The sequence below is a fragment of the Pseudomonas sp. 30_B genome (assembly GCF_017491605.1).
Lineage (GTDB): Bacteria > Pseudomonadota > Gammaproteobacteria > Pseudomonadales > Pseudomonadaceae > Pseudomonas.
This window is the reverse complement of the sequence record NZ_JAFGYY010000002.1, coordinates 170,337-336,563: the sequence shown is the minus strand read 5'-3', so window position 1 is coordinate 336,563 and position 166,227 is coordinate 170,337. Positions and strand designations below refer to the sequence as shown.

Below are 166,227 nucleotides of genomic sequence, written 5' to 3'. Positions count from 1 at the left end.
TGCTGGTGTTCGGCGCCATCGAGCAACTGTCCAAGGCGGAGTTCGAGCGGGCGCTGTCGATCAACCTGACCGGCACCTTCCTCGGCATCCACAGCGTGGCGCCGATCATGCGCGAACAAGGCCGTGGTTCGATCGTCAACATTTCCTCGGTGGACGGGCTGCGGGGCGTCAATGCCCTGGCCGCCTACGTGTCGAGCAAATGGGGCGTGCGCGGCCTGACCAAGGTCGCGGCGCTGGAGCTCGGCCCGCACGGCGTACGGGTCAACTCGGTGCATCCGGGCGGCGTCGACACCCTGATGTCCAACCCCTCCCGCGCCTCCCGCGACGAGCTGGCCGGGGCGTACCGCACAGTGCCGCAGCAACGCATCGGCGCGCCGGAGGAGATCGCCCGCGCCACGCTGTTCCTCGCCAGCGACGAAGCCAGCTACTGCAACGGTAGCGAACTGTCGGTGGATGGCGGCGTGGCCGCCGGCGCCTACTACCCCGGCCTGCCGGGCTCGCCGATCTAGCCCGCAGCGGGCGGCCCGCTCCGGGCTGCCCGCACGGTTTCTCGCCAGCGACCGCTGGCGGCTCGGCACGCATCCCCGGCCAGCCAGGCCGACCTCCCGAATCCCCACGACAGTCCGTAAAACAGGCAAAAAAAACCCGGCCGAAGCCGGGTGAAGGAAGGGGGCGGCACAAGCCCCACACTCGAGAGCAACTCGACAAAGCCATTCAATCGGGGAAGCGCACCCGCACCTCGCGGCTGCCGGCGCGACCCTGGCAGGCCAGGGTCCAGCCTTCGGCGATCTCGGCGGCGCTGAGCACGTCGTTGCGCGGCAGCAGCACCTCGCCCTGCTCCACCTTGCACATGCAGGCGCCGCAGAAGCCTTCCTCGCAGGAGGCCGGCGGCGCAAGGCCGGCGCGGCGGCAACTTTCCAGCAGGGTCTCGCCGGCGATGCAGGGCACCTGGTGCTCCTCGCCGTCCAGCGCCACCACCAGGCTTTCCGCACCGGATTCGGCGGCGGCACTGCGGGCCTCTTCGCTCGCGGCTTCCAGCGCGTCCGGGTCGGGCGGCGAAACGAAGCGCTCGACATGGATATGCGCGGAATCGACGCCTTCGCGCAGCAGCGTGCTTTCCACGGTATCCATGAACGGGCCGGGACCGCAGATGAAGCATTCGGCCTCTTCCCAGCCGCGCAGCAGGTGGCGCACATCGCTGGCGGCAAGGAAGCCCTGCAGGTTGTCCAGCACGTGGATCACCTGCAGGCGCTCGCCGTGCTCGGAGACCAGGCGGCGCAGCGCGTCGCAGAAGATCACCGAGTCGGTGTCGCGGTTGGCGTACACCAGGCGGATGCGGCAGTCGCGATGGGCCAGCGCCTCACGCAGGATGGAGAACACCGGGGTGATCCCCGATCCGCCGCCGAACAGCAGCAGGTCGCGCGTCGGCTCGCCGAGGTGGAAGTGGCCAGCGGGCGGCAGCACCTCCAGCTCGTCGCCCGGACGCACGCGCTCGTTCATCCAGTTCGACACCCGGCCACCGGCCACGCGCTTGACCGTCACCCGCAGCGTTTCGTCCAGCCCGGGCGTGCTGGACATGGAGTAGCAGCGCGTCAGGGTCTTGCCGTCGAGCGCCACGCGAAAGCTGAGGAACTGCCCGGCGCGGTACTTGAAGCGTCCGGCCAGCTCCGCCGGCACGCGCAGCACCAGCGAGCGCGCGTCGGCGGTTTCCTCGATGACGTCGGCCACTTCCAGGCGGTAGGTGCCGGCGGCGGTTGGCTCCGCTTGCGGCGCCAGGGTCTGCGCACTGCCCATCGTCACGCTCCGTCAGACGCCGCTGATCAGTTGGGCGTTGTCCACGCGCAGCTCGGCGCCGCTGATGAAGCGCGACTCGTCCGAAGCCAGGAACAGCACCACGTTGGCAATGTCCTTCGGCGCGCACATGCGGTTCATCGGGTCGGCATCGAGCGCTTCCTGGGGAATCGGCTGGCCGCCGGCCAGGGCCTGGGTCATGGGGGTGTTGACGCCATCCGGGTGCACGCTGTTGCAGCGGATGCGGTAGCCCTGCTGCTTGCAGTGCACGGCGATGGAACGGGTCATGGCCGCCACGGCGCCCTTGGACGCGGAGTAGGCGCAGAACGCCGCCATGCCGCCCAGGGCTGCCACGGAGGACATGTTGACGATGGAGCCGCCGCCGGTTTCCTTCATCGCTTCGATGGCGTACTTGCAGCCGAGGAAGTAGCCGTCGCCGTTGATGGTCTGCACCTTGCGCCACAGCTCCAGGCTGGTGTCCTCGATGCTGGCCACGGCCAGGATGGCGGCGTTGTTGACCAGCACGTCGAGACGGCCGAAGCGCTCCACGGTGGTCTTGATCACGTGCTTCCAGTCGCTTTCGCTGGCGATGTCGTGGCGGATGAACAACGCGTCGCCACCGATCTCGGCGGCCACGGCACGGCCGGCCTCTTCGTTGAGGTCGGTGATCACCACGCGGGCGCCTTCGGCGGCCAGCAGCAGGGCGTCCTCGCGGCCGATGCCGCTGGCCGCGCCAGTCACGATGCAGACTTTGCCTTGTACTCGATTCATGCTTGTTGTCCTTCAGGCGGTTTCAGGGATGGAGGCCTGCACGCGGGCCGCCATATGGGCGGCGGCGCGACGGCCGGAATACACGCAGTCGGCGATGGAGAGGCCGGATACGTAAAGATTGGAGGCGACACCCACGGCGTTGCGACCGGCGCTGTAGAGCCCCGGAATCGGCGCGCCGGCGTCGTCCAGCACGCGGCCGCTGCGTTCGCAGACGCGCAGCCCGCCCAGGGTGATGGCCGGGCACGGGTAGAGCTTGCTGTCCACCGACAGGTCCAGGGCGTACCAGGGGCCATCGTCCAGGTCGGCGAGCATCGCCGGCGACTTGCCGAAGGCATCGGTGTGTTCGCCCCGGGCGGCGCGGCTGTATTCCTCGAGGGTGTGCTTGAGGTTCTCGGCCGGCACGCCGATGGCATGGGCCAGGGCGGCGGGCGTATCGCCACGGCGACGGTTGAACAGCAGGTTGAGCAGCACCGGCAGGCGCTGGAACGACCAGACCTTGCCCGGTCCCACCTGGCGCAGGGATTCCTTGAGCAGCGCGCGGTCGAGGATCAGGATGGCGCGGCCGCCCTGCTCTTCCACCATGGCATGGCCGAGGGTGGCGCCGTAGACCTCTTCGTTGCAGTAGCGCTCGCCGCGGGCGTTGACGATCACCCCACGGGCCCAGGCCAGCGGCGGATTGATGAAGCGCCAGGCGCTGACCTTCTCCAGCCGTTGCGTTGCGGCGCCCACGCCAAGCCCCAGGCGGATGCCGCTGCCGTCGCAGCCCGGCGTGCCCAGGGGCAGAGCGGGGAGATAGTGCGGAGCATGTTCGGCGAGCATGTCGCGGTTGAAGACGAAGCCGCCGGCGCTGAGCAGCACGCCCTTGCGCGCATGGATCAGGATCGGCTCGGCGTGTTGCAGCTCGATACGTCGCAGCGCGGCGATCAGGCGTTCGGCCAGCGGCGGCGCGTAGGGATGCACGGCGGTGGCCACGCGGCCGAGCCAGGCATGCCGGCGCGCAGCCAGGCTGCCCGGCGGCAGGCGCCAGGCTTCGACACCGACCACGGCGCCGCTGGCATCCTGCACCAGCCGGCGCACCTGGCACTGGCTGTAGAGCTGCACGCCGTTCGCCTTCGCGGAAGTCCGCAAAGCGGAGAACAGCGCCGCACCGGACATTCCGGCACCCTTGGTACGGTGCCCGCGCGGAGCCGGGCGGGCCAGGCTGGCATAGGCCGGCACCGACTCGTTGCCCGAGTAGTAGAGGTAGTAGCGGTCGCTGGGATAGGACGTCTTGTGCGGCGGCACGCTGGCTTCGAAGCGCGCACCCTGGCGTTCCAGCCAGGCCAGCTGTTCGACGCTGTGATCGCAGAAATCGCGCAGGGTCTCGGCCTTCACGGCATCGCCGACTTCACCGCGCAGGTAGCTGAACATGGCTTGCGCGTCGTCGTTATAACCGGCACGGGCCTGGTACGGCGTACCGCCGCCGGCATAGACCACCCCGCCGCTGCGCGCCGTGGCACCGCCGCCAGTGAAGCGATCCAGGGCCAGCACTTCCAGGCCGCGTTCGCGGGCCTCCAGGGCGGCGCAGGCACCAGCGCCGCCGAAGCCGACCACCAGCAGGTCGGTCTGCGCGTGCCAGTTCGGCTGCGCGCCTTCGGCCAGGCGCAGCGGCGCAATCGGCCCGATGCCGCTCATGGCTCTCAACCCGCAGCTGCCACGTTCACCGGCTGCACGGCGACAGCGGTGGTGTAGGTGCCGTTGATGTAGATCAGCGGAGTGATGCGCGGGTTGTTGCGGATCTCGCGGATGCGTCCGATGAAGATGGTGTGGGTGCCATAGGCGAACTTGCCGTCCTGCTCGCAGATCACGCTGGACTGGGCATCGGCCAGGTACGGCACGCCGCACTCGGCGCTGCGCCAGTCACCGCTGGCGAAGCGGCCCTCGCCCTTTACCGGGCCGCTGCACAGGTGCGACAGGTGCTCCTGCTCCTGGCCGAGGATGTTCACGCAGAAGTCCGCGCCGGCATCCAGCACGCGGTGCAGGGAGGCGGTCTTGTTCACGCAGATCAGCAGCGACGGCGGCTCGGTGGACAGCGAATCAACGGCAGTGGCGGACATGGCGAAACGCTCGCTGCCATCGCTGGTGGTGATGATGGTCACCGACTTGGCCAGCCGGCGCATCGCCTGGATCATGTCGGCTTTCAGAGTGTCTTGGCTCATCGCACGGGCCTCATTGGGGTTTGTTGTTGTGCGATGAATTCTGTGACCGGGCCAAGGGCGCAACATCGTCCGAGGGGACTAGTCGCCCCGGCGCTCCGAAGCCGGGGCGGCATATGGTCCGTTTGTAGGATGTCGAGCCAGTTGCGCGTTGTTCAAATGCCAGCGAAGGCCCCCTGCGTAGCTGCGCGGTGGCCAAGCGCAGGCCCTGCGGGGCGACCACAGGAGAACAACAAGATGCTCGACCAGGAACTGATCCGCCAGCGCCTCCGCCAGCGCGCCCGTGAGCTGGTACCGGTGCTGCGCGAACGCGCCGCCGACGCCGCGCGCCAGGGCCAGCTGCCGGAGGAAACCATCCGTGACTTCCACGAAGCCGGCTTCTTCCGCATCCTCCAGCCGGCGCGCTGGGAAGGCTACGAGCTGGAGCCCAAGGACTTCTTCGAAGTGCAGATGACCCTCGCCGAGGGCTGCATGTCGTCCGCCTGGGTCCTGGGCGTGGTGGCCATCCACAACTGGCAGCTGGCCCTGTTCGACGACCGCGCCGCGCAGGACGTCTGGGGCAAGGACTCCAGCGTGCTGATCTCCTCTTCCTATATGCCGGTGGGCAAGGTCACCCCGGTGGAAGGCGGCTTCCGCCTGTCCGGTCGCTGGGGCTTCTCCAGCGGCAGCAAGCACTGCGAGTGGGCCTTCCTCGGCGCCATGGTGCCGCCGAGCGAACCGGGCGGCGCGCCGGACTACCGCACCTTCCTGGTACCGCGCAGCGACTACCAGATCGTCGACAACTGGAACGTGATGGGCCTGGAAGCCACCGGCTCCCACGACGTGCTGGTCGAAGATGCCTTCGTCCCGGACTACCGCACCCACCGCGCCCTCGACGGCTTCATGCAGAACAGCCCGGGCAACGCGGTGAACACCGCCCCGCTGTTCCGCCTGCCGTTCGGGCAGATCTTTGTGCGTGCGGTGTCCTCTTCCGCTATCGGCGCGCTGCAGGGCGCGGTGAACCTGTTCGTCGAGCACAACCGTGCCCGCGTCGGCGTCAACGACGGCCGCAAGATGGGTCAGGACCCGGGCGCCCAGCAGGCGCTGGCGGACGCCATGGTGGTGGCCGACGAGTGCCGCACCGTGCTGCTGCGCAACTTCGAACTGATGATGCAGCGCGCCCGCGACGGCGAGCCGCTGACCATGCCCGAGCGGGTGAAGATGCGCTACGACTCGGCCCTGGTGGCGGACAAGTGCGCCCGCGCGGCCGGCGCGCTGATGTTCAACAGCGGCGCCTCCACCATCTTCCGCGAGCACCCGATCAACCGCACCTTCCGCGACATCCACACCGGTCGCGCGCACGTCGCCAACAGCCCGGCCAAGTACGCCTGGAACCTGGGCGGCGTGAGCATGGGCATGGACTCCACCGACTTCTTCCTCTGACCCACACACAAGAACTATCCGGCGTTTCGGCGTAGTCCATTCGGGCGATTCCGAGGCGCCGGCGAACACAGAACATGGCCCACGAGGCTGAACCCGTTGGCCGCCCATACTAACAAGGGACGCATCCCATGAAATTCTCTCTGATCTATGAAGCCCAGACCCTGGACAGCACCCGTGAAGGCGACCGTCGCGTCTTCGACGACACCGTCGAACAGGCCGTGCTGGCCGACAAGCTTGGCTTCGACACTTTCTGGTGCGTGGAGCACACCGCACTGACCAACTATTCCCACATGTCCGCCCCGGAGACCATGCTGGCCTTCGTCGCGGGCAAGACCGAGCGCATCGGCATCGGCCACGGCGTGGTCTGCCTGCCGCCGGCGATGAACCACCCGGTGAAGGTCGCCGAGCGCATCGCCACCCTCGACCTGCTGTCCAAGGGCCGCGTGCACTTCGGCGTCGGCAAGGGCGGCACCCAGCAGGAAGCCGGCACCTTCGGCTACGACCTGGCCACCCTGCAGCCGCAGATCGACGAAGCCATGTACCTCATCCCGAAGATGTTCGTGCAGGACGAGATCGAGCATAACGGCGAATACGTGAAGATCCCCAAGCGCCCGATCCATCCCAAGCCCTACCAGGATCCGCACCCGCCGATGTACCTGGCCTGCACCAACACCGAGTCGCTGAAGAATGCCGGCGGCCGTGGCATGGGTGCCCTGGTGCTGGGCTTCGGCGGCCCGGAAGAGATCGCCAAGAAAGTGGCCGTGTACCACGAGGCCTGGGACAACCGTGACGAAGCCAACCAGGTCGGCTTCCGCCCCAACCGCCACATCGCCGCGCTGTGCCCGGCCATCGTCCTCGACGACAACGAGAAAGCCCGCGCCATCGGCATCCGTGGCCAGCGCTACTTCATGGAATCCCTGGCGTACTGGTACGCCGGCGGCGAGCGCCCGGACCCGGCCAAGTGGCAGGACGACACCTTCGTCGACGGCAACGGCCAGGCGGTGATCCGCTCGCGCTTCGCCTCCGAGGAAGTCGCCGTGGACTTCTCCGACCCGACCATGGCGATGATGAACCCCAACCACGCCTACGGCACCGTGAACGACTGCATCGGCTACGTGCAGCGCCTGATCGACGCCGGCGCCGATGAAATCCTCTTCATCTGCCAGATGGGCACCGTGCCGCAGTGGGCGCAGCTGGAAACGCTGAAGAACATCGGCGAGAAGGTCATCCCCTACTTCCGCGACAAGGCCAGGACCGCCTGAGTCGAGGTTCCGACCCGCTCCTGGCGGGTCGGACAGGGCAAGCACGGGGCGGCGCCGGTTTCGGGCCGCCCCGTTTTCGTTTGGCGTTTCAACGCATGGCGTCAATCAGCCCACGGAACTCCTGCTCCGAGAAGCCGCGCAGGGTCTGGGTGCGGATGTTGCCCAGCGACGCCACCTTGAGCAGCAGCGTGGTGGCGACATCCTCCGCGCCTTCCACGATCAGCACCATGTCGTAGCCGCCCGTCGTCCAGTAGGCGGCCTTGACCGAGATACCGAGCTGCTCGGCCATTGCCCGGAAGGCCGTGTAGCGATCGGGCGAGTCCTTGACGTTGCGGATGCCCTGGTCGGTGAAATTCACCAGGGAAATGAAGGTAGCCATGGTTCAGCTCCTGTCGGATGCATCGGCGACGATCGATGGCGCGGAAGCCACTGCACCGGAAGAAGACCGCCACCCTTCCCGACGTGCATGCACGCGGCATCCCTGCACCGCGAGCCACGTCGACCAGCACGCATCCGACGACCTCCACAGAACAGGCTTAGCAGCCCCCGCGCGCCCCGGCACGACCGCTGATCCGCTACCCCGCCGGGCGGCATGCCGAACGTACACCTATACTTTCCAGCCCACGGCCCGCCCTTCGGCTCGCGCGGCCTGTCCAGACACCCCAATCCCATACGGAGAACGGAAATGTCCCTACGAATAGGCGATGAAGCCCCCGACTTCACCGCAGACAGCACCGAAGGCACCCTGAACTTCCACCAGTGGATCGGCGATCACTGGGCGATCCTGTTTTCCCACCCGAAGGACTTCACCCCGGTCTGCACCACCGAGCTGGGCTACGTGGCCCGCCTGAAACCGGAATTCGACAAGCGCAACACCAAGGTGGTTGGCCTGAGCATCGACCCGGTCAGCGACCACCACGCCTGGGTCGGCGACATCGCCGAAACCCAGGGCCACGCGGTGAACTTCCCGCTCATCGGCGACGACGACCTGAAGGTGGCCAAGCTCTACGACATGATCCACCCCAACGCCAGCGGCGGCCCGCGCACGGCGGTGGACAACGCGACCGTGCGCTCGGTGTTCCTGATCGGCCCGGACAAGAAGATCAAGGCCACCCTGACCTACCCGATGAGCGCCGGGCGCAACTTCGACGAGATCCTCCGCCTGCTCGATGCCATCCAGCTCAACGCCAAGCACACGGTGGCGACGCCAGTGAACTGGAAGCCGGGCGACGACGTGATCATCCCAACCTCGGTGTCCAACGAGGATGCCCAAAAGAAATACCCGCAGGGCTTCAAGACCCTCAAGCCGTACCTGCGCGTGGTCGCCCAGCCCAAGTAACGCTCCACCCTCCTCCCCGGCAGCGGGGAGGAAGGTCCCAGTAGCCGGCTAGTCCGCACAGACGATGGCGCCGGCCGACACCCCATGCATGGTTGCAGCTCTTCGCCCGAATGGGTCCTGTCGTAAACGAGGAGCTTTGCCATGCAGAAGGTCATCTACCTGGTTTGGCGTGACAGCCGCGCCGATGCCGAGGACTTCATCCAGCAGTTGCGCACCGGGTTGGCGCCGCGCCTGGCCCAGTTGGGCGCACGCCATCTGCAGCTCAACCTGGATGATGCCGACGTGCGTCCGGCCGATGGCCTGCGCCAGGAGCAGGCCGGCCCGCTGCCGCACGCGGTGGTGAGCTTCTGGGTCGACAGTGCCGTGGGCGAATTCCGCCGCCCGTACGAGGAGGCGCTGCAGGCCGCCTGCGCGCGGATCGCCGGCTACCTGGTCTGCGAATCGGTGCCGATCCCCAACACCCGCTTCCCCGCCCAGGCCGGCCAGCGCACCCACGGTTTCTCCCAGCTGGCCTTCCTGCAGCTGCCGCCGCGCCTGACCCACGCCGCCTGGCTGGACATCTGGCAGAACCACCACATGCGGGTCGCCATCGACACCCAGGACAACTTCCTCTACGTGCAGAACCTCGTGGTGCAGGTGCTCACCCCTGGCGCCACGCCGCTCGCCGCTATCGTCGAGGAATGCTTCCCGCCGGCCGCGATGACCGACCCCATGGCCTTCTTCGACGCGCCGGGCGACGAGGCGAAGTTCCAGGACAACCTCGCGGTGATGATGGACAGCTGCCAGCGCTTCATCGACTTCGACCAGCTGGGCGTCGTGCTCACCAGCCAATACCCGCTGTGACCGGGAACGAACCGCCCTTGCGGAGCTGAACCGCCCTGCCCGCGCGGGCCTGCCATACTCAACGGCATGACCCGCGCGACCTTTCGCTTCTACGAGGAGCTCAACGATTTCCTGCCCGCCGACCGCCGCCGACGCGAGTTCGCTTGCGCCTGCCCGGACGGCGCGACGGTCAAGCACATGATCGAAGCCCTGGGCATCCCTCACACCGAGGTGGAGCTGATCCTACTCGACGGCGAGTCGGTGGACTTCGACCGCGCCATCCTCGATGGCGACCGCCTGGCGGTCTATCCCATGTTCGAACGCCTGGACATCAGCCCGCTGCTGCGGGTGCGCGCCAGCCCCCTGCGGGTGCTGCGCTTCGTCGCCGACGCCCACCTGGGCGGCCTCGCGGCGCTCCTGCGCATGAGCGGTTTCGACACCCTCTACGAGAACGCCTTCGACGACAGCGAGATCGCGCAGATCAGCGCACACGAAGGCCGCATCGTGCTCACCCGCGACCGCGAGCTGCTCAAGCGCAGCATCATCAGCCACGGCTGCTACCTGCACGCCCTCAAGCCACGGGAGCAACTGGCGGAGCTCTTCGAACGCCTGGACCTGGCCCGCAGCGCCCGGCCCTTCAGCCGCTGCCTGCGCTGCAACCACCCGCTGCGCGAACTGCCGGCGGAACAGGCGCGCTCGCGGGTACCGCCGAGGGTGGCCGAGCGACAGGCGCTGTTCCTCTCCTGCGACCATTGCGACCAGGTGTTCTGGGAAGGCTCCCACTGGCGGAGCATGCGGGCGTTGCTGGAGCCGTTGCTGCGCACCGGTAACGTCTAAGCAGGCGCACCGGCGCACTTCAATGCAGACAGGTTCCGCGGGCAGCTTCGCGACGGCGATCTGCCCTGGGCATCAATCAGGAACTGGGAACTGGAGTTGGCGCTGCGTGCTTGCGCTCTGGCTGTTCACCATGCAGTACAGCGCGCCGGCGAGTACCAGGCCGACGATCCAACTGATGTCCGCCCCCAGCCAATCCGCTACGAAGCCGGTGTAGAACGACAGCTTCATGAACGGCAGCGTGCCGATGATCGAGGTGGCGTACACCGCCAGCGTTTTTCGATTGAAGCGTCCATACAGACCGTTGGCGTCGTACAACTCGCCCACATCGTAGTGACCGCGACACACCCAGTAGTAGTCAGCCAGGTTGATCGCGCTCCAGGGGATCAGCAGATAGAGCTGGCCAATCAGGATGTCGGCGAAGAAGGTGTCAAACCGATACTGGGTGGCGATGGCGATCAGGGTTGCGGCGATGCTCAGCACCGCCATCACCAGGGCCTTTGCCGATGCCGTGACCTGTCGCAGCTCGCCAAAGGCTCCGAAGATCGTCACCGACGACATGTAGGCGCTGTACAGGCACAGCACGTTGTACTGGATCACCCCGAGCGCGATCACGCCCAGCGCCAGCGGTGCCCAGGGGCCGAACAGCGTGGCAATCGAGGTTGCCGGGTCATGCCCGAGCGCAGCCGGGACCAGGACGGCCATCAGGGCACCCAGCGCCATCATGGCGAAGGAGCCGAGCGCGCAGCCGCAGTAGGTCGTCCAGAACGTGGCGCGCGTACTGACATTGGCCGGCAGGTAGCGCGAGTAGTCCGCCACGTAGGGGCCATAACCCAGCGTCCAGGACGCCGCCTGGGCGACAACCAGGTTGAAGGCCGTCAGCGAAAAGCCCGCGCCGGCTACCGTTGTCGGTGCCGCATTGCCGGGCAGCAGCAGGATCAGGACCAGCGCGCAGGCAAATACGATCGTTGACGCCAGGCTCATCCACGCCCCCAGGCGGTGGATCAGCTCATAGCCCACGAACCCGATGACGAAGGTCAGAATGCCCACCATCACGATGGCCTGGTCATCGGTGACAGGCACCAGCGCCTTCAGGGCATCGCGCATCAGCACGCCACTGGCGGCCAGGAACAGCACCGCCGCGATGACCATCACCAGCAAGGGAATCGCGGCGCCATGCACACCGAATTGCGCGCGGCTCTGGATCATCTGCGGAACGCCCAGGTGAGGCCCCTGGGCGGAATGCGCGGCCATGAAGATGGTGCCGACGAGATTGCCAATCAGCAGGCCGAGCAATGTCCAGGCGAAGCTCAAGCCCGAGGCGATACCCAAGGTACCGACCATCAGGGCCGTTACCTGGAAATTGGAGCTGAACCAGATAGTGAACAACCGTCTGGGCGTGCCATAGCGCTCAGCGTGAGGGACAAACTCGATACTTCGCTTTTCAAGCTTCACGACCGCCTCCTGATTAATCCTCCGATTATCAGTGGCTTGTGGAGGGCCGTTCGGCTTGGCTACGAACATCTCGTAGCTACCAGCGACCCAGGCGATCGGCGGTGCGTCTACCCTGCGGCTATCTGTTCAGGGGTGGGTTCTGCCGGGCGCGAGTGGCCCAGCAGGTGAAGAGCTGCCTCGAAGCCCCGCCTACCCAACGGGGCTTTTCGTTCTAGTCGTTCACCGGCAGGACTGCACTACCGCCCTCAGTTTCTTCTCATGCCCGATTCACTGTAGCGCGCTGGCGCCTTGCCGCTATCGAATCGCCCAAGCCGCCCAGCGCATCCGACCCTTGCCTCTACGCTCGCCCCAGCTCCTCGCGCATGCGCTTGACCTCGCGGTGCAGTTCGCGCTGCTGGAAAGCATCGCGCAACTGGTTGCGCAGGTCGTCCGGGGCCCAGGGATCGGTGACGAAGCGATGGATCACGCCCTCGTTCACCGCCTTGAGGATGCCTCCCACCTCGGCGGCACCGCAGAGGGCCATGCGAATCGCCTCCGGGTGGATCACCTTGATCCGCCGCAGGAAATCCACCCCGTCCTGGTCAGTCAGGGAAAGGCCGGCCAGTACCACATCCACCGGGTGGGTCACCATGAGCTTGAATGCCGCTTCACTGGAGTCAGCGCTGAGTACCCGGTAGTTCTCCAGGCGCAACGCTTGCCGGAGCACGTCAAAGGTGCCGGCGTCACCATCGGCTACCAGCAGGTAACGGTCGCCGCCGTCGAGGATGTTCACCGGCAGGGGCAGCGCCGGGTCGTCCTGGAGGAACTGCAGGCAGGCCAAGGGTGGTAGCGGCGGGGAATAGTAGTAGCCCTGCATCTCGTCGCAACCGGCGGCACGCAGAAAACCCAGTTGCTCCACACTCTCCACCCCTTCGGCGATGACCTTGATGCCGAGGTTGTGGCCCATGGAGATCATTGAGCGTGTCAGGGAGGCGCTGTCGGGCTCGGTGAGAACACCGTCGACGAAGCTGCGGTCGATCTTCAACTGGCTGAAGGGGAAATGCTTGAGGTAGCCGAGGGACGAATACCCGGTGCCGAAGTCGTCGATGGAGAAGTGGATGCCCTCGGCGCTGAGCGCGCGCATTTTCAGGAGGACATCGTCAGCGTTGGTCATCAGGATGCTCTCGGTCAGCTCGATCTTGATCCAGTGAGGCGGGATGTGGTGGAGCTCGAGAAGGCCCAGCACGCGCTCGACGAAATCGGCCTCGGCGAAGCTGATGGCGGAGAGGTTGACCGCCATGGTCAGTCCCTGATTGAACGCGTCACGCCAGGTGCACAGTTGCCGGCAGGCCATATCGAGCACGTAGAAGTCGATGGCGACTATCCAGCCGGTTTCCTCGGCGAGGGGAATGAACTCGTCCGGGCTGACCATCCTGCCGTTGCGGTTCCAGCGTACCAGTGCTTCGAATCCGCACAGGCGCCCGCTCTGCAGGTCCATCTGCGGCTGGTAGACCACCATGAACTCCTGGTTCTGCAGACCCAGGCGGGTTTCCTGCTCCATGGACAAGCGCTTCTGCACCTGCTCGTTCATCTCCGGCATGAAGGCACAGATGCGGTTACGCCCCTGGTGCTTGGCCTGGTACATCGCCGTGTCGGCGTTGCGCAGCAGCGTGACGGCGTCGCGGCCATCGCTGGGATAGCAGCAGAAACCGATGCTGCAGCTGACCGCCACTTCCTGCTCGTCCAGCATCATGGGCGCCGCGATACTCTGCTTGAGTCGCTCGAGCAGGGTCACCTGCTCGCTCAGTTGGTCGATCTCCACCAGGAGGACGATGAATTCGTCGCCGCCCAGACGCGCCACGGTATCGATCTCCCGGGCACTCTCCCGCAGGCGGTTGGCGATCTGGACCAGCAACTGGTCGCCGGCGTTGTGGCCGAGGCTGTCGTTGACCACCTTGAAGCGATCGATGTCCATGAAGGCCAGCGTGAAGCGGCTATGGTTACGCGCGGCCAGGGCAATGGCCTGGTTGATGCGGTCGTTGAGCAGGTTGCGGTTGGGCAGGCCGGTGAGGCTGTCGTAGTTGGCCTGGTGCTCCAGTTCGTCCTGGTAGCGTTTGCTTTCGGTAACGTCGTGGAGAATTCCGACAAAGTGGCTGACCTTGCCGCGGTCGTTCACCACCGGCGACACCTTGAGGTCGTTCCAGAAGGCAGAGCCGTCCTTGCGGAAATTGCGCAGCAGCGCACCGCCCTCCTCCTGGGCTGCCAGGAGCCGGCGGATACTGTCCAGGCTCGGCTGAGCCCGGTCCTCGCCCTGGAGGAGACGGCAGTTGCGCCCCAGCACCTCGTCGGCCGCGTAGCCGGTGATGCGCTCGAAGGCAGGGTTGACGTAGACGATGGGCTGGTCAGGCTGTTCGTTATCGGTGATCACCACTGCGTTGACACTGGCCTCCACGGCTCGTGTCAGGGTCCGCATCTCCAGATCGCGATTGCGTTGCTCGGTGATGTCCTGAAACACCACGATCGCGCCCTGGATGACCTCGCTCCTGTCGAAGAAGGGCACAGCCGAGTTGAGGATGGTCTTTTGCCCGCCCTTGAAGGTCTGGATGTCGATGACTTCGTTGCGCGACACCTGGCCCTGGCGCACTGCGCGAATCGCCGACCAGTTTTCCGCCGTCACGGGCTCGCCGCTGTCGGCCCACCAGCCGCGGTATTGTTCGTAGCCCTCCGCGGCGATGGAAAGCGGCCCGCCCCAGATCAGGCTGCTTTCCGGATTGCTCATGACCAGCCGCCCCTGCTGGTCGGTCACCAGGACCCCTACTGGCAGGCTGTCCAGCACCCTGCGCAGCAGCGCTTCGCTCTGTGCCAGCGCCTCGGTGCGCTGTTCTACCAGCTGTTCCATGCTCTCGAACAGACGCACCCGGCCCAGGGCCATGGCCAGTTGGCGACCAATGGATGCCAGGGCATGCAGGGCCTCCTCGGGCCAGGCCCGGGCATCGCGCTGTACCACGTTGAGCATGCCGATGATCTCTCCGGCCAGGACCAACGGGATGCTGGCGTGCACCGGCTTGCCGGGGAGCGCGACAAGAGCCGGGCAGCCCTCGAAGTTGCTCGGCTGGACCAGGCCATCGCTGACCCAGGCATGCCGGCACGGACAGTCGCTGGCGCATCGGGCGACGACATCCGGGTCATAGCCCTTCCCGCGCGTGCGCAAGCCCGCCAGGCGCACCGCATTGTCCGACTCGCGCGCATCGGTCATCAGCAGCCACGCGCCGCCAGCGTCGGGGAATTCGAGGATGCGCCGCAGTGCGGCATCGATCACGTGCTGTTCGTCGCGGGCGTCGGTCAGGCCGCTGGTGAAGTGGAAAAGGCAGTTGAGCAGCGAGTTGCTGCGCGCCAGCTCGTCATGCTTGAGCTGCAGTTCGTGGTTCAGCCGCACACCCTGCTCGTAGGTGGAAATCAGCAGGTCGAGGATCTGCTGGCGGCCGGCGGTGATGAAGTGGCGCTCCCCTTCCAGCACCACCTCCACGCCCATCTGCACCCGTTCGTGGGTGCGCAGCTCCAGATTCACCAGGAAGTAGCGAATGCGCGACATCAGGTACTTCTCGTCGAATGGCTTGACGATGAAGTTGTCGGCGCCCGAGGCCAATCCGTGCACCACGTCGCGGGCATCGGCCAGGGAAGTGACGAGAATGACCGGGATATTCTGGGTCTGGGCCACCCCCTTGACCCGCCGGCACAACTCGTAGCCGTCCATCTCCGGCATCACGATGTCGCTGATGATAATGGTCGGCCGGCGCACGGCAATCATACTCAGCGCCTCGACGCCGTTGCGTGCAAGACTCACCTTGCATCCGACCGATTCGAGCATGTACTGCAGCTCGGTGGCCTGCGTCGGGCTGTCTTCCACCACCAGGATTTCGGCATCCGTGTACATGGTGTCCATCCCCTTCATTCCCTCTTGGCCGCCAGGTGTTCGGCGATCCGGTTGAGCAATGTCGACATTCCGTCCGGCGTCAGCACCTGCCGGGCTGCGTCCAGGCCTATGGCCGCCTGGGGCATGGAATCAATCATGGCGCTGGACGGCTCCTGCACCAGCGTCAGCGCGCCGCGCTGGCGCATCGCCGCCAAGCCTTCCGCGCCATCGCGGCCCATTCCCGAGAGCTGGATGCCGATGGCATGGGCGCCGAAGTGCCGGGCGACGGAGCGGAACAGGAAGTTGGCCGAGGGCCGCACCAGTTCCTCCGGCGGCCCGCCATCCAGGGCCACCCGGCAGTTGCCGGTGACCCCCAGATGGCAGCCGTCGGGCGCGAGGTAGAGCCGGCCCGGCTCCAGCGCAGAGCCGTCCTCGGCGATCAGCACGGGCAGATGGGTGAGGGTCGCCAGCCAGTCTCGAAAGCTTGGCAGGAAGCCCGTGGCGATGTGCTGCACCAGCACCAGCGGCCAGGGTTGAGGCGGCTGCAGGCGCTCCAGCAGACTCTTGAGCGCGGCGGGCCCGCCCGCCGAGGCGGCGATGGCCACCAGCTGTGGCGGTGTCCGTAAGCTCTGCGCCACCAGTTCCGCGAGCGTCTGCTGGCGCGCGAGGTCGACATTGACCTTGCGCGGGCGCCGCACGATCCTCACCTGGGCCATGCTGCGCAGGGTGCGCACTATCTCGCTGACCCGTTCGTTGAAATCATCGGCATCCGGGCCCCTGGGCTTGTCCAGCACCGCCAGGGCGCCGGCCTCCAGGGCGCGCATGGCGGTGGCCGAGGCATAGGCGTTGGCACTGGCGGTGATCACCACCACCGGCAGCGCATAGCGCTCGAGAATGTGTTCGGTGGTTTCGTAGCCGTCCATGCCGGGCATGTGCACGTCCATGGTGATGATGTCGGGCGTGAAGCTCAGCAGCACCTTGAGCGCTTCCTCCCCGGTTGCGGCCTCCTTCACCAGGAACCCCTCAGCCTCGAAAATTGCGCGCAGCAGCAGGCGGGCAACCGGCGAATCATCCACTATCAGTATGCGCATGGCCCTGCCTCTCCCTGGCACCGATCCCTTGATCGGCGCCCCCTTCAGATCAACCGACGGATGGCGTCCAGCAGGCTGTCCTGCTCGAAGCCACTCTTCACCAGGTAAGCATTGGCGCCGGCCTCCAGGCCGCGGGCACGGTCCTCGGCCGCACTCCTCGCCGTCACCAGCACCACCGGCAGGCCGGACAGTTCACGGTCCGCACGAATACGGCTGGTCAGCGTGAAACCGTCCAGCCGGGGCATTTCCACATCCGAGACCAGCAAGTCGAACTGCCCTTGCTTCAGTGCGTTCCAGGCATCCAGCCCGTCGTTGGCGGTCGTCACCTGGAAACCCGCACCTTCGAGAATCGCCTTGAGCAGGCCCCGCGAGGTGAAGGAGTCCTCGGCTATCAGCAAGCGCTGGCGCGTGCTGTCGGGGCGCGTCGTGTGCTGTTGGGCGAAGCTCGAACCCTGGGTTTCCAGGGCGCTGCGGTAAAGGTCCCCCGGATGCAGGATCGGCACCAACTGGCCGTCTCCCAGCACCGTGGCGCCGAGCAGGTTGCGCACCCGTATGAGCTGGCGGCCGAGGCCCTTGACGATGATCTCCTGGTCCCCCAGCAACTCCTCCACCAGCAGCACGAATCGCTCGCCACGCACTTTCAGCAACAACAGGGTGAGGTCACCCTCCCCCGGGTCGAGATGGCCAAGCCCGAGCACCTCAGCCAGGGTCCAGAGCGGCAGCACTTCGCCGTCTACCGTGACCGTGGGGCGGTTCTCCAGATTCTTCATGGCGCTCGCCGGCAGCCGCAGACAACGCTCCACCGCCAGTGCCGGCACGGCGAAGACCCGAACGGCGTCGCGCACGATCACCGCCCGGAAGGTGGACAGGCTGAGGGGCAGGTGCAAGTGGAAGCAGGTGCCCTTGCCCGCCTGGGAGTCCACCTCGATGCGCCCTCCCAGGCGCTCCACGGTTTCCTGCACGATGGCCATGCCCAGGCCGCGGCCGGAAAGGTCGGTGATGATCTGGCTGGTGGACAGGCCCGAAACGAAGATCAGCTTGCCGGCCTCGGCGTCCGACAGTACCTCGGCCTGCTCCGGGCTGAGCAGGCCACGGGATACCGCGCTGTCCCTGAGCCGCGCCAGATCGATGCCGCCGCCGTCATCGCTGACCCGCAGTTCGAAGCGGTCAGCCGACTCCTGAATCAGCTCCAGTTGCAGGCGGCCCGCCGGCGACTTGCCCATGCGGCTACGCACATCGGGCTGCTCCAGGCCATGGTCGATGGCGTTTCGCAGCAGGTGAGTGAGCAGGATGCGCAGTTCGTCGAGAATGCGCTTGTCCACCTGCAAGCTGGAGCCCTTCACCTCGAAGTCGACACGCTTGCCGGCCTGGCCGGCAAGGTCCTGGACCATGGCCGGCAAGCCTTCCACCAGGGCGCTGCCCGAAAGCAGCAACACCCGCTGCAGCTCGTCGTCGAGGCTGCCGGACAGCTGTTCCAGACCTTGTGCCAGATGAGTGCCGGTCTTCGCCAGGCGGCTGGCATTGAAGTGCAGGCGGTCCAGTTGCAGCAGGCTCCAGTCCAGGTAGTCGAGCACGCCTCTGAGGGCGTCGGCGGTGGCTGACGGCAGCTCGTCCAGCCCGTCGCGCAACTGCCGCAGCACACCACCGCCAAGCAGACGCTTGGTGCGCTGCGGCTCGAAGGCGGCCACGTGCGCCTGCAGGCTGAGCGCGTGGGCCTGAGCCTCCAGCTTGTACTGCAACAGCGTCTCGCTCTGGAACAGCAGCGCATCCAGGCGCTGGGCCGATACCCGCACGGTCGCCGGGTCCGTCAGCGGCGACTCCACGGCCTTCTGCAAGGCCTCCGGCAGGTCGATGGGGTTGCCAAGGGCAGCGGCTTCCAGGCACTCGATCAGGTGCTTCTGGTCATACTCTTCCACGGTCTGGCCGTCGTGCAGCCGTCGTACCGTCTTGAGTGTGCTGCGGCACAGTTCGATGCGCTCCGGCGTAAGCTCCAGACGGCCGTGGCGTACCGCGGCCAGCAGACTTTCCCAGGCATGGCAGATCTGCTCGATCTCTCCGGCCCCGACGGCCCGGGCGGCGCCCTTGAGGCTATGCACCTCGCGAAACAGCGACTCCACCGAATCCGTTGACGTCGTGCCCTCGCGCCAGCCGGCAAGACAATCGCCGAGCACACCGAGGCGCTCCTGCGCCTCACTGCGGAAACTGGCCAGCAGGCGCTGTCTGAGGGCTTCCCGATCCAGACTCATGGCGACCTCACAACTTGAACTGGCCGGCCAGCCCCTTGAGTTTCAGGCCCAGCTGGTGCAGGTTGCGCGCCGCCATGTCGACCTGGCGGGTGCCGCCGACGTTGTCCTGGCTGGCCTGGCGGATGTTCTCCATCGCCGTGCCGATCTGGTCCATGCCGATCATCTGCTGCTGGCTGGTGACCGCGATCTGCACGGCCATCTCGCTGGATTCCTCGATGCTGCTGCTCAGCGAGCGGATCGTCTCGCCGCTGACCTGGGCGCGCTCATAACCGCTCTCCACCGATTTGCTGCCCTCCTCCGCCTGCATGACCGCCCGGGTCATGGCCTTCTGGATGTCGCCGAGGATGCTGCGTACCTGTGCCGTGGCCTGCTTGGACTGTTCGGCCAGGGTCTTCACCTCCTGCGCCACCACCGAGAAGCCCTTGCCGGCCTCGCCCGCCTTCACCGCCTCGATCGAGGCGTTGACCCCGAGCAGGTTGGACTGCTCGGCCAGGTCGTTCACCGAGGCGACGATCTCACCGATAGTCTGGCTCTGCTCGCCCAGGCGCATCACGCTCTCGGCTACCGCCTGCATCTGCGCGCGGATCTGACTCATCCCCTTGAGGGTTTCTTCCACCGACTGGCGCCCGACCTGGGCCACCTGGCGGGTGCGCTCGGCACTTTCGGTGACCGCCTGGGATTTTGTGCCGGAGAGAACCGCGGTCTGCTTCACCTCTTCCACCGTGGTCGCGATCTCGCTGATGGCGGTGGCGGTCTCCTGGGTGCCCGACGCCACCTGGGTGGTGACGGCAAGGATTTCTTCGCTGGCGGTGGCCAGCACTGAAATTCCTTCGTTCAACTCCTGCACGAGATCGCGCAAGTAACGGCTCATGTTGTCGAAGGCCATGGTCAGGCGGCCCACCTCGTCCTGGCGGGCAGAGCTGGGAATGTCCCGGGGGATTTCGCCACGACCGATCTGCTCGGCCCAGCTGGTCAGGCGCCACAGAGGTTGCGCGATATGACGGCTGAGCAACCAGGCCAGCACCCCGCTGACCAGCACCAGGACCAGGCTGCAGTAGAAGATCCGTTCCCGCAGGGCTTGCAGGATGCTCGCCGATTGCTCCATGCCCGCGTGGATGCGCTTGTCGGTATGGGCTACCAGTTGCTGACCGAGGTCGTAGATCTTTTCCAGTTTCTGGTGCTGCGCCCCGCTCATCACGTTACGCGCTTCATCCAGGCGTCCACTGGCGATGAGCGGAATCAGTTCGTTGTCGCGCGTACGCACGTAGTCGGCGCGCAGGACCTTCATCTGATCCAGCAGGTCGAAGGTCACCTGGTCATCCACCGCCTCTGCGCGCAGACGATCGAGCACTTCGTCGTTGGCGGCGGTATAGCGCTGCACGCTGTCGTCACGCTTCTCCAGCGAACCGTCGTGCAGCGCCTGCTGGAGTTCCGCCCTCTGCAAGGTGAGATTCAGCAGCAGTTCCTTCACGTCGGAGATCCGCACATAGCGCCGTTTGAACTGCGCGGCCTCCGTTGCCTGAAGGTCGGAGAAGCTTTCCAGCGTGAAGAACAGCAGCGAGCCGAACGCCAGGATCAGGGCGGCGAAGGCCAGCAGCAGCTTGCTGCCGATGCGCAGGTTCATGACATTGCCCAGCATGGTCCTTTCTCCTTGTGCCTAATCGGTTGCATTGATGCGCAGGCCGGAATCTCCAAGCAGGCGCGCACCGTCCAACACCGTCCATTGATCCGGGGTGACCCCCAGCAAGTAGTTCGCCCTAATGCCGGACAGGTTCGCCAGGCCAGGCTGCAGGCTGTCGCGCTGGATGCGCGTGATGCCGTGCACCCGGTCGATCAGCAGGCCGAACTCCATTTCCGGCCCGCGCAGTACCGCCAGGTAGTTCCTGTCGGAAATGCCTTGCATGGGCAATTCGAAGAACACCCGCAGGTCCAGCACCGAGACGATGTGCCCGCGCACGTTGACTATCCCCAGGACAAAGGCGGGCGTGCCCGGCAACGGAGTGAACTGCGCCAGTGGCATTACCGCCGAAACATGCCTGGCCTCTACCGCGTAGATCTCCTGGCCGAGACTGAAGCGGAGCACTTCCAGCCAGGCGTCCGCCTGTTCCGGTTCGGCGCTGCGCGCCCAGTCGCGGCTACGCGCCGCCAGCCGCTCTTCCCGCTCCTCAGGGCTGATGGCGAAACCGCTTTCGATGCGCCGCTCGAACTCCGCCAGACGCTCGTGGATTTCCGCCCAATCGCCTTTGCTGGTCTCGCCCGTCACGACCGCGCCTCCATCAGTTGCTCACAGAGCCGCAGCAATTGCGCGCAGCTCAAGCCCTCTCCTTCAGGCACTGCCGCGTCGGGGGGCTGGCGGCCGAGCAGATCACGGCAGTTGCGCAAGGCCTTCTCGCTGGCGGCCAACTGGCCGCGCCCGCGCAGCAGCCGGGCCAGGTGGAAGTGGCCGAGGATGAATTCGGGCTCCAGGTACAACACTTTCTGCAGCGCCACCAGGGCGGCTCGCTCGTCCCCCCTCTGCTGCGCCAGCATGGCTTCCAGCCAGTAAGCGGTGGCCGAGGTGGGGTTCAGCGCCAGGGCACGCCGCACCCAGGACTCCGCTTCGTCGTCACGCAACTGGTCCGCCCAGCTGCGAGCCATCAGCAGACAAGCCTGGTGCTTGTGCACCTGAGTCAGTCCGGGGCTGGCCAGGTAGTTCAGCAGGGCCTGTCGGCCTTGCGGATAGTGGCCGTGCTGCAGCGCCTGCGTGGCCTGCTGCCAGAACAGGTCGCGGGAGCGCTCGACGGGACTTTCCGCTGGAGCCGGCGCCGGCTCGGGTGTCTTCGACCGCGACGGGAGCTGCGGCTGCCACTGGAAGGACCGAACTACCGGCGGTGGTGACGCCGCGACGGGAGGGGGCGGCAGGCGGCTTCCGGGCCCCAATGCAAAGTTGCTGCCAGCCCAGAAGCCCGAGAAACCGGCATGGGTGGCCAGCCCCGCGTCCACCGCGCTCAGCAGCAGCAGGCCGTCGCCGCGCAGGCATTTCAGCAGGCGGCGCAGGACGCCAGCCGATTGCTCCGGGGAGAAATACATCAACACATTGCGGCAGAGGATCAGGTCAAACCCGGCCAGCCCCTTGCTGGCGTCGGGTAGAGAGCCTTGCACCAGATTGTGCGTGAAAAAGCGGATGCGCCCGCGCCACTGCGGCCTTACCCGCCAGTGCCGGCCTTCTGGCTGGAAATACTGGTGGCGAAAGTCGTCATCATTATTGCGACGGAAGGCATTCTGACCATAGCAACCCTGCTCCGCGCGCTGCAGGAAGGCCTGGTTCAAGTCGCTGGCAAACAGCTCGATCGACCAGCTGGCGCGTTCCGTGCCTAACAGGCCGTCGAGCAGGAACAGCAGGCCGTAGGCTTCCTCTCCTGTACAGCAGGCCGAGCTCCAGATACGCAGGTGCCGGCAGCCCTGGTCGCGACGCTGCGCGATCAGGGGCGGCAGGTGCTGGCGGGCCAGCCAGTCGAAGGCCTCGGCATCCCGGCGGAAATAGGTCTCCCCCACTGTGAATACGGGCGTCAGCGCCTGCACCCGGGGCTCGTCCCACTCGGCGAAGGCCAACGCCTCCAGCCACTCCGCTAGGTCCGCATGGCCCTGATCCAGAGCCAGCAGTCTGAGACGGCGCAGCAGCTCGTCGCTCCGTGCACCGGAGAAATCCAGCCCCAGGTGCTGGTGGACCTTATGCTGCAGCACCTCCAGTACCCGTGCCGAGCAGACAGGCTCAACCACGTCCATTGGCGCCTCGTGCGAGCATCAGGGCCTCTGCCAGGCACTCTTCGTCCGCGTCGGAGAGTACCTGCTCCACATCCTGGATCAGCAACAGTCCTTCGGCAGTGCGGACTACACCTTTGAGGAGCGCCGAGGGCACCTGCGGATGGGGGGCTGGGGAAAAGTCTTCAGCGGCGCAACTGGCGGCAGCTTCCACGGCCTCCACCGGCACCAGCAGCTCGCGCTGCCGCGTCTTCAGCCAGAGAAAGGGCTGCCACAGAGCCGGAGGGGCCGACGGCCAGGCGAAGCGCCGGGCCAGGTCCACCACAGGCAACACCTGCCCGCGCACGTTGACCAGCCCGAACACCGTATCCGGAGCGCCGGGGAGCGGCGTCCACAGCAAAGCGGGGAGCACACGGACCACCGAGTCCAGGCTCACCGCCAGGTGCCGCCCCGCCAGCCGGAATGGCAGCACGAAACATCTATCCATAGAAAGACCCTGCTGCCGCTAGCTCTTATGGTGAAAGGTAGCTTAGTGCCAGCTTCCGTCCAGAAGGAGGTTCAGGATACTTAGATGATTTCGAACTCGAGCGGTCCCCGAGATGTTGAGGTCGATAGCGAAATGGCGCCCGAAGCTGGCGGGCGTGATTGCCTCCAGGCTTTCCGGCGACCCAATGCCAAGGCCCGGCGCTTGCTGCGCCGGGCCTTTATTCCGTCCGGGGGACGATTTCCAGGCGGCGCACCCGCGCGCCGCCTGGCCATTCGACGTCAACCGGCGAGGAACTCCCGGCGCTGGGCCTCGTCCTGCTCGGCTTGGCGCTCCAGGCCGATGAAGCGCATCACCCGCTCGCCGCATTCGCCATTGCGGATGCGTGCCGGTGCGGCATCGACCTGCACCTGGCCGTGCTCCATGAAGAGCACCCGGTCGGAGATCGACATGGCGAAGTCCATCTCGTGGGTGACGATCACCATGGTCATGCCTTCCTTCGCCAGGTCGCGGATCACGTTGAGCACATCGCCCACCAGCTCCGGGTCCAGCGCCGAGGTCGGCTCGTCGAACAGCATGATCGCCGGCGCCATGGCCAGCGCACGGGCGATGGCCACGCGCTGTTGCTGGCCGCCGGAGAGCTGGTGCGGGTACTTGTGCGCATGGGCCAGCAGGCCGACCTTGTCCAGCAGCGCCAGGGCCTTCTGCTCGCAGATGTCGCGGCCGGCGAGGCCGTGGAAGCGCGGCGCCAGGGTGACGTTGTCGAGGATGGTCCGGTGCGGGAACAGGTTGAAGTTCTGGAACACCATGCCGATGTGCTGCACGCCCTCGCGCAGGCGCGCCGGGTTCGGCTTGCCGGCTTCGATGTAGGGCTTGCCGAAGAGCGCGGTGGTGCCGCCGTCGATGCCTTCCAGGCCGTTGACGGTGCGAATCAACGAGGTCTTGCCGGAGCCGGACGGGCCGATGATCGAAACCACTTCGCCGTTGCCCACGCTCAGGTCGACGCCCTTGAGTACCTCGTGCTTGCCATAGCTCTTGCGGATGCCCTTGAGCTGCAGCGCCGGCGGCGCACCGGCCGGAGCGGCCTCGCGGCCGGCCACCGGGGTTGCCGGGAGGTTCTTGCGCAGGCGTTCCAGTTGTTCGCCGGCCAGGGTTTCCGGCTTGCGGGCGTTGAGGTCCAGGCGGTGCTCCAGGTACTGCAGGCCCCAGCCGAACAGGGTGACGATCAGCACGTAGTAGATGGCGACCGCCGACAGGGTTTCCATCACCAGGAAGTTCTGCGCATAGAGGCGCTCGCCGACCTGCAGCAGTTCGGTGAGGGAGATCACCGAGACCAGCGAGGTCAGCTTGACCACGGTGACGTACTCATTGATCAGCGTCGGCAGCGAGATACGGAACGCCTGCGGAATGACGATCAGGCGCTGGATGCCGATGCCGCCCATGGCCAGGGCGCGACCGGCTTCCTTCTGGCCCTTGGCCACGGAGATCAGGCCGCCGCGATGGATCTCGGCCATGTACGCCGCCTCGGTCAGCACCAGGGCGAGCAGGCCGGAAATGAACGGATCGGACAGCAGCGCGCCGCTGGCCGGGAAGAGTTGCGGCAGGTTGTAGACGAACACCACCAGCACCAGCAGCGGCACGCTGCGGAAGAACCAGATGTACAGCGCCGTCGGCACACGCAGCCAGCGCGAGCCCGAGAGCTTGGCACAGGCGAGGAGGAAGCCCAGGACCATGCCGATCAGCCAGGTCAGGGCGCTCAGTTCGATCACCGTGACGCAGGCCTTCCAGAAATCCGGCAAGGAGAACAGGGAGAAGAAGTAGGACCAGTCGAATTGCATGGAGACCTCGGCGAACGAGGCTGGCGCGAGGCCAGCCCCGTCTTTCATGTTGCGTTAAAGCGGAATCACTCGGTCGCCGGAGCGTCTTCCAGAGCGTACTTCTTCAGCAGGGCAGCGAATTCGCCGCTGTCCTTGGTCTTCTGGAAGGCGGTCTTGAGTGCGTCGTACAGCTCCTGATTGCCCTTCTTCACGTACATGCCCAAGGTTTGTTTGTAGATCAGCTCGGTGGAGCTGACCACTACGCGGCCCTTGGAGCGCTCGGCGATCATGTGCGCGGCGCCGGAAATCTCCACCTGGGCCTGGACGTTCTTCGACAGCAGCGCCTGGGTCACTTCCGGCGCGGACGGGTATTCGCTCACGCTGATAGGGCCCTTGCCGTTGGGTACGCAGTAGGTCTTGGACAGCTCCTCGAACTTCGGCACCCAGGTGGTGCCCTTCTCCAGGCCGATCTTCTTGCCGCAGAGGTCTTCAGGCTTCGCCGGGCGCTCCTTGCTGTCAGCCGGGACCATGATGGCCGCGCCGGTCTGCGCGTAGGGGATCGCCATGGCCTGGGTGGCGCGCTCGGGGGTGACGTACATGCCGGAAATCACCGCGTCGAAGTGACCGGCGTTCAGGCCCAGGATCAGCCCGGAGAACTTGGTGTTCACGAAGCTCGTCTTGAGGTCCATGTGCTTGGCCAGCAGTTCGGCCAGCTCGGGGTCGGAACCCACCACCTTGTCGCCGTCGTAGGACTCGAAGGGCGGATAGGTGATTTCCATGCCGACCTTGAACTGCCCCGGCGTGCTGGTCACGGCGGCGCTGGCGGTTTGCAGGGTGCCCAACAGGGTGGCGCCGACAACGGCGGCGGCCAGGAGGGTGCGGGTGGTTTTCAGCATCGTGATTGCTCCAGTCTAGGGTTGCGCGCGGCTCAGGAAGGCTGCGTCTGTTTTTTCAAATGGCCGACGCCGGACGATTTGCGCGTCCGCTCCGGCAGTGCCAGTTCACCGTCGGCAACCTTGCGGCGCAGGGGGTTGCAGCTCTGCAGCGCCCGCCTCCACATGTGCTCACCGATGACGATGGTTTCGTACGCCTGCGTCTGCATGGTCGATGGCTCCAGGGTCAGGATTCGAGGAAGCGCTGGAAGTGACGGCGCTCTTCCTGAGCCATCCAGCGGTTCAGCGCCCACAGATCGGCGATCGGGGCATTGGTGAACGGCAGGCGATGCAGATAGCCGTCCGGGCCGAATTCCGGGGTCAGGGTGGTGACCTGCTGGCCACGGGCCCGTTGCGCGCGCCAGACCGCTTCCCAGTGCTTCTGGTGGAAGGCCAGCGCGTTGGCGTATTCCGGCGCGCCGGGGTGCGGCACCTGCGGGCCCTGGTCGTAACCGACGCGGGCCTGGATGTGCTGCACGCGCTCGACGAAGGGTGTGAGGTCGTCGGCGGGGTCGTCGAGCAGGCGCTCGCAGACCACCACCCAGTGGCTGATATCGGTGGTGAAGCGCAGCTCGGGAACCTGGCGGATCAGCTCCAGGGTGACCCAGGGGCTGTACAGCGAGCGGGCGCGGTGAATCTCGAAGAGGCAGGTCAGTTCCTGCGCGGCGGCCAGCTCCAGGGCGCGGCCGAAGAAGTCGACCTGCGCGGCCAGCGGCCAGCGGTCGTTGCCGGCCAGGACGTTGACCAGGCGCGGCGACAGCTCGGCGGCGTCGCCCAATTTGCGCTGCAGGTCATCGAGGTGCACCTGCGGGCTGGCCGACTGGTCGGGCAGCACGTCATGGGCGGTAAACAGGGTCGCGATGTAGGGCACCCCCTCCCCGGCCAGCAGGCGTGCGTACTCGGCACGCAGGGCGGGATTGGCGGGCAGGCGCGCTTCCAGGCCGTCGAAACCGGCTTCGCGCAGTTCGGCGATAGCCTGCGGCCAGCCACGGGTGTAGCCCCACAGGGTACGGAAGATCTCCAGTCGCATGACCGAACTCCGGGCAGGGTGAACCGCGCCGTCGGGCACGGCGAAGCATTCGGCGGAGGTTCAGCGCACGGGCGCGACGGCTGAGAGCGTCAGGCGGCGAAACGAATCGGCGGACGTTGGGGAGGATGTCGAACGGGAGAAATGCGCAAGCAAGGACATGGTGATATTCCTCTGACAGACCGCTGTTTCGCGGGCCTGTATTCGCCGATTGTTGTTGTGTGCCTGGCGTATTGGCGCCGGGCTTTGGCAGTAAGGAACAGCAGCACGGCCGGAGCTTTTCAGACGCTCCGGTCCGCGTACACCAGGACCTCTACGGCTTGGTGTGGTTGCAGTTGTCGCAGCTTGATGCGCTAGGAAAAATAGGGCGATGCAAATAATTACTTCAGACTTTTCAAAAGTAATTTTCCTAGTAATGTGCTGGAAATTTCGCTCAGTCGAAAGCAGCGGGGAGCAGGCTCTCTAGGTCGCGGCTCTTCATCGTGGCGAGCCGCACCCGGTGCGACGGAGAACGCCTGACGCCGAAGCGGCATCAGGCGCTTGGCTGCTCCGGTGGCTCGGCCGCTTGCAGCAACAGCCAGTCGATCAGCTCGCGCAATTGCGGCGACGTATCGCGGCGTTCGGGGTAGACCAGGTAGTACGCCGCACCGGTGCGCACCTTCAACTCGAAAGGCGTGACCAGGCGCCCGGCGCGCAGGTCGTCACCGATCAGCGCCCAGTCGCCCATGGCCACGCCGGCCCCCTGGGCGGCCACCGAAACGGCCAGGTCCAGGGTGTCGAAATGCTGCCCCTTGCCCATATTGCTGACCCGCGTGCCGGCCACACGCAACCAGGCCTCCCAGTCGCGCTGGTCGCGCGTGGGGTGCAGCAGCATGTGCCGCTCCAGGTCCGCCAGCGCACCCAGGGGGAGCGGGCCGTCGAGCAGTTGCGGAGCGCAGACCGGGGTCAGTTGCTCGTAGAACAGCCGGTGGCAAGCCGGGCCCTCCTCCTCCTTCTGCAGGCTGTAGACCACCGCGGCGTCGAACTCCTCGCTACGGAAATCCACGGAGTGCTGCATGGTGGTGGTCAGTTCCACCGGCACGTCCGGACGCTCGGTCTGCCACTGCAACAGACGCGGCAGCAGCCAACGCATGATGCAGGTGGGGGCTTTGAGCTGCAGCGCCTCGCGCTTGCCACCGACCGTTTCCATCGCCTCCTCGATCAGCGCGAACACCTGCTGGATATGCGGCAACAGTTCGCGGCCCTGGGGCGTGAGGCTCAAGCCACGCGCCTGACGCTGGAATAGCGCATAGCCCAGGTGGCTTTCCAGGCCGGCGATCTGCCGGCTCACCGCCCCCTGGGTGATATGCAGCAGAGAAGCCGCGCGGGTGAAGTTGCAGCATTGCGCGGTGACCAGAAAGGTGTGCAGGGCAGGCAAAGGGGGCAGGCGCTTCATCGGGGCTCAGGCATGAGGTGAAGACATACCTAGTATGACAAATTTTGGTTTGTCAGCGCCCTCGGCCGACAGGTCCAATGCGGACTCCCATGCGCGCCCCTCGCCTGCCTGCACGCCACGGCTCCCGTTGCCCCCGGCGGAATACACCGCGAAGGCGCGCCAGACCGACGACAAAGCAATAAGGATAAAGTCCATGGCCACATGCGGCGAAGTACTGGTGAAATTGCTCGAAGGCTACGGTGTCGAGCAGGTGTTCGGCATCCCCGGCGTGCATACCGTGGAACTCTATCGCGGGCTGGCCCGCTCGACGATCCGCCACGTCACGCCGCGCCACGAACAAGGCGCCGGCTTCATGGCCGACGGCTACGCGCGCACCAGTGGCAAGCCCGGCGTGTGCTTCATCATCACCGGCCCGGGCATGACCAACATCGCCACGGCCATGGCCCAGGCCTATGCGGACTCGATTCCGATGCTGGTGATCTCCAGCGTGCAGGCGCGCAGCCAGCTCGGCGGCGGGCGCGGCAAGCTGCACGAGTTGCCGTCGCAGAGCAGCCTGATCGCCGGTTGCAGCGCCTTCTCCCACACGCTGATGTCGGCCGCCGAACTGCCGGCCGTGCTGGCCCGTGCCTTCGCCCTGTTCCAGGCCGGACGGCCGCGTCCGGTGCATATCGAGATTCCTCTCGACGTGCTGGTGGAGAACGCCGATGCCCTGCTGTCGAGCCAGCCGGTCCGGGTATCCCGCGCCGGCGCCGCGCCGGAGGCGGTGGCCGAGATGGCCGGCCTGCTCGCGGGCGCACGACGTCCGCTGATCCTCGCCGGCGGCGGTGCCGTCGATGCCGGCCCGGCCCTGCAGCGACTGGCCGAGCGCCTGCAGGCGCCGGTGGCGCTGACGATCAACGCCAAGGGCCTGCTGCCCTCGCGGCACCCCCTGCTGATCGGCTCGACGCAGTCCACCGACGCCGCCCGCGAACTGGTCAACGAGGCCGACGTGGTACTCGCGGTGGGCACCGAGCTGGGCGAAACCGACTACGACGTGACCTTCGCCGGCGGCTTCAAGATCCCTGGTGCGCTGCTGCGCGTCGATATCGATCCCGACCAGACCGTGCGCAACTATCCGCCGCGCGCCGCGCTGGTGGCCGATGCCGGGCTGGCCCTGGACGCCCTGTTGGGCGCCCTGGAGGACCGGAATCCGGCGGTCGATACGGAACACTGGGGCAGCCGCCGCGCCGCCAGAGTGCGCGAAGGGGTGTTGGCCACCCTGGACGACAACCTGCGCGCCCAGACCCGTTTCCTGCGCGTGGCGCTGGAGGAGCTGCCCGAAGCCGTACTGGTCGGTGACTCGACCCAGCCGGTATACACCGGCAACCTGACCCTGGACCTTGAGAAGCCGCGCCGCTGGTTCAACTCCTCGACCGGCTACGGCACCCTCGGCTATGCCCTGCCGGCCGCCATCGGCGCCTGGCTGGGCGATGCGACGCGACGCCCGGTGCTGTGCCTGATCGGCGACGGCGGGCTGCAGTTCACCCTGCCGGAACTGGCCAGCGCGGTGGAAGCGCACGTCCCGCTGATCGTCCTGCTGTGGAACAACCACGGCTATGAGGAAATCAAGCGCTACATGGTCAACCGCGACATCGAGCCGGTGGGCGTGGACATCTACACCCCCGACTTCGTCGGCGCGGCCAGGGCGCTGGGCTGCAAGGCGCATCGAGCCAGTGACGAAGCGGCCCTGCGCGCCGCATTGCGCGAAGCCAGTGCCAGCTCGCTGCCGACCCTGATCGAGATCGACCAGGCGACCTGGATGAGCAGCCAAGGCTGATGCATCGCTCCCTGCCGCACCCGGGCGGCAGGGATTTTTCCGGGGAGCATTTCCCCTCACGCGCCGGACTCCCGGCGCGTCTTTTTTCCTCGAACCCCTCTAGTGCGGGCCTGTCAGAGGAGGCCTGCGGCCTGCTCATGGGCGCACGCCAGCCATGCATGCAGGACATGGCTTCGATGACATTTTTTCGATTGTTGGCACCACGCCGAGGTCGCAGGATGACCCCGCCGAACAGCCTGCGCCCTCCGGATTCCGGGGCCGCCAGGCGAATCCGGCAGGCGGGGGTCGACAGCCCTGACCTCCCGCAGCACACCCGTGACCTTCCTAAACAAAAGCGATAAGAGCAAAGGAGTCCCCGATGGGCGAGCGTGATTTCAGCAGAAGACAATTCATCAAAACGGTCGGCGCTGCCTCGGTGGCTGCGGCTGCCCTGTCCATGCCATTCATCCGGGCCAGCGCCAGCGATAACCGCTTCCAGGGCAAGACCCTGCGCCTGCTCACCTGGTCCGACGACACCGGCCTTGCGGCGCTGCGCAACATCGCCGCGACCTTCGAGGCCAAGACCGGCGCCAAGGTGATCGCCGACCGCACCGGCAGCACCTCGGAGATGGTCGCCAAGCTCAAGGCCGGCGGCGACCGCCCGCAGTACGACGTCATCACCCTGGCCGGCGTCGGCGCCGAGGGCCTGGCCAGTGCCGGGCTGCTGGAGAAACCCGACCTCAACCGCATCCCCAACCTCAAGGACGTACCGGCCAAATACCAGACCGGCGCCGACGGCCACGGCATCGGCTACCTGCTGTGGTGCAACAGCCTGGTCTACAGCACGCGCTCGGTGAAGGACGTGCCCGACAGCTACGCGGCCCTGTGGGATGAGAATTACGCCGGGCGCCTGTTCCTGCCGCCGCCGAACTGGACCGAGGCCATGGACCTGATCATCATCGCCGCCAAGCTGGCCGGCGGTGACGAGCACAACATCGAGCCCGGCTTCAAGAAGCTCGAAGAGCTCAAGGACCGGGTCATGACCCTGGGCGAGAACCCCAACCAGATCGCCGAGCTGTTCCGCACCGGCTCGCTGGATATCGGCGGCCTCTACGCCCCGGCGTTCTTCCCCAAGCAGATCCGCGACCCCAACTACGGCCTGGGCGCCACCTTCGGCATGAAGGAAGGCTTCTACACCGACCTGATGCTCTCGGTGCTGCCGAAGAACCGTCCGGGCGACACCGACCTGGCCCACGCCTTCATCGACCACTCCCTCGACCCCTACGTGCAGGGCAAGATGGCCGAGGACATCTTCAACGGCCCGGTCAACGCCAAGGCGATCATCTCCGCCGAAGCGCGCAAGAGCCCGTACATCCTCACCCCGGAGCAGATCGCGGAGAAGGCGATCATGCACGACAACGCCTTCCTCTCCACCGTCCACGAACAGTGGATCCGCCGCTACACGGAAATCTTCTCTTCCTGATGCAGCCGTGGCCGCCGCGGCGGCCATGAATCGTCGCGCGCCAGTGGCCGGAACCACCCGCGCGCGATGCGGACATTCTCCGTTCCGACGAGAAACGCACTATGCAATCGAGCAATCCGACCCGCCCGGTCGGCGTGGCGCCGCTGCGCCCGGCCCGGGCGTTTTCACCGACGGCGCGGGCCTGGCTGTTCCTCACTCCATCCCTGTGCTTCCTCATCGTGCTCATCGCCGCCAGCCTGCTGGTGGTGCGCATGAGCGTCGGCGAGAAAGGCGCCGAATGGACCGGCTTCAGCCTGGCCAGCTATGCCCAGCTGCTGCAGCCGTACTACCTCAAATCGCTGTTGCTGACGCTGCGCCTGGCCTTCGTCAGCGCACTGATCGCCGTGCTGCTGGCGATCCCCGTCGGCTACAGCATGTCGCGCCTGCAATCGCCCCTGCTGCGGCGGATCTTCCTCGCCGCCGTGCTGCTGCCACTCCTGGTCAACCTGCTGCTGCAGAGCTACGGCTGGCTGGTGATCCTCGGCCCGGCGGGCATGCTCAACAAGGCGCTGCTGGCCCTGGGCCTGATCAAGCGCCCGGTGATGCTGCTGTACAACCAGAACGGCGTGCTCATGGGCTTGGTGCAAACCGCCTTCCCGCTCGCCGTGCTGCCCATCGCCAGCGCCATGCGCGGCATCTCGCGCAGCTACGAGGAGGCCGCCGCGACCCTCGGCGCCAGCCGCTTCCAGGTGTTCCGCCAGGTAGTGCTGCCGATGAGCCTGCCGGGCATTCTCACCGGCGCCACTCTGGTGTTCGCCTACAACGCCAGCAGCTTCGTGGTCCCGCTGCTGCTGGGCGGGCGGCGCGTACCGATGCTCGCGGTGATGGTCCATGACCAGATCGCCCCGCTGATGAACTGGCCGGCCGCCTCCGCCGCCGGCGTGGTGCTGATCGTCACCACCCTCGCGATCATGACCCTGTCGGAAGTCGTCACCGGCCGTCGCCGGCGCATCCTGGAGGCCTCGCAATGAGCAACCTGTCCCGCCGCCAACCCACCCTGCCGGGCGACACCGGACGCTTCGCCCTGGTGCTTTCCGGCGTCATCCTGCTGCTTGCCGTGCTGCCGATCCTGACCATGATCGTGATGTCCTTCAGCGGCGCGGCGAACCTCGACTTCCCGCCCAGCAGCTATAGCCTGCAGTGGTACCAGGCCGCCTGGCACACCTTCGTCTCGCCCGACGCCAGCGACGTGCTCAGCCTCGGCAAGGCGCTGAGCACCAGCCTGCTGGTGTCCTGCCTGACGATGGTCCTCGCCACCCTGGTGGCGGTCCCCGCCGCCTACGCGCTGACCCGCTGCGAGTTCCGCGGCAAGGCCGTCGCCCTGCAACTGATGTCGCTGCCGCTGGTGTTCCCCATGGTGGTGCTGGGCCTGGCCCTGCTGCTGGTGTTCGACAGCCTGCCGCTGCACCTGGACACCTCGCGCCTGGTCATCGCCCACGTGATCCTCGCCCTGCCCTTCGTGGTGAAGAACTGCACGGCGGCCATGGTCGCCATCGGCAGCGAGGTCGAGGAAGCCGCGCAGATGCTCGGCGCCCCGCCGCTGCGCGCCATCGTCGACGTGGTCGTGCCGCTGATGCGCTCGGGCATCCTCGCCGGGATGCTGCTGGCCTTCATCGTCTCGTTCAACGAATTCACCGTGACCTACTTCCTCTACAACATCGACGTGATGACCGTGCCGATCTGGATGTACAGCCGCACCGTGTCCTCGCTCGACCCCACCGTGTTCTCGTTCGCCGTGCTGATCGTGCTGATCGACTTCGTCCTCATCTGGGCGCTGGAGAAGCTGGTTGGCGAAAGTGGCGTGTCGTTCTGATTCGAGGTGAAGAAATGAATGGACTGAAACTGCACAACGTCGAGAAGCACTACGGCGCCGCCTGCGCCGTGAAAGACGTGAACCTGCACCTGCCGCAGGGCAAGCTGGTCTGCTTCCTCGGCCCCTCGGGCTGCGGCAAGACCACGCTGCTGCGCATGATCGCCGGCCTGGAAAGCCTCAGCGGCGGCGAGATCCTCCTGGACGGCGAAGACATCAGCCAGACTCCCGCGCACCAGCGCAACTTCGGCATGGTGTTCCAGTCGCTGGCGCTGTTCCCGCACATGACCGTCGGCGAGAACATCGCCTATCCGCTGAAGCTGCGCGGTGTCGGCAAGGCCGAGCAGCAGGCGCGCGTCGCCGAGCTGCTGCAGATGATCCAGCTGCAGCAGATGGTTGACCGGCCGGTGGCCAAGCTGTCCGGCGGCCAGCGCCAGCGGGTGGCGATCGCCCGCGCCATCGCTTCGCACCCCAAGCTGCTGTTGCTCGACGAGCCGCTGTCGGCGCTGGACGCCAAGCTGCGCGAGTCGATGCAGGTGGAGATCCGCCAGCTGCAGCAGCGCCTGAACATCACCACCATCATGGTCACCCACGACCAGCGCGAGGCCATGACCATGGCCGACGTCGTGGTGGTGCTAGGTGAACACCGCGTCCAACAGGTCGGCACGCCGATCGAGATCTACCGCAACCCGGCCAACGCCTTCGTCGCGGATTTCATCGGCTCGGGCAACATCTTCCCGGCGACCGTGCTGGGCAATGGCCGGGTCGAATTGCCTGGCGGCGCGGCGTTGCATGCCGCGCATTGCCCCAGCATCCAACCGGGGGCCAGCGTGCGCATGCTGGTGCGCCCGGAGGACCTGCAGCTGTCGACGGCGCAGGCACCGGCGGCCAATCGCCTGGACGGAACCGTGACCTTCATCCGCGACATCGGCGCGACCATCGAGACCACCGTCCAGTGTTCCGGAGTCTCCCTGACCGCCCTCAGCACGCCCTGCCAGGACATTGGCCTGCGCGTGGGCCAGGCCGTGTCGGTGACCATTCCGGAGCAAGCCTGCCGCGTACTCAGCGCCTGAGGCCACTGCTCCCGTCGATAGCTATGAAACGGCCGAAGTCATCAAGCGCTTGATCAACTCCGTCAGTTATCCATTGTCGGGTCCAGCCCCGGAGCTCCTGTCACTCGACAGGAGCTCCGGGGGACCGCATCAATTGGTGGAGGTGGTGGAATCCCCAGCCTGCGCTACCGGGTGAGCGGTGATGATCTGCAGGGTGTCCTCGTAGGTCACGTTGAGCGTCTGCCCGACCTTCAGCGCGCCCATCTTGCTGCGCAGCTTCGGATCCTCCACGGAGATGACCTTGTTGGTGCCATTCGGCCCTTCGAAGGTGAGCTCGTGCTTCTTCAGGTTGATGCCGATGATCTTCAGTTGCACGCGCGCCATGCGGAAGGCATCGCCACCCGGATGCGGGTTGCTCGGCGTGGCCAGGGCAATGCCCTCTTCCGTGAAACCACCCGGCGCCTGGGTCTGAACCTGGGTATCCAGATCGAACGCAGCCGAATGCACGACCAGCGCCGCGATGTGGTCACCCGCCTTCAGATGCCCCAGGTCCTGGGCCACATCGGTGACCTGGACGGTAACGGGCTTGCCCGCTACGCCCTCGACGACGACGCGACGATCCTTGGCATCGACGGAAATGACCTTGGTCACGATCTCGTCGGACTCGACGGTCACGCCCAGCGGAATATCGGCGGCCATCACCGGAGCGGCGATTGCCAGGGCCAGGGCGCCGATCATCGGCAGAGATTTGAGGAGATGCATGGTTGAACCCTCCTTGGGCTCGGTACGGTGGGATTCCTGGGACAGCAGGCAATCCCCCGCCGTCCTGACGGGGGATTGCCGAGGGTGCTGCAGAGCTGAAGGCTATTTGACCAACTCGATTTCGCTCGGACGCCACTGCTTGGTGAAGAACGGCTCGAGCGGACTGTACAGACGCAGGATGACGAACCAGCCCTTGCCCGGCATGGTCTGGATCCAGTTGCCACGCGCCACGCCCTTGGGCTGCTCCGGCGCGAAGTAGACCGTGGTGGAACCATCGGCGCCGGCTTCGGCGGCGGGCGACGGATAGCTCTGGCTGCCGGCACGCGGGAAGCGCTGCGGCGTTTCCAGCATCGAACGGGTCATGTTGTCGTAGGCGGTCAGCGACCAGAAGTTCGCCTCGGGAATCCCCTTGGGCAGGGTCACCTTGTAGGTCTTGCCGCCATCGAAATGCTGCTTTTCGCCATCCATGGTCGCCAGCAGGTACTGCGAGCCCACACCCGGCAGGCGCATGGCCATGGCCGGCGTGATGCCGGTGATGCCGTAGAAGAAGTTGGTGCGCGCATCCATGGTGCGGTAGCCGGTGGCCGGGAAGGGTTTGACGCCCTCCTTCGTGATCATCGGGATCGGCGTCTCGAACTCGTAGCCGGTCTCGAACAGGAAGTTGAACCACGAGGATTTCGGATAGTAGAACCAGCTCGGATCGCGCGGGCTCATGAACAGCGTGCGCGCCGTGGCGTTACCCACCGCCAGCGCCCGGGTCATGATGCCCTTCATGCGCGCGTCAGGCGCAAAGGGCTTGCCCTTGACGATACCCAGCGCGGCAATCGGCCCCATCAGCTCGGGGTCCAGCGAGGTGGCCGGCTCCTCCTGCACGATCTGGTTGAGCATCTCGAAAAAGGTCCAGTCGCTCGGCGGCACGGTGTTGACCACCTTGTCGCTGCCCTCGTGGAATACCGTGGGCGGTACCGGTGCGGGACGTCCGAGCGGGGCCTTGCCGGCCAGGAACTCGGCCAGCGAGGTGCCGACGCCGCCCGGCTCGTAGGGATAGACCTTGGTGTACTGGCGGATCGTAGCGGCAACCGGCTTGGGATCGCTGTGGTCCTTGAGGAAGGAACGGCCGAACCAGAGGACATGATTGGTACGGGCATGGGCCACGAAGAAGCCGCCCTGCGGCAGCGGCCCCTTGTAGTCCGGCGGCACGATCAGGTACTTGCCGCCCTGCCCCCGGTCCGGCCCCGATGCGCCCATGTCGATGACCCAGCGGAACCAGGCGTCCTGGACGACACCCAGCAGCTCGGGCGGCGCTTCCACCACCACCGGGCCCTTGCTCAGGTCGATGGAGCCCATGACGTAGACGGTGTCGGCGTTGGCCGTGAGGAACAGCGACTTGGAGTCCATCAGCTCGGAGAAGATGAGGACTTCGTTGTCCTTCACACCCAGGCTCTGCATCCCCTTGCGCAACGAGGCGATGCTGACGCCGCGCATGTTGTCCATGAAGGCGCGGTAGGCCAGGCTGAAATCGTGTTCCTCGTAGAGCTTCGCCGTCGTTTCAGCATCCGGTACACCGTCGCGGAACTTGAGTGGGCCGAAACTGGTTTCAACGCGGTCCGGCGTCACCAGCGACGGCGGAATCGCGGCCTGCTCGGTCGCCGAGCAGGTCAGTGCGAAGGACATCCCCAGCGCGCCGGCAACGCGCACGCAGTGGGTGAGCATGGATGTGTTCTTTGGGCTGGCTTGCATCGCTGTGTTCCCGTTGAATGGCGGTTCCTGAATTCGATAGCGGAGACAGTCTCGTTTTTCAGAGACTGTCCGATGACCGCTCTCGAATTCACTGTACGTTCTGAATCGCCCGGATCGACTTGGCCAGGTCCGAAGCCCAGGCATCCAGGACCGGCTTGGCATCCTTCGCCGTCATCACCTGGGAGGAGTTTTCCAGCTCGGTGCCGGTGCCCTTGCGCACGACCTCGGCCACCAGCTTGCCACTGCCGCCATCGATGAAGGCCGCTTCGGTGGCAATGTCGGTGTCCATGTCACGATGCCCGGTGGCAGTGGTGATGCCCGCGACGATCAGGGCGATCGGGATCACTTCGTAGGGCTTCAGGCCCTCGGTCTTGGCGGTGACGGCAGTGATCGCCGGACGCACGACCAGGGTGCCCTGGCCAGGCGTGGAGACCACCGGCAGTACCTGGGCGACCTCGCGCTTGAGCGCCTGGTCGTAGTACTGGGTAACCCCCTGCAGCGTGCTCTGCGGAACCTGCTCCGTGGCCTGGGGCTGCGGGTAGAGCTGGCTGGGTTCGAGGTAAACGCTGGTGAAGCTGTTGCCGTTCAGGCCGGGCTCAACCCAGCGCATCACATCCGCGCCGGAGGGAGATTTTTCCTCCTTCAGGATGCTGTAGTTCTTGAGGAAACCGGAATACTGGTCCGGCTCGACATACTTGCTGGCACAACCGGAGAGCACGAGGGAACTGGCGCACAAGGCAACGAGCATAAGCTTGGATTTCATTTCTTGAATCCTGTTTATGGAAATAGGGAAAGCACAGAATCGCTGACGAAACACAACCCCATTCAACAAGAACAATCGCCTCGATGAATGCCGGGCATATTCAGGCGCGAACGCTACATCTCGAGTGCTTGAGTGCTGTCATCCAGTGCATTGCAGTTATGGGCATCCAGGCAGTAGGCCAGGTAAACGGCCTGCTTACCGCAACCACGCACACCGATGGTGTACTCGGTACGGGCATAACCAAATCGAGTCTCGATGACCTTGTTCGAAAGTATTGTCGGAGTAACGCTGGGACAATTGAGGTCGAAGGAAGCACGACTGGTTGCAGCCTTGGTGGCCGCATCCTGATTGGAAGCCAGGAACTGCTCATTGGAAACGCAAGCAACCAGACTGGCGATGGGAAGAAGAACAGCAGCGAATCGAATGCGACGCATGGGATTGACCCTCCAATGGCATACAGATCGCCCGGCACTGAAATCGGGCCTGGCGAGACGGGTTACGCAAGAGCCGCTATAGCGTGACTAGAAGCGCCAGGTCGCGCTTGCGGCGAACGCCTGGATCCAGGCATCGTCGAATTCGCCCGAGACGCGCTTGGGATCATTGGCCGGCAACGGCTTCTGCTGATCGATAGGCATGTCGCCCATCCACACCAGTTCGTAGCTGAAGTTGATGTCGGTATTCTTGTCCAGCGAATAGGTGAAGCCGGTCCCCAGGCGCCAGTTGTCGCTCATGGGGACGGTCAGGGTACGGTTGTGGTCGCTGACGGCGGAGCTGTCGTAGCCCAGGCCCATGTTCCACAGCCACTGCGGGTCGAAACGGTACTGGGCGCCCACCGAGGCATGCCAGGTGTCCTTGTAGTCCGCTTCCAGGGTGGCCGAATGAGGATTGGGGCTGTCCAGGTCGATCCCGATTTCACCGAAACGCGACCAGTCCTGCCAGTTGAGGCTCGCCAGCAAGGCCCATTGCGAATCGAGCTGCTGGAAGAGACTCAGCGTCAGGGTCTGCGGAACGTTCATGTCGAGCTGGGTGTTTGCATCGAGCACACCACGGTTGCTCAGCGCGGTCGTGGCAACCGGCCCCAACCCTTCCAGATCCATGCGGTCCTCGAACTTGACGTGGATCTCGCTGGTGTAGCTCAGGCCCAGCCGGGTGCCTTCCCGGGGCTCATAGATCACCCCGAGGTTGCCGCCGAGGGCCCAGTCGTTGTCCTTGTACTTCATGCGCCCATCGGGGCGATCCAGGACGCCGTAGGGATCGTTGTCCACCGCCAGCTTCGAGTCGAGTGCGGCGTAGAAGGCACGCACGCCCAGGCCCACGGCCCATTGATCGTTGATGCGATAGGCCACCGAAGGCATCAGCGTCATGCCGGCAATGGTGCCGTTCTGCAGGAAGTAACGACCCTGCCAGTCGTTGTCGTAGTTGAGGCTGAGACCGAAGTCGCCGTACGCGGCAAAGCCCACCGACCAGCCGTCGTTCAGTTCCTGGGTGACGAAGAAACTCCCGCCCGGCAGCCACTCCAGCGCATTGCCGCTGTTACCGCCGTCGATGTTGGTGTCCGAGTCGGTATGGAACTCCAGGTTGCTGTGCAACAGCTGCCCGGCGGCGGTGATCTGCGTGCCTTTCAACAGCGCCATGCCCGCCACGTTGCTGGCCAGGGTGCTCGGCCCCTGGGCCCGGGCGGCGGCACCGGCGTTGGCAAGGCCAACGTTATCGGTACCGACCTCGTACAGCATGATTCCCCCGGCCATTGCCGACACTGGCAACGCGAACACACCCACCGCAAGGACTGGGGCAAAGGCAAACTTCATTCTTTTTATCCTTGTCCAAAACCTGTCGGACTTTTAATGAGAGCCGGCTCGATAATCTGCAAACCCTGAGCAAGGGCAGTCTCCGCCCTTGCCATTCACCCCATCGATATCAATGTCATCAACAGGGTTCTTTCAACGTGGAAACAGCAGGGTCACCGCAGCGCGGAAGCCCCACCCTTGCGCTCCGTCTTCGGGGCTATCCAGCCAGTATCTCGGCCCTGCCTGTACGGTAAGCGGCTGCCCGTCGATCTTGAGCAATTGGGTAACGGTCAGGTTGACCGGCACCGACCATTCACGAGACTGCCAATCGTAGGTGGACTCGGTGTTTATGCCGTAGGTCGTATAGGTGCTGGTGGTGTACGAAAAGAAGGGTTGCAGGTACGTCTGGTTGACCTTGTCCTTATCGTCCGGCGGACTTCCGTCCATCCCCCAGATGTGATTTGCCAGGATGCCACGCGTCCAGCCGTTCGATTGTTTCAATGCGACAGCTGTCGGACCGGCCCCCCACTGCTCACTACTCAATAGTTCGTTACTGCCAGTAGGAATCAACAGCACAGGCCCGGCACCCAGTATCCAGCCACTCTCCGTCGGGTTCTTCGGAGAGAAGAAGAAGCTCTGCGTTACATCACCGACGCCGGATTTGTCCGCAACTCCACCCGGTGCCAAACCATGCTGGTCAATGACCGGAAGAATAGTGCGGGAAATAAGGTTCCACTCGTCATTCAGTGTAAATGGCAGGACCGGCTGAATATTCGTAACGCTATGCATGCCCTCGCCGGTTGGTCCCATTTTCTGGTCCCAGTTGTATTGCACCGGCAGGCTATACATGTCCGCAACAGGGTTTAATGCTTTCTTTGCCAGCTCCGCTGAGTCATCAACTTCAGCAGCCTCACCGTATATGGCCAGGATCGCGAGGAAGAATAGATAGCTTCGCAACTTTCCTTGTAGCTTCAACTCGGCACTCCCATCTTCATTGCTTCCCTGCCTTCAGAGCCACTCTTAGCCTGACAAGCTCAGAGCACAGCGTAGCAAGAGGCTCCAGTCTTTCCACAGCAAGTCCCAAACACATCCACTCGCTACTGAAAATCGGCGCATCGACCGGCAGAAGATATTGTTTTCCCGGGAAGCCTCCGTCTACCCGCAAAATGCAAATCCCATCCAAATCGTGCAATAGTGCAGTGCAAAGTTGCAGGGACCGCCGATGAATACTCAGACAGACAGGAAACCACTCGATCGATACAGGGTCATCCAGACCAACGATATCGAAGAGATGACAGCCGCGGCCCAACCTTTTTACGGTGAGCTGCACTATTCAGTTCCCCATGACCACAAGAACTTCAAGGCCCAGGGAAATCATTGTCAACTCAATGATATTGGCATCTCGTATGTAAGCTTCAGAACGGCAGTGGACCAGACTTACTACGCCGCCGCGTCAACTCATTACGCAGTACCCATTGCCATTGTCGGGAAAGGCTGGGGGGAAACGCGCGGCAAGACTGTAAGCCTCGAAGGAGGACGAGGTCTGATTGCCTCGCCGGGCGAGCGATCCTCGCTGCACACGGGCCCCAACCTTGAAGAGATCGCACTCCTGCTGGATGCCTCCGCAGTGCAGCGGAAACTTACCGGCCTGATTGGCGCAGAACTCAAAGGGGATATCGTCTTCGATCCGGCCCTCAACCTCGATACGCCGGCTGGCCGGCAATGGTGGAGATTGCTGTGCTTCCTCATTGGCGAGGCAGAAACGCGCGAGACCGATCTTCCCCTGACTGCCCTGAGCGAGCTTGAGCAGGCGCTCATCGTCATGTTTCTCAAGACCAGTAGCCACAATTTCAGCCACGCACTGAACGCCCGGCGAGACATAGCTCCCCAGACGGTCCGGCTGGTAGAGGAATATATCGAGGCGCATTGGGACCAGCCCATCACGGTGGAGCAACTGGCCTTGCTCACCAATGTCAGCGTGCGCAGCTTGTTCTACTCCTTCAGGAAAAGCCGTGGTTACTCGCCAATGGGCTTCGTGAAGCAGGTACGTCTGCGCCATGCCCGCGAGATGCTCTTACGGGCTCCGCCCGGAACCACCGTGGCGGAAATCGCATCCCAATGCGGGTTCTGCAATCTTGGCAATTTCGCGATGGACTACCGCAAAGTCTTCGGAGAGCGCCCATCAAGCACATTGAAATCAAGATAAGGACGCCGCCGATAAATTCCTATCCTGTTTCCCCAGCCTGTGAGCGCACGATGACGACAGCCGCCTTCTATCCCGTGGGAACCCCCGGCCAACCCTGGGGCGAACCCGAACGCAACCTGTGGCGGGCACGCCAGTCGCGCCAGCGTCGTTATGACGAGGATGTGCTGCCGCGCATCGAGGCGCTGTCCGAGCGTTTCGACAAAGTGGCCTACGGCCGGCTCGACTATGCCGGCGAGACCTACACCCTGTATGCCCTGCGCAGCCGCGACTGGAACGCCGCGCTGCCCGCCGCCCTGGTGACTGGCGGTGTGCACGGTTACGAAACCAGCGGCGTGATGGGCGCGCTGGGGTTTCTGGAAGAACGCGCCGCCGAGTACGCCGGCAAGGTCAACCTGCTGGTAGCACCCTGCGTGAACCCCTGGGGCTACGAGCGCATCAACCGCTGGAACCATGACGCCATCGACCCTAACCGCAACTTCCGCGCCGATGGCCCCGCCCGCGAGTCCACTGCACTGATCGAACTGGTGGCCCCGCTGCGCGGCCAGTTCCTGCTGCACATCGACCTGCACGAGACCACCGACAGCGATGCCAGCGAGTTCGTCCCGGCGCTGGCCGCGCGTGACGGCAAGATGCACGAGCCGGAACGGGTTCCGGATGGCTTCTATCTGGTGGATGACCGCGAGAGCCCGCAACCGGCGTTTCAACAGGCCATCATCGCCGCGGTCGAGCGGGTGACCCACATCGCGCCGCCGGACGACAAGGGCGAGATCATCGGCTCGCCGGTGGTCGCACGTGGCCTGATCGAATACCCGCTGGTGGAGTACGGGCTGTGCGCCTCCATCACCGGCGCGCGCTACACCACCACCACCGAGGTCTACCCGGACAGCCCGCGCACCAGCCCCCAGCGGTGCAATGAGGCGCAGATAGTCGCCGTCTGCGCGGCACTGGATTACGCCCTGGCCCACGCCTGAGGCCGCGCCAGCCTTCACTTAGGGCGTACAACCGTTCGCGGTTGTACGCCGATACGCCTATCCCATCGCCAACCGCGAAACGGCCGGCTCATCCGGCATGCAGAACGCTTTCGTCGCAATGTAGTGAACACTACAAAAATAACGTATTGCCAATTTATGAAGTGCATTATACAAATAGAGCACGCCAAGGGACGCCACCATGCTCACACTCAAAGACCGCCTGAACTCCCCCGAAGTCGACCTCACCAAAGCCGAGCGCAAGGTGCTGCGCGCCCTGCTCGACGACTACCCGCGCCTGGGCCTGGGGCCGATGTCGCGACTGGCCCGGCAGGCCGGCGTGAGCGACCCGACCATCCTGCGCCTGGTGAAGAAACTCGGGTTCGCCGGCTACAGCGATTTCCAGAATGCGCTGATGGCCGAAGTGGATGACCGCCTGCGCTCGCCACGCACGCTGCTCGCCGGACGCCGCGAGGGGATGAGCAACAACGACACCTGGTCGAACTTCCTCAGCGATGCCAGCGAAGGCATCCAGCGCACCCTGGCGCTGACCCAGGCCGATGACATCCGCCTGCTCGGCGACTGGCTGCTCGATACGCGCACCCGCGTGTTCTGCCATGGCGGCCGCTTCAGCCGCTTCCTCGCCGGTTACCTGGTGGCGCACCTGCGCATGCTGCGCAGCGGCTGCCTGCTGCTGGACGACGGCGCCGCGCTGCCGGACCAGCTCAACGACATCGACCGTCAGGGACTGGTGGTGGTGTTCGACTACCGCCGCTACCAGGCGCAGGCGCTGGGCGTAACCAAGGTCGCCAAGGCGCGCGGCGCACGCGTGGTGCTGTTCACCGACGTGTACGACTCGCCGCTGCGCGAATTCGCCGACCTGATCGTCAGCGCCCCAGTGGAATCGCCCTCGCCCTTCGACACCCTGGTGCCCGCCACCGCCCAGGTCGAAGCCCTGATTGCCAGCTTGGTAGCGCGCATGGACGGCCACCTCGACGAACGCCTCGAAGGCATCGATCACCTGCGTGCTGCCTTCGGCAGCCACATCCTGGAGGAATAACCGTGTTCAGCCTGCCCCACCAATCGCCCCGCGACCTGCCGTTCACGCCGGGTCAGACCGCCATTCTGTTCGTCGACATGCAGAATGCCTGGGTCATCCCCGGCCGCGACGCCCACGTCGATCCGACCAAGCACCGCTACTTCTACGAGCGCGTCGAGGCCACCGTGGTGCCGAACCAGCGGCGCCTGCTGGCCGCAATGCGCGGCGTGGGCGGCGAAGTGCTGCACACCATCATCGAAAGCCTCACCGCCGACGGCCGCGACCGCTCGCTGGACCACAAGCTGTCGGACATGCACCTGCCCAAGGGTAGCCCCGACGCCCAGGTGATCGACGCCCTGGCGCCGACCGAGAACGAAATCGTCCTGCCGAAGACGTCCTCGGGCGTCTTCAACTCCACCGCCATCGACTACGTCCTGCGCAACCTGAACACCCGCCACCTGATCGTCTGCGGCGTGGTCACCGACCAGTGCGTCGACATGGCAGTGCGCGATGCCGCCGACCGCGGCTACCTCGTCACCCTGGTGGAAGACGCCTGCGCGACCCATACCCCGGAACGCCACCAGGCCTGCCTGGACGCGATCAAGGGCTACTGCTGGATCGCCGACACCGACACCGTGCTCGCACGAATCGCCGCACTGGCCTGAAGCCAGGAGAACGCCATGAGCCAGAACAATAACAATCGCGGCACACCGATGCGCCTGACCAGTTTCGTTACCACCGACCTCTGCGGCATCACCCGCGGCCGTTCGCTCCCCGAAGCGGAAGTCGCCGATCAACTGGCCAGCGGCTGCGGCTGGGTGCCGGCCAACAGCGCGCTGACACCCCAGGACATCATCGCCGACGACAACCCCTGGGGCAGCCACGGCGACCTGCGCCTGCTCCCCGATCCGGGCAGCCGGGTACGCCTGGAAAGCGGCCCCGACCAGCAGGCGGCGCCGCTGGACTACCTGCACGGCGACCTGGTGCTGACCGACGGATCGCCCTGGCCGGTGTGCCCGCGCACCCTGCTGCGCAACGAGATCGCCCGCTACCGCCAGCTCGACCTGCAGGTCACCGCGGCCTTCGAACACGAATTCAACCTGCTCGGCCTGCCGGACCAGCACGCTGCCGCCTTCTCCCTGCAGGCCCAGCGGCAGACCGGCAACTTCGGCGGCTGGCTGATGAGCGCGCTGGAGCAGATCGGCGCGGAGCCGGAAATGTTCCTGCCCGAGTACGGCCGCAACCAGTACGAAGTCACCTGCCGGCCGACCCAGGGCGTTGCGGCGGCGGACCGCGCGGTGAACGTGCGCGAAATCACCCGCGAGATCGCCCGGCAGTTCGGCTGGCGCAGCAGCTTCACTCCCCTGCTCGCCCCCGGCGCGGTGACCAACGGCGTGCACCTGCACCTGAGCCTGCAACGCCTGGATGGCACGCCGGTGTTCTATGACGAGAGCAGCGCCACCAACCTGTCCAAGCTCGCCGAGCACTGGGCCGCGGGCGTGCTGCGCCATCTGCCCGCGCTCTGCGCCCTGACCGCGCCGACCGCCGTTTCCTACCTGCGCCTGAAGCCGCACCACTGGAGCGCCGCCTACGCCTGCCTGGGCCTGCGCAACCGCGAAGCGGCGCTGCGCATCTGCCCGGTGGTGGACATCGGCGGCAAGCCGAAAGCGCGCCAGTTCAACCTCGAATTCCGCCCCATGGACGCCACCGCCAGCCCGCACCTGGCCATGGCCGCCGTGCTGATCGCCGGCCGCCTGGGCATCGAACAGGAGCTGTCGCTGTCGGCGGTGACCGACGTGGACCCGCACAGCCTCAGCGCCGCGGACCGCGAGAGGCTCGGCATCAAGGCCCTGCCCGGCTCGCTCGACGAAGCCCAGCGCCTGCTGATGGCCGACGACGAACTGTGCAACGAGCTGCCGCCGGCCCTGCTGGAAACCTACTTCGCCATGAAGCGCCAGGAACTGGCCCTGACTCGCGACCTCAGCGAAGAACAACTGTGTGAAGCCTATGCAACCTTCTACTGAATCCGGCCTCTACCGGCGCCCGCCGTTCGAGATCGTCAACCCGCAGGGCAAGAGCCCGGTGCTGCTGGTCTGCGAGCACGCCAGCCGTTTCATTCCCGAGGAGCTGCGGCAACTGGGGCTGGACGACGAGGCGGCGCAGGAGCACATCGCCTGGGACATCGGCGCGCTGGACCTGGCGCGGGCGCTGTCGGCCCGCCTGGACGCCACGCTGCTGGTGGCCAATTACTCGCGCCTGCTGATCGACCTGAACCGGCCGCTGGCAGCGCCCGATGCCATCCCCGAGCACAGCGAGATCTACCCGATCCCCGGCAACCTGGGCCTGTCGGCCGCTGCCCGGCGGGAGCGCGAGTCGAGCCTCTTCGAACCCTTCCACCGGCAGCTCACCGAGCTGCTTGACGGACGCATCGCGGCGCAACGCACACCACGCCTCGTCGGGGTGCACAGCTTTACGCCCCGCTACCGGGGCGAGCCTCGCCCATGGGTCGCCGGCGTGCTCTTCGGCAAGGCCGAGGGCTATGCGAACCGGATCATCGAGGGGCTGCGCCAATGCGGCGAGGAAATCGGCTCGAACCAACCCTATGTCATCGACCCACTGGAGGACATGACCGTCCCGGTACATGGCGACGAACGCGGCCTGGACGCCGTGCTGATCGAAATCCGCAATGACGGACTGCGGACCCCGCAAGGGGTGGAGACCTGGGCGGAACGCCTGGCTCCCTGGCTCTGAGGACCCCGCCCGGTTCGCTGCGCGCGAGGGCCGGGCAGGTTCTGACAACAAGAACAATTCAGCGCATGAGCGCCGAACCTTTATAGCTGCCGTTCCCAGAGGATTTGCCCCGTGGCCATCGAACAGTTCGGATACAAGCAACAGCTCCGCCGTAGTCTCACCCTGAGCGACCTGGTGATCTACGGCATGATCTTCATGATCCCCATCGCACCCTTCGGCGTGTACGGCTGGGTCCATGCCGACGCCCACGGCATGGTACCCATGGCCTACCTGGTGGGCATGGTGGCGATGCTCTTCACCGCGCTCAGCTATGGCGCCATGTCCCGCGCCTTCCCCATCGCCGGCTCCGTGTACTCCTATGCCCAGCGTGGCATCCACCCCAACGTCGGCTTCATCGCCGGCTGGGTGCTGCTGCTCGACTACCTGCTGATCCCGCCGCTGCTCTACGTGTTCAGCGCGCTGGCGTTGAACCACCTGTTCCCGGCGATCCCCAAGCTTACGTTCATGCTGATCTTCCTGGTGTCCGCCACCCTCATCAACCTGCGCGGCATCACCCTGGCGGCGCGCTTCAACCTGCTGTTCCTGATTGCCGAACTGGTGGTGCTGGCGATCTTCCTCGCCGTGGGGTACCACGCGCTGGAAGGCGGGCTGGGCAACGGTCGCCTGACGCTGGAACCGCTGCTGCAGCCGGAGCATTTCAACCTCGGGCTGGTGATGAAGGCGGTGTCCATCGCGGTGCTGTCGTTCCTCGGTTTCGACGCGATTTCCACCCTCGCGGAGGAAGTCAAAGGCGACCCGGCGAAACAGATCGGCCGCGCCTCGCTGATCGCGCTGTTCGTCATGGGCGGCATCTTCATCGTGCAGACCTGGCTGGCCACCGACCTGGCCGCCGGCATGACCTTCAAGTCGGCGGACACCGCCTTCTACGAAATCGCCGAAGCGGCCGGCGGCAGCTGGCTGTCCACCCTGACCGCCGTGTCCACCGCGCTGGCCTGGGGCGTGACCGTGTCGATCACCTCGCAGGCCGCCGTCTCCCGACTGCTCTACTCCATGGCTCGCGACGGCAAGCTGCCGCGCGTGCTGGCCAAGGTGCATCCGAAGTACCAGACCCCGCACATCAGTCTGTACCTGGTCGGCGTGCTCTCCCTGGGCATCGGCATCTACTTCCTCGACGCCCCGGATGTGCTCACCTCGCTGGTCAACTTCGGCGCGCTGACCGGCTTCTGCCTGCTGCACGTGGCGGTGATCAACCACTACTTCATCCGCCAGAAGACCGGGCAGGTGTTCAAGCACCTGGTCTTCCCGCTGATCGGCCTGGTGATCATCGCCTACGTGCTGGTAAGCATGAGCGTCGAAGCCCAGTCCCTGGGGATCGGCTGGATCGCCCTCGGCCTGGTCTATCTCGTCGTGCTGAACCGCCGTGGCAATGGCGCCGAGCTGGCCCGGGAGATCTGATCGAGCCCGCGGCGGTCTTTGACAGACGCCAGAGCGTTACCCCATAAAGGCAAGGGCTGCCGGACACCGCGTCCGGCAGCCCTTTCCGTTTAACCACAGTGCTAGAAACCATGAGTGCCAAAGACCAGGACACCGCGTCGTCATTCACGCTGGACCGCATCGACGAAGAGATCATCAGGATTCTTCGCCACCAGGGCCGCATCACCTACGGCAAGCTTTCCTCCCTGGTGCATCTCACCCCGCGCCCCTGCCAGGAGCGCGTGCGCAAGCTGGAGAAGCACGGGATCATCCGTGGCTACGGCGCGGTCATCGACGAACAGAAGATCGCCTCGGGCCTCTCGCTGCTGGTGCTGGTTGCGCTGTCGAACCAGAGCGGACGCACCGCACAGAAGGCCTTCGAGGCCTGCGTCATTGCCTGCCCGGAAGTGCTGCACTGCCAGCTGATCAGCGGCACCTTCGACTACAGCGTTCGCATGCGCTGCCGGGACATGGAGCACTATCGCGCGCTCACCGAGACCTGGCTGAACGACGAAAGCCTGCACATCGACAAGCTCGTCGCCCACCCCGAACTGACCACCATCAAGGAGTCGGCGCGGTAACCCCGCTGCCCCTCGCCTCCCGCTGATTTTCGAGCGCAGAACCACCGGCATGACCCGCGCGTCCCGCACAGCAGAATCGGCTGTGCGCGATGACGAATACAGCCGTATCGGTCGGCGCGCTCCGCCATTACAGCCAGGATTTCGCCAGGCCGGGTGGGAGAATGGCGGCATCCCACGACGCGCAATCGCCCTCTCCGGCCGACTGCGGACACCCCTGCGAAAGGACCTGGCAAGCATTGGCGTCGGGGATGCCAGAGCTGTCATTCCAATACCAATCAAAATAGCTGGAGGTCCCGCCATGACTCGCTTCGTCGATGTCCCCACGATGTCTCAACTGGTACAGGAAATCGGTGTCGCACGCTTCATCGGCGAGCTGGCCGACACCATCCAGCAGGACTTCGTACGGTGGGAATCCTTCGATAAATCGGCCCGCGTCGCCAATCATTCCGACATCGGCGTCATCGAGCTGATGCCGGTGTCCGACCCGGTGCGCTATGCCTTCAAGTACGTCAACGGCCATCCGCAGAACACCCTGCGCGGGCTCTACACCGTCATGGCCTTCGGCGTGCTGGCCGACGTCGAGACCGGCTACCCGGTGCTGCTGTCGGAACTGACCGTGGCGACCGCCCTGCGCACCTGCGCCACCTCGCTGATGGCCGCTCGCGCCCTGGCGCGGCCAAACTCCCGGCGCATGGCGCTGATCGGCAACGGCGCACAGAGCGAGTTCCAGGCGCTGGCCTTCCATGCCCACCTGGGCATCGAGGAAATCGCGGTCTACGACATCGATCCGCTGGCGACCGAAAAGCTGATCCGCAACCTGGCGGAATTCCCCAGCCTGAAAGTCATCCGTTGTAGCTCCACCGCCGAGGCGGTACGTGGCGCCGACATCGTCACCACGGTGACCGCCGACAAGGCCTACGCGACCATCCTGACCCCGGAGATGATCGAGCCCGGCATGCACATCAACGGCGTCGGCGGCGACTGCCCCGGCAAGACCGAGCTGCACGCGGACGTACTGCGCACCGGCAAGGTGTTCGTCGAGTACGAACCGCAATCGCGGGTCGAAGGCGAGATCCAGCAGATGCCGGCGGACTTCCCGGTGGTGGACCTCTGGCGCGTCCTGGCCGGCCAGGTCGCGGGACGCGACAGCGCCGAGCAGGTCACCATCTTCGACTCGGTCGGCTTCGCCCTGGAGGACTACTCCGCGCTGCGCTACGTGAACGAGCAGGCGACCCGGCTGAACCTCGGCGAACGCATCGACCTGGTGCCCTGGGGCGCGGACGACGAGGAAAACGATCCCAAAGACCTGTTCCGCCACACCCGCGCCAACAAGGGTCGCAAGGCGCTGCGCCGCATCGCCTGATCCCGCATCATGAAAAGAACCGGCCCCTCGAAAGGGGCCGGTTTTTTATTTCACTTCACGGACAGTACTGCCTCAGAGCACCCGCGCCGGATGCTGCACGCGCGGCCCGCCCAGCTGGTCGCGCCAGGACGGCGGCTGGCGGTCGTCGCTGTCCTTGATGCCGTAGCGCAGCGCCAGTTCCGCGCTGACCAGGGTCTGCCCGGAGAGCTCCGCAAGCTTCGGATCGTCCAGCAGCGCGCGGATGATCCGGCCGTTGAACTGCGGCGTCTCGGCCATCGCCAGGAAGGCTTCGTACTGCTCGGACTTGGCCTGGCCGGCGATGGCCGTGCGTTCGGTCAGCTGCGGGCCGAGCCACAGGGAGACGGCGCCGACCGCGCTGTTCTCGAAGTCGATGGCCATGTCCGCCGCCAGCTTGTCCACCCCGGCCTTCTGCGCGCCGTAGGCCGGGCCATGCATGTAGCAGCCGGCGCCGAACGAGGAGACGAAAGCCACCAGCGCTTTCGGCGCACGCAGCAGCAGCGGCGCGGCGTAGTAGCTGGCGATGTAGGACGAGCGCAGGCCGATGTCGAGGATGTCGACCATCTCCAGCGGCTTCTCCCAGAACGGGCCGGGCTCGATCAGTTGCTCGTGGATGAAGGTGGCGTTGTTCACCAGGATGTCCAGCCGACCCTGCTCGGCCTCGATGCGCTGGAACAGTGCGCGCACCTGCGCGTCGTCGCCATGGTCGCACTGCACGGCGATGCCCTTGCCACCGGCGGCATCGATGGCCGCGGCGGTGTCATGGATGGAGCCATGCATCACCTGCCCACGCAGCGTGGCACCGCCGGACTTGAGCGAACGGCCGGTGACGTAGACGGTCATGCCGGCGGCGCCCAGCGCCTCGGCGATGCCCTTGCCGACACCACGGCTGGCGCCGGTGACCAGGGCGATACGGGGAGCCTGTTCAGACATTGTTCGAAGCCTCCTGGCTGGAGCGGGCGTGAGTCTGCCCGGCCTGTTGCTGGATGTGCTCGGCAGCGAGGAACCCGAAGGTCATCGCCGGGCCGATGGTGGAGCCGGCGCCCGGATAGGTGGTGCCCATCATCGAGGCGGCGGAGTTGCCGATGGCGTACAGGCCGGCGATGGGGCTGCCGTCGTCGCGCAGCACACGGGCATGCACGTCGGTGAGCAGGCCGCCCTTGGTGCCGATGTCGCCGGCGTTGATCTGCACCGCGTAGAACGGCGCCTTGAGCAGCGGCGCCAGGCACGGGTTGGGCAGCACGGTGGGGTCGCCGTAATAGCGGTCGAAAGCCGACTCGCCCTTGTGGAAGTCCGGGTCCTGGCCCAGCGCCGCATTGCGGTTGAAGCGCTCGAGCGTACGGGCCAGGCCCGCGCCGTCGACGCCGATGGCAGTGGCCAGTTCGGCGATGCTGTCGGCCTTGTGGTAGTAGCCGTGCAGGTGCTTGGGCAGGCGGTTGTCGGGTTGCGCGTAGCCCGGCAGCAAGGCGCCGCAGGGGTATTTGCGGCGGAACTCGGCGTCGAACACCATCCAGCACGGCACACTGCGCGCCTGCTCGGTGTTGTGGCCGTACATGGCGTAGACGATGTCGGTGTAGGGCGCGGCTTCGTTGACGAAGCGCTGGCCGGCGGAGTCCACCAGCACGCAACCCGGCAGGGTGCGCTCGACGAACAGCGCGCGCTGCTTTTCCTCACCTTCGACGTGGGTGGTCGGTGCCCACCAGGCATGTTCCATCAGCGCGGTAGCTGCGCCCAGTGCCTGGCCGGCGCGGATGCCATCGCCGCTGTTGTACGGCGGCGTGGCGCTCCACTGGCTCTGCGATGGCTGCGGATGGTACTGGCTGCGCATCGCCTGGTTGCGTTCGAAGCCACCGGCGGCAATGACCACCGCCTTGCGGGCGTGCACCCGCAGCGGACGGCCCTTGTGCAGCAGTTCGGCGCCCACCACCCGGCCGTCTTCCTCGATCAGGCCCTGCAGCGGCGCCTCCAGCCATAGCGGTACCTGGCGATCGAGCAGCGAACGGCGCAGCGCGGCGACCAGGGCGTTGCCCAGGGTCAGGAAGCGGTCGCGCTTCGAGCTCAGTCGTCCGCCCAGGTCGCGCCAGTAGCGCCAGAGAATCTTCATTGTCAGCCCGACCCAACCGGGGCCACGACAGAGCAGCACGCGCGCTTCCTTCATGGTCATGGCGACGCGGCCCATCATCAGGGTGCCCGGCGACGGCTCGCGCATCCGCGCGAATTCCTCGCCCAGCTCGCGGGCGTCGAACGGCAGCGGGTCCATGGAGCGGAAGCCCGGCTTGCCGCCCGGAACCTCGGGGTAATAGTCGGCGTACTCGGGCTGCGCCTCGAAGCGCACCCGACTGTTCGCCTCCAGGTATTCGACCATGCGCCGGCCGTGTTCGACGTAGGCCTCGACGCGGCCATCGGTCACCAGATCCCGAGTCACGGCGCGGATGTAGCGGATCGCTTCCTGCGCCGAATCCTGTCCGCCGAGGGCGGCGATCCGATGGTTGCAGGGAATCCAGATGCCACCGCCGGACACCGCCGAGGTGCCGCCGTAACGGTCGCTCTTCTCCACCACCAACACGTCCATGCCGAAGTCGCGGGCACGCAGTGCGGCGGTCATGCCACCGGCGCCGCTGCCCACCACCAGCACGTCACATTCGTAGTCCCACTCGCGGCTCTGCTGGCCGCTCGCCCTTGCGTTCATTCGCTGTTCTCCGGGAGCTGGCGCGGGTCCTTGCCCACACCTCCTCAGCGATTTTTCGCGCAGCCCAGGCGTACCAACATCGTCCGATGGGACTAGCCCGGGAGGGGCTCCGGCACCGTCCCGCCGGCTTAGTCCCTTCGGACGATGTTGACGAATCCGGGTGACCACATAGTCAGCCCCGCCACACTCCCGCCAACACAGTTCCGGGTCTGGACGAACGTGCCTGCCCGAGCAGAGGACGAAATGACAAGAATAAGAATCGCCTTCCAGCCGATGCCCCTTGCCGTTGCGATCAGCGCCTCCAGCCTGTTCCTGGCCAGCCAGGCCCAGGCACTGTCGTTCGATGTCAACGACGACCTCAAGGTCAACTGGAACACCACCGTCAGCTACGGCCTCGCCTGGCGTACCGAGAAGCGCGCCCACGCGCTGTCCAACGGTGGCAGCAACCCGGCGATCGCCAACATCGACGACGGCAACAACGCCTTCGATCGCGGCAGCTTGATCAACAACCGCGCCAGCTTCCTCACTGAAGCCGACTTCAAGTTCCGCGACGACTTCGGCCTGTTCGCCCGCGCCACCGGCTTCTACGACGACGTCTATCACCACAGCAACGACAACACCACCGGCACCTCCAACTGCGTCGCCGCCGGCCGTTGCAACAAGGCCGACGAATTCCCCGAGGACACCGTCGACCAGCATGGCGACGGCGTGCGCATGCTCGACACCTATGGCTACGGCACCTGGGACCTGGACGGCCACGCGCTCAACGCACGCCTCGGCAACCAGGTGGTGAGCTGGGGTGAAAGCCTGTTCAACGGCTTCGGCATCTCCGGCGCGATGAGCCCGGTGGACGCCACCAAGGCCAATACCCCCGGTATCGAGATCAAGGAACTGTTCCTGCCGGTCGGCCAGGCCTTCGTGCAGTACGCCCTCACCGACGCCCTCGGCGTGCAGGCCTACTACCAGTACAAGTGGCAGAAGACCGAGATCGACGGCGTCGGCAGCTACTTCTCGATCACCGACCAGATGGACCGCGGCGGCTACAGCGACGCCTTCGGCCTGACCCGCCGCATCGGCGATGACAAGCCCGACGACTCCGGCCAGTTCGGCCTGGCGATGACCTACAGCGCCGAGCAACTCGCCAACACCGAGTTCGGCCTGTACTACGTGCGCTTCCACGATAAGTCGCCGCAGCTGGACTTCCTCAGCCACTGGAACCAGGCCGAGTACCAGGTGCGCTACTTCGACGACATCGACCTGTACGGCGCGAGCTTCTCCACCGTGCTGGGCGACACCAACGTCAGCGGCGAACTGAGCTACCGCGACGGTCAGCCGGTGCTGGTGGATACCGGCCTGGTGCCGCACCCGGTGCGCGCCAAGACCATGGAAGCGTTGATGTCCTTCATCCACTCCTATGGCAACCAGCCCTTTGCCGACAACGTCACCCTGACCGGCGAGGTGGGCTACAACCGCGTGCTGAGCAACGACAAGGCACCCAGCTTCGACGTCTTCGTGCCCACCGGCACCGGCGGCTACGCGATGGTCGAGACCCCCAACACCGGCGCCCTGTACTACGACAAGTCGGCCTGGGGTTACACCGTCAACCTCACCCTTGATTACAACAACGTCTTCAACGGCTGGGACCTCAGCGTTCCGCTGATCTTCAGCCAGGCCGTCAACGGCAACTCGTCGATGCCCGGCAGCTTCGGCCTGGGCGAAGGCGACGACCGCCTGGGCGTCGGCACCACCTGGCGCTACCTGAACAACTTCGCCATCGAGGCCCGTTACAACGTGTTCCTCGGCAACCCGAGCGAAACCGCCCTGTCCGACCGCGACAACGTCTCGCTCAGCGCGAAATACAGCTTCTGATCCTGATATCGAGGAGAACAAGAAAATGACGTGCAAAACCCGCCTGCTGCCCCTCTTCATCTCCATCGGCCTGGCCGCCGCCACCCTTAACGCCCATGCCCAGGCCAGCCCCGAGGAAATCGCCCGCCTGGGCAAGGACCTGACCCCGATGGGCGCCGAGAAAGCCGGCAACGCCGACGGCAGCATCCCTGCCTGGACTGGCAAATGGCGCGGCGCGCCGCCCCAGGTGAAGTTCGACGGCACCGGCCACAAGCGTCCCGATCCGTACCCGGACGAGAAGCCGCTGTACACCATTACCGCGCAGAACATGGACCAGTATGCGAGCAAGCTGTCCGACGGCCAGAAGGCCCTGTTCAAGCGCTATCCGCAGACCTACAAGCTGGTCGTCTACCCGAGCCACCGCGACTTCCGCTACTCCGAAGCCGTGGAAAACAACATCAAGTACAACGCCGCCAACGCCCAGCTGGTCAGTGACGGCTACGGTGTCACCAACGCCTACGGCGCCTCGCCCTTCCCGATTCCGAAGAACGGCTACGAGCTGATCTGGAACCACAACCTGCCCAGCCGTGCCTGGAAGGAAGAAGCCACCTACCTGATGGCCCTGACCCTGTCCAACCAGAGCCGCGTGTTCGAGAAGGTCCACTACCAGATCCTCTCGCCCTGGGATAACCCCACCGGCGACGCCAAGGCCTACGACGGCATCCAGGCCTACGCGATGATCAGCACCCTGGAGCCGGTGCGCAAGAAAGGCGAGATCATCCTCACCAACGAATTCAGCAACCCGGTGGCCCAGCCCCGCCAGAGCTGGCAGTACATCCCCGGCACCCGCCGCGTGCGCCGCGCGCCCACCGTCGGCTATGACACTCCGTACGGCGCCGGTGGCTTCCGCGTGATGGACGAGGACCGCCTGTTCAACGGCGCCCCGGACCGCTACGAATGGAAGATGGTCGGCAAGCAGGAGATGTACATCCCGTACAACAACTACAAGCTCGACGACCCGGATCAGGACCTGAACGCCCTGCTCACCGAGAACGGCCACCTGAACCCCGACGCCGTGCGCTATGAACTGCACCGTGTGTGGGTACTGGAAGGCACCCTGCGTCCGGGCAGCCGCCACATCTACGCCAAGCGCCGCCTGTACCTCGACGAGGACAGCTGGACCGCCACCCTCGCCGACAACTACGACGCCAAGGGCCAGCTGTGGCGCACCAACGTGCAGACCTCGGTCTACGCCTACGAGATCCAGGCCTTCCACGCCCGCGTCGCGGTGTACCACGACCTGATCGCCGGCTCCTACCTGGTCGACCGCCTGGTCAACGGCATGGGCGGCACCGCCCACCTGAACGACGCTCGCTTCGACGCCAGCTACTTCACCGCCAGCAACCTGCGCAAGCTCGGTCAGTAAGCCTGCCAGGCCGGACGTCCCTCACCGGGGCGTCCGGTTTTTTTTCGTCCCGAGAATTTCATTTTGGCGCGGTAGTGTTCGCGCCGGAAACGATGACGCACCCGTGCATGAGCCGCCGGGCTCATCGCACAGCGTCATGACCACCACCCTCGATAAGGATCATCCCTCGTGGCCAAGCGACTGCTCATCCCCGCTGCTCTGCTCTGCCTGCCGCACACCTCCGCCCTCGCCCTCGACCTCTCGCTGGATACCCCGCGCCTCACCGGAGCAGACAACTTCCGCGACGTCGCCGGCACCTCCCAGGCCGACGTCACCGCCAACGGCGGCGTCATGCGTTCCGGCGTGTTCTACCGCTCCAACGCCCTGACCCTGAAGGGCAACGACAAGACCATCCTCGAAGGACTGGGGATCGGCGAAATCTTCGACCTGCGCACCCCCGGCGAAATCGCCCAGGCACCGGACGTCCTTCCCGCCGGCGCGCGCTACGAGAACATCAACATCATCGGCGGCGAGCAGGTGCATCCGCCCCTCACCAGCCCCGCCGCCGCCAAGGAGTGGATGCGCGACCTGAACCGCGACTTCGTCACCGACGCCGGCCAGCGGGCGCGCTACCGCGAACTGTTCATGGAATTGGCCAGCGCCGAAGACCCGGTGATCTTCCACTGCACCTCCGGCAAGGACCGCACCGGCTGGACCGCCGCCATGCTGCAGTCCATCGCCGGCGTCGACTCGGCCACCATCATGCAGGACTACCTGGCCACCAACAGCTACAGCGCCGGCAGCATCAGCGCCACCCTGGCCAAGCTCAGCGCCTACGCGCCGGCAATGGCCGCCGTCTATGCGCCGTTGCTGGGTGTGGAAGAAAGCTACCTGCAGGCCGGCCTCGACCAGATCACCGCCAGCTACGGCTCGGTCGACAACTACCTCAAGCAAGGCCTGGGCCTGGACCAGGAAACCATTTACGTGCTGCGCGGCAAGATGGTCCGCTACGGCACCCTGCCCGGCCAGGCGGGGCTCGCCGGCAACGCCGCGGCCGGCGCCGGCCTGCTCGCCGCCCTGCAGGAAAGCGACCTCTCCGGCCGCTACAGCGCCTACAACTACTACCTGCAATCGGCCATCGACGCCGGCAGCCTGGGTGGCCTGGAACAGCGCGTCGGCGGACAGATCCACGCCGACTCGGTCAGCTACCTGCTGCGCCAACCCATGCAGATCGACAGCGCCATCGCCCCCTACGCCAGCGGCCGCGACCTGCGCGAAGGCGAGAACCAGCTGTGGATGAGCGCGCTGGCCAGCTACGTCGGCACCGACGGCTCCTCCCATGCCTCCAGCAGCAACGAGCACAGCCAGGGCATGCTGGTCGGCCTGACCCACCGCTTCGACAGCCAGACCAGCGCCCGCGCAGGCTTCGGCTACTCCAACGGCGACGTGGCCAGCTCCGGCGCCTCCGCCGACGCCGACCTCACCTTCATCACCCTGGGGGGCCGCTACGCCTTCGACAGCCTGGATCAGGGCGCCTATGCCGACCTGCGCCTGGACGCCGGCTACGTCGACTACGACAGCCGCCGCGACCTCGGCTACGACCTGGGCCGTGCCAAGGGCGATACCCAGGGCAGCCTGTTCAGTGCCCTGGCCAACCTCGGCTACCGCACCCACAGCGACAACCTGACGCTGGAGCCGACCCTCGGCGTGCGCGTCAGCCAGGTCCGCCTGGACAGCTTCACTGAACACGGCAGCGAACTGGCCCTGGACGTCGACACCGTCGACAAGACCGTCACCAGCCTGGTCGGCGGACTGAACCTGGGCTTCGGCCAGTCCCGCGTCGGCGACTGGAGCCTGGAGCCGGGGCTGAACCTGGGCTACGAGCACGCCTTCGGCAATCCCGAGGTGAAGAGCCAGGGGGCGGTCCAGGGCTTCGCCGTGGAACAGGTCTCGGCCTTCAACGACCGCGACCTGTTCAAGGTCGGCGCCGGCCTCACCGCCCGCGCCGGCGCGGTCAGCGTCAGCGCCACTGCCCAGGGCTTGCAAGGCTCGGACAACCATGGCCTGAGCGGCACTATCAGCCTGGGGTTCGACTTCTAAGTGCGGTAACCCTCAGGGGCCGACAGGGCGCCTGAGGGGTAGGCAAAAGAAAACGGCCTGCACCGAAAGGTGCAGGCCGTTTTTCTTTACGTCTTGGGTACGACCTAAAGAACCGCCGCAAAACTCTCCGGCCGGTTCAGCACACAGCGAATCCCACCCGGCAGCCCCATGGTTGCTACGCACTGGTTGCAGTGGTTGCAGCCGTTCTCGTAGCGCCCGGCCTGCTGCTGGATGTTGCGCACCAGATCGGGGTCGCGCAGCAGGGCGCGGCCCATGGCGACGAAGTCGAAGCCTTCGCCCATGGCGCGTTGCAGGCTGTCGCGGGTGCTCACGCCGCCCAGGTACACCAGCGGCATGTCGGTGGCCTGGCGTACGCGGCGGGCCTGGTCGAGGAAGTACATCTCGGCGTAGGGCGAGCTGGCGAACAGGCGGCCGCCGAACCATTTCATCGCGGTGCGCTGCAATGGGTTGGGTTCCAGCGGGATCATCTGCTGCAGCGGGCTTTCGCCACGGAACAGGTACATCGGCGAGCGGCTGGTGAAACCGCCGCTCATGACCAGTGCGTTCAGGCCATGCTCGGCCAGGCGCTGGGCGGCGCGGCAGGATTCGTCGATCTCCAGGCCGCCGGCGAAGCCGTCGCTGAGGTTGAGCTTGGCCAGGATCGGGAAGTCGTCGCCCACCGCCTCGCGCACCGCCGCCAGCACTTCCAGCGGCAGGCGCAGGCGGTTGTCCAGGCTGCCGCCGTAGGCGTCGGTGCGCTTGTTGGTGGCCGGGGAGATGAACTGGCTGAGCAGGTAGCCGTGGCCCATGTGGATTTCGATGGCGTCGAAGCCGGCGCGTTTCACGAAGGCCGCCGCGTTGCGGTATTCGTCGAGGGTCTTGCGGATGTCCGCATCGCCCATGGCGCCGGCGAAGGGTACGCCGGAGAACAGACCGTACTGGTTGATGCAGGCGCTGGGGCCGCGTGGGCGCGGGATGTTCTGCGGGCGATTGCGGCTGAAGAAGCCGCAGTGCGCCAGCTGCGCCGACACCGCCCCGCCCTCGCGGTGTACCGCCCCGGCCAGGTCACGCAACTTGTCGAAGACGCCTTCGTGCATCCACATCTGATCGGGGAAGGTCAGGCCGTCGGGCGATACGCCGCAGTAGGCCACGGTGCTCAGGGCGACGCCGCCACGGGCCATGCGTGCGTGGTGCGCGACCAGGTCTTCGCTGGGCATGCCGCCCGGGCACATGCCCTCGAAGGTGGCGGTCTTGATCACCCGGTTACGCAGGGTCAGGCCGGCCAGTTTGGCGGGTGCGAATACCTTGTCCAGCGCGTCTTGCGGGGTCATTTCAGGCCTCCTGGGCGGGGGTGAAGGGGACGAACTCGACGACCTCCAGGTCGAAGCCGGACACCGCCTTGTAGGGCGCCGGGAAGCTCATCAGGCGCATCTGGTGCACGCCCAGGTCACGCAGGATCTGCGCGCCGACGCCCAGGGTACGCTGGGGGAAATTCGGCGCCTGCAGGTGCAGGCCGTGGCTCAGCTGGTCGAGTATGGCGGCAGCGCTTTCCTGCTGCGCCAACAGTACCAGCACGCCGCAGCCTTCGGCGGCGATGCGCGCCAGGGAACGGTCCAGGCTCCATTGCTGCGGCCCGCGCGGCGGCTCGCCGGCCAGCAGGTCGCGGAAGGTTTCCACCGCCTGCACGCGCACCAGCACCGGCTGCGCCGGGTTCACTTCGCCGCGCACCAGGGCCAGGTGCACCACGTCCTTGAAGGCGTCGTGGTAGGCGCACACGCGGAACGGGCCGTGGCGGGTGTCGATGCGGTATTCGCCGCTGCGGGCGATGGTGCCTTCGTGGAGGATGCGGTGGTGGATCAGCTCGGCGATGCCGCCCATGCGCAGGTCATGGCGCTGGGCAAAGGCGCGCAGGGTTTCGCCACGGGCGTTCTCGCCCTCCTCGTCGAGGATGCCGGCGATCAGCGCCGCCGGCTGCAAGCCGGCCAGGCGGGCCAGGTCGCAGGCCGCTTCGGCGTGGCCGGCGCGGCTCATCACGCCGCCGGGCAAGGCGCGCAGCGGGAAGATGTGGCCGGGGCTGACCAGGTCCGCCGGGCCACTGGCCGGATTCGTCGCGACCTGCACGGTGCGCGCGCGGTCGGCGGCGGAGATGCCGGTGCTGATGCCTTGCGCGGCCTCGATGGAGACCATGAAGCCCTTGCCCTCGCCGCGCGGGCTGTCGGTCATCGGCTTGAGGCCGAGTTCCTGGCAGCGTGCATCGGTCAGCGCCAGGCAGATCAGCCCGCGCGCCTCGCGGGCGAAGAAGTTCAGCGCGGTGTCGTCGATGAACTCGGCGGCCTGCAGCAGCATGCCATCGCCGCCGTCATCCTCGCCGTCGACCAGCACCACCGGCTGGCCGCGACGCAGCGCTTCGATCAGGTGCAGCGGACTGTCCAGCGTCATGTCCGCCTCCTCAGGCCAGGTTGCCGCGCAGCCAGCCCGCCGCTTCCGCGAGGTAGGCGGCGGCCCGGGGGGCGAAGGGTGCGAAGCTGGCGAAGCCGTGGATCATGCCCTCGGCGCGCACCAGGGCGACCTCGGCACCCGCGGCGCGGGCGCGCTCGGCGAAGGCTTCGCCCTCGTCGCGCAACGGGTCGTATTCGGCGCTCATCAGCAGGGTCGGCGGCAGGCTGCCGAGGTCGGCGGCGTGCAGCGGCGAGGCCAGCACATCCAGCGGCGCGGGCCACTGTCCCAGGTACTGGCGCCAGAACCAATGCATCATCGGCGCTTCGAGGAAGTGCCCCTTGGCGAACTCGCGGTAGGAGGCCGTGCCACAGCTCTGGTCGGTCACCGGGTAGAACAGGCACAGCGCGTTCGGGCGCGGCCCGCCGCGCTGGGCGAGCAGGCGTGCGGCAGCGATGGCCAGGTTGCCGCCGGCGCTGTCGCCGGCCAGGGCCAGGCGCGAGCCGTCGGCACCGAGTTCGGCGGCACGCTCGACCAGTTCGCAGGTGGCGCGGTAGCAGTCTTCCGCCGGCCCCGGGAAGCGGGTTTCCGGCGCCAGCCGGTAGCCCACCGACGCCACGGCAGCGCCAGTGGCCTGGGCCAGGCGACGGCAGAGGTCGTCATGGGTGTCGATAGTGCCGGCGACGAAGCCGCCGCCATGGAAGAACACCAGCAGCGGCAGGCCGGCTTCGGCGCTCGGGCGGTACAGCCGCACCGGCAACCCATCGGCCAGGCAAAGGTCGCGCACCTCGGCCAGGGCAACGGGTTCGCCCGGCAGGCCCTGGTCGGCGAAGCTGCGGTAGGTGGGGGCGTCGAGGGTGTCGAAGTCGAGGGCGAAGGCGCCGGCGAACTGTTCGAGCAGCGCCTGCATATGAGGATCGAGGGCCATGGTCACTCCTTTTATACGTCGGCCATCAGGAAGACCGGGTTGGTCTCATCGAGGATGCTTTGCGTGCGGGCCTGCAGCGCAGGCTTGAAGTCCGGATGCGGCAGGATCCAGAAGCGCTTCTCGTCGATCGCCTGGAACACCACGGCGGCCAGTTCGTCCGCCGACATGCCCTGGCGAATGCTTTGCTCCAGCAGCGCGCCCAGCGCGGCGCCGGCGCCCTCGCCCGCCTGGTCGGAGGCCATGATGCGGCTGGCCACCGGCCCCGGGCAGAGCACCGAGACGCCGATCGGCGCGTTGAGGGCGACCATCTCGTGGTGCAGCACTTCGGAGAGCGCCACCAGCGCCTGCTTGGTCACCGTGTAGGCGGCCAGGAATGGGCTGGTGAGCAGGCCGGCAAGCGACGCGGTGTTGATCACATGGGCCGGGCGACCCTGGGCCAGCAGGGTCGGCATGAAGACCCGCAGGCCGTTGATCACGCCCACCAGGTTGATGTCGATCATGCGCTGCCACTGCGCCGCGCTCAGTTCCCAGCTGGCGCCGGTCTGCATCACGCCGGCGTTGTTGAACAGCAGGTCGACGCCGCCGAACTGCGCCAGCGCGGCGTCGCGCAGGGCCGCAAGGTCCGCTTCGTTGGCCACGTCGGTCACCCGCGCCAGCACCTCACTGCCGCCGACCCGCAGTTGCCCGGCCAGGTCATCGAGACCAGCCTGGTCGCGGTCGGCCAGCACCAGGCGCAGACCCCGTTTCGCCGCATGTTCCGCCAGGCCCCGGCCGATGCCGCTGGCGGCACCGGTGATCACGGCCACCTGGCCTTGTCGAACGCTCATGGTCATTCCTCTTTTTCAGTCTGCCGTCACCAGCAGGACCTGCTTGGTACGGGCCGCGCCCTGTTGCAGGCGGGTATGGGCCACGGCCACGTCGGCCAGCGGCAACTGTTCCAGGCGCGGCGGCACCAGCGTGCCATTGGCCAGCAGGTCGGCCACGCGCTGCAGGGTGGCGCCGCTGGGCATGCGGCTGTAGGCCACTGCCATGCGTACGCCCAGACGCTCTGCGGCGGCCATGTCCAGCGCGCCGTCGCCCGGCGCCAGGGTGAGGATCGACACCAGGATGCCGCCCTTGCGCAGCAGCCCCAGCGGGTCCGGCAGGCTGCCGCCGCCGATGCAGTCGAGGACCAGGTCGACGCCATCGGCGGACCAGTCGCGCAACACGGCGCCGATATCGTCGCGGCGGTAGTCGATGGCGCACTCGGCGCCCAGGGCGGCAACGTGCTCGCGGTTATCGCCGCTGCAGGTAGTGGCGACCCGCGCGCCGGCGTGCCGGGCGAGCTGGATGGCGAAACCGCCCACCGCGCTGCCGCCGCCATGCACCAGCACGCGCTGGCCGGCTTGCAGGCCGCCCTCGTCGAACAGGCCGGCCCAGGCGGCCAGGGCTGGCGTCGGCACCGCAGCGGCGGCGGCGAAGTCCAGCGATTGCGGCATGCGCACCACGGAGGCACGGGAGACGCAGGCGTATTCCGCGTAGGAGCCCCACTTGCCGGCGCCGATGTCACTCTGGGCGAACACCGGGGTGCCGACCGGCAGGTCGTCCACGCCCTCGCCTACCTCGGCGACGGTGCCGGAGAGGTCGAAGCCCAGCACCAGCGGGAAGCGGTATTCGAAGAAGCCGGCGAGATAGCCCTCGCGGCATTTCCAGTCGGCCGGGTTGACGCCGGCATAGCGCACCCGCACCAGCACTTCGCCGGGGCCGGGACGCGGTGTTTCGACCTCGGCCAGCTGCAGCACTTCGGCGCCGCCGACACCTTGGATGATCACTGCGCGCATCAGGAGGCACTCCGTTGGGTCAGGCTCAGCAGGCTGCTGTCGAAGGGGCAATAGGCGTGGGAAATCGAGTCGACCAGCCATTCGGGGAATTCCGGGTCGAACCAGCGATCCACCCAGCCCCAGTGATAGGGATGCGCCAGGTACTCGCCCTGCAGGTCGCCCAGCTCGGCGAATTCCTGCTGCCAGACGTAGCTCCAGCGGCTGTCGCCGATGACTTCGGAGAGCTGCCAGTTGCGGATGCCCCGTATGTACGCCGGCATCAGCAGCGTCTCGCGCACCAGCGCCTCGCGCTGGTCAGGGGTGGCATCGGCCCTGACGTGCAGCAGCAGGGTGCGCCAGATGCCGCCGGTCAGTTGCGGATCACGCAGGCCACCGCCGATGCGGCGGTAGGCATGGCGTTCCAGGCGGGCCGCGCCGGGTACGTGCGCCAGGCGCTCGGCCAGGACGTCGCCGGGGTTCTGCTCGAAGATCAGGTCGAGGGTGCAGTCCGAGGCACCCCAGCAGCCGGGCAGGTTGGCGCCCAGGGCCAGGTGGCGGAAGCCCGGCAGGTCACCGACACGCTCACGCAGCACGGCGTCGAGATCCGAAGGGTTGGCGCCGGGGACGAGGTCGAGCTGTACGCTTTCAGCCCACATGGCTCAGCCCTCCCTGGTGCTCCAGCGGCTGGCCGGGATCGCCCAGCACATGGCGCCGGCGGCTCAGGCACAGGCCATCCACCTGCGCCCAGAACTGTATGGCCTGCGCGCCCAGGCGGCTGCGCATGCCGTAGTAGCCCCAGACATCCGGCACCTGCCAGAGCAGCCAGAGGGTATTGGGTTGCCCCGGTACCGCCACCGGCGGCGACACCCAGCGCTGTTCCAGGCTCAGGCCGCGCTCGGCGCAGGACGGCAGATAGAGCTCTACCAGGTTTTGCATCACCGTATCGATGTGCTCGGCATCGAGGGTGATTTCATCGAGTATGCGGATCATCGCGAATTCCCGCGTCTTGTTGTTGTGTGGGCCAGTAAATCGATCCCCTCCTCCCGGGCCATCGTCCATTCAGACGATGCCGTCACCGCTCTGGATTGCAGAATCCAACCAGGCCCTTGCCGCCCCCCACACTCTGCCTGCGGCACCCGACGGGAGAACAACAAGATGAGCACGCTGCACCGAATCGAAGCCCGCCCCATCGAAGACCGCTACGCGCGCGGCTGGCACTGCCTGGGTCTGGCCAGCCAGTACCGCGATGGCAAGGCGCACCGCCTGGATGTCTTCGGCACCCGCCTGGTGGCGTTCCAGGGCGAAGATGGCCAGCTGAACATCCTCGACGGCTATTGCCCGCACATGGGCGCTGACCTGAGCGAAGGCTGCGTGGAAGGCAACAGCCTGCGCTGCCCGTTCCACGAATGGCGCTGGGGCGCCGACGGCGTGTGCGACGACATCCCCTACGCCAAGCGCATTCCGCCGCGGGCGAAGATCAAGTCGTGGCCGGTGATGGAACAGAACCAGCTGCTGTTCGTCTGGAACGACCCGGAAGGCAACCCGCCGATCGCCGAACAAGCCATCCCGCGCATCGACGCCTGCTATGACGACGCGTGGGCCGAATGGGAAATGGCCGATATCAAGATCGACACCAACTGCCGCGAGCTGGTGGACAACGTCTCCGACATGGCGCACTTCAAGAGCGTCCACGGCGCACCCATCGACGAGTTCAGCAACCACTTCGAGGCGCACACCGCCACCCAGGTCATGCGCGGCCGCAGCGCTCGCCTGTCCGGCGACAGCGAGCTGACCACCGTGGCCACCTACTACGGCCCGGCCTACCAGATCACCGAGATGACCGGCGCCATGGGCGGCCAGCCGATCCATTCGATCCTGCTCAACTGCCACGTGCCGATCGACCACAACAGCTTCACCCTGCGCTACGGCGTGCTGGTGAAGAAGGTGCCGGGGCTGTCCGCCGAGGAAAACCGCGCCATGGCCCAGGCCTACGTGGAACAGGCGCGCCTGGCGTTCTACGAGGACGTGGCGATCTGGCACACCAAGACCCGCGTCGACAACCCGCTGCTGTGCGATGGCGACGGCCCGGTATACCAGCTGCGCAAGTGGTACGAGCAGTTCTACACCAACGTGGCCGACCTGCCGGCGAACCTGTCCGAGCGCAAGGATTTCATCGTGTGCGCGGCGCAGGCCGAGCCGGCCTGAACCACCCGTCCCCTGCCTTGAAGGACGGATTGCCTTTTGCGGAAAACGCTGACTAATCTCGTCGGCGTTTTCGTACTACAAAAATAAGAAATGGTTCACCAATGGCACACTCGCTTTCGCTCGACCAGTTCAGCGGAATGCTCGGCAATCTGTATCAGGGCCCCCTGGAGCCCACGCCGTGGCAGTCCTTCCTCAGCCAGCTCAACCAGTTCCTCGACGGCAAGTACACCACCTTCATCCTGCGTCCGCCCAGCGACCAGAACGAAGGGCTGATGGTCAATACCAACGGCAGTTCCGCCGAAGTGGTGGCGTCCTACAACCAGTACTATTTCAACCTCGACCCGTTCGTCGACCTGCCCAGCGGCCAGGTGGTGATCCTCGACGAGTTCGTCTCCCGCGAGGAGTGGCTGGCGTCGGAGTTCTACCGCAACTTCCTCGAACCGGTGGGTGTGTTCCACATCCTCGGCGCGGACATCCGCACCAGCGATGGCGCCCTGTGCCGCATCCGCATCAGCCGTGGGGTCGAATCCCCGGGCTTCACTGAAAACGACAAGGCCCTGCTGGCCTATTTCGTGCCACATCTCGAGCGTTCGGTGGTGCTGCACACGCAGATCAACCGCATCGAGACCGAACGCAACCTCTACGCCGGCGCGGTGGATCAGTTCGCGGTCGGCACCATCATCCTCGACGAGACCGGCAAGATCCTGCAGACCAATCAGGTCGCCGAGAACCTGCTGAGCGAAAAGGATGGCCTGAAGATCAGCGGCGACACCCTGCAGGTCGGCACCCCGCGCGACAGCCAGGAGTTCCGCCGCCTGGTGAAACAGGCCCTGCAATCGCAGAAGAGCACCCACCCGTCGGTGGTCGAAGCCATGCGCGTGCAGCGCCCCTCCGGCCGCTCGGACCTGGGCATCATCGTGCGCTCGGTACCGCTGAGCGAGTGGAACGAAGGCAAGCACTGCCCCTCGGTGGTGATCTTCGTCAGCGACCCGGAACAGGAATCCCGCGCGCCGCAGGAAATCGTCAAGGCGCTGTTCGACCTGACCCCGGCCGAGGCACAACTGGCCATGCTGCTGGCCAACGGCCTGACCCTGGACGAAGCCTCCGACGAGCTGGGCATCAGCCGCAACACCGCGCGCGCCCACCTGCGTTCGACCTTCTCCAAGACGGGCGTGACCCGGCAGACCATGCTGGTGCGCCTGATCCTGCGCAGCGTGGCCACCCTTGGCTAGTCCGAGCGGACGATTTGTCCGCCCCGCCTCCGGGACTACCGTGCGAAGCATGGGGTTAGTCGACGAGGCCGATGCCATGTCCAGGTTCATCCCGCTGCTGATCGCACTCATCATCTGCGCCAGCCTGCTGACCGCGCACTTGATGCTGTGCTCTTACGAAGAGACGCGGCTGCAAGCGGCCCGCAGCGCCCTCCAGCTGCCAACCCCACCCTGCATACTCGGCAGTTGCCTGCGCCAGCTACCCTGATTCGCTGACGTAGGGCGTACAACCGTTCGCGGTTGTACGCCGATACACCGAGCTCATTACCGGCTCCACGATCAAGCCTGGAGCCTCCGAAATCGCGGCTCCACGCTTGGCTTCCAAGTGCTCGGCGACCAGGGTGAAACGGCGTATAACGTCGAACGTTATACCCACCGCGCACCGACAGCCGCGGGGCGACCTGGCACAGCACGGAGATGCAGCATGGACTGGCTTGAACACCGTATTCCCCCACCCCTGGTGGCGGTAATTCTCGGCATATTGATGTGGCTACCAGCCCGCCCACTGCCGCCATTCGGCGGCCGGTTGTGGCTGGCGCTACTGGTGCTGCTGGGCGGAATCGCGGTATGCCTGGCCGGCGTACTGTCCTTCCGCCGTGCACGCACAACCGTCAATCCGCTGAAACCGGAAAGCGCATCCTCGCTGGTAGTCGCCGGCATCTACCGCCACACGCGCAACCCGATGTACCTGGGCTTCGCCATCGTGCTGCTGGCCTGGAGCATCGCCCTCGCCTCCCTGCCCGCCGTGCTGGGAGTGGTTGCCTTCGTGCTGTACATCAACCGCTTCCAGATCGTCCCTGAGGAGCAGGCGCTGCGGCAGCGTTTCGGAGCGAACTTCGACGCCTACTGCCGCCGGGTGCGGCGCTGGGTCTAGCACCCTGTAGGAGCGGGCCATGCCCGCGATCGCGCGCATGGCGCGCTCCTACCGTCGAACACCGTCACACCGCCCCGGCAATCTGCTCCCTGAGCCATTGGTGCGCCGGGTCGCGGTGCGAGCGCTCATCCCAGAGCATCGACATCTCGTACCCCGGCACCTCCACTGGTGCCTCCACCACCCGCAGTAATGGGTTATCCCGCACCAGCCGCGCCGGCACCATGGCCACCAGGTCGCTGCTTGCCACCGCAGAGATGACGAAGAGAAAGTGCGGGACCGACAACGCCACGCGCCGACTCAGGCCGACCGCCGCCAGCGTCTCGTCGGTCACGCCGCTGAAACCGCCGCCATCGGGCGACACCATCACGTGCTCCAACTGGCAGAACTGCGCCAGCGTCGGCTTGCGCTTGAGCTTCGGGTGCCCGGCGCGGCCGGCCAGCAGATAGCGCTCAGTGAACAGCGTGCGGCGACGCATGCCCGGCGGGCTGCCTTCGGTGGTGTGGAAGGCCAGGTCGATCTCGCCCTGCTCGGCCTGCCGGGCGATACGGAACGGCACCAGTTCCAGAAGCGCGAGGCGGGTACCCGGTGCGCTGCTGCGTATGGCGTTCAAGGCCGGCAGCAGGATGGTGGATTCGCCGTAGTCGGTCGCGGCGATCCGCCAGGTGTTCTGTGCCTGGGCCGGATCGAAGGGTGCGGACGGCGCCACCGCCTGCTCCAGCGCCTCCAGCGCGATGCGCAGCGGCTCGCGCAGGGATTCTGCCCGCGCCGTCGGCCGCATTCCGCGTGGGCCGGGCAACAGCAACGGGTCGTTGAAGATGTCGCGCAGCTTTGCCAGGTGCACGCTGACCGAAGGCTGAGAGAAATTCAGCCGCTCCGCCGCGCGGGTCACGTTGTGCTCGGAGAGCAGCACGTCCAGGGTCACCAGCAGGTTGAGGTCGAGCCTGCGCAGATTATTCATTGATATACCTGGGATACTGGATATTCATTTCCACTATACCTCGGCGAATCGCATCCTGCGCCCATCCCACCGCTCGCAGGAGAGCCGCCATGAAGGTACTGATCGTCTATGCCCACCCCGAGCCGCGCTCGCTCAACGGTTCGCTGAAGGATTTCGCCGTGCGCCGCCTGCAGGCAGCCGGCCATGACGTGCAGGTCTCGGACCTCTACGCGATGAACTGGAAGGCCACCCTGGATGCCGCCGACAGCCTCGACCGCGATCCGGAAGCGCGCTTCAATCCGTCACTGGATTCCAAGCGCGCCTACGCCTCTGGCCGGCAGAGCACGGACATCGCCGCCGAGCAGGAAAAGCTGCACTGGGCCGACGTGCTGATCCTGCAATTCCCACTCTGGTGGTTCACCATGCCGGCAATCCTCAAGGGCTGGGTCGAGCGCGTGTATGCCTATGGCTTGGCCTACGGCGTCGGCGAGCATTCCGATGCGCGCTGGGGCGACCGCTACGGCGAGGGCAACCTGGCCGGCAAGCGCGCCATGCTGGTGGTCACCGCCGGCGGCTGGGAGTCGCACTACAGCCCACGCGGCATCAACGGGCCGATCGACGACCTGCTGTTCCCGATCCACCACGGCGTGCTGCACTACCCCGGCTTCGACGTGCTGCCGCCTTACCTGGTGTACCGCACCAGCCGCGTCGATGAGGCGCGTTATGCGCAGATCGAACAGGAACTGGGCGCGCGCCTGGACAGTCTTCAGGCCACCGCGCCCATCCCGTTCCGCCGGCAGAATGGCGGCGATTACCACATTCCCGCGCTGACCCTGCGCGAGGAGATCGCCCCTCACATCAATGGATTTGCTGCGCATCTGGAGTGATGCCGCTGTTCGCGAGCAAGCTCGCTCCTACAGGATCAGGCAGCACTGCTTTGGGTAGGAGCGAGCTTGCTCGCGAACCGCCCCAACCTCAGGGCTGAACACGCGCCTCCGCCTCGAAGACGCGTCGCAGCAACTCGACGAATTCCGGCGCCGCCGGGATTTTCACCTCGCCGATGCGGTTCACCGGCACCGCCGGCGTCCAGGAGTTCATCACCACGGCGCCGGTCAGTCGCGGCAGGTCCTGGCGGTCGATGCACTGCACCGACTGGCGCACACCGAGCTTCTCCAATTGGCGCCGCAGGATACCCATGGTAGTACCGCCCAGCATTCGCGCCTTCGGCCAGATCACCGTCTCGCCGTCCCAGAACGCCAGGTTCCAGATAGTGCCCTCGCTGAGCCGGCCGCGATGGTCGCTGAACACCGCATCATCGAAACCGGCGGCCACCGCTTCGCGCAGGTACCAGGTCTTGGCGATCTCGCCGACGTGCTTGATCTCCGGCAGCACACGTTCGTGCCCGGCGATGGCCAGCGACAGCGGCCCCTGCGGACCATCGGACGGCGGCGCGGTACGCACCAGCAGTTCCGGGTGATGTTCTGGCCCGGCCACGGTGAACTCGCCAGCGGGGGAATAGACGGTCGCCAGCAGCGACACATCGGCCGGGGCCTGCGCCAGAGCAGCACGCAGGGCCTCGCGAATCTCCTCGTCGGCATGGCTCTGGCCGAACAGCCGCTGCGAGGCATTGCGCAGGCGCTCCAGGTGCAGATCGAGGCCGCGAATGCCGCCGTCACGTACCTGCATGGCAGTGAAGTGCGCGTAGCCGGCGAAGGCCAGGGGCGCGAGGTCGTCAGCGCTGGCCGGCTGGGCATTGCGCTGGGTGATATAGGGGTGGATGGCGGCTGACATGGCGCTGGCTTCCTCTGTCCAATCATCAAGTGCATCCACTATCTGATTTTGACGAGACCAGGAGAAACGAGTAATTCTCGATGGATCATCAAACAGGATTTGAAGATAGATGAGCCGCCCATTCCCCGGTATCCGTTCGCTGCGCACTTTCGAGGCGGCCGGCCGGCACCTCAATTTCACCCGTGCGGCGGAGGAAGTCGGCCTCACGCCAGCGGCGGTCAGCCACCAGATCAAGGAGCTGGAGGACCAGCTCGGCCTCACCCTCTTCACCCGTACCAGCCGCAGCATCCAGCTGACGCCCGGCGGCGCGCTGCTGCTGGAAGCGGCGGCGGAGTCCCTCGACCTGCTGCGCCGCGCCACCGTTCGCGCCCGGCGCCTGTCGCGCAGCGCCGAGCAATTACGGGTGTCGCTGACCGCTCGCTTCGCCACCCACTGGCTGCTGCCGCGCCTGCCGGCGTTTCGCGCGCTGCATCCGGGGCTGAAACTCAGCTTCGACGTCAGCGACGAGCTGCGCGACTTTGCCGTGGACGATATCGACCTGGCCATCCGCTTCGGCAGCGGCCATTACCCCGGCCTGCGGGCCGAGCGACTGTTCGATACGTTGATCGTGCCGGTGTGCTGCCCGAGCCTGCTGACGGAAGGGCCATCCCTGCGCGAGCCGCGAGACCTGCTGGCCCACACCCTGTGCTTCGTGGACTGCGAAACCGAGGGTGCGCCCTGGCCGGACTGGGCGCGCTGGATGACGACGGCGGGCGTGGAGGACTTCGACGCCAGCAACTGCGTGGCCTTCGACGACACCAGCCACGTGGTGCAGGCAGTCCTGGAAGGCGGCGCCGTCGGGCTGGCCGACCGCGCCCTGGTCAGCCGCGAGCTGGAACAGGGACTGCTGGTGCAGCCCTTCGAACTGGGCGTGCCGGTGGCCGAAAACTACGCCTACAACCTGGTCTACCCGCAGGCCAGCGCCGACGACCCAAGGGTGATCGCCTTCCGCGACTGGATTCTCGGAGAGATGGCCGGCCATTGATCGACCGGGCGCGCCAATACGACTTGCCATTGACGCGCTTTCCTGCGAAAACCCACGCCCTCGCGGCGCCGCGCCGCCACCCATCACGAGAGAACGCCATGAGCAGCGAACTGCAGATCGAAGATATCGTCGTCGGCGACGGCAAGGCCGTGGTCAAGGGCGCCCTGATCACCACCCAGTACAAGGGCACCCTGGAAGACGGCACCGTCTTCGACTCGTCGTACGACAAGGGCCGCCCCTTCCAGTGCGTGATCGGCACCGGTCGCGTGATCAAGGGCTGGGACATCGGCCTGATGGGCATGAAGGTCGGCGGCAAGCGCAAGCTGTTCGTGCCCGCGCACCTGGCCTATGGCGAGCGCCAGGTCGGCGCGCACATCCAGCCCAACTCCAACCTGCTGTTCGAGATCGAGCTGCTGGAAGTCCTTACCCGCGACGACTGATCCTCAGGCGGGAACCGTTTCCACGCTGCGCCGCATCGCCAGGATCGCCGTCGGCCCCTGGGCCTTGCGGGTGAACCAGAGCACCCGGCTCACGCCACGGGTAATCGCCACGTAGGCCAGGCGCAGTTGTTCGTCCTGCTGGGCCTGGTCGTAGCTGCTGGCGAAGAAGCCCGAGGCCGCGTACAGCGCGCTGCGCAGCGGGTGTTTCTCCGGCGGCGCGCAGTCGTCGACGATCATCGCCACTTCCGCCTGCAAGCCCTTGGCGCGGTGGATGGTCATGCCCTTCACCGGCAGCTTGCGGTCCAGCTCGCCGAGGATGGTCTGCAGGGTTTCATTGCGACGGCTGAGCAGCAGCACGGCGGTCTTCTCCCGCGAACCGCGCGCGGCGACGTGCTCGCACTGCTTACGGATTTCCTCCAGCAGGGTCGGCAGGTTGTTGCGCGCGTCGAAGCGCTGCACCAGCTTCACCCCGTGGTCCCCCGCCTCGGCCGACTTGAAGGCGCGGCAGGTCTTGGCCTGCTTGTTCGCCACGCCCGCCAGCACCCGATCGCCGTCGCGGATCACCGGGTCGATGCTGCGGTAGTTGGTCTCCAGCAGCAGCACGCGGCTCTTGCGCCGGCCCTTGCTGGGGAAGTGCCGGTCGAAGTCCATGAACAGCTCCGGCGAGCTGCCGCGCCAGGCATAGATGGACTGCCAGTCGTCACCGATGGCCATCAGGCTGACCGCCTCGCCGCGCTTGGCGAGGTCGCGGTGCAGCGCCTGCAGCCATTGCACGATCTGCGGCGAAACATCCTGGAACTCGTCGATCAGCAGGTGCTGGAACGGGGTCAGTGCTTCGGCCGGCAGCTTGCCGTCGCCAAGCTGGTCGGTGAGGCGCTGGAAGGCCAGGTTGAAGGTCAGCAGGCCCTGCTCCTGCAACGCGCTGTCGAAGGCCGCCCAGAACAGTTGCAGCGCTTCGATGAACTGGCGCTCGCGGGGCGGGCAAGCGAGTTTTTTCGGCTGCAGCTGAGCGATGCGCAGGCCGATGCTCTCGATGAATCCGGCCTGGGCGTAGAAGGCTTCGAACAGCGGCAGCGCGGTGAACTCGCCGGCCAGCTTGAAGGCATCCAGCGGCGCCTTGCCGATGCGGGGCGGCTTGCCGTCTTCGCCGGCTTCGGGCGGTGGCGGCAGTTCGAGGAGTTGATGCACCAGGGTGCGGAACGCTGGCTGATCGGCATAGCACTGCTGGTAGACCTGCTTGAGCAGGCGCTGCTGCGCCGGGCGCAGGCGGCCGGCGAGCAAGGGGTTGTCCAGTTCGTCAGCCGGGGTGCGCTCATCGAGCTGCTCGAACCAGCGTGGGTTCTTCAGCGCCACTTTCGCCAGGGTGCCCATGGCCGAGTGGAAGGTGCGCACGCACTGCCTCGCCTGCGCCGCGTCGAACGAATGGCCCCAGTAGCCGAGCACTTTCACTAGTTGCTCGCGCAGTTGCGCGCAGGAGGCGTTGGTGAAGGAAATCACCGTCACCTTCTCGGCCTCGATGCCCAGGTGGCAGAGCATGTAGACCACCCGCAGGACCAGGGTGGTGGACTTGCCGGAACCGGCGCCGGCGAAGATGCGGGTCAGCGGTTCGGGCGCGAGGATCATCGCCCATTGCTCGTCCGACGGCAGGCTGACAACCCCGTGGGCGGCGGCCTGGGCCACGCGCTGGCGCATGTCGAGGGCGTGCTGTTCATCGGGCGCCTTGGCCGTGCCGTAGATGCCGGCTGCGGAGGGTGCTCGCGGGCGCTTGGGTGCAGGCGCGTCGCCTTCCTTCTTTGCTTTAGGGGTGAGTTTGGCAGGGGCCTTGGTCGCGCCTTTCGCCTTGCCACGCGCACGGGGCTGCGGCTGCGCCGCTTCGCGCTCGGCGCGCAGGTATTCGGTGGTACGGGGGAAATAACGCGCAAGGGCTTCGGCGACCAGCCGTTTGTAGCGTTCGACAGCAGACTCCATGGGCCCTACCCGATCAGTTACAGCCTTGAATCATAAGCGCTTTTCGGCAACGACAGGCAAGCGGCGGCCCAATGACACGCCAGTAGACAGCAACGGGATGACAATGATCCGGATTGTCCACCCGGTGCGTGGGTATCGAGTCTGAAGGGGATGGCGCAGATCGCGGATGGAAGACGTACCGTCCCCGTAGGAGCGGGCCATGCCCGCGATTCGCGCCCATGGGGCGCTCCTACAGGTCAGCTCCGCCGTTTCAGCTCATGCAGCCGTGCGATGCAGGTCGCGGGCATGGCCCGCTCCTACCAGATAATCCGGCGCTCTGCGGAGGGCGAAGCGATCAGCCCTCGACCAGCTCCACCCTCTCCGGCTCGCGCTTCATCAGCACGCGGCCATTGCGGATCGAATACAGCGCCTTGGTCTGCTGGCGCACAGCTTCGTAGTCGCTCTCCACCCCGAGTACCAGCAGATTGGCCGGACGGCCGGCGGCGATGCCGTAGCGCGCACCCAGGTTCAGCGCGCGGGCGCTGTTGTCGGTGACCAGGTCCAGCGCGCGCTGCAGGTCGTCGAAGCCCATCATGTGGCAGATGTGCAGGCCGGCATCCAGCACGCGCAGGATGTTGCCGTTGCCCAGCGGGTACCACGGATCCTTGATCGAATCCTGGCCGAAGCAGACGTTCATGCCGGCGCGGTCGAGCTCGGCCACGCGGGTCACGCCCCGGCGTTTCGGGAAGGTGTCGAAGCGGCCCTGCAGGTGGATGCTCTCGGTCGGGCAAGAGACGAAGTTGATGCCCGAGCGCTTGAGCAGGCGGAACAGCTTAGAGCAGTAGGCATTGTCGTAGGAGCCCATGGCCGTGGTGTGGCTGGCGGTGACACGGCCGCCCATGCCGCGCACGCGGGCTTCCTCGGCGAGCACTTCGAGGAAGCGCGAGTTCGGGTCGTCCGTCTCGTCGCAGTGCACGTCCACCAGGCAGCCGGTGCGCTCGGCCAGGTCCATCAGGAACCTGATCGAGCTGACGCCCTGCTCGCGGGTGTTTTCGAAGTGCGGGATGCCGCCGACCACGTCCGCGCCCAGGCGGATCGCCTCTTCCATCAGCTCGCGGCCGCCCTCGTAGGACTCGATGCCCTCCTGCGGGAAGGCGACGATCTGCAGGTCCACCAGGTGCCGCGCCTCTTCACGAACCTCCACCATGGCCTTGAGCGCGGCCAGGGTCGGATCGGTCACGTCGACGTGGGTCCGCACGTGCTGGATGCCATGGGCGGCCAGCATGCGAATGGTGGTGTGGGCGCGGGACTTGGTGTCTTCGTGCGTGATGGTTTCCTTGCGCTGGGCCCAGCGCTCGATGCCCTCGAACAGCGTGCCGCTCATGTTCCATTCCGGCTCGCCGGCGGTCAGGGTGGCGTCGAGGTGGATGTGCGGTTCCACCAGCGGGGCGATGGCCAGGTTGCCACAGGCGTCGATGTCGTCACCGCTGGCGGCCACGGTGCCGGCTTGCTGCACGACTTCGGCGATGACGTCGCCTTCGCAGCGGAGGGTGAACAGGCCGGCCTGCTTGCGCAGCGAGGCGTTGATGATCTTCATGGCTCTTTCTTCCTCTTCAGGCTATTCGTGGCGCGGCGCAGTGGACATGCGCCAGATGAGCAGCGCCACGGAGGTATTCAGGCGGAATTGCGCGTCGTCCAGGGACTGGCCGCTCAAGGCCTCGATGCGCGCGATCCGCTGGTTCAGGGTGTTGCGGTGGATGCCCAGGCGCTGGGCCGCCTTGAGCGCATTGCCGTTCTCCTGGACGAGCGCATCGAGCGTCTCGATCAGCAGGTGCGGCTGCTTGCGGCCCGGCTCGGTGAGCGGGCCGAGGGTGTCCTTCATGAACTGCTCGACCACCGCGCGATCCGGGATCGCCCGCAGCAGGCGCAGCACGCCCAGCTCACGGTAGTCGCAGAAGCCGGCGGGCGCCTGCATACCTTCGGCGACGTCCAGCGCCTGACGGGCTTCGAGCAGCGCGCGGGGGAACTCCGCGCACGAATGGGCGCGGGCGGACAAACCGAGATAGGCGCGCAACGGCGCCAACTCCTGTTGCAGTTCGGCGGCCAGGGCGTGCAGCTCAGCTCGCTCGACATCTGCCAGCAGGAGGACGAACAGGTCGCCCTGGATCACCACCGGCAGGCGGTCGGGGCGTTCCTGCTGCCAGTTCTCCAGATGGTCGAGCAGGCGCTGGCGGGTCAGCTGCAGCACGCGCTCGGCCTCCTCCGGTTCCTGCTGCTGGAACAGCCGGTCGACGCCGGACAGCCGCAGCGCGACCAGGCGGCGCGGAATCTCCAGCGGCAGCTCCAGATGCCGGGCGCGGCGGCGGACGATCTCCAGGCTCGGGTAATCGCCGCTGAGCAGCTGGCCGAGGATGTCGCGGCGCGAGGTCTTCACCTGGGTCATCTGCACCAGCGCCGTGCCGATCAGGTGGGTGACGATGACCATCTTAAGCGCGTAGGGCTGCTCGATCAGTGGCAGGCCTTCCGCTTCGGCGAGCTGCACCACGGAGGGCGGTATGCGCTGGATGAACTCGTCGCCGGTGAGGATGACGATGCCGGCGATGCCGCTGGCAACGCCTTCGCGCACTAGCTGCAGCAGGTTGGCTTCGTCACGGCTGTGGTTGATGCCGGTGACGAACACCAGCTCGCCGCCCATCACCCAGTCGGCGATGCCGACGTTCTCCGCCACGTAGGACCAGCGCACGCTGCGGTGAACGTTGCGCGCGCCGGCCCGCAGCGCGAGGCTTTCCAGCCCCGGCAGGCGGAGGATTTCCTCGACGCTCAGGCTCAAGCGCGCGGCTCGGTCACCGGCACGCGGGCGCGGGTGACTTCGGTGAGGACGATGTAGCAGAGGGCCGACGCGGCGATGCCCACCAGCGGCGCGATCCACGGCGAGGCGTAGGCCAGGCCTGCGCCGACCGCATAGGACGCAAGGCCAGTGACGTTGAACGCCGGGATGTGGCTGCCTACCAGCACCGGGTATTCGCCGCGGTTGCGGTACCAGTAGTCCGCCATGATCACGCCCCCCAGCGGCGGGATGATCGAGCCCAGCAGCACCAGGAACGGGATCAGCCATTCGTACATGCCGCCGATGGCGAGGATGATGCCGATGCCGGCGGCCAGCAGGGTCATGCTGCGGCGACGCTCGCTGCGCACCAGGTGGCAGGCGGCGGCGGAGACGTTGTAGATGGTCGGGCCCTGGATGGTCCACAGGTTCAGGCAGAGCATGATCACCGCCGCGAAGGACAGGCCCTGCAGCACCATCACTTCGACGATGTCGGCGTTCTGGTAGACGATGGCGCACCAGGCGCCGGCGACGATCATCAGGCCGTTGCCGATGAGGAAGGCGACAACGCTCGCGATCACCGCGATGCGCCCGCTGCGGGCCATGCGGGTCCAGTTGGTGGCCTGGGTCGCGCCGCTGGCGAAGGTGCCGAAGACCATGGTGACGGCGGCGGAGAAGGTCAGGGTCTGGCTCGGCTCCTTCGCCAGCAGGCCGCTCCAGCCTCCAGCATGAGTGGTAGCGATGACCATCGATGCCACCAGCAGGATGAACATCAGCGGCACCGACACGCGGGACATGATATCCAGGCCCTTGAAGCCGATGATCGCGGTGATCGAGAACAGCAGGCCGAACACCACCATCAGCGGGATGTTCAGCCACGCCGGCAGCGCCAGCATCTTCACCAGCACAATGGCCACGGTGGCGGTGCCCCAGGCGTACCAGCCCAGTTCGGCGAAGCCGAGGAGGAAGTCGGACAGCTTGCTGCCGCGCTCGCCGAAGCAGAAGCGGCCCATCAGCACGGTGTTCAGGCCGCTGCGCGAGGCGATCAGGCCCAGGGCGGCGGCGTAGAGGGCGAGCAGTACGTTGCCGATGAAGGCGACCCAGAGCATGTCGACGAAGTCGAAGGCCATACCGATCTTGCCGCCGGCGAACATGGTGCCGGTGAAGAAGGTGAAGCTGAACAGGACCATGGCGATGGGCAGCAGGCCCTTGCGCCCTTCCCTGGGCGTCGCGCTCAGGGGGAATTCACTGGGGGAACTCATACAGCGGGATCTCCGCGAGGATTGGTTGAGGACTCCCGGCCAACGCAAATAGCGGGCCGGAAAAGCCAATCAGGAACGACGCGGAAATTTTGAGCATGTCGAACATTGTGAACTGTTCACAATGCACACTTCCGGTGGGTTTAACGGCGTTTCAAGATAGCTCAAATGTGCATTGTGCGGATTTTCGGGGCACGTTGCAGCTTTTTCGCACCAAAACTGACGAAACCCTGACTTGAGTTCCTACCGTTGAGCGGGACTCACCACCGGCGGAAACGGCCTCAGACGTCACTGCACTTCTCGGTCTGGCGCAGGTAGCGCACGGAATGGACCTGCCCGTGGGAGTCCAGATAGGTCATGGTGGCCAGGCTGACTTCGCAGAGTTCGTTGGGCTGCTCGATGCGCAGCACCTTGGCCACGTCCAGCGGCATGCCGTACTGGTAGACCGGCGCTTCATCGGCGAAAGCAGAGAGGGAAAGCAGCACGGCGGGGACGGCGAACAGAAGGGAAAGAGTGGATTTCATGGCAGGCACCTCGGGGATCACGCGGGTCGCGTCGATCGTGGCCCACAGCCATTAAATCTAGTCGAAGTGCCGCTCGGGACACAGAGCGGCTTCGGCAATGGATTTTCTTCAGGTTACGCAACAATGTCGGCTTGTCCTGCGCTCAGCCGGAAGGCCCGCGATGGACCGGAAGGATTCGCGGACAAGGGCTAGGCGCCCCCGTCTCTCCTACAGGGAAACTCCTGCGCTCGGGTCGGCCCTCACCCTAACCCTCTCCCAAGGGGAGAGGGGACCGTTCAGTGCAGGATGAAACCGCGACATCAGCCGGCACGATCTGCCCCCTCTCCCTCGGGGAGAGGGTTGGGGTGAGGGCATGCGCTGGCACGAGTCTCCAAGAAGGCTGTTGCTCTTACAGTCAGCCAGAGGGCTCGCAATGGGCCGGACGGATTCTCGGACAAGGGCTAGACGCCCCGTCTCTCCTACAGGTGGAATCCGGCGCTGCTTTCGTAGGAGCGGATCTTATCCGCGAAAGGCCCGACGCCGCGCCATGGCTTCCGGCTAGATCGGCGGCGCCGACCGCAACATCACCGACTTCAACGCAAACGCCGACTTGATCCCCGCCACCCCCGGAATCTGCGTCAGCGTATTGGTCAGGAACAGCTGATACGCCGACAGGTCCTTCACCACCACCCGCAGCACGTAATCCGCATCCCCGGTCATCTGGAAGCAGCTCATCACCTGGGGAGCCTGGACGATGCGTTCCTCGAACCGCGCGAGGTAATCGCCGGTCTGTTTTTCCAGGGACACCGAGACGAACACGCTCATGCCGCCGGACAGGCGTTCCTCGTCCAGCCGGGCGAAATAGCCCTGGATGTAGTGCTCATCCTCCAGCCGGCGCACCCGGCGCAGGGTCGGGGTGAGCGACAGGCCGATCTTCTGCGCGAGATCGCGCCAGGACAGGCGGCCATCGTCGGCCAGGGCGCGGAGGATTTTCAGGTCGGTGCGGTCTAGATCAGCCATTTTGCTTGGTACTACAAGTGGTTGTTTTTATGGTGCAAACACACTAATCCGTAAGCTCGGAACTAGTCAATTTGGAGCAAAAAACCAATCGGTCACACCTATACTGAAACCACAACTACAACAACCGAGGACCTCACCATGAGTGATGTCACCACCCGCCACGCGACCCCGCGCGGCACCCGCACCGTAGCCTTACCCGGCCGGGTGCGCCCGCCAGGCATGGCCTCTTCCGTTCGCTGATCCACACCCACGATCACAACTGGAGACCCGCCATGACCGACTACGCTCCGCTCCGCCTGCACGTCCCCGAACCCACCGGACGCCCGGGCTGCAAGACCGACTTCTCCTACCTGCACCTGTCGCCCGCCGGCGAGGTGCGCAAGCCCGCCATCGACGTCGAACCCGCGCAGACCACCGACCTCGCCTTCAGCCTGGTGCGCGTGCTCGACGACCAGGGCAACGCCGTCGGCCCCTGGACCCCGGACCTGAGCCACGAGCAGCTGCTGCGCGGCATGCGCCTGATGCTCAAGACGCGCATCTTCGATGCGCGCATGCTCACCGCCCAGCGCCAGAAGAAGATGTCCTTCTACATGCAGTGCCTGGGTGAGGAAGCCATCGCCACCGCCCACACCATGGCCCTGCGCGACGGCGACATGACCTTCCCGACCTACCGTCAGCAAGGCATCCTGATCACCCGCGACTACCCGCTCAAGGACATGATCTGCCAGCTGCTCTCCAACGAGCAGGACCCGCTCAAGGGCCGCCAGCTGCCGATCATGTACTCCAGCCGCGAGAAGGGTTTCTTCTCGATTTCCGGCAACCTCGCCACCCAGTTCATCCAGGCCGTCGGCTGGGGCATGGCCTCGGCGATCAAGGGCGACACCAAGATCTCGTCCGCCTGGATCGGCGACGGCGCCACCGCCGAATCCGACTTCCACACCGCCCTAACCTTCGCCCACGTGTACCGCGCACCGGTGATCCTCAACGTGGTCAACAACCAGTGGGCGATCTCCACCTTCCAGGCCATCGCCGGCGGTGAAGGCACCACCTTCGCCAACCGTGGCGTGGGTTGCGGCATCGCCTCGCTGCGGGTTGACGGCAACGACTTCCTCGCCGTCTACGCCGCCTCGCAGTGGGCCGCCGAACGCGCCCGCCGTGGTCACGGCCCGAGCCTGATCGAGTGGGTCACCTACCGCGCGGGCCCGCACTCCACGTCGGACGACCCGTCCAAGTACCGCCCGGCCGACGACTGGACCAACTTCCCCCTGGGCGACCCGATCGCCCGCCTGAAGCAGCACCTGATCGTGCTCGGCATCTGGTCCGACGAGCAGCAGGAAGCGCTGCAGAAGGAACTGGAAGCCGAAGTGATCGCCGCGCAGAAACAGGCCGAACGCCACGGTTCGCTCGTGGACGGCCACGTGTTCAGCGCCGCCAACCTGTTCGACGACGTCTACAAGGACCTGCCGGAACACCTGCGCCGGCAGCGCCAGGAGCTCGGGGTATGAATGCCGTGAACCAGCAACACGAGAACGCCCAGGCCGTCACCAGCATGACCATGATCCAGGCCCTGCGCTCGGCCATGGACGTGATGCTCGAACGTGACGACAACGTGGTGGTGTTCGGCCAGGACGTGGGCTACTTCGGCGGCGTGTTCCGCTGCACCGAAGGCCTGCAGAAGAAATACGGCACCTCGCGGGTGTTCGACGCGCCGATTTCCGAGAGCGGCATCATCGGCGCCGCCGTCGGCATGGGCGCCTACGGCCTGCGCCCGGTGGTGGAAATCCAGTTCGCCGACTACGTCTACCCGGCCACCGACCAGCTGGTGTCCGAGGCGGCGCGCATCCGCTACCGCTCGGTGAACGACTTCACCGTGCCGATGGTGGTGCGCATGCCCTGCGGCGGCGGCATCTACGGCGGGCAGACCCACAGCCAGAGCCCGGAGGCGATGTTCACCCAGGTCTGCGGCCTGCGTACCGTCATGCCGTCCAACCCGTACGACGCCAAGGGCCTGCTGATCGCCTGCATCGAGAACGACGACCCGGTGATCTTCCTCGAACCCAAGCGCCTGTATAACGGTCCGTTCGACGGCCACCACGACCGCCCGGTGACGCCCTGGTCCAAGCACCCGGCCAGCCAGGTGCCGGAAGGCTACTACAGCGTGCCGCTGGACAAGGCCGCCATCGCCCGCCCCGGCTCCGAACTGACCGTGCTGACCTACGGCACTACCGTCTACGTGGCCCAGACCGCCGCCGAGGAGACCGGCATCGATGCCGAGATCATCGACCTGCGCAGCCTCTGGCCGCTGGACCTGGACACCATAGTCGAGTCGGTGAAGAAGACCGGCCGCTGCGTCATCGTCCACGAGGCCACCCGCACCTGCGGCTACGGCGCCGAGCTGATGTCGCTGGTCCAGGAAAACTGCTTCCACCACCTCGAAGCCCCCATCGCACGCGTGACCGGCTGGGACACCCCCTACCCGCACGCCCAGGAATGGGACTACTTCCCCGGGCCGGCGCGCGTCGGCGCGGCCTTCAAACGCGCCATGGAGGTCTGAATGGGCACTCACATCATCAAGATGCCGGACATCGGCGAAGGCATCGCCGAAGTCGAGCTGGTGGAGTGGCACGTCCAGGTCGGCGATGAGGTCCATGAGGACCAGCTGCTGGCGGAAGTCATGACTGACAAGGCGACGGTGGAGATTCCCTCCCCCGTGGCCGGCAAGATCCTCGCCCTGGGCGGCGTTCCGGGCCAGGTGATGGCCGTGGGCGGCGAGCTGATCCGCCTGGAAGTGGAAGGCCAGGGCAACCTCAAGGAGGCCGCGCAGCCCAAGGCCCCTGAAGAAGCACCGGCCCAGCCGGCCGCCAAGCCGGCACCGGTCGCCGAAGCGCCCAAACCCGCGCCCCGCGCCGAGAGCAAGCCGGTCGCCCCGGCCAGCCGCCCTGCCCCGACGCCGGCTCCGCGCCGTGCACCGGGCGAGAAGCCGCTGGCCTCCCCGGCGGTGCGCCAGCGCGCCCGCGACCTGGGCGTGGAGCTGCAGTTTGTGCAGGGCAGCGGCCCGGCCGGGCGCATTTCCCACGAGGACCTGGAGCACTACCTGGAGCACGGCGGCGCCACCATCGCCTCCGGCTATGCCGCGCGCCACGACGAGCACCAGATCCCGGTGATCGGCCTGCGCCGCATGATCGCGAAGAAGATGGCCGAGGCCAAGCGGCGCATCCCGCACTTCAGCTACGTCGAGGAAATCGACGTCACCGACCTGGAAGCCCTGCGCGTCCACCTCAACGCCAAGCACGCCGCCGCGCGCGGCAAGCTCACCCTGCTGCCGTTCATTGCCCGCGCCCTGGTCGTCGCCCTGCGCGACTTCCCGCAGCTCAATGCGCGCTATGACGACGAGGCCGACGTGATCACCCGCTACGGCGCGGTGCACCTGGGCGTCGCCACCCAGAGCGACGCCGGCCTGATGGTGCCGGTGCTGCGCAACGCCGAATCCCGCGACCTGTGGGGCAACGCCGCGGAAGTGGCACGCCTGGCTGAAGCGGCGCGACACGGCAAGGCCAGCCGCGAGGAACTCTCCGGCTCGACCATCACCCTGAGCAGCCTCGGCGCGCTCGGCGGCATCGTCAGCACGCCGGTGATCAACCATCCGGAAGTGGCCATCGTCGGAGTCAACCGCATGGTCGAGCGGCCCATGGTGGTCAACGGGCAGGTCGTGGTGCGCAAGATGATGAACCTGTCCTCGTCCTTCGATCACCGGGTGGTCGACGGCATGGACGCGGCGGCCTTCATCCAGGCCGTGCGTGCCCTGCTCGAACATCCCGCCACCCTGTTCATCGACTGACGGAGAGCCTAACCGTGAAACAGAACCAGACTCTCGAAACCACCCTGCTGGTGATCGGTGGCGGCCCCGGCGGCTATGTCGCGGCGATCCGCGCCGGCCAACTGGGCATCCGCACCGTGCTGGTGGAAGGCGCCTCTCTCGGCGGCACCTGCCTGAACATCGGCTGCATCCCCTCCAAGGCGCTGATCCACGCCGCCGAGGAATATTTGAAAGCCCGCGAGTTCGCCGGCAAGTCGCCGCTGGGCATCAGCGTGCAGGCGCCGAGCATCGACATCCAGCGCACCGTGGAATGGAAGGACGGCATCGTCGACCGCCTGACCACCGGCGTCGCCGCACTGCTGAAGAAACACGGCGTCACCGTGGTCCACGGCTGGGCGAAGATCGTCGACGGCAAGACCGTCGAGGTCGACCTCACCGAAGGAGGCACCCAGCACATCCACACCGAGCACCTGCTGCTGGCGGCGGGTTCCAGGTCCGTGGAACTGCCCTTCCTGCCGGTCGGCGGCAACGTCATCTCATCCACCGAAGCCCTGGCGCCCAAGGCACTGCCCAAGCGCCTGGCGGTGGTGGGCGGCGGCTACATCGGCCTGGAACTGGGCACCGCGTACCGCAAGCTCGGCGTGGAAGTCACGGTGGTGGAAGCGCAGCCGCGCATCCTGCCGACCTATGACGAGGAACTGACCAAGCCGGTGGCCAACGCCCTGCGCAAGCTGGGCATCGAGCTGTACCTGGGCCACAGCGTGATGGGCCTGGAGCCGGACGGCAAAGGCCTGCGCGTGCAGGACGGCGCCGGCTCGCAACGGGTGATCGAGACCGACCAGGTGCTGGTCGCCGTCGGCCGCCAACCCAATGCCACGGGCTGGAACCTGGAAAGCCTGAGCCTGGACATGAACGGCCGCGCGGTGAAGATCGACGAGCAGTGCAAGACGTCCATGCGCAATGTCTGGGCCATCGGCGACATCGCCGGCGAGCCCATGCTGGCCCACCGCGCCATGGCCCAGGGCGAGATGGTCGCCGAGATCATCGCCGGCAAGCGCCGCGCCTTCACCCCCACGGCGATCCCGGCGGTGTGCTTCACCGATCCGGAAGTGGTGGTGGTCGGCCTCTCGCCGGAGCAGGCGAAAGCCGCCGGCCATGAGGTGCTGACGGCAACCTTCCCGTTCGCCGCCAACGGCCGCGCCATGACCCTGGAATCCAATGACGGCTTCGTCCGCGTGGTGGCACGCAAGGACAACCACCTGATCCTCGGCTGGCAGGCCGTGGGCAAGGCGGTTTCCGAGCTGTCCACCGCCTTCGTGCAGTCGCTGGAGATGAACGCCTGCCTGGAAGACATCGCCGGCACCATCCACGCCCACCCGACCCTGGGCGAGGCGGTGCAGGAAGCGGCGCTGCGCGCGCTGGGGCATGCCCTGCACATCTGATCCGACGTCCCCTCGCTGACCCGCCGAATGGCGGGTCTTTTTTTGCCGTGTGGTTTTGCGTGGGTCGGATCGCGGGCACGGGCTAGGCGCCCCCGCCGCTCCTACAAGAGCCCGCACCGTTCGTCCCTGTAGGAGCGGGCCATGCCCGCGATAGGCGGACAAAGTCCGCCTTGAGGACCTCTGCCGCGTCGAACCGATCGCGGACGGAGTCCGCTCCTACGATCCGTGGTCGATCACCGCACGGATTGTCGTTCTGCTTTCGTCTGCGACCGCCCGCGCACCTTCAGAAGATCGCCGCCATTACCAACACTTCGCCGTCATTAGCCCGAAATTTCGCGACCGAACCCGTCGATCTGCGCCGTATTGACCAAATTAACCATTTGGTACATTTTGCTCCCACAGGCCTTTTATCGCGGCCCTATAACAACGGAGCCTCCCACCCTCATGCCTCACACCCTCCTCGTGCTCAACGGCCCCAATCTCAATCTGCTGGGCACCCGCGAGCCGACCACCTACGGCCACGAAACCCTCGACGACATCGCCGCGCTCTGCGAGCGCACCGGCGCCGAGCACGGCCTGGAGATCGACTTCCGGCAGACCAACCACGAAGGCCAGCTGATCGACTGGATCCACCAGGCACGCGGCCGCTGCGCCGGCATCCTGATCAACCCGGCGGCCTGGACCCACACCTCGGTGGCCATCCGCGATGCGCTTGCCGCCGTGGAACTGCCGGTCATCGAGGTGCATCTGTCCAATGTGCACGCACGCGAGGAATTCCGGCACCACTCCTTCGTTTCCGCCATCGCCGTCGGCGTCATCGCCGGGCTGGGCAGCGACGGTTATCGCGCCGGCATCCGGCATTTCTCCAAAATCCTGAAAGGGTGAGCGCCATGAGCGAACAACGCACCGTACTGGCCGGCCTGATCGGTGCCGGCATCCAGGCCTCGCGCACCCCGGCCATGCACGAACGCGAGGGCGACGCCCAGGGCCTGCGCTACCTGTACCGGCTGATCGACCTGGACGCGCTGGGCGTCGACGCCGGCGCCCTGCCCGACCTGCTGGCCTCCGCCGAGCGCATGGGCTACACCGGGCTGAACATCACCTTCCCCTGCAAGCAGGCAGTGATTCCGCTGCTGGACGAGCTGTCCGACGAGGCGCGCGGCATCGGCGCGGTGAACACCGTTGTATTGCGAGACGGCAAGCGTATCGGTCACAACACCGACTGCCTGGGCTTTGCCGAAGGTTTCCGGCGCAATCTCGCCGATGCGCCGCGCGAGCGTGTGGTGCAATTGGGTGCGGGCGGCGCGGGTGCTGCGGTGGCCCACGCGCTGCTCAGCGAAGGCGTGCAGCAGCTGACGATCTTCGAGGTGGATGCGGCCCGCGCACAGGCGCTGGTGGACAACCTCAACGCGCATTTTGGCGGCCAGCGGGCGCGGGTCGGTCATGATCTTGCCGGCGCGGTCGCCGAGGCGGACGGGCTGGTGAATACCACCCCGGTGGGCATGGCCAAGCTGCCCGGCGCGCCGCTGCCGCTGGAGCTGCTGCACCCGCGCCTGTGGGTGGCGGAGATCATCTATTTCCCGCTGGAGACCGAGCTGCTCAGGCACGCCCGCAGCCTCGGCTGCCGCACGCTGGATGGCGGCAACATGGCGGTGTTCCAGGCGGTGAAGGCGTTCGAGTTGTTCAGTGGCGTGGAGGCGAACGCCGAACGGATGCTGGCGCATTTCGCGGCCATGTGACCCAGGGAGCGTAGGAGCGGACTCCGTCCGCGATTGATTGGCCCAGCCTCTTGGTCGACCGGAGCGGCGATGAGTCGATCGCGGACAGAGTCCGCTCCTACGCCAGGTCCCACATCGTGCGGAACCTGTAGGAGCGAGCTTGCTCGCGAACAGTCCCCGCTCCGATTCCAACCGGCTTACGGCTGGATAAACCGCAACACCGCCTCGATGATCATTTCCTTGTGCCGCGCCTTGATCGCCGCGTCTTCCAGCTCGATCTGGAACAGCGAGCCGACGGTGTGCCGGTTGGACACGCGATAGAAGCAGAACCCGCTGATCAGCATGTGCACGTCGATGGCCTGCAGCCCCTCGCGGATCACGCCGCTGGCGGCACCGCGACGGAGGATGTCCTCGATGGTGCGCAGGATGTTGCTGCTCATCGAGCGGATGGTTTCCGAGCCCGAGGCGAACTGGCCGTAGTGGATGTTCTCGATGCAGACGATACGCACAAAGTCGACGTTGCGGTCGTGGTGGTCGAAGGTGAAGTCCACCAGCCGGCGCATGGCCTCCAGCGGTTCCAGCTCCGCCAGGTGCAAGGTCTGCTCGGTGCCGCGGATGTCGCCGTAGAGCTTCTCCAGCACCGCCTGGTAGAGCTGCTCCTTGCTGCCGAAGTAGTAGTAGATCATCCGCTTCGAGGTGTTCATGCGCTCGGCGATGGCGTCCACCCGCGCGCCGGAAAGGCCCTGCTGGACGAACTCGACGATGGCCGCCTGGAGGATGTCTTCGCGGGTCTTCTCCGGGTTGTTCTTGCGCCCACGGCGCGCGGTGTCGGCGGGGGTCGGCTGGGTGGCGCTGTCGGTCATGGGCTCGGCTTTCGTTCGGCAGGCGCCAGGGCGCCTGCTATGCACTGGTAGGTGCGCGGATTATGCGACCCGAGTGCACCCGAGGCCAAGCACGATACCGACCTAGGCGCGCGGCCGGCGCGTGGTGCCGTTGCGCGCCTGGGCCATGGCCGCCAGGCGCACGGCGACGTTGGCCGCGCCATAGCCGGTGTAGCCGCCGCGCCGCTGGATGATCTCGAAGAAGAAGCGCTCCTCGAACGGCTCGGTGTACACGTGGAACAGCTCGCCGCCTTGGGCGTCGCGGTCGTAGAGCACGTTGAAGTAGGCCAGCTCGCTCAGGAACTCGTCGTCGAAGTCGAAGCGCGCGGCCAGGTCGTCGTAGTAGTTGAGCGGGATTTCCAGCAGCGGCACCCCGGCATCCTTGGCCCGCTCCACCTCGGCGAAGATGTCCTCGCAGGCGAAGGCGATGTGGTGCACGCCGGAGCCGCGATAGCTGGACAGCGCATGGGAGATGGCGGTGTTGCGGTTCTCCGAGATGTTCAGCGGCAGGCGCACGCTGCCATTGGCACTGCGCAGGGCGCGGCTCTTCACCAGGCCGTAGGGGTCAGGCAGCACCACTTCATCGTCGGCCTCGAAATCGAACAGGCCCTTGTAGAACAGCACCCAGCTGTCCAGGCCATCCGCCGGCAGCGCCATGGCCATGTGGTCGATGCGTTGCAGCTTGCCGCTGGGCTGCGCGGCCGGGTCGAGGCGGAAGTCCACGTCATAGATGGTCTGCCCGGCGGCGCGTTCTTCAACGAGATAGATCAGACTGCCGTCCGGCGCGCGCACGGCGGGAATCTCCCGTTCGTTGGGGCCGACCAGCCCGCGATACGGCTGCCCCTTGTAGGCCTGCGCCCGCTCCAGGGCACTGGCGGCGTCACGCACCCGCAACGCGGTGGCGCACAGCGACGGGCCGTGGGCCTCGAAGAAGCTGTGGCCGAAGGAATAGGGTTCGGCATTGAGCACGATGTTGATGTCGCCCTGGCGCAGCAGGCTCACCGCCTTGGAGCGGTGTTCGCCGGCGCGGGCGAAGCCCAGGCGCTCCAGCCAGTTGCCCAGGCGCGCGCCGAGGGCTTCGTCGACGGCGAATTCGAGGAACTCCACACCGTCCAGCTGGCCGGCCGGCGGCGGCGCGAACAGGCAGTCCAGTTGATCCTGCGGCAGGCCTTCGCGCTCCAGTCGGGCGCGGGTCTTCTCTTCGAGATAGAGCAGCGAGCGCAGGCCGTCGGCGGCATTGGCGCGCGGCGGTGCGGCGCGGAAGCCATCGTTGAAGACCTCCAGCGACAGCGGGCCGCGATAGCCGCTTTTCAGGATCGGCGCGAGGAAGCCCGCCAGGTCGAACTCGCCCTGGCCGGGGAAGTTGCGGAAGTGCCGGCTCCACTCCAGCACGTCCATGGCCAGGATCGGCGCGTCGGCCATCTGCACGAAGAAGATCTTCTCCCCCGGAATCTGCGCGATGCCGGCCGGGTCGCCCTTCAGCGAGAGGGTATGGAAGCTGTCGAGGATCACACCCAGCGCAGGATGATTCACCTCGCGCACCAGGTCCCAGACCTGCTGCCAGGTGTTCACATGGCGACCCCAGGCCAGCGCCTCGTAGCCCACGCGCAGGCCCCGGGCGCCGGCGCGCTCGGCGGCCAGGCCGAGGTCTTCAAGGAGGAATTCGCGCTCGCCCAGGGAGTCGGCGGCGACGTTGCTGCACATCAGCACCAGGTCGGTGCCCAGCTCCTGCATCAGGTCGAACTTGCGTTCCAGGCGGTCGAGGTTGCGCGGCAGGCGGTCGCGGCGGCAGCCCTCGAAGTCGCGGAACGGCTGGAACAGGGTGATCGCCAGTCCGAGGCCTTCGCACAGCCGGCGCACGTCGCGGGGGCTGCCGCCGTAGTAGAGGAGATCGTTCTCGAAGACTTCCACGCCGTCGAACCCGGCGGCGGCGATGGCTTCGAGCTTGTCCGGCAGGGTCCCGCTGAGGGAAACGGTGGCGATCGAACGCTGCATCTTCTGACTCCTGCCGGGTGTGGTGAGGGTGCTTGTCGGAAGGGTCCCCGGCCTGGATCGATTATTCTGGCGGCCGGGGCGCGCAGCAATTTAAAGTGTACTAACTGGTTAGTTTTGTGTTCGATTACCGAACGAAAGGCCGTTTATCGAATTGACCCGGTTCCGGCCTCTGCTCAACATTTAGCCACGCCGACGCAATCCGGCCGCTCCCCAGGCGCCTGCCCTTGCCTGAAGGAGATGCACCCGCCGCTGCGAGATGGCCTGCGTGTCATCCATAACAATTTCAAGAACGGGTAACTGCTCATGTACGTACTTCAGCCTCGCCCCGCCGCCTCCGTCCCCTATCCGCAGACTCGACTGGCCCGCCTGATGCCAGGCCTGTGTCCGCTGCTCGGCCACTGCCGCGCGCACTGATTTCCGCCAGCCAGCGCAAGCCTTCCTGCCCTCCTCGCCGCCCGGCGGTGGAGCACGCATTCGGCTTGCGACACGACAATAATTCTCAGGGCTGCACGCCAGCCCCATAACGGATGGCCCCGATCATGATCCATACGCAATCCGCTCCCCTCGCCGCCGTCGCTCCGCACGGTTCCTCCTTCTTCGGCAAGGTGCGTGGCGCCATGGCCGTCGGCAAGGTCCGCTGGGGCATGCTCGCCCTGGTGTTCTTCGCCACCACCCTGAACTACATCGACCGCGCCGCCCTGGGCGTGATGCAGCCGATTCTCGCCGAGAAAATGGCCTGGACGGCCATGGACTACGCCAACATCAACTTCTGGTTCCAGGTCGGCTATGCCATCGGCTTCGTGCTGCAGGGCCGGCTGATCGACCGCATCGGCGTGAAGCGCGCGTTCTTCTTCGCCGTGCTGCTGTGGAGCTTCGCCACCGGCGCCCACGGGCTGGCCAGTTCGGCGGCCGGCTTCATGATCTGCCGCTTCATCCTCGGGCTGACCGAGGCGGCCAACTACCCGGCCTGCGTGAAGACCACGCGCCTGTGGTTCCCCGCCGGCGAGCGGGCCATGGCCACCGGCATCTTCAATGCCGGCACCAACGTCGGCGCCATGCTCACTCCCGCCCTGCTGCCGCTGATCCTCGCGGCCTGGGGCTGGCAGGCGGCGTTCCTGTGCATGAGCGCGCTGGGTTTCGTCTGGGTAGTGCTGTGGAGCCTGAAGTACTTCAACCCCGAAGAACACCCGACGGTGAAGCAGAGCGAGCTGGACTACATCCAGGCAGCCGACGAGCCGCCGGCCGAGCGCGTGCCCTTTTCCGCCATCCTGCGCATGCGCGGCACCTGGGCCTTCGCCCTGGCCCTTTCGCTGACCGCACCGGTGTTCTGGTTCTACCTCTACTGGCTGCCGCCCTTCCTCAACCAGCAATACGGCCTGGGCATCAGCGTCACGCAGATGGGCATCCCGCTGATGCTGATCTGGCTGACCGCGGACTTCGGCAGCATCGGTGGCGGCATCCTGTCGTCCTGGCTGATCGGCCGCGGCATGAAGGCCATCAACGCGCGCCTGCTGTCGATGCTCATCTGCGCCTGCGCGATCATCGGCGTGATCTTCGCCGCCAAGGCCAGCGGCCTGTGGATCGCCGTGGCAGCCATCGCCTTGGGGGTGGGCGCGCACCAGGCATGGACTGCGAACATCTGGAGTCTGGTGATGGACTACACGCCCAAGCACATGATGAGCACGGTGTTCGGCTTCGGCGGCATGTGCGCAGCGATTGGCGGGATGTTCATGACCCAGATCGTCGGCTACATCCTCACCGTCACCCACAACAACTACGCGATCCTCTTCACCTTGATCCCGACCATGTACTTCCTGGCGCTGACCTGGATGTTCTTCATGGCCCCGCGCAAGGTGCCCGGCGCGACGGAGTGACGCTTGATCCGCGTAGGGCGCATAACCGGGAACCGGTTATCCGCCGGCCCTTGCGGCGCATAACGCTGGCGCGTCATGCGCCCTACGGATGGATGCACAGGCTCTAAAGCAGAACCCCGCCAATCGGCGGGGTTCTGCGTTCTGCGCTCACTGTTTCAGCGGCGTCAGCACCGGGGCGTTTTCGTTCAGCAACATCCACACCAGCAGCTTGGCCGGCTTCTGGTTGCTGGCGTTGCGCGAGACCAGGTGCGGCGTGTTCGGCGCCTCGTACCAGGACTGGCCGGCCTGGTAGGTCACCGGTTTCTGCCCTTCCAGCTGGGAGATCACCGCGCCTTCGAGCACGTAGGCGAACACCGAGCCACTGTGCACGTGGGGGCCGGAGGACTGCCCCGGCTCGTAGGCGACGGTGATCATCAGCCCCTTCTTGCCCGCGGCGTCGGGGAGCTTGTGCTCCTGCTGGGTGGCGACCGTCTCTTCACCCGTGCCGTGGGCGAAGACCGGCAGGCTCAGGGCCAGGGCGAGGCCTGTGATCAAGAGTTTCAGGGAAGTGGCTGCGGGCATGGCGGGTTCCTCGGAGAGTGACTGAATGAGTCCACGCTACGCCCGGCGGAGATGAGGGCCAACCGCCAATTCCGGGGAAGATCGGGGGGCCATTGGTGGTGGCCGGTCAGCCGGTGCCGTGCGGGTTCGCGAGCAAGCTCGCTCCTACAGCGGATGGTGCCGCAGCCGATCCGCACGGCTCTGGTCAGGATTTCGCGGACAAGGTCCGCTCCTACGAAGAGTGCGCCGGAGTTCCCTTTGTAGGAGCGAGCTTGCTCGCGAACCGGCGCGCAGCGCCCACAAAAAAGCCCCGCTCAGTGGCGGGGCTTCCGGCATGCAGCGGCAGATCAGCCGAGCAGCGCGCGCAGGTCCAGCACCCCATCCTTGCGCGGCGGGCACCAGTAGTAGCCGCCGGTGAGCGGGCGACTGAAGCGGTACAGCGCATCGGTGATGCCATCTTCCAGACCGCTCATGCGGCGCAGTTGCGCCTCGAAGGCGTCGAGGGTGCAGCCGAAGGCAAGGAACATCAGGCCGGCGTCCTGGCCGTGGGTCCAGGGCATGGAACGGCGCACGATGAAGGCCTCGGGGTCGAAGCTCTCCTGGGCGGTGCGCTTGACGTGGGCGGATTCTGGCGCGTCCTCCAGCTCCTCGTTGTCGCTCAGGCGACGGCCCATGATGTCGTCACGCTCGGCCTGGGGCAGCGCGGCGAAATCCTGCAGCTGGTGGCGCCATTGCTGGATGGCGGCGAAGCTGCCGCCAGCCAGGCCGTCCACGCCGTTGTCGACGATGGCGGCAGCGATGGCGTCGTCATCCTGCGGGTTCTCGGTGCCGTCCTCGTAGCCGGTCAGGTCGTGCCCGTCGCCATGGCGGAAGACTTCGGTCAGCGATGCCAGCTCCAGCGCCGGCGCCAGCAGCGCCTGCAGCTGCTGGGTGCGCAGCAGCAGTTCGCCGCGCTCCTCGCCGCGCAGCCAGACCCACAGGGCGTGCGGGGTCGACGGGTTGTCCACGCCGACGCCGGCGATCGCCGGGAACTCGCGCAGCCCATCGATGCCACGACCCAGCGCACGTACCAGCGACTCGCCGAAACCGACGACGGCCGCCTGGCCATCGGCGAACTGCACCAGGCGATCCAGCGCGGCCGGCAGGTCCTGCAGCGAGGTCAGGTCGAAGAACAGGTGGCGGGCGTGGGCGGGAACCGGGGTGGCGAGAATGCCGGGCTGGTAGAGGCTCATGACTGCATCCTTGAACGAAAGAGCGGCAATTCTAATCGCCACGGCCGCGAATCCAAACCGCTCTGCGTCAAGGCGCCGCCTACCGGCGTGGCGGATGGGAGGAAGACCGCGCACGCCGGCGCCGCCAGAGTTCGAAGCCGACGCCCAGCAGTACCACCCCGAGCAGGATCGGCAAGCGATAGGGCTTGAGGTTGCCAAGCCAGCTTTCCAGCACCTGCCCGGCCCAGTAGCCGGCGGCGGCGAACAGCAGTGCCCAGCAGAACGCACCGAGCAGGTTGATCAGCAGGAAACGCAGCGGCCCTACCCGACTGGCGCCGATCAGCAGTGGTCCGGCCAGGCGCATGCCGTAAAGGAAGCGCACGGCGAAGATCGCCAGCAACGGATGGCGCTCGATCAGCCCGGTCACCCGCTCCACCGCCAGGCCGCGCCGCTGCAGCCAGGGCAGCGCCCGCCCACCGGCGCGGCGGCCGGCCCAGTACAGCAACTGGTCGCCGCAGGTGCCGCCGACACAGCCCCAGAACAGCACCGGCACGAAGCCCATCAGCCCCTGGTGCGCCGCGAGGCCGGCCAACAGGAGCATGGTCTCGCCCTCCAGCAGGCAGCCGACGAACAGTGCCAGATAGCCGTAGCTGGAAAGCAATTGCGCGAGGTCGGGATGATCGAACATGAGTGTCCTTCGGCAATGCCCTGAGCCAAGAGCCTAGCGCCCTGGAGGATGTTCTTCTTATCAAACAGGGGTCGTAAAAAATAATCGACTATTTGGTCATCCAGAATCGTTAGCAGCCAATCAAATCAATCCTTTAAGTGCACCATCCGTCTGGAGATGTAATTTTTTTTACTCATGAGCGATTCAAGTGTTTGACATATTTGACGGATTTGGCAGACTGCGGCCCGTTGACGCAACTGGTTACGTTTCTCCGGCTCCCCCTGCCTGGTGCACCGGATAACCCGCTGCCGCGCAACACAACAAAAACAACTTGTCAGTCGCGGCACCTCTGCCCGGGTTCTTCCCCGGCGGCGCGGTTCGCGGCGAGCCAACGGAACGAACAAATGCTGATCTGGTTTGTAGCGGTGTATCTGCTGATCACCGTAGCTGTCGGTTTCTACGCTACCACCCGCGTACACAATTCCTCGGACTACGCGGCTGCCGGCCGAAGCATGTCCTTCCCCCTCGTCGTCACCATGGTCTTCGCCACCTGGTTCGGCTCCGAAGCCGTGCTGGGCATTCCGGCCACCTTCCTCGAAGAAGGCTTCGCCGGGATCATCGAAGACCCGTTCGGCTCGTTCGGCTGCCTGATGCTGGTGGGCATGATCTTCGCCCGTCCGCTGTACCGCCTGAACCTGCTGACCATCGGTGACTTCTTCCGCAAGCGCTTCGGCCAGCACGTGGAAATCTTCACCAGCCTGGTGATCATCATTTCCTACATGGGCTGGGTCGCCGCGCAGATCACCGCGCTGGGCGTGGTCTTCAGCGTGCTCTCCGACGGCGGCATCACCACCACCCAGGGCATGATCATCGGCACCGTGATCGTGCTGCTGCATACCCTGTTCGGCGGCATGTGGTCCGTGGCACTGACCGACTTCCTGCAGATGATCATCATCGTCGCCGGCCTGTTCTACCTGGTCTGGCTGATCGGCGGCATGGCCGGCGGCCCGGTCAACGTGATCAGCCACGCCGCCAGCGAAGGCAAGTTCACCTTCCTGCACGGCACCTCGGCCAAGGACATCGTCGCCTTCCTCGGCGCAGCGGTGACCATGATGTTCGGCTCGATCCCGCAGCAGGACGTGTATGCCCGCGTGATGTCGGCCAAGACCGAGAAGATCGCCTCGCGCGCCACCATGACCGGTGCCTGCTGCTACCTGACCTTCTGCATGCTGCCGATCTTCCTGATCTACGCCGCGCAGATGATCGACCCGGCGATGGTCCAGCACTGGCTGGCTGAAGACTCCCAGCAGATCCTGCCGCACCTGATCATGGAGCGTACCCCGCTGTTCGCCCAGATCATGTTCTTCGGCGCCCTGCTCTCGGCCATCATGTCCTCCGCCTCCGGCGCCCTGCTGGCCCCGTCGGTGACCCTGACCGAGAACATCGTCAAGCACTTCCTGCCGGAGATGACTGACCGCCAGGCCCTGCTGGCCATGCGTTGCAGCGTACTGGCGATGACCGTCGCCACCTGCGTGTTCGCGCTGTTCTCCAACGCCAGCATCTACGAGATGGTCGGCAACGCCTACAAGGTGACCCTGGTCGCCGCCGTGGTGCCGCTGTTCTTCGGCCTGTTCTGGAAGCGCGCCACCACCCAGGGCGCCCTGACCGCCATTGCCTGCGGCCTGATCGGCTGGGTATCGCTGGAGCTGGGCCACCAGGAAGGCGACTTCTGGCCGCCGCAGCTGGTCGGCCTGATCTGCAGCGCCCTCGGCATGATCGTCGGCTCCCTGGCACCGCAGTTCAGCCAGCACCGTGGCGAAAGCGTGTCGGACATGACCGCAGCCGCTGCCGCTGGCAACTGATCGCCCGCTAGCTCGGTATATAAGGAAGGAGCCCCGCCCAGTGCGGGGCTTTTTCTTGCCCGCGGTTTGACGGAATGAACAGTTCGATACCGCCGCCGCGGCCGATGCTTTCCTCCTCCGGAACAACGGCAACGCGCCGGCGAACGCTTTCCCGAGACAAATTGATACAGTAACCCCATGATTCATAGGACTTTTCTTATGCAAATAGGACGCCCGTACTCCTACACTGGCCTGTCACCCTGCGGGACCACCTGCAGGTCGTTGACACCGGTTATCTGGAGCTACACATGCCCGGTTGGTATGAAATCAAGGAACTCAGCAGCGGCAGCCGCCGTTTTCTTCTCAAGAACACTGCCCACGGCACCCTGCTGGAAAGTCACGCCTACCCAACACAGGAGGCAGCCGAGCAGGCCATCAACAGCCTCCGCAGCTCCTGTGCCGCCGTCGAGCGCTACAAGCGCCAGATGTCGCCGGGCGGCAAGAACTTCTTCGTGGTCCGCGATAACACCGGTGCAGAACTGCTGAAGAGCAAGCTGTACGACTCCGAGGCCGCACGCGAGCAGGCGATCGCAACGATCGCCCAGGCCGGCCTGAGCACCGAGCTGCGTCCGCATGCTTGAGTGACGAGTGAATGAAAGAGCCCCGCGCAATGCGGGGCTTTTTTGTGAGAGCACGGAATCCCCGTAGGAGCGGGCCATGCCCGCGATTCGCAAGGCACAATTCGGATCGCGGGCATGGCCCGCTCCTACACAGGCGGCGATACGCGGCTTTTCCGATTGGAACGAGGTCCGCCGCGAGGGATTTCGCTGACAAGGGCTAGGCGCCCCCGTCTCTCCTACGGAAGCATGCGCACCGCGCTGGCTCTGGATTTAACGATTTCCAGAGAAATATCCGCACGCACCGGAGCGCCCCTTCAGGAGGCCGAGTGGAATCGGAGTTTCAGGGGTTGAGCGGCATGGATGCCGCGAGAGCGTCGTTGGGCCATGGATGGCCCGTCGACGCGTGCCCCTGAAACTCCGATGGAGCGAGGGAACCCCGGCGAAGCCGGGGCCGGATGCAGGGGCAAGACCTTTGCCTACTTTGGGTCGTTTGCCAAAGTAGGTCGCCCGAGGGGGCGAAACAAAAAACTTCAGCACAGGCCGAAGCGACGCAGAAACACCGGCCCAGACGGCGGATAACGCCAGAGGCGTTATGCGCCCTACGACGCCCCCGCAACGGAGCTCATGCTCTTACCATCCACCCGCCGCACCGGCAGCGACTCCGCATCGAGCCCATCGATGCAACAGGCATTCACGCTCAGCAGCGCCGGATTGCTGCGCCGCTGGTGATAGACGTAGATCCCGCACGTCCCGCAGAAGTAATGCATCGCCACCCCACTGTTCCAGCGATACAAACGCAACGCCTGCTCGCCGCGGGTCAGCCGGAACCGATCCTTCGGCACGGTCGCCATCAACGCATTGCGCTTGCTGCACAACGAACAGTCACAGCGCACCAGTTCATCCAGCTCCGCCTCGAAGGCGAAGGCCACCGCGCCGCAGTGGCAGGTGCCGGTGTAATGCATGGTCGATTCCTCCTCATGGATCGCCCCAGCTTAGACGGGCACTCAACTCGTGAATTCAACTCAACTTTCATTTGCCGTTCACCGCATTTTTCTCAAGGACCCGAGCCGGGACAATGCCCCCATCGCATTCCATTACCCGGAGTCCCACCCCATGCCCCTCGCACTCCTGGCGCTCACCCTCAGCGCCTTCGCCATCGGCACGACGGAGTTCGTCATCGTCGGCCTGATCCCCACCATCGCCGCCGACCTGGGCGTCACCCTGCCCTCCGCCGGCCTGCTGGTCAGCCTCTACGCCCTGAGCGTGGCCATCGGCGCGCCGCTGCTGACCGCCCTCACCGGGCGCATCCCGCGCAAGGCGCTGCTGGTCGGCCTGATGGCGCTGTTCACCCTCGGCAACCTGGTGGCCTGGCAGGCGCCCAGCTACGAATCGCTGATCATCGCGCGCATCCTCACCGGTCTCGCCCATGGCGTGTTCTTCTCGGTCGGCTCGATCATCGCCACCAACCTGGTGAGCAAGGACAAGGCCGCCAGCGCCATCGCCACCATGTTCAGCGGCATGACCGTCGCCTTCGTCACCGGCATCCCGCTGGGCACCTTCATCGGCCAGCACCTGGGCTGGCGCGTGACCTTCCTGGTGGTCGCCGCCTTCGGCGTAGTCGCCCTGCTCGGCAGCCTGCTGTTCGTGCCGAAGAACATCCAGCACACCCCGCCGGCGCCGCTGCTGCGCCAGGCCCGCGTGCTGATGCAGCCGCGCCTGCTGCTGGTCTACGCGATGACGGCGGTGGGCTACGGCGGCTCGCTGATCGCCTTCACCTTCCTCGCGCCCATCCTCCAGGATCTGGCCGGCTTCAGCCCGAACATGGTCGGCGTGGTGCTCCTGGCCTACGGTGTATCGGTCGCCATCGGCAATATCTGGGGCGGTCGCCTGGCCGACAAGCGCGGCCCGGTCAGCGCGCTGAAGATCATCTTCGGCCTGCTGGCGGCGGTGCTGCTGGTGCTGACCTTCACCGCCGGCAACCCGTGGCTGGTCGTACTGACCGTACTGGCCTGGGGCGCCGTGGCCTTCGGCAATGTGCCGGGCTTGCAGGTCTACGTGGTGCAACAGGCCGAGCGCGTGGCGCCGGATGCGGTGGACGTGGCCTCGGGCTTCAACATCGCCGCCTTCAACCTCGGCGTGGCCGGTGGTTCCTGGGCCGGCGGCCTGGTGGTGAGCCACCTGGGCCTGGGCCATACGCCCTGGATCGCCGCCGTGGTGACCCTCGCCGCCTTCGGCCTGACCGCCCTGAGCGGCCGCCTGGACCGCAACGAGCGCACCTCCAGCCCGGAAAGCTTGGCCTCGGCCTGAGCCTCATCCGACCAGCCGCCCTTCGTGGGCGGCTTTGCCGTTTCCAAGGAGTCTTCATGAGTACCCCCCAATACGCCGCCTGGACCTGGACACCCGGCGCCGGCCTCGACGGCCTGAACCTCGCCCACCTGCCGCTGCCCATGCCCGGATCGGACGAGGTGCTGGTGGCCAACACTGCCATCGCCCTGAACCCGGTGGACTGGAAGATGATCGACTGGGGCCGCGACGACTGGCAGTTGGGCCAGGTACCCGGCGTGGATGGCGTCGGCATCGTCATCGCAGCGGGTAGCGCGGTGAACCTGCGCATCGGCAGCCGCGTCGCCTATCACCAGGCGTTGTCCCGTGGCGGCAGCTTCGCCGAATACACCCTGCTGGACGCCCATGCGCTCTACCCGGTGCCGGACGCCCTGGACGACACCACCGCCGCCAGCCTGCCCTGCCCGGGCCTGACCGCCTGGCAGGCGCTGGACAAGCTCCCGGCCTGCCACAACCGCGACGTGCTGGTGACCGGCGCCGGCGGCGCGGTCGGCTACCTGCTGGCGCAACTGGCCGTGCAGCGCGGCCTGCGCGTATGGGTGACGGCGGCCCCGAAGCACCGCGAGCACCTGCTGCAACTGGGCATCGCCGGCGTGTTCGACTACCGCGACGCACAATGGCCCGAGCAGCTGCGCGCGGCCCTCGGCCCGCGCCGCCTGCATGGGGTGTTCGACACCGTCAGCGGCAGCCACGCCGCCAGCCTCGCCCCGCTGCTGGGCTACAACGGCCACCTGGTGTGCATCCAGGACCGCCAGGAGAGCGCGCCGCTGCCGACCTTCAGCACCGCAATCTCGCTGCATGAAGTGGCGCTCAACAGCATCCATGCCCACGGCGATGCGCTGGACTGGCAGGTATTGCGCCAGGCGGCTGCGAGCCTGATGTGCAGCGTTGCCGACGGGCGCCTGCAGGCACCGGCGAAGCAGTTCTTCGACTTCGCCGAACTGCCTGACGCGCTGCGCCGCTTGAAGTCTGGCCAGGGGAACGGTAAATGGATCACTCGTTTACCCGTGCCGGCAGTCATTGCCTGACTGCCCCATTGCGCGGGGTGACATTCATGCGTAGGAGCGGACTCCGTCCGCGATAGGCTGACCACGCTCGATGCCTGATCGGAGCGGCGGTGAATCGATCGCGGACAGAGTCCGCTCCTACACCAGTCTGACGCTTCAGCGAATTACACCGAACAGGAGAACATCATGGATCTGGGCATCAAGGGCCGTTGGGCCGTGGTTTGCGCCGCCAGCAAGGGACTGGGCAAGGGCTGCGCCCTGGCGCTGGCCCGCGAGGGCGTGAACCTGGCGATCAACGCCCGTGACGGCGACACCCTCGCCGCCACCGCCGCAGAACTGCGCCAGCTGGGCGTGGAAGTGCGCGAAGAGGCCGGCGACATCAGCCAGCCGGAGGTACGCGCCGCGCTGCTGGCCGCCTGTCCGCAGGTGGACATCCTGGTCAACAACGCCGGCGGCCCGCCGCCCGGCGACTTCCGTAACTGGGAGCGCGAGGACTGGCTGCGCGCCCTGGACCTGAACATGCTCACCCCCATCGAGCTGATCAAGGCCACCATCGACGGCATGGCCGAGCGCGGTTTCGGGCGCATCGTCAACATCACCTCCGGTGCGGTGAAGGCACCGATCGACGTGCTCGGCCTGTCCAACGGCGCGCGCAGCGGCCTGACGGGCTTCGTCGCCGGCCTCGCCCGCCAGCACCGGGTGGCCGGCAACAACGTGACGATCAATGGCCTGCTGCCCGGATCCTTCGATACCGACCGCCTGCGCAGCGGCTTCCAACGTGCCGCCGAGCTCGGCGGCCAGGACCTGGGTGACCTGGTGGATGCCGAGCGCAAGGCGATTCCCGCCGGGCGCTTCGGCACCGCAGAGGAGTTCGGTTCATTCTGCGCCTTCCTGTGCAGCGTGCAGGCGAGCTATCTGACCGGGCAGAACCTGTTGCTCGATGGCGGGGCTTATCCGGGGACGTTCTGACCCTTGCTGCCCCCCGCCGTAGGAGCGGACTCCGTCCGCGAGGGGTGGGCGTGGCACCATCCGGAAGGCCGGAGCCGTGTTTTAGCCAATCGCGGACAGAGTCCGCTCCTACGCACGCTGGAATATCGGCGCTGACCTGTAGGAGCGGGCCATGCCCGCGATCGCGCCCATGGGGCGCTCCTACAAAGGACATCGCAGCTCCGAGCCCTCTACAATCCACCCCGCCGCTCCCCGAACAGGCCCGCCGATGAAAGCCCACTCCGACGAACTCAAGACCTTCGCCACGGTGATCGACTGCGGCTCCATCACCGCCGCCGCCGAACAGTTGGGCCTCACTCCCTCGGCCGTCAGCCGCGCGCTGTCGAAGCTGGAAGAGAAACTCGGCACCACCCTGCTCAACCGCACCACGCGGCGGATGAAGCTGACCGAGGAAGGCGAGTTCTTCCTCGAACACGCCCGGCACATCCTCGAACAGATGGATGCCCTGGAAGAGCGCCTGGCCCTGCGCCAGCAGTCCCCGGCCGGGCGCCTGCGGATCAACGCCGCCTCGCCCTTCATGCTGCATGCCGTGGTGCCGCACATCGGCGCCTTCCGCGAGCGCTACCCGGACATCGAGCTGCAGCTCAACACCAACGACCTGAACATCGACCTGCTGGAGCAGAGCACCGACATCGCCATCCGCATCGGCCAGCTCGCCGACTCCAGCCTGCACGCCCGCCCCCTGGGCAGCAGCCGGCTGAACCTGCTGGCCTCGCCGGAATACCTGGAACGCCACGGCATGCCGGCCGACCTGGACGACCTGCTGGGCCGCACCCTGCTCGGCTTCACCCAGCCCGAGGCACTGAACATCTGGCCGCTGCGCCATGCCGGTGGCGACACCCTGGCGATCACCCCGCAGCTCTCCGCCTCCAGCGGCGAAACCCTGCGCCAGCTGGCTCTGAGCGGCCAGGGCATCGCCTGCCTCGCCGGCTTCATGACCGGCGCCGACATCCGCGCCGGGCGCCTGGTGCGGGTGCTGCCGGAGCTGACCAGCGAGCGCCGCCAGCCGATCCACGCGGTGTACTACCGCAACTCGCAATTGGCCCTGCGCATCCAGTGCTTCCTCGACTTCATCCAGGAGCGCCTGGTCCAGTCGCAGGACAACACCGGCTGAGGCACGAAGAAATCCCCCCACCTCGGCAATCCTCGACCACACTGTTTTGACCAGCCCTGGCCCTGCGCCGGGGGCATCGACACGAGGGGGCCGGCATGCCATCGCTGCTGCTGTATCTGCGCGCTGTCATTCATCCGGGCAGGGATACCCTGCTGTTCGCCCTGCGCACCGTGCTCGCCGGGCTGCTGACCCTGTACCTGGCCTTCCTGCTGGACCTGGAACAGCCCAAGTGGGCGACCATGACGGTGGTGATCATCAGCACCCCGCTGGCCGGGATGACCCTGCAGAAGAGCTTCTCCCAGGTAATCGGCACCACCGTCGGCGCCTTCGTCGCGGTGGCGATCATGGCGCTGTTCCCGCAGGCGCCGCTGCCCTTCATCATCACCCTGGCGGCCTGGCTGGCGATCTGCACCGCCGGCGGCACCCTGCTGCGCTTCACCCACTCCCACGCCTTCGTGCTCAGCGGCTTCACCGCGGTGATTGTCGCCTTGCTCGCCCAGCCCGCCCCCGACTCCACCTACACGCTGGCCATCACCCGGGTCACCGAGACCCTGCTCGGGGTGGCCTGCGTAACCCTGGTCAGCCTGTTCTTCGCCCGCCCGCAGAGCGTGGCGCGGGGCTATTTCGCCAAGGTCGACCAGCTCATCCGGCTGATTGCGGTGCACGCTGCGGCGGTGATCCGGGGCGAAGAAGCCGAGGAGGATTTCCAGCAGCGGCAGATGAAGCTGCTGGGCGAAATCTCCGCGCTGGAAATGCTGCGCCGCCACCTGTATTTCGACGCGCCGCGCCTGCGCGGCGCCGATGAGCTGGTGCAGCTGCTGGCCAACCAGATGGTGCTGATGACCTCGCGGCTGGCCATCCTGCGCCGCCAGCGCAAGCTGATCCAGGCCCGTCTCACCGGACCGCTCCCGGAATCGGTACAGCGCCTGCGCGAAGACGAACTGGCCTGCCTGGAAGAGCTGGCCGAATACGGCCGCGCCCTGCCCGCCCCGGTGCGCAAGCGCGTCACCCGCCTGCGCCAGCGCTTCGACGCCGCCGCGCGCCAGGCCGAGGAGCTGGCCGACGGCCTGCCCACGTCGCTGCGCTCCCTGGCCTGGGCACTGCGCATCGAGCAGGCGCGGCTGATGCAGCAACTGGACGAGATGATCGAGCTGAGCGATGCGATCCAGGATGGCCGGCCCTGTAACCGCATCTCCCACCGCAGCCAGGCACATTCCCTGCACCTGGATGTCCACCTCGCGCTGATGAACGCCAGCCGCGCCTTCATCGCCCTGTGTTGCGCCGGCTGGATCTGGGTGGAAACCGCCTGGGACGGTGCCCGCGCCGGGATGATCCTGGTCGGCATCCTCTGCTCCATGCTGGCAACCTTCCCGCGCCCGCTGCTGGCCAGCCAGGCCTACCTGCGCGGGCTGGCCCTGGCGCTGGTCGCGGCGGCGCTGCTGCAGTTCCTGCTGCTGCCCAGCGTCGGCGACTTCGAGATGCTCGCGCTATTCCTCACCCCGCTGCTCTACGTGATCGCCGTCGGCCTGGCCAACCCGCAGACCGCCGGGATCGGCATCGGCCTGGGGCTGTCCACCTTCCTGCTGGTGGGCCCGCAGAACCAGGGCGCCTGGATCAACACCTCGCTGCAATGGTTCGAGTTCGCCGGCGGCTATGTCTGCGCCGGGGTGCTGGCGCTGCTGGTGTACGCCTGGGTGTTCCCCTTCGACGCCGATGCGCGCCTGCGCCGACAGTCGCGGCGCACCCGCGCCGAGGTGCGCGCGGTGCTGCTGTCCAAGCCCAGCGAGGCACGCCGCTTCCTCTTCGAGAGCCGCATGGTGGACCGCCTGGCAATCATGCTCGGGCTGCTCCCGGCGGCCCGCGACAGCCAGTCTGGCGAGCGCTTCCAGTGCAGCCTGGCGAGCATGACCCTGGGCGTGGTGCTGCACCAGCTGCGCCGCGAGAGCCTCAACCCCGACGGCCTGCCGGAACCGCTGCGCGAACGCCTGTCACTGGTGCTGGACGAACTCGCCGCCTGCCTCGACCAGCCGCCGGCGGCGCCCCTGCAACGGGTGCTGCCGGCCATGCGCGAGCTGGGCACGGAGCTGGACGAACTACAGGGCCAGCTGCCCCACTCCGGCGGCGAGGCGATGCGCCCGCTGTTCGTCAGCGGCGTCGCCCTACTGGTGGCTGCCGCCCTGCTGGAACGCTTCCGCGACCTCTACAGCGAAGCCGCGCGCTTCCACGACGACCATGGGGAACAGCCGCTCCATGCCCGTTGATATCGAACTGGGCGGCGTCTACCTGCCGCCGCTGGCCCAGGCGCTGCTCCTCGCCCTGCCGATCTTCCTGCTGCTGGACTGGGCGCTGCGCCGCCTCGGCGTGCTGCACCGGGTCTGGCACGAAGCGCTGTTCGAGGGCGCGCTCTACACCTGCATCTGCGCCAGCCTGATCCTGCTCATGGGGGCACTGCACTGACATGCTCGACGTCCGCAAGGCGATCCCGCCGCTGATCACCCTCGCCGTGGTGGCGCTCGCGCTGGTGCTGGCCAGTTACGCCTGGGTCTACTACACCCGCGCGCCCTGGACCCGTGACGCCCGTGTGCGGGCCGACGTGGTGTCGCTGTCGGCGGACGTCACCGGGCGCATCGTCGAGCTGCGCGTGCAGGACAACCAGCACGTGAACAAGGGCGACCTGCTGCTGACCATCGACCCGGCCCGCTACGAGCTGGCAGTGCAGCACGCCGAACGCGCGGTGGAAGTGGCGCGGGCAGCGCTGGGGCAGTCGCAGGCGGCCATTGTCGCCAACCAGGCGCTGCTGCATCAGCGCAAGAGCGAAGAGGCCCGGCGGCGAGCGCTGAAGGCGCGCTCGGCGATCTCCAACGAGGAATGGGAAAAGGCCAGCACCGACGTGGCCGTGGCCGAAGCCCAGCTGCTGCGCGAACAGGCCAACCTGGGCCTGGCCCAGGCCAACGTCAGCCTGGCCGAAGCGGCATTGCGCCAGGCACGCCTGGACCTGGAGCGCACCCGCGTGCTGGCGCCGGTAAACGGCTACGTGACCAACCTGCTGACCCGCGCCGGCGACTACGCCACCGCCGGTGCCGCGCTGGTGGCCGTGGTGGACAGCGACTCCTTCCACGTCAGCGGCTACTTCGAGGAAACCAAGCTGCCGCGCATCCACGAAGGCGCTCGGGTGCACGTCGAGCTGATGAGCGGCGAGCGCTTCGACGGCACGGTGGAAAGCATCGCCTTCGCCATCACCGACCGCGAGAACCTGCCCGGCAGCCGCCTGCTGGCCAACATCAACCCGACCTACACCTGGGTCAAACTGGCCCAGCGCATCCCGGTGCGCATCGCTATCGACCCCGCCTACGCCGGGCGCGACCGCCTGCGCGCAGGGACCACGGCCACAGTCAGCGTGGTGGAGTCCGAGCACTAGGTTCTGTACGAAAAGTGTCTGCGCATCGGTGATGCTTCGTTAAAAATCGATTCCGACTGCTCATTAACTGCAGTTAACTCCGCGTCCTCACCGATTTTTGCCTCGCCTCACCTTCGCTCGACGACTTTCGTACAGAACCTAGAAAACCATCGATTCACCAATTCCGTAGCACGTTTGTCATTCCCGCCGGTCAACATGTGCCCTTTCGCACTCTGACCCGGGATCGCTGTGAACCCCACACACGCCGTACGATCCATCGCCAGAAATCCCTACCTGGCTCTCCTCCTGCTGACCGGCATCACCCTGGCGCTGTGCGCCTGGCGTTCGATCCTGCCAGGATCACTGGACAACCCCGACCGCAACGCCTTCCAGCAACGCTGGACACAGGGCGGGGTGATCCTGCTGGTCCGCCACATGGAACGCTGCGACCGCTCCAGCGCCCCCTGCCTGGGCGCGGCCGACGGCATCACCGCGCGCGCCGCCGAACTGGCCAAGGGGTTGGGCCGGGCCATCGCCCACTATGGCCTGGCGACCACTGACATCTACAGCAGCCCGCTGACCCGCACCGCGCAGACGGCGGACCTGATGTTCGAGCACAGCGTCGCCCGCCAGGACTGGCTCTTCACCTGCAAGAACGATGACCTGCTGGGCCGGATCCGCCAGCACAAGACCGCCCGGCGCAACCTGGTGCTGGTGACCCACAGCGAGTGCTTCGACCGCCTGATGGATAACCTGAACAAGCCCGAAGGCGAAACGCCGGAATACGGCGAGACCCTGGTGCTGTTCGACACCGGCGGCCGCTCGCCGTGGGTCGCCGGTGAAATCGAAGTCCCCGACTGGGCGGAGCTCGCACGTCAACCGAACGCCGGTTGAGGCGGCTGCCAGAAGCCTTTTTCTGTGCCATCTTTTGCGCATCGTCCCACGGAGAGGCGCGATGCCCGCCCTGCTCAATCAACACCCGCTGTTCGCCGCCCCGGCGCTGCTCCTGATCGACCTGCTGCTCTGGCGCCTGCTCGGCATGGCGCATCCGCACTGGCGCCTGGCCGCCCGCGTGCTGTGCTTCCTGCTGTTCAGCCTGCTGCTGTTCAACGCCGGAATGAACCCGCTGGGCGCCGCGCCCTGGGCTGACGACCTGCCCAGCCACATGGTCGCCACCGGCATGCAGATTATCTGGTGGCTGTTCGCCGCGCGCTGCCTGACGGTCGTGCTCGGCTTTCTCCTGGTGCAACGCGTCGGCCACGCCGGGCGGCTGCTGCAGGATGTGGTTGGCGCGCTGATCTTCCTCATCGCCAGCATCGCCGCCGCCGGCTATGTGCTGGAGCTGCCGGTGAAGGGCCTGCTGGCCACTTCCGGGGTGGTCGCGATCGTCCTCGGCCTGGCGCTGCAAAGCACGCTGAGCGATGTGTTCTCCGGCATCGTGCTCAACACCACCAAGCCGTACCAGCTGGACGACTGGATATCCATCGACGGCATCGAAGGCAAGGTCACCGAGATCGACTGGCGCTCCACCTACCTGCAGACCGCCCAGGGCACCCTGGCAGTGGTGCCCAACTCCCTGGCGGCCAAGGCCAAGGTGCTCAACCTCAGCCGGCCGGCCAACCTCTACGGCTTGAGCCTGAGCCTCACCCTCAGCCCGCGGGTGCGCCCGCGCAAGGCCATCGATGCGCTGGAACGCGCGCTGGGCGGCTGCCGCATGCTGCTGGCCAACCCGGCGCCGACGGTGAGCGTGCGCAAGTCCTCGCCCGAAGGCGTGGAATACGAACTCAACGGTTTCGTCGCCGCCATGGGCGAGAAGCGCGAAGCGCGCAACCAGCTCTTCGACCTGGCCTTCCGCCACCTGCAGGCCGCCGGCATCGAGCTGCTCAGCGAGGTCGATCTCCCCGCCCGCGAGCACGCCAACCGCGCCCGTGCGCTGCTGGTGCGCTCGGGGCTGTTCGACGCCCTGGCCGACGCGGAGCGCGACGAGCTGGCGGCGACCATGCAGCGGCGGACCTTCAAGTCCGGCGAGGTGCTGCTGGCGGCCGGCGATGTCAGCGACCAGTTGCTGATCATCGACACCGGGGTGGTCAGCGTGACCCTGCCCCACGGCGGGCAAACCCTCGAAGCCGGGCGCATGGGGCCGGGCGAGGTGATCGGCGAAGCCGGCGTGCTCACCGGCTCCGCCTGGCAGGCGCAGTTCACCGCCCTCAGCGATGGCGCGGTCTATCGCATCGACAAGGCCGTGCTGGGACCCTGCCTGGAGGCACGGCAGGAGATCGCCGAAGCCATGACCCGGCTGCTCGACTTCCGCCAGAAGGCCAGCGCCGCACTGCTGGTGGAGCAGCCGGTGGCGGCGCCGCAGCGCGGCCTGATGGCCTGGCTGAAGCAGTATGCCGGGGGCCGCTACAAGACCTGAGCCGCGCCCCGGCGAAGGTGATCGGCATCGGGATGCGCCGAAGGTAGCGCTCAGAGCGCGTCGTGGAAGATCACCCCGAGGGTGTAGCGTTCCCCGCCGTGCAGGCGGCTGACGCCGTGGCGCAGGTTCACCCGGTGATAACCGCGCACGCCCCGCACCGGTCGCTGGGCCACGGCGAACACCACGGCATCGCCCTGCCTGAGCGACACCACTTCCACCCGCGACTGCATGCGCGGCCGCTGCTCGGTGAGGACGAACTCACCGCCCTCGAATTCCTCACCGGGCCGCGACAGCAGGATCGCCACTTGCAGCGGGAAGGCCAGTTCGCCGTAGAGGTCCTGGTGCAGGCAGTTGTAGTCGCCGACGCCGTAGCGCAGCAGCAAGGGGGTTGGGCGCAGTTGGCCGGCCCCGTGGCATTGGGCGAGGAACCCGGCGTGGGTTTGCGGGTAGCTGATCCCGGTGTCCATGCGCTGGTGCCAGGTATTGGCGATGCGCCGCAGCGGCGGATAGAAGCCCTCGCGCAGCGCCTGCACCAGTGCCGGCAAGGGATAGGCGAAGTATCGGTACTCGCCCTGGCCGAAGTTGTACCGGGCCATTACCACGCGGCTGCGGAACGGAGAATCCTCTTCGTAGAGTGCACGTAGCGTCTCGCACTGGGATCGGCTGAGCAGGCCGGGGATCAGCGCTTGGCCGCTGGCGTCGAGTTGCGCGGCCAGGGTCGGCCAGTCCAGTTCGGCGATCTGTCGTGCAAGGGCGTTCATGGGCGGACTCCGGTCGGTCATGCCGCCAGTCTAGGTCTGCGCGTCGACCGTTGTTTGCCGCGGCTGACTTTCAAAGTCGCGTTAAGATGGCAGCTCCGACGAATCATCCAATGCCCGCCATGAGCCTCGACGACCAGACCCTGCGCGCTATTTCCCGGCTGACCCTGGAGCACTACCAGGCCACCGCCGACGCCTTCCGCGAAGGCACCTGGGAGCACGATGTCAGCCAGAACATCGCTGCCCTGCTGCGTCATATCCAGGCCGAGCCACCGTTCGCCCTGCTCGACTTCGGCTGCGGCCCCGGCCGCGACCTGTGCGTGTTCCGCTCCATGGGCCACATGCCGGTCGGGCTGGACGGCTGTCCGAATTTCGTCGCCATGGCCCGCGAGGCCAGCGGTTGCGAGGTGTGGCAGCAGGACTTCCTCGCCCTCGACCTGCCTGCCGAACGTTTCGACGGCATCTATGCCAACGCGAGCCTGTTCCATGTACCGCGCCAGGAACTGCCACGCGTACTCGGGCAATTGCATTCAGCGTTGAAACCCGGCGGCGTGCTGTTCGCCTCCAACCCACGCGGCCAGAACGACGAGGGCTGGAACGGGCCGCGCTACGGCTCCTATCACGATTGGGAGAACTGGAAGCAGTTGCTGGCAGACGCCGGTTTTGCGGAGCTGGAGCATTACTACCGGCCGGCAGGCCTGCCGCGGGAGCAGCAGCCGTGGCTGGCGAGTGTGTGGCGGCGGGTTTAGCCGCCAGGCTGCTCTCGGACGTGGCCAGCCCCTACGAGAGCCATGCACCTCACCGCATCGCCACTCCGTAGCCGAGCCTGGACGAATTGCTCCCGTAGGAGCGGACCTTGTCCGCGAAGCCCTCCCGTCCCCCCAGCATTGAAGGATGAACGCCCCTGCCGGAACAGGCACAGCACTGAGGTGTTACCTGTACGAAAGAATTCTGCCGCGATGGATTTCGCGGACAAGGGCTAGGCGCCCCCGTCTCTCCTACGAAAGCCTGCGTATCGCTCTGGCTCTGGCTCTGGCTCTGGCTCTAAAGATTTCCAGAGAAATCCCCACGCACTCCGAGCGCCCCTTCAGGAGGCCGAGTGGAATCGGAGTTTCAGGGGTTGAGCGGCATGGATGCCGCGAGAGCGTCGTCGGGCCAGGGATGGCCCGTCGACGCGTGCCCCTGAAACTTCGATGGAGCGAGGGTATTTTTCGCCTAAGCGAAAAACCGGATGCAGGGGCAAGCCCTTTTGGTTCCTTTTGGGGCGCCAAAAGGGACTCGCCCGAGGGGGCGAAACAAAATCTCTCAGCACACGCCGGAGCGGCGCAGAAACACCCAACCCAAAAGCCCAAAAGCCCAAAAGCATCGCGGACAAAGTCCGCTCCTACGGGGGAACACCCCGCAGAAGCGAACTACGCCAGCACCCGGATCAGCCCTTCGCCGCCCAGGCATTGAAGCGCTGCTCCAGGTCCTCGCCATGGTCCACCCAGAACGCGAAGTTCACCGGCACCGCCTGCTCCAGGTTCGCCGGCGCGGTGTTCAGCCGCTCCACCAGCTTGGGATCGAGCAGCGCGGTAGTCCCCAGGTTGACCGAGCCATAGCCCAGCTTCACCGTATGGATCTTCTGCTGCTCAGGCTTGAGCGAGAAAGCGATGAAATCCTCGGCGGCCTTCTTGTTCGGGCTGCCCTTTGGGATCGCCCAGGAGTCGATGGCGTACAGGCTGCCATTCCACACCACCTTCATCGGCGCGCCCTCTTCCTGGGCGGCGAACACACGGCCGTTATAGGCAGTGCTCATCACCACGTCGCCGCTGGCAAGGAACTGCATCGGCTGCGCACCGGATTCCCACCACTGGATCGATGGCTTGATCTGGTCGAGCTTCTTGAAGGCCCGGTCCACACCCTCTTTCGTCGCCAGCACCTTGTACAGGTCTTCTTTCTTCACCCCATCCGCCAGCAGGGCGATCTCCAGGGTGTACTTGGCGCCCTTGCGCATCGAGCGCTTGCCGGGGAATTTCTGCGTATCCCAGAAGTCCGCCCAACCGGTCGGGCCGTTGGGCAGGCGCTTGGCGTCGTAGGCCATGGCCATCGACCACACCAGCAGGCCGGCGCCGCAGTCGGAGACGGTGCCCGGCACGTAATCTGCGGCCTTGCCCAGCTTCGCCGGGTCCAGGTGTTCGAACAGGCCCTCGTCGCAGCCGCGCAGCAGTTCCGGCCCTTCGACCTGCACGACGTCCCAGTTGACGCTGCCGGTGTCGACCATGGCCTTGATCTTGCCCATTTCGCCGTTGTACTCGCCGGCGATCACCTTCATCCCTTCCTTCTTCTCGAAGGGTTTGTAGAAGGCTTCGGTCTGCACGTCCTTGCTGGCGCCGCCGAAGGAGATCACGGTCAGGTCCGCGGCCATGGCACCGGACGCCACGCCCATGAGCAGGGCTCCCAGAATCGGGTTCTTCATTTCCACCTCTTGGCATTGTTGTTGGCAGATGGTTCAAGCACGCAGGCACCCGACCTCTGCGGGCCGGGGCACGATAACGGGGTCAGGTGCGGTAGGCAGCCTCGCCATGCTCGATCAGGCGCAGCGCCGATTCCCAAGCCAGCAGGTGCAGGCCGTCGACCAGCGCTTCCTCTTCCTGCACGGCGACGCGCTCGCACACGGCGTGCGGCGGGTAACGCAACTGGCGGCCACCGGCCAGGGCCTGGACCTGCGCCTGGCAGGCGCGTTCGAGGAAGTAGATCTGGTTGAAGGCTTCGGCGATGCAGCGCCCGGTAGCCAGCAGGCCGTGGTTGCGCAGGATCATCACCATGTGGCTGCCCAGGTCGCGCACCAGGCGCGAGCGCTCGTCCGGGTCCAGGGCGATGCCTTCGTAGTCGTGGTAGCCCAGGCGGTTGTAGAACTTCAGCGCGTGCTGGCTGATCGGCAGCAGCCCGTCTTCCTGGGCGGACACGGCGATGCCGGCGGCGGTGTGGGTATGGATCACGCAGGCCACGTCCTCGCGGGCGGCGTGCACGGCCGAATGGATGTTGAAGCCGGCGCGGTTGACGCTTTTCGGGCCGAAGCGCGGGTCGATGACATCACCGGCGTGGTCGACCTTCACCAGGTCCGAGGCGCGCATTTCGTGGAACAGCACGCCGTAGCGGTTGATCAGGTAATGCCCCGGCTCGCCCGGCACTCGCGCGGAGATGTGGGTGTCGATGTGGTCGGTCCAGCGGAAATGCGCGATCAGCCGGTACAACGCGGCGAGGTCGCAACGCGCCTGCCACTCTTCGGCGGAAATGCTCGATGGGTCGATGTTGTAAGCTGTGTCACGCATGGCGATTCCTTGTTATCAGGCCGGTGCGGCGCGCTGCCGCATCACGGGACCGATACTGCTGGCCAGCTCGCCGGTACGCCATGCACAGGGGCGATGGACTGCCTGCAGTGCTGTTATGGTCGCCGGACCTGTACAGATTTCCCCTCACGTGAACGGACCTTCGGATGCTGTTGCTCGACCCCACTTCGGACATTCCCCTGGTCACCCAGATCGTCGAAGGCATCGCCCAGGCCATCGACGAGCAGCGCCTGCGTCCCGGCGCCAAGCTGCCTTCGATCCGCAAGTTCGCCCAGGCCAATGGCGTCAGCCACTTCACCGTGGTCGAAGCCTATGACCGGCTGGTGGCGCGCGGCTGCCTGAATGCGGTGCCCAACGCCGGCTTCTATGTGCGCGGCCCGGCCATCGACGACAGTGCCGGCAGCGAAGCGCCGCCGGAGTTCGACTTCGACGCCCATCTGCTGCTGCACAAGGTGTTCCAGCCGCTGGGCATGGAGCTGCGCCCCGGCGTCGGCCTGCTGCCGGAACACTGGCTGGATGGCGAGGGCCTGCTGCGCGGGCTGCGCAGCCTGGCGCGGGAAGAGCCCACGCAGTTCGGCAACTACGGCCACAGCAAGGGCAACCCCAGGCTGCGCGGCAAGCTGGCCGACCGCCTGGGTGATGCCGGCGTGGCCGCCAGCCCCGAACAGATCCTGCTGACCGCCGGCGCCAGCCAGGCGCTGGACCTGACCGTGCGCTACCTGGTACAGCGCGGCGACCCGGTGCTGGTGGACGAGCCCGGCTACCACAACCTGTTCCTCAACCTGCGCCTTCAGGGTGCTCAGCTGCTGGGCGTACCGCGCAGCGCCGACGGGCTGGACCTCGGCCGCCTGGAGCAACTGGCCCGCGAGCATCGGCCCAAGGTCTACTTCACCCAGGCGCGGTTGCAGAGCCCCACCGGCGGCAGCTTGTCGCTGGCGGCCGCGCACCGCCTGCTGCAACTGGCGGAGAAATACGATTTCCTCATCGTCGAGAACGATATCTATGCCGACCTCGACCCCGCCGGCCAATTGCTGCTGGCTAACCTCGACCAGCTGGCGCGGGTGATCTACATCGGCAGCCTGTCCAAGGTCATCGCTCCGGCGCTGCGCACCGGCTTCATCGCCGCCCACCCGGAACTGATCGAGGAGCTGGTGCCGCTGAAGATGGTCAGCGGCCTGACCAGCTCGGAGCTCACCGAGACCCTGGCGCTGGACATCCTCCTGCAAGGCCGCCACCGCAAGCATGTGAAGCAGCTGCGCGATCAATTGAGCGAGGCCCACGACAGCGTGGCGCGGCGGCTGGAAGCGGCGGGCCTGGAAATCTTCCACGAGCCGCGCGCGGGGCTGTTCCTCTGGGCCCGGCACCGCGCCGTGAACGACGCCACCCTGCTCGCCGGCCGGGCCAAGGAGGCGAAGATCCTGCTGTTCCCCGGCCAGCTGTTCATGCCCGACGGCCGCAGCGTGCCGTGGATGCGCTTCAACGTCGCGCATTCGCTGGATGAGCGGCTGTACGCCTTCCTCTCGGCCCAGGGCAGCGACAACCTGTAGGAGCGAGCTTGCTCGCGAACGGACTTCCCGGCGACTCCATCCCTGGGCAGTTCGCGAGCAAGCTCGCTCCTACGAAAAGCCCCGCCCATCTACAACAGTTCCGTGCAGGGCGGATAACGCCTCCGGCGTTATCCGCCGTCATGACGATGTCAAGCCGGGTTAATCGCCCGCGGAAAATCACGCGCCGGTCCGCCAGATATCGCCAGCGGCCGCGCCAGCCCTTAGACTTGCCGTCCATCAGTCACCGCCAGCTAGAGATCACTATGGGCGCCCAGTGGAAAGCCAAACATAAAGAAGCCGCAGCCAACGCCAAGGGCCGCATCTTCGGCAAACTGTCCAAGGAAATCATGATCGCCGCGCGTAACGGCGCCGATCCGGACATGAACCCGAAACTGCGCCTGGTCGTCGAGCAGGCCAAGAAGGCCTCGATGCCCCGCGACACCCTGGAGCGCGCCATCAAGAAAGGCGCCGGCCTGCTGGACGGCGGCGCCAGCTTCGAGCGCGTGGTCTATGAAGGCTTCGCCCCGCACCGCGTGCCGGTGATCGTCGAGTGCCTGACCGACAACGTGAACCGCACCGTCGCGGAAATCCGCGTGCTGTTCCGCAAGGGCCAGCTGGGCGCGTCCGGCTCGGTAGCCTGGGACTTCGATTACCTGGGCATGGTCGAGGCCACCCCGGCCAGCGCCGACGCCGACCCGGAACTGGCCGCCATCGAAGCCGGCGCCCAGGACTTCGAACCGGGCGAGGAAGACGGCGACACCCTGTTCCTCACCGACTCTACCGACCTGGACGCCGTCTGCCGCGCCCTGCCTGAGCACGGTTTCACCGTCGCCTCGGCGAAGCTGGGCTACAAGGCGAAGAACCCGGTCAGCCTGTCCGGCGCCGAACTGGAAGAGGTCGAAGCCTTCCTCGATGCGCTGGACGGCAACGACGACGTGCAGAACCTTTACGTCGGTCTGGCGTAACACGAAAACGGGCGGCCAATAGGCCGCCCGTTTTCGTTGAGGCGGACGTTGTCCGCCTGTCGCGGGCATGGCCCGCTCCTACAGGTGAATTCCGCACGTACCTTGTAGGAGCGGGCCATGCCCGCGATCAGCGCGCCACGCGCGCGCAAATCCCGCGCACTACCCCACCCGCCCCATCAGCACCTCCTGGCTCCCCTCCGCCTTCTCCCGCAGGAAATCCCAGGTGGTGCGCATCCGCGCGATGTCCTTGAGCTCGGTCGGCATCAGCATCCAGAAGGTCCGCACGAATTCGATCTCCCCCGCCAGTACCGGCTGCAACGACGGGTCTTCGGCGGCCGCGAACGCCGGCAGGATCGCCAGCCCCGCGCCCTCCGCCACCGCGCGCTGCTGGGCGAGGATGCTGGTGCAGCGCAGCGCCATGTGCAGCGGCCGGCCAATTTCGTCGAGGTATTGCAGTTCCTTGCTGTACAGCAGGTCGTCGACGTAGCCCACCAGCGCGTGCTCGCGCAGGTCGTCGCGGTTGCGGATCGGCCCGCGCTCGGCCAGGTAGTCCTTGGAGGCATACAGGCGCAGCACGTAGTCGGTCAGCCGGGTGATCAGGTAGGGGCCGCGCCCCGGCCGCTCCAGGGTGATCACGATATCCGCCTCGTGGCGCGACAGCTGCAAGGCACGCGGTACCGCCAGCAGGTCGACGCCGAGGTGCGGATGGCGCCGGTTCAGCTCCACCAGTTGCGAAGTCAGCAGGGTCGAACCGTAGCCCTCGGTGGCGCCGATGCGCACCTTGCCGGAAAGATTGTCCTCGGTCCCGGCCAGGCGTTTCTCGATCACCTTGCAGGCGCTCTCCATCGCCTCGGCCTGGGGCAGCAGCCCGTGGCCCGCCTCGGTCAGGCGGTAGCCGCCCGGCTCGCGCACCAGCAGTTGCGCGCCAATACTCTTCTCCAGCGCCTGCAGGCGACGGGCGACCGTGGTGTGGTCCACGCCCAGGCGGCGGGCGGCCACGGTGAGCTTGCCGGCGCGAGAGAGCTCGAGGAAGAAACGCAGGTTATCCCAATCCATGATCGCCCCACTCTGCGGCAATTGTGCAAAAACGCAGACCATACTTGCACATCACCGCATTGAGAACATCAAAAATGCACTGTTAGGATCGATCCAGACAACAAGAAAGCCTCAGGCTGGGAGAATCCCGATGACCGCAACTGCCGTCCCTACCGTCAAACTCTTCCTCGACGGCAAGCCCGTCGAGTCCACCACCTCCGAATGGCGCGATGTGATCAACCCCGCCACCCAGGAAGTCCTCGCCCGTGTGCCCTTCGCCACCGCCGAGGAAGTCGACCGCGCCGTGGCCAGCGCCAAGGCCGCGTTCAAGACCTGGAAGAAGACGCCTATCGGCACCCGCGCGCGCATCTTCCTCAAGTACCAGCAGCTGATCCGCGAGAACATGAAGGAGCTGGCGGCGATCCTCACCGCCGAACAGGGCAAGACCCTGCCGGACGCCGAGGGCGACGTGTTCCGAGGCCTGGAAGTGGTCGAGCACGCGGCCGGCATCGGCAACCTGCAGCTGGGCGAGCTGGCCAACAACGTGGCCGGCGGCGTCGATACCTTCACCCTCCTGCAGCCCATCGGCGTCTGCGCCGGCATCACCCCGTTCAACTTCCCGGCGATGATCCCGCTGTGGATGTTCCCGATGGCCATCGCCACCGGCAACACCTTCGTCCTCAAGCCGTCCGAACAGGACCCGATGGTGACCATGCGCCTGGTCGAGCTGGCCCATGAAGCCGGCGTGCCGCCGGGCGTGCTCAACGTGATCCATGGCGGCCCGGACGTTGTGAACGCTATCTGCGACCATCCGGACATCAAGGCCGTCTCCTTCGTCGGCTCGACCCGTGTCGGCACCCACGTCTACAACCGCGCCTCCCAGGCCGGCAAGCGCGTGCAGTGCATGATGGGCGCGAAGAACCATGCCATCGTGCTGCCCGACGCCAACAAGGAGCAGTCCCTCAACGCCATCGCCGGCGCCGCCTTCGGTGCCGCCGGGCAACGCTGCATGGCGCTGTCGGTGGTCATCCTGGTGGGCGAAGCCAACGCATGGATTCCCGACCTGGTGGCCAAGGCCAGGAGCCTCAAGGTCAGCGGCGGCACCGAGGCCAACACCGACGTCGGCCCGCTGGTTTCCTGCGCGGCGCTGGACCGCGTCAGCGGCCTGATCGAACGCGGCGCCCAGGAAGGCGCCAAGCTGGAGCTGGACGGTCGCAACCCGCAGGTGCCCGGCTACGCCAAGGGCAACTTCGTCGGCCCGACCCTGTTCTCCGGCGTCACCCCGCAGATGACCATCTACCGCGAGGAAATCTTCGGTCCGGTGCTCTGCGTGGTGTCGGCCAAGACCTTCGACGAGGCCATCGAGCTGATCAACGCCAACCCCAACGGCAACGGCACGGCGCTGTTCACCCGTTCGGGCGCCGCCGCGCGGCACTTCAAGGAAGAGATCGACGTCGGCCAGGTCGGCATCAACGTGCCGATCCCGGTGCCGGTGCCGATGTTCTCCTTCACCGGCTCGCGCGGTTCCAAGCTGGGCGACCTCGGCCCGTACGGCAAGCAGGTGGTGCAGTTCTACACCCAGACCAAGACCGTCACCGAACGCTGGTTCGACGAGAACGAAGTCGGCGGCGCGGTGAACACCACCATCCACCTCAAGTAAGCCCTTCCCGCCCCAACCGCCCCGGACGCCAGCCAGGATGCTGGCGGGCCGGGGCCTGTTTCCTGTCCGACCATCAGAACAAGAGGACAACCCCATGCGCATCGGTTTCATCGGACTCGGCAACATGGGCGGCCCCATGGCCGCCAACCTGCTCAAGGCCGGCTTCGACCTGAGCGTCTTCGATCTCTCCGCCAAGGCCGTGGAAGCGGCCGTCGCCCTCGGCGCCCGCGCCCTCGCCTCGCCGGCTGACGTGGCCCGCGACGACGTCGAGGTGATCATCACCATGCTGCCGGCCGCCGCCCACGTAAAGCAGGTCTTCCTCGGCGACAACGGCATCCTGGCCAACGTGCAGCCCGGCGTGCTGCTGATCGACTCGTCCACCATCGACCCGCTGAATGCCCGCGAGGTCTCCGCCGCAGCGCTCGCTCACGGCAACCCGATGCTCGACGCACCGGTCTCCGGCGGGACCGCCGGTGCAGCGGCCGGCACCCTGACCTTCATGGTCGGCGGCGAGCAGGCCGACTTCGAGCGCGCCCGCCCGGTGCTGGCGGCCATGGGCAAGAACATCGTGCACTGCGGCGGCACCGGCAACGGCCAGGTGGCCAAGGTAGCGAACAACCTGCTGCTGGGCATTTCCATGATCGGCGTGGCGGAAGCCATGTCCCTGGGCGTGAAGCTGGGCATGGATGCCGACGTCCTGGCCGGCATCATCAACACCTCCAGCGGCCGCTGCTGGAGCTCGGAAGTGAACAACCCGCTCACCGGCACCCCGGCGGCGCGCGGCTACAGCGGCGGCTTCGGTACCGACCTGATGCTCAAGGACCTGGGCCTGGCCAGCGAGGCCGCCCGCCAGGTGCGCCAGCCGGTGCTGCTCGGCGCGCTGGCCCAGCAGCTGTTCCAGACCTTCAGCAACCAGGGCAACGGCCAGCTGGACTTCTCGGCGATCGTGAAGCTGTACCAGCAGGGCTGACAGCCCTACGTAGGAGCGGACTCCGTCCGCGATGGGCTCCGGCGCGATGCGGACCTATCGCGGACGGAGTCCGCTCCTACGGTTGACCACCGCGCCCACCGCCACCCCACCCATCTCAGCTATCATGCCCGCTCCGCCGCCTCCGGATGCCGCCGCATGATCCTCCGCCCACAAACCCCGACGCTCTGGGTCCTGCTGTTCTCGCTCAAGGGCTCGATCATCCCGGCCATCTGGCGCAAGGTGCTCTACACGGTGCTGCTCAGTTCGCTGGTGGTCGCCACCCACGGCACGCTCTACCACTACAAGGTGGTCATCACCTCCACGCCCTTCACCCTCTGGGGCCTGACGCTCGCCATCTTCCTCGGCTTCCGAAACAACGTGGCCTACCAGCGCTTCTGGGAGGCGCGCACCCTGTGGGGCGAGCTGCTGATCGTCACGCGAAACCTGGCCCGCCAGACCCGCTCGCTGCTGCCCGATCTGGATGCGGAAGTCCGCCGTGGCCTGTGCAACCCACTGATCGCCTTCGCCTACGTGCTGCGCGACCACCTGCGCGGCACCCCGCAGAGCGAGGACGTGCGCCGCCTGCTCGGCGCCGATGAGGCCGCTGCACTGAACGCCAGCGCCACTCCGACCAACGCGCTGCTGGCCAGCCTCGGCGAGCGCTTCGCCAGGCGTGCCCGCGAGGCCGGCGCCGGCGACATCACCCTGGCCGCCATCGACCAGCAGATGACCCGGCTCTCCTACGTGCTGGGCGGCTGCGAGCGGATTCGCAACACGCCGATTCCCTACCCCTACATCCTGATGCTGCACCGCATCGTGCACGTCTATTGCTTCCTGCTGCCGTTCTGCCTGGTCGACAGCATCGGCTGGTTCACCCCGCTGGCGGTGTGCGTGCTGGCCTACACCTTCTTTGGCCTGGACGCCCTGGGTGACCAGATCGCCGACCCGTTCGACACCCAACCCAACGACCTGCCGCTGGACGCCATGAGCCGCAACCTGGAAATCGCCGTGCTGGAAATTCTCGGCGAGTCGCCCCTGCCCGAACCGCTGCAACCGGTGAATGGTCTGCTGCTCTGATCCGGCCCCGAGGAACACTCGATGAGTCACCTGAAAGACGTACCGCTGAACAAGGCCTACCTGCTGCTCAACCACGGCCCGAGTACTATCGTCACCAGCGAACACAATGGCGTCGCCAACGTGATGGCCGCCGCCTGGGTCATGCCGCTGGACTTCGACCCGCCCAAGCTGCTGCTGGTACTCGACCGCAACACCTGGTCACGTCATCTGGTGGAAGGCGCCGGGGCCTTCGTCATCCAGCTGCCCTCGCGCCTGCAGGCGGAGCTGACCCTGGCGGTCGGCTCCAGCAATGGCGGCGAGATGAACAAGTTCGAGCAACTGGATATCCGCACCTCGCGGGCGCGCCACATCGAAGCACCGATCGTCGAGGGCTGCGTGGCCTATCTGGAATGCAAGGTGATCAGCGAGCCAAACAACCAGGACAAGTACGACCTGTTCATCGCCGAAGTGGTCGCCGCCTACGCGGACGAGCGCGCGTTCTCCAACGGCCGCTGGCACTTCCCGAATGATGACTTGCGCACCATCCACTACCAGGCCGGCGGAGCCTTCTTCGCCACTGGCGAAGCCTTCCAGGTCGCGCGCAATTGACCGCTCGCGGCCCGCGCTGACGGCGCGTTCGGCCGAATCGCAGGCATAAAAAAGCCCGCTCGTATGCGGGCTTTTTCATTGGGGAGCTAATCCTTTAGCTGGAATTCATACTCCGCCCGCGCTCGTGAAAAAATCGTGAAGACTTCCGTACCAATTGCAACAATTTTCGTCGCCCGACCGGGTGCTGTCAGCTCGAATAATCCAGCGCCGTCCAGACCCGACTGAGACCGCCGCTGATCCGGCAGGCGGACAGGTCCTGCTCATCGTCACCGGGGGTCAGGCGCACCACGGAATCGCCTTCCGTCTCGGTGAGCCACTGCAGCCGGCCACAGTTTGGCGTGTCGATCACATAGCTGGCGGCGATGCTGGAGCGCGCCTTCGGCAGGCGGATTGCATCGTGCACCGTACCGCGCTCCTCAATGCGCTTGCCGTCGGCGATCAACACCGCCCAGGCCTCGCGCCCTTCGATGATCAGATAGGCGCCATTGGCCCTGGGCACATCCATCGGCGGCTCCGCGCAGCCCACCAGCACCATCAGTATCGCCAGCATCCCGCACGCCATCAGTTTTCGCAGCATCGCTACACCCTCTTCATTCGTCGACGGACCCCGTGCGCCTGTGGGCGCCCGGCGGGCTTCCATGGATTCGGTCAGACAGCGAGGCAATGGTAATCACAAAATACTGTTCATGCATACAGTATTTTGAGAACATTCACTCAACGATGACGAAAGGCGCGACGGGCCAGCTTCACGGAGCGCCGCATAACGAGGGTCAGCCCCTCTCAAGGAGCAGAGCGATGGTGAGTATCCATCAGCTGAAGTACACCGTGAATCATATGGCTATCGAAGAGGTGAGCGATGCCGTCCAGGAGCTGCTGCTCGAGGGGCTGGTCACCGAAGGCAAGACGCCCTTCAGCCGCACGCATTTCAACACCTGCTTCGCCGAGATCGAGGCGCTGCTGCAGCGCGCCGGCTACCACCGTCCGCTGGACGTGGTCGGATACCAGGGGCAGGCCTATGCGATGTTCGATCCCAGCCGCTGGGACGCCGTGGAGGTGCTGCGCTGGCTCAAGGAATACGTCGAGGAGGCGGCGGCCAGCTGAACGCCGGACCGTGCGCGGGAGCGGAGACTTGCGCAGCCCCGTCCTGCGCACTAACGTCCTTGGTACTTCCGCTTTCCGAATCAAGGACGATTCCATGGGCGATTCTTCGAATGCCGACAGCTGGCACTGGGCCTACCGCAAACTGCGCAGCTGGGATGTCGGCCGTGTCAGCTCCGCCTTCCTCGCCACCCTGTTCCATTGGCGCGGCGATACCGGGCTGTTCTACAGCCACGGTGGGCTGCGCAAATCCCGTCTGACTCGCAGCGACCTGACCGAGTGAGCCGTCAGGGCCGCGTATACGGGTACACCGTTCCGCCCGGGTATTCGATGCTCTGCCGGACGCCCCCTCCGGATTGATCGATGATCACCGTGCTCGAACGCGACTCGCCGTAGCCGCTTGGCACCTGCATGCCGCCGTACCCATCCTGGCGCTGCCAGTTCGACGAACCGCTCACGCTGCCACTGGCCCCCGGACTGACATAGATCCGCTGAACCACCGGTGGCGATTGCTGCCATTGCGACTGAGCCGGCGGTTGCCCCTGGTACTGCGGCTCGACATGGCCAGAGAAGCGCTGCTGCGCAAACACGGGTGTCGCCACGGCGCAGCAGACGATGAGCGCGAGGCTTCCGAGATTCTTCATGGGTGACTCCGGAATCGCTGGGAAGGCTTCAGGATACCAATCCCTCCAAGCACTGTGCAGGTCAGATATCGGAAAGAATAACTAAAAATAAATTGTTTAATTTCATATAGTTAAACTTAAAACATAATCCTTAGTGTGAAGAAAATCCGCTGATTGCCACCGCAATGACGCTCTGCCCCAAAAAATCCACCTGAAAACCTCGCCCGACAGGCTCAAGGCAGGCTTGCCATTCGATTGCCACGATTGGCAATTCTTTTCCAATCAGTAAGATGCAGGCACTTTCGTAAGGAATACCTCATGTTCCGACGCTGCCTGTCCCTGCTGCTGATTCTCGCCATTCCCGCCGCTGCCTCCGCCGCCGCCCCGCGCACCTTCGAGGAAGCCAAGAAGATCGGTCGCAAGCTCTATGCCCGGCAGTCGGTGGAGTTCTATTGCGGCTGCCGCTACAGCGGCAACACGGTGGACCTGAAGAGCTGCGGCTACGCCCCGCGCAAGAACGCCAACCGCGCCTCGCGCATCGAGTGGGAACACATCGTCCCGGCCTGGGTGATCGGCCACCAGCGCCAGTGCTGGCAGAGCGGCGGCCGCAAGAACTGCTCGCGCAATGACCGTGTGTACCAGAAGGCCGAGGCCGACCTGCACAACCTGGTGCCGAGCATTGGCGAAGTGAATGGCGACCGCGCCAACTTCAGCTTCGCCTGGTTGCCGCAGCAGCCGCCGCAATACGGCGCCTGCCCGATGGTGGTGGACTTCAAGGCGCGCAAGGCGATGCCCCGCCCGCAGATCCGCGGGATGATCGCCCGCACCTACTTCTACATGAGCGACCGCTACGGCCTGAAGCTCTCCAGCCAGGACCGCCAGCTGTTCACCGCTTGGAGCAAGCAGTACCCGGTGGAAACCTGGGAGCGCCAGCGCAACCAGATGGTCGGTTGCGTGATGGGCTGGGGCAACCCGTACGTCGGCGAGATCGACACCAGCCGCTGCCCGTCGCCGCGCGTTGCCAGGCGCTGAAGCCAGGCGACAGAGCCGCAGGTCCGGCAGTAGACTCCGACAGTCGTCTCGCACATGGCGAGCGCCCTTTTCCCTGTCTGGAGTACGCAGCATGTCCTTCTCGATCTACCAGGCTTCTGTTCCCGTCTTCATCCGCATGCTCGGCAACCTCTCGGCGATCCTCGCCAAGGCTGCCGCCCATGCCGAAGCCAAGTCCATCGATCCCTCCGTCCTGATCAATGCCCGCCTCGCGCCGGACATGTTCCCGCTGGCGCGCCAGGTGCAGATCGCCAGTGACTCCGCCAAGGGCGCCGGCGCGCGCCTGGCCGGCGTCGAAGTGCCGAGCTATCCCGACGAGGAAACCACCTTCGCCGAGCTGCAGGCGCGGATCAGCAGGACCATCGACTTCCTCAAGACCCTGAAGCCGGAACAATTCGAAGGCGCGGAGAACCGCACCATCGAGCTGAAGCTGCGCACCCGCGAAATCAGCTTCAGCGGTGCCGATTTCCTGCTCGGCTTCGTCAATCCGAACTTCTACTTCCACATCACCACCGCCTACGACATCCTGCGCCACAACGGCGTGGAGGTCGGCAAGATGGATTACCTCGGCGGCGCGTGATCGTCCGGGCGCCGGCCACGCCGGCGCCCTTCAGCCGCGCGGCAACGGCAGGCTGGTGGTGGACTTGATCTCGGAAAGGGCGACGATGGAGTTGATCTCCTGCACGCCCGGCACCTGGGACAGCCTCTCGAAGAAGAAGCGCTCGTACGCATCCACGTCCTCGGTGACGATGCGCAGCATGAAATCCACCGCGCCCATCAGCACATGGCATTCGAGCACCTCGGGGAACTCGCCGATGGCCTGGGCGAAGTCCGTAAGGTGGTTGCGCCCGTGGGCGTTGAGCTTCACCTGGGCGAATATCTGGGTGTTCAAGCCGATCTTCTTGCGGTCCAGCAGGGTCACCTGCTTGCGGATCACGCCCTCGTCCTTCAACCGCTGAATCCGGCGCCAGCACGGCGACTGCGACAGGCCGATGCGCTCGGCGATCTCGGCGGTGGACAGCGTCGCCTCCTCCTGCAACAGGGCGAGGATCTTCTTGTCTTGGGCATCCAGGGATACCGGCATTGATAATTCTCCGATCAACTACTCAGGGAATAATTAATGCACAAAACTCTTCATCAAGGCAGAAAACAGGCAAATAAATCCCCCCGGCAAGCCGCACAATCTTCCTCACTCCCCATCTGACCGGCCGGCTGCCATGACCCTTCTCGCGCTCACCCTTCCCGACTTCTCCCCGGAACAACAGGACCGTGCGGTTCCAACCGAAGCCGCAGCGGACGTTCGCTACCTGATCCGCGCCGAGATCGACGCCGACATCCTCTGCCGGCTGCTGAATCAGTTCGCCCTGCAAGGCCACGTGCCAGCGGAGGTCGAGGCGTCACGGCGGGAAGACTGGATGGATATCTCCCTGCGGGTGAACACGCTGCCCCGGTATCGGGCAGAAGTGATCGCCCAGCGCATGCGCGGGATGGTCAGCGTTTGTTCGGTGGACCTCCATGTCGATGAGCTGCGAGCTGTCCGTTCAGCGACATAATCTGGCTCTCTGGCGTTAGCCGGCAAATCTCGTCGTGACTAGAGTGCAATCTACCCACTCGCTTCCGCCGGATGCGGTCGCCCACACAACAACACGAGAGATGCCCATGGCTCGCCCACGCCTGCTCCCCGACAACTTCACCCTGGCGCTGATCGCCACCGTGACGGTCGCCAGCCTGCTGCCCTGCGAAGGCACGGCGGCGGTGGTCTTCGGCTGGATCACCAACCTGGGCATCGCGCTGCTGTTCTTCCTCCACGGCGCCAAGCTGTCGCGACAGGCGATCATCGCCGGAGCCACCCACTGGCGCCTGCACCTGCTGATATTCGCCTGTACCTTCATTCTCTTCCCGATCCTGGGCATGGCGCTCAAGCCGGTGCTGTCGCCACTGGTCACTCCGGACCTGTACCTGGGCATGCTCTACCTGTGCGCCCTGCCCGCCACCGTGCAGTCGGCGATCGCCTTCACCTCGCTGGCTCGCGGCAACATCCCTGCGGCGATCTGCAGCGCCTCCGCGTCCAGCCTGCTCGGCGTGTTCGTCACCCCGCTGCTGGTGCAACTGCTGCTCGGCACCCAGGGCGATACTGGCATGTCGACCCTCGACGCCATTGGCAAGATCACCCTGCAACTGCTGGTGCCCTTCATGGCCGGCCAGTTGCTGCGCCCCTGGATCGGCGCCTGGGTCGAGCGCCACAAGCCGGTGCTGCGCTATGTCGACCAGGGTTCGATCCTGCTGGTGGTCTATACCGCTTTCAGCGCCGCGGTGATCGAGGGCCTGTGGCACCAGGTTCCACTGCCCGCACTGGCCGGCCTGGTGGTCGCGTGCTGCGTGTTGCTGGCCCTGGCGCTGCTCGCCACCAACCTGCTCGGCCGCTACCTCGGCTTCCCCCTGGAAGACCGCATCACCATCGTCTTCTGCGGCTCGAAGAAGAGCCTGGCGACCGGCGTGCCCATGGCCTCGGTGCTGTTTGCCAGCAGCAGTGTCGGCGTGATCCTGCTGCCGCTGATGCTGTTCCACCAGATCCAGTTGATGGTCTGCGCGGTACTCGCCCAGCGCTACTCCCAACGCCAGGACACCGCCCATACCCCGCTGGAGCGCGCCAACTGAGGGCATGCCCGGATCCACAAAAAAGCCGGTGCAATGCACCGGCTTTTTCGTTTCCGCCGAGATGATCGGGATCAGGCACCGACCGGCGTACGCAGGGTGACGAACTCTTCGGCCGCCGTCGGGTGGATGCCGATGGTTTCGTCGAAGATCCGCTTGGTCGCTCCGGCCTTCAGTGCGATGGCAATGCCCTGAAGGATTTCCCCGGCCTCAGGGCCGACCATATGGCAGCCGAGCACCTTGTCGCTGTCGGCATCGACGATCAGCTTCATCAGGGTCCGTTCCTGGCATTCGGTCAGGGTCAGCTTCATCGGACGGAAGCGGCTCTCGAACAGCTTCACCTTGTGGCCGGCAGCGCGCGCCTCGTCCTCGGTCAGCCCGACGGTGCCGATGGTGGGCAGGCTGAATACGGCGGTCGGGATCAGCTTGTAGTCCACCGGGCGGTACTCCTCCGGGCGGAACAGATGCCGCGCGACCGCCATGCCCTCGGCCAGCGCGACCGGGGTCAGCTGCACCTTGCCGATCACATCGCCAATCGCGTGGATTGAGGGCTCGCTGGTGCGATAGGCCTCGTCCACCTTGATGAAGCCGCGCTCATCCAGCTCGACCGAGACGTTCTCCAGCCCGAGGTTATCCAGCATCGGCCGGCGCCCAGTGGCATAGAACACGCAATCGGCCTCCAGCACGCGACCGTCCTTGAGCGTGGCCAGCAGCGTGCCGTCGGCCTGCTTGTCGATCCGGGCGATATCGGCGTTGAACTGCAGGTTGAGGCCCTTTTTGGTCAGCTCGTCACGCAGGTGCTCGCGCACGCTGCGGTCGAATCCGCGCAGGAACAGGTCGCGTCGGTAGAGCAAGGTCGTCTGGGCGCCGAGCCCGTGGAAGATCGAGGCGAACTCCACGGAGATGTAACCGCCGCCCACCACCAGCACGCGGCGCGGCAACTGCTCGAGGAAGAACGCCTCGTTCGAGGTGATGGCGTGCTCCTTGCCAGGGATATCCGGCAACTGCGGCCAACCACCGGTGGCGATGAGGATATGTTTGGCCTTGAAGCGCTGTCCGTCGACCTCGACGGTATGCGCGTCACGCAGCTGCGCATGGCCTTCCAGCAGCGTTACGCCGCTGTTGACCAGGAGATTGCGGTAGATGCCATTGAGGCGATGAATTTCGCGGTTCTTGTTGGCGATCAGGGTCGGCCAGTCGAATTTCGCGCCCTCGGCTGTCCAGCCGAAGCCTGCGGCCTGCTCGAAGTCTTCATGGTAGTGAGCGCCATAGACCAGCAGCTTCTTCGGCACGCAGCCGACGTTGACGCAGGTGCCGCCCAGGTAGCGGCTCTCCGCGACGCCAACCCTCGCACCGAAGCCCGCCGCGAAGCGCGCAGCGCGCACACCGCCGGAACCGGCACCGATGACGAACAGGTCAAAATCGAAAGACATCATGCTTCTCCGCGTGGATATGCCAGGCAGCATACCTTATACGCCCTGACCTATCCTGCCAGGAACCGAAGGAGGTACCCCATGCGACCGAGCCTGACCCACCTCGCCCTGCACGTTCCCGACCTGGACGCCTGCATCGCCTTCTACGAGCGCTTCTGCAGCATGCGCATCATCCACCAGCGCGAGGGCAAGGGCTCGCGGATCGTCTGGATGGCCGAGCCGGGCAAGGAGCACAGCTTCATCTTCGTCATCATGCCCGGCGGCGAGGCGCGCCACCTGGCCAGCGACGATTACAGCCACTTCGGCTTTGCCGTCGACAGCCACGCGGAAGTGGATCGGATCGCCAGGGAGGCGCAGGACGCGGGCTGCCTGATCTGGGCACCACGAGAGGAACCCTACCCGGTGGGCTATTACTGCGGCCTGCGCGACCCGGCCGGCAACTACGTCGAGTTCAGCTATGGCCAACCACTGGGACCCGGTTCGGAAGCCATGCCGATCCCGCCCTCGATGTGATGCCACTCGGAAGCCGGGAAACGAAAAAGCCACCCGAAGATGGCTTTTTCGATGAACCGGGAAGAACCCTGGACTTACCAGGCCTTGCCGGTCTTGTAGAGGTTTTCGTAGCAGAAGTTGGTCGCCTCGATGTAACCCTCGGCGCTACCGCAGTCGAAACGCTTGCCCTTGAACTTGTACGCCAGCACGCAGCCGTCCTGGGCCTGTTTCATCAGGGCGTCGGTGATCTGGATTTCACCACCCTTGCCCGGCTCGGTCTGTTCGATCAGGTCGAAGATGTCCGGAGTCAGGATGTAGCGGCCGATGATCGCCAGGTTCGACGGCGCTTCTTCGGGCTTGGGCTTCTCGACCATGGTGTTCACGCGGTAGATGTCGTCGCGGATCATCTCGCCGGCGATCACGCCGTACTTGTTGGTCTCTTCCGGCGGTACTTCCTGGATCGCCACGATGGAGCAGCGGAACTGGTTGTACAGCTTGACCATCTGCTTAAGGACGCTATCACCTTCCAGGTTCAGGCACAGGTCGTCCGCCAGAACCACAGCGAACGGCTCGTCGCCGATCAGCGGACGGCCGGTCAGGATAGCGTGGCCCAGGCCCTTCATTTCGATCTGGCGGGTGTAGGAGAAAGTGCACTCGTCGATCAGGCGACGGATGCCGACCAGGTATTTTTCCTTGTCGGTGTTGCGAATCTGGTGTTCCAGCTCATAGCTGATGTCGAAGTGGTCTTCGATGGAGCGCTTGCCACGGCCGGTCACGATGCCGATTTCGCCGAGACCGGCTTCCAGGGCCTCTTCCACCGCGTACTGGATCAGCGGCTTGTTCACCACCGGCAGCATTTCCTTGGGCATGGCCTTGGTGGCCGGGAGGAAGCGGGTGCCGTAGCCAGCGGCCGGGAACAGACATTTCTTGATCATGGGAGTCCTTCGAGGGGGACAGGGGTGCGAGTTGCGCGCAGTCTAATCAGGCTGCAGCCACCTTACAATGCCCCGGCACGCGGTGATCCGTGCTCCTGCGAGCATTTGCGGTATCGCCTCTGAGACCGGTGGCAGCGAATCTGACCATAACCTCGGCGGCGAGTTCGCCAATAATGGCAAAAAGTCAGCATCGGCACCCTTCAGACAGCCGCGTCACACCCCGGCAGTCGCTCCCGCACCACGCCCCAGATCGTCAATTCATCCCCGTCCCCCACCCTGATGGACGGAAAGCGATCACTCGCCGGCAGCAGGACGAAAGCGCCCTCGATGATCGCCAGCCGGCGAATCAAGGCCTCTCCGTTCAGCTCCGCGACGACAATTTCACCTTCCGCCGCCAGTTCGGAGCGGTCGACCAGCAACAGGTCATCATGGTGAATTCCTGCTCCCGTCATGCCATCGCCATGTGCACGCACTATGTAGGTATGAGCGGGGTATGCGTGAGATGACATCCACTGCGGGTGCACGGATGCGGCTTTATGGACGGATTCCGATGACTGATGCATGGCTCACCTCATATACTGTATGCATATACAGATAACAGGTAGGCGGCCGGCTTTCAAGCCATTTACCGGAACCTCCAACGCCATGACCACTCCATTGAGGAGGCGCAGCGTGAAGAGTGGTGGTCTACCCTTACCGAGGGGCGAGGACTTTCGATATGAATCCGGGCACGTTCGTGACTCTCATGATTCTGGGTTGGCTGCTGCTGGCAGTGGTGACCCTCTGGGCGCTCCTGCGAGTCCCCATGCGGCGGGCCCGCCTGCAGAAGCCGAAGGTAAAACCCGCCAGCGCAACGCCGCGGAATCCGATTCCTCACTGATCCGAATCATCGTGCATATTGCCTTGCGATTGGGGCTGCGTCCTGCAAGCTGCACGACGCATTTTTCACTGAAGCCTTGCAAGTCCATGATCTGAAAGCATCTTCTCCAGCGCCCACGGCTGGTACGCCCCCTGCAACGGCTCCTTCAAGCCACCCACTGCAGAGGACCCCTGCCATGAAGATCGAACGACTTCCTGCCACCCACTATCTCTGCCGCCAGTTTCCGGAGTTTGAGGTGGACTTCACCTCGCGGCCGGATGGCAACCTGGTCATGAGGCTCCGGGATTCCGAACGCGGAACGGTCGCCTGCCGCGTGGTCCAGCTGGACGAACAGCATGACGCACATTTGCTGGACGGTCTGGTAGGCCGTATCCGCAGAGATCTGGCAACCGAAGAAGGCCCTTTGCAGCCGGCAGACGTGGATCACTTCAGGGAGCCGGTTCTACTTCAGAACTTCCATGAGTCGTCCGAGCCGCTACGCAAGCGCCGCATCGTCAACGCCGGGGAGAAACTGCGGGCCTTGGCGCACCTGGATGCATGACTCCACGACAAAGCTGCGTTGCCTGCGCCGTTGCGGGTGGACCGCGCCCATCAGGCTGCGGGCCACAACGGCGAACGCGTAATTCGAGGAAGAAGAAAGGGAAGATGGTGCCCGGAGCCGGGGTCGAACCGGCACGCCCTTACGGACGAGAGATTTTAAGTCTCTTGCGTCTACCGATTTCGCCATCCGGGCGGTAGCGCTGTTCAGCGGTGAGAGGCTCTGGCGAGCCGGAAGCGGACCGGACTGCCTGCCGGCCCCCTTCTGAATCTGTAACTTGCGGAATCTAATTGCAGGCGCAATTGTCTGCTAAAGAAAAAGCCCTGTAAATCTTGGATTTACAGGGCTTTTCTATTGGAGGCTGAGGTCGGAATCGAACCGGCGTTCACGGATTTGCAATCCGGTGCATAACCACTCTGCTACTCAGCCATGAAACAAACGGCTTACATCGCAAACCGTCAAAATTTGGAGCGGGAAACGAGACTCGAACTCGCGACCCCGACCTTGGCAAGGTCGTGCTCTACCAACTGAGCTATTCCCGCGTCGTGTTGACGGGCGCCATTCTATCGATTCGAAAAGCCCTGTCAACTCTTTGATTCAAAAAAACTTATTTCTCTTTCGGGGTGGTATTGAGATGGGGCCAGGCGGCGAGCAGATAGTGCAGCATCGACCACAGGGTCAGTACGGCGGCAACGATCAGCAGTACATACCCCACCACTACCCAGAAACCCATCGTAGGCGAATTGGCCAACAGGATGATCAAGGCCAGCATCTGGGCCGCGGTCTTCCATTTGCCGAGATTGGAAACGGCTACATGCGCCCTCGCCCCCAGCTCGGCCATCCACTCGCGCAAGGCCGATACCACGATTTCCCGACCAATGATGATCACCGCCGGCAGGGTCAGCCACAGGTTCGCATGCGCTTCGACCAGCAGCACCAGTGCGGTCGCCACCATCAGCTTGTCCGCCACCGGATCGAGGAATGCACCGAACGGCGTGCTCTGCCCCAGGCGACGCGCCAGGTAGCCATCCAGCCAGTCGGTGGCAGCAGCCAGGGCGAACACGGCGCTGGCTACCAGATGGCTGGCCGGGAAGGAGGAATAGAACAGCAGGATGAAGATCGGGATGAGCAGAACACGGAGCAGAGTGAGCAGGTTCGGGATATTCATCGGGTCAGGAAGTCTGCGAGTTGAGCCGGCATTCTACTCGCTGTGAAGGACCGCATAAATCTGCTCGGCGAGCTTTTTACTGATACCGGGGGACTTGGCAATCTCCTCGATACTGGCGCGCGACAATTCCTGCAACCCACCGAAATGCTTGAGCAGGTCGCGGCGACGCTTGGGCCCTACGCCTGGCACATCCTCGAGCGTGGAGGTACGCCGGGCTTTTCCGCGGCGGGCACGGTGGCCGGTAATCGCGAAACGATGCGCCTCGTCCCGGATCTGCTGGATGAGGTGCAGCGCCGGAGAGTCCGCCGGCAGCGTGAATTCATGTTCGGCGTCGTTCATGTAAAGCGTTTCCAGCCCCGGCTTGCGGGTTACGCCCTTGGCCACGCCGAGCAGCGTCAGGCCCACCACCGCCAGTTCCTGAAGCACCTCCTGCGCCATTGCGAGTTGGCCCTTGCCGCCGTCGACCAGGAGGATGTCCGGCATCTTACCCTCGCCCTCCTTCAGCCGGCTGAAGCGCCGGGTCAATGCCTGATGCATCGCGGCATAGTCATCGCCCGCGGTGATGCCTTCGATATTGAAGCGGCGGTAATCCGACTTCAGCGCCCCTTCCGGCCCGAACACTACGCAAGAAGCGACTGTCGCCTCGCCACTGGAATGGCTGATATCGAAGCATTCAAGGCGTTGCGGCGGCTCGGCGAGGTCCAGCGCATCGCCCAGCGCCTCGAAGCGCGCAGCCATGTGCTGGCGATTGGCAAGGCGCGCGGCCAGGGCCTGCTCGGCGTTGGTCACGGCCAGTTGCTGCCAGCGCGCACGGGTACTGCGCACGCGGTGGGCGATTTCCAGCGATTTGCCGCGCGACGCTTCGATCGCCGACACCAGCACCGGGAAATCCTCGTGCACGGCGTTGACGATGAGTTCGCTGGGCAGGTCGCGTTCGTGATGGCTGAGGTAGTACTGCCCGAGGAAGGCCAGCAACACGTCACCCACCTCTTCCTCGATCGCCACCTGCGGGAAGAAGTTCTTGCTGCCCAGCACCCGGCCGCCGCGCACGCTGATCAGATGAACGCAGGCACCGCCCGGCGTAACGATGGCGGCGACCACGTCGACGTTGCCACTGCCGCCTTCCATGCTCTGCTGGTCCTGCACCCGGCGCAGGATAGCCACCTGATCGCGCAATTCGGCCGCCTTCTCGAAGTCCAGACGCATGGCCGCTTGCTCCATGCTGGTGGAAAGCTCGTCCGCCAACACATTGCTGCGCCCTTCGAGGAACATGATCGAATGGCGTACGTCTTCGGCGTACTCCTCTTCGCTGACCAGCCCGACGCAGGGCCCCTTGCAGCGCTTGATCTGGTATTGCAGGCAGGGACGCGTGCGATTGCGGAAATAGCTGTCCTCGCACTGGCGCACGAAGAAAGCCTTCTGCAGCAGCGCCAGGCTTTCGCGGATGGCCCCGGCGCTGGGGTACGGGCCGAAATAGCGCCCCTTCTGCTTCTTCGCGCCGCGATGGATGGTCAGCCGGGGAAACTTGTCCTCGCTGGAGAGGAACACATAGGGATAGGACTTATCGTCCCGCAGCAGGATGTTGTAGGGCGGCCGCCATTCCTTGATCAGCGTCTGCTCCAGCAGCAGCGCCTCGGTTTCGTTGGCGGTGATGGTGGTCTCGACCTGGGCGATCCGCGCCACCAGCGCAGCGGTCTTCGGCGCAAGACCGGACTTGCGGAAGTAGCTGGAAAGCCGCTTCTTGAGGTCTTTCGCCTTGCCGACATAGAGTAGCTTGGCGTCCGCATCGAACATGCGATAAACGCCCGGCCGCCCGCTGCAGGTGGCCAGGAACGCCGCCGAATCGAATACTGCGGTCATCGTCAGTTGCTGGTATCGACCATGCCGTGCCGGACGGCCAGCAGCGCCAGTTCCACGTCGCTGGTGATCGAGAGCTTCTCGAAGATGCGGTAACGGTAGGTGTTGACGGTTTTCGGCGACAGGCAGAGCTTGTCCGAGATGCTCTGCACCTTGTGGCAGTTGGCAATCATCAGAGCGATCTGGATCTCCCGCTCGGAGAGAGTATCGAACGGCGACGCGTTCTTCTCGGGCTCGAAGGACTTCAGCGCCAGGCTCTGGGCGATCTGCGGGCTGATGTAACGCTGACCGGCAAATACCTGGCGAATTGCCTGGACCATTTCCTCGAGCGCCGCGCCCTTGGTGAGGTAGCCGGCAGCGCCGGCCTGCATCAACCGCGTCGGGAAGGGATCTTCCTCACACACGGTCACCACCACCACGCGCACGTCGGGCTGGCTGCGCAGCAGCTTGCGGGTTGCCTCCAGTCCGCCGATGCCGGGCATCTTCACATCCATCAGCACGACGTCGGGCTTGAGCTCCCTGGCCAGTTGCAGCCCGCGCTCGCCGGAGTCGGCCTGACCAACGACCTGCAGGCCGTCGATATCGGCCAGCATGCGGGTAATTCCGGTGCGCACCAGATCGTGGTCATCGACCACCAGCACCTTGATCACGCAGCACCCCTTTGCACAGAAATGTAATTGTGAAGACCCAGCGAGAGCTTCGCGGAATCCGCAAACCTTAACAGAAAGCACCGTCTCGACCTAGCTTGGTGCAGGCTCGTCAAAATGCAAACGCCAGAGAACCGCCCAGCGTGGCGACAAATGCTGACAGACCTTCACCAGAACGTCTAGGACGGGCTTTTAACGAAGGGAAGCTAAAGGACGGATACGTCCCAGCAGGGCACCTACCAGGACGGCAGGGCCAGGTTTCGCCCGCCCTAGAGGGCAACCCGCCTCAGCATTCGAATCAGCCAGAGCAGCGCCAGCAATGCAGGATAATAGAGCAGCATGCCGGCAAGGCAGATCAAGGCCAGCGAAAGCCGGGGCCAGGAGGCACCATAGGAATCCTGAATCCAGAAGTCCGTCGTGAGGTAGAGCGGAAAGACGATGGGGAACGCGATCAGCCCCAGCGTCCAGTAGGCTCCGGAGGCCGACGCGATGTAGTGCGTGACGATCCAGCTACTGGCGTACCAGAAACAGATCCATGTTGCCGCGAATATCAGTGCCCGGAAAAACACGGGGCGTCCTCCTCGTCCATGTAGTGAGTCCCGTGGAGTATGGCGGCCGGTTACCTGACCGGCGAGCAGCGACTGCATCGTCCGACGATGCCTGCGACTACGATGTCATCCGTACGACCGGAACAGCCTGATACCCTTCAATTCACGTCCATTAGCGCCTGCGGACCGGCTGGAGAATGGCCATCTGGGCGCGCATCGCCGCCTCATCGGCAGGCACCAGGCAGTACGCGAGACAGACGCGGCTGATCAACGCAATGACATCGTCCAGCGCCATGACTGCCGAGCCATGGCGTTCGGCAAAGCGCCGATACGGCTCTTCCAGCACGCCGCGCCACATCGGGGCGATGTTCTCGAGGATGTAGCTGAAGACGTCCGAGGTCGAACTCTTCGCCAGATAGCTGTGATGGAAGCCGCCATTGTGTCGATCCAGGTAGCGCACGGCGAAGCACACGCACTCTTCGAGATAACGCTCGAAGTCATCCTCGAAGGCCTGCACGCTGTGCTGCATCTCCTCGAAGAACGCAGCGTTCTCCGCACTGATGACCGCCTGGATCAGCTCCTTCTTGTTGCTGAAATAGCGATACAGGGTCCGTCGCGAAATGTTCGCCTGCTGGGCCACATCATCGATCGAAAAGCTCTCGGCGCCCTCCTCGATCATCACCTCCAACGCCGCCCGCAGAATCAGCGAGCGGCCGTCACTGGCATTTCCCATCCGGCTGGCGTCACCCCAGCGTAGCTGTCGACTCATGTGCACCTTCGTCCGCTCAGGGGCCCGCCTGGTTGGTCCGGCCCGGATATATCCGCGCCGATTCTCTCATGTAATGGCACAAAAAAATAATTTGCGCCGAAGATGTCACAACTTGTACTTTGTGTGACATTGCTCGACAAGACCACGCCACCCCACCGCCGTGCCCTGCTGACAAGCCCTGCAGATGACGCACTCGGGCGCCCCCGATGCAGCACAAAACGCCGGCCCCCTTTCCAAGGAGAGATGCAGCCATGACCAGCAAGCAACGCGATGCGAAGTGGGACCATGAATACGACGTGGTCGTCGTCGGCTCCGGCGCAGGCGCACTGACGGCCGCAGTGCGCGCCCATGACAACGGACTGTCGGTGCTGGTGATCGAGAAGAGCGACGTCTACGGCGGCACGAGTGCGGTCTCCGGCGGCGGCGTATGGATCCCCTGCAACAGCCAGATCGCCGTGCTTGGCGGCAGTGACTCTTATGAAGAAGCGATCACCTACCTGCGCGACGTGGTCGGCGAGGAATTCGATCAGGCGCGCATTGACGCCTACCTGGCCAATGGTCCCGAGATGATCGAGTACCTGGCCCGAGAGGCGCAGACGCATTTCCGGGCCGTACCCCGCTACCCCGACTATTACCCGGACAAGGGCGGCAAGCCGGGTTACCGCACCATGGAACCCGCCCCCTTCGATGCCGCGCGCCTGGGCAAATCCTTCGAGCAGCTGCGCCCGGCCTCCCCGGCCACGCTCATCGGCGGGCGTATCGCCATGACCCAGGTGGAGGCGCACACCATCCTCGCCAAGGAACCCGGCTGGCTGCTGCTCACGGCCCGCCTGGCGCTGCGCTATGTCAGCGACCTCCGCTGGCGTCGACACACGCGCCGCGACCGCCGCCTGACCCTCGGCAACGCACTGGTTGCAAGCCTGCGTGCCGCCCTGCTCAAGCGCGGCATCCCGCTATGGCTGGAGACCTCCCTGCAGTCGTTGCGCCAGGAAGACGACCGAGTGGTGGGCATCGACGTGCTTCGACTGGGCCGCACCCTCTCCCTGCACGCACGTCGTGGCGTCGTGCTTGCCTGTGGCGGCTTCGAGTCGAACCAGTCCATGCGCGAGCTCTACCTGCCCAAGCCCACCCGCGCGGAATGGACCGCCGCGCCGCCGATCAACACTGGCGACGGTATTCATGCCGGCATGCAGGCTGGGGGATCGGTCGCGCTGATGGAGCACACCTGGGGCGCCCCGACCGTGAGAGTGCCCGGCGAGTCGAGCCAGCGCGCGCTCTTCGTCGAGCGCGCCTTCCCGCGCTGTGTCATGGTCAACCAACTGGGACAGCGCTTCGTCAATGAGGCCGCGCCCTACACCGACATCATCTACGCCATGTACGCGGACCACCAACGCACCCAGGCCAACGCACCGGCCTGGCTGGTGTTCGACGCCGAGTACCGCAAGCGCTACCCGTGCGGCGTCCTGTTGCCGGGCAGCGTGCAGCCGGACTCGAAGATCCCGGAGGGTTGGCTGGACAAGGTGATCTACCGCGCCGAGACGCTCTCCGCACTGGCGGAAAAGATCGGCGTGAACGCCGCAGAGCTGGCCACCACCGTCCAGCAGATGAACCAGTTCGCCGCCGACGGCATCGATCCCCAGTTCGGCAAGGGCGGCAACCTGTTCGACCGCTATTACGGCGACTCAAACTGCAAGCCGAACCCCTGCCTCGGACCAATCGAGCGGGCGCCCTTCTACGCCCTGCGCATCGATCCGGGCGAGCTCGGCACCAAGGGTGGACTGCGTACCGACGCCTTCGCCCAGGTACTGCGCGCCGACGGTTCGGTGCTGGCCGGCTGCTACGCGGTGGGCAACACCTCGGCCGCGCTGATGGGCAAGACCTACCCCGGCCCCGGCTCGACCATCGGTCCGGCAATGACCTTCGCCTATATCGCCGCCAACCACATTGCAACGGAGGAGCCGGTGCAGGCGGCAGGTTCCGCCCAGAGCGCCGCCGGCCATCCGGCATAACGCGCCGGCACCCACACACAAGTTATTGGCCCCAGGCCATTGCAACCCAATGAGGATATCGATGAGCAGTTCAGACCTTGCAGGAAAAGTCGGCGTTGTAACGGGTGGCCGCCAGGGCATTGGCCGCGCCTGTGTCGACGCCCTGGTCGAAGCGGGCGCCACCGTGGTGGTGCTGGATCGTGGGACGGGCGAACCGGTGCCGGGAGCGGCGCTGACCCTGGCGGTGGATGTGACCGATGCGGACGCCATCGGGGCCGCCTTCGAACGTATCGACTCGACCTTCGGTCGCCTGGATTTCGCCGTGAACAACGCCGGCATCGATATCGAGACGGAGCCCGCGCCTGAATGGCGTGCCGAGCCGCTGGATCTGACCGTGGATGTGAACCTGAAGGGCGTCTACCACTGCATGCGGCGGGAGATCTCCCTGATGCGTCGCCAGGGCGGCGGCTCCATCGTCAACATCGGCTCGGTCGCCGCGATTGTCGGCACTGCCACCCGCGCCGCCTACGCGGCGAGCAAGCACGGCGTCGTCGGCCTCACGCGCAGCGCGGCGCTGGAGTTCGGCAAGGACAGGATCCGCACCAATATCGTCTGCCCCGGCGGCACCCGCACCCCGCTGCTGGAAAAGGTCATGACGGACAATCCCGTGCTGCGCGAACACATCGCCGCGACCTGCCCGCTGGGCCGCCTGGCCGAACCCTCGGAGATCGCCGAAGCGGTCCTCTGGCTGGCCTCGCCGAAGTCGAGCTACGTCAACGGTGCGGTACTGCCCGTGGACGGCGGATACACCGCCGGCTGACCTGGATATCCCAGGAAAAAGCCCGCGCCCGACATCGTCGGCCGCGGGCTTCGTTTTTCTGCCTCAGTTGGCCGGGGTGGCGCCCGTTGCGGCGGCATAGACCTCGGCCAGCGACGGATTGCGCCGCAGCGTCTGACCACCGCTGACATGGATGACCTGGCCGGTGACGAAGCTGGACTCGTCGCTCGCCAGCCACAGGGCGGCATCGGCGACTTCTGCCGCAACACCGCTGCGTCCCAGCGGAATCTCCCGGTGGTAAAGCGCGGCGATGCCCGGGTGCATCAGCCCGCCACCCGACATCGGCGCATCCGCCACGCCACCCGGCGCGATGGAATTGGCGCGGATGCCCTGGTGGCCGAACTCATGGGCAATGCAGCGGATGACATGGTCGATGCCAGCCTTGGTGCCCATGTAGGCGGCATGGTTGTCGAACATGATGCTGGCGGTCACCGAGGAAACCTGGATGATCGAGCCCCCGTTCGGCATGTGCCGCAGCAGCGCCTGGAAGAACTGGAACGGCCCGGTGAACTGGACTGCATTCATCGTATCCAGGTCCTCCTGGCTGTGCTCCAGGAAGGGTTTCAGGAGCCCCCAGCCCGTCGCATTGACCCCGATATCGAGCCCGCCGAGGCGCTCCACGCCGCGAGCAACGAGAGCCTCGATATCGGCCTGCGAGGTGATGTCGCAAGCCAGCCAAGGCACGCCCAGCGTGTCGGCAACAGCCGCCAGCGCATCGGGGCGGCGCCCGGCCACCAGTACGCGCGCGCCCTGCTTCACATAACGTCGGGCGATGGCTTCGCCGATGTTCCCAGGCGCAACGCCGAGCACCAGTGCCGCTTTATCTTTCAATCGATTCGACATGCAGAGTTCTCACGCAGAGACGTCAATGACATGAATGGAAGGAGAGCCGTCCCAGGTCCTGGCGGCCTCGATGCCCTGCTGAATCATCTCGCGCATGCCCAGGCCGTGGATGACCTCATAGAGCACACCGGGCTCTTCTTCATTTTCGAAGTAGGCAACGCGGGTCGAGGGATTGCTCGCTTCGAAAACCACCCGCAGCCCCGTGGACGTCAGGCGCTCCATCGCCTGGTCGATGTCATCGACCACCCAGGCGACATGGTGCATCCCCCGGAGCGCACGCCCCTGCTCGTCCCGGTACGGCGACTTCGAGGAATTGGTCGCCTGGATCAGCTCGATCTGCATCCCGCCCTGATAACCGAGCCCGACATCCATGGTGACGGTCACGGGCTCGCCACGGTATGTCCCTTCCAGGGTCACGTTACGAAAGACCGTCCATGGCCCCACACCGATTTGCCGTTGCCAGCGTCCGATGCTCTGTTCCAGGTCATCAACGAGATAGCCGATCTGGTCCATGGGACCGAGCCAAACAGTGCTCATGAGAATTCCTTGCGAATGATCTCAGTGGGAAGGATCGCAAGCCGTGCATTGTCCTGACGCTCAAGCCATGCCCGGCGACGACCGCTATGACACAAACCGAATAGTTTGAGACTCCGATATTGGCACAAATAATTAATTTTGTGCCAATCCTATTGCAGGGGCTCAGGAGCGGACGTGATGAAGGCCGGATGCGCGGTCGTGCAAGCCAGTGCCCCCGGAAATGAAAAAAGCCCGTCGAGACGGGCTTTTTTGCAGGACTGCGGGACGATCAGTCGTCGCTGCCCATGATGCCGAAGATCTGCAGCAGGCTGAGGAACATGTTGTAGATCGACACGTACAGGCTGATGGTGGCCATGATGTAGTTGCGTTCGCCACCGTGGATGATCGCGCTGGTCTGGAACAGGATCATCGCCGAGGAGAACAGCACGAAGCCGGCGCTGATGGCCAATTGCAGGCCGCTGATCTGGAAGAACAACGAGACCAGCACGGCGCCCAGCAGCACGAAGAAGCCTGCGGTGATGAAGCCGGACAGGAAGCTCATGTCCTTGCGGGTGGTCAGCACATAGGCGGACAGGCCGAAGAACACCAGGGCAGTCATGAAGAAGGCTGACGAGATCACACTCGCGCCATTGGCCATGCCCAGGTACAGGTTGAGGATCGGGCCAAGGGTGTAGCCCATGAAGCCGGTCAGGGCGAAGGTGCTGAGCAGGCCCCAGGCGCTGTTGCGCAGCTTCACGGTAAGGAAGAACAGACCGTAGAAGCCCAGCAGCACCACGAAGACGCTCGGGTAGGGCAAACGCATCTGCTGCGAGGCGAAAGCCACCAGGCCACTGAAGGCCAGCGTCAGCGCGAGCAGGCCGTAGGTATTGCGCAGGACGCCGCTGACCTCTTTCTGCTCCACGGCTGTGGAGTCGAGATATTGCCGTTCTTGCATGTCGAGACACTCCTGTTTAAGCGGGATACGGGTCCGTGACCGTAGTGCCATTCATCATAACAGAGGCAAAAGAGCCCCGAATAACCAGAGTTTGACAGTGTGTTGCGATCCGGTACTATGGCGCCCCGCTCATGCGGAAGTGTGGCCGAGTGGTTTAAGGCAGCGGTCTTGAAAACCGCCGGGTGTAACAGCCCCCAGAGTTCGAATCTCTGCGCTTCCGCCATTATTCCCTACGTCAAAAGCCCCGCCTCGCGGGGCTTTTGCGTTTCTGCGGCACGGCAAAAACCGACATAGTGCCGTATCATCCTGCGAAAATTCGTCGCGAAGGCCCGCTCCATGAAGTTCGTCATCGCCCTCTTCTCCCCGCCGCATTCACCGGCAGCCCGACGCGCATTGCGCTTTGCCGAGGCTGCGCTGGCCGGCGGGCACGAAATCACCCGGCTGTTCTTCTACCAGGACGGCGTGTACAGCGCCTCGGCCAACGCCGTAGCCGGCCAGGATGAACTGGACGTAGCCGCCAGCTGGACCCGTTTCGTCGCCAACAACCAACTCGATGGTGTGGTCTGCATCGCCGCCGCGCTGCGCCGTGGCGTGTTGAATAGCGAGGAAGCCAACCGCTATTCGCGTCCTGCCGCCAACCTGCAGGCGCCCTGGGACCTTTCCGGCCTCGGCCAGCTGCATGAAGCGGCGCAACTGGCGGACCGCCTGGTCTGCTTCGGAGGCGATTGATGGCCAAGTCTCTGCTGATCATCAGCCGCCAGGCGCCCTGGGCCGGCCCCGCTGCCCGCGAAGCGCTGGACATCGCCCTGGCCGGCGGCGCCTTCGATCTGCCGATCTCGATGCTGTTCCTCGATGACGGCGTGTTCCAGCTCGCGCCCGGCCAGCGCCCGGCCACCCTCGAACAGAAGGACCTGCAGGCCAACCTGCAAGCCCTGCCGCTGTTCGGTGTGGAAGCGCTCTACGTCAGCCAGCGCAGCCTCGGTGAGCGCGGCCTCGACGCTGCGAGCCTGACCCTGCCGGTACAGGCACTGGACGCCGCCGCACTGCGCGACCTGCTGCAAACCCACGACCAGGTGATCACGATCTGATGGCTACCCTCCACCTGCTCTCGCACTCCCCCTTCGACGATGGCCGACTCGCCAGCTGCCTGCACTTGCTCGGCCCGGACGACGGCCTGCTGCTGACCGGCGACGCCGTCTACGCCCTGCGCGACGGCACCGCCCCCTGCCAGGCGCTGGAGCTGATGCCCGCCGCCAATGGACTCTTCGCCCTGCTGGAAGACCTGCAGGCGCGCGGTATGGATGACGTGCCCGCCCGCGTCATTGCGGTCGATTACCCCGGTTTCGTCGAACTCTGCACCCGCTTCGACAAGGTGAATGCCTGGCTATGAGCACTCTACTGGTCAACGGACACGCCCTGGCGTTGGACAAGGACGGCTACCTGGTGCAGCTCGACGACTGGAGCGATGCCGCCGCCGAGGCCCTGGCGCACAACGAAGGCATCCACCTGACGCCCGAGCACTGGGAAATCCTCCTGCTGCTGCGTGAGTTCTATGGCGAATTCCAGCTCTCCCCGGCCAACCGCCCGCTGATCAAATACGTGGCCCAGAAACTGGGAGCGGAAAAGGGCAGCAGCCTGCACCTCAACCTCCTGTTCAAGGGCACCCCGGCCAAGCTTGCCGCCAAGCTCGCCGGTCTGCCGAAGCCGACCAATTGCCTATGACTGCCGCCCCGCTCGTCCTGCAGACACCTGAAGAACATCCGTTCGCCCAGTTCGTGCGCATCCTCGGCAAGGGCAAGCGCGGCGCGCGCGGCCTGACCCGCGAGGAAGCCCGCGAAGCGCTGGGCCTGATCCTCGACGACAAGGTCGAAGATGCCCAACTGGGCGCCTTCCTGATGCTGCTGCGACACAAGGAGGAAAGCGCCGAGGAGCTGGCCGGTTTCACCGAGGCCGTGCGTTCGCGCCTGCAGGTGCCGAAGATCACCGTGGACCTGGACTGGCCCAGCTACGCCGGCAAGAAACGCCACCTGCCCTGGTACCTGCTGGCCGCCAAGTGCCTGGCCGGCAGCGGCACGCGCATCCTGCTGCACGGCGGCGGCGCGCACACCGCCGGACGCATGTACACCGAGCAACTGCTGGAACAGCTCGGCCTGCCGCTGTGCCGCGACTGGAGCTCGGTGAGCACCGCGCTGGACGATAGCGGCATCGCCTTCGCCCCGCTGGTGGACTGGATGCCGCGCCTGCAGCGGATGATCGACCTCCGCAACACCCTCGGCCTGCGCTCGCCCATGCACTCCGCCGTGCGTTTGCTCAATCCGCTGGGCGCCACCTGCGTGCTGCAGAGCATCTTCCACCCCGGCTACCAGGAAGTGCACCGCGAAGGCAGCCGCCTGCTCGGCGACTATGCCATCGTCATCAAGGGCGAGGGCGGCGAGATCGAGATGAACCCCGACGCCACCTCGCACCTCTATGGCTGCCGAGATGGCGAAGCCTGGGACGAAGAATGGCCGGCGCTGTCGCCGCTGCGTCACGTCAAGCCGGAAACGCTCGACCCCACCCATCTGGCCGCCTTCTGGCGCGGCGAAGTCGAAGATGGCTACGGTGAACTGGCGGTACGCGCAACCATGGCTCTGGCCCTGCGAGCGCAGGGGTTGTCACGCGACGATGCCTTCGCGGAAGCCGATACACGCTGGGCTGCGCGCAACAGATCGATTTAATCGATATCTGGAATCCTGTTTTTGCGCCAATCAATCGAGTCTTAACCGATAGACTGGTCCCATCTACCCGCTTTCTGGAGCACACAGATGGGACAGTTGATCGATGGCCGCTGGCATGACCAGTGGTATGACACCAGCAAGGACGGCCGCTTCCAGCGCGAGAACGCGCAGCGCCGCAACTGGATCACCGCGGACGGCCGCCCCGGCCCCAGCGGCGAAGGCGGCTTCCGCGCCGAAGCCGGTCGCTATCACCTCTATGTTTCCCTGGCCTGCCCCTGGGCGCACCGCACGCTGATCTACCGTCAGCTGAAGGGCCTGGAGTCGCTGATCGACGTTTCGGTGGTCAGCTGGCTGATGCTGGAAAACGGCTGGACCTTCGACAAGGCGCTCGGCTCCACCGGCGACAAGCTCGACGGCCTGGGCTTCCTCCACCAGCGCTACACGAAAGACGACCCGCACTACACCGGCCGCGTCACCGTACCGCTACTGTGGGACAAGCACGAGCAACGCATCGTCAGCAACGAATCGGCGGAGATCATCCGCATGTTCAACTCGGCCTTCGACGGGATCACCGGCAACCCGCTGGACCTCTATCCGGAACCGCTGCGGGCGCAGATCGACGCGCTGAACGAGCGTATCTACTCGGCAGTGAACAACGGCGTGTACCGCGCCGGCTTCGCCACGACACAAGACGCCTACGAAGAGGCCTTCAAGACCCTGTTCAATGAGCTGGACTGGCTGGAAGAGCGCCTGGGCGAGCAGCGCTACCTGGCGGGTGAATACCTGACCGAAGCCGATGTGCGCCTGTTCACCACGCTGATCCGCTTCGATGCGGTCTACCACGGCCACTTCAAGTGCAACCTGCGGCGCCTGGCGGATTATCCGAACCTGTCCGGCTGGCTGCGCGAGCTGTATCAACTGGAGGGTGTCGCCGGAACGGTGGATTTCCAGCACATCAAGCACCATTACTACGGCAGCCACCGCACCATCAACCCGACCGGTATCGTGCCGCTGGGGCCGCAGCAGGACTTCAGCGCGCCGCATGGGCGGGAGCATCTGCCGGGCAAGGGGATCGCGCGTAAGGGTTGAGGTTGGCGTAGGAACCGTTCGCGGTTATATGTCCGACGAAGAGCATCGCGGACGGAGTCCGCTCCTACGGGAGCGGGTCAGCGCGGCAACGAACTGCCGCGCATAGCCTTCATTGCTGCCCTTCGAACCAGGCGAGCTTGTCGCGCAACTGCACGACTTCGCCCACGATCACCAGCGTCGGCGCATGGACCTCATGCTCGGCCACCAGCTCGGGCAGGTTGGCCAGGGTGCCGGTGAATACCCGCTGGTGCACGGTGGTGCCTTGCTGCACCAACGCTGCCGGGGTATCGGCGGAACGGCCATGGCGCACCAGTTGCTCGCAGATCACCGGCAAGCCGACCAGGCCCATGTAGAACACCAGGGTTTGCCCCGGCGCGACCAGATCGTTCCAAGGTAGATCGGTCGTACCATCCTTCAGGTGACCGGTCACAAAGCGTACCGACTGTGCGTAGTCACGATGGGTCAGCGGGATGCCGGCGTAGGCGGCACAGCCACTGGCCGCGGTAATGCCGGGCACGACCTGGAACGGAATGCCATTGGCCGCCAGCTCGTCGATCTCTTCGCCACCGCGGCCGAAGATGAACGGATCGCCCCCTTTCAGGCGTAGCACGCGCTTGCCTTGCAGGGCCAGCTCGACCAGCTTGCGATTGATCTCGTCCTGCGGCACGGCATGGTCCGCGCGACGCTTGCCGACGTATAGGCGGTCCGCATCGCGGCGGCACAGTTCGAGAATCGCCGGCGCGACGAGACGGTCATAGAGCACCACGTCGGCCTGCTGCATCAGGCGCAGGGCGCGGAAGGTCAGCAGATCGGGATCGCCCGGCCCGGCGCCGACCAGATAAACCTCACCGCGGGATTCGGCCTGCGGCGACTCCAGCTTGCCCGCCAGCAGGCGTTCAGCTTCGCTCGGCTGACCGGCGAGCATGCGTTCGGCCACCGGTCCCTGGAACACCTCTTCCCAGAACTTGCGGCGCTGCTGCAGATCCGGCAGGCGCTGCTTCACGCGCTCGCGGAAGCGGCTGGCGAGACCGGCCAGCTGGCCGTAGGTCGCCGGTATCCAGGTTTCCAGCTTGGCGCGCAGCAGGCGCGCCAGCACTGGCGCGTCGCCACCACTGGAGACCGCCACCACCAGCGGTGAACGGTCGACGATGGCCGGGAAGATCACGCTGCACAGGGCAGGTGCATCCACCACATTGACTGGCACGCCGCGCTCATTCGCATCGCGGGAGACCTGGGCGTTGAGCGGCTCATCGTCGGTCGCGGCGATAACCAGCACGCAATCCTGCAGATCGCCCTGGACATAGGGGCGCAGGAGCAGTTCACCCGCGCCCTCCTCGACCAGCTCGCGCAACTCCGGATGCACATCCGGAGCCACGACGCGCAGCACCGCGCCGGCGTCGTTCAGCAGACGCGCCTTGCGCAGTGCGACATCACCGCCGCCGACCAGTAGCGCGCGACGTCCGCGCAGGATGTGGAACAGCGGCAGGAAGTCCATCTCAGCCGATGACCTCGATGCCCGCCATGTACGGCTTGAGCACTTCCGGTACGCGGATCGAGCCGTCGGCCTGCTGGTAGTTCTCCAGCACGGCGACCAGGGTACGGCCCACGGCCAGGCCCGAGCCGTTGAGGGTATGCACCAGCTCCGGCTTGCCGGTTTCCGGGTTGCGGTAGCGCGCCTGCATGCGGCGTGCCTGGAAGTCGCCGCAGTTGGAGCAGGAAGAAATCTCGCGGTACTTGTCCTGGCTCGGCACCCAGACTTCCAGGTCGTAGGTCTTGGCGGCGCCGAAGCCCATGTCGCCAGTGCACAGCGCCAGGGCGCGGTACGGCAGCTCCAGGGCCTGGAGGACCTTCTCGGCGTTGCCGACCAGGCTTTCCAGGGCTTCCCAGGATTTGGACGGCTCGACGATCTGCACCATCTCGACCTTGTCGAACTGGTGCTGGCGGATCATGCCGCGGGTGTCGCGGCCCGAGGCGCCGGCCTCGCTGCGGAAGCACGGGGTGTGGGCGACGAACTTCAGCGGCAGCTCCTTGGCGTCGAGGATCTGTCCGGCCACGATGTTGGTCAGCGAAACTTCCGCGGTCGGGATCAGGTACAGGTCCGCTTCGTCTTCACGCTGGATCTTGAACAGGTCTTCCTCGAACTTCGGCAGCTGGCCGGTGCCCTGCAGCGCCGGGGCCTGCACCAGGTACGGGGTATAGGCTTCTTCGTAGCCGTGCTCGCGGGTGTGCAGGTCGATCATGAACTGCGCCAGGGCGCGGTGCAGGCGTGCGATCGGGCCGCGCATCAGAGCGAAGCGGGCGCCCGACAGGCGGGCGGCGGTCTCGAAGTCCAGCCAGCCGTGTTTTTCGCCCAGGGCGACGTGGTCCTTGATCTCGAAATCGAAGCTACGCGGGGTGCCCCAACGACGGACTTCGACGTTCTGCTCTTCGTCCTCGCCCACCGGTACGGATTCGTGCGGCAGGTTCGGAATATTCAGCAGCAGGTTGTCCAGCTCGACCTGGATGGCATCCAGTTCGCGCTTGCCGGCTTCCAGCTCCTCGGCCATGCGGTTGACCTCGGCCTTCAGCGGCGCGACGTCCTCGCCATTCTTCATGGCCTGGCCAATTGCCTTGGAGCGCGAGTTGCGCTCGGCCTGCAGGGTCTCGGTGCGGGTCTGCACGGTCTTGCGCTGGCTCTCCAGCGCTTCGATGCGCGCCACGTCCAGGGTGAAGCCACGGGTGGCCAGGCGTTCGGCCACTTCCTGCGGCTGGGTACGAACCAGTTTGGAATCGAGCATGGTGTCTTCTCGTGTCTAGTGTCAGGCGGCGCTCGCGGGCGCCACTTCAGGATTTTCTACGCTTGCGCGGACTGCTCTGGTCGAGATTCGCCAGATGGCGCAACTTCTCGCCGATCTTCAGCTCCAGCCCGCGCGGCACGGGTTGGTAATAGTGGCGCGGTTCCATGGACTCGGGGAAGTAGTCTTCCCCGGCCGCATAGGCATCCGGCTCATCATGGGCATAGCGATACTCGTCGCCATAGCCCAGGTTCTTCATCAATTTGGTCGGTGCGTTGCGCAGGTGCAGCGGTACTTCCAGCGAGCCGCTCTCGGCCACGTCACGGCGTGCCGTGTTGTAGGCGTTGTAGACGGCATTGCTCTTCGGCGCACAGGCCAGATAGACAATAGCTTGCGCAATGGCCAGCTCGCCTTCCGGGCTGCCCAGGCGTTCCTGCACATCCCAGGCGTTGAGGCACAGGGTCAGTGCGCGGGGGTCTGCGTTGCCGATGTCCTCGCTGGCCATGCGCACCACGCGGCGGGCGATATACAGCGGGTCGCAGCCGCCATCGAGCATGCGCGAATACCAGTACAGCGCGCCATCGGGACTGGAGCCGCGCACCGACTTGTGCAGCGCGCTGATCTGGTCATAGAAGGCCTCGCCGCCCTTGTCGAAGCGCCGGCGCGAGTCGCCCAGCAGGTTCTGCAGCAGTTCGGCGCTGATCTCGCCATTGTCCTCGGCGAGGTCCGAGGCGTTCTCCAGCAGGTTGAGCAGGCGGCGGCCATCGCCGTCGGCGGCGGCCATGAGGATGGCGAAGCTGTCGTCGGGCAGGCTCAGATTGCGCTTGCCCAGGCCCTTCTCCTCGGTCAACGCACGCTCTACCAGCCGGCGCAGCGCCGCTTCGTCCAGGCTTTTCAGCACGTAGACGCGGGCGCGGGACAGCAGCGCGTTGTTCAGCTCGAAGGACGGGTTCTCGGTGGTCGCGCCGATGAAAATCAGGGTGCCGTCTTCGACATAGGGCAGGAAGGCATCCTGCTGGCTCTTGTTGAAGCGGTGCACTTCGTCGACGAAGAGGATGGTGCGGCGGCCGTACTGCGCGGCGTGTTGCTTGGCCACTTCCACCGACTGGCGGATTTCCTTCACCCCCGAGAGCACCGCCGAGATGGTCTCGAAATGCGCGTCGGTGACCTGGGCCAGCAACTTCGCCAGGGTGGTCTTGCCGACACCCGGCGGTCCCCAGAAGATCATCGAGTGCAGCGCGCCCTGCTCCAGCGCTTCGCGCAGCGGCTTGCCGCGGGCGAGCAGGTGCTCCTGGCCGACGTACTCGTCCAGGCTGGTCGCGCGCAAGCGCGCGGCCAGGGGCTGGGAAACGGGGGCGGAGCGGAACAGATCCACGGGGCTTACCTATAACTCAAACGGGCGCGAGGCCTCGGTCATTCCTGGATGACGTCGACGCCCTTGGGCACCTCGAAGACGAACTGCTTGGCATCCATCGCCTCGTTCATCTTCACGTCGAAGAACAGGATATTGGTACGCTGGCCGACGCTGTCGATCAGCTGCATGTCGTTCACCACGCCGCTGCGGAAGGAAATCCGCAGGCTGTCGAACAGGGTGTCCTTGGACTTCGGCTTGAGGGTGAAGTCGACCACATTGCCGCCGTCCTTGGCGGTGATGTCGAAGCTCTGGCCGATCTTCGACACGTCGCCGGAAAGCAGCAGGGCCGGGGTCTGGGTCAGGCGCTGGTCGAGCTTCTGGATGGTCACCTGCTCCAGGTCCGGGTCGTACAGCCAGATCTTCTCGCCATTGGAAATCAGCAGCTGCTCGTTCGGCGCATCGGTGTGCCAGCGGAACAGGCCCGGGCGCTTGAGGCCCAGGGTACCTGCGGTTTCCTGCAGGCGCGTGCCGCTGCCGTCCAGGGTCAGCTGGGAGAAGCGCGCGGTCATGGTCTGGGCCTTGGTGAGCATCCCGCTCAGGCGCTGCGCAGCAGCCTCGTCGGCATGGGCCTGGACGCCGGCAACAGCCAGCGCAGCAACGAACAACAGGCGGATCAGACGCATCGAAATCCTCGAAGTCGAATCAATCACGGATCGGGGCCGGCGCGATCACTTCGCGCGAGCCATTGGTATTCATCGGAGTGACCACGCCAGCCATTTCCATCGCCTCGATCATCCGCGCGGCGCGGTTGTAGCCGATCTTCAGCTTGCGCTGCACGGCGGAAATCGAAGCCCGGCGGCTTTCGGTGACGAAGCGCACGGCCTCGTCATAGAGCGGATCGTCCTCGCTGCCCTCACCGCCTTCGCCACCGCCACCTTCGAACGAGCCGCCGCCACCGCCTTCATCGGCGCCGGCGAGGATGTCCTCGATGTAGTTCGGTGCGCCGCGCAGTTTCCACGCCTCGACCACACGGTGCACCTCGTCATCGGAAACGAAGGCGCCATGGACGCGGATCGGCAGGCCGGTGCCCGGCGGCAGGTAGAGCATGTCACCGTGACCCAGCAGTTGCTCGGCGCCGCCCTGGTCGAGGATGGTGCGCGAGTCGATCTTGCTGGACACCTGGAAGGCGATACGGGTCGGAATGTTGGCCTTGATCAGGCCGGTAATCACGTCCACCGACGGACGCTGGGTCGCCAGGATCAGGTGGATACCGGCGGCCCGCGCCTTCTGGGCGATACGGGCGATCAGCTCTTCCACCTTCTTGCCGACGATCATCATCATGTCGGCGAATTCGTCCACCACCACCACGATGGTCGGCAGGGTCTGCAACAGCGGCGCCTCGTCTTCCATGCTCTCGCGGCGGTACAGCGGGTCGGTCAGCGGCGTGCCGGCTTCCTCCGCGTCCTTCACCTTGCGGTTGAAGCCGGCGAGGTTACGCACGCCCATGGCCGCCATCAGCTTGTAGCGGCGCTCCATCTCGGCAACGCTCCAGCGCAGCGCGTTGGCCGCCTCCTTCATGTCGGTGACCACCGGGCAGAGCAGGTGCGGAATGCCCTCGTAGATCGACAGTTCCAGCATCTTCGGGTCGATCATGATCAGCCGCGCCTCTTCCGGCGTGGACTTGAACAGGATCGACAGGAGCATGGCGTTCACGCCCACCGACTTACCGGAACCGGTGGTACCGGCCACCAGCAGGTGCGGCATCTTCGCCAGGTCGGTGATGATCGGGTTGCCACCGATGTCGTGACCCAGCGCCAGCGGCACGGTGGACTTGTGCTCATCGTATTCCGGCGTCATCAGCACTTCGGAGAAGCGCACCATCTGCCGGTCTTCATTGGGGATCTCGATACCCACGGTGGTCTTGCCGGGGATGACTTCCACCACGCGCACGCTGATCACCGCCAGCGAGCGCGCCAGGTCCTTGGCCAGGTTGGAGATGCGGCTGACCTTCACACCAGCGGCCGGCTGGATTTCGAAACGGGTGATCACCGGGCCGGGATGCACCGACTCGACCACCACTTCGACGCCGAACTCCTTGAGCTTGATCTCCAGCAGGCGCGACATGGCCTCCAGGGACTCCGGCGAGTAGCTCTGCTTCTTCTCGGCGGCCGGGTCGAGGATCGACAGCGGCGGCAGGGTGCCTTCCACGGCGGTATCGACGAACAGCGGTGCCTGCTTTTCCTTCAGCACGCGCTTGCTCGGCTCGGCCGGCTTGATGGGCGGTGGCGGGACGTCGATCTTCGGCGCCACGCGCTTCTCGCGCTCCTGCACGCTCTTGACCAGCGCTTCCTCACGCTCGATCAGGCGTTCCTTGACCTTGGCCTGCTCGCGGCGGTCGGCAACGATGGGCGCGGCGACTTCGGCCACGCGCTCATCAACCTCGCGCAACTGGGCGACCAGCTGTTTGTGCTCGCTACGGGCGCTCCACCAGCGGTTGGCGGCATTGTGGATCAGTTCGAAGAGATCGAGGGTGATCTTGCCGGTAACGTCCATGACCTTGAACCAGGACAGGTCGGCAAAGACGGTCATGCCGAACAGGAACAGGGCCAGGAACAGCAGGGTGCTGCCCTGCACGTTCAGCGCATTGACACCCAGTTGCCCCAGGCTCTCGCCCAGGGCGCCGCCGGCACTGGCCGGCATGTGGCTGCCATTGGCATGGAAATGGATGTAGGCCAGCGCGGAGCCGGCCAGCACCAGGAAGACCAGGCCGATCAGGCGCCAGGAAAACAGCCAGCCGCTCCACTCCCAGGGCAGGTGGCGCTTGCGGAAGACCTGGTAGGTCTTCACCGCCAGCAGCAGCGGGAACAGGTAGGCAAAATAGCCCAGCACCATGAACAGGATGTCGGCGCTCAGGGCACCCAGGCGGCCGGCGGCGTTCTGAACCTGATCGACGTGACTGGAGTGACTCCAGCCCGGATCGGACGGATCATAGGTGAGCAGTGCCATCCACAGGTAGAGGCAGAGCGCGCCGAGCGCGATCAGGGCCCCCTCCTTCAGACGGTAGTGCAATTGCTGGCGCCAGGCGGCGGCGTGGCTTGCTGTGGTGTCCTTCAAAACGCGTCTATTCCTGCGCTATGCGCGCTTCCGAGAGTCGTTGAGCCTCAAACGGGCCTATTGTACGGCTTTGGCCAGCCGATGCCAGCGAGCCCGGAAGCGTCCGACGGCGCTTTTGCCGGCTTTCCGAGGTTCGGTGTAGCATAGCCCATCACCGATTTTCGGCTGCTCAATTGGAGCATGCATTCTCTTACGTGACAAAGGCTTATGGAGTCTTTTTATGAGTGAAGTCAAGCATTCGCGCCTGATCATCCTGGGCTCCGGCCCCGCGGGCTACACCGCTGCCGTGTACGCCGCTCGCGCCAACCTCAAGCCTGTTGTCATCACCGGCATCCAGCCCGGCGGCCAGCTCACCACCACCACCGAAGTCGATAACTGGCCGGGCGATGTGGAAGGCCTGACCGGTCCCGCCCTGATGGAGCGCATGCAGCAACACGCTCAACGTTTCGATACCGAGATCGTCTACGACCACATCCACACTGCCGAGTTGCAGCAGAAGCCCTTCACCCTCAAGGGCGACAGCGGCACCTACACCTGCGACGCACTGATCATCGCCACCGGCGCCTCCGCACAATATCTGGGCATGTCCTCCGAGCAGGCCTTCATGGGCAAGGGCGTCTCCGCCTGCGCCACCTGCGACGGCTTCTTCTACCGCAACCAGGTGGTCTGCGTGGTCGGCGGCGGCAACACCGCCGTGGAAGAGGCACTGTACCTGTCCAACATCGCCAAGGAAGTCCACCTGATCCACCGCCGCGACAAGCTGCGCTCGGAGAAGATCCTGCAGGACAAGCTGTTCGAGAAGGCCCAGAACGGCAACGTGCGCCTGCACTGGAACACCACCCTGGACGAAGTCCTGGGCGACGACATGGGTGTGGTCGGCGTGCGCCTGAAGGACACCGACAGCGGCGCAACCCGCCAGCTGGACCTGTCCGGTGTGTTCATCGCCATCGGCCACAAGCCCAACACCGAGCTGTTCGTCGACCAACTGGCCATGCATGACGGCTACCTGAAGATCAAGGGCGGCTCCGAAGGCAACGCTACCCAGACCAGCATCGAAGGCGTGTTCGCCGCTGGCGACGTGGCCGACCACGTCTACCGCCAGGCGATCACCTCCGCCGGCGCCGGCTGCATGGCCGCGCTGGACGCCGAGAAGTTCCTCGACGCCAACTGACCGGTCAAAGGGGAGGCCCGCCCTCCCCTCCTCCGCCCATGCTCAACTGGCTTTCCCGCGACAACTTCGACTTCCCACCCCTGGACAAGGCCCTGCACGAGCCCAACGGCCTGCTCGCGGCCGGTGGCGACCTCGATCCACGCCGCCTGATCCAGGCGTACCGTCACGGCTGCTTCCCCTGGTACCAGGACGGCCAGCCGATCCTCTGGTGGTCACCCGATCCGCGCACCGTACTGTTCCCCGACGAACTGCACGTTTCCCGCAGCCTGGCCAAGTTCATCCGCCAGGAGCATTACCAGATCACCATCGACCAGGCATTCGAACAGGTCATCCACGGCTGCGCCGGCCCGCGCGACTACGCGGACGGCACCTGGATCACCACACCGATGCAGAATGCCTACTGCGAGCTGCACCGCATGGGCATCGCGCACTCCGTAGAAGCCTGGGACAACGACGAGCTGGTCGGCGGTCTTTACGGACTGGCCATCGGTCGGCTGTTCTTCGGCGAATCCATGTTCAGCCGCGCGGACAACGCCTCCAAGATGGCGTTCGTCGCCCTGGTGCAACGTCTCAAGACTGCGGGTTTCGAACTGATTGACTGCCAGATGCCGACCCAGCACCTGCACAGCTTTGGCGCACGCGCCATCTCCCGGCGCGAATTCGCCTCTTATCTGCGCCGCCATCTCGACCAATTGCCGCTGCAGGACTGGACTTCGCAAGCGGACCAGCCCAGCCTGACATAAACTTGCCAGAGGGTCCTCGCAGGGGTTGAAGATGACCGAGCTCGCCCGCCTGAAGTTTTACGCCACACAGCCGCACCCATGCAGCTATCTGCCCGAGGAACAGGCCACCACCCTGTTCCTCGACCCCAGCCAGCCCATGGACGCACAGCTGTACGCCTCGCTTTCGGAGGTCGGTTTCCGGCGCAGCGGCGAACACCTGTACCGCCCCCACTGCCAGCACTGCACCGCCTGCATCCCGGCACGCATTCCGGCCGCCAACTTCCTCCCTAACCGCCAGCAGAAACGCATTCTCAAGCGCAATGCCGACCTGGAAGTCATCCGCAAGCGACCGACCTTCACCGAGGAGTACTACGCGCTGTACATGCGCTACATCGAGCAGCGCCACGCAGACGGTGACATGTACCCGCCCAGCCGCGACCAGTTCGCCACCTTCCTGGTGCGCGACCTGCCGTTCAGCTGCTTCTTCGAGTTCCGCCTGCAAGGCCGTCTGCTGGCCGTCGCGGTTACCGACGTGCTGCCCAACGGACTCTCGGCGGTTTACACCTTCTATGATCCTGACGAAGAACGTCGCAGCCTGGGACGCTTCGCCATCCTCTGGCAGATCGCCGAGACCCACCGCCTTGGCCTGCACGCGGTCTACCTCGGCTACTGGATCAAGAACTGTCGGAAGATGAACTACAAGACCCAGTACCGGCCGATCGAGCTGTTCGTGAACCAGCGCTGGGTGGTGCTGAACTGACTCATTACACGCCAGTTGGCGTTGTGGGGCATTTTCAGGCACAATGTGTGCCTTTTTTAATGGCCTGAAACTTCAGGCAACCATAGATACCGAGGGCTCTACTGCATGTCGAAAGAAGACAGCTTCGAAATGGAAGGCACTGTCGTCGACACCCTGCCCAACACCATGTTCCGCGTGGAGTTGGAGAACGGGCACGTCGTTACCGCGCACATCTCCGGCAAGATGCGCAAGAACTACATCCGCATCCTGACCGGCGACAAGGTTCGCGTAGAACTGACGCCCTACGACCTGTCCAAGGGTCGTATCACCTACCGCGCCCGCTGACGGACGGTAGCGCCGGAAGTCGAATCCGGCACACAGAAAAACGCCCGGCATTGCCGGGCGTTTTCGTTTGCGCCTTATTTTTTAAACCTGAGCATCGTCAGGCCGGTTCTGCGGCGGTCACTTCGAACTCGAAGGCCAGCTCGCCATCCTTCAGGTCCACATGGGCCACGCCGCCGTGCTCGGCCAGCTCGCCGAACAGGATCTCCTCGGCCAACGGCCGCTTGATCTTGTCCTGGATCAGCCGCGCCATCGGACGCGCACCCATCTGCGGGTCGTAGCCCTTCTCCGCCAGCCAGTTGCGCGCCGCGTCGCTGACCTCGATCTGCACGTGCTTGTCCTCCAGCTGCGCCTGCAGCTCGGTGAGGAACTTGTCGACGATGCTCTTGATGGTCTCGAGACTGAGGCGGCCGAACTGAATGATGGTATCCAGGCGGTTGCGGAACTCCGGCGTGAAGCTCTTCTTGATCACTTCCATGGCATCGGTCGAGTGATCCTGCAGCGTGAAGCCGATGGAGGCTCGCGCCGCGGTTTCCGCGCCGGCGTTGGTGGTCATGATCAGGATGACGTTGCGGAAGTCCGCCTTGCGCCCGTTGTTGTCGGTCAGGGTGCCGTGGTCCATCACCTGCAGCAGCAGGTTGAAGACTTCCGGGTGTGCCTTCTCGATCTCATCCAGCAGCAGCACGCAGTGCGGCGTCTTGGTAATCGCTTCGGTGAGCAGGCCGCCCTGATCGAAACCGACATAGCCCGGTGGGGCGCCGATCAGACGGGACACGGTGTGCCGCTCCATGTACTCGGACATGTCGAAGCGCACCAGCTCCACGCCCAGCGCCTTGGCCAACTGGCGAGCCACCTCGGTCTTGCCCACCCCGGTCGGACCGGAGAACAGGAAGGAACCAACCGGCTTGTCCGGCGACTTCAGGCCCGCACGGGACAGCTTGATCGCGGTGGACAGCGACTCGATGGCCGCCGCCTGACCGAACACGGTCAGCTTCAGGTCGCGCTCCAGGTTGCGCAGCAGTTCTTTATCGGAGCTGGAGACGTGCTTCGGAGGAATGCGGGCGATCTTCGCGACGATATCCTCGACCTGCGGCACCTCGATGCGCTTCACGCGCTTCTCTTCCGGCTGCAGGCGCTGGTAGGCGCCCGCTTCGTCGATCACGTCGATGGCCTTGTCCGGCATGTGCCGGTCATTGATGTAACGCGCAGCCAGTTCGGCGGCGGCGCGCAGCGCCTCGTCGCTGTATTCGACGTGGTGGTGCTGCTCGAAACGCGGCTTCAGGCCCTTGAGGATGCCGAAGGTGTCCTCGACGGACGGCTCGGTGACGTCGACCTTCTGGAAGCGACGGGCCAGCGCGCGGTCCTTCTCGAAGATTCCACGGAATTCCTGGAAGGTGGTGGAGCCGATGCAGCGGATCTCACCGGAGGACAACAGCGGCTTGAGCAGGTTGGACGCATCCATCACGCCACCCGAGGCCGCACCGGCGCCGATGATGGTGTGGATTTCGTCGATGAACAGCACCGCATGCGGACGCTTGCGCAGCTCGTTGAGCAGCGCCTTGAAGCGTTTCTCGAAATCGCCGCGGTACTTGGTGCCCGCCAGCAGCGCGCCCAGGTCCAGGGAATAGACGACGCTGTCGGACAACAGGTCCGGTACCTGGCCGTCGACGATGCGCTTGGCCAGGCCTTCGGCGATGGCGGTCTTGCCGACGCCCGCCTCACCGACCAGCAGCGGATTGTTCTTGCGGCGGCGCGCGAGAATCTGCGCGACACGCTCGACTTCGGACTCACGGCCAACCAGCGGATCGATGCGCCCCTGGCGCGCCAGGTCGTTCAGGTTGCTGGCGTAGGCATCCAGCGGATGACTGGAGGTCGAAGACTCGCCGCCCTCCTCGTCCTGCATGTCCTGCTCGTTTTCCTGATGCTCGGCATGGCCCGGCACCTTGGAAATACCATGGGCGATGTAGTTGACCACATCGATACGCGCAACGCTCTGCTGCTTGAGCAGGAACACCGCCTGACTTTCCTGTTCGCTGAAGATGGCCACCAGCACATTGGCGCCGGTCACTTCACGCTTGCCGGAGCTCTGCACGTGAAACACTGCGCGCTGCAGTACGCGCTGGAAGCCCAGGGTCGGCTGGGTCTCGCGATCCTCATCATGCTGAGGAATCAGTGGCGTGGTGGAGTCGATGAACTCCTGCAGGTCCCGCCGCAGCTTGTCCAGGTTGGCTCCACACGCTCTCAGGACCGTTGCGGCAGCTTCGTTATCCAGAAGCGCCAACAGCAAGTGCTCAACGGTCATGAACTCATGCCGCTTCGCCCGCGCCTCCTTGAAGGCGAGATTGAGGGTGACTTCGAGCTCTCGATTCAACATGACTTCACCTCGCTCCCAAACATCCGCATCAACCTTCTTTCTCTATTTCGCACAACAGTGGATGTTGGCTCTCCCTCGCATATTGATTGACCTGCATGGCTTTGGTTTCAGCGACGTCGCGGGTAAAGCTCCCGCAGTTCGCCTTGCCTTGAGTATGCACGGTCAACATGACCTTGGTTGCCTGCTCACGGTTCATGTTGAAGTACAACTCGAGCACCTCAACCACGAAATCCATCGGGGTGTAATCATCGTTGAACATGATGACCCGATACATGGAGGGCGGCTTCAGCGCGGGCTTGGATTCCTCGACCGCGAGCCCCGTCCCTTCGTCTTCCAATGGATCCGGGCGGTCCTGATTGAATGTTAGTCGAATCTGGCTACTTGCATGCATGCTGGAATAAAAGCTTTGCGAGTGGGTGAATGAGGGGGCCGACCGGAGTTTGAAACGTCTCTCAGGCCCAGACGACGCCGCCTTGACTAACGGCAAAAGGGTGTTACAACCAAAGGATACCCCCCGGAGGGTATCAGGAGTTCCGGACGCCAGCCCCTGATAAAGGCTGTAGCGGAATCGTAGTGGATGATACTCCAGCGATGGAGTCCTTTGCAGAGGGATATCAGCATGCTCAGCGGTAAGGTCAAGTGGTTCAACAACGCCAAGGGCTATGGATTCATCCTGGCTGAGGGCCGAGATGAGGACCTGTTCGCTCATTACTCGGCCATTCAGATGGATGGCTACAAGACACTCAAGGCCGGCCAACCCGTAAGCTTCGAGATCCTGCAAGGTCCGAAGGGGTTGCATGCAGTCAACATTCAACCCATCACTGCCAACACGTCCGCCCCCTCCGCCCAGACTGCCCCGAGCAGCGAGATGCAGAACCTCACGGCAGAGGCCTGATCCTTTCGGATCAAAACAATGAAAAAGGCCGGCATCAGCCGGCCTTTTTCATGGGCGCTCCGCCCAGGATTACATCTTGGCGATGATCGCGTCGCCAAACTCCGAGCAGGACAGCAGCTTGGCGCCTTCCATCAGGCGCTCGAAATCATAGGTAACAGTTCTCGCCGCGATGGCGCCGTTCACGCCCTTGATGATCAGGTCGGCCGCTTCCGGCCACCCCATGTGGCGCAGCATCATCTCGGCGGAGAGGATCACCGAGCCCGGGTTCACCTTGTCCAGCCCGGCATACTTGGGCGCGGTGCCGTGGGTCGCCTCGAACATGGCCACCGAGTCGGACAGGTTGGCCCCCGGCGCGATGCCGATGCCTCCCACTTCCGCCGCCAGGGCGTCGGACAGGTAGTCGCCGTTCAGGTTCAGGGTGGCGATCACGTCGTACTCGGCCGGGCGCAGCAGGATCTGCTGCAGCATGGCGTCGGCAATCACGTCCTTCACCACGATGTTCTTGCCGGTATTGGGGTTCTTGAACTGCATCCACGGGCCGCCGTCGAGCAGCTGGGCGCCGAACTCGTCGCGGGCGAGCTCGTAGCCCCAGTCCTTGAAGGCGCCCTCGGTGAATTTCATGATGTTGCCCTTGTGAACGATGGTCACTGAACTGCGATCATTGTCCACGGCGTACTGCAGGGCCTTGCGCACCAGGCGCTTGGTGCCCTCCTGGGAAACCGGCTTGATGCCGATGCCGCAGTTGTCGGTGAAGCGGATCTTCTTGACGCCCATTTCCTCGGTGAGGAACTTGATGACCTTCTGGGCTTCCGGGGTGCCGGCCTTCCACTCGACGCCCGCGTAGATGTCTTCGGAGTTCTCGCGGAAGATCACCATGTCCACGTCGCCGGGCTTCTTCACCGGGCTGGGCACGCCTTCGAACCAGCGCACCGGGCGCAGGCAGACATACAGGTCGAGCTGCTGGCGCAAGGCCACGTTCAGCGAACGGATGCCGCCACCGACCGGCGTGGTCAGCGGGCCCTTGATGGAAACAACGTAGTCGCGCACGGCATCCAGGGTTTCCTGGGGCAGCCAGGTGTCCTGGTCGTAGACCTGAGTGGCCTTTTCGCCGGCGTAGACTTCCATCCACGCAATCTTGCGGTCGCCCTTGTAGGCTTTCTCGACGGCTGCGTCGACGACCTTGATCATGACCGGACTGATGTCGACGCCAATGCCATCCCCCTCGATGAAGGGGATGATCGGGTTCTTCGGTACATTCAAGGACATATCGGCGTTGACGGTGATTTTGTCACCGGCCGGCACCTGGATCTTTTGGTATCCCATGCTGAACTCCGCTTTTTGGTTGAAACCCTCTTGCAGCCACTGAGGGTAGCTCACAAGTCGGTGATCGAACTACATCATTCCTTAGTCTAAAAAAGGGACGCGCATCACCCTGCCTTTAGGGTGGTATACTGGCCGGCATGACTTAATGGTCATCGAGGTCCGAGCAGTCTGGGACCAGACTCTCTCCTCGCCACGGCGGAGTCCACACCAGGAACCCGTCGTACAACGCTCTACTGGCGCCCCAATATCCCCGCGGCAAATCTCGAAGGTCGGTCAACCACTTCGTTGAACGCAAGCGTGTACCAACGCGATTCGAGACTCTGTGCGCGCCCAGCAAAGAAGAGAGTTAGAACGAGATGTCCATCCGCTCGAAGATCACCTACACCTTCACCGACGAAGCACCGGCCCTTGCAACCTACTCGCTGCTTCCCATCGTAAAAGCCTTCGCCGCCTCCGCCGGCATCGACGTAGAAACCCGCGACATCTCTCTTGCAGGCCGTATCCTGGCCTCCTTCGCCGACAAACTCGGCGACAAGGCCATCGAAGACGACCTGGCCTACCTGGCCCAACTGGCCACCGCCCCCGAAGCCAACATCATCAAGCTGCCGAACATCTCCGCTTCGGTACCGCAGCTCAAGGGCGCCATCGCCGAACTGCAGAAACTGGGCTTCGCCGTTCCGGACTTCCCGGAAGACCCGCAGACCGCCGAAGAGAACGACATCCGCGCGCGTTACGCCAAGGTCCTGGGCAGCGCCGTGAACCCGGTCCTGCGTGAAGGCAACTCCGACCGCCGCGCCCCGGCCGCCGTCAAGGCCTACGCCCGCAAGCACCCGCACAGCATGGGCAAGTGGAGCATGGCCTCGCGCTCCCACGCCGATTACATGCGTGGCGGCGACTTCTTCTCCAGCGAACAGTCGGTCACCATTCCGAAGGCCGGTGAAGTCCGCATCGAGTTCGTCGGCAAGGACGGCAAGGTCGAGACCAAGAAGACCCTGAAGATGCAGGAAGGCGAAGTCCTCGACAGCATGTTCATGAGCTGCAGCAAACTGCGCGCCTTCTTCGAGAAGACCCTGCAGGACTGCAAGGAAACCGGCGTCATGTGGTCCCTGCACGTCAAGGCCACCATGATGAAGATCTCCCACCCGATCGTCTTCGGCCACGCCGTCACCGTCTACTACAAGGACGTGTTCGAGAAGTACGGCAAGCTGTTCGAAGAGCTGGGCGTGAACCCGAACAACGGCATCTCCAGCGTCTACGACAAGATCAAGTCGCTGCCGGCCTCGCAGCAGGAAGAAATCCTGCATGACATCCACGAGGTGTACAGCCACCGTCCGGAAATGGCGATGGTCGACTCGGTCAAGGGCATCACCAACCTGCACATCCCCAGCGATGTGATCGTCGACGCCTCCATGCCGGCCATGATCCGCAACTCGGGTCAGATGTGGGGCAAGGACGGCAAGCAGAAAGACACCAAAGCGGTAATGCCGGAAAGCACCTACGCCCGCATCTACCAGGAAATGATCAACTTCTGCAAAACCAACGGCGCGTTCGACCCGACCACCATGGGCAGCGTACCGAACGTCGGCCTGATGGCGCAGAAGGCCGAGGAATACGGCTCCCACGACAAGACCTTCGAAATGGAAGCCGACGGCACCATGCGTGTGGTCGACGCCGACGGCAAGGTCCTGATGCAGCACGAAGTGCAGGCCGGTGATATCTGGCGCGCCTGCCAGACCAAGGACGCCCCGATCCGCGACTGGGTCAAGCTGGCCGTTACCCGCGCCCGCCAGTCCAACACCCCGGCCATCTTCTGGCTGGACCCGGAGCGCGCCCACGACAACGAGCTGCGCAAGAAGGTCGAGCTGTACCTGAAGGACCACGACCTGACCGGCCTGGACATCAGCATCAAGGGTTACAACGAAGCCATCCGCACCAGCATGGAGCGCCAGCTGCGCGGCCTGGACACCATCTCGGTGACCGGCAACGTCCTGCGCGACTACCTGACCGACCTGTTCCCGATCATGGAACTGGGCACCTCGGCCAAGATGCTGTCCATCGTTCCGCTGATGGCGGGCGGCGGCATGTACGAGACCGGCGCCGGCGGTTCGGCTCCGAAACACGTACAGCAGCTGGTGGAAGAGAACTACCTGCGCTGGGATTCCCTGGGCGAGTTCCTGGCCCTGGCCGTCTCCTTCGAGGAAGAAGGCATCAAGACCAACAACGCCAAGGCCAAGGTACTGGGCAAGACCCTGGACATCGCCACCGGCAAGCTGCTCGACAACAACAAGTCGCCGTCGCGCAAGATCGGTGAGATCGACAACCGCGGCAGCCACTTCTACCTGGCCATGTACTGGGCCCAGGCCCTGGCCGAGCAGAACGACGATGCCGAGCTGAAGGCTCACTTCGCTCCCCTGGCCAAGACCCTGACCGAGAAGGAAGCGGCCATCGTCGCCGAACTGAACGGCGTGCAGGGCAAGCCGGCGGACATCGGTGGCTACTACCGTTCCAACCCGGAGCTGACCTCGCAGGTCATGCGCCCGAGCGCGACCTTCAACGCCGCGATCGACGCACTGGCGTAAGGTACTTCGCGTAATACAGAACCCCCGGGCCCTCCCGGGGGTTCTGCTTTCTGCACCCGGCAACGTTAAACTCGCGCCTTTTCCAACTCACGAGACCGCATCCATGCGCTGGCTAGCACACGTCACCGTCGCCACCATCGTCGAAGACCAGGGCCGTTTCCTGCTGGTGGAGGAAATGTCCGCTGACAAAAAACAGGTCTTCAACCAACCCGCCGGCCATCTGGAAGCCAACGAAACCCTCATCGAGGCCGCCGTGCGCGAAACCCTTGAAGAGACCGGCTGGGACGTCGAGCTGACTGCGGTCACCGGCATCTACCTCTACACCGCACCGAGCAATGGCGTGACCTACCAGCGCGTCTGCTTCGCCGCCCGCCCGCTGCGCCACCACCCCGAGCGCGCCCTGGACGACGGCATTCTCGGCGCCCGCTGGATGACCCGCGACGAACTCGCCGCCCAACCCGAGCGCTGGCGCAGCCATCTGGTCCTGCGCTGCATCGACGACTACCTGAAGGGCGAGCGATTCCCGCTGATGCTGATCCGCGACTGAGCCCGCAGCCGAGCCTCAGCCGCTCAGCTCTGGTAGAATCCCCGCCTTTACCTGCACCCGTGATGCGCCGCCATGCCTGATTCCACCCCTTCTTCGCTGAAAAGCCCGCAGAACACCCGCGTCATCGTCGGCATGTCCGGCGGCGTGGACTCTTCCGTCTCCGCCCTCCTCCTCAAGGAACAGGGCTACCAGGTGGAAGGCCTGTTCATGAAGAACTGGGAAGAAGACGACGGCACCGAATACTGCACCGCCATGACCGACCTGGCCGATGCCCAGGCCGTCTGCGACCGCATCGGCATCAAACTGCACACCGCCAACTTCGCCGCGGAATACTGGGACAACGTCTTCGAGCACTTCCTCGAGGAGTACAAGGCCGGCCGAACGCCGAACCCGGACATCCTCTGCAACCGCGAGATCAAGTTCAAAGCCTTCCTCGACTACGCCCTCGCCCTGGGCGCCGACCTGATCGCCACCGGCCACTACGTGCGCCGCCGCGACATCGACGGCCGCAGTGAACTGCTCAAGGGCCTGGACCCGAACAAGGACCAGAGCTACTTCCTCCACGCCGTAGGCGGCGAGCAGATCGGCAAGACCCTGTTCCCGGTCGGCGAACTGGAGAAGCCCGAAGTGCGCGCCATCGCCGAGAAATACGGCCTGGCCACCGCGAAGAAGAAGGACTCCACCGGCATCTGCTTCATCGGCGAACGCCGCTTCAGCGACTTCCTCAAGCAGTACCTGCCGGCCCAGCCGGGCGACATCGAAACCACCGACGGCACCGTCATCGGCAAGCATGTCGGCCTGATGTACCACACCATCGGCCAGCGCCAGGGCCTGGGCATCGGCGGCCTGAAGAACGCCGATGACAGCCCCTGGTACGTGCTGGAGAAAGACCTGGCGCGCAACGTCCTGGTCGTCGGCCAGGGCAACGACCACCCCTGGCTGTTCTCCCGCGCGCTGCACGCCTCGCACATCTACTGGGTCAACCCCATCGACCTGGACCAGCCCAAGGCTCTTCGCGCCAAGGTGCGCTACCGCCAGGCCGACCAGGACTGCGTGCTGGAACGCACCGCCAACGGCTACCGCGCGGTGTTCGACGAGCCGCAGCGCGCCGTTACCCCCGGCCAGTCCGTAGTCTTCTACGACGGCGAGATCTGTCTCGGCGGCGGCGTCATCGAATCCGCAGAACCCGCGTTCGCTAAGGAAACCGCATGAGCGATCTGCACGACCAGATCATTGCCCTCTCCGGCGTTTTCGAATCCGCAGCATTGGTAGACCGTCTCGCCCGCACCGGCCAGATCCCCGAGGCGCCGCTGCGCTGCATGCTCGGCAGCCTGCTGGTGCGCGACCCGAAAACCACCCTCGATGTCTATGGCGGCGATACCGCCAACCTGCGCGAAGGCTTCCGCGCCCTGGTCAGCGCGCTCGAGCGCGACCCCAACAGCCTGCAGCGCGAGCCGCTGCGCTACGCCCTGTCGCTGATCGGCCTGGAACGCCAGCTGAACAAGCGCGACGACATGCTCGACATCATGGGTAGCCGCCTGGACCAGATCCAGCAGCAGGTGCAGCACTTCGGCCTGGTCCACGAGAACGTCATCGCCTCCTGCGCCGGTCTCTACCAGGACACCCTGAGCACCTTCCGTCAGCGCATCCAGGTGCACGGCGACATGCGTCACCTGCAGATCAACGCCAACGCCGCGCGCATCCGCGCCCTGCTGCTGGCCGGCATCCGCTCCGCGCGCCTGTGGCGACAGCTCGGCGGCAACCGCTGGCAGATGCTGTTCGCGCGGAAGAAAATGCTCAACGAACTGCGCCCCTTGTTGCGCGGCTGAAACACCTCCTGCCGGTCGCCGCAAAGGCGACCTGAGCGCCGCTTTCGTGTATGATGTGCGCCCTTTTCGTTGACCTCCAGCCACGAGAACGCCCCATGCAGCTTTCCTCCCTTACCGCGGTTTCCCCCGTTGACGGCCGTTACGGCAGCAAAACCAGCGCCCTGCGTCCGATTTTCAGCGAATACGGCCTGATCCGTTTCCGCGTCCTGGTGGAGGTTCGCTGGCTCCAGCGCCTCGCCGCCCACGCCGGCATCCCGGAAGTGGCACCCTTCTCCGCCGAAGCCAACGCCCTGTTGAACGCTCTTGCCGACGACTTCCAGCTGGAGCACGCGCAGCGCATCAAGGACATCGAGCGCACCACCAACCACGACGTCAAGGCCGTGGAATACCTGCTCAAGGAGCAGGCCGCCAAGCTGCCGGAACTGGCCAAGGTCAGCGAGTTCATCCACTTCGCCTGCACCTCCGAGGACATCAACAACCTGTCCCACGCCCTGATGCTGCGCGAAGGCCGCGATACCGTGCTGCTGCCGCTGATGCGCCAGATCGCCGAATCCATCCGCGAACTCGCGGTGAAGTTCGCCGACGTGCCGATGCTCTCGCGCACCCACGGCCAGCCGGCCTCCCCGACCACCCTGGGCAAGGAACTGGCCAACGTCGTCTACCGCCTGGAGCGCCAGATCAAGCAGGTCGCCTCGGTCGAGCTGCTGGGCAAGATCAACGGCGCCGTGGGCAACTACAACGCCCACCTGTCGGCCTATCCGCAAGTGGATTGGGAAGCCAACGCCCGCGAATTCATCGAAGGCGACCTCGGCCTGAACTGGAACCCCTACACCACCCAGATCGAGCCGCACGACTACATCGCCGAGCTGTTCGACGCCATCGCGCGCTTCAACACCATCCTCATCGACTTCGACCGCGACGTCTGGGGCTACATCTCCCTGGGCTACTTCAAGCAGAAGACCGTCGCCGGCGAGATCGGCTCCTCGACCATGCCGCACAAGGTCAACCCGATCGACTTCGAGAACTCCGAAGGCAACCTGGGTATCGCCAACGCGCTGTTCCAGCACCTGGCCAGCAAACTGCCGATCTCCCGCTGGCAGCGCGACCTGACCGACTCCACCGTGCTGCGCAACCTGGGCGTCGGCTTCGCCCACAGCGTCATCGCCTACGAAGCCAGCCTCAAGGGCATCGGCAAGCTGGAACTGAACGCCGCGCGCATCGCCGAAGACCTGGACGCCTGCTGGGAAGTCCTGGCCGAGCCGGTCCAGACCGTCATGCGCCGCTACGGCATCGAGAACCCCTATGAGAAGCTCAAGGAGCTGACCCGCGGCAAAGGCATCAGCGCCGAAGCCCTGCAGGTGTTCATCGAAGGCCTCGACATGCCCGCCGAAGCCAAGGCCGAGCTGAAGAAACTGACTCCCGCGAACTACATCGGTAACGCCGCCGCCCAGGCCAAGCGCATCTGAGATTCGCCCTGACTTTGCACGCCCGGCTGTGCCGGGCGTTTTTGTTTCAAGGACTTAACCATGAATCCTGCTATTCCTCTTCAGCTTCTGGGCGGCATCAGCGCCGACGAATTCCTCCGCGATTACTGGCAGAAAAAGCCCTTGCTGGTGCGCCAGGCCATCCCCGACTTCAAGAGCCCGCTGGACCCTGACGAACTGGCCGGCCTCGCCCTGGAAGAGATGATCGAGTCGCGCATCGTCGTCGAGCACGGCGACAGCCCCTGGGAGCTGCGTCGCGGCCCGTTCAAGGAAGACGCCTTCAAGGACCTGCCCGAGCGTGACTGGACCCTGCTGGTGCAGGCTGTCGACCAGTTCATCCCGGAAGTCGCCGAGTTGCTGGAGCACTTCAAGTTCCTGCCCAGCTGGCGCATCGACGACGTGATGATCAGCTACGCCGCGCCCGGCGGTGGTGTAGGCCCGCACTTCGACAACTACGACGTGTTCCTCCTCCAGGGCCACGGCCATCGCCGCTGGAAGATCGGCCAGACCTGCGACGCCAGCAGCCCCCTGCTGCCCCACGCCGACCTGCGCATCCTCGCCGAATTCGAAGAGAGCGCCGAATGGGTGCTGGAACCCGGCGACATGCTCTACCTGCCGCCGCGCATCGCCCATTACGGCATCGCCGAAGACGACTGCATGACCTACTCGGTCGGCTTCCGCGCCCCCAGCGCCGCCGAAGTGCTGACCCACTTCACCGACTTCCTCGCCCAGTTTCTCTCCGATGAAGAGCGCTACAGCGACGCCGGCATGGTCGCAGTCAAAGGCGAAGAAGACCAGCACAAGATCCAGCGCGACGCCCTCGATCGCCTGAAGAACCTGCTGCAGGAACACATGAGCGACGAGCGCCTGCTGCTCACCTGGTTCGGCCAGTTCATGACCGAACCGCGCTACCCGGAACTGGTCGCGGGCGAAGAGATCGAGGAAGACGAACTGACCGCCGCAATCACCGACGGCGCCGTACTGATCCGCAACCCCAGCGCGCGCCTGGCCTGGAGCGAAGTGGACGTCGGCCTGCTGCTGTTCGCCAGCGGCCAGACCGTCGTGCTGCCGGAGAAACTGCGCGAACTGCTCAAGCTGGTGTGCTCGGCCGAATCGCTGCACGAAGGCAATCTCGGCCAATGGCTGGCCGATGAGGATGGGCGTAAGCTCGTGGGAGAACTGATCAAACAAGGCAGTCTGGAGTTCGCCGATGAGTAGCAAGATCAGGGTTCGCGTGGCGGACTGGCAAAAGGATAATGCCGACCTGCGGCGCATTCGCGAGGCGGTGTTCATCGCCGAGCAATCGGTGCCGCCGGAACTCGAATGGGACGCCGAGGATGTCGAAGCCGTGCACTTCCTGGCCTTCGAAGGCGACTACGCCATCGGCACCGCCCGCCTCCTGCCGGACGGGCACATCGGCCGCGTTTCCGTACTCAAGGACTGGCGCGGCCTGAAGGTCGGCGACCTGCTGATGCGTGCCGTCATCGAGCAAGCCGAAAGCCAGGGCCTGAAACGCCAGCTGTTGACCGCCCAGGTCTACGCCATCCCCTTCTACGAGCGGCTAGGCTTCAAGGTAGCCAGCGGCGAATTCCTCGACGCCGGCCTTCCCCACGTGGACATGGTGCGCGAAAGCGACTGAGGCATCGAGATGGACAACGCCCCGGAACAAGACGATCCGCCGGAAGAACTGCCGGACATCGAGTTTCAGTCTCCGGGGCGCTTCATCGTCCATAACCCGCCCAGCGAAGCCCTGCCCCCCGAGGCACTGGAGCCCGCTCCGTTCCGCCTTGGCGAAGGCGACCAGCTGCACCGCTTCAACAAGCCAGAGGACGCCCGCGCCCACGCCCTGGCACTGATGCAACAGGCGCAGCGCACGCTCTACCTCTACACCCCCGACCTGGAGCCCTGGCTGTATCACCACAGCAGCATCCAGGAGGCCTGCACCCGGTTGCTGCTGGGCAACCCGCGCAACCGCCTGATGATCCTGGTGCGCGACAGCAGCCGCGCCGTGAAGGAAGGCCACCGCCTGCTG

157 protein-coding genes and 4 tRNA genes (1 of these 161 cut by a window edge) are annotated in these 166,227 nt (G+C 65.5%); 85 read left to right on the top strand and 76 right to left on the bottom strand.

What is annotated here, in order from left to right; genetic code table 11:
* On the top strand, positions 1–509 hold a 509-nt coding region (locus J5M67_RS03735), incomplete at its 5' end, for an SDR family NAD(P)-dependent oxidoreductase (RefSeq protein WP_207883423.1).
* Positions 510–714: 205 nt separating this feature from the next.
* Here J5M67_RS03735 and J5M67_RS03730 read toward each other — a convergent pair.
* From J5M67_RS03730 to J5M67_RS03715, 4 genes are read right to left on the bottom strand one after another with little or no spacing between them, the layout of a single operon-like run.
* Positions 715–1,794, bottom strand: a complete 1,080-nt coding sequence (locus J5M67_RS03730; protein WP_207883421.1) for a ferredoxin--NADP reductase — start codon at positions 1,792–1,794, stop codon at positions 715–717.
* Between the two features lie 12 nt (positions 1,795–1,806).
* The gene (locus tag J5M67_RS03725) at positions 1,807–2,562 is read right to left on the bottom strand and encodes a glucose 1-dehydrogenase (RefSeq protein WP_207883419.1); all 756 of its coding nucleotides are present in this window, start codon (positions 2,560–2,562) and stop codon (positions 1,807–1,809) included.
* Positions 2,563–2,574: 12 nt separating this feature from the next.
* Positions 2,575–4,236 carry an FAD-binding protein gene (locus J5M67_RS03720; RefSeq protein WP_207883417.1) on the bottom strand — a complete coding sequence of 554 codons (1,662 nt, stop codon included), beginning with the start codon at positions 4,234–4,236 and terminating at the stop codon, positions 2,575–2,577.
* Between the two features lie 5 nt (positions 4,237–4,241).
* Positions 4,242–4,760 carry a flavin reductase family protein gene (locus J5M67_RS03715; protein WP_207883415.1) on the bottom strand — a complete coding sequence of 173 codons (519 nt, stop codon included), beginning with the start codon at positions 4,758–4,760 and terminating at the stop codon, positions 4,242–4,244.
* Between the two features lie 234 nt (positions 4,761–4,994).
* On the opposite strand from J5M67_RS03715, the gene J5M67_RS03710 reads away from it, so the two are divergent.
* A complete protein-coding gene (locus J5M67_RS03710) occupies positions 4,995–6,179 on the top strand; it encodes a flavin-dependent monooxygenase (protein WP_207883413.1) in 1,185 nt (394 codons plus the stop codon).
* Between the two features lie 128 nt (positions 6,180–6,307).
* Positions 6,308–7,441: an LLM class flavin-dependent oxidoreductase gene (locus tag J5M67_RS03705; protein WP_207883411.1), complete on the top strand. Its 1,134-nt coding sequence runs from the start codon at positions 6,308–6,310 to the stop codon at positions 7,439–7,441.
* Between the two features lie 88 nt (positions 7,442–7,529).
* Here the strand turns inward: J5M67_RS03705 and J5M67_RS03700 are convergent, their stop codons facing one another.
* Positions 7,530–7,820 carry a GYD domain-containing protein gene (locus J5M67_RS03700; RefSeq protein WP_207883409.1) on the bottom strand — a complete coding sequence of 97 codons (291 nt, stop codon included), beginning with the start codon at positions 7,818–7,820 and terminating at the stop codon, positions 7,530–7,532.
* Positions 7,821–8,126: 306 nt separating this feature from the next.
* On the opposite strand from J5M67_RS03700, the gene J5M67_RS03695 reads away from it, so the two are divergent.
* The 3 genes from J5M67_RS03695 (at position 8,127) to J5M67_RS03685 (ending at position 10,439) form a co-directional block, all read left to right on the top strand.
* Positions 8,127–8,780: a peroxiredoxin gene (locus J5M67_RS03695; protein ID WP_207883406.1), complete on the top strand. Its 654-nt coding sequence runs from the start codon at positions 8,127–8,129 to the stop codon at positions 8,778–8,780.
* Between the two features lie 141 nt (positions 8,781–8,921).
* Positions 8,922–9,623, top strand: coding sequence for an EthD domain-containing protein (locus J5M67_RS03690; protein ID WP_207883404.1), 702 nt, complete (start codon positions 8,922–8,924; stop codon positions 9,621–9,623).
* A 66-nt stretch (positions 9,624–9,689) separates the two neighbouring features.
* Positions 9,690–10,439, top strand: coding sequence for a Mut7-C ubiquitin/RNAse domain-containing protein (locus J5M67_RS03685; RefSeq protein ID WP_207883402.1), 750 nt, complete (start codon positions 9,690–9,692; stop codon positions 10,437–10,439).
* A gap of 72 nt (positions 10,440–10,511) precedes the next feature.
* Here the strand turns inward: J5M67_RS03685 and J5M67_RS03680 are convergent, their stop codons facing one another.
* The 13 genes from J5M67_RS03680 to J5M67_RS03620 all read right to left on the bottom strand — a co-directional run bounded on the left by J5M67_RS03680 (position 10,512) and on the right by J5M67_RS03620 (position 28,556).
* Positions 10,512–11,891, bottom strand: coding sequence for a cytosine permease (locus tag J5M67_RS03680; protein ID WP_207883440.1), 1,380 nt, complete (start codon positions 11,889–11,891; stop codon positions 10,512–10,514).
* A gap of 337 nt (positions 11,892–12,228) precedes the next feature.
* On the bottom strand, positions 12,229–15,804 hold the full coding sequence (locus J5M67_RS03675) for an EAL domain-containing protein (protein ID WP_207883400.1): 3,576 nt from the start codon (positions 15,802–15,804) through the stop codon (positions 12,229–12,231).
* Positions 15,805–15,818: 14 nt separating this feature from the next.
* Positions 15,819–16,874 carry a chemotaxis protein CheB gene (locus tag J5M67_RS03670; RefSeq protein ID WP_207883398.1) on the bottom strand — a complete coding sequence of 352 codons (1,056 nt, stop codon included), beginning with the start codon at positions 16,872–16,874 and terminating at the stop codon, positions 15,819–15,821.
* A 44-nt stretch (positions 16,875–16,918) separates the two neighbouring features.
* The gene (locus tag J5M67_RS03665; RefSeq protein WP_207883396.1) at positions 16,919–19,120 is read right to left on the bottom strand and encodes a response regulator; all 2,202 of its coding nucleotides are present in this window, start codon (positions 19,118–19,120) and stop codon (positions 16,919–16,921) included.
* A 7-nt stretch (positions 19,121–19,127) separates the two neighbouring features.
* A complete protein-coding gene (locus J5M67_RS03660) occupies positions 19,128–20,759 on the bottom strand; it encodes a methyl-accepting chemotaxis protein (protein ID WP_207883394.1) in 1,632 nt (543 codons plus the stop codon).
* Between the two features lie 18 nt (positions 20,760–20,777).
* Positions 20,778–21,383: a chemotaxis protein CheW gene (locus tag J5M67_RS03655; RefSeq protein ID WP_207883392.1), complete on the bottom strand. Its 606-nt coding sequence runs from the start codon at positions 21,381–21,383 to the stop codon at positions 20,778–20,780.
* The gene (locus tag J5M67_RS03650; RefSeq protein WP_207883390.1) at positions 21,380–22,885 is read right to left on the bottom strand and encodes a CheR family methyltransferase; all 1,506 of its coding nucleotides are present in this window, start codon (positions 22,883–22,885) and stop codon (positions 21,380–21,382) included. The genes J5M67_RS03655 and J5M67_RS03650 overlap by 4 nt, the downstream gene beginning before the upstream one ends.
* Entirely contained in the window at positions 22,872–23,333 is a 462-nt protein-coding gene (locus tag J5M67_RS03645; RefSeq protein ID WP_207883388.1) for a chemotaxis protein CheW, read from the bottom strand. Before J5M67_RS03645 ends, J5M67_RS03650 begins: the two co-directional genes overlap by 14 nt.
* A 293-nt stretch (positions 23,334–23,626) precedes the next feature.
* On the bottom strand, positions 23,627–25,183 hold the full coding sequence (locus tag J5M67_RS03640; RefSeq protein WP_207883386.1) for an amino acid ABC transporter permease/ATP-binding protein: 1,557 nt from the start codon (positions 25,181–25,183) through the stop codon (positions 23,627–23,629).
* Between the two features lie 65 nt (positions 25,184–25,248).
* On the bottom strand, positions 25,249–26,058 hold the full coding sequence (locus J5M67_RS03635) for an ABC transporter substrate-binding protein (RefSeq protein WP_207883384.1): 810 nt from the start codon (positions 26,056–26,058) through the stop codon (positions 25,249–25,251).
* A 32-nt stretch (positions 26,059–26,090) separates the two neighbouring features.
* A complete protein-coding gene (locus J5M67_RS03630; protein ID WP_207883382.1) occupies positions 26,091–26,264 on the bottom strand; it encodes a hypothetical protein in 174 nt (57 codons plus the stop codon).
* Between the two features lie 17 nt (positions 26,265–26,281).
* Positions 26,282–27,124 (bottom strand): sugar phosphate isomerase/epimerase, encoded by an 843-nt coding sequence (locus J5M67_RS03625; RefSeq protein WP_207883380.1) that lies wholly within the window; start codon positions 27,122–27,124, stop codon positions 26,282–26,284.
* Between the two features lie 529 nt (positions 27,125–27,653).
* Positions 27,654–28,556, bottom strand: a complete 903-nt coding sequence (locus J5M67_RS03620; RefSeq protein ID WP_207883378.1) for a LysR substrate-binding domain-containing protein — start codon at positions 28,554–28,556, stop codon at positions 27,654–27,656.
* A gap of 193 nt (positions 28,557–28,749) precedes the next feature.
* Here J5M67_RS03620 and J5M67_RS03615 point away from each other — a divergent pair, with 193 nt between their 5' ends.
* From J5M67_RS03615 to J5M67_RS03595, 5 genes are all read left to right on the top strand, one after another.
* Positions 28,750–30,372, top strand: coding sequence for a 5-guanidino-2-oxopentanoate decarboxylase (locus J5M67_RS03615; RefSeq protein ID WP_207883376.1), 1,623 nt, complete (start codon positions 28,750–28,752; stop codon positions 30,370–30,372).
* A 358-nt stretch (positions 30,373–30,730) separates the two neighbouring features.
* On the top strand, positions 30,731–31,834 hold the full coding sequence (locus tag J5M67_RS03610) for a PotD/PotF family extracellular solute-binding protein (RefSeq protein WP_207883373.1): 1,104 nt from the start codon (positions 30,731–30,733) through the stop codon (positions 31,832–31,834).
* Positions 31,835–31,935: 101 nt separating this feature from the next.
* The gene (locus J5M67_RS03605; protein ID WP_243434462.1) at positions 31,936–32,844 is read left to right on the top strand and encodes an ABC transporter permease; all 909 of its coding nucleotides are present in this window, start codon (positions 31,936–31,938) and stop codon (positions 32,842–32,844) included.
* Positions 32,841–33,686: an ABC transporter permease gene (locus tag J5M67_RS03600; RefSeq protein ID WP_207883371.1), complete on the top strand. Its 846-nt coding sequence runs from the start codon at positions 32,841–32,843 to the stop codon at positions 33,684–33,686. Before J5M67_RS03605 ends, J5M67_RS03600 begins: the two co-directional genes overlap by 4 nt.
* Positions 33,687–33,700: 14 nt before the next feature.
* On the top strand, positions 33,701–34,756 hold the full coding sequence (locus J5M67_RS03595) for an ABC transporter ATP-binding protein (protein WP_207883369.1): 1,056 nt from the start codon (positions 33,701–33,703) through the stop codon (positions 34,754–34,756).
* A 129-nt stretch (positions 34,757–34,885) separates the two neighbouring features.
* Here J5M67_RS03595 and J5M67_RS03590 read toward each other — a convergent pair whose 3' ends face one another.
* The 6 genes from J5M67_RS03590 to J5M67_RS03565 all read right to left on the bottom strand — a co-directional run bounded on the left by J5M67_RS03590 (position 34,886) and on the right by J5M67_RS03565 (position 40,744).
* The gene (locus tag J5M67_RS03590) at positions 34,886–35,497 is read right to left on the bottom strand and encodes a hypothetical protein (protein WP_243434461.1); all 612 of its coding nucleotides are present in this window, start codon (positions 35,495–35,497) and stop codon (positions 34,886–34,888) included.
* A 102-nt stretch (positions 35,498–35,599) separates the two neighbouring features.
* Positions 35,600–37,210: a DUF1254 domain-containing protein gene (locus J5M67_RS03585; protein ID WP_207883367.1), complete on the bottom strand. Its 1,611-nt coding sequence runs from the start codon at positions 37,208–37,210 to the stop codon at positions 35,600–35,602.
* A 115-nt stretch (positions 37,211–37,325) separates the two neighbouring features.
* Complete coding sequence (locus tag J5M67_RS03580; protein WP_207883365.1) at positions 37,326–38,000, bottom strand: DUF3313 domain-containing protein; 675 nt, start codon at positions 37,998–38,000, stop codon at positions 37,326–37,328.
* A gap of 113 nt (positions 38,001–38,113) precedes the next feature.
* Complete coding sequence (locus J5M67_RS03575; RefSeq protein ID WP_207883363.1) at positions 38,114–38,434, bottom strand: hypothetical protein; 321 nt, start codon at positions 38,432–38,434, stop codon at positions 38,114–38,116.
* A gap of 87 nt (positions 38,435–38,521) precedes the next feature.
* Complete coding sequence (locus tag J5M67_RS03570) at positions 38,522–39,808, bottom strand: OmpP1/FadL family transporter (protein ID WP_207883359.1); 1,287 nt, start codon at positions 39,806–39,808, stop codon at positions 38,522–38,524.
* A gap of 132 nt (positions 39,809–39,940) precedes the next feature.
* Entirely contained in the window at positions 39,941–40,744 is an 804-nt protein-coding gene (locus tag J5M67_RS03565) for a transporter (protein WP_207883433.1), read from the bottom strand.
* A gap of 265 nt (positions 40,745–41,009) precedes the next feature.
* Between J5M67_RS03565 and J5M67_RS03560 the strand changes: the two genes are divergently transcribed.
* From J5M67_RS03560 to J5M67_RS03520, 9 genes are all read left to right on the top strand, one after another.
* Positions 41,010–41,993: an AraC family transcriptional regulator gene (locus J5M67_RS03560; protein ID WP_207883357.1), complete on the top strand. Its 984-nt coding sequence runs from the start codon at positions 41,010–41,012 to the stop codon at positions 41,991–41,993.
* Between the two features lie 50 nt (positions 41,994–42,043).
* Complete coding sequence (locus J5M67_RS03555; RefSeq protein WP_207883355.1) at positions 42,044–42,964, top strand: M14 family metallocarboxypeptidase; 921 nt, start codon at positions 42,044–42,046, stop codon at positions 42,962–42,964.
* Positions 42,965–43,163: 199 nt separating this feature from the next.
* Positions 43,164–44,021, top strand: a complete 858-nt coding sequence (locus tag J5M67_RS03550; protein ID WP_207883353.1) for a MurR/RpiR family transcriptional regulator — start codon at positions 43,164–43,166, stop codon at positions 44,019–44,021.
* 2 nt (positions 44,022–44,023) lie between these two features.
* The gene (locus J5M67_RS03545; protein WP_207883351.1) at positions 44,024–44,665 is read left to right on the top strand and encodes an isochorismatase family cysteine hydrolase; all 642 of its coding nucleotides are present in this window, start codon (positions 44,024–44,026) and stop codon (positions 44,663–44,665) included.
* A 15-nt stretch (positions 44,666–44,680) separates the two neighbouring features.
* Entirely contained in the window at positions 44,681–46,024 is a 1,344-nt protein-coding gene (locus tag J5M67_RS03540) for a glutamine synthetase family protein (protein WP_207883349.1), read from the top strand.
* Positions 46,008–46,751 carry an N-formylglutamate amidohydrolase gene (locus tag J5M67_RS03535; RefSeq protein WP_207883347.1) on the top strand — a complete coding sequence of 248 codons (744 nt, stop codon included), beginning with the start codon at positions 46,008–46,010 and terminating at the stop codon, positions 46,749–46,751. Before J5M67_RS03540 ends, J5M67_RS03535 begins: the two co-directional genes overlap by 17 nt.
* A 111-nt stretch (positions 46,752–46,862) precedes the next feature.
* Positions 46,863–48,206 carry an APC family permease gene (locus J5M67_RS03530; protein ID WP_207883345.1) on the top strand — a complete coding sequence of 448 codons (1,344 nt, stop codon included), beginning with the start codon at positions 46,863–46,865 and terminating at the stop codon, positions 48,204–48,206.
* A 110-nt stretch (positions 48,207–48,316) separates the two neighbouring features.
* Complete coding sequence (locus tag J5M67_RS03525; protein WP_207883343.1) at positions 48,317–48,805, top strand: Lrp/AsnC family transcriptional regulator; 489 nt, start codon at positions 48,317–48,319, stop codon at positions 48,803–48,805.
* Between the two features lie 298 nt (positions 48,806–49,103).
* On the top strand, positions 49,104–50,168 hold the full coding sequence (locus J5M67_RS03520; protein WP_207883341.1) for an ornithine cyclodeaminase: 1,065 nt from the start codon (positions 49,104–49,106) through the stop codon (positions 50,166–50,168).
* A gap of 72 nt (positions 50,169–50,240) precedes the next feature.
* On the opposite strand, the gene J5M67_RS03515 is transcribed toward J5M67_RS03520, so the two are convergent.
* Both J5M67_RS03515 and J5M67_RS03510 read right to left on the bottom strand, forming a co-directional pair.
* Positions 50,241–51,119 carry an SDR family NAD(P)-dependent oxidoreductase gene (locus J5M67_RS03515; protein WP_207883339.1) on the bottom strand — a complete coding sequence of 293 codons (879 nt, stop codon included), beginning with the start codon at positions 51,117–51,119 and terminating at the stop codon, positions 50,241–50,243.
* The gene (locus J5M67_RS03510; RefSeq protein ID WP_207883337.1) at positions 51,112–52,875 is read right to left on the bottom strand and encodes an FAD-dependent oxidoreductase; all 1,764 of its coding nucleotides are present in this window, start codon (positions 52,873–52,875) and stop codon (positions 51,112–51,114) included. Before J5M67_RS03510 ends, J5M67_RS03515 begins: the two co-directional genes overlap by 8 nt.
* Before the next feature lie 243 nt (positions 52,876–53,118).
* On the opposite strand from J5M67_RS03510, the gene J5M67_RS03505 reads away from it, so the two are divergent.
* From J5M67_RS03505 to J5M67_RS03495, 3 genes are all read left to right on the top strand, one after another.
* Entirely contained in the window at positions 53,119–54,744 is a 1,626-nt protein-coding gene (locus J5M67_RS03505; RefSeq protein WP_207883335.1) for a DUF1302 domain-containing protein, read from the top strand.
* A gap of 25 nt (positions 54,745–54,769) precedes the next feature.
* Entirely contained in the window at positions 54,770–56,149 is a 1,380-nt protein-coding gene (locus J5M67_RS03500; protein ID WP_207883333.1) for a DUF1329 domain-containing protein, read from the top strand.
* Positions 56,150–56,317: 168 nt separating this feature from the next.
* Entirely contained in the window at positions 56,318–58,228 is a 1,911-nt protein-coding gene (locus tag J5M67_RS03495; RefSeq protein ID WP_207883331.1) for a tyrosine-protein phosphatase, read from the top strand.
* A 104-nt stretch (positions 58,229–58,332) separates the two neighbouring features.
* On the opposite strand, the gene J5M67_RS03490 is transcribed toward J5M67_RS03495, so the two are convergent.
* The 7 genes from J5M67_RS03490 to J5M67_RS03460 are packed head-to-tail and all read right to left on the bottom strand — an operon-like array spanning position 58,333 to position 64,381.
* Positions 58,333–59,559 (bottom strand): NADH:flavin oxidoreductase, encoded by a 1,227-nt coding sequence (locus tag J5M67_RS03490; protein ID WP_207883329.1) that lies wholly within the window; start codon positions 59,557–59,559, stop codon positions 58,333–58,335.
* Position 59,560: 1 nt separating this feature from the next.
* On the bottom strand, positions 59,561–60,667 hold the full coding sequence (locus J5M67_RS03485) for a 3,4-dihydroxy-2-butanone-4-phosphate synthase (protein ID WP_207883327.1): 1,107 nt from the start codon (positions 60,665–60,667) through the stop codon (positions 59,561–59,563).
* Positions 60,668–60,677: 10 nt separating this feature from the next.
* Positions 60,678–61,592, bottom strand: a complete 915-nt coding sequence (locus J5M67_RS03480) for an alpha/beta hydrolase (protein WP_207883325.1) — start codon at positions 61,590–61,592, stop codon at positions 60,678–60,680.
* 11 nt (positions 61,593–61,603) lie between these two features.
* Positions 61,604–62,419: an SDR family NAD(P)-dependent oxidoreductase gene (locus J5M67_RS03475; RefSeq protein WP_207883323.1), complete on the bottom strand. Its 816-nt coding sequence runs from the start codon at positions 62,417–62,419 to the stop codon at positions 61,604–61,606.
* A 15-nt stretch (positions 62,420–62,434) separates the two neighbouring features.
* Complete coding sequence (locus J5M67_RS03470) at positions 62,435–63,412, bottom strand: NADP-dependent oxidoreductase (RefSeq protein ID WP_207883321.1); 978 nt, start codon at positions 63,410–63,412, stop codon at positions 62,435–62,437.
* Entirely contained in the window at positions 63,412–64,047 is a 636-nt protein-coding gene (locus J5M67_RS03465) for a Dabb family protein (RefSeq protein ID WP_207883319.1), read from the bottom strand. The genes J5M67_RS03470 and J5M67_RS03465 overlap by 1 nt, the downstream gene beginning before the upstream one ends.
* Complete coding sequence (locus tag J5M67_RS03460) at positions 64,037–64,381, bottom strand: hypothetical protein (protein WP_207883317.1); 345 nt, start codon at positions 64,379–64,381, stop codon at positions 64,037–64,039. The genes J5M67_RS03465 and J5M67_RS03460 overlap by 11 nt, the downstream gene beginning before the upstream one ends.
* A 165-nt stretch (positions 64,382–64,546) precedes the next feature.
* Between J5M67_RS03460 and J5M67_RS03455 the strand changes: the two genes are divergently transcribed.
* The 4 genes from J5M67_RS03455 to J5M67_RS03440 all read left to right on the top strand — a co-directional run bounded on the left by J5M67_RS03455 (position 64,547) and on the right by J5M67_RS03440 (position 67,741).
* Complete coding sequence (locus J5M67_RS03455) at positions 64,547–65,596, top strand: Rieske 2Fe-2S domain-containing protein (protein WP_207883315.1); 1,050 nt, start codon at positions 64,547–64,549, stop codon at positions 65,594–65,596.
* A 101-nt stretch (positions 65,597–65,697) separates the two neighbouring features.
* Entirely contained in the window at positions 65,698–66,828 is a 1,131-nt protein-coding gene (locus J5M67_RS03450; RefSeq protein ID WP_207883313.1) for a LuxR C-terminal-related transcriptional regulator, read from the top strand.
* A 76-nt stretch (positions 66,829–66,904) separates the two neighbouring features.
* Positions 66,905–67,075 (top strand): hypothetical protein, encoded by a 171-nt coding sequence (locus J5M67_RS03445; RefSeq protein ID WP_207883311.1) that lies wholly within the window; start codon positions 66,905–66,907, stop codon positions 67,073–67,075.
* A 216-nt stretch (positions 67,076–67,291) separates the two neighbouring features.
* A complete protein-coding gene (locus J5M67_RS03440; protein WP_207883309.1) occupies positions 67,292–67,741 on the top strand; it encodes an isoprenylcysteine carboxylmethyltransferase family protein in 450 nt (149 codons plus the stop codon).
* 64 nt (positions 67,742–67,805) lie between these two features.
* Here J5M67_RS03440 and J5M67_RS03435 read toward each other — a convergent pair whose 3' ends face one another.
* Positions 67,806–68,699 carry a LysR family transcriptional regulator gene (locus tag J5M67_RS03435; RefSeq protein WP_207883307.1) on the bottom strand — a complete coding sequence of 298 codons (894 nt, stop codon included), beginning with the start codon at positions 68,697–68,699 and terminating at the stop codon, positions 67,806–67,808.
* A gap of 89 nt (positions 68,700–68,788) precedes the next feature.
* On the opposite strand from J5M67_RS03435, the gene J5M67_RS03430 reads away from it, so the two are divergent.
* A complete protein-coding gene (locus J5M67_RS03430) occupies positions 68,789–69,565 on the top strand; it encodes an NAD(P)H-dependent oxidoreductase (protein ID WP_207883305.1) in 777 nt (258 codons plus the stop codon).
* 88 nt (positions 69,566–69,653) lie between these two features.
* Here the strand turns inward: J5M67_RS03430 and J5M67_RS03425 are convergent, their stop codons facing one another.
* A complete protein-coding gene (locus J5M67_RS03425; protein ID WP_207883303.1) occupies positions 69,654–70,469 on the bottom strand; it encodes an aminotransferase class IV family protein in 816 nt (271 codons plus the stop codon).
* 109 nt (positions 70,470–70,578) lie between these two features.
* Between J5M67_RS03425 and gcvA the strand changes: the two genes are divergently transcribed.
* Positions 70,579–71,493: a transcriptional regulator GcvA gene (gene gcvA / locus J5M67_RS03420; RefSeq protein ID WP_207883301.1), complete on the top strand. Its 915-nt coding sequence runs from the start codon at positions 70,579–70,581 to the stop codon at positions 71,491–71,493.
* Between the two features lie 98 nt (positions 71,494–71,591).
* On the top strand, positions 71,592–71,933 hold the full coding sequence (locus J5M67_RS03415) for an FKBP-type peptidyl-prolyl cis-trans isomerase (protein WP_207883299.1): 342 nt from the start codon (positions 71,592–71,594) through the stop codon (positions 71,931–71,933).
* A 3-nt stretch (positions 71,934–71,936) separates the two neighbouring features.
* On the opposite strand, the gene J5M67_RS03410 is transcribed toward J5M67_RS03415, so the two are convergent.
* The 6 genes from J5M67_RS03410 to J5M67_RS03385 form a co-directional block, all read right to left on the bottom strand.
* Positions 71,937–73,901: a DEAD/DEAH box helicase gene (locus tag J5M67_RS03410; protein ID WP_207883297.1), complete on the bottom strand. Its 1,965-nt coding sequence runs from the start codon at positions 73,899–73,901 to the stop codon at positions 71,937–71,939.
* A 334-nt stretch (positions 73,902–74,235) separates the two neighbouring features.
* The gene (codA, locus tag J5M67_RS03405; protein WP_207883295.1) at positions 74,236–75,477 is read right to left on the bottom strand and encodes a cytosine deaminase; all 1,242 of its coding nucleotides are present in this window, start codon (positions 75,475–75,477) and stop codon (positions 74,236–74,238) included.
* A 21-nt stretch (positions 75,478–75,498) separates the two neighbouring features.
* Positions 75,499–76,710, bottom strand: coding sequence for a PucR family transcriptional regulator (locus tag J5M67_RS03400; protein WP_207883292.1), 1,212 nt, complete (start codon positions 76,708–76,710; stop codon positions 75,499–75,501).
* On the bottom strand, positions 76,707–77,966 hold the full coding sequence (codB, locus tag J5M67_RS03395; RefSeq protein ID WP_207883290.1) for a cytosine permease: 1,260 nt from the start codon (positions 77,964–77,966) through the stop codon (positions 76,707–76,709). The genes J5M67_RS03400 and codB overlap by 4 nt, the downstream gene beginning before the upstream one ends.
* Positions 77,967–78,244: 278 nt before the next feature.
* Positions 78,245–78,487, bottom strand: coding sequence for a DUF2790 domain-containing protein (locus tag J5M67_RS03390; RefSeq protein ID WP_207883288.1), 243 nt, complete (start codon positions 78,485–78,487; stop codon positions 78,245–78,247).
* Between the two features lie 537 nt (positions 78,488–79,024).
* Entirely contained in the window at positions 79,025–79,486 is a 462-nt protein-coding gene (locus tag J5M67_RS03385; RefSeq protein ID WP_207883286.1) for an Lrp/AsnC family transcriptional regulator, read from the bottom strand.
* A 272-nt stretch (positions 79,487–79,758) separates the two neighbouring features.
* On the opposite strand from J5M67_RS03385, the gene J5M67_RS03380 reads away from it, so the two are divergent.
* The 6 genes from J5M67_RS03380 (at position 79,759) to J5M67_RS03355 (ending at position 86,484) form a co-directional block, all read left to right on the top strand.
* Entirely contained in the window at positions 79,759–80,991 is a 1,233-nt protein-coding gene (locus J5M67_RS03380; RefSeq protein WP_207883284.1) for a 3-methyl-2-oxobutanoate dehydrogenase (2-methylpropanoyl-transferring) subunit alpha, read from the top strand.
* Complete coding sequence (locus tag J5M67_RS03375; protein WP_207883282.1) at positions 80,988–82,040, top strand: alpha-ketoacid dehydrogenase subunit beta; 1,053 nt, start codon at positions 80,988–80,990, stop codon at positions 82,038–82,040. Before J5M67_RS03380 ends, J5M67_RS03375 begins: the two co-directional genes overlap by 4 nt.
* A complete protein-coding gene (locus J5M67_RS03370; protein WP_207883280.1) occupies positions 82,041–83,324 on the top strand; it encodes a dihydrolipoamide acetyltransferase family protein in 1,284 nt (427 codons plus the stop codon).
* Positions 83,325–83,338: 14 nt separating this feature from the next.
* Positions 83,339–84,745 (top strand): dihydrolipoyl dehydrogenase, encoded by a 1,407-nt coding sequence (gene lpdA, locus J5M67_RS03365; protein WP_207883278.1) that lies wholly within the window; start codon positions 83,339–83,341, stop codon positions 84,743–84,745.
* Between the two features lie 444 nt (positions 84,746–85,189).
* Positions 85,190–85,630, top strand: coding sequence for a type II 3-dehydroquinate dehydratase (gene aroQ, locus J5M67_RS03360; protein ID WP_207883276.1), 441 nt, complete (start codon positions 85,190–85,192; stop codon positions 85,628–85,630).
* A gap of 5 nt (positions 85,631–85,635) precedes the next feature.
* Entirely contained in the window at positions 85,636–86,484 is an 849-nt protein-coding gene (locus J5M67_RS03355) for a shikimate dehydrogenase (RefSeq protein WP_207883274.1), read from the top strand.
* 176 nt (positions 86,485–86,660) lie between these two features.
* On the opposite strand, the gene J5M67_RS03350 is transcribed toward J5M67_RS03355, so the two are convergent.
* Together J5M67_RS03350 and quiC are read right to left on the bottom strand one after the other, a co-directional pair.
* Positions 86,661–87,326, bottom strand: coding sequence for a TetR/AcrR family transcriptional regulator (locus tag J5M67_RS03350; RefSeq protein ID WP_207883272.1), 666 nt, complete (start codon positions 87,324–87,326; stop codon positions 86,661–86,663).
* Between the two features lie 102 nt (positions 87,327–87,428).
* Entirely contained in the window at positions 87,429–89,339 is a 1,911-nt protein-coding gene (gene quiC / locus J5M67_RS03345) for a 3-dehydroshikimate dehydratase QuiC (protein ID WP_207883270.1), read from the bottom strand.
* Positions 89,340–89,878: 539 nt separating this feature from the next.
* Between quiC and J5M67_RS03340 the strand changes: the two genes are divergently transcribed.
* Positions 89,879–91,213, top strand: a complete 1,335-nt coding sequence (locus tag J5M67_RS03340; RefSeq protein ID WP_207883268.1) for an MFS transporter — start codon at positions 89,879–89,881, stop codon at positions 91,211–91,213.
* A 147-nt stretch (positions 91,214–91,360) separates the two neighbouring features.
* Here the strand turns inward: J5M67_RS03340 and J5M67_RS03335 are convergent, their stop codons facing one another.
* From J5M67_RS03335 to J5M67_RS03325, 3 genes are all read right to left on the bottom strand, one after another.
* Complete coding sequence (locus J5M67_RS03335; protein ID WP_207883266.1) at positions 91,361–91,774, bottom strand: cupin domain-containing protein; 414 nt, start codon at positions 91,772–91,774, stop codon at positions 91,361–91,363.
* A 326-nt stretch (positions 91,775–92,100) separates the two neighbouring features.
* Positions 92,101–92,985: a Dyp-type peroxidase gene (locus J5M67_RS03330; RefSeq protein WP_207883264.1), complete on the bottom strand. Its 885-nt coding sequence runs from the start codon at positions 92,983–92,985 to the stop codon at positions 92,101–92,103.
* A gap of 79 nt (positions 92,986–93,064) precedes the next feature.
* The gene (locus J5M67_RS03325; protein WP_207883262.1) at positions 93,065–93,652 is read right to left on the bottom strand and encodes a DedA family protein; all 588 of its coding nucleotides are present in this window, start codon (positions 93,650–93,652) and stop codon (positions 93,065–93,067) included.
* Between the two features lie 383 nt (positions 93,653–94,035).
* Here J5M67_RS03325 and J5M67_RS03320 point away from each other — a divergent pair, with 383 nt between their 5' ends.
* Together J5M67_RS03320 and J5M67_RS03315 are read left to right on the top strand one after the other, a co-directional pair.
* A complete protein-coding gene (locus tag J5M67_RS03320; RefSeq protein ID WP_207883260.1) occupies positions 94,036–95,493 on the top strand; it encodes a sodium:solute symporter family protein in 1,458 nt (485 codons plus the stop codon).
* 287 nt (positions 95,494–95,780) lie between these two features.
* Positions 95,781–96,113, top strand: a complete 333-nt coding sequence (locus J5M67_RS03315; RefSeq protein ID WP_207883258.1) for a DUF1508 domain-containing protein — start codon at positions 95,781–95,783, stop codon at positions 96,111–96,113.
* Between the two features lie 578 nt (positions 96,114–96,691).
* Here the strand turns inward: J5M67_RS03315 and J5M67_RS03310 are convergent.
* Positions 96,692–97,054: a GFA family protein gene (locus J5M67_RS03310; RefSeq protein WP_207883256.1), complete on the bottom strand. Its 363-nt coding sequence runs from the start codon at positions 97,052–97,054 to the stop codon at positions 96,692–96,694.
* Between the two features lie 151 nt (positions 97,055–97,205).
* Between J5M67_RS03310 and J5M67_RS03305 the strand changes: the two genes are divergently transcribed.
* From J5M67_RS03305 to J5M67_RS03265, 9 genes are all read left to right on the top strand, one after another.
* Entirely contained in the window at positions 97,206–98,399 is a 1,194-nt protein-coding gene (locus J5M67_RS03305; RefSeq protein ID WP_207883254.1) for an MFS transporter, read from the top strand.
* Positions 98,400–98,455: 56 nt separating this feature from the next.
* Positions 98,456–99,463 carry a zinc-binding dehydrogenase gene (locus J5M67_RS03300; RefSeq protein ID WP_207883252.1) on the top strand — a complete coding sequence of 336 codons (1,008 nt, stop codon included), beginning with the start codon at positions 98,456–98,458 and terminating at the stop codon, positions 99,461–99,463.
* A 165-nt stretch (positions 99,464–99,628) separates the two neighbouring features.
* Positions 99,629–100,411, top strand: a complete 783-nt coding sequence (locus J5M67_RS03295) for an SDR family oxidoreductase (RefSeq protein ID WP_207883250.1) — start codon at positions 99,629–99,631, stop codon at positions 100,409–100,411.
* 247 nt (positions 100,412–100,658) lie between these two features.
* On the top strand, positions 100,659–101,564 hold the full coding sequence (locus tag J5M67_RS03290) for a LysR family transcriptional regulator (RefSeq protein ID WP_207883248.1): 906 nt from the start codon (positions 100,659–100,661) through the stop codon (positions 101,562–101,564).
* A 95-nt stretch (positions 101,565–101,659) separates the two neighbouring features.
* A complete protein-coding gene (locus tag J5M67_RS03285; RefSeq protein WP_207883246.1) occupies positions 101,660–103,825 on the top strand; it encodes an FUSC family protein in 2,166 nt (721 codons plus the stop codon).
* Entirely contained in the window at positions 103,815–104,021 is a 207-nt protein-coding gene (locus J5M67_RS03280; protein WP_207883244.1) for a DUF1656 domain-containing protein, read from the top strand. Before J5M67_RS03285 ends, J5M67_RS03280 begins: the two co-directional genes overlap by 11 nt.
* 1 nt (position 104,022) lies before the next feature.
* Positions 104,023–104,982, top strand: a complete 960-nt coding sequence (locus tag J5M67_RS03275; protein WP_207883242.1) for an HlyD family secretion protein — start codon at positions 104,023–104,025, stop codon at positions 104,980–104,982.
* A gap of 228 nt (positions 104,983–105,210) precedes the next feature.
* Positions 105,211–105,855 carry a histidine phosphatase family protein gene (locus tag J5M67_RS03270; protein WP_207883240.1) on the top strand — a complete coding sequence of 215 codons (645 nt, stop codon included), beginning with the start codon at positions 105,211–105,213 and terminating at the stop codon, positions 105,853–105,855.
* Between the two features lie 61 nt (positions 105,856–105,916).
* Entirely contained in the window at positions 105,917–107,377 is a 1,461-nt protein-coding gene (locus tag J5M67_RS03265; protein WP_207883238.1) for a mechanosensitive ion channel domain-containing protein, read from the top strand.
* A gap of 50 nt (positions 107,378–107,427) precedes the next feature.
* On the opposite strand, the gene J5M67_RS03260 is transcribed toward J5M67_RS03265, so the two are convergent.
* Positions 107,428–108,138, bottom strand: a complete 711-nt coding sequence (locus J5M67_RS03260) for a 2OG-Fe(II) oxygenase (RefSeq protein ID WP_207883236.1) — start codon at positions 108,136–108,138, stop codon at positions 107,428–107,430.
* A gap of 119 nt (positions 108,139–108,257) precedes the next feature.
* Between J5M67_RS03260 and J5M67_RS03255 the strand changes: the two genes are divergently transcribed.
* A complete protein-coding gene (locus tag J5M67_RS03255) occupies positions 108,258–108,884 on the top strand; it encodes a bifunctional 2-polyprenyl-6-hydroxyphenol methylase/3-demethylubiquinol 3-O-methyltransferase UbiG (RefSeq protein ID WP_207883431.1) in 627 nt (208 codons plus the stop codon).
* A 680-nt stretch (positions 108,885–109,564) separates the two neighbouring features.
* Here the strand turns inward: J5M67_RS03255 and J5M67_RS03250 are convergent.
* Complete coding sequence (locus J5M67_RS03250; RefSeq protein WP_207883234.1) at positions 109,565–110,593, bottom strand: ABC transporter substrate-binding protein; 1,029 nt, start codon at positions 110,591–110,593, stop codon at positions 109,565–109,567.
* Positions 110,594–110,675: 82 nt separating this feature from the next.
* On the bottom strand, positions 110,676–111,449 hold the full coding sequence (locus J5M67_RS03245) for a class II aldolase/adducin family protein (protein WP_207883232.1): 774 nt from the start codon (positions 111,447–111,449) through the stop codon (positions 110,676–110,678).
* A 164-nt stretch (positions 111,450–111,613) separates the two neighbouring features.
* Between J5M67_RS03245 and J5M67_RS03240 the strand changes: the two genes are divergently transcribed.
* Both J5M67_RS03240 and J5M67_RS03235 read left to right on the top strand, forming a co-directional pair.
* Positions 111,614–113,014 (top strand): PLP-dependent aminotransferase family protein, encoded by a 1,401-nt coding sequence (locus tag J5M67_RS03240; protein WP_207883230.1) that lies wholly within the window; start codon positions 111,614–111,616, stop codon positions 113,012–113,014.
* Positions 113,015–113,277: 263 nt separating this feature from the next.
* Positions 113,278–113,979, top strand: coding sequence for a YebC/PmpR family DNA-binding transcriptional regulator (locus J5M67_RS03235; protein ID WP_207883228.1), 702 nt, complete (start codon positions 113,278–113,280; stop codon positions 113,977–113,979).
* A 159-nt stretch (positions 113,980–114,138) separates the two neighbouring features.
* Here the strand turns inward: J5M67_RS03235 and J5M67_RS03230 are convergent, their stop codons facing one another.
* A complete protein-coding gene (locus tag J5M67_RS03230) occupies positions 114,139–115,035 on the bottom strand; it encodes a LysR family transcriptional regulator (protein ID WP_207883226.1) in 897 nt (298 codons plus the stop codon).
* Positions 115,036–115,165: 130 nt separating this feature from the next.
* Between J5M67_RS03230 and J5M67_RS03225 the strand changes: the two genes are divergently transcribed.
* The 4 genes from J5M67_RS03225 (at position 115,166) to J5M67_RS03210 (ending at position 119,309) form a co-directional block, all read left to right on the top strand.
* Positions 115,166–116,674: a CoA-acylating methylmalonate-semialdehyde dehydrogenase gene (locus J5M67_RS03225; RefSeq protein ID WP_207883224.1), complete on the top strand. Its 1,509-nt coding sequence runs from the start codon at positions 115,166–115,168 to the stop codon at positions 116,672–116,674.
* A gap of 94 nt (positions 116,675–116,768) precedes the next feature.
* Positions 116,769–117,644: a 3-hydroxyisobutyrate dehydrogenase gene (gene mmsB / locus J5M67_RS03220; protein WP_207883222.1), complete on the top strand. Its 876-nt coding sequence runs from the start codon at positions 116,769–116,771 to the stop codon at positions 117,642–117,644.
* 156 nt (positions 117,645–117,800) lie between these two features.
* Positions 117,801–118,721, top strand: a complete 921-nt coding sequence (locus tag J5M67_RS03215; protein WP_207883220.1) for a bestrophin family protein — start codon at positions 117,801–117,803, stop codon at positions 118,719–118,721.
* A 21-nt stretch (positions 118,722–118,742) separates the two neighbouring features.
* On the top strand, positions 118,743–119,309 hold the full coding sequence (locus tag J5M67_RS03210; RefSeq protein WP_207883218.1) for a flavin reductase family protein: 567 nt from the start codon (positions 118,743–118,745) through the stop codon (positions 119,307–119,309).
* Positions 119,310–119,496: 187 nt separating this feature from the next.
* On the opposite strand, the gene J5M67_RS03205 is transcribed toward J5M67_RS03210, so the two are convergent.
* Complete coding sequence (locus J5M67_RS03205; protein ID WP_207883216.1) at positions 119,497–119,886, bottom strand: hypothetical protein; 390 nt, start codon at positions 119,884–119,886, stop codon at positions 119,497–119,499.
* A 218-nt stretch (positions 119,887–120,104) separates the two neighbouring features.
* Here J5M67_RS03205 and J5M67_RS03200 point away from each other — a divergent pair, with 218 nt between their 5' ends.
* Both J5M67_RS03200 and J5M67_RS03195 read left to right on the top strand, forming a co-directional pair.
* Complete coding sequence (locus J5M67_RS03200; protein ID WP_207883214.1) at positions 120,105–120,410, top strand: transcriptional regulator; 306 nt, start codon at positions 120,105–120,107, stop codon at positions 120,408–120,410.
* Between the two features lie 94 nt (positions 120,411–120,504).
* Entirely contained in the window at positions 120,505–120,690 is a 186-nt protein-coding gene (locus tag J5M67_RS03195) for a hypothetical protein (RefSeq protein WP_207883212.1), read from the top strand.
* A gap of 4 nt (positions 120,691–120,694) precedes the next feature.
* On the opposite strand, the gene J5M67_RS03190 is transcribed toward J5M67_RS03195, so the two are convergent.
* The gene (locus J5M67_RS03190) at positions 120,695–121,051 is read right to left on the bottom strand and encodes a hypothetical protein (protein WP_207883210.1); all 357 of its coding nucleotides are present in this window, start codon (positions 121,049–121,051) and stop codon (positions 120,695–120,697) included.
* Positions 121,052–121,348: 297 nt separating this feature from the next.
* Here J5M67_RS03190 and J5M67_RS03185 point away from each other — a divergent pair, with 297 nt between their 5' ends.
* Both J5M67_RS03185 and J5M67_RS03180 read left to right on the top strand, forming a co-directional pair.
* The gene (locus J5M67_RS03185; protein ID WP_207883208.1) at positions 121,349–122,062 is read left to right on the top strand and encodes an endonuclease; all 714 of its coding nucleotides are present in this window, start codon (positions 121,349–121,351) and stop codon (positions 122,060–122,062) included.
* A 91-nt stretch (positions 122,063–122,153) separates the two neighbouring features.
* Complete coding sequence (locus J5M67_RS03180; protein ID WP_207883206.1) at positions 122,154–122,660, top strand: DUF1993 family protein; 507 nt, start codon at positions 122,154–122,156, stop codon at positions 122,658–122,660.
* A gap of 30 nt (positions 122,661–122,690) precedes the next feature.
* Here the strand turns inward: J5M67_RS03180 and J5M67_RS03175 are convergent, their stop codons facing one another.
* Positions 122,691–123,164, bottom strand: a complete 474-nt coding sequence (locus J5M67_RS03175) for an Lrp/AsnC family transcriptional regulator (RefSeq protein ID WP_207883204.1) — start codon at positions 123,162–123,164, stop codon at positions 122,691–122,693.
* A 133-nt stretch (positions 123,165–123,297) separates the two neighbouring features.
* Here J5M67_RS03175 and J5M67_RS03170 point away from each other — a divergent pair, with 133 nt between their 5' ends.
* Together J5M67_RS03170 and J5M67_RS03165 are read left to right on the top strand one after the other, a co-directional pair.
* Positions 123,298–123,633, top strand: coding sequence for a hypothetical protein (locus tag J5M67_RS03170; protein ID WP_207883202.1), 336 nt, complete (start codon positions 123,298–123,300; stop codon positions 123,631–123,633).
* Between the two features lie 106 nt (positions 123,634–123,739).
* Positions 123,740–124,738, top strand: coding sequence for a bile acid:sodium symporter family protein (locus J5M67_RS03165; protein WP_207883200.1), 999 nt, complete (start codon positions 123,740–123,742; stop codon positions 124,736–124,738).
* 71 nt (positions 124,739–124,809) lie between these two features.
* On the opposite strand, the gene gorA is transcribed toward J5M67_RS03165, so the two are convergent.
* Entirely contained in the window at positions 124,810–126,168 is a 1,359-nt protein-coding gene (gene gorA / locus J5M67_RS03160) for a glutathione-disulfide reductase (protein ID WP_207883198.1), read from the bottom strand.
* 81 nt (positions 126,169–126,249) lie between these two features.
* Between gorA and J5M67_RS03155 the strand changes: the two genes are divergently transcribed.
* Complete coding sequence (locus J5M67_RS03155; protein WP_207883196.1) at positions 126,250–126,681, top strand: VOC family protein; 432 nt, start codon at positions 126,250–126,252, stop codon at positions 126,679–126,681.
* 74 nt (positions 126,682–126,755) lie between these two features.
* Here J5M67_RS03155 and galU read toward each other — a convergent pair whose 3' ends face one another.
* Both galU and J5M67_RS03145 read right to left on the bottom strand, forming a co-directional pair.
* On the bottom strand, positions 126,756–127,595 hold the full coding sequence (gene galU / locus J5M67_RS03150) for a UTP--glucose-1-phosphate uridylyltransferase GalU (protein WP_207883194.1): 840 nt from the start codon (positions 127,593–127,595) through the stop codon (positions 126,756–126,758).
* A 200-nt stretch (positions 127,596–127,795) separates the two neighbouring features.
* The gene (locus J5M67_RS03145) at positions 127,796–128,158 is read right to left on the bottom strand and encodes a S24 family peptidase (protein WP_279381549.1); all 363 of its coding nucleotides are present in this window, start codon (positions 128,156–128,158) and stop codon (positions 127,796–127,798) included.
* Positions 128,159–128,650: 492 nt separating this feature from the next.
* Here J5M67_RS03145 and J5M67_RS03140 point away from each other — a divergent pair, with 492 nt between their 5' ends.
* Positions 128,651–129,016, top strand: coding sequence for a DUF3509 domain-containing protein (locus J5M67_RS03140; protein WP_207883191.1), 366 nt, complete (start codon positions 128,651–128,653; stop codon positions 129,014–129,016).
* A 105-nt stretch (positions 129,017–129,121) separates the two neighbouring features.
* Here the strand turns inward: J5M67_RS03140 and J5M67_RS03135 are convergent.
* From J5M67_RS03135 to J5M67_RS03100, 8 genes are all read right to left on the bottom strand, one after another.
* Positions 129,122–129,208, bottom strand: a tRNA-Leu gene (locus tag J5M67_RS03135).
* A 160-nt stretch (positions 129,209–129,368) separates the two neighbouring features.
* A tRNA-Cys gene (locus tag J5M67_RS03130) sits at positions 129,369–129,442 on the bottom strand.
* 37 nt (positions 129,443–129,479) lie between these two features.
* Positions 129,480–129,555: transfer RNA gene (locus J5M67_RS03125), tRNA-Gly, on the bottom strand.
* Between the two features lie 65 nt (positions 129,556–129,620).
* Complete coding sequence (pgsA, locus tag J5M67_RS03120; RefSeq protein ID WP_207883189.1) at positions 129,621–130,181, bottom strand: CDP-diacylglycerol--glycerol-3-phosphate 3-phosphatidyltransferase; 561 nt, start codon at positions 130,179–130,181, stop codon at positions 129,621–129,623.
* Positions 130,182–130,214: 33 nt separating this feature from the next.
* The gene (gene uvrC, locus J5M67_RS03115; RefSeq protein ID WP_207883187.1) at positions 130,215–132,041 is read right to left on the bottom strand and encodes an excinuclease ABC subunit UvrC; all 1,827 of its coding nucleotides are present in this window, start codon (positions 132,039–132,041) and stop codon (positions 130,215–130,217) included.
* A gap of 2 nt (positions 132,042–132,043) precedes the next feature.
* Positions 132,044–132,688 carry a UvrY/SirA/GacA family response regulator transcription factor gene (uvrY, locus tag J5M67_RS03110; protein WP_152222817.1) on the bottom strand — a complete coding sequence of 215 codons (645 nt, stop codon included), beginning with the start codon at positions 132,686–132,688 and terminating at the stop codon, positions 132,044–132,046.
* A 266-nt stretch (positions 132,689–132,954) separates the two neighbouring features.
* Positions 132,955–133,254: a hypothetical protein gene (locus J5M67_RS03105; protein ID WP_207883185.1), complete on the bottom strand. Its 300-nt coding sequence runs from the start codon at positions 133,252–133,254 to the stop codon at positions 132,955–132,957.
* Positions 133,255–133,405: 151 nt separating this feature from the next.
* Positions 133,406–134,002 carry a TetR/AcrR family transcriptional regulator gene (locus J5M67_RS03100; RefSeq protein ID WP_207883183.1) on the bottom strand — a complete coding sequence of 199 codons (597 nt, stop codon included), beginning with the start codon at positions 134,000–134,002 and terminating at the stop codon, positions 133,406–133,408.
* 251 nt (positions 134,003–134,253) lie between these two features.
* Between J5M67_RS03100 and J5M67_RS03095 the strand changes: the two genes are divergently transcribed.
* Together J5M67_RS03095 and J5M67_RS03090 are read left to right on the top strand one after the other, a co-directional pair.
* Entirely contained in the window at positions 134,254–136,011 is a 1,758-nt protein-coding gene (locus J5M67_RS03095) for an FAD-dependent oxidoreductase (protein ID WP_207883181.1), read from the top strand.
* Positions 136,012–136,072: 61 nt separating this feature from the next.
* Positions 136,073–136,810, top strand: a complete 738-nt coding sequence (locus J5M67_RS03090) for an SDR family NAD(P)-dependent oxidoreductase (RefSeq protein ID WP_207883179.1) — start codon at positions 136,073–136,075, stop codon at positions 136,808–136,810.
* A gap of 63 nt (positions 136,811–136,873) precedes the next feature.
* Here the strand turns inward: J5M67_RS03090 and J5M67_RS03085 are convergent, their stop codons facing one another.
* From J5M67_RS03085 to J5M67_RS03075, 3 genes are all read right to left on the bottom strand, one after another.
* The gene (locus tag J5M67_RS03085; protein WP_207883177.1) at positions 136,874–137,671 is read right to left on the bottom strand and encodes an SDR family oxidoreductase; all 798 of its coding nucleotides are present in this window, start codon (positions 137,669–137,671) and stop codon (positions 136,874–136,876) included.
* Positions 137,672–137,680: 9 nt separating this feature from the next.
* Complete coding sequence (locus tag J5M67_RS03080) at positions 137,681–138,208, bottom strand: VOC family protein (protein WP_207883175.1); 528 nt, start codon at positions 138,206–138,208, stop codon at positions 137,681–137,683.
* Between the two features lie 268 nt (positions 138,209–138,476).
* Entirely contained in the window at positions 138,477–139,142 is a 666-nt protein-coding gene (locus J5M67_RS03075; protein WP_207883173.1) for a Bax inhibitor-1/YccA family protein, read from the bottom strand.
* A 135-nt stretch (positions 139,143–139,277) separates the two neighbouring features.
* On the opposite strand from J5M67_RS03075, the gene J5M67_RS03070 reads away from it, so the two are divergent.
* The 7 genes from J5M67_RS03070 (at position 139,278) to J5M67_RS03040 (ending at position 142,948) form a co-directional block, all read left to right on the top strand.
* Positions 139,278–139,365, top strand: a tRNA-Ser gene (locus tag J5M67_RS03070).
* A gap of 113 nt (positions 139,366–139,478) precedes the next feature.
* A complete protein-coding gene (gene tusD, locus J5M67_RS03065) occupies positions 139,479–139,871 on the top strand; it encodes a sulfurtransferase complex subunit TusD (RefSeq protein WP_207883171.1) in 393 nt (130 codons plus the stop codon).
* Positions 139,871–140,230, top strand: coding sequence for a sulfurtransferase complex subunit TusC (gene tusC, locus J5M67_RS03060; protein ID WP_207883168.1), 360 nt, complete (start codon positions 139,871–139,873; stop codon positions 140,228–140,230). The genes tusD and tusC overlap by 1 nt, the downstream gene beginning before the upstream one ends.
* Positions 140,227–140,532, top strand: coding sequence for a sulfurtransferase complex subunit TusB (tusB, locus tag J5M67_RS03055; protein WP_207883429.1), 306 nt, complete (start codon positions 140,227–140,229; stop codon positions 140,530–140,532). Before tusC ends, tusB begins: the two co-directional genes overlap by 4 nt.
* Entirely contained in the window at positions 140,529–140,864 is a 336-nt protein-coding gene (locus tag J5M67_RS03050) for a TusE/DsrC/DsvC family sulfur relay protein (protein WP_207883166.1), read from the top strand. The genes tusB and J5M67_RS03050 overlap by 4 nt, the downstream gene beginning before the upstream one ends.
* Entirely contained in the window at positions 140,861–141,859 is a 999-nt protein-coding gene (locus J5M67_RS03045) for a glycosyl transferase family protein (protein WP_207883164.1), read from the top strand. Before J5M67_RS03050 ends, J5M67_RS03045 begins: the two co-directional genes overlap by 4 nt.
* 87 nt (positions 141,860–141,946) lie before the next feature.
* Positions 141,947–142,948: a glutathione S-transferase family protein gene (locus tag J5M67_RS03040; protein ID WP_207883162.1), complete on the top strand. Its 1,002-nt coding sequence runs from the start codon at positions 141,947–141,949 to the stop codon at positions 142,946–142,948.
* Positions 142,949–143,057: 109 nt separating this feature from the next.
* Here the strand turns inward: J5M67_RS03040 and cysG are convergent, their stop codons facing one another.
* From cysG to ftsK, 5 genes are read right to left on the bottom strand one after another with little or no spacing between them, the layout of a single operon-like run.
* Positions 143,058–144,443, bottom strand: a complete 1,386-nt coding sequence (cysG, locus tag J5M67_RS03035) for a siroheme synthase CysG (protein ID WP_207883160.1) — start codon at positions 144,441–144,443, stop codon at positions 143,058–143,060.
* 1 nt (position 144,444) lies between these two features.
* Positions 144,445–145,725 (bottom strand): serine--tRNA ligase, encoded by a 1,281-nt coding sequence (serS, locus tag J5M67_RS03030; protein WP_207883158.1) that lies wholly within the window; start codon positions 145,723–145,725, stop codon positions 144,445–144,447.
* A gap of 46 nt (positions 145,726–145,771) precedes the next feature.
* Positions 145,772–147,097, bottom strand: a complete 1,326-nt coding sequence (locus tag J5M67_RS03025) for a replication-associated recombination protein A (RefSeq protein ID WP_207883156.1) — start codon at positions 147,095–147,097, stop codon at positions 145,772–145,774.
* A gap of 38 nt (positions 147,098–147,135) precedes the next feature.
* Positions 147,136–147,759, bottom strand: coding sequence for an outer membrane lipoprotein chaperone LolA (lolA, locus tag J5M67_RS03020; protein ID WP_045214800.1), 624 nt, complete (start codon positions 147,757–147,759; stop codon positions 147,136–147,138).
* A 19-nt stretch (positions 147,760–147,778) separates the two neighbouring features.
* Positions 147,779–150,190 (bottom strand): DNA translocase FtsK, encoded by a 2,412-nt coding sequence (ftsK, locus tag J5M67_RS03015; protein ID WP_207883154.1) that lies wholly within the window; start codon positions 150,188–150,190, stop codon positions 147,779–147,781.
* A 220-nt stretch (positions 150,191–150,410) separates the two neighbouring features.
* Here ftsK and trxB point away from each other — a divergent pair, with 220 nt between their 5' ends.
* From trxB to infA, 4 genes are all read left to right on the top strand, one after another.
* On the top strand, positions 150,411–151,361 hold the full coding sequence (gene trxB / locus J5M67_RS03010) for a thioredoxin-disulfide reductase (protein ID WP_207883151.1): 951 nt from the start codon (positions 150,411–150,413) through the stop codon (positions 151,359–151,361).
* Positions 151,362–151,399: 38 nt separating this feature from the next.
* Positions 151,400–152,104 (top strand): leucyl/phenylalanyl-tRNA--protein transferase, encoded by a 705-nt coding sequence (gene aat, locus J5M67_RS03005; protein ID WP_207883149.1) that lies wholly within the window; start codon positions 151,400–151,402, stop codon positions 152,102–152,104.
* A 31-nt stretch (positions 152,105–152,135) separates the two neighbouring features.
* Entirely contained in the window at positions 152,136–152,843 is a 708-nt protein-coding gene (locus tag J5M67_RS03000) for an arginyltransferase (RefSeq protein ID WP_207883147.1), read from the top strand.
* 105 nt (positions 152,844–152,948) lie between these two features.
* Complete coding sequence (gene infA, locus J5M67_RS02995; RefSeq protein ID WP_002553999.1) at positions 152,949–153,167, top strand: translation initiation factor IF-1; 219 nt, start codon at positions 152,949–152,951, stop codon at positions 153,165–153,167.
* 97 nt (positions 153,168–153,264) lie between these two features.
* Here the strand turns inward: infA and clpA are convergent, their stop codons facing one another.
* Both clpA and clpS read right to left on the bottom strand, forming a co-directional pair.
* Complete coding sequence (gene clpA, locus J5M67_RS02990) at positions 153,265–155,538, bottom strand: ATP-dependent Clp protease ATP-binding subunit ClpA (RefSeq protein ID WP_207883145.1); 2,274 nt, start codon at positions 155,536–155,538, stop codon at positions 153,265–153,267.
* A 28-nt stretch (positions 155,539–155,566) separates the two neighbouring features.
* Complete coding sequence (gene clpS / locus J5M67_RS02985; RefSeq protein ID WP_207883143.1) at positions 155,567–155,929, bottom strand: ATP-dependent Clp protease adapter ClpS; 363 nt, start codon at positions 155,927–155,929, stop codon at positions 155,567–155,569.
* A gap of 228 nt (positions 155,930–156,157) precedes the next feature.
* Between clpS and cspD the strand changes: the two genes are divergently transcribed.
* A complete protein-coding gene (cspD, locus tag J5M67_RS02980) occupies positions 156,158–156,433 on the top strand; it encodes a cold shock domain-containing protein CspD (protein WP_207883141.1) in 276 nt (91 codons plus the stop codon).
* Between the two features lie 69 nt (positions 156,434–156,502).
* Here the strand turns inward: cspD and icd are convergent, their stop codons facing one another.
* Complete coding sequence (icd, locus tag J5M67_RS02975; protein ID WP_207883139.1) at positions 156,503–157,756, bottom strand: NADP-dependent isocitrate dehydrogenase; 1,254 nt, start codon at positions 157,754–157,756, stop codon at positions 156,503–156,505.
* A 356-nt stretch (positions 157,757–158,112) separates the two neighbouring features.
* On the opposite strand from icd, the gene J5M67_RS02970 reads away from it, so the two are divergent.
* The 8 genes from J5M67_RS02970 to J5M67_RS02935 form a co-directional block, all read left to right on the top strand.
* Positions 158,113–160,335, top strand: a complete 2,223-nt coding sequence (locus J5M67_RS02970) for an NADP-dependent isocitrate dehydrogenase (protein WP_207883137.1) — start codon at positions 158,113–158,115, stop codon at positions 160,333–160,335.
* 103 nt (positions 160,336–160,438) lie between these two features.
* On the top strand, positions 160,439–160,882 hold the full coding sequence (locus J5M67_RS02965) for an NUDIX hydrolase (protein WP_207883136.1): 444 nt from the start codon (positions 160,439–160,441) through the stop codon (positions 160,880–160,882).
* Between the two features lie 72 nt (positions 160,883–160,954).
* A complete protein-coding gene (gene mnmA / locus J5M67_RS02960) occupies positions 160,955–162,094 on the top strand; it encodes a tRNA 2-thiouridine(34) synthase MnmA (protein ID WP_207883135.1) in 1,140 nt (379 codons plus the stop codon).
* Positions 162,091–162,711 (top strand): high frequency lysogenization protein HflD, encoded by a 621-nt coding sequence (hflD, locus tag J5M67_RS02955; protein WP_207883134.1) that lies wholly within the window; start codon positions 162,091–162,093, stop codon positions 162,709–162,711. Before mnmA ends, hflD begins: the two co-directional genes overlap by 4 nt.
* A gap of 95 nt (positions 162,712–162,806) precedes the next feature.
* Complete coding sequence (gene purB / locus J5M67_RS02950; RefSeq protein WP_207883133.1) at positions 162,807–164,177, top strand: adenylosuccinate lyase; 1,371 nt, start codon at positions 162,807–162,809, stop codon at positions 164,175–164,177.
* A gap of 60 nt (positions 164,178–164,237) precedes the next feature.
* The gene (locus tag J5M67_RS02945) at positions 164,238–165,413 is read left to right on the top strand and encodes a cupin domain-containing protein (RefSeq protein WP_207883131.1); all 1,176 of its coding nucleotides are present in this window, start codon (positions 164,238–164,240) and stop codon (positions 165,411–165,413) included.
* Complete coding sequence (locus J5M67_RS02940; protein ID WP_207883129.1) at positions 165,406–165,834, top strand: GNAT family N-acetyltransferase; 429 nt, start codon at positions 165,406–165,408, stop codon at positions 165,832–165,834. Before J5M67_RS02945 ends, J5M67_RS02940 begins: the two co-directional genes overlap by 8 nt.
* Before the next feature lie 9 nt (positions 165,835–165,843).
* On the top strand, positions 165,844–166,227 hold the 5' portion of the coding sequence (locus J5M67_RS02935; protein ID WP_207883127.1) for a histone acetyltransferase HPA2. It continues 243 nt past the right edge of the window; only the first 384 of its 627 coding nucleotides appear in the window; it begins with the start codon at positions 165,844–165,846; the stop codon falls past the right edge of the window.

Bases quoted from the DNA above. Each gene is read 5' to 3' on its own strand.
- J5M67_RS03730 (WP_207883421.1), bottom strand. From the start codon at position 1,794: ATGGGCAGTGCGCAGACCCTGGCGCCGCAAGCGGAGCCAACCGCCGCC.
- J5M67_RS03725 (WP_207883419.1), bottom strand. From the start codon at position 2,562: ATGAATCGAGTACAAGGCAAAGTCTGCATCGTGACTGGCGCGGCCAGC.
- J5M67_RS03720 (WP_207883417.1), bottom strand. From the start codon at position 4,236: ATGAGCGGCATCGGGCCGATTGCGCCGCTGCGCCTGGCCGAAGGCGCG.
- J5M67_RS03715 (WP_207883415.1), bottom strand. From the start codon at position 4,760: ATGAGCCAAGACACTCTGAAAGCCGACATGATCCAGGCGATGCGCCGG.
- J5M67_RS03710 (WP_207883413.1), top strand. From the start codon at position 4,995: ATGCTCGACCAGGAACTGATCCGCCAGCGCCTCCGCCAGCGCGCCCGT.
- J5M67_RS03705 (WP_207883411.1), top strand. From the start codon at position 6,308: ATGAAATTCTCTCTGATCTATGAAGCCCAGACCCTGGACAGCACCCGT.
- J5M67_RS03700 (WP_207883409.1), bottom strand. From the start codon at position 7,820: ATGGCTACCTTCATTTCCCTGGTGAATTTCACCGACCAGGGCATCCGC.
- J5M67_RS03695 (WP_207883406.1), top strand. From the start codon at position 8,127: ATGTCCCTACGAATAGGCGATGAAGCCCCCGACTTCACCGCAGACAGC.
- J5M67_RS03690 (WP_207883404.1), top strand. From the start codon at position 8,922: ATGCAGAAGGTCATCTACCTGGTTTGGCGTGACAGCCGCGCCGATGCC.
- J5M67_RS03685 (WP_207883402.1), top strand. From the start codon at position 9,690: ATGACCCGCGCGACCTTTCGCTTCTACGAGGAGCTCAACGATTTCCTG.
- J5M67_RS03675 (WP_207883400.1), bottom strand. From the start codon at position 15,804: ATGTACACGGATGCCGAAATCCTGGTGGTGGAAGACAGCCCGACGCAG.
- J5M67_RS03670 (WP_207883398.1), bottom strand. From the start codon at position 16,874: ATGCGCATACTGATAGTGGATGATTCGCCGGTTGCCCGCCTGCTGCTG.
- J5M67_RS03665 (WP_207883396.1), bottom strand. From the start codon at position 19,120: ATGAGTCTGGATCGGGAAGCCCTCAGACAGCGCCTGCTGGCCAGTTTC.
- J5M67_RS03660 (WP_207883394.1), bottom strand. From the start codon at position 20,759: ATGCTGGGCAATGTCATGAACCTGCGCATCGGCAGCAAGCTGCTGCTG.
- J5M67_RS03650 (WP_207883390.1), bottom strand. From the start codon at position 22,885: ATGGACGTGGTTGAGCCTGTCTGCTCGGCACGGGTACTGGAGGTGCTG.
- J5M67_RS03640 (WP_207883386.1), bottom strand. From the start codon at position 25,183: ATGCAATTCGACTGGTCCTACTTCTTCTCCCTGTTCTCCTTGCCGGAT.
- J5M67_RS03635 (WP_207883384.1), bottom strand. From the start codon at position 26,058: ATGCTGAAAACCACCCGCACCCTCCTGGCCGCCGCCGTTGTCGGCGCC.
- J5M67_RS03630 (WP_207883382.1), bottom strand. From the start codon at position 26,264: ATGCAGACGCAGGCGTACGAAACCATCGTCATCGGTGAGCACATGTGG.
- J5M67_RS03625 (WP_207883380.1), bottom strand. From the start codon at position 27,124: ATGCGACTGGAGATCTTCCGTACCCTGTGGGGCTACACCCGTGGCTGG.
- J5M67_RS03620 (WP_207883378.1), bottom strand. From the start codon at position 28,556: ATGAAGCGCCTGCCCCCTTTGCCTGCCCTGCACACCTTTCTGGTCACC.
- J5M67_RS03615 (WP_207883376.1), top strand. From the start codon at position 28,750: ATGGCCACATGCGGCGAAGTACTGGTGAAATTGCTCGAAGGCTACGGT.
- J5M67_RS03610 (WP_207883373.1), top strand. From the start codon at position 30,731: ATGGGCGAGCGTGATTTCAGCAGAAGACAATTCATCAAAACGGTCGGC.
- J5M67_RS03605 (WP_243434462.1), top strand. From the start codon at position 31,936: ATGCAATCGAGCAATCCGACCCGCCCGGTCGGCGTGGCGCCGCTGCGC.
- J5M67_RS03600 (WP_207883371.1), top strand. From the start codon at position 32,841: ATGAGCAACCTGTCCCGCCGCCAACCCACCCTGCCGGGCGACACCGGA.
- J5M67_RS03595 (WP_207883369.1), top strand. From the start codon at position 33,701: ATGAATGGACTGAAACTGCACAACGTCGAGAAGCACTACGGCGCCGCC.
- J5M67_RS03590 (WP_243434461.1), bottom strand. From the start codon at position 35,497: ATGCATCTCCTCAAATCTCTGCCGATGATCGGCGCCCTGGCCCTGGCA.
- J5M67_RS03585 (WP_207883367.1), bottom strand. From the start codon at position 37,210: ATGCTCACCCACTGCGTGCGCGTTGCCGGCGCGCTGGGGATGTCCTTC.
- J5M67_RS03580 (WP_207883365.1), bottom strand. From the start codon at position 38,000: ATGAAATCCAAGCTTATGCTCGTTGCCTTGTGCGCCAGTTCCCTCGTG.
- J5M67_RS03575 (WP_207883363.1), bottom strand. From the start codon at position 38,434: ATGCGTCGCATTCGATTCGCTGCTGTTCTTCTTCCCATCGCCAGTCTG.
- J5M67_RS03570 (WP_207883359.1), bottom strand. From the start codon at position 39,808: ATGAAGTTTGCCTTTGCCCCAGTCCTTGCGGTGGGTGTGTTCGCGTTG.
- J5M67_RS03560 (WP_207883357.1), top strand. From the start codon at position 41,010: ATGAATACTCAGACAGACAGGAAACCACTCGATCGATACAGGGTCATC.
- J5M67_RS03555 (WP_207883355.1), top strand. From the start codon at position 42,044: ATGACGACAGCCGCCTTCTATCCCGTGGGAACCCCCGGCCAACCCTGG.
- J5M67_RS03550 (WP_207883353.1), top strand. From the start codon at position 43,164: ATGCTCACACTCAAAGACCGCCTGAACTCCCCCGAAGTCGACCTCACC.
- J5M67_RS03540 (WP_207883349.1), top strand. From the start codon at position 44,681: ATGAGCCAGAACAATAACAATCGCGGCACACCGATGCGCCTGACCAGT.
- J5M67_RS03535 (WP_207883347.1), top strand. From the start codon at position 46,008: ATGCAACCTTCTACTGAATCCGGCCTCTACCGGCGCCCGCCGTTCGAG.
- J5M67_RS03525 (WP_207883343.1), top strand. From the start codon at position 48,317: ATGAGTGCCAAAGACCAGGACACCGCGTCGTCATTCACGCTGGACCGC.
- J5M67_RS03520 (WP_207883341.1), top strand. From the start codon at position 49,104: ATGACTCGCTTCGTCGATGTCCCCACGATGTCTCAACTGGTACAGGAA.
- J5M67_RS03515 (WP_207883339.1), bottom strand. From the start codon at position 51,119: ATGTCTGAACAGGCTCCCCGTATCGCCCTGGTCACCGGCGCCAGCCGT.
- J5M67_RS03510 (WP_207883337.1), bottom strand. From the start codon at position 52,875: ATGAACGCAAGGGCGAGCGGCCAGCAGAGCCGCGAGTGGGACTACGAA.
- J5M67_RS03505 (WP_207883335.1), top strand. From the start codon at position 53,119: ATGACAAGAATAAGAATCGCCTTCCAGCCGATGCCCCTTGCCGTTGCG.
- J5M67_RS03500 (WP_207883333.1), top strand. From the start codon at position 54,770: ATGACGTGCAAAACCCGCCTGCTGCCCCTCTTCATCTCCATCGGCCTG.
- J5M67_RS03490 (WP_207883329.1), bottom strand. From the start codon at position 59,559: ATGACCCCGCAAGACGCGCTGGACAAGGTATTCGCACCCGCCAAACTG.
- J5M67_RS03485 (WP_207883327.1), bottom strand. From the start codon at position 60,667: ATGACGCTGGACAGTCCGCTGCACCTGATCGAAGCGCTGCGTCGCGGC.
- J5M67_RS03480 (WP_207883325.1), bottom strand. From the start codon at position 61,592: ATGGCCCTCGATCCTCATATGCAGGCGCTGCTCGAACAGTTCGCCGGC.
- J5M67_RS03475 (WP_207883323.1), bottom strand. From the start codon at position 62,419: ATGAGCGTTCGACAAGGCCAGGTGGCCGTGATCACCGGTGCCGCCAGC.
- J5M67_RS03470 (WP_207883321.1), bottom strand. From the start codon at position 63,412: ATGCGCGCAGTGATCATCCAAGGTGTCGGCGGCGCCGAAGTGCTGCAG.
- J5M67_RS03465 (WP_207883319.1), bottom strand. From the start codon at position 64,047: ATGTGGGCTGAAAGCGTACAGCTCGACCTCGTCCCCGGCGCCAACCCT.
- J5M67_RS03460 (WP_207883317.1), bottom strand. From the start codon at position 64,381: ATGATCCGCATACTCGATGAAATCACCCTCGATGCCGAGCACATCGAT.
- J5M67_RS03455 (WP_207883315.1), top strand. From the start codon at position 64,547: ATGAGCACGCTGCACCGAATCGAAGCCCGCCCCATCGAAGACCGCTAC.
- J5M67_RS03450 (WP_207883313.1), top strand. From the start codon at position 65,698: ATGGCACACTCGCTTTCGCTCGACCAGTTCAGCGGAATGCTCGGCAAT.
- J5M67_RS03445 (WP_207883311.1), top strand. From the start codon at position 66,905: ATGTCCAGGTTCATCCCGCTGCTGATCGCACTCATCATCTGCGCCAGC.
- J5M67_RS03440 (WP_207883309.1), top strand. From the start codon at position 67,292: ATGGACTGGCTTGAACACCGTATTCCCCCACCCCTGGTGGCGGTAATT.
- J5M67_RS03435 (WP_207883307.1), bottom strand. From the start codon at position 68,699: ATGAATAATCTGCGCAGGCTCGACCTCAACCTGCTGGTGACCCTGGAC.
- J5M67_RS03430 (WP_207883305.1), top strand. From the start codon at position 68,789: ATGAAGGTACTGATCGTCTATGCCCACCCCGAGCCGCGCTCGCTCAAC.
- J5M67_RS03425 (WP_207883303.1), bottom strand. From the start codon at position 70,469: ATGTCAGCCGCCATCCACCCCTATATCACCCAGCGCAATGCCCAGCCG.
- gcvA (WP_207883301.1), top strand. From the start codon at position 70,579: ATGAGCCGCCCATTCCCCGGTATCCGTTCGCTGCGCACTTTCGAGGCG.
- J5M67_RS03415 (WP_207883299.1), top strand. From the start codon at position 71,592: ATGAGCAGCGAACTGCAGATCGAAGATATCGTCGTCGGCGACGGCAAG.
- J5M67_RS03410 (WP_207883297.1), bottom strand. From the start codon at position 73,901: ATGGAGTCTGCTGTCGAACGCTACAAACGGCTGGTCGCCGAAGCCCTT.
- codA (WP_207883295.1), bottom strand. From the start codon at position 75,477: ATGAAGATCATCAACGCCTCGCTGCGCAAGCAGGCCGGCCTGTTCACC.
- codB (WP_207883290.1), bottom strand. From the start codon at position 77,966: ATGAGTTCCCCCAGTGAATTCCCCCTGAGCGCGACGCCCAGGGAAGGG.
- J5M67_RS03390 (WP_207883288.1), bottom strand. From the start codon at position 78,487: ATGAAATCCACTCTTTCCCTTCTGTTCGCCGTCCCCGCCGTGCTGCTT.
- J5M67_RS03385 (WP_207883286.1), bottom strand. From the start codon at position 79,486: ATGGCTGATCTAGACCGCACCGACCTGAAAATCCTCCGCGCCCTGGCC.
- J5M67_RS03380 (WP_207883284.1), top strand. From the start codon at position 79,759: ATGACCGACTACGCTCCGCTCCGCCTGCACGTCCCCGAACCCACCGGA.
- J5M67_RS03375 (WP_207883282.1), top strand. From the start codon at position 80,988: ATGAATGCCGTGAACCAGCAACACGAGAACGCCCAGGCCGTCACCAGC.
- J5M67_RS03370 (WP_207883280.1), top strand. From the start codon at position 82,041: ATGGGCACTCACATCATCAAGATGCCGGACATCGGCGAAGGCATCGCC.
- aroQ (WP_207883276.1), top strand. From the start codon at position 85,190: ATGCCTCACACCCTCCTCGTGCTCAACGGCCCCAATCTCAATCTGCTG.
- J5M67_RS03355 (WP_207883274.1), top strand. From the start codon at position 85,636: ATGAGCGAACAACGCACCGTACTGGCCGGCCTGATCGGTGCCGGCATC.
- J5M67_RS03350 (WP_207883272.1), bottom strand. From the start codon at position 87,326: ATGACCGACAGCGCCACCCAGCCGACCCCCGCCGACACCGCGCGCCGT.
- quiC (WP_207883270.1), bottom strand. From the start codon at position 89,339: ATGCAGCGTTCGATCGCCACCGTTTCCCTCAGCGGGACCCTGCCGGAC.
- J5M67_RS03340 (WP_207883268.1), top strand. From the start codon at position 89,879: ATGATCCATACGCAATCCGCTCCCCTCGCCGCCGTCGCTCCGCACGGT.
- J5M67_RS03335 (WP_207883266.1), bottom strand. From the start codon at position 91,774: ATGCCCGCAGCCACTTCCCTGAAACTCTTGATCACAGGCCTCGCCCTG.
- J5M67_RS03330 (WP_207883264.1), bottom strand. From the start codon at position 92,985: ATGAGCCTCTACCAGCCCGGCATTCTCGCCACCCCGGTTCCCGCCCAC.
- J5M67_RS03325 (WP_207883262.1), bottom strand. From the start codon at position 93,652: ATGTTCGATCATCCCGACCTCGCGCAATTGCTTTCCAGCTACGGCTAT.
- J5M67_RS03320 (WP_207883260.1), top strand. From the start codon at position 94,036: ATGCTGATCTGGTTTGTAGCGGTGTATCTGCTGATCACCGTAGCTGTC.
- J5M67_RS03315 (WP_207883258.1), top strand. From the start codon at position 95,781: ATGCCCGGTTGGTATGAAATCAAGGAACTCAGCAGCGGCAGCCGCCGT.
- J5M67_RS03310 (WP_207883256.1), bottom strand. From the start codon at position 97,054: ATGCATTACACCGGCACCTGCCACTGCGGCGCGGTGGCCTTCGCCTTC.
- J5M67_RS03305 (WP_207883254.1), top strand. From the start codon at position 97,206: ATGCCCCTCGCACTCCTGGCGCTCACCCTCAGCGCCTTCGCCATCGGC.
- J5M67_RS03300 (WP_207883252.1), top strand. From the start codon at position 98,456: ATGAGTACCCCCCAATACGCCGCCTGGACCTGGACACCCGGCGCCGGC.
- J5M67_RS03295 (WP_207883250.1), top strand. From the start codon at position 99,629: ATGGATCTGGGCATCAAGGGCCGTTGGGCCGTGGTTTGCGCCGCCAGC.
- J5M67_RS03290 (WP_207883248.1), top strand. From the start codon at position 100,659: ATGAAAGCCCACTCCGACGAACTCAAGACCTTCGCCACGGTGATCGAC.
- J5M67_RS03285 (WP_207883246.1), top strand. From the start codon at position 101,660: ATGCCATCGCTGCTGCTGTATCTGCGCGCTGTCATTCATCCGGGCAGG.
- J5M67_RS03280 (WP_207883244.1), top strand. From the start codon at position 103,815: ATGCCCGTTGATATCGAACTGGGCGGCGTCTACCTGCCGCCGCTGGCC.
- J5M67_RS03275 (WP_207883242.1), top strand. From the start codon at position 104,023: ATGCTCGACGTCCGCAAGGCGATCCCGCCGCTGATCACCCTCGCCGTG.
- J5M67_RS03265 (WP_207883238.1), top strand. From the start codon at position 105,917: ATGCCCGCCCTGCTCAATCAACACCCGCTGTTCGCCGCCCCGGCGCTG.
- J5M67_RS03260 (WP_207883236.1), bottom strand. From the start codon at position 108,138: ATGAACGCCCTTGCACGACAGATCGCCGAACTGGACTGGCCGACCCTG.
- J5M67_RS03255 (WP_207883431.1), top strand. From the start codon at position 108,258: ATGAGCCTCGACGACCAGACCCTGCGCGCTATTTCCCGGCTGACCCTG.
- J5M67_RS03250 (WP_207883234.1), bottom strand. From the start codon at position 110,593: ATGAAGAACCCGATTCTGGGAGCCCTGCTCATGGGCGTGGCGTCCGGT.
- J5M67_RS03245 (WP_207883232.1), bottom strand. From the start codon at position 111,449: ATGCGTGACACAGCTTACAACATCGACCCATCGAGCATTTCCGCCGAA.
- J5M67_RS03240 (WP_207883230.1), top strand. From the start codon at position 111,614: ATGCTGTTGCTCGACCCCACTTCGGACATTCCCCTGGTCACCCAGATC.
- J5M67_RS03235 (WP_207883228.1), top strand. From the start codon at position 113,278: ATGGGCGCCCAGTGGAAAGCCAAACATAAAGAAGCCGCAGCCAACGCC.
- J5M67_RS03230 (WP_207883226.1), bottom strand. From the start codon at position 115,035: ATGGATTGGGATAACCTGCGTTTCTTCCTCGAGCTCTCTCGCGCCGGC.
- J5M67_RS03225 (WP_207883224.1), top strand. From the start codon at position 115,166: ATGACCGCAACTGCCGTCCCTACCGTCAAACTCTTCCTCGACGGCAAG.
- mmsB (WP_207883222.1), top strand. From the start codon at position 116,769: ATGCGCATCGGTTTCATCGGACTCGGCAACATGGGCGGCCCCATGGCC.
- J5M67_RS03215 (WP_207883220.1), top strand. From the start codon at position 117,801: ATGATCCTCCGCCCACAAACCCCGACGCTCTGGGTCCTGCTGTTCTCG.
- J5M67_RS03210 (WP_207883218.1), top strand. From the start codon at position 118,743: ATGAGTCACCTGAAAGACGTACCGCTGAACAAGGCCTACCTGCTGCTC.
- J5M67_RS03205 (WP_207883216.1), bottom strand. From the start codon at position 119,886: ATGCTGCGAAAACTGATGGCGTGCGGGATGCTGGCGATACTGATGGTG.
- J5M67_RS03200 (WP_207883214.1), top strand. From the start codon at position 120,105: ATGGTGAGTATCCATCAGCTGAAGTACACCGTGAATCATATGGCTATC.
- J5M67_RS03195 (WP_207883212.1), top strand. From the start codon at position 120,505: ATGGGCGATTCTTCGAATGCCGACAGCTGGCACTGGGCCTACCGCAAA.
- J5M67_RS03190 (WP_207883210.1), bottom strand. From the start codon at position 121,051: ATGAAGAATCTCGGAAGCCTCGCGCTCATCGTCTGCTGCGCCGTGGCG.
- J5M67_RS03185 (WP_207883208.1), top strand. From the start codon at position 121,349: ATGTTCCGACGCTGCCTGTCCCTGCTGCTGATTCTCGCCATTCCCGCC.
- J5M67_RS03180 (WP_207883206.1), top strand. From the start codon at position 122,154: ATGTCCTTCTCGATCTACCAGGCTTCTGTTCCCGTCTTCATCCGCATG.
- J5M67_RS03175 (WP_207883204.1), bottom strand. From the start codon at position 123,164: ATGCCGGTATCCCTGGATGCCCAAGACAAGAAGATCCTCGCCCTGTTG.
- J5M67_RS03170 (WP_207883202.1), top strand. From the start codon at position 123,298: ATGACCCTTCTCGCGCTCACCCTTCCCGACTTCTCCCCGGAACAACAG.
- J5M67_RS03165 (WP_207883200.1), top strand. From the start codon at position 123,740: ATGGCTCGCCCACGCCTGCTCCCCGACAACTTCACCCTGGCGCTGATC.
- gorA (WP_207883198.1), bottom strand. From the start codon at position 126,168: ATGTCTTTCGATTTTGACCTGTTCGTCATCGGTGCCGGTTCCGGCGGT.
- J5M67_RS03155 (WP_207883196.1), top strand. From the start codon at position 126,250: ATGCGACCGAGCCTGACCCACCTCGCCCTGCACGTTCCCGACCTGGAC.
- galU (WP_207883194.1), bottom strand. From the start codon at position 127,595: ATGATCAAGAAATGTCTGTTCCCGGCCGCTGGCTACGGCACCCGCTTC.
- J5M67_RS03145 (WP_279381549.1), bottom strand. From the start codon at position 128,158: ATGCATCAGTCATCGGAATCCGTCCATAAAGCCGCATCCGTGCACCCG.
- J5M67_RS03140 (WP_207883191.1), top strand. From the start codon at position 128,651: ATGAAGATCGAACGACTTCCTGCCACCCACTATCTCTGCCGCCAGTTT.
- pgsA (WP_207883189.1), bottom strand. From the start codon at position 130,181: ATGAATATCCCGAACCTGCTCACTCTGCTCCGTGTTCTGCTCATCCCG.
- uvrC (WP_207883187.1), bottom strand. From the start codon at position 132,041: ATGACCGCAGTATTCGATTCGGCGGCGTTCCTGGCCACCTGCAGCGGG.
- J5M67_RS03100 (WP_207883183.1), bottom strand. From the start codon at position 134,002: ATGAGTCGACAGCTACGCTGGGGTGACGCCAGCCGGATGGGAAATGCC.
- J5M67_RS03095 (WP_207883181.1), top strand. From the start codon at position 134,254: ATGACCAGCAAGCAACGCGATGCGAAGTGGGACCATGAATACGACGTG.
- J5M67_RS03090 (WP_207883179.1), top strand. From the start codon at position 136,073: ATGAGCAGTTCAGACCTTGCAGGAAAAGTCGGCGTTGTAACGGGTGGC.
- J5M67_RS03085 (WP_207883177.1), bottom strand. From the start codon at position 137,671: ATGTCGAATCGATTGAAAGATAAAGCGGCACTGGTGCTCGGCGTTGCG.
- J5M67_RS03080 (WP_207883175.1), bottom strand. From the start codon at position 138,208: ATGAGCACTGTTTGGCTCGGTCCCATGGACCAGATCGGCTATCTCGTT.
- J5M67_RS03075 (WP_207883173.1), bottom strand. From the start codon at position 139,142: ATGCAAGAACGGCAATATCTCGACTCCACAGCCGTGGAGCAGAAAGAG.
- tusD (WP_207883171.1), top strand. From the start codon at position 139,479: ATGAAGTTCGTCATCGCCCTCTTCTCCCCGCCGCATTCACCGGCAGCC.
- tusC (WP_207883168.1), top strand. From the start codon at position 139,871: ATGGCCAAGTCTCTGCTGATCATCAGCCGCCAGGCGCCCTGGGCCGGC.
- J5M67_RS03050 (WP_207883166.1), top strand. From the start codon at position 140,529: ATGAGCACTCTACTGGTCAACGGACACGCCCTGGCGTTGGACAAGGAC.
- J5M67_RS03045 (WP_207883164.1), top strand. From the start codon at position 140,861: ATGACTGCCGCCCCGCTCGTCCTGCAGACACCTGAAGAACATCCGTTC.
- J5M67_RS03040 (WP_207883162.1), top strand. From the start codon at position 141,947: ATGGGACAGTTGATCGATGGCCGCTGGCATGACCAGTGGTATGACACC.
- cysG (WP_207883160.1), bottom strand. From the start codon at position 144,443: ATGGACTTCCTGCCGCTGTTCCACATCCTGCGCGGACGTCGCGCGCTA.
- serS (WP_207883158.1), bottom strand. From the start codon at position 145,725: ATGCTCGATTCCAAACTGGTTCGTACCCAGCCGCAGGAAGTGGCCGAA.
- lolA (WP_045214800.1), bottom strand. From the start codon at position 147,759: ATGCGTCTGATCCGCCTGTTGTTCGTTGCTGCGCTGGCTGTTGCCGGC.
- trxB (WP_207883151.1), top strand. From the start codon at position 150,411: ATGAGTGAAGTCAAGCATTCGCGCCTGATCATCCTGGGCTCCGGCCCC.
- aat (WP_207883149.1), top strand. From the start codon at position 151,400: ATGCTCAACTGGCTTTCCCGCGACAACTTCGACTTCCCACCCCTGGAC.
- J5M67_RS03000 (WP_207883147.1), top strand. From the start codon at position 152,136: ATGACCGAGCTCGCCCGCCTGAAGTTTTACGCCACACAGCCGCACCCA.
- infA (WP_002553999.1), top strand. From the start codon at position 152,949: ATGTCGAAAGAAGACAGCTTCGAAATGGAAGGCACTGTCGTCGACACC.
- clpA (WP_207883145.1), bottom strand. From the start codon at position 155,538: ATGTTGAATCGAGAGCTCGAAGTCACCCTCAATCTCGCCTTCAAGGAG.
- clpS (WP_207883143.1), bottom strand. From the start codon at position 155,929: ATGCATGCAAGTAGCCAGATTCGACTAACATTCAATCAGGACCGCCCG.
- cspD (WP_207883141.1), top strand. From the start codon at position 156,158: ATGCTCAGCGGTAAGGTCAAGTGGTTCAACAACGCCAAGGGCTATGGA.
- icd (WP_207883139.1), bottom strand. From the start codon at position 157,756: ATGGGATACCAAAAGATCCAGGTGCCGGCCGGTGACAAAATCACCGTC.
- J5M67_RS02970 (WP_207883137.1), top strand. From the start codon at position 158,113: ATGTCCATCCGCTCGAAGATCACCTACACCTTCACCGACGAAGCACCG.
- J5M67_RS02965 (WP_207883136.1), top strand. From the start codon at position 160,439: ATGCGCTGGCTAGCACACGTCACCGTCGCCACCATCGTCGAAGACCAG.
- mnmA (WP_207883135.1), top strand. From the start codon at position 160,955: ATGCCTGATTCCACCCCTTCTTCGCTGAAAAGCCCGCAGAACACCCGC.
- hflD (WP_207883134.1), top strand. From the start codon at position 162,091: ATGAGCGATCTGCACGACCAGATCATTGCCCTCTCCGGCGTTTTCGAA.
- purB (WP_207883133.1), top strand. From the start codon at position 162,807: ATGCAGCTTTCCTCCCTTACCGCGGTTTCCCCCGTTGACGGCCGTTAC.
- J5M67_RS02945 (WP_207883131.1), top strand. From the start codon at position 164,238: ATGAATCCTGCTATTCCTCTTCAGCTTCTGGGCGGCATCAGCGCCGAC.
- J5M67_RS02940 (WP_207883129.1), top strand. From the start codon at position 165,406: ATGAGTAGCAAGATCAGGGTTCGCGTGGCGGACTGGCAAAAGGATAAT.